Source organism: Rathayibacter sp. PhB179 (assembly GCF_004345345.1).
In the GTDB taxonomy this organism is placed as follows: Bacteria; Actinomycetota; Actinomycetes; order Actinomycetales; family Microbacteriaceae; genus Rathayibacter; species Rathayibacter festucae.
Genome location: NZ_SLVD01000001.1, coordinates 503,184 through 728,102 on the forward strand (window position 1 = coordinate 503,184; position 224,919 = coordinate 728,102).

A 224,919-nucleotide genomic window follows, 5' to 3' on the forward strand; every position below is an offset into this window, starting at 1 on the left:
AGGCGGGCACCATCAAGACGATCTCGGGTCTCACGGACTTCCGCGAGGGCGCGTTCATGAACCACCGCAACGGGCTCTACCACCTGACCTACTCGATCGACGACACCGGCTCCGAGAACTACAAGGTCGGCTACGCGACCTCGACGAGCATCGACGGACCGTGGACCTACCGCGGCGTGATCCTGGAGAAGGACCCCTCGCAGGGCATCCTCGCCACCGGCCACAGCTCGATCATCAACGTCCCCGGCACCGACGACTGGTACATCGCCTACCACCGCTTCGCCATCCCCGGCGGAGACGGCCAGCACCGCGAGACCACCATCGACAAGGTGACCTTCGACCCGGCGACCGGCCTGATGCAGAAGGTCGTCCCGACCCTCACCAGCGTCAGCCCGCAGACGGTGCCGACCGCGGCCCCTGCCATCACGGCGACCGCCACGGCGTCGACCCGCTGCGTGCAGGGCAAGGTCGTCCTCTCGGTCGTCGCGACGAACCCGAACGCCTTCCCGGTGAAGATGGTCGTCACCTCGACCTCGGGCTCGAAGACGTTCGAGGAGGTGGCCGCCGGCAAGTCCGTCACCCACTCGTTCACGACCCGCACCGCCGCGCTGCCCGCCGGCTCCGCGACCGCCACAGCCACCGCGTTCGTCGCGGGCAAGCCCGCCACCGCGACGGCCACGGCGCCGTACGCGGCGGCGAGCTGCGGCTGAACCCTGTTCCTTCCAAGACTCCACTGACCACCCGACACCACTGAACCGGACGGCGACGACGCCGTCTCGAGAACGGAGAACACCCTGATGAACACTCGCTCCTTCCTCCTCCGCGGAACCGCCGGCATCGCCGGAGGCCTGCTCCTGCTCGGCGTCGCCGGCACCGCGTTCGCCGACGAGCAGCAGGGCGCCGACGACGTCGACGTCAACGTGCAGATCGCCCCGCTCACCGGCGGCGGCGCCCTCTCGATGACCGTCGCGAGCGACTCCACCGCCCTGACCGAGAACGGCTCGACCAGCGTCGTCCGCCAGTTCACCGGCACCCTGCCCACGGTCACCGTCACCGACACCCGCGACGCCGCCGACATCCCCGCCGGCGCCGGCTGGTACGTCCTCGGCACCGCCAGCGACTTCACCTCGTCGACCGGCGACACCATCGGCGCGGAGAACCTCGGCTGGGCGCCGAACCTGATCGACGGCGGCGACTCCGGACTCGTCGCCGAGGGCGACGTCGTCGACACCGCCATCGACGGCGGCCCGGACGGCGTCGGCCTCGTCGACCAGGAGCTCCTGGCCATCACCAACGACAGCGCTGGAGTGGCCGAGGAGGGCTCCTGGACCGCGAACGCGGCCCTGACCCTCAAGACCCCGACCACCGTCGACGCGGGCGACTACAGCTCGACCCTCACCCTCTCCCTCTTCGAGTAGGCCCCGTCATGCTGGTCGAGTAGCCGCCGCAGGCGGCGTATCGAGACCCACCCTGCAGGACACGGTGGATCTCGATACGCCCGCTCCGCGGCCTACTCGATCAGCATGGAACGGACCCGCTCCGCGGGCTGGTCCCGCGAGCGGTCGGCCCGCGCTGTCCATGTCGGTCGAGTAGCCGCCATGGGCGGCGTATCGAGACCCGGCGTGCTGGACACGGTGGATCTCGATACGCCCGCTCCGCGACCTACTCGATCCGCATGCAGCGGCCCCGCCCGCTCCTTGCATGCTGGTCGAGTAGCCGCCGCAGGCGGCGTATCGAGACCCACCCCGTGAGAACCTGGACTCCCCATGACCTCCGTGCTCCGCGCCCTCCTCGCCGTCCTCGTCGGCGCGCTCGCGCTCACCGCCGCTCCCCCGGCCCTCGCCGCGACCGACCAGATCACCTGGGCGGTCAGCCCCGCGACCGACGGCGCCGTCGACAAGCGCTCCTGGGTCGAGCTCGACCTCGACCCCGGCGCCACCGCCGAGGAGCAGGCCGCGGTCCGCAACCTCAGCGACCAGACCGTCACGTTCCGCATCGACGCGGCCGACGGCTACTTCACCGACAAGGGCCGCTTCAACATGCTCCCCTCGGACCAGGAGTCCGTCGACGCCGGCACCTGGATCACCGCCCCCGAGACCGTCACCGTCGAGCCCGGCGGCACCGGCATCGTCCCCTTCACCGTCACCGTCCCCGACGACGCGGAGCCCGGCGACCACGCCGCCGGCCTCGCCGCCTCCCTCGTCTCCGTCGGCACCGACGTCGGCGGCTCCTCCGTCGGCGTCGAGAGCCGCATCGGCTTCCGCGTGATGACCCGCGTCACCGGCGACGTCGCCCCCGCCGTCGCCGTCGAGAACCTCACCGGCGACTACCGCCTCTCCTGGAACCCCTTCCAGCCCGGCTCCCTCACCGTCACCGCCGACATCGTCAACACCGGCAACGTCCGCCTCCTCCTCGACGGCAGCGCGACCGCCCAGGGCGCCTCCGCCCCGCTCGTCGCCGCCGACGCCGCCCAGCAGGAGCTGCTCCCCGGCGACCGCCGCGCCGTCACCCTCCAGCTCGACGACGTCTGGCCCCTCTTCGCCGTCGGCACCGACCTCACCGTCGCCCCCACCGTCGTCACCCCCGAGGGCCTCGACCCCGTCGACATCGCCCCGCTCACCGAGTCGACCACCACCGCCGCCGTCCCGCTGCCCCAGCTCGCCGTCCTGCTCGGCCTCGCGCTGATCCTCGCCGCGCTGCTCGCCGGCCGCACCCGCTCCCGCCGCCGCGTCGCCACCCTCGTCGAGCAGGCCAAGGAGGAGGGCCGCCGCGAGGCCGCCCACCAGCCCTCCTGACCCCGGCCCCGTCCGTCCCCCTCCGCGAGATGCCACTTGTGCACGCTTTCCACGGCGTGTCGCGCTCATAAGTGGCATCTCGCGAGAACTCAGACGTCAGCGGGTGGACGTGACTCCTCTCGGCGGTCGCGAGCGCACACTCCGGGGACACCCTGGAGCGTGGCCTGCACGAAGCATGACCCGCCTCCTCACCAGGACGACCGTCGACATCGACGAGGTCTCCCTCGACGGCGCTCATGTCGCTGACCCCGACCGCGAGATGCCACTTGTGCACGCTTTTCACGGCGTGTCGCGTGCACAAGTGGCATCTCGCGGAGGGGGGGCTACTGGTAGGTGATCAGGTCGGGGAGGGGGGCGACCTGGGCCATCGTCTGGGCGGGGGTCAGCATCGGGAGGTCCTCGTCGTAGAAGTTCTTCCAGCCCCAGGCGATGCCCTCGGGGGCGCCCTCGTGCAGGGCATTCCAGGTGGCCTGCTTGTCGGGCTGGCCGCCCTGGCCGTCGACGTGGATCAGGAACTCGAGCTCGGGGCGGTCGCGGCGGATGCTGTCGCGGTCCTGCAGCATCGACAGCCGGAACTGGTGCAGCACGAACATCTTCGGCGGCAGGCCCTCGCGCTGCACGAGGTCCGCGAGCCAGCTCGAGACGCTGTCGACCTCGGTGGCCTGGACGCGGCCGATCTGCGCGAGCGGCACCTCGTCGGGCGCGAGCCGCCACTCCGGATCGAGGGCGAGGCCGACGTTCGGGAGGCGCAGCAGCTCCTCGTAGGCCTGCGCCTGAGTGAGGAAGTCGGAGCGGCCCGGCTGCAGGTCGAGCACGACGTACATGCCCGCCGCGGCGGCCGCGTCGATGTAGGGGCGTATGCCCGCGGGGTCGAGCTCGTTGGAGTAGTCGCCGTCGCCGCCGGCGCTGCCCGCCGCGACGGTGGTGATGATCTCGAGGCTCGGCACCACCTGCAGATCGGTGAGCGAGCGGTACGGCTCGGCCACCGCCTCCGCCCGCGCGATGGTCGCGTCGAGGCCCTGCTCGCCGAGCACGCCGAGCACGGGTGCGCCGGGCGTGCCGTAGATCGCGACGTAGAGGTGCCCGCCGAAGAGACGCTGCCCGCCGCCGGGCAGCTGCCAGCCGCTCGCGGCGGCGCGCACGGACCACTCCGGCAGCGACTGCGCAGCGAGCACGGGTCCGAGCAGCAGGGTGCAGGAGGCGCCCGCGTCGGCGATCGCGGTGACGGCCGGCCCCGAGGCGAGGAGGTCGGTCACGGAGTCGCCGACGAGGGTCACCGGGACGCCGACGGCGCGCGCGTTGGCGACGGCCGCGACGTCGGCGGCCTGGGCGAGGGCGGTCACCCCGGCGAGCGGTTCTGCCCGCGTCGGCAGCGCGCCGAAGGGCGGCGCCGCGGGGGCACCGGGCGCGAGGGCGACGAGGGAGGCGACGTCGAGCGCGCCGACCGCGACTCCGGTCGCCTCCTCGATCGCGGCGGCCTCGGCGGCGGCGGTCACGGTGTCGACACCCGCGTGCTCCGCGACGGCGCCGACGGCGACGACTCGGGTGGTGCCGAGCCGGGCGAGCTCGGCGTCGATCGAGGAGTCGGACGGCGAGGCCGAGGCCGTCGCGGTCGACGTGGATCCGGCACTCTCCACCAGCAGCGGCACGCCCCAGGCGATGCTCACCTGCGCGGCGAGCAGCACCGAGGCGGGCACGTCCTCCACCACGACGACGAGCGGCGCCGCGGTGAACAGCAGAGCGCTCGCACTCGCGGCGTCGGCGGCGAGCGCCACCGGACCGGCGGGCGCGGCGGCCTGCGTGCGCGGCGCCTCCTGCGGCTCGGAGTCCGAGGGGGACGCGGAGTCGAAGGTGCAGGCGCTCAGCAGCGGCAGGACGGCGAGGCCGCCGAGCACGACGCCGCGGCGGGTGAGGCCGCGGCGGGTCAGCCGATCGACGGCGGGGACGTCGGGGATCTCGGGGGGCATGCGCGGACCTCTCCTCTCGGAGCCGGCGGGCTCACTGGTGCGCGGTGGGTCTCGCTCCAGTGTCGCAGGCGCTGCCCCCCTCCCGTGGGACGAGGGGTCGGACCGACCGCTCGGTCAGACCGTGCGCGGCGCCTTGGCGAGGTTGGCCTCGAGCTCCTCGCGGTTCTGCCGCACCACGTAGGCGGGGCGGTCGCGCTCGACGCGCCAGGACTCGCTCAGCGGCGTGATCGCGACGGTGTCGAAGCCGAGGCGGTCGTAGAGGTCGGTGACGAAGTGCACGGCCTCGGGGTAGTCGCTCGACGTGGCGAGGGCGCGGCGGTCCTCGCTGCCGGCAGGGGTGCCGTCGGTCGTGATGTCCGCGGCCATGATGTGGTTGAACGCCTTGACGACCTTCGACTCCGGGAGGTGCTTCTGCAGCATCTCGCTCGTGGTCGTCTCGCCCTTGTCGAGCGCCTCGATGCGGCCGTCGCGCTCGAAGTAGTAGTTGTTCGTGTCGAGGACGATCTTCCCGGCGAGCGGCGCGACCGGCACCTCCTCGAGGTTCTTCAGCGGCACGGTCACGACCGCGATCTCCGCGGCCTCGGCCGCCTCCTGCGCCGTGGCGGCGCGCGCCTTCGGGCCGAGCTCCGCGATGAGGTCGGCGAGGGTCTCGGGACCGCGCGAGTTCGCGATCACGACCTCGTCGCCCTGGGCGAGGACCGCGCGCGCGACCTGGCTGCCGATGTTGCCTGCTCCGATGATTCCGTAAGTGGTCATGGGGAAGGGAACGCCCGCGGAGGGGAGGAATTCCGTCCTGGGGCGCACTCCCACGCCGCGTCCAGGCACCGCGGACGCGTGTCGCCGCGATAGGTTCGAGCGTCCGCTGACGAACGACCCCGGAGACCGCGATGCCGCAGTTCGACCTCCCGCTCGAGCTCCTCGAGCAGTACCAGCCCGACCTGCCGGAGCCCGAGGGCTTCGCGGACTTCTGGCGCGAGACCATCGCCGAGGCCCGCGGCCTCGCGACCGAGCCCGTCTTCGAGCCCGTCGACGCCGGCTTCCCGCTCCTGGAGATGTTCGACGTCACCTTCTCCGGTTTCGGCGGCCACCCGATCCGCGGCTGGCTGATCCTCCCCCGCGGCGTCGAGGGCCCGCTCCCCGCCCTGGTCACCTACATCGGCTACGGCGGCGGCCGCGGCCTGGTCGACGAGTGGACCGCGATGAGCGCCGCCGGCTACGCGCACCTGGTGATGGACACCCGCGGCCAGGGCTCCGGCCACCGCGGCGGCGACACCCCCGACCCGGTCGGCAGCGGCCCGCACGTCAGCGGCTTCATGACCCAGGGCATCGAGTCGCCCGCGGACCACTTCTACCGCCGCGTCTTCACCGACGCGGTCCGCGCGCTCGACGTGCTGCGCGCCCACCCCGCCATCGATCCCGCGCGCGTCGCGATCTCGGGCGGCAGCCAGGGCGGCGGCATCTGCCTCGCCGTCGCGGGCATCCTGGGCCTGCTCGGCGAGTCGGAGTCGGCGCGCGCCGCGATCATCGACGTCCCGTTCCTCAGCCACATCGGCCACGCCGTGCGGATCGTGGAGACCATGCCCTACGGCGAGGTCGTGCGCTACCTGCGCACCCACCGCGGCTCGGAGTCGTTCGTCTTCGACACGCTGTCCTACTTCGACGGCACCTCGTTCGCCCCGCACGCCGAGGTCGCGGCGATGTTCTCCGTCGCCCTGCTCGACGAGATCTGCCCGCCCTCCACCGTCTACGCCTCCTACAACCGCTACGCCGGCCCGCGCGAGATCCGCGTCTACCCGTTCAACGGCCACGAGGGCGGCGAGGTGTTCCAGATCCGCGAGCACGTGCGCTTCCTGGCCCGCGAGCTGGAGTAGAGGGCGAGCAGCTCGACCGGCTCAGCCCGACTGCGCGTCGAGCATCGCCGTGCCGATGCGGTCCTCCAGGTCGGCCAGCTCGTCGAGGACGTCGACCGCCACCCAGGCCTGGTCCCGCTTGCGGTCGGTCAGCGCCGTCAGCACGCCTGCGGCGACGAGCTGCCCGATCGCCGCGCCGACGCTCGAGGGCGCCCGTCCGGTCAGCTCGATCGCGCGGGCAGTCGTGACGATCGGGTGATCGAGGAGCCCGTCGAGGAGGAGCGCCGCCGCACTCCCCGCGCGCGGCCGGACGGCGGCCCACCACGCCGCGGGGAGCGCCTCGAGGACGGCGGCCGTCCGGGCCGATTCCGGAGCCGCGACCGCGCAGGCCCGCGCGAGCTCGTCGACGAAGGGCGCGAGCGCCCCATCCCGATAGTCGTTCACCAGCTCGAAGTAGCGCTCGCGATCCGCGACCAGCGCCGACGCCACGGGGACGACCGTGGTCCTCGTCAGCCCGCGACGGCGGAGGATCGCGGTGATCAGCGCGCGGCCGATGCGCCCGTTGCCGTCGGTGAAGGGGTGGATCGACTCGAACTGCGCGTGCGCGATCGCGGCCTGCACGATCGGGTCGAGGTCGCTCCGATTCGAGAACCGGATCAGGTCGGCCATCAGCGCCGGGACCGCCTCGGGCGGCGGCGGGACGTGCACCGCACCGCGCGGGGAGTGGTCGCTGCCGCCGATCCAGTTCTGCATCGGCCGGTAGGCCCCGGCGTAGCGGGCGTCCACCGGGTCGTCGGCCATCAGGATCCGGTGCGCCGTGAGGATCGCGGCCTCGTCGATCAGTCCGGTCCGGCCGGCGGCGTCGACCATGCCCGTCATCGCGTCGGCCGCCGCCACCATCGACGTCGCGCTGGAGTTCGCCCGGATGCCGACGGTGGCGCGGGCGTAGTCCTCCAGGGTCGCGTCCTCGTCTTCGATCTTGGAGGAGGAGACGGCTTCGGTTCGGAGCAGGAGCCGACCGAGCACCCCCAGCCGGTTCCCGTACTCGGCGTCCAGGGCGATGACCGCGTGCCGCGCGTCGTCGAGGGCCGGCCGAGAGGCGGGCGGCGGCTCCCAGGAGGACTCCGCGATCAGCGGCGGCAGGGCGACCACGACCTCGCTGAGCATCCGGTCAGCGCGCGTGCCGGCCCGGACGGTCTGTCGCCAGGGCCGCGTCTCGTACTCGTGCGCCGGCCACTCGGACGTCATCCGGCTCCCCTCGACAACCCGAATCAGCGGGTGCATTGTTTCGGGTTAAGGCTACAACCCGAATCAGCGGTCGCGCTGTTTCGGGTTGCAGGCGCAGTCCGACGGGCATCGCTTTGTGACGTCGTGCGACGACAGCGGTGCCGATTCCCGGCGACTCTGGGCACGATCGAGGGATGACTCGTCAGATCCGCTTCAACGCCTTCGACATGAACTGCGTCGCCCACCAGTCCTCGGGCATGTGGCGCCACCCTCAGGACCAGTCCTGGCGCTACAAGGACCTCTCCTACTGGACCGATCTGGCGAAGCTGCTCGAGCGGGGCACCTTCGACGGCATCTTCATCGCCGACGTCCTCGGCACCTACGACGTCTACGGCGGCTCGAACGAGGCCGCGATCCGGCACGGCGCGCAGGTCCCGGTGAACGACCCGATCCTGCTCGTCTCGGCGATGGCCGCCGCGACCGAGCACCTCGGCTTCGGCATCACGGCCGGCACCGCCTACGAGCACCCGTACCCGTTCGCACGCCGCATGTCGACGCTCGACCACCTGACCAAGGGCCGCGTCGGCTGGAACGTCGTCACCGGCTACCTCCCCAGCGCCGCGCGCAACATGGGCCACGAGGACCAGCTCGAGCACGACGACCGCTACGACGTCGCCGACGAGTACCTCGAGGTCCTCTACAAGCTGTGGGAGGGGTCGTGGGAGGACGACGCCGTCCTCCGCGACCGCGAGTCCGGCGTGTTCACCGACCCGGCGAAGGTGCACGAGATCGGCCACCGCGGCAAGAACTTCACCGTGCCCGGCATCCACCTCTCGGAGCCGTCGCTGCAGCGCACCCCCGTCATCTACCAGGCGGGCGCGTCGCCGCGCGGGATCCGCTTCGCGGCGGGCAACGCGGAGGCGATCTTCGTCGCGTCATCGACCAAGGCCGGCCTGAAGGCCACCGTCTCGCGGATCCGCGACGCGCTCGAGGCGGCCGGCCGCGACCGCCACTCCGCGAGGATCTACACGCTGCTGACGATCATCACCGACGAGACCAGCGAGAAGGCGCACGCGAAGCACCGCGACTACCTCTCCTACGCGAGCGAGGAGGGCGCGCTGGTCTTCATGTCCGGCTGGATGGGCATCGACCTCTCGCAGTACGACCTCGACGAGCCGATCGGCAACGTGAAGAGCAACGCGATCCAGTCGACCGTCGCCAACTTCCAGGAGGCGAACGAGGACGGCAGCGAGTGGAAGGTCCGCGACATCGCGAAGCTCGGCGCGATCGGCGGCCTCGGCCCGTTCATCGTCGGCTCGCCCTCCGAGGTGGCCGACCACCTGCAGGAGTGGGTGGAGGACACCGACGTCGACGGCTTCAACCTCGCCTACGCGATCACCCCGGGCACCTTCGAGGACGTCGTCGAGTTCATCGTGCCGGAGCTGCGCCGCCGCGGCGCCTACCCCGACGAGTACGTCGAGGGCACCCTCCGCCAGAAGCTGCACGGCCGCGGCGACCGCCTGCCGGAGGAGCACCTCGGCGCCGGCTTCCGCTACCGCGCGGACGCCTGACGCGGGGTCCCTCCCTGCTGATCGAGCAGCCCGCGGAGCGGGCGTATCGAGATCCCCCACCGCACGCACAGAAGCACCCCGCCGCGATGCGCGACGGGGTGCTCGTGTGCGTGAGCGAGGAGCGTCAGCCCTCGAAGGTGGCGTCGAGGGTGATCTCGACTCCGGTGAGCGCCTTGCTGACGGGGCAGGTGTTCTTCGCGTCCTCGGCGGCCTTGAGGAAGGCGGCCTCGTCGATGCCGGAGACCTCGCCGCTGACGACGAGGGCGATCTTGGTCAGCTTGAAGCCGCCGGCCGAGTCCGGGCCGAGCGAGACGTCGGCGCGGACGTCGAGCGCCTCGACGGTGCCGCCGGCCTGGCCGAGGACGGCCGAGAACTGCATGGCGTAGCAGGCGGAGTGCGCGGCGCCGAGGAGCTCCTCGGGGCTGGTCGAGCCGTTGGCGTCGTCGGCCGCGCGCTTGGGGAACGAGACGTCGTAGGTGCCGAGCTTCGAGCTCGAGAGCTCGACCTGGCCCTCGCCGGTCTCGAGCGAGCCGTTCCAGGCGGTGCGTGCAGAACGAGTGGGCATGGTTCCTCCTTCGGGGCGGGGAGCACCTGCCGTACCGGTGCTCTCCCTGGGGTTCCGAGCCTAGGGGAACGATCGTTCTCCTGCAATGCGATGGCGCGGAACGTCGCCTGGAAAGGCGCCGACTCAGTGCAGCAGCTTGAGCCCGATCACGCAGCCGACGATCCCGAGGACCAGCAGTGTGCGGACGAGCGAGAAGCCCTCGCCGCCGATGAACATGCCATAGAGCACGGTCAGCGAGGCGCCGATCCCGACCCAGACGGCGTAGGCCGTGCCGGTGGGCAGATCGCGCATCGCGTAGGCCAGGCCGGACAGGCTGGCGACGACGCCGAACCCGAAGATCACGGACGGCCAGAGTCGGGTGAACCCCTCGGACTTGCCGAGGGCGGTGGCCCACACGGCCTCGAGGACACCGGAGACGATCAGGACGATCCAGGACACGACGACTCACTCCTTCGAGTCAGTCTTGTCGTGCTGCCGGGTACTGCTCCCTCGTCCGGTTCGCCGTCATCGGCTGCCGCCAGCCTGTCACCGCGCCCTGGGCAGGCCCTGGGCAGCGGCGGCGGGGGCGGGGCAGCGCCGCTAGGCGAGGACCCGGTGGCCGCCGCCGCGCTGCCGCGCCATCTCGGCGCCGAGGCGCTCGGCCTCCTCGCGGGAGTCGTGGCGGGTGAGCGGGACGGCGGTGCCCGCGATGCGGTTGTGCCAGCCGGCGTCGTCGGCGTAGGTCTCGATCGCGGCGATGCGGTCGCCGCTCCTGCTGGTGTGCGCGCTCAAGGGCGGCCTCCGTCTCTCCCGCGTCTCGGAGTCGAGCGGGCCCACCAGACAACCCCGCGCAGCGGCGTCCGCTCCAGGGGTTGACGCTTCCGAGCAGGGAGGCGAAGGTCTCAGCCGGCGACGGAGGCGGCGGGATCGAGGTGGTCGGCCAGCGCGTCGATCGCCTGGTCCCAGCCGTCGTAGAACGAGTCGTCGCCCTGCTCGCCGTCGACGCCGGCCAGCTCGAAGGTCAGCCGGGTCAGCTCGCCGGCCGAGCGGATCGACACGGTCACGACGGGCGCGTCCGCGTCGCCGGGCTCGCCCCAGGTGAAGACGAGCTTCTCGGGAGCCGTGATCTCGCGGTAGACGCCGCCGGTCGGGTAGGTCTCCCCGCTCGCGGTCGAGACCATCGTGTAGGCATAGCGGCCGCCGACCTTCAGGTCGACCTCGACGGTGTCGCGCGGAGTGGTCAGCCCGCGGGGGTGCCACCACTGGGCGAGCTCGTCGGGGTCGGTCCACGCGCTCCAGATCTCCTGGGGCGTCGCGTCGAACAGCCGGGTGAGGGTGAAGCCCTGAGCGTCGTCGGTCATGGTCGTACTCCTTGCTGAGCGTCGGAAGGGATGCGCGCGAGCGTACTCCGGGGGCCTCCGAGGCTCCTCCACTCGGTCCCCCGCGCGCAACCCGGACCGTGCCGGACGAGGGAGAGGACGCGCCGCGCCCCTTTTCATGCTGGTCGAGTAGCCCCGCAGGGGCGTATCGAGACCCGACGTCATCAGCAGGGCGGGGCTGCAGACTCGCGTTCTGACGGTGGTGGATCTCGATACGCCCGCTCCGCGGGCTACTCGATCAGCATGAGAGGCCCGCTCCACGGGCTACTCGATCAGCATGGACGCTGCTCAGCTGCCGAGGCGGCCTGTCAGGCGGCGGTGGAAGCCGGTGCTGCGCTCGTCGAGGCCCTCGATGGTGACGGTGGCGCCGTGGTCGCGGTACTTCGTCTCGATGGAGTCGAGGGCGGCCACGGTGGAGGCGTCCCAGATCTGGGCGCGGCCGAGGTCGATGACGACGGCGGCCGGGTCGTCGGAGTAGGCGAAGCGGTCGACGAGGTCGTTGCTGCTGCCGAAGAAGAGCGGGCCGGTCACGGTGTAGCGGACGGACGCGCCGTCGGCGGCGACCGCGCGCTCGACCGCGATGACGTGGGCGACGCGGCGGGCGAAGAGGATCATCGCCAGGATCACGCCGACCAGCACGCCCAGCGCGAGGTTGTCGGTCGCGACGACGACGACCACGGTGACGACCATCACGAGCGTCTCGGGCACGGGCATCCGGCGCAGGGTCGAGGGGCGGAGGCTGTGCCAGTCGACGGTGCTGATCGCGACGATCATCATCACCGCGGCGAGCGCCACCATCGGGATGCGGCCCATCACCGAGCTGAGGCCGGTGACCAGCGCGAGCAGGAAGACGCCGGCGACGATCGTCGAGATCCGGGTGCGCGCGCCGCCGGTCTTCACGTTGAGCACGGTCTGGCCGATCATCGCGCAGCCGGCGATGCCGCCGTAGAAGCCGGCGAGCAGGTTCGAGACGCCGAGCGCCCAGGACTCGCGGCCCTTGTGCGAGGGGGTGCCGGTCATCTCGTCGACGAGCTTGGCGGTGAGCAGCGTCTCCATCAGGCCGACGAAGGCGACGCTGAGCGCGGTCGGCAGGATCAGCTGCAGGGTCGCGAGGTCCAGCGGCACCAGGAACGGGGTGATGCCGGGCAGCTGCCCGGTCAGCGGTCCCTCGTCCGCGACGTCCGGGACGGCCAGGTTCGCGAGGATGACGACGGCCGTCACGACGACGATCGCGACGAGCGGGGCCGGCACCGCGGTGGTGAAGCGGGGCAGCACGAAGATGATCAGCAGGGTCGCGGCGAAGAGCGCGTAGGCGATCCACGGGACGTCGATGACATGCGGCACCTGCGCCAGGAAGATCAGGATCCCGAGCGCGTTGACGAAGCCGATCATCACGGAGCGCGGGATGAATCGCATCAACCGGGCGAGGCCCGCGAAGCCGAAGACGATCTGGATGACCGCGGCGAGGATCACCGTCGGCAGCACGTACTCGACGCCGTGCTCCGAGACGAGCGGCGCGATGACCAGCGCGACGGAGCCGGCAGCCGCGGTGATCACGCCGGGGCGCCCGCCGAGGATCGACATGGTCAGCGCGAGGACGATCGAGGCGACGAGGCTCACCATCGGGTCCACTCCCGCGACGACCGAGAAGGAGATCACCTCGGGCACCAGCGCGAGCGTCGTCACCATGCCGGCGAGCACCTCGCGGGAGAGCTGGCGCGGCGAGCGGAGGGCGTCGAGGACGGTGATCGCGCGATTCGCGACGGCGGGGCGGGGCCCGGGCAGGCTGGTCGGGCTGGTGGGGACGGACACGACGGTCTCCAGGGGCGGACGGGCTCGGTGGGAGCGGCGGTCGGAGGGGGAGGAGCGCGGCGTCGCGCGAGCCGGACCCGCGCACGGGGAGAATGGTGCGGGACCCTCGACAGCAAACCTACCGCAACGTGAGGGTTGACCGGAACGGAGAGACGATGGCGGACGACCGCACGACCGAGCTGACGGCCGAGGAGGTCGAGGCGACCATGCGCATCGGCGAGCTCGCCGACCGGTCGTCGCTGTCGCTGCGGACGATCCGGCACTACGACGAGGTCGGGCTGCTCCGGCCGAGCGGCCGCACCGAGGGCGGGTTCCGCCTCTACACCGAGCGCGACTTCGACCGCCTGCTGCTCATCCGCCGGATGAAGCCGCTCGGCTACACGCTCGACGCGATGACCGAGCTGCTGCGCGTCGTCGACAGCCTGGAGCAGGCGGAGACCCCGGAGGAGACCGCCGCGATCCGCGCGCGGCTGGCCGCCTTCGAGGAGGAGGCGTCGCTCCGCCGCGCGAAGCTGCAGGACCAGCTGGCGATGGCGGACGAGTTCCTCGCCCTGCTCCGCGCGCGCTGAGGCGGCGAGCAGGGCGAGGCGATCAGGCCTGCCCGGCTACAGGATGAAGAGCATCTCCTGATAGGTCGGCAGTGGCCACAGGTCGTCGGCGATGAGGCTCTCGATGGTGTCGGCCGCCTCGCGGACCGCCGCCATCGCCGGGATCAGCGCGGCGCGGGCGTGCTCCGCCTCGGCGAGGGCCGTGTGGCCCGGCTCCGCGGCGAGCGCGTCCTTCAGCGTGGCGAGCGCCGTGCGCAGGTCGGCGATCGGCGCGCTCACCTCGTGCAGCGGCGCGAGATCCGGCTCCACTCCCGCGGACTTCAGCGCGCCGACGTTCAGCGCGACCTCGGTCTGGTGCCGCACGGCGGCCGGCAGGATCGAGGTCGTGCCCATCTCGAGCGTCAACCGCGCCTCGACGCCGACCGACAGCGCGTACTGCTCGAGGCCGATCTCGTAGCGGCTGTGCATCTCGCGGTGGTTGAAGACCTTGTACTTCTCGAAGAGCTCGAGGGCGGAGTCGGTGATCAGCTCGGGCAGGGCGTCGAGCGTCGTGCGCAGGTTGGCGAGGCCGCGCTTCTCGGCCTCGATCGGCCAGGCGTCCGCGTAGCCGTCGCCGTTGAAGACGACCGCGCCGTGCTCGGTGATGATCGCGGTCAGGAGGTCCTGCACCGCGGTGTCGAAGTCGGTGCCGGCCGCGACCGCGGTCTCCAGCTCGGTCGCGGCGAAGTCGAGGGACTCCGCCATGATCGTGGCGATCGTCACCATCGGGCCGGCGACCGACTGCATCGAGCCCGGCGCGCGGAACTCGAAGCGGTTGCCGGTGAAGGCGAACGGGCTGGTGCGGTTGCGGTCGCCCGGGTCGGTCGGGAGGATCGGCAGGGTGTCGACGCCGATCTGCATCGCGCCGCGCCCCTTCGACGAGGTCGCCGGGCCCTTCGCGAGCTGCTCGAAGACGTCGGCGAGCTGGTCGCCGAGGAAGATCGAGATGATCGCGGGCGGAGCCTCGTTGGCGCCGAGGCGGTGGTCGTTCGAGGCGGAGGCGACGGAGGCACGCAGCAGCCCGCCGTAGCGGTGCACCGCGCGGATGACCGCGGCGCAGAACACGAGGAACTGCGCGTTCTCGTGCGGGGTGTCGCCGGGGACGAGGAGCGAGCCGAGCTCGCTGTTGCCGAGCGAGAAGTTGACGTGCTTGCCCGAGCCGTTGACCCCGAGGAAGGGCTTCTCGTGGAAGAGGCACTCCATCCCGTGCTTCTTCGCGACCGACTTGAACGTGGTCATCAGGAGCTGCTGGTGGTCGGCGGCGATGTTGCCGCGCTCGAACATCGGGGCGATCTCGAACTGACCGGGCGCGACCTCGTTGTGCCGGGTCTTCGCGGGGATGCCGAGCTTGAACAGCTCGCGCTCGGTGTCCATCATGAAGCCGAGCACGCGCTCCGGGATGGCGCCGAAGTAGTGGTCGTCGAACTCCTGGCCCTTGGGCGGCTTGGTGCCGAAGAGGGTGCGGCCGGCGTTCAGCAGGTCGGGGCGGGCGAGGAAGAAGTGCCGGTCGATCAGGAAGTACTCCTGCTCCGGCCCGCAGAACGAGACGACGGGCTTCGGCGCGACGTGGCCGAAGAGCTTCAGGATGCGGACGGCGTGCTCGCCCATCGCCTGCTGCGAGCGCAGCAGCGGCGTCTTGTGGTCGAGGGCCTCGCCGGTCATCGAGACGAAGACGGTCGGGATGCAGAGGGTGTTGCCGTTCGGGTTCTCGAGCACGTAGGCCGGGCTGGTGACGTCCCAGCCGGTGTAGCCGCGAGCCTCGAAGGTGTTGCGGAGCCCGCCGTTGGGGAAGCTCGACGCGTCGGGCTCGCCCTGGACCAGGGTCTTGCCTGCGAACTCGGCCAGCGCGGAGCCGTCGCCGACCGGCTCGAAGAAGCTGTCGTGCTTCTCGGCGGTGAGCCCGGTCAGCGGGTAGAAGACGTGCGCGTAGTGGGTGGCGCCCTTCTCGAGCGCCCAGTCCTTCATCGCCGAGGCGACGGCGTCGGCGACCAGCGGGTCGAGCACGGCGCCGTGCTCGATGGTGGCCATGACCGACTTGAAGACCGACTTCGGCAGGCGCTGCCGCATCACGATCGTGCTGAAGACGTTCGAGCCGAAGATCTCGCCCGGCGCCTCGGTCTGATCGAAGACGACCGCGGGCGGGACGTAGGCTTCGACGTCCTTGATCGCGTCGCGGCGGACCGTGTTCCCACTCATGTGTGCCCCGTTCAGCGGCGTCGTGCTCCGCGCCGACCGCGGAGACCGTGGCCAGGCTAGGGAGCGCAGATGCCGGGGCTGTTTCGGGGCCGTGACGTTCTCCCCCGGCCTGTCGCTCCCGCGCGTCTGCTTGCATGGGGGGATGAGCCTGCAGCGGACCGACGTGCTGGTCGTCGGCGGCGGACCGGTCGGCGTGCTGCTGGGCGCGCTGCTCGCCCGGCGCGGGGTCGACGTGCAGGTCTGGGAGCGGCGGACCGCGGTGCCCGCGGGGTCTCGGGCGATCGGCATCCACCCGCCTTCGCTCGACGCGATGGCCGAGGTCGGTGCCACCGAGCGGATCCTCGCCGAGGGCGTCCGGGTCGCCGAGGGCGTCGCGGTGAGCCGGCGCCGGGTGCTCGGGGCGCTGTCGTTCGCGCGGGCCTCACGCACGCATCCGTACGTCGTCACCCTCGATCAGCACCGGACCGAGTCGATCCTGCGCGAACGGCTTCGCGAGGTGGCGCCGGACGCGCTGTGCTCGGGCGTCACGCTGACCGGACTCGACCGCGGGCGCGACCACGTCGACGCGACCGGGGCGGACGAGCACGGCGCTCCGGTGACGGTCCGCGCCGCCTTCGTCGTCGGCGCGGACGGGGCGCGCAGCGCGGTGCGCGAGCTGCTCGGGATCCGCAGCACGGGCCGCGACTACCCCGACTCCTACGTGATGGGCGACTTCGCCGATCCGGAGCCGGCCGCGCGGGCGTCGTCGGCGCTCGTCGACGTCGGGCCGGACGGCGTGGTGGAGTCGTTCCCGCTGCCGGGCGGGCGGCGGCGCTACGTGGCGCTCGCGGGAGACGACCTGGTGGCGCCCGCGTGGCGGCCGGACGCGGCGCCCGATCCGGCCTCCGCCCTGGCGCTCAGCACCGTGGTGCGGGCGCGGACCGGCGCGGAGCCGGACCCGGCGACCTGCACGATGCTCAGCGGCTTCCGGGTGCGGCGGCGGGCGGCCGAGCGGATCGGCGTCGGCCGGGTGGTGCTGATCGGGGATGCGGCGCACGAGATCAGCCCGATCGGCGGGCAGGGGATGAACCTGGGCTGGCTCGACGCGGCCGAGCTCGCGCCGCTGCTCGCGGACGCCGTGCGCAGTGGTGGGGCGGGGCCGTTCCCCGCGTTCGCGCGGCGGCGGATGCGGGTGGCCCGCCGGGCGGCGCGGCAGGCCGAGCTGAACATGGCGGCGGGACGGCCGAGCGGCGGCTCGGGGCTGGTCGGGCGCGAGGGACTGCTGCGGGCGCTGCTGGCGCTGCCGACCTCGGACCTGCTCGCGCGGGTGTACTCGATGCGGTGGTCGTAGGACTGCTGCCGGGGATGACGGGGGCTGGTCAGGCGACGAGTCGCGCGCCCGCCAGGCCGAGCTCGACGTCGAGGACGAGCGACGAGGCGATCACCAGGCGGAACAGCGTGCGGGTCGGCGGGCCGGTGAGCACCAGGCGGATGCCGGCGGCCGCGAGGACGAGGACCGCCACGGTCGCGACCACGGCGAGGACGATTCCCGGGCCGCCGACCGGATCGTCGCCGGCGACCTGGCCGAGCAGCACGAGCACCGCGCCGAGCATCAGCGAGCCGAACGCGACGACGCCGGAGAGGCGCAGCCCGAGGCGGTGCGGGAAGCCGCGGACGCCGGTCGCCTCGTCGTCGACGAGGTCGGGGAGCACGTTGGTGCAGTGGATCGCGACGCCGAAGACCGCACCCGTGGCGACCGCCCACCAGGCCGGCAGCTGGCCACCACCCGCCGCGACGGAGACGACGGGGAGCAGCCCGAAGGCGACGAGGAACGGGACGACGGAGAACGCGGTGCGCTTGAGTCCGGCGTCGTAGGCCCAGCCCGCGGCGACGAGGACGAGGTGGGCGACGGCGGCGACCGGCCCGAGCAGGAGCGAGAGCACGACGGCGACGGCGGCGGTGCCGAGTGCGGCGGCGCGGACCTCGCCGACGCTGATCCGGCCGAGCGCGACGGGCTTGTCGGTGCGGCCGACGGCGCGATCGCGGTCGGCGTCGATCCAGTCGTTCGCCAGCCCGATCGAGAGCTGCCCGGCGAAGACGGCGAGCGCCACGAGGACGACGATCCCTGGTGCGTGCCCGGACGCCGCGGCGAGCACGGTCGCCAGCACGGTGACGGTGACGGTCGGCCCGGGATGCGACGAGGCCAGCAGGAGGCGCACCCGGGACGTCATCCGGCCAGCCTACGGCGGGCGTGCGCGCGGCAGCGCGGGGCGCCAGGGCGGGCAGAGGAAAACCCCGGGTCAGTAGCCTGATACCGGGGTTCCCGTGTCGTGGCCAGAGGGACATGCCGCCTGAGCGGCATCGGTCATCAAAGGCTCTCGATGGGTCGATTGTACGCCGGGAGGGCGGAGCATGCCGAGCAGTGCTGAATCATGGATCGTCGACTGGCTCACCGTCGAGCGCTTGGTTAAATACGTTCGAGCCGCAGGGGGCGACCACGCTCGCGCTCTCGCCTTCTACGAGTGGAACGCACGCCTGTCGGCGGAGTTGCTCCACGACCTCGGTCACCTCGAGGTCGGTCTGCGGAACGCGTACGACCGGGCACTGCTCGCCCACCCTGGAATTCGCGGCGGCGACTGGATCGAACAGGCGTCGTTCGAGCAACTGCTGCCCGTTCATCGTTCTCTCGACTCTCACGGTGTGCCTCAGGACAAGAACGCGACCCCGCGCGCCGCGATCAAGACCGCCCGCAGGTACGCGAGGTACACGGCCGGCGGGCGGACGCCCCGCGGCAAGGTCATCGCGGAACTGATGTTCGGCTTCTGGACCTACCTCTCGGACGGGCTCCACGAGAAGACGCTGTGGGTGCCGGCACTGAATCGGGCGTACCGGCCCGGCACCGATCGCGTGAAGATCCATGCCGCCCTCACCGACCTACGAGATGTCAGGAACCGTCTCGCTCACAACGAGTCCGTGTTCGACCGCCGTCCCGAGAACATCCGCCGCTCGCTCGTCTTCGTCGCCCGCTCGCTCTCGCCCGACCTCCGAGACCAGATCCTCAGCACGAGCCGAGCGTCGGACGCGATCTCCGCGCGTCCGTGACTGGGGCCTCCGCTCTGCCGAACCACAAGGCGCACAGGGGAACCCCAGAAAGGTGCCAGGCGGTGCATCGGGTCGGAGCCGTAGGCTCGGAGCGTTCTGAAACCGCTCCCACACCCCGGGGGCGGCGACCCCCACGACGCCAAGGACGACGCCGATGAACCGCATGCCGAGCAACCGCACCACCGTGATCACCGCGCTGGCCTGCGGCCTGCTGCTCTCGACCGGAGTGGCCGCCCAGGGCGCCGCCGCCGACACGGCCGCCGCGTCGCTCGAGGACCACCTCGGGCCGGACAGCGCCGCCGGCGACACGCTGCTGGTGAACGGACGCGCGTACCCGCTGCAGTAGCGGCCGGCTCTCGGCCGAGCCGTGCGCCCGGCTGAGTAGTTCTCTCCAGACCGCCCCGAACGGGTGGTATCCGCTCCCTGTGAATCTCATCACACTGAGGAGCCTTCTCGACGAACGTGGTTCAGCCGCGCTCGGGTCCCGCAGGCACAGCACTGCCACCCGCTCGCCGCTCGCCCTGGAGTCGTCATGCCCGAACACCGCCCCGCCCGCGCGCGGGTCCTCGCCCTCGCCTGGACAGCAGTGCTCGTGATGCTGTTCTCGACCATCGCGCCCAGTCCGGCACAGGCTTCGAGCGACGGAACCAAGATCACTCTGACCGGTACGATCCGCACGATCGTCGCGGACCCGATCGCACTGGTCGAAGGTACCGGTCAGCCTCTCGCTCACTCCGAGGAGTACCAGAAAGTTCTTCTCGTCGGCGAACGCGCCTACGAGCTGGACGGGGATATCGCGGTCAACAATCTTGTCGCGCGCGTAGTGGGGCGGCTCGTCGGCAACCGCATCGCCGCCCTCTCGGTCACGCCGCTCAGCAGCCCCGACAGTGCGCGCGCAACCGGGAGCCTCGGTGCACTCCCCGCCTCAGGAACCACGCGCGTTCTCACGATGCTCGCCTATTGGACCGCACCGGACTCGGTCACCCCCGCGCAAGCCGCAGCGCAGATGTACGACGACAGCAGCAGCTGGTTCCGGGACGCCTCCTACTCCGCGCTCGGGCAGACAGGCGACGTCACACCTTGGATGAAGATCGCTGGGCCGACCGGCGGTTGCTATGCGGGCGGGTATTCGATCCTGGCTCAGGCGAAGGAAGCAGCCGTGGCCGCGGGGTTCGACCTTGCCAGCTACGACAATTACGTCGTCTACTTTCCCCGCTGCTACGGAGACGCATCCGACAAAGCGGGCTGGGCGACGGTCGGGGCCCCCAACACGTGGCTGAACGGCTACATGGATCGGCGCGTCACTGTTCACGAGCAGGGCCACAACTACGGACTCTGGCACAGCCACTCCAACCTCTGCAGCGGTGGCGGGCTCCTCGGTGACTGCACGATGAGCGACTACGGCGACCCCTACGACGCAATGGGCAGTTCCACCAATGTGGGGCACTTCAACGCATCGCAGAAAACCCTCCTCGGCTGGCTCGACGGGAGAACGGCGGATCTCACGGCGGGAGGAACAGCCACGCTCGTCCCGATGGCCGACGACAGTACGGCCACGCATGCCGCCGTCGTTCGCCGTGAAGACGGAACGAGCTATTGGCTCGAGTATCGCCAACCTTTCGACTTCGATTCCTGGCTTCCTTGGCACGGTACAGAAGGTGTTCTCGTCCACGCCTCTGGAGCCGCATCCGGCAGCTTGGATTCAGGTGCGAGCCTCATCGACGTCAGGCCGGAGGATGGAATCTCCACGTTCGGCGCAAGCCTCCTCCCCGGACAGTCGTGGACGTCCAGCGACGGGCTCATCGTGTCCGTCGGTCAGATCACGTCGGCAGGCGCAACCGTGACGGTCGGGAATGCCACGACCGTCAGCGGTCCTATTCCGACTATCAGCGGTGAAGGCTCCGTCGGGCAGACCCTCACCGCGGCGCCTGGCACCTGGGTGCCCGCGCCCGTCGATCTCAGCTATCAGTGGAGACGGAACGGCGTGGTGATCGGCGGCGCCACCGCTTCGACTTACCAAGTGATCGCTGCCGACGCCGGAACCGCCCTCTCGGTCTCCGTCACCGGGACGAAGACTGGTCTGCTTCCGAGCACGATGACGAGCTCGTCGACCACGATCAAGCAGGCGCTGCAGACGCTGATGCCGACGCCGACCATCTCGGGCAGCACCACCGTCGGATCGACGCTCACCGCGAATCCCGGGACCTGGGACTCCGGCGTCACGCTCAGCTACCAGTGGAAGAAGAACAACGGCGTCTACATCTCCGGCGCCACCGCGAAGACCTACGTCCTCAAGGCGAGTGATGCCGGAGCGACGCTGACCGTCTCCGTCACCGGCACCAAGACCGGCTACTCCCCCGCGACCAAGACCAGTGCGACGACCGCGGCCGTCACCAACGGCGCGGTCATCACCGGAGCGACGCCGACCATCACCGGTACCGCGACCGTCGGGCAGAAGCTGACCGCTGTCCCGGGCACGTGGACGCCCTCGCCCGTGACGCTCGCCTACCAGTGGCAGCGGAACGGCACCGCGATCAGCGGAGCCACCGCGACGACTTACACGCTCGTCGCGGCCGACGCCGGCGCGGCGATCACCGTCGCGGTCACCGGCACGAAGTCCGGCTACACCGCGGTCACGAAGACCAGCGCTGCGGTCACCGCGAAGGCAGCGCTGCAGACGCTCATGCCGACGCCGACGATCACCGGCACGACGAAGGTCGGCTCGACCCTCACCGCGAACCCCGGCACCTGGGACGCGGGCACGACGCTGAGCTACCAGTGGAAGAAGAACGGCGGCACCTACATCTCCGGCGCCACCGCGAAGACCTACGTGCTCAAGGCCTCCGACGCCGGCGCCACGATCACCGTGAGCGTCACCTCCACGAAAACCGGCTACTCCCCCGCCACCAAGACCAGCGCGACCACCGCGGTCGTCACCGGCGGCGTGCTGACCGGCGCGACCCCGACGATCACCGGGACGGCGAAGGTCGGCCAGACCCTCACCGCGGTGCCCGGGACCTGGAGCCCGGCCCCCGTCACGCTGAGCTACCAGTGGAAGCGCGGCGGCACGGCGATCTCGGGCGCGACGTCGGCGACCTACAAGACGGTGTCGGCGGACGCGGGCAAGGCGATCACGGTGACGGTCACCGGCACGAAGGCGGGCTACACGACGCTGAGCAAGACGAGCGCGGCCAAGACCGTCGTGAAGTAAGGCGTCGTGAAGTAGGAGCACCGTCGTGAAGTAATCCCCCGGACACCTGAGGGGGGCCGGGGCGTGCGAGGCTTGATGGTCGCCGCCCGCCCCTCCTCCCTCAGGACACCGTGAACACCCCTCCGCGCACCAGCAAGACCACCACCACCACGACCGCCCCCGCCGCCTTCCCCTGGATCGGCCTGCTCACCCTCGCCGGCGCCGTCTTCGTCTCGGTGACCAGCGAGTTCCTGCCGACCGGCCTCATCCCGGACATGTCGCGGGACCTCGGCGTGAGCATCCCGCTGACCGGTCAGCTGGTGACGATCTTCGCGGCGACCGTCGTCATCGCGACGACGCCGCTGACGCTGGTGACGCAGCGGTTCTCGCGGAAGAGCCTGCTCCTCGTCGCGCTGTGCACGATCGCGGTCGCGAACGTGCTGGCCGCGCTCGCGCCGACGTTCGCGCTGCTGGTCGGCGCGCGCATCCTCGGCGGACTCGCGCACGGACTGTTCTGGGCGATCGTCGCCGCCTACTCGGCACACCTCGTCGCTCCGGAGCACCTCGGCCGGGCGACCGCGATCACGGCCGGCGGCGGCTCGGCGGCCTTCGTCCTCGGCGTGCCGGTGGGCACCGCGCTCGGCCACGCGTTCGGCTGGCGTCCGACGTTCGCGATCCTCGGCGCGATCGTGCTGCTGCTGGCGCTGCTGGTCGTGAAGTTCCTGCCCGCGGTCGACCACAGCATCCCGCTGCGCACCGGCGAGATCCGGCTGCCCGCCCGCAAGGACCGCAGCCTGCCGCGCATCATCGGCGTCTGCGTGGTCATCCTGCTGGTGCTGATCGGCCAGAACACGCTCTCGACCTACGTCACGCCGTGGCTCGAGAACGCGTCCTTCTCCCCCGACAGCGTCCCGCTCCTCCTCTTCGCGTTCGGCGGCGCCGGCGCGGTGGGCCTCGTGCTCGCCGGCTTCGCGACCGACCGCTTCCCGCGCTCCGGCTTCGTGGTCGCGGCGATCGCCGTGGTGCTCGCGCTGGTCGCGCTCGGGCTGGCCGCCGGCTCGCAGGCCACGGTCGCGATCGTCGTCGCGGCGATCGTCTGGAACATCGCGTTCGGCGGCATCCCGGCGATGCTGCAGACGCGGATGCTGCGCACCTCCTCGTTCCAGCTGCGCAGCCTCGCCGCGGCGCTGCAGACGACCGCGTTCAACATCGGCATCGGCGGCGGCGCGATCGTCGGCGGGCTGACCATCGACCTGAGCGGACTCGACCTGCTGCCGTGGGTGGCGATCGTGATGATCGCGGTCGGACTCGTGGTGAGCCTGATCGTGGAGGCGCGCTCGTCGGCCGCGGTGCGGCGCGAGCAGGCCGCGGCGGTCCGCTAGGGCGAGGCGCCTCCTCCCCGCGGACGACGACCTGCCCGACGAGTGCGGGATAGCGTGAAGCGCATGAGTCAGAGCACGATCCCCGTTCCCGGGCAGCCGTACTACGGTGCTCCTCCGCTCGCCGCGATCCGGCGCTTCTTCTCGCAGTACGCGCGCTTCCGCGGCAGGGCGAGCCGCGCGGAGTACTGGTGGATCATCCTCGCCGGGACCCTGCTGAACCTCGCGCTGCAGCTGATCGACGGCTCGGAGCCGGGGCTGCAGCTGTCGTTCACGCCGTTCCGCTCGGGCGAGCTGGACTTCGCGACGCCGTGGGTGGCCGTGCTGGCCGGGGCGATCGCGCTCGGCACTCTGGTGCCCTCGCTCGCGCTGATCTGGCGGCGGCTGCACGACGTGAACCGCAGCGGGATGTGGATCTTCGCGCTGTTCATCCCGATCGCGGGCGCGGTGTTCCTGCTGATCCTGTTCGTGCTGCCGCCGCGGCCGGAGGGGATGCGCTTCGACTGATGCTCGCGGTGTCGCTCGCGCCCTCTACGGTGAGGGCGTGACTGCGCGCGGCAACGACTTCGACGCCCTGCGGCTGGTCGCCGCGCTGATGGTCGTCGTCGGGCACGGCGCCGTGCTGCTCGGCGAGCCGGCGCCGCGGCTGCTCGGGCTGCCCGTGCACTCGCTCGGCGTCTCGGTGTTCTTCTGCGTCAGCGGGTTCCTGATCGCGGGGAGCATGGAGCGGGCGCCGAGCGCCGGCCGGTTCCTCTGGCACCGGGTGCTGCGGATCTTCCCGGCGCTGATCGTCGTGGTCGCGGTGAGCATGCTCGTGCTGGGGCCGCTGGTGTCGTCGCTGCCGGTCGGGGCGTACTTCTCCTCGCCGCAGACCTGGGCCTATGCGCTCAACGTGCCGCTGCTGGCGCAGTACGAGCTGCCGGGCGTCTTCGACTCGGCGGTGCACGCGCGGCCGGCGGTGAACGGCTCGCTGTGGACGCTCGGGGTGGAGTTCTGCTGCTACCTCGGGGTGCTGGCGCTGCGGTGGGTGCCGGGGCGGGCTCGCGGTGTGCTCGCGGTGGTGGCGCTCGTGGGGCTCGCGGTGGTGACGGGGCTGGGCGGAGCGCTCGGGTCCTCCGCGGAGCTGTGCGCGTTCTTCGCGGCGGCCGCGGCGGTGCGGCTGCTGGTGCCGGCCGCATGGCTGCGCTGGCCGGCCGGCGTCGTGGCGCTCACGGTGCTGCTGCTCGCGGCCGGGACTCCGCTGCAGCAGGTCGCGCTCTGGGTCGCGCTGCCGGTGCTCGTGATCGTGGTGGGCACCGGGTCGCTGCCGGTGCTGCGGCGGGCGGCGCGGTTCGGCGACTTCTCCTACGGGCTGTACCTGTGGAGCTATCCGGTGCAGCAGCTCGTGCTGGAGGTGCTGGGGCGGCTGCCGATGGCGGCGGACCTGGCGCTCGTCGTGGCGGTGACGCTCCTGCTCGCGGTGGCCTCGTGGTGGCTGGTCGAGCGGCCGGCGCTGCGCTGGAAGGACCTGCGCTGGAAGGACCTGCGGCGGAAGGACGCGTCGCTACGCTGGGGCACCGTGACCGGAACGAATCCCCGATGAGCGCGCTGCTCGGGCTGCACCACGTCGCGATCATCGTGAGCGACTACGAGCGCGCCAAGCGGTTCTACCTCGACGTGCTCGGCTTCCGCCTCGACTCGGAGGTGCTGCGCGAGGAGCGCGGATCGTGGATGGCGAACCTGAGCCTGAACGGCGAGTACCTGCTCGAGCTGTTCACCTTCCCGTCGTCGCCCGAGCGGGTGTCCGATCCGGAGGCGCTGGGGCTGCGGCACCTCGCCCTCGCCGCGGCGGACCCGGCGGCGGTGCGGTCCGACTTCGTCCGACGCGGGGTCGCGTGCGAGCCCCTGCGCACGGACCCGCACACCGGGCGGGCGATGTTCTTCCTCCGCGACCCGGACGGACTGCCGGTCGAGATCCACGGGGTCTGAGCCGCCTGCCGGAGAACCGGAGCAGCGACGCTCAGCGCGGCGCGGCGCTGCTCCCCCGCGCGACGAGAGTGGGCGCGATCAGGGGCAGCGGCTCGACCGCCTCGCCGCGCATCAGCGCGAACACCCGGTCGACGGCGAGCTGGCCGACCTCGGCGAAGTCGAGGTGCACCGTCGAGAGGCTGGGCCGGTAGTAGCCCGCCTCGGGGACGTCGTCGAAGCCGACCACGCTGCGGTCCGCGGGAACGCGGATCCCGTGGTCGTCGAACGCCTTGATGACGCCGAGCGCGAAGGGATCGTTGGCGGCGAAGACCGCGGTGACGTCGGGATCGGCGGCGAGCTCGACGCCGGCCCGGTAGCCCTCGGCGACGCTCCAGTCCGCCGTCCGGAGTACGGGGCGCGCCACGCGACGGGCGAGCGCGAGCTCGGTCGACCAGCCGCGCTCCCGGGCCTCCGAGGCCATCCAGCCCTCCGGTCCGCCGACGTGGGCGACGGTCTCGTGCCCGAGCTCGAGCAGGTGCCGGACGGCGAGCTGCGCGCCGTGCACCTCGTCGATCGAGACGCTGGACGCGCCGGGGGCGGAGCCCTGCTCGAACGTGACGATGGGGACGCGGGAGTCGAGCCCCCGGAGCGTCTCGACCGCGCTCCCCAGCGGGACCAGGACGATGATGCCGTCGACCTCGTCGGCGGTCAGCTCATCGAGGGCGTGGCGGATGCTCGAGCGGCCGACGTCGCCGAGCGTGATCAGCCGCGTGGAGTAGCCGTTCCGCCTCGCCTGCTCCGAGATGCCGTAGAGCGCGACGGAGGGGCCGTGCACCGAGAGCGAGTAGCTGACGACGCCGATGTTCATCGTCCGGTTGCTCGCGAGGGCGGCCGCGGCGGTGTTGCGACGGTAGCGCAGCTGCGCGATCGCCTTCTCGGTCCGCTCGCGGATCTCGGGCGACACGTTCGGCGCGCCGTTGATCACCCGCGAGACGGTCTGCTGGGAGACCCCGGCGAGCGCGGCGACGTCGACCATCCGCGGGCCGTGCGCCCGCGAGGAGACCCGGCTCACGCCGCGGCCCGGCCGACGGGAGGGGGCGGCGATCCGGTCGAGGGCATACCCGATTATGACCTGCGCCGGACCGCCGCCCTGTCTCGCGCCCCGCCCGTCCTAGGGCCGGCGGTAGCGCAGCACCGCGGGGTGGCGCTCGTAGGGCCACTCGGCCTCGGGCACCATGTACTGCGTGGTGGTGTAGCTGCCGTCCATCGTCGACTTCAGGGTCGGCGGGCCGTCGAAGCCGATGACGCCCCAGCCCACCCGGTTCTCGTTCCCGCCGTAGACCGGGTCGCCGTAGAAGCCCTGCCGGGTGTTGAGCACGAGCAGCGGGAAGAACTCGAGGAAGTCCTCGTTGACCGGCTGGTTGCCGGCCGGCGCTCCTCCGCTGCCCTGGCCGTCGGACTCCGCGAAGAGGAAGCGCGCCGGCTTCTCCTCCCGCGAGAGCGCGACGAGCACCGCGTCCTGCTGCTCGTCGTCCAGCTCGACGAACGGCCGCCCGTGCGCCTCGGCGGCCAGGCGGTCGAGCTCGACGACGCCCTCGCGGTAGAAGGTGCGGCGGCTGTCGATCCGCTCCTGCCAGGCCTGCTCCTCGAGCCCCTCCATCCGGAGCCAGCCGATGCCGTCCGCCGCGGGGAAGACGAACCGCGTGCCCGAGAGCATGCGGTCGATGAACCGCACGACCTTCGCCTCTCGCGCGCCCGGATGGTGGTCGGTCGGGATGATCCGGGCCGTCGCGGCCTCGATGGTGTCCCACTCGTGCTGGTCGAAGAACAGCGGCCCGTCGACGTCTCGCGTCGAGACGGGAACGGTCACCCACTCTGCCTGTCCCATGATGATGTCCTCTCTTGCCGGTTCGTGATGATGTGGTGCGCGGTGCCGCGCGCGGGCTCAGTCGTCCGACGACCAGCCGCGGGAGTCGACCGCGATGATGCGGTCGCTGCAGCGCCAGGCGTTCGCCATGATCGTCAGCGCCGGGTTGATGCCGGTCGCCGTCGGGAAGAAGCTCGCGTCGAAGACGTAGAGGTTCGGCACCTCGTGCGAGCGGCACCAGCGGTCGACGACGGAGGTGGCGGGGTCGTTCCCCATCCGCACCGTGCCGAGCTCGTGCGAGGTGTTGCCGGTGATGCGCTCCATGTTCACGGGCACGACCTTCGCGGCACCGGCCGCCTCGAGGATCTCGCCGTTCTTCGCGACCTGCCACTTCTCCTGCGCGAAGTCGTTCGGGTGCGGGGTGTGGGTGATCCGGGCGACCGGGAGGCCCCAGGCGTCCTTCACCGTCGGGTCGAGGTCGACCCGGTTGCTCTCGCGCGGGAGGTCGTGCAGGAGGATCCCGATCTTCATCGAGTGGTTGAACAGCTCCCGGTCCGCGTCCTTGGCGGCTTGGCCCCAGCTCGGGCGGCCGGGGAAGCTCCAGTTGACGGGGTGGCCGATCATCGAGGGGAAGATCAGCGAGCCGAGGATGTGGCCGCGGCTGGCGTCGGTCTCGTAGAAGTCGAACGAGCACAGGCTCATGTAGTGGCCGGCCCAGCCGTAGAGCGGGTCGCTCACCTCCCGGTCGAAGAGCCCGACGGAGAACGAGTACTGGTGGAAGGTGGCGTTCCTCCCCACCTGACCGCTGCCGTTCGCGAGCCCGTCGGGGAACAGCGCGGACTTCGACATCAGCAGCAGACGCGGCGTCTCGATGCCGCCGCCGGCGACGATCACCGCCTTCGCCTTCTGCACGAACTCGTTGCCGTCCTCGTCCTGGTAGCGCACGCCGGTGGCCCGGCCGTCCGGGCCGACCAGGATCTCGCTGACGTAGCAGTCGGGACGCAGATCGTAGAGGCCGGTCGCGACGGCGTCCGGGATGAAGTTGATCAGCGTGGACGACTTGCCGGTGCCCGGGTCCGGGTACTGCTGCCAGAACCCGTTCTCGCTGAACGGCTGCCGGCCGCGGTAGGGCTCGGTGACCATGCCCTGCGGCATCGGGAAGGTCGAGTGGCCGAGCCGGTCCATCGCCGTGGCGAAGGTGCGGCCGATCTGGCTGAGCGGCGAGGGCTTGGTGGGGTAGCCCTTCGAGCGGCGGCCCTCCCAGCGGTTCGCGCCGGCGAGGCCGGAGGTCCCGAACTCCCACTCCACCCGGGTGTAGTACGGCTCGAGCTCGTCGTAGCTGATCGGCCAGTCGACCAGGCTCGCGCCCTCGACGTCGCCGTGCAGCGAGCGGAGCTTGAAGTCGGACTCGGTCATGCGCGGGACCATGCCGCCCCAGTGCGTGGTGCCGCCGCCGACGACCTGCGGGGTGGCGGAGAAGTTGGTGACGACCGCCTCCTCGCTCTCGTTCTGGCGGTACGTGCGGGGCTTGAGCTTCGGGTCCTGCCAGATGAAGTTGCGGTTGAGGTACTTCAGCTCGTCTCCGGAGGCGTGCTCGGGCTTCAGCCAGGGGCCGCGCTCGAGGCCGACGACGCGCAGCCCGGCCTCGGTGAGGACCTTCGCGGCGGTCGCGCCGCCCGCTCCGGCGCCGACGATGACGACGTCCACGGGCTCGGGGTTCTTGATGCTGGTCATGCGGGTGTTCCTTTCGTGTCGAGGACCGCGCGGGCCGGGGACCGCGGGATCACTTCTCGAGGCCGTCGCGGCCGACCGCGGCGAGCGGGAGCAGGGCGTCCCAGAGCTCCTGCGGGATCGGGGTCTCGGCGAGGTCGAGGGTCTGCTGGATCCGGTCGGGCTCGGACATGCCGACGATGGTCGAGGCGACGCGCGGGTCGCGGGTGGAGAACTGCAGCGCGGCGGCCGCGAGCGGCACGCCGAAGTCGGCGCAGAGCCGCTCCATCTCGAGCACGCGCGCGAGGGTGCGATCGCCGACGGGCGCGTAGCAGTAGCGCGGGACGGCGCGCGGGCCCTTCACGAGCATGCCGCCGCCGAAGGGCGCGGCGTTGACGAACGCGACGCCGCGCTCGTGCGCGTCCTCGATCAGCGGCACCGCGGTCTGCTCGACGAGGGTGTAGCGGTTGTGGCTGATCACGGCGTCGAAGGCGCCGGTGGCGAGGTACTGCAGCTCGAGATCGATCGGTCCGCCGGCGACGCCGAGGTAGCGGATGACGCCCTCGTCGCGCAGCCGGAGCAGCGCCTCGAGCGGGCCGCCGGGAGCGGTCCCCTCCTCGAAGGTGATCTTCTCGGGGTCGTGCAGGTAGACGAGCGGCAGGACGTCGAGGCCGAGGCGCTCCCGGCTCTCCTCCACGGAGCGGCGCACGCGGTCGCCCGAGAAGTCGCTCGAGCCCGGCAGCGGGTCGACCTTCGTCGCGACGACGACGCCGTCAGGGACTCCGCCGTTCTCGCGGATCGCGGAGCCGATGCGGCGCTCGCTGTCGCCGCCGCCGTACTCGTTCGAGGTGTCGATGAAGGTGAAGGGCCCCTCGAAGACGCGGCGGATCGTCGCGACGGCGACGTCGGTGCTCACCTCGTAGCCGTACTGGGCGGGGAAGCTGCCGAGCGCGCTGGTGCCGACGCAGACGCTCGAGACGGCGAGGTCGGTGCGGCCGAACGCGCGCACGGCGGCTCCGGTGCTGTCGATGGTCATGGTGGTTCCTTCTCTCGAGAGGCCTGGTCAGGCGGGTGGTCGATGGCTGGAGCGGGGCGCCGCGGTGCTGGCGCGCGGCACGAGGTCGGCGCCCACGGCGGGGATGGTGACGTGCTGGACGTCGTCGGCGCCCATCAGGGCGAGGATGCGGTCGACGGCGAGGCGGCCGACCGCCTCGAAGTCGAAGCGGACGGTGCTGAGGCCGGGGCGGAAGTAGCGCGCCTCGGGGATGTCGTCGAAGCCGACGACGCTGACGTCGGCGGGGACCCGGAGGCCCGCGTCGGCGAACGCGGCGAGCAGGCCGAGCGCCATCTGGTCGTTCGCGGCGTAGACCGCCGTGAGGTCGGGGTCGGCCGCCAGCTCGGCGCCGGCGCGGTAGCCGGAGCAGGTGGACCAGTCGCCGGCGAGAGCGGGGCGCAGCACCCGGCCGGCCGTGCCGAGCGCCGAGGTCCAGCCGCGGATCCGCGCCTCGGTGGCCAGCCAGCCGGCGGGTCCGGCGAGGTGGTGCACCGTGCGGTGGCCGAGCCCCAGCAGGTGCTCGGTCGCCAGCCGCGCCCCCGCCTCCTCGTCCGTCACGACGGTCGAGCCGGAGGGGACGCCGCCCGGCTCGAAGGCGACCAGCGGCACCGCCGCGTCGAAGCCCTGGACGGCGTGCACCGCCGAGGTCAGCGGCGCGAGGACCACGATCCCGTCGACGAGATCGGCGACGAGGTGATCGAGTGCGGAGCGCATGCTCGAGCGGTCGACCGCTCCGAGCGTGACCAGGTTGGTGGCGTAGCCGGAGCGGCGGGCCTCGTCCGCGATGCCGGTGAGGGCGACGGACGGACCGTACTGCGCCAGGCCGAAGCTGACGATGCCGATGTTCATCGACCGCCGGTTGGCGAGGGCCCGCGCGGCCGGATTCGGGCGGTAGCGCAGCTGGGCGATCGCCCGCTCCACCCGCTCGCGGACATCGGCGGCCACGTTGTCCGAGCCGTTGACGACGCGGGACACCGTCTGCTGCGAGACCCCGGCCAGGCGCGCGACGTCGACCATCCGCGCCCCGCGGGCGCCTCCCGGCCCCGCCGCGCCCCTGGCCACGCGGGTCAGGCCGTCCGGGCGGCGCGGCGGCGGGGGGCGTGCTTCCCGACGAACGCGCCGATCCTGGCGACTCCGCCGGCGCTGGAGAGGAAGACCGCGAGGATGATCACCCCGCCCTTGATCACCAGCTGGGGCTCGGACGAGATCCCGACCAGATTCATGATGTTGATGATCGTCGCGAGGACGAACACCCCGATCACGGCGCTGATCGGATCGCCCTTGCCGCCCATCAGGGAGGCGCCGCCCACGACCACCGCCGCGATGGCGTCCAGCTCGTAGCCGACTCCGATCAGCGAGGAGCCCTGCCGGAGCTGCGCGGCGGCGATGAGCCCGGCGAGCCCGGCCAGGAGTCCCGACAGCGTGTAGGTGATGATCAGGTTGCGGGCGACGGGCAGGCCCGACAGTCTCGCCGCCTCCGGGTTGCCGCCGATCGCGTAGAGCGAGCGGCCGAACGTGGTGAAGCGGGCGACGAGTCCGGCGAGGATCGCGACGACCACGAAGATCAGCACGGGGCTGCGGACCCCGAGCACCTCGGCGCGGGAGAACTCGTCGATGAAGCGCTCGTCCAGGATCTGGATCAGGCTCGTCGACTGGATGATGTAGCTGAAGCCCTTGATCGCGCTCATCGTCGCGAGGGTCGCGATGAACGGCGGGATGCGCAGCCAGACGATCAGCAGGCCGTTGATCAGACCCGCTCCGGCGCAGCACAGCAGGGTGACCGCGGCCGAGGCCTCGGCCGACAGCCCGGACTGCAGGGTCAGCGCGACGACGACGGTCGAGAGAGCCAGCGTGGAGCCGACGGACAGGTCGATGCCGCCCGTGAGGACCACGAAGAACTGCCCGACCGCGAGGACGGCGACGATCGAGGCCGCCGCGATCACGTTCTCGGCGTTGCGCAGGGTGAGGAAGTCGGCGGAGACGTAGTAGCCCGCGATGATGATCGCGATCAGCACGAGCACGAGGTAGCTCTTGGGCAGGACGCGGCGGGCGAGGGCGCCCGCCGCGGACGTCGGCCGCTGCGTCACCGCCGCGAAGGAGGAGGTGTCCGGTCGCCGCGAGGCGGGCGGCCGGTCGAGGGTGTTCTTCGGCATGGTGTTCTCGTCCTTGAGGTCGTGGGGGCCGGCGGCGCCGGCGGGAGGGAGAGTCGCGGATCGCCCGTCAGGCGAGGCGCTCGAGGAGCGTGGTGCCGCTCGGATCGATGTCGTCGTGGTCGAACTCCGCGACGACGCGGCCGCCGGCCATGACGAGGACGCGGTCGCACATCATCGCCTCGGAGATCTCCGAGCTCGCGAGGATCACGGTGCCGCCGGAGTCGGCGAAAGCGCGCAGGAGCTCGTACATGTCCTCCTTGGCGCCCACGTCGACACCGCGGGTCGGCTCGTCGCAGACCAGCAGCGTGGAGGATCGGACCAGCCAGCGGGCGAGGATGCCCTTCTGCTGCGTGCCGCCGCTCAGGGTCCTCATCGGCTGGTCGACGCCGGAGACCTTCATCCCGAGCCGCTCGATCATCTCGAGCGCGACCCGGCGCTCGCGCCGGATGTCGAGCACCGAGAAGCGGCTGAACATCGGCATGCTCGCGAGGGTGATGTTCGCGGCGACACCGAGCTCGGGCACGAAGCCCTGGGCCTTCCGGTCCTGCGGCAGCAGGCCGATCCCGCGGCGGATCGCGTCCCGCGGCGAGGAGAAGGCCACCTTCTCGCCGGCCACGCGCATCCGACCCGAGGTCGAGCGCCGGGCGCCGGCGAGCAGCCCCGCCAGCTCGGACTGCCCGCTGCCGATCAGACCGGCGATCCCGAGGACCTCGCCGCGGCGCAGCTCGAACGAGACGTCCTCGACGCGGCCCTCCTCGCTCAGCCCGGAGACGGAGAGGAGGACCTCCTCGCCACCGCCGGAGCCCAGCCGCGGACTGCGCTCGCCGCGCAGCGCGGCGTCGGCGATCGAGCCCTCGAGGCTCTTGCCGATCATCGCGGTGACGACGTCGGCCGGCGTGCTGCCCGCCGTGGTCATGCTCGCCGCGGCGACCCCGTCGCGCAGGACGGTGACGGAGTCGCAGAGCGAGTAGACCTCGTCCATCCGGTGCGAGATGAAGATCAGCGCGACGCCCTCCTCCGCCAGCCGGCGCAGCACGGTGAAGAGCTTGAGCACGTCCGGGCGCGGCAGGGTCGAGGTCGGCTCGTCGAGCAGCAGGACCCGCGCGTTCTTGCGCAGGGCCTTGGCGAGCTCCACCGCCTGCTGCTCGGCGACCGAGAAGCGGGAGACCGGCAGCCGGACGTCCAGGTCGAAGCCGACCCGGGCGAGGGCGGTGCGCGCCTCGGCGTTCATCCGCGCCCAGTCGACGCGACCGGCCTTCAGCGGCAGCTGGCCGAGGAAGATGTTCTCGGCCACGGTCAGCGACGGCACGAGGCTGAGCTCCTGGTAGATGGTGTGGATGCCGGCGGCCTGCGCCTCGGCCGGGTCCCGGAAGCGCTGCACGACCCCGCCGAGGGTGATCGTGCCCGCGTCCGGGGCCTCCGCACCGGAGAGCATCTTGACGAGGGTCGACTTGCCCGCGCCGTTCTGGCCGGCCAGGGCGTGGATGCTGCCGCGGCGGACCGCGAAGCTGACGCCCTTCAGCGCCTGGACGCCGGGGTAGGACTTGGTGACGCCCTCCAGGACCAGCTCGACCGGTCGCTCGTCGACGACGGCGGCGGTGCTCACTCGTCGTCCTTGGCGCGGACGTAGGTGTCCTCGGGGATGAGGTAGTCCGCGGCGTTCTCCGGCGTGACGACCGTCGTGTCGATGTAGAGCGTCTTGTCGGGGCAGGCCTCGGTGTCGCCGTTGTAGGCGGCCACCGCCATCCGGACGGCCTCGGCGCCCTGGTCCCACGGCTGGTTCGACGCGGTCGCGATCAGCGGCCCGGTGGGGTCGTCGACCATCTGCTGGACCGACACCATCCCGCCGTCGTAGCTCGCGAGCAGGACGTCCGGACCCCAGAGCCCGGCCTGCTGCAGCCCCTGGACGACGCCGCCGTTCATCACGTCGCTCATGCTGTAGACGACGTTGAGGTCGGGGTTGGCCGTCGCCGCGTCGCGGATCGGGTCGAGTGCCTTGTCGGGCTTCCACTCGCCGTACTTCGTGTCGAGGTAGGTCACCTCCGTGTCGGGGTGCTCCGCCATGACGGCGTCGAAGCCCTCCTTGAAGCCGTTGAAGCGGAGGTCGCTGAGCACGTCGCCGGGGAAGCCGCCGATGCCGAGGATCTTGACCGCGCCGCCGTCGAAGCGCGCGAGCGCCTGGTTCGCGGCCTCGGTGCCGGCGAGCGAGCCGGTGTACTCCTGGTCCTCCGCGACGTAGCAGAACATGTCGGGCACGAGGGACGCGTCGAGGCTCGAGTTGACGGTGACCAGCGGGATGCCGGCGTCCGCCAGCGAGGCGACGGACGGCCCGACGCCGATCGGGTCGTTCGGGTTCATGACGACGACGTCGACGTTCTTGGTCTCGAGGGTCTGGACGTCGGAGTTCTGCCGGACGGTGTCGCCGTTCGCGTCGAGGAGCTGGATGGTCGCGCCGAGCTTCTCGGCCTCGGCCTGGCCGCCCTCGACGAGGGTCTTCCACCAGTCGCTGCCGCTGATGCCGCGCTGGCTCCAGCCGATGACGAGGCCCTGGCCGGTCGCCTTGTCCGCCGACGACTCGTCGGTGCCGGCCCGGCAGCCGCTGAGGGCGAAGGCCGCCGCGACGAGGAGGGTGGTGCCGACGAGCAGGCGGCGCCGGATGCGGGTGTTCTCGGACATGATCATGCGTTCCACTTCTTCGTGAGGGTGATCGGGGTCGTGCGGGGGGGGTCGTGCAGGGGGGTCGTGGGAGGAGGGAGGGGCGTGCGGGGGAGGTCGTGGGAGGAGGGGGCCGGGCCGCGGGGAGGGCGGCCCGGCCCGGCAGGGGCAGGGGCAGAGGGCCTGCGGCCGGCGCCTAGAGCGCCGAGTCCTGCAGCTGGAGCGTCTCCTCGTCGGCCTGCAGCTCGCTCGCCGCGGGAGTGTCGATCGCGGTGAAGACACCGCGCTCGATCAGCAGATCGATGTTGCGCTGACGCGTCGCGCGCTCGCGGGCGAGCCAGCCGGCCTCCGGCGGCGCCTCGAGGTACTGGTTCTTCGGGTAGATCGGCTTCGCGTAGATCGCCGCGTACTGCTCGGTGCGCAGATCCTTGAAGCCGTTGAAGACGCCGTTGGACTGGCGGGCGCGGCGCAGGGCGTCGATGTCGATGACCGTGCTGACGAAGCTGTCGCCGGGGGTGAGCCCCTCCTGCTTCACGATGACCGTGCCCTTGTGGTCGACGATCATCGACTGGCCGCCGAAGAGGTCGTTGAGCACGCCGTCCGGGCCGAGCTCGGGGCCGAGGTTCGGGGCGACCACGATCGCGTTGTTGAACATCGCGTGAGCGCGGTTCTGGACCTCCCACAACCCGTTCATCGTCTGCGGCTCGATCAGGGTGGCGCGGATGATGACCTCGGCGCCGTTCATCGCCAGACCGCGGGCGATCTCGGGGTAGGCCCCCTCGTGGCAGATGACGTAGCCGATGTTGCCGATGTCCGGCGTCTTCGCGACGGGGTAGATCGCCTCGAGCGCGTCGCCGCCGCCCTTCTTCTCCACCCACTCGTCCCAGAGGTCGTGCGGGTTGGTGGTGCCGAGGGTGCCGCCCTCGAAGCCGTCGCTGGTCGCCTTCGCGCGACGGTAGACGACCTCGCCGGCCGGGTCGATCATGAACGCGACATTGAAGTAGCGGCCGGGGAAGTCGTCGTCGGCGACGAGGTAGAGCTCGCCGGCGATGTAGGTGCCGAGCTCGCGGGCGGCCTTCGCCAGCTCGTCGGTCTCGGGGCCCGGGATGGTCCGGGCGAACTTCTTCTCGGCCTCGCGGTCGCCCGCCTTGAAGGCCATGTGCATGCCCTGGATCGCCATCTCGGGGATCACGACGAGCTTCACGGGGTAGCCCTCGGTCGAGGCGATGCCGACGGCGGTGCGCATGAATCCGATGATCCGCTTGGTGTTGCGGACCGCGTCCTCCGGCTCGACGATCGGGATCTGCAGGGGCGAGAGGGCAACGACGGTGTACGGCTCAGTCACGTCAACTCCTTTGTTGTGGGGTGGGATGAAGCAATGTTAGCGCACTATCAGCACGGCGCAATAGGCACGCCACTGCTGGTTCGCGTGATTGTTAGCGCACTACTGCGTTCATCGAGCTACCTGCGGCGTGCGGCTGCGGGGCGCAGGTCACCTCGGGCATGTCGAACCGCGCACGCACTTCGTCGAGCTGGGGACGCTCATGCTGATCGAGTAGCCCGCGGAGCGGGCGTATCGAGATCCGCCGGTGCCGGAACGGGAGTCTGCAGACCCGCCCTGCTGACGTCGGTGGGTCTCGATACGCCCCTTCGGGGCTACTCGACCAGCATGGGAGGAACCGCCGCCGCGTTCTTTCGCCCACCGCCCTGCGGGGCTGCTCGACCAGCGTGCGGGGCTACGCGCACCAGTCGCGGGAGACGCCGTTGACGCTGCGGGAGGTGTCGCCGGTGCCGAGGTCGACGAGGACGGTGGAGGTGGCGCTGAAGCCGGGGACGTCGGGGTAGTCGTCGGGGACGCCCTCGGCGGAGACGGCCTCGACGGCGGCGAACTGGCCGTTGGGCGAGAGGCAGACGCCGCGGATCCGGCCGGTCGGCGAGGTGCGGAAGACCTCGGTCGTGCCGCTCGCGTCGACGCGGACGACGGAGTACTGGGCGGTGCCGGACTCGGGCGAGTAGTCGGCCTCGAGCTCGAGGTAGCTGTCGGAGTCCAAAAGCAGCAGCTGCACCGGCGAGGTGGTCGGGCCGACGTCGGCGGGCGGCAGCGCGAGGGTCTCGACGGAGCCGTCGGCGAGGTCGATCACGGAGCCGGAGTCGGGGTCGGCGACGACCAGCCGGTTGGCGCCGGGGACGAAGCCGCGCAGCTCGGCGTGCTGGCCGAGCGGGCTGATGGTGCCGGGGGTCAGCAGGTCGACGAGCAGCACGGTGTCGTCGAGCGAGTGGGTGACCACGGAGGTGGTGCCGGGCACGAACATCCAGTCGGTCGCGCGCAGCGGGCCGCCGTCGATGCCGGTGATCGGCACGGCCTCCGCCTTCTGGTCGGTGAGGTCGTAGGCGTAGAGCGCGCGGTCGAGCGGGCCGGTGGGCGCGGAGCCGGTGAAGGTCCAGCCGAGCACGCCCTTCTCGGGCGAGGCGTGCAGCTCGCGGACGACGCCGGGGCCGGGCAGCGGGATGACGCCCTCCGAGCCGGTGTCGAGAGTCAGCGTGCGGATGAGGGTCGTGTCGTCGGGCTCGAGCGTCACGACGACGAGCACCGGGCCGACGACGGCGTAGTCCTGGATCCGGTCCGCCGTGTAGAGGACGCGGGTGTCGCCGCCGGAGAGCGGGCGCACCCGGATCGCGTCGGGCTGGGCGGGATCGGCGGCGGTGCGGTCGAGGGTGTAGAGGTCGGGGTCCTTGGTGGTGAAGGCGGCGGAGAGGTCGGACTCGGCGCCGGTCGCGGTGCCCTGCGCGCCGTCGATGGCGATCTCGTACTCGGTGGCGTAGCGGAGGGTGTCGTCGAAGGTGACGGTGAGCACGCCGCCCTCGAGCTCGGCGGTGTGCGGGGTCTCCGGAGTGACGCGCACCCGGTCGAGGGCGTCGGGCTCGATCGCCTGGTCGAGGTGCACGCGGGCGCGGCCGCCGTCGCGCTCGACGACGCCCGAGGTGCTGACCTCGAGCGAGGCGACGCGCGGGCCCTTGGCGATCGTGGCGGCGGTGAGGCCGCCGACGGCGAGGACGAGGACGGCGGTGACGCTCCAGAAGACGCGGGAGAACGCGCGCTCAGTAGACATAGGGCATCGCCGGCTCGTCGATCGGCGTCACGACGTCGGGCTCGAGGACGACCGCCTCGGCGCTGGTGACGCTCGGGTTCGCGCCGAAGCCGCCGGTCACCTCCAGCCACTCGCCCTCGGTGTAGGTGTCGGCCCAGCCCGGCTGGTGGATCGGCACGCCGACCGGCTGCGCGTCGACGGCGCAGCAGGTGACGATGAAGCGGGCGACGTAGAAGACGTTCTCGGGGTCGCTCGCGTCGGGGGTGACGAAGCCGCTGACCGTCGCGGTGCGGCCGGCCAGGAACTGCTCGCTCGCCCCCTGGCGCAGGAGCGTCGCCCAGTCGCGGACGGTGAAGGACGCGGTGTCGCCGGTGGGCGCCTGCGCGGTGACCGAGGCGTCGACCGCGCTGGTGTTGACCTCGCGCTGGGTCGCGGTCGAGGCGGTCAGCGCGGCGGGCGGCACGACGAGCAGCGCGACGGCGGCGCAGGCGATCACCGCGAGGCTCCCGAGCGCGGCGAGGCCGGCCCGCCAGCGCCGGCGCGGGGCGTGCACGTGGAGGTGGTCCTCCGCGTGCCCGTCGTCCTCCTCCGCCCCCGGAACGATCGCGAACGCGCAGATCAGCAGCACCGCCGCGACGGCGGCGAGGATCACCGAGAACTCGAAGTAGCGCGGGTGGATGTAGAGGCCGAGGCGGCCGGTCGCCGCGAGCCAGAGCGTCGAGACGACGCCGATCAGGCTGAGGACGACGCCCTTCCAGCGGGCCAGCAGTCGCTCAGAGCGCATGGTTCACCGCCAGGCCGAGGACCGCGGCGCAGAGGCCGACCAGCGCGGTGATCCGCACGAGCGTGCGCGCGGAGAAGGTGGTGCGCAGCAGCGCGAGCATCTTGATGTCGATCATCGGGCCGAAGACGAGGAAGGCGATGATGCCGCCGGGCAGGAACGTCGAGCCGAAGGAGAGGACGAAGAACGCGTCGACGTTGGAGCAGATGGAGATCACGAAGGCGAGGACCATCAGCGCGAGCACCGACCAGAGCGGGTCGCCGCCGAGGGTGGTCAGCACGTCGCGCGAGACGCCGACCTGGATGAGGCCGGCGATCGCGGCGCCGACGAACAGCGCCGGCAGCATCGCGCCGGTCTCCTCCGCGAAGAGCAGCACGCTGCGGCGGGCCTTGGCGCGGACGGTGCGGGAGGGCCGCTCGCCCGCCTCGCAGGCCGCGCGGAACCGCGGGGTCAGCAGCGCCATCGGGTCGGTGTGCCGGCTGAAGATCCAGCCGACCAGGTTCGCGATCACGAAGCCGCCGACGATGCGCCAGACCAGGATCCCGTCGGCCCAGCCGAAGGCCTGATAGGTCGTGACGATGGTGATCGGATTCACGATCGGCGCCGCGAGCAGGAACGTCATCGACTCGGAGACGGACAGGCCCTTCACGATCAGGCCGCGCGCGAGCGGCACGTTGCCGCACTCGCAGACCGGCAGCAGCACGCCGAGCAGCGAGATCACCAGGCGGCGCGGCAGGGCGCGCTTCGGCAGGATCCTCAGCAGCACCGCCTCCGGCACCCAGAGCTGCACGGCGATCGAGAGCACGATGCCGAGGAAGACGAACGGCAGCGACTCGATGACGACGCTGATCGCCAGGGTGAGGAAGTCGCGGACGGCGTCGGAGAGGACGTCGCCGGCGGCGTCGGGCGAGAGGACGCGGAGGAGCGCGGCGGCCGCGACGAGCGCGAGGCCGAGGCCGATGCGGCGGAGGAGGACAGCGCGGCGGGCGAGGACGGAGCGGTCGCTTCCGGGCGGAGTCGTTCCGCGCTCGGAGGTGGCGGTCGCCCTGTCGATCGTCATCCGGACCATCGTAGGCGGGCGGGTCGCCGCACGACATCAGCTGAGAAGAGGGTCCCTCCCCCCTCAGGGGACGCCCCCTGCTCTCAGCTGATGTTGCGCGCGCCGGGCACCGGACGCCCCGGCAGCCAGCACCGCACGGCGTCGCGGTAGCGCCGGAACTCGGCGCCGAACCGCGCCTCGAGGTCCGCCTCCTCGAGCGGGCGCACCGCGAGATTCCAGACCAGCGCGCCCAGCAGCGCGTAGACCACGACCAGCCAGGAGGACAGCAGCAGCCCGACCGCGACGCCCTGGCCGATCCCCGCGACCGCCATCGGGTTGCGCACCCAGCGGTAGGGGCCGGCGATCACGAGGCGGTTCGTCATCGCGACGGGCAGCGGGGTCCCGTCGCCGAGCAGCGACATCGTCGCCCCCGACCACAGCCCGAGCGCGCTCGCGAGCACGAGCAGCGCGAGCCCGACCGCGCGCAGCGGCTCCGGGAACGCGACGGCGAGCCCCCAGCGCGACTCCAGTGCCGCGACGACCAGCGGGATCACGACGAGCGCGCCGCCCCAGAACACCGCGATCTGCCCGAGCGTCGCCGCGAGGTGCGCGAGCGGCGTCCGGCCGCGGGCGGCGAGCCGGAAGGCGAACGGCCCGGAGGCGAGCCAGCGCGTCGGGATGCGCCCGAGCGTCAGCAGGCAGAGCGCCGCGACCGAGCCGCCGGACGCGGCGAGCATCAGGAGGACGCCCCGGCCGGCCTCGCCGGTGACCGTCGCGACGACGGCGAGCGCGACGGTGACGAGCAGGGTCCAGACGGTCGCGGTCCACGCCGCCCAGCGGAGTCCGAGCGCCGCGAGGGCGGAGGCGCCGACGAAGAGCGGCAGGTCGAGCACGGCGACCGGCACCGGATCGAGCGGGCCGAGTGTCGCCAGCCGCACCGCCGGGACGAGAGCGACCGCCAGCCACCAGGCCGCCCCGCCGAGCGCCTGCACGGCGAAGTAGGCGCGCCCCCACCGCACGGCCGCCCCTCGATGCATGGCAGCAGAGTACGGCAGCGCGGCGGCGGGGTACGCGGGTGCAGGATGAGCGCATGACCCTCCTCCGCGTCCGGATGCGCCCGCGCGCCGTCGACGAGCCGCACCGGGTGTCGTCGCCGCTCGAGCTGCTCGTGGACCTGACCTTCGTCGTCGCGATCGCGCAGATCGCCGCGCAGCTCGCGCACGCGACGGAGGAGGGGCACCTCGGCGAGACGGTCCTCCCCTTCGCGATGGTGTTCTTCGCGATCTGGTGGGCCTGGATGAACTTCACCTGGTTCGCCTCCGGCTACGACACCGACGACGTGCCCTACCGGCTGCTCACGCTCGCGCAGATGGGCGGGGTGCTCGTGCTCGCGGCCGGCGTGCCGACGGCGTTCGAGGAGGGCGACTTCACGGCGATCACCGTCGGCTACGCGATCATGCGGTTCGCGCTGGTCAGCCAGTGGCTGCGGGTCGCGGTGTCGAATCCGGAGCAGCGGGTCTCGGCGCTGCGCAGCGCGGGCGGGTTCTCGCTCGTGCAGGTCGGCTGGCTGCTGCGGCTCCTGCTGCCGGAGCCGCTGCTTCTGCCCGAGAGAGGCGGAGTGGTGAGCTTCGTCGTGCTGGCGGCGCTCGAGCTGGCGGTGCCGCTGTGGGCGCTGCGGGCGGGCGAGTCGAGCTGGCATCCGCACCACATCGCCGAGCGCTACGGGCTGTTCACGATCATCCTGCTCGGCGAGGGCGTGCTCGCGGCCGTGACCGGGGTGCAGCAGGCGGTGACGGAGTCGGGGGTGAGCCTCTCACTCGTGATCGTGGCGGCCTGCGCGCTGGTCATCGTCTTCGCGCTGTGGTGGCTGTCCTTCCTGCACCCGTCGGGTGAGCTGCTCGAGCGGCGGCGCGACCTCTCCTTCCGCTGGGGGTACGCGCACTTCGTGATCTTCGCGGCGCTCGGCGGCCTGGGCGCCGGCCTCGAGTCGGCGGTCGCGGCGACGGCCGGGCACCTGGAGGCGAGCGACACCGTGATCGGCGCCGCGGTCGCCGTGCCGGTCGCCGCCTTCCTGGTGATGCTGTGGGCCGTGCACCTGCCGCTCGCCGAGGGCCGCCCGCTCCGCGCCGCCCTCGTCCTGCCCGCCGCCCTCGCGGTGCTGGCGACCCCCCTCCTGGCCGCGCCCCTCGGCGTCGCCGCCGCCCTGACGGCGATCGCCCTCCTCTGCGCCGCCCTGGTGGCCACCGCCCTGACGCCCGCGCGGGTCTGACCCCCGCCGCGAGATGCCACTTGTGCACGCGACACGCCGTGAAAGGCGTGCACAAGTGGCATCTCGATGGCCGGAGAACGACGTCGACCCCGGATGTTCATCCACCCCCTCTAGGGTGACGTCACTCAGGACCGGTCCGCCGGCGATGGACCGGATCCGGTTGCCGCGATCCCGCGAGGGGTGCCGGCCGGCAGTCGCCTCGCCCGTTCGCGGTCGCTCCCCCGAGGCCGCACGACCGCGGCTGGAGTCAGCATGGCGCACCCCCTCACCCCCACGCAGCACCTCCCCTTCGCGCACGGCGGCGGCGCCGTCGTCGGGATGCTCTCGACCTTCCCGCCGACCCGCTGCGGCCTCGCCACCTTCGCCCAGTCGCTCGGCGACGCGCTGGCCGCGGAGCACGGCGCGACGATCCGCACCGTCCGGGTGATGGACGAGCTCGCCGTCCCCGGCTCGGCCGTCGGCCGGACCGTGGTGGCCGAGCTCGTCGCGGGTGACCCGGCGAGCATCGCGCACGCCGCGACGGAGCTCAGCCGCAGCGACGTCGCCGTGATCCAGCACGAGTACGGCATCTACGGCGGCCCGGACGGCGACGAGGTCCTCGCGCTGATGGAGCGGCTCACGGTCCCCGCGATCGTCGTGCTGCACACCGTCCTCGAGACGCCCAGCGACTCCCAGCGCTCGGTGCTGGAGCGGGTCGCCGACCTCGCCGACGCGGTCGTGGTGATGACGGCCGTCGCCGCCGAGATCCTCGAGCGCCGCTACTCCGTCGACACCCGCAAGGTCGGCGTCATCGCCCACGGCGTGCCGGTCTGGACGGGCGGCGCCGAGCGCACCGCGCCGCGCGCCGACTCCGGCGATACTCCGCAGATCATCACCTGGGGCCTGATCGGCCCCGGCAAGGGCATCGAGTGGGGGATCCGCGCCACGGCGCTCCTCCGCGACGCCGGCGTCGACGCCCGCTACACGGTGTTCGGGCAGACGCACCCGAAGGTCGTGGCCTCGCACGGGGAGGCGTACCGCGAGTCGCTCGCCGCGCTCGTCGCCGAGCTCGGTCTCGGCGACCGGGTCGTCCTCGACGGCCGCTACCTCGACCCGGCCCAGCTCGCCGCCGCGGTCGCGGAGGCGGACGCGGTCCTGCTCCCCTACGACTCCCGCAACCAGGTCACCTCCGGCGTGCTGGTGGAGGCGCTCGCCGCGGGGCGCCCCGTCGTCGCGACCGCGTTCCCGCACGCGCTCGAGCTGCTGACCGCGCCGCGCGGCCGCACCGTCGCGCACGAGGACCCGGCGGCGATGGCCGACGCGCTGCGGGAGGTGCTCGCCGGGGCCGCGGGGGCCGCGTCCGACGCCACGGGGCCGTCCACCACGGGGCTGCCCTCGTCGGGGCTGCCCTCGGAGGCGCTGTCCTGGCCCGCCGCGGCCGGCCGCTACCTGGACCTGGTCGAGCGCCTCCGGGTGGAGCGCGCGGCGTGACCTCCCGAGCGGACGGCACGGCGCCGGTCCTCTCGACCGCACTCCCCTACTCCCACCTCGACGCGCTCACCGACGCGGGCGGGCTCTTCGAGCACGCGCTGCTCGACGTGCCGCGGCGCGAGCACGGCTACTGCGTCGACGACGTGGCGCGCGCGCTGATCGTGGTGGCGCAGGAGCCGGAGCAGTCCGAGGTGACGCGGCGGCTGACCGAGCAGTACCTGCGGTTCCTCGAGCGCGCGACCGCCGCGGACGGCACTGTGCGCAACCGCGTCTCGGCCGACGGCGACTCCCCGGAGGAGCCGTCGCTCGGCGACTGGTGGGGCCGCGCCGTCTGGGCCGCCGGCATCGTCGCGGCGCGGGCGGAGCTGCCGCTCAGCCGGCACCGCGGGATGCGGCTGTTCCTGCGCCTCGCGGCACGGCGCTCGCCGCACCTGCGCGCGATGACCTCCGCCGTGCTCGGCGCCGTCGAGGTGCTCGAGGCGCATCCCGAGAGCGCCGCCGCCGCGCAGCTCGTCGCCGAGGGCTCGGCGATGCTGCACCACGCGGCCGAGGCCGACTGGCCCTGGCCCGAGCCGCGCCTGCGCTACGCGAACGGCTGTCTCCCGGAGGCGCTGCTCGCGGCCGGCGCGGCGCTCGGCGACCCCGTGCTGCTCACCCGCGGGTTCCATCAGCTGGCGTTCCTGCTCGCGCTCGAGTCCGGCGAGAACGGCCTGTCGGTCTGCGGCGTCGCCGGCCGCGGCCCCGGCGAGACGGGCGCGCTCTTCGACCAGCAGCCGATCGAGGTCGCGGCGCTCGCGGCCGCCTGCGCTCGCGCGCTGACGATCGAGGAGGACCCGCTCTGGCGCGACGGCCTGGCCGCGTGCTGGGCCTGGTTCCGGGGCGTCAACGACTCCGGGACCGTGATGATCGACCCGGTCACCGGCGCCGGCTACGACGGCCTGACGCCGACCGGCCGCAACGAGAACCGGGGTGCGGAGTCGACCATCGCCGCCCTGCACACCTCGCTCGTCGTCCGCCGCGCGGAGCCCGCGCAGGCGGCCGCGGCGTGACGGACCTGCCAGGAATCGCGGGCCTGCGCGTCGGGATGCTCGCTCCCGTCGCCTGGCGCACCCCGCCGCGGCACTACGGACCGTGGGAGCGGGTGGCGAGCCTGCTCACCGAGGGCCTGGTGCGCCGCGGGGTGGACGTGACGCTGTTCGCGACCGGCGACTCCGAGACCGCGGGCCGGCTCTCGAGTGTCGTGCCGCAGGGCTACGCCGAGTCCGGCGCGGACGGCCGCGTCCAGGAGTCGCTGCACATCGCGCACGCGCTCGCCCGCTCGCGCGAGTTCGACCTCGTGCACAACCATCTCGACTGGCTGCCGCTCGCGCTCGCCGCGCAGTGGCCGGTGCCGCTGGTGACGACGGTGCACGGCTTCTCCGGCCCGGGCATCCTGCCCGCGTACCGCGAGGCGCTGCGGCACCCGCTGACCGCGAACCTGGTCTCGATCTCGGAGAGCGACCGCTCGTCCGAGCTCGACTACGTCGCCACGGTGCACCACGGGATCGACCTGTCGGAGCTGCCGTACTCAGCGCAGCCCGGCTCAGACGACCTGGTGGTCCTCGGCCGCATCCACCCCGACAAGGGCACAGCGGAGGCGGTGCGCATCGCCGCCGGCGCGGGCCTGCGCCTCGTGATCGCGGGCATCGTGCAGGACGAGCGCTACTGGCGCGAGGAGGTCGAGCCGCACGTCGACGGCGACCGGGTCGTCTACGCCGGCTCCGTCGGCCCGGCCGAGCGCGCGACGCTGCTCGGCTCGGCGGTCGCGCTGCTGCACCCGATCGGCTTCGACGAGCCGTTCGGCCTCTCGGTGGTCGAGGCGATGGCCTGCGGCACCCCCGTGATCGCGTACCGGCGCGGATCGATGCCCGGGATCGTCGACGAGGGCGTGAGCGGCTTCGTCGTCGACTCGGCGGCGGAGGCGGTCGCCGCGGTGCCGCGCGCCCGCCGGCTCGACCGCGCGCGGGTCCGCGAGACGGCCGTCCGCCGCTTCGCCGTCGAGCGCATGGTCGACGACTACCTCCGCGTGTACGCGCGGGTGCTGGGGCGCTGACCCCCGCGCCCCCCGCGAGATGCCACTTATGACGCGATTCCACGGCGTGTCGAGCTCATAAGTGGCATCTCGCGCGGAGGGTGTCGAGGTGCCTCCGATCGCGATCCGCCCCTACGCCGAGTCCGACGCCGCCGGAACCCTGGCCGTCTTCCTCGCCGCCGTCACCGAGACGGCCGCCGCCGACTACTCCCCCGAGCAGATCCGCGCCTGGGCCGGCGAGCGCGACGTGCCGACCTGGCACGCCGCGATGCTGACGCGGAACGCCTTCGTCGCGATCATCGACGGCGAGCTCGCCGGCTTCTCGGACGTCAGCGCCGACGGGTACATCGACATGATGTTCGTCGCCCCGCGCTTCCTCCGCCGCGGCGTCGCGACCCGCCTGCTCGCCGAGGCGGAGTCGCAGGCACGGGACGCGCCGGAGCTGTCGGCGGACGTGAGCATCACCGCGCGCCCCTTCTTCGAGCACCACGGCTTCGTCGCGGTCGCCGAGCAGTACCCGGTGCGCGCGGGCGTGGAGCTGGTGAACTGGCGGATGGTGAAGCGGCGCGGGTGAAGCGCGGCGCGGATCAGGCGCCACCGGACTGCGGTCGGACATCGACGCGTCTATCGTCCGTCCATGCGAGTGGGCGTCTACATCGATGGGTTCAACCTCTACTACGGAGCGCGCCGGATCTGCGGCCGCGGCACGACGGGGTGGCGCTGGCTCGACCTTCGCGCGCTCGCCGCGAGCCTCCTCACCGGTCCCGGCACGGGATGGGGTGCGGTATCGAGCACGCGCATCGTCTTCTGCACCGCACGCGTCAGCGGGGCCTCTCATCCGCAGGGGCAACGCGATCAGGACACCTACCTCCGTGCACTGCAGCGGCATGGATCCATCGACGTCCTCGCTCTCGGGAGCTACGTCTCGCGGGTAGCGACCGCTCCACTCGCGACGCCGGACCGACGCGGGCGACCGGTCCTCAGCACCCCCTCCTGGCCGCTGATGATCAGGGACCGGGACGGAGCCGACGCCCCGGGAGCCACCTTCATGGCCTCGATCGCCCGACGGGAGGAGAAGGGATCCGACGTGAACGTCGCCTTGCACCTCCTGATCGATGTGCTGGAACGCTCGGTCGACGCCGCCGTCGTCATCAGCAACGACAGCGATCTCGAGTTCCCCATCCGCGAAGCGCGTCGTCGAGTGCCGGTCGGGGTGGTCAACCCCACTCCCGCCTACCGCGCCGGCGCGCTCGCGGGAGAACCCGGCGAGGGTGCGGGCGGTCACTGGTGGTACGAGCTGACCGACCACGACCTTCGGAGTTCGCAGCTTCCCGAGCGGATCGACAGGCTCTCCCGACCAGACGGTTGGTGACAATCCGGCGCCACGTCGCCGCCCGCAGGCGGCGTTCGGCTATGCTTTTCGAATACCACCCGGCCCCTCTGGGGCCGGGTTTTCTCTTTGTCCCGAGCGGAGGACGCCGGGTCAGACCGTCTCGGGCGCCCGCAGCGTCGGCGGCACCAGGCCCTCGGCCGCCAGCAGCCGGGCCGCGCCGAGGGTCGCGAGGTCGTCGCCGTGCGCGCCGATCAGCTGCGCGGCCAGCGGCAGGCCGGACGTCGCGCCGAGACCGATCGGGAGCACCGTCGACGGGCCCATGGCGAGGTTCGCCAGGCAGCTCCAGCGGCCGATCGCCCGGCGGTCGGCCTCGGCGAGCGGGAACGCGGGCGCCGCGAACGGCACCACCGGCGCGAGCACGACGTCCACGCCGGCGATGGCCCGCTCCCACTCCGCGCGCAGCCGCAGCTGCTCGTCCCAGTCGGCCCACACCTGCGCCACAGGGGCGCCCGGGCCGCCGGGGTAGCTGATCTCGTGCAGGACCAGCCGGTCGAAGAGCGCCTCGGCCTCCGCGGTGCCGAGCACGGACGGCCCGAGATCGACCACCGTCACCCCGGCATCGCGCAGCCGGTCGGCGAGGCCGGCGAGCGCCGACGTCGTCTCGTCGTCGACCGGTGCGCTCTCCTCCGCGAGCCACAGCCCGACGGTCAGCTCGCTCAGCCGGGAGAACCGCGGCTCGGGCAGCGCGAGCCGCCACGGGCCGGAGGAGACCGACCCGGCGAGCACCGCGAAGAGCGCCGCGGTGTCGTCGGCGCTCCGGGCGATCGGCCCGGCGGCGGACGCGGAGGGCTCGAGCCGGGTGCCGACCGGCCAGGGCAGGTGCCCGCGCTTGGAGATCACTCCGCTGCTCGGCCGGTGCCCGCAGACGCCGTTCCAGGCGGCCGGCACGCGGATCGACCCGGTCAGGTCGCTGCCGAGGTCGCCCCAGGACAGGCCGGACGCGACCGCGGCGGCGGACCCGCCGGAGGAGCCGCCCGCCGTCAGCTGCGCGCCCCACGGATTGACCGCCCGGCCGTGCAGCGCGCTCGCGGTGTCGAACGAGTCGAGGAACGGCGGCACCGCCGTCTTGCCGAGGATGACGGCGTCGGCGGCCCGCAGCGCGGCGACTGACGGGGCGTCCGCGACGGAGCGGTGCACGCTCTCGGCGGTGCCGACGCTGCCGTGGAGCCCGGCGACGTCGAACGAGTCCTTGACCGTGAGCGGGACGCCCGCGAGCGCCCCGAGCGGCTCGCCCCGCCGGCGGCGCTCGTCGACCGAGGCGGCGGCGCGGAGGACCGCCTCCTCGTCCCACGCCACGACGGTGCCCGACTGCGCGGCGACCGCGGCGAGCCGATCGGCGGCGACCTCGACGGCCGACACTGCCCCGACGGCGAGCGCGGCGCGCAGCTCGGCGATGCTCCCGACGCTCACGCCCCGGTGCTCACGACCGCTGCCCGCTTCAGCAGGTGCCCCGCCGCCGCGTCCGCCGCGAGCCGGGCGACGCACGCCTCGAAGTCGCCGAGGACGACGGTGCTCGACGAGGACAGCATCAGGTTGAACGGCGCGCCGAAGTTCTCGACGGTGAAGCCGTCCGCGTCGGTGAAGCCGCCCGCGCCGTCGGGGGTGACCGGTCCGAAGAAGTCGCGGGTGCGCTCGACCGCGGTCGCCCCGTCGGAGGCGTAGACGTAGCTGGCCTTGCCGCGCGCCACCGCGTAGCCGACCTCGAAGCAGGTGCCCGCGTCGGGGTCCGGCCCCCGGAAGTGGTTGAGGTTGGCGAGGATCGCGTCGGCGCGCTCGATCATCGCGATGTTGTTCGCGTAGATCAGATCGGCGAGCGCCTCGCCCTCGAGCGCGGGCCCCTGGTCGGCGTCGGCCTGATCGGCGTCGGCGCCCTTGTCCAGCGGCGAGATCGGCTCGAGCCCGTAGCGGCGGCAGGTGGCGCGCATCCGCTCGGCGAGGGCCGGCCCGTCGGGTGCGAAGACCTCGAAGCCGGCGAGGTAGACGCCGACAGTGGGCGTGGCGGGGGTGGTCATGGCGGGGGTGGTCATGGCGGTGCCTCTTCCGTGATCGCGACAGCAGGATCGGGAATGTCGCGATGACGAGGAGCCCCGCCTGTCGTTTTTCCCGTGCCCGTCGACACTATGCGGCGGCGGATCACCGACTCGTTTCGCCAGGTTTCGGGCGCGTAAACCTTCCGTCGTCGGTTCGTCGGGGCGCGCAGGGGCCGCATAGGGTCCTTCGGAGACGGTCCCCCTGATCCGTCGCCCGCGGCCGCCCCGCCGCCGCCGCCCCGCCCGAGGAGTCCCGCCGTGCCCGAGTCCACGCCCCTGCACCGCCTCAGCGGTGCCTGGCGTCTGGGCACCTGGCGGCTCTCGAACTCGCGCGCGCCCGCCGCGGGCTGAGCCGGCACCACCCCTCCTCCGCGCACCGACGGCTCCGTCGTGCGCGCTCCCGACCGCGCCCTGCCGCGGTCCGTCGCGGACGCCTCCAGCGCGCCCGCACCTCCTCTCGAGCGCTCCGCGCTCCCCTCCCCGTGAAGGTCGTCATGCCCGCACCCCTGCTCCGCCGCGCTCCCCGCGCCGCCCTCGCCCTCCTCGCCGGCGCCTGCACCGTCGGCCTCCTCGCCGGCTGCGCCGGCTCCGACAGCTCCGCGTCCGAGGGCGGCGGCACCCAGGCCGCCACCCTCCAGCTGGGCTGGATCGCCAACGTCGAGAACATGGGCCCGTTCATCGGCGAGCGCGACGGCGACTACGCCGACGCCGGTGTCGACATCACGATCACGCCTGGCGGCCCGAGCACGACCGTCGAGCCGCTGGTCGCCAGCGGCAAGGCGCTCGTCGGCCTCTCCTCCGCCGACGTCGTCGCCCGTGCCCGCAACGAGGGCGCGCCGCTGGTCATCGTCGGCGCGACTCTCCAGGTCAACCCGATGAGCATCATGTCGCTCGCCTCGTCGCCCGTGAACACGCTCGACGACCTGGTCGGCTCGCGCCTGTGCATCCAGACCTCGGGCGTCTCGATCATGGACGGCATCCTCACCGCCAACGACATCGAGCCCTCGGATGTCGAGTACGTGACGGCCGACTTCGACCCGTCGCCGCTCGTGGCGGGCGACTGCGACGCCTTCGTCTCCTTCCTCAACAACCAGCCGGTCACCCTCAAGCTGCAGGGCATCGACACCGTCGCCTTCCCGCTGAGCGACTACGGCTACGAGGCGTGGGGCAACGTGCTCTTCACCACGGAGGAGGCGCTCGCCGACGAGACGCAGCGCGCCGCCGTGAAGGCCGTCGTCGAGGGCACCATCGCCGGCTGGACCACCGCGCTCGCCGATCCCGACGACGCGGCCGCCTACGTCGTCGACGGACCCGGCACGAGCCAGAACCTCGACCTCGAGCAGCAGAAGCTCGCCGCGGAGGCGTTCGTCCCGCTCGTTCAGACCGCCGAGACCGAGCAGAACGGCCTCCTCACGATGAGCCCCGAGGGCATCGCCGCGAACATCGCGACCCTCGAGGGCCAGGGCGTCGAGGGCGACCTCGACTCGCTCTTCGACACCTCGATCCTCGACGAGATCCACGCCGGCTGACGCCGCGCCCACTCTTCTCCACCGACACGCTCCTCCTGAAAGCGAGACCTCCCATGCCTGTGCACTTCTCCGAAGACCCCTGGACCCGCGTCACCTCCGTCCGCGGCTACCCCGCCGACGAGCTCATCTCGACCCTGCAGAAGTCGATCCGCCGCGGCGACACCCAGCTCGCGCTGCTGGTCGGCCGCGAGATGTTCGAGTCCAGCGCCGACCTCGAGGAGATGATGTGGGCCCGCCTCAACGTCGTCTCCTGCGAGGACGTCGGCGACGGCAGCTACTCCGAGCCCGTCGTCGTCAACAGCCTCTACCTGATGCACCAGCGCCTCGACCGCTCGTTCGGCGACCGCTGGCTGTTCGCGACCCACGCGATCCGCTTCCTCTCCGAGCGCACCAAGGACCGCACCTCGGACGAGCTCGCGAACCTGACCATGCACCTCATCAACGCCTCCGAGAAGCCGTTCGAGATCCCGGAGTACGCGCTCGACGTGCACACCCGGCGCGGCCAGCTCGCCGGCCGCTCGGTCGACGACTTCTGGGGCGACGGCGGCGGCTCCGAGCTGGTCAACGAGGTCGCGGGCCGCGACAGCGCACTGAAGGACGAGATCCTCCGCCTCCGCGCCGCCGGGGAGTGGAAGGCGTGACCCTCGGCCTCTCCGCCGCGGGCGTCGTCAAGGAGTTCGACGTCGGCCGCGGCACGGTGCGCGCGCTCGACGGCGTCGACCTGGAGACCCGGGAGGGCGAGTTCACCGCCCTCCTGGGGCCCTCGGGCTGCGGCAAGTCGACGCTCCTGCGGATCTTCGCCGGTCTCGAGGGCGTGAGCGGGGGCGTCGCGCAGCTGCACGGCGCCGACCCGGAGCGCGCCCGGATCGACCACCGCGTCGGAGTGGCGTTCCAGGACTCGGCGCTGCTGCCCTGGCGCAGCGCCGCGTCCAACATCGCGCTCGCCTACGAGGTGTCGGGGCGGCGCACCGACCGCGCCGCGATCGCCGCGCTGATCGAGCTGGTCGGCCTGACCGGCTTCGAGAAGGCCAAGCCCGCGCAGCTCTCGGGCGGCATGCGCCAGCGGGTGTCGCTCGCCCGCGCGCTGGCCATGGAGCCGGACGCGCTGCTGCTCGACGAGCCGTTCGGCGCCCTCGACGAGGTCACCCGGCACCGGCTGAACCTGGAGCTGCAGCGGATCTGGACCGAGCGCGCGACCACGACGCTGCTCGTCACCCACAGCATCAGCGAGGCCGTGTTCCTGGCCGACCGTGTCGTGCTGATGGCGGCGCGACCGGGCCGGATCGTCGAGATCGTCGACATCGACCTGCCGCGCCCGCGCACCGCGGAGCTGCAGCAGACGCCGGAGTTCCACGCCTACTGCGACCGGCTCTCCCGCGGACTGTTCGGCGAGACGATCGCGGCGGGAGTGCCGCGGTGACGGCGCTCGCCCCGCCGGAGCAGCCGAGCACCCGCACCAGCGCCGTGCTGATCCGCCGTCGGCCGCGCGGCCTCGTCGGCCGCGTGATCCCGATCCTCGGGCTGATCGCTCTGTGGTGGCTCGTCGCGCTCGTCGCCGCTCCCCTGCGCGTCGTCCCGACGCCGTGGGCCGTGGCGGGCGCATTCGTCGACGACCTGTCGGTGCTGCCGATGAACGTCGGCGCGACCCTCGCGAACGCGGGCATCGGCTACGTCGTCGGCAATGCGGTCGCCGTGCTCGCCGCGATCCTGTTCGTCCAGGTCCCGTGGACCGAGCGGGTGCTGCTCCGGATCGCCGTGATGAGCTTCTGCGTGCCGCTGGTGGCGATCACGCCGATCCTGGTCGTGGTCTTCCCGGGCGACATGCCCAAGCAGATCCTGGCCGGGCTGTCGGTGCTGTTCACCACCCTCGTGTCCTGCCTGCTGGGCCTGCGCTCGGTGAACGGCGCGACGGTCGACCTCGTCCGCTCGATGGGCGGCTCGGACCGCGTGGTGCTGCGGAAGGCGCGGCTGACGGCGATGCTCCCCGGCCTCTTCGCCGGCCTCCAGATCGCCGCGCCCGCCGCGATCCTCGGCACCATTCTCGGCGAGTACCTCGGCGCCTCCCGCGGCCTCGGCGTGATGCTCGTGCAGGCGCAGTCGTCGTTCCAGGTGCCGCGGACCTGGGCGGTCGCACTGACGATGTCGGCGCTGGCCGGGCTCGTCTACTTCGCGGCGGGACTGATCGGGCGCGCCGCCACTCCGTGGGTCTCGCGCGACGTCTCGACCGCGGTCGGCCAGAGCATCGCGACCGCGTCGGGACTGCGCGGCGGCCGGAGCGCCGTGACGGCGCTCCTCGGGCTGCTCGGCTCGATCGCCGTGGTCGTCGCGGTCTGGTGGGGCGCGATCCTGGCGTTCGACCTGTCGCCGTACTTCGCGAAGACGCCGCTGGACGTGCTGACCCATCTCTTCGCGGATCCCGACGCCGCTGCGAACCGCGGGCTCATCCTCGACGGCCTGGCGATCACGCTCCGCGACGCCGGGGTCGGCTACGTCATCGGCACCGCGCTGGCCTGCCTCGTCGCGGTGGGGATCGTGCTGTCGCGCTGGGTCGAGCGCACGGTGCTGCCGGCCGCCGTGGTGATGCGCTCGATCCCGCTGGTCGCGATGACCCCGCTGCTCGCCCTGGTCTTCGGACGCGGGCTGCTCGGCGTGACGGTGATCGTCTCGCTGGTGACCTTCTTCCCGACGCTCGTGAGCGTCGCCGCCGCCCTGCGCGCCGCGCCGGTCCTCGCCTGCGACCTCGTCGTCTCGATGGGCGGCTCGACCGCGATGGTGACCCGCAAGGTCCGCCTGCTCTACGCCCTGCCCGCGATCTTCGCCTCGGCGCGCATCGCCGTCCCGGGCGCCTTCGCCGGCGCGACGCTGGCGGAGTGGCTCGCGACCGGCGAGGGCCTCGGCAGCATGCTCGTCCGCGACTACGCGGCCTCGCGCTTCAGCGCGCTGTGGTCGGAGACGGTGGTCGTCGTCGCCGTGGCCGTGGCGCTGTACGCGCTGGTGAGCGTGGTGGAGCGGCCCGTGGTGCGGCGCTTCGCGGCAGGGCAGGGGTGAGGGGCGGGGGGCGGATCGGGTGCGGGCCTGACGCCCCCCAACAGGGGGACCCTCTGCCGGTGCCCATTGCCGAGGCGGTGGCCGTCTCGCTAGCTTTCGAGCACCGATCCGTTCCCCTGTCGACCCCGACACCCCGCCCGCGACGCCGCGTCCGCGAGGGAGGAGGGATCGCGACGAGGGACCGGAGCGGCCCGATCCGCCCTCTCGAGAAAGGCGACACGATGTCGTCATCGCTCCACCTCTCCTGCACGCACCCCGCCGCGGTGGTGGCACTGTGAGGGCCCCGCGCCGCTCACGGGTCGCCCTGATCGCCGCCGCGGTGATCGCCGGCACGGTCGGCCTCACGCCCGCGCTCAGCGCCGCCGCCGCCCCCTCCGCCTCGACGGACGTCACCTGCACCGACGGCGCCCCCGTCAGCGCCGTCGTCGCCGGCGACACCGGCGGCCCGGTCGCCGGCACGGGGGCCACGAACCTCGGACTGGCCGTCAACGGCACGACCGCCACCCAGACGACCGTCCCGGCGACCGGCGGTCCCTTCGCCTTCGCCCCGGTGCCCGTCAAGACGGGCGACCGCCTCGTGGTCTGGGCCGGCAGCTCGGCCAACGTGCAGTACAGCTACGACGTCACCGCCGCGTCCTGCGACGACGGATTGACGCCCACGCCGACCCCGACCGCCACCGGCACCCCGACGGCCACGCCGACCGCGACGCCCACGGCCACGCCGACCGCGACTCCGACCGCGACGCCGACCGCGACCCCCACCGCCACGCCCACGGCGACTCCGACCGCCACGCCGACCGCGACTCCCACGCCCGGTGGCCCCGTGGTCGTCACCCGCATCGCCGGCGTCGACCGTCAGGACACCGCCGCGAAGGTCTCGGCCGCGACGTTCAAGGCGAACGTGCCGGTCGTCTTCATCGCCACCGGCGGCAACTTCCCCGATGCTCTCGCCGCGGCACCCGCCGCCGCGAAGCAGAACGGCCCGCTGCTGCTGGTCGACCAGGACTCGATGTCGCAGCCGGTCCGCGACGAGCTGCGCCGCCTCAAGCCGAGCAAGATCGTCGTCGTCGGCTCGAACCTGAGCGTCAGCGACCGCCTCGTGACCGAGCTCGCCGCCTACGCGAAGACCGGCGAGGTCCAGCGCATCGGCGGCGTCGACCGCTACGACACCGCGGCGAAGCTCGTCGAAGCCGCGTTCCCGAAGGGCTCCTCGCAGGCCTGGCTCGCCACCGGTGAGAAGTTCCCCGACGCCCTCGCCGCGGCTGCCGCGGCCGGCTCGGTCCGGGCGCCCGTCCTCCTGGTGAACGGCGGACTCAGCGCCGTCGACGACACCACCCGCTCCCTGGTGCAGGGCCTCGGCGTCAAGAAGCTGACCATCGCGGGCGACCCGCTCTCGGTCAGCACCGGCATCGAGAACTCGTTCCGCATCACGCCGATCCGCATCGGCGGCGTCGACCGCTACGACACCTCGGTGCAGCTGAACCGCGCCGCCTTCACGGCCGCGTCGACGGTCTACCTCGCCACCGGCGAGAAGTTCCCCGACGCCCTCTCCGGAGCGGCCGCCGCCGGCTTCACCCGCAACCCGCTCTACACGGTGAAGCCCGACTGCGTCCCCCAGCCCGTCCTCGACGACATCAAGAGCCTCGGCGCCACCAGCGTCGTGCTCCTGGGCGGCACCGGCACCCTCTCCGACGGAGTGGCGAGCCTGACGGCCTGCCGCTAGCCGCCAGCCGCTCACCCGGCCGCTCACTCGCCCGAGAAGGCTCGTTCCCCACCCGGAGAACGAGCCTTCTTGGGCGAATCAGTTCCTCCGTGCAGGCCGGCGTCAAATGGCTTTGTCGATCGCCGCGGAACGGATCGCAGCCGCCGTGGTGCTGCAACCGTTGGTGGCCGTGAGGAACCGCCACAAACCTGGCGCCTTCCGGCGGGCAGATACGCGCAGGGATCGGACGCACTCTTCTCTGCACTACCCGACACATGATGAGATGTGACCACTCCTGTACAGGGAGCACTTCCCAGACTCGACAGGAGCCGACGATGGACGATGAAATTCAGTTGATTGAGGATGCTGACGGGATCGCCGTCATCGGCGAACCTTCCATCGTCGAGCGTTTCCTTCGTTCTGAGGGGCTGACATCCAGCGACCTTCGACTCGAGCGTCTCCGACCCGCCCTCGGCGCGGGGGCCTCAGCGGCCCAGGCCGCATCTGCCATCGCGGCCGGCTCAGGGCGTTGGGTCAAGCTGACCGAGGAATCTGCTGCAGCGCTGAGCAAACACGGCCAGATGATGAGCACCAGGACGGGCCTCGGGTTGGGGGTGGTGCAGGGTGCCGACGGCCGAATCAAGGGCATCGTCCAGTTCGCCACCACTGGGCCTGGGGCACTGCTGACCAACCCTGCCGCTCTGAGTAGCGTCGCCGGAATGATGGCGCAGGCTTCGATGCAGAAATCCATCGACGAGATCAACGAATATCTTGCGGAGATCGACGAGAAGGTCGACGACCTGGTGCGGGGCCAGAAAGACGCTGCACTCGCCGACATGATGGGGGTCGATTTGGTCATTGAAGAGGCGATGACCATCCGCGAAGCAGCAGGTCGAGTCTCGGATGTGACGTGGTCGAAGGTGCAGTCGACCTCCCTCTCTCTCGCGCGGACACAGGCCTACGCACTTCTACAACTCGATGCCCTCGCCGAGAAGATCGAAGGCACCACGAAGCTCGGCGATGTCGCCAGGATCACGCGCGAGGCTGAGCCGAAAGTACGGGAATGGCTCGCTGTGCTCGCCCGCTGCTTCCAGCTCCAGGAGGCGAGTGCGGTGCTCGAGCTGGATCGGGTTCTCGATTCTTCCGCGGACGATCTCGATCGCCATCGTCTCGGACTTCAGGCAGCTCGCAAGAATCGGCTCGAGCAGGTCGCCCAGAGCACTGAGCGACTGATCACTCGGATGGACGCCGCAGTCAGTGATGCGAACGCCAAGGTGCTCCTCAACCCCCTGAGCGCCCGAGCCGTCGTCGATTCCAGCAATGTTCTGGCTAGCGGTGTCGTTGCCTTCCAGGTCCATCTTGGACTCGAGCGGCTGAGAGAATCGGCCAACGCACGGGGCTGGCTTGCCGCCGCCAATGACATCCGCGACAAGATGCTGGAGACGGGCGCCGAGAGCATCGGTGCCGCACGCCGCTTCGGAGATGAGACTGCTGGTCGCGGACGCGCGATGGCCGACAAGCTTTCGCTCCGCCTCGCCGAGGGGGCGCTTCGACGACGCGCCGAGAGCGGTACCGACAAGGTCGAGGAAGTACCTACGTCCGAGCAACTCGATTAGGACGCAGCCGCCTCGGCATGACTCCCCCTGTCCGCTTCCGGACACGTCCGCAAGCGGCTCTTCCGCCGGCGCACGCGGGGCGTCAGACTCGACCGACCCCTCTGCGTCCGCGGCAGGGCCACTCCCGCACCCACTTCAGGAGCCCCGTCCGTGAGCACGAGCGCGCACCAGGTCTCCGCTCCGGTCGCGACCGGCGGGAGCGACGAGGCCGGGACCCCCGCGACCGACGGGGCCGAGACCCACGGGACCGACGACACAGGGACCCACGAGGCCGCAACCGGCGGGACTCATGCGGCCGCGGCCGACGACACCACCGACGCCGAGGCCGCCGCCCCGACCCGCCGTCCGCTCCGCGCCTGGCTGAGCCAGGGCTCCTACGGCCCCACCGATCTCACGCGGCGCGGCGTCCTGCTGGTCGTCGTGTCGGTCCTCGCCGTGCTCGTGCCGGTGGTGACCCTCACCCTGCTCGACGTCGACTCGCACGTCTCGCTCAAGGTCTGGATACTGGCCGTCACCGTGATCGCGCTGCTCGGGGCGCTGCTGCGCGTCGTCGCGGACATGCGGCCCGGCCCCCGCAGCGACCTCGACCGGGCCGGCAAGGCGGTCGGGGCGGTCGCGGCGCTGTTCACCGCGCTCGCCGTCATCATCGACTGGAGCCTGCTGCACCTGTAGCGGGGCAGCGCGGAGGGATCCGCGCTCAGGACTCGGGCAGGAATCGCACCGGCAGGTCCGCGATGGACAGCCCCGACTCGCGCAGCGCCGCCTCGATGGCGGCCTGCTCGCTCTCCGGGGCGGTGACCTGCACCATGTCGACGCCGTCCGTCTGCGTGCCGTCGCTGCTCACGCCGACCGCGAGACCGGTCGCGGCGACCGCCGCCAGGGGGAGCCACCACCGCCTCGTCATGCGACCAGGGTGCCTCGCCGGCGCCCGTCCCGCCGGTGCGGAGGGCCGCGCTCGGGCGAACGCGGGGTGAACGGACGTCGCCGGGCACAATGGGACGGTGCCGCCCACCTCCGCCGACCCGCGTCCGGATCCGCAGCCGGACCCCGCCGCCGATCCGCGCGACGACGTGGCCGGCGACGGCCGCGACGAGACCGAGAACGAGCGGCTCGACCGCAACTGGAGCGAGATCCTGCAGGAGCTGCGGGTCATCCAGACCGGGACGCAGATCCTCACCGGGTTCCTGCTGGCGATCGCCTTCCAGCAGCGCTTCGAGGACCTCGACCTCTTCCAGACCGACGTCTACCTGGTGCTGATCAGCGGCTCGGTGCTCGCGACCCTGCTCGGGCTCGCGCCGGTCAGCCTGCACCGCGAGCTGTTCCGCCGCCGGGCGAAGCGGACGCTGGTGCGGGCGGCCGACGTCCTGCTGCGGCTGACGCTGATGGCGGTGGCGCTGGTGCTCGTGGGAACCGTGCTGCTGATCTTCGACGTCGTCACGACGCGGCCGCTCGCGATCACGATGGCGTCGGTCACGGCGGTGCTCATCGTCGGCATCTGGCTGGCGCTGCCATGGCGGATCCGGCGGCGCGGGTAGGCGCACGGCGGTTGCAGGGGGCGGATCTCGAGACGCCCGCTGCGCGGGCTACTCGATCAGCATGAAGCGGGCGGGCCGGCCATGCCGGTCGAGCAGCGCGCAGCGCGTGTCGAGACCCGCATCGGCGCAGGATGACGGACGCGCGGCGCGCGCCCCGCCCGGGCCGACCGCGCCGTCGCGCCAGTCGTCCGCCCATCGCCGCCAGTGCCGGGGCTTGCGCCCGCCCTGTCGCTCCGCAACGCCACCGCCCCGCCCGCCGCGCGCGGTGGCGGCTCGTCCCCCACGGCTCCCCCGTGCTGACCGCGACGTCACGCTGATCCCGCGGTCCGCCGCCACCGCCGGCACCCGCCCGCAGCACGCCCGTCGCGCCGCCGCCCCCGCGCGCCGCCGCCGGCGACCACTCGCCGCTGAGCGCACCCTGCACACCACCTGAGAGCATGTCACCGGATTGGACCCGCGCGTGCCCAATCCGGGGGTCAAGGCGCGTCGACTAGAACCGTATCTTGATGCCTGCTCCACCCGGACCGCCCGCTGGAGCAGCCCGGAGGGATCGGATCATGACGGAAGTGCGCGCGCTCGCCCGCCACCGTCACCCCACTCCGCAGACCCCGACCTCGTCAGCACCGCGCCCACTCGCCCTGACGCTGATCCTCGTCCTGCTCGCCGCCGTCCTCGTCGTCCTGCCCGCCCCGCGCGCGGAGGCCGCCACCGTCCTGCTCCAGGAGGGCTTCGGCGGCACGAGCGTCGTCGACCCCGCCTGGCAGGCCCTCGACAGCGCCTGCATCACCCGCGCCACGACGGCGCCGCCCGCCGGCACCTCGACCCTCGGCGTCTGCGCCAACCGCACGCAGGCTCCCGCCGCCGCGACCACCCCCGGCTTCCTGCAGCTCACCGACACCCGCACCAACGCCAAAGGCGGCGCGGTCTTCAACCGCCCGATCCCCGCGACCGGCGGCCTCGACGTCCAGTTCGACCAGTACCAGTACCAGGCGGCGCTCGGCCTGCAGGGCGCCGACGGCATCGGCTTCTTCCTCACCGACGGCTCGCGCAGCCTCACCGCTGCGGGCGCTCCCGGCGGCTCGCTCGGCTACGGCCAGTCCACGACCGTCGACGGCGTGAACGGCGGCTACCTCGGCATCGGCCTCGACGTCTTCGGCAACTTCTCCAGCACCGGCGGCGGTCTCGGCGCGGGCTGCGCCACCCCGCCCACTCCTCCGGGCACGACCGCCAACCGCATCGTCGCCCGCGGCCCCGGCCAGGGCAAGACCGGCTACTGCTACATCGCGGGCACCGCCCCGCCCGGAACGCTCGCCTCCCTCCGCCCGACCGTCAACCTCAGCGACACGGGCGCCCCCGGCACCGGCGCCGGACGCACCATCCGCGTCACCGTCTCGTCGGCCGCGTTCCCGGTGGTCACCGTCTACTACGGCGCCACGGCCGGCATGGCCGCCGCCTCGCTCACCCAGGCGCTGCAGTTCACGATGACCACCGCCGCCCCCTCCACCTACAAGCTCGGCTTCACCGCGTCGACCGGCGGATCGAGCGACACTCACCTGATCCGCAACGTCTCGGTCTCCTCCATCAACGACCTCGACGACATCTCGCTCGTCAAGCAGATCGACCGCACCACGACCCAGCCCGCCACCTACAACGAGGGCTCGGTCATCCCCTACCAGTTCGTCGTCACGAACGGCTCGGTCACCGGCACGCTCAGCGGTGTCGCCGTCTCCGACCCGAAGGTGCCGACCGTCACCTGCCCGACGACCACCCTCGCCCCACTCGCGTCGGTGATCTGCACCGGCACGCACACCGTCACGGCGGCCGAGGCGGTCGCCGGGAACCTCGTCAACACGGCGACGGCCTCGGCCACCAAGACGACTCCGGGCCAGACGACCGTCACCGTCACGAGCCGCACCGCCACCGTCACCGCCCCGATCACCACGCCCGCCCCCGCGATCACCCTGGTCAAGTCCGGCGCCCTGACCGACACCAACGGCAACGCGCAGGCCGACGTCGGCGAGCAGATCGTCTACACCTTCCGCGCCACGAACACCGGCAACGTCACCCTGCAGAACGTCGCCGTCACCGACACGAAGGTCGCCTCGATCACCCCGGCGACCGCGACGATCGCCCCCACCGCGCAGGCCGTCTTCACCTCCGCCGCGTACACGGTGACCCAGGCCGACATCAACAGCGGCACCGCGATCCCCAACACGGCGACGGTCACCGGCCGCACCCTCGCGGCGAGCCCCACGACGGTCACGGCGAGCTCGAGCACCACCACGCCCATCCGCTACGCGCCGGCCCTGACGCTCACCAAGAACGGCGCGCTCAACGGCGCCGCCGCGGTCGGCTCGACGATCACCTACTCCTTCACCCTCGTGAACACCGGCAACGTGCCGCTGACGTCCGTGGCGATCGCCGACCCCAAGGTCACCGTGATCTACGGAGCCTGGCCCGGCACCGCCGGCCAGCTCGGCATCGGCCAGCAGGTCACCGCGACCGCCAGCTACCCGCTGACCCAGGCCGACGTCGACGCCGGCTCGGTCGTCAACACCGCCACCGCGACGGGCACCCCGCCCACCGGCGCCGCCGTCACCAGCACCGCCACCCGGACGATCACGCTCACCCGGGCCGCCGACCTCGCCTTCACCAAGACCGCCAACCCCGCCTTCATCAGCACCGCGGGCACCGTCGTCACGTACACCTTCCGCGCCACCAACACCGGCAACACGACCCTCACCAGCGTCGGGATCACCGACCCGAAGTCCGGCCTCTCGGCGCTGACCTTCAGCTGGCCCGGCACCGCCGGCCGGCTCACGCCCGGCCAGGTCGTCAGCGCGACCGCCACCTATACGACCACCGCGGCGGACGTGACGGCCGGCACGATCTCGAACACCGCGACCGCCACCGCGACACCGCCGACCGGCTCCGCGATCACCCGCACCGCCTCCGTCACGATCTCGGTGATCCCCGACCCGCTGCCCGACGCGGCGACGGTCGTCCAGGGCGGCTCGGTCGTCGTCGACGTGCTCGCCAACGACGGCGCCGCGGCGACCGGCGCGACCTTCTCCCGGGCTCAGCTCTCGGCGACCCCCAAGGTCGTCGGAGGTGCCGCCACCCCCGCCCCCGCGACCCCCGTCTTCGGCTCGGTCACCTGCGTCGACAGCGGCGCCACCCGCGGGCAGTGCACCTACCGCCCGATCGCCGCCTTCGTCGGCACCGACGTCTTCGACTACGCGCTCTCGGGCACCTACGGCACCTGGAACGTCCGCGTCACGATCACCGTGACCGCCCTCAACCACGCGCCGATCGCCCGCCCGGACCGCGCCGTCGCGACCGCCGGCGGCCCCGCCGTCACGGTCTCGCCGCTCGCCAACGACACCGACGAGGACGCCGGCACGACGCTGACCCTGAGCGCCGTCGGCACCGCGAGCAGCGGCACCTTCTCCTGCACGGGCGCGACCTGCACCTACACGCCGGCGGCGGCCTTCACCGGCACCGTGCCGATCGCCTACACCGCGAGCGACGGTGCGCTCACCGCGAGCAGCACGATCACGGTCTTCGTCGACCCCGCCCCGCTGGTCCCCCGCGGCTTCACCGACACCGACACGACGAGCGGCGCGATCGGCCTCGGCGCCTGGACCCGCTCCTCCGTCGTCGCCACCCCCGTCGCGAGCTGCACCGCGAACCGTCCGAGCACGCTCGTGAGCTGGTCCGCCGCACCCGGCGCCACCGGCTGGACCCTCGAGCGCCGCCTGGCCGGAGCGACGCCCGGCGCCTGGACCGTCGTCGCGACGCCCGCGGCGAGCGCCACCTCCTTCACCGACGACCGACTCGGCGAGGGCCGCAGCTACCAGTGGCGGGTCCGACCCGACCTGCAGCGCTGGCTCGGCACCGCGTCGGCCCCCTCGACCGCCGTCGCGCAGCCGGCCGTCGTCACCGCGAGGGGCTGCTGATGCCACGGCCGCCTCGCCCCACGAACCCTCCCATCCGTCCTGCACACGCCCGCGTGAGGGAGACCAGGCCCGCACCGGGCACCCATCTGAAAGGAACCGTCATGACCGCCACAGCCTCCACCGAGAACGACTCCCGCAAGCGCGCCCCCTGGAAGAGGATCGCCCTCACCGGCGGTGTCCTCCTCGCCGCGGGCGCCCTCGCCGGCGCCGGCGCCTTCGCCGTCTTCACCGACTCCGGCACCGCGGTCGGCAACGTCGACGCCGGCCAGACCGACATCAACGTCACCGGCGGCTTCACCGTCACCGACATCGCGCCCGGCGACACGATCCAGCGCCCGCTGACCCTCGTGCTCCCGAACGCGACCAACGACGGCGACCTCGTCTCCACCGTGCGCTTCTACCAGGACGTCACCTCGGAGACCGCCGGCACCGACGACCCGCTGCTCGCCGGCCCCGGCGAGTCGCTCGTCACCGGCACCGACGGCCTCGACTACCGCCTGCTGACCTGCACCGTGGCGTGGACCACCGCCGCGACCGCCCCCGCGGTGAACGGCCCGTACACCTGCGCCGGGACCACGACGACGACCGGCAGCGGCAAGCTGTCGACCATCGGCGGAGTCGCCAACGCCGCGAACTTCACGCCGGCGAACTTCGGCCTCACCCCCACGGCGACCGGCACCTTCCCGTCGGACGCCGGCGACGTCTCGCTGAACACGCTGATCGAGCTCGTGCTGCCCACCGCGGCCGACAACGACTACGAGAACGCCGCCGCGCAGATCACCTTCACCGCCGCCGCCATCCAGCGCGCCGGCATCCAGAAGTAGCCGACCGCTCCCGCCCCGGCGCCGTGCCCGCCCGCACGCGCGGCCGGGGCGGGAGCTCCCCCTCCTCTTCCTGCCCTTCTCCCCTCTCCCTCTTCTTCCCCCCTTCTTCCCCTCGGAGCCCCATGCCAGCCCTGCGCGCGATCGGCGCCGTCCTCGCGGCGGTCCTCCTCGCGCCCGCGGTGTCCGCGGCGTCGGTCGCTCCGCCCGCCGCCCTGCTCGACGTGCGCGAGCTGACGGCTCCCGCCGCCCTCACCGGCCTCGCCCCCGGCGACACCACCGAGTGGGCCGCCGAGGTCACCAACGTCGGCTCGTCGGCGCACCAGGTGTCGGTCGCCTTCGCGGTCGACGGCGGCGACGCGCTCGCCACGGACCCGCGCGCCGGGCTCCAGCTGGTCGTCGACCTCTGCCCCGCCGCCTTCACGATCGACGACGTCCTCGTCGCCGACGGCCGCTCCGTCGAGCGCTACCGCTGCCCCGAGGGCGTCGAGCCGATGGGCGCCGGACCGGCCGCGTCGCTCGGCCGGCTCGACGGGTCCCGGGCGCTCGACCGCGGCGAGACCGTCGGCGTGCGGGTCCGGGTGAGCTTCCCGAGCGGATCGGGCAACGCGCTCGAGAGCACGTCGGCCGCCCTGCGCGTGCTCGTGCGCGAGACCGGGGCGATCGACGGCTCCGGCGCTCCCGGGGACGGCCCTTCCGGGAACGGCGCGGTCGGCGAGGGCGCCTCGGGGACCGGCGCCCTCGGGAACGGCGGACCGGGGAACGGCCTCGCCGTCACCGGCCGCGACGTCGGCGCCGCGCTGCTCGGCGGCCTGCTCGCCCTCGGCGCCGGACTGCTGCTCGCCGCCACCGGCCGCCGGCGGAAGGAGGCTCGATCGTGAGCAGCACGGACAGGAGCGACGCAGTCGTGAGCGGACCCGTCGCGAGCAGACCGGTCGTCACGGGCCTCCGCCGCCTCCTCGGCCTGGTCGTCGCGCTCGTCGCGATCGCCGGCGTCGCCGTCTTCGTCGCGTCCGCCCTCGGCGTCGTGCGCCTCGTGCCCGTGCTCTCGAACTCGATGGCGCCGGACATGCCCGTCGGCTCGCTCGCCGTCACCCTCCCCGTCGACCAGGCCGCGGTGCGCGCCGGCGACGTGATCGTCTTCACCGACCCCGACGTGCCCGAGCGCCGAGTGATCCACCGCGTCACGCTCGTCTACTCCGAGGCCGAGGCCGCCGAGCTGCGCGGCTGGTCGCCGGGACTCCTCGCGCTGACCACCAAGGGCGACAACAACCCGCAGGCGGACCCGTGGATCGTCACCATCGCGGATCAGCGGATCTGGCGCGAGGAGTCGGTCGTGCCGCTGCTGGGCTGGCCGAGCATCGCGCTCGCGCAGCCCCAGGCGCGCTTCGCGTTCTTCGCGATCGGCGGCGCGCTCGTCGTCGGCGCCGTACTCGTCGTCATCTGGCGTCGACCCGCGGAGGTGCGGTCGTGAGCGGCACGGGCGCGACTCGCGCGCACGGCCGTCGGCGCGCGGTCCCGGCCCGCCGCCGCTCCCGCGCACCGCTCGCCCTCGCCGCGGCGATCGCGCTGGTGCTCGGCGCCGGCGCCTCCGCATCCGCTCTCTTCCTCGACCGCGCGACCGCCGGCGCCCAGGTCGGCGCCGGCACCGTCGTCGCCGAGTTCGACGCCACGGGAGTCACCACCGTGCAGGTCCCCGTCGCCGATCTGCTGCCCGGCGGCACGGCCCGGCGCCTCGTCGACCTCACCAACGCCGGCACCGTCTCGATGGGCGCCCTGCAGCTCGAGTCCGCCGCGACGACCGTGGGCGCGAGCGCCTCCGACGGCCTGCAGCTCGCCCTCGAGCGCTGCTCGGTGGCCTGGTCGTCCGACGCCGCCACCTGCCCCGGCACCACGACCACCGTCGCGGCCGACCGCCCCGCCACGGCCCGCATCGACCTGCCCGCCTCCCCCGCCTTCGCCATCGGAGCGACGGATCACCTCCGCCTCACCCTCCGGCTCCCGGAGTCGTCCCCGTCCGCCGCGCAGAGCACCTCCGGCACCCTGACCCTCGCCGTCCTCGGCATCCAGGCCCCGGGCAAGCACCGCTGACGCCGCCGCCCCGGCCGGCGCCGGGTCTCCTCGGAGGAGCCGCCGCCGCCGCCCATGCTGGTCGAGTAGCCCCGACAGGGGCGTATCGAGACCCACCCTCCCCAGCACGGCGGGCCCGGCGACCCCACTCCAGGCGCCGCCGGATCTCGATACGCCCGCTCCGCGGGCTACTCGATCAGCATGGAGGGACGCGAGCTCCGCACAACATCAGCTGAGAAGGGGTGCCCTCCGCTGACAGAGGAGGCCCACCCGCCTCAGCTGATGTTCTGCGACGCCCACCACCGCCTGCACGCCCCCTGCCGGTCGAATAGCCCCGACAGGGGCGTATCGAGACCCACCGTGTCCCGGTAGGCAAGCCGGCAGACCCCACCTCCCGGCGTCGCCGTATCTCGGTGCGCCCGCTCCGCGGGCTACTCGATCAGCAGGGCGGCTGCAGGGTCGCGAGCGCCTCGTCGAAGCTCTCCGCGGAGGCGAGCACGCCCTCCGGGCCGATCGCGATCCAGCGGCCGCGGTCGCGCAGCAGCAGGCCGAGCTCCTCGGACGGCCGGCGGCGGGTGCGGCGCAGCTCGAGGACGAACGCGCCGGGACCGGTCTCGCGGATCTCCGGCGTCCGGCGATCGGGCAGTCTCAGCGGTACACGCTCCACTCCTTCTTCATCACGCGGGTCTCCTGGCCGTCGACCGCGACGATCCAGGCGCCGTCGGTCTTCGCCAGCACGCGGCCGCGCAGGTACTGCGGCTCCCAGCCGTCGGCACGGTGCACCCACTTCACGAAGCGCGCGAACCGGCCCGGCATCACATCGTCTCTGGACATCTGGTCCTCCCCGTCGTCGGGGCCGCGCCCGCCGCCGTCGCGGGACGACGGCGTCTCCGGATGCGGCCGGATGACAGGACTGTAGGACGCGCTCAGCGGCCAGGAGGAGACCCTTGACGGATTCGCCGACGTGGGCAACAGCTGTCGGGGAGCGCCGCACTCAGCGCCCGAGCAGCCCCAGGACGCGCCGCTTGAGCGGGTGCAGCCGGTACGCCGCGTACCGCACCGCCGGGTGCGCCAGCGCGCGCAGCCGCCGCGGCAGGGTGCTCCGCGCGGCCACCGCCTCCGCGTAGATCGCGGCCTGGGTGCGCGCCGCCGCCGCGAGGCTGAAGCGCTCGACGACCACCTCGCGCCCGAGCGCGCCGAGCCGCTCCCGCAGCTCCGCGTCGGCCGCGAGCGGCGCGAGGATCCCGGCGAGGCGACCCGGCCCGTCGACGCCGTCGCCGAGCGAGTACCAGCCGCCGTCGAGGAAGAACGGCAGCGACTCCGGCGTCAGCAGCCGCCAGAAGGCCTTCTCGCCCTGCACGACCAGCGGCTTCGCGAACGCCATCCCCCGCAGCGCGGAGCTGCCCATCCCGAGAACGATGTCGGCGACCGCGTAGGCGTCGCGCGGGTCGAGCATCTGCCCGGTCAGCGTCACCAGCTCGCGCGAGCGCCCGGCGTTCACCCGGTCGGCCGCGGCCTGCAGCTCGCCGCGGACCGGGCCGTCGCCGACGACGATCAGCCGCAGGCGGTGCTCGTCGCCGATCGCGCCGACCGCCTCGATCGCCGCCAGGATCCCCTCGCGCTTGAGGTCGACCACCAGCCGCGCCACCGTGACGACCGCGATCTCGCCGTCCTGCACGTCGAAGCGCGCCCGCAGCTCCGCCGTCCGCGCCGCGTCCTCGACCGGCGCGTTCAGCTCGGTGTCCACCGGCGGCTCGATCAGGTGCAGCGTCGGCCGGTGCCGCGACTCCTCCTCGAGCAGCTCGACCACGCCGACGATCATCGGGAAGGCGGCCGGCACGAAGTCGGGCACCTCGGGCGAGAGCACCGTGGTCACCACCGGCACGCCGTCGATCAGGTGCGGCCCGAAGGCGGCGTCCATCGTCGGCGCCCACTCGTAGGCGTGGATCAGGTCGATCCGCCGCTCGCGGACGATCCGCCGCAGCCGCGCCATGCTCCGGAAGGACAGGCGGGGCCCCTTCTCCGGCGCCTCCTCCCAGTCCAGCCCGAGCTCGGCGACCAGCGGGCGCAGATCGCCGTCCGGCCCGTAGACCACCGCCTCGTGGCCGAGCGCGGCCATCCGCCCGGCGAGCTCGATCCCGTTGATCTGGCTGCCGCCGACCTCCATCGTGTGCAGGCAGGTGAGGATGCGCATCAGGCGGCCGGAGCGGGAGACGCGGCCGGGGTGGACGGGGCCGCCTGAGCCTGAGCCTGCGCCGCGACCTGGCGGCGGGCCTCGTCGATCGTCGCCAGCACCGAGACGACCTCGTGGTGCGGGTGCACCGGCGACTCCACGAGCCCCGCGGCGACGTAGGAGGCGAACGCCGTCGCCTGGAAGGACAGCGCGCCGTAGGGCCACGGCCCCTCGTCGCTCCAGACCTCCGAGTCCTGCCCCGAGCTCATGCTGCCGAGCGTCAGCGTCACACCGCTCGGGCCGAAGAACGGGCTGTGCACCGCGAGCCGCCCCTCCGAGCCCAGGACCATCGCCTCGACCGGCAGCGACGTCTGGAGCGAGGTCGACAGCAGCGCGCGGGCGCCGGAGGCGGTGGTGAGCAGCAGATCGGCGCTCGCGTCGACGCCCGTGCCCGGGTCGACGGTCCCGGAGGCGACGACCGAGACGGGCGCGCCGAGCACCGAGGACGCAAACGAGATCGGGTACACCCCGGCGTCCAGCAGCGCGCCGCCGCCGAGCTCCTTCGCCCAGAGCCGCCCGGTCGGATCGACGGGGACGGAGAAGCCGAAGTCGGCGGTGACCAGGCGGAGCTCGCCGAGCACCCCGCTCTCGACGACCTGGCGGATGACATCGGCCTGGGGCAGGTAGCGCGCCCACATCGCCTCCATCACCAGCAGGCCGGCGGCGCGGCCCGCGTCGGTGATCTCGCGCGCCTCGTCCGCGGACATCGCGATCGGCTTCTCGATCAGCACGTGCTTGCCGGCCGCGAGCGCGGCGAGCGCCTGCGCGCGGTGCAGCGGGTGCGGGGTCGCGATGTAGACGGCGTCGATCCCGGAGTCGGCGACCAGCTCCTCGACCGTGGCGTGCACCGTCGCGATGCCGTGCTTCTCGGCGAAGGCTCGCGTCTTCTCGGCGTCGCGCGCGGTGACGGCGACGGCGCGCTGCACCGAGCGGGAGTGGATCGCGGCGACGAAGGCGTCGGCGATGCCCGTGCCGATCACTCCCCAGCGCAGGGCGGGGACGGAGGCGGGGTCGATCGTTCGCGGAGCGGGGAGGGTCACGGGCACCGCTGAATCCTACGGGCGCGGCCCCGCGGGATCGAGGGACGGGGAGGCCCCCGAGGGCTCCGGCCACGGGATCCGCTCGAAGACCGCCCTCAGCTTCGCTCCGCGGCCAGGATGCACCGCGCTCACCCAGGCGATCCGGCCGAGGAGGTGCGCCCGGAAGTCGGGCACCCCCGCCCGGTTCTGCCCGGCCGGCCCGTGCACGGCGCAGTTGTGCAGGATCGCGTGCAGCCGGTCGACGTCGGCCCGCCGGACGGCCGGGTGCGCGTTGACCACGATCCCGGTCACGCTCTGCCGCGTCGAGGCGGGCCGCAGCCGCGTCTTCCGCGGGTTCACGGCGTAGCCCGCGTCCTCGACGATCCGCGCCGCCCCGCGCGCGAAGGCCTCCGACCGCCGGGCGAAGCGCGCGTCGCCGCTGAAGGCGAGGTCGTCGGCGTAGCGGGTGTAGCGGCCGCCGGCCGCCTCGGCGTAGCCGGTCAGCCGGGCGTCGAGGCGGCGCAGCGCCAGGTTCGCCAGCGCGGGCGAGGTCGGCGCGCCCTGCGGCAGGTGCGCGAGGGCGAGGGAGCGGCGGAGCGCGGCCCGCTCCTCCGGCTCGCCGCCGGCGGGCATCCGGTGGATCGAGGCGACCGGCACCGCGTGGGTGCACAGCCCGGTCAGCGCGAAGGCGACCGCCTCGGGCAGCCCCTCGCCGCGCAGGAGCCGGAAGACCCGCGCCGCGGTGACCTGCGCGAAGAAGCGCTGCAGATCGAGGGTGATCAGCATCGCCGAGCCCGCATGCACGGCCGCCCCGGTGAGCGCGCTGCGCCCCGGGACGAAGCCGTGCGCGGCCGGGTGCACCGGCGCGAGGCCGACGATCTCGTCGAGGACGCTCCGCTGCACCGCGCGCAGCCGCGAGCGCGGCACCTCGAGCAGCCGCGGTGCCCGGCCCGGGCGCTGCCGCCAGACGTGGTCGTAGTTCTGGAGAGCGCCGGGGTCGGGAGCACCGTGCGGCGTCCGGCGGTTCCACTGCCCGAGGTCGGCGAACCCGTCCAGCTGCGCCGGCGCGAGCCCGAGCAGCCGCGCGAGGTCGTCCCGGCCGTCGATCGCCGGCACCGGCGAGGAGGAGGGCACGGCCCGCGCGGGAACGGGCGCGAGGTGCGCGACCACCGGCTGCGCGCGCTCCGGGAGCAGCCCCGCGACCACCTGCGCGAGCTCGCGCGGCGCGTCGAGCGGCGGATGCGGGAAGGCGACGAGCACGGCGGTGACCAGCGGGCCGATCCAGCGGCGGCGGGCGCCGAGGGAGTCGGCGGCCGCGGCGCGCAGCCCGGCCGGCGTCCACTCCGCGCCGAGGAACGCGTGCGCGAGCGCCTCGACCACCGCGTCCCGTCCGTGCACGACGACCCCCCGCCTCGTGCGCTCCAGCCTAGGCTGGGCGGCACCGCCCCTCCGGGCGAGGCGGACGGGGCACGCGCTGCTCCGTCCTCTCCGGGGTCACCCCGGGGCACGTGGATCGACCAGGCATCACGCCGCAGGCACCCACCCGCGCTCCGCGCGGCACAGCGCCCGCACAGCTCGACAGGTCGCCCGGAGGGACGGCCTCGCCGCCCCCGACCGGCGTGGTCCCGAAAACGCACTCCCTCGATCCGGGGGTCGACGCGCGCGGGGGCCCGCTCTAGCCTTCAGGCACGTGCACGTCGTGACGACGCCGTGAACGATCACGGAAGGAGCCCGGATGGACACCTGGAGGCACCGTCTCCCGATCGAGGACTGGACCCCGCTGTTCTCCGGACCCGTCGACTCCGTGCCCGCCGAGGCGCTCGACGCCGCGGCGCGCATCCTCCGCCTCCTGCCGGACATCGAGCGGCTCACCATCGGCACCCCCGACGGCCCGATCATCGCCGAGCGCGGCTCGTCGGCCTCGGCCTGGCAGGCGGCCGACCGGGTCGCGATGGCCCTGCTCGCCTCCTCCCCCGCGGTGACGGGCATCACCGCCTCCGCGTTCGACGCCCGCGACGGCGTCCGGCACGCCACCCCCGCCGACCCGTTCCTCACCCGCGAGGGCGGCCGGGCCGCGGCCCTGCGCGCCTCGATCGACCTCGGCGAGATCTCCGCCGAGGAGGCGGAGCGCCGGCACGCCGAGCTCCTCGCCGGCGAGGACGCCGACGACCCGCTCGAGGCCCTCTGGGACGCGGACTCCGCCTCGCGCCACTGACGCGCGCCGGCGGGGCCGGTCGCCCCGCCGCTCAGGACACCCCGTCGCTCAGGACCCCCGGCGGTCGAGCCGGTCCAGCCGCGCGTTGTACGCCGCGAGCTCGGCCTCGCCGTCCCGGTCGGCCCGGCGGTCGTAGCGCTTGGCCGTCCGCTCCTCCGAGCGCACCCACTGCGACACCACGACCAGCGCGATCAGCACCATCGGGATCTCGCCCGCCGACCAGGCGATCCCGCCGCCGACACCCTGATCGGCGAGAAGCGCGTCCGTGTCGGTGTACCCGAGCGCCGTCCACCAGGGCGCGGCGAGCACGGTGGTCTGCGACATGATCGCCAGGCCGAAGAAGGCGTGGAAGGCCAGCGTCGCGAGCATCACCAGCAGCCGCAGCACGTGCCCCGGGCGATCCGGCCCCGGGTCGACGCCGATCAGGACCCAGAAGAAGAGGTAGCCGGTCGCGAGGAAGTGCAGGGTCATCAGCACGTGGCCCTGGTGGCTGAACATCGCCCACTCGAACCAGCCGGTGTAGTAGAACGCCACCAGGCTCCCCGCGAAGAGCACCGCGGCGACCGGCGCCTTCGACAGCACGGCGAGGTAGCGCGAGTGCACGACCGCGAGGATCCACTCGCGCAGCCCCCGCCCGCCGTCACGGCGCACCGGCAGCACCCGCAGCGCGAGCAGCACCGGCCCGCCGAGCACCAGCAGCGGCGGCACGACCATCATCAGCAGCATGTGCTGGATCATGTGCGTGCTGAAGTGCACCTGCCCGTACACGCCCGGCCCGCCGCTGGTCGTGTAGGCGAGGGCGGCGCAGCCGGCCACCCAGGCGAGCGTGCGGCCGAGCGGCCAGGCGTCGCCGCGGCGCCGGAGCTTCAGCACCGCGTGCACGTAGAGGGCGGCGCCGACGACGGCGATCCCGAGCCAGACGGCGTCGAGGTGCCACTGGTCGAGCATCCGCTCCGGCGTCACCTCGGGCGGGTAGCGGAAGCCGAGCAGGCTGCGCCGCGCGTCGCCGCTCACCGGGTCCTGCGAGACCGGCGGCGCGCTGTTCGAGAGCGCCACCGAGACGCCGATGGTCAGCGCCATCACCAGCACCTCGCCGACGGCGACCGCGGTGAACGCGCGGCGGTCGGCCGGGTCCGCGCGCAGCCGCGGGATCAGCCGCAGCCGGTGCCAGGCGCCCGCGCCGCCGAGCGCGAGCAGCGCGACGGCCTTGACGATCAGCAGCTGCCCGTAGGGCGTGCCGAGGTCCTCGAGCCCCTCGATCCGGAGCGACGCGTTGACCAGCCCGGAGAAGGCGACCGCCCCGAACGCCCAGCCGGCCAGCACGGAGTAGCGCGCGACGACCGTGCCGATCTCGCCGCCGACGGTCCGCCGCAGCAGGATCACCGCGGCGAGCCCGCCCGCCCAGGCCGTCACTCCGATCAGGTGCACCGCGAGGCTGTTCACCGCGTTCGCGTGCTCGTCCGCGCCGGCCGCGTGCCCGGAGAGCGAGAGCGGCAGGAGCGCCAGCACGGCGATCGCGGTCGCCGCCGCCACCCAGCCGAGCCGCCGGGAGAAGAGGGTGAGCAGCAGCACCGCGGTCGCGCACGCCGTGGACGCGACGAGGGTCTGCCCAAGCTCGAGCTGCGTGGCGTAGAAGACGAGCTGGGTCCGCAAGCCCGGCGCGTCCAGCGGCTGCCCGATCGCGTTCGCCGCCGTGAAGACGAGCACGGCGAGCGCCGACGCCACCCAGACGGCCGCCGACCAGGTCGCCCAGCGCAGCGCCCGGTTCTGCGAGTACGAGACGATCCCGGGTGCGATCCGCTGCCCGGGCAGGAGGAACGTCGCGGCCGTCAGCAGGCCGATCGTCAGCGACGCGGCGGTGTCGTGCACGACCCGCGCGATCGGCAGGCCGCGGGTGACCAGCTCGCCGGGGTCGATCAGGCGGGTCTCGGTCGAGAACGCGCCGGTCCAGGTGAGCCCGGCGAGCGCGACCGCGACCGCCGCGGGGACGGCGAGCAGCAGGGTCGCCTCCGCCGCGCGGAGCGGAGTGGCGGCCGGCCGCACGGGCGGGAGGAGGTCGTCGTCGGGGCCTTGACCGCCGGGGCTACCGGGGCCGTGGTCGTCGTGGCCGAGGGGCGTGGAGGACGGTGCGTGCGCCACAGCAGTGGCTCCCTTCGCGCGGCCGGTCCGGGGGGACGGGGCATCGCGCACAGACCCCGCCCGCGGGCAGGGGTCGATGAGGACGCGCAGCGCGCGTCGAGGATCAGGAGGCGGGGGCGGCGGGCGGCCCGCGGCGGGGCACGGCGTCGGCGAGCACGTCCGCCACGACCGGGAGGATCGCGCGCGGCGCGGACGACGAGCGGCGCCCGGTCGCCGGCGCGGGGACCGGGACGGCCGGCACCCGCACGAGTCGCGCGGTCGCGTGGGCCGTCGTCGCGGCGACCGCGATCAGCAGCGCCTCGCCCCGGTGCAGGACCGCGATCGTGACGACCGCCGCGAGCAGGTGCGCGATCCCCATCGAGGAGTCGTGCCCGCCCGCGTGGGCCGTCGCGGCGCCGACGTCGATCGGGCCGCCGTGAGCGTGCGCCGCACCGGCCGGCCCGGCCGCGGCGCCGATCTCGAAGAGCGCGTGGAAGAGCAGCTGGCTCACTCCGACCGAGACCGCCAGGCGCGCGAGCGAGAGCGCGCGGCCGGCGAGCGCGACGCAGACCGGCACCGAGAGCACGAGCGGCACCGCGAGTCCGAGGAGGCCCGGCACGTCGCCGCCGCCCGCGACGTGCGAGAACAGGGCCGTGAGGGTCGCCACCGTCGCCGCCACGACACCGCGGAGGGTGCGGAGCGAGCGGGAGGACGACACCTCTCCAGTGTCGCAGGCGGATCGGCGCGGGCACCCTTCGCATCCGAGCTGATATGTGCAAGAGTGTGCATACGACAATACGTCCGCGGTCGTCGCGGCGAGTGGAGCACGGCGAGTGGGGCACAGGGAGTCGCATGGGACACGACCACGGGCACGCCGGCTCTGCCGCCGCCCGCCACCGGCGCCCCCTCGTCATCGCCTTCGTGCTCACCGCCGCCTTCGCGGTCGTCGAATTCGTCGTCGGCCTCACCACCGGCTCCCTCGCGCTGATCTCCGACGCCGCGCACATGGGCACCGACGTGATCGCGCTCGGGATGTCGATCGCCGCGATCTCGCTCGCCGCCCGCCCCGCCGCGAAGGCGCGCACCTACGGCTCCTACCGGCTCGAGGTGCTCGCCGCGCTCGCGAACGGCGTCCTGCTCTTCGGCGTCGCCGGCTTCGTGATCGTGGAGGCGGTCCGCCGCTTCGCCGAGCCGCCCGCGGTGCCCGGCGCGCCGCTCCTGATCACCGCGGTCATCGGCCTGGCGGTCAACCTGGTCAGCCTGCGCCTGCTCTCGGCCGGCGCGAAGGAGAGCATCACCCTGCGCGGGGCGTCGCTCGAGGTGCTCGGCGACGCCCTCGGCTCGATCGGCGTGATCCTCGCCGCGATCGTGCTGCTGACCACCGGCTGGGCCTGGGCCGACCCGATCGTCGGCGTGCTGATCGGCCTGCTGATCCTGCCGCGCACCTGGTCGCTGACCCGCCAGGCCCTCGGGATCCTGATGGAGTCGGCGCCCGCGCACGTCGACCTCGCCGCCGTCGAGCGCGACGTCCGCGCGGTCCCCGGCGTGCTCGCGCTGCACGACCTGCACGTCTGGACCATCACCTCCGGCATGGAGAGCGCGACCGGCCACATCGTCGTCGCCCCCGACGCCGACTACCGCGAGGCCCTCGCCGGAGTGCTCGCCGTCCTGCGCGAGGACCACGGCATCGACCACGCCACCATCCAGTGCGAGCCCGAGGCGTTCCCGGAGCGCCCGCACGCGATCTGAGCGCCGCCCCTCCGCTACTCCTCCCCAACTCCTCCGCAAGAGTTGTCGTACTCGACGCCCCACTACGACAACTTCTGCGCAGGGCCGCGACGGAAGCGGGCACGCCTCCGCGGAAGTTGTCGTACTCGGCGCTCCGTTACGACAACTTCTGCGGAGTCGCGAGCACGTGCGCCGCCCTTCCGCCTGTTGACGTCAACATGTACAGTCGGAGGCCACGGGCGTGTTCACGTGAACAGCTCCCCTTTCAGAGTTGAAAGAGAGACGCATCGATGTCGATGTCCACTGCCAGACGCACTCGCCGGAAGGCGGGCCGGATCGCCGCGCTCGCCACGAGCGCCGCCCTCGCCGCCGGAGCGCTGCTCGCGCTCCCCGCGGCCGCCGCCCCCGCGCAGGCCGCCGACGCCTTCCGCATCACCCCCAACCCCGCCGCGGCGGGCGAGTCGTTCGAGGGCTGGGGCACGAGCCTGGTCTGGTTCGCGAACGCCACCGGGAACTACCCCGAGGCCCTCCGCGAGGAGCTGTATCAGAAGGTCTTCGGCGACGACGGCCTCGACCTCAACATCGCCCGCTACAACATCGGCGGCGGCAACGCCTCCGACGTGAAGGACTACCTCCGCCCCGGCGGCGCGGTCGAGGGCTGGTGGAAGCAGAACCCGGCCGGCGACGCCGCGACCTACGGCGGCACGAGCACGAACTACGCCGACCGCGACGCGCTCCTCGCGAAGTGGAACGCCGGCGACGCCTCCTCCTACGACTGGACGAGCGACGAGACGCAGCGCTGGTGGGTCGAGGAGCTCGCCGAGGAGAAGCAGATCTCGCACTGGGAGGCGTTCGCCAACTCCGCCCCCTACTTCATGACCGAGAGCGGCTACGTCTCCGGCGGCTTCAACGCCTCGAGCGAGCAGCTGAAGCCCGCCGCGGAGGCGAAGTTCGCCCAGTACCTCGCGACCGTCACCGCGCACATGGAGGACGAGTACGGCATCGAGTTCGACACCCTCGACCCCTTCAACGAGCCGAACACCAACTACTGGGGCACGCAGCTCACCAACGGCGTGCCGACCGGCGGACGGCAGGAGGGCATGCACATGGGCCCGACCCGCCAGGCCGACCTGATCCCCGACGTGGCCGCCGCCCTGGACGCCTCGTCGAGCGACGCCGGCATCGCCGCGATGGACGAGACCAACCCCAGCATCTTCAAGACCAACTGGGCCGCCTACTCCGCCGCCGTCCGCGCCGAGGTCGACCGGTTGAACGTGCACACCTACGGCACCTCCGACCGCCTCGCGGTCCGCGACCTCGCCAAGCAGGCCGACAAGGACCTCTGGATGAGCGAGATCGAGGGCAACTGGGTCGCGGGCTACGACCCGGTGAACATCGAGAACGGCCTCGGCATCGCCGGCCGCATCAACGACGACCTGCGCGAGCTCGAGCCGAAGGCCTGGGTGCTCTGGCAGCCGGTCGAGGACCTCTACAACATGAGCCCGAAGGGCGAGAACCTCAACTGGGGCTCGATCTTCATCGACCTCGACTGCAAGCCCTATCAGGAGGGCGGCGCCGAGGTCTGGAAGTCCGCGCGCCGCGTCGCGGACGCCGGCGGCGACTCCACGAAGGCCCCGGTCTGCGGCGTCGAGACGAACTCGAAGTTCAACACGATCCGCAACTTCACCAAGTTCGTCCACGAGGGCGACCACCTGATGCCCACGAACGACACCTCCTCCACCGCCGCCGTCCGCGGCGACGGCAGCGGCGCGACCGTGGTGCACACCAACACCGGCGCGACCGCGAAGACCGTCGTGCTCGACCTCTCCCGCTTCGGCAGCATCGCCGCCGGCGCGACGGTCACCCCGTACGTCACGACGCAGGCCGCCTCGGCCGCCGCGCCCACCGGCAACGCGCTCGTCGCGAAGCCCGCGGTCGCCATCGACCGGGAGTCGCGCACCGCGACCGTGACGGTGCCCGCCAAGTCGGTCACCTCCTTCTCCATCGACGGCGTCTCCGGCGTCGCCGACTCCGCCCCCGCGCTGCGCGACGGCCACCGCTACCAGCTGGTCGGCACGCAGAGCGGCAAGGCGCTGACCGGCAACCCCACCGGCGCCGCGACCACGATCACCACCCTCGCCACCGACTCCACCGCCGCCGCGAAGCAGAGCTGGACCGTCCGCGAGGTCGCCCCCGGCGAGCGCGAGGCCACCCGCCGCGTCGTGCTGCAGAGCAGCGACGGCCGCGTGCTCGGCGCCACGAGCGCCGGCACCGACCTGCGCACGCTCTCGGTCGACGCCGCCAAGGCCGACGCCGCCACCCGCTGGATCGTCAGCACCACCGACGGCACCGCCTACACGCTGGTCAACGAGTCGATCGGGCTCTCGCTCGACGTCAACGGCCAGTCCAGCACCGAGAACACCACGGTCGGCGTCTACGGCTCGAACGGTGGAGCGAACCAGTCCTGGACACTGCGCGACCTCGCCCCGTCCTCCGCGCAGACGGTCGCCGTGCGCACCACCGTCGGCGTCGCGCCCACCCTGCCCGCCTCGATCGCCCCGCAGTACGCCTGGGGCACCGGCGCACCGGTCGCCGTCACCTGGCAGCGCCCGGCCGACTCGGCCTACGCCGCCGCCGGCCGCGTCGAGGTGACCGGCACCGCGACCGACCTCTTCGGCCAGTCGATCCCCGTCACCGCGCTCGTCGACGTCGGCGGCCTCACCGCCACCGACCCGGCGTCCCTCACCGTCGCCGCCGGAGCCTCCGTCGCCGCGGTGCAGGCCGCGGCCCCCGGCACCGTGCCGGCCCGCGTCGGCGCCTCGACCAGCACCTTCGCGGTGCCGGTCACCTGGGACTGGACGCCGCTGACCACCGCCTCGCTCGCGGCGCCCGGATCGGTGACGATCTCCGGCACCGCGACGGCCGACGGCCAGACCCTCCCCGCCACGCTGACGGTGCTGGTCACCGCGGGCACGCTCCGCAACTTCAACCCCGATGCGGGCATCGTCGCGACCGCGACCTCGTCCGAGTCGGGCTACGGACCGGAGCGCACCCGCAACGGCGTCGACGGCGACAAGGGCTGGTCCAACTGGACGAGTGGCACCAAGGCCGCGCAGAGCAGCCTGACCTACACCTTCCCCGCCACCCGCCAGGTGCAGCAGGTGTCGGTGCAGTTCCAGCGCGACGGCGGCACCAGCTGGGCGCAGAGCTACCAGCTGCAGTACCAGGGCGCCTCGAGCAGCACGTGGACCGCGGTCCCCGGCTACGAGTCCGCGGTCGCCCTGGCCGCGCCCGCCGACGGCACCGCGCCGACGCTGACCGCGACCTTCGCACCGGTGACGGCCAAGGCCTTCCGCGTCGTGATGAACGCCTACGCCAACACGCACCTCATCGTGTCGGAGACGAAGCTGTACGAGTCGGTGGCGTCGCCCGCCGCGGTCGCCACCCTCGGCGCCCTGCGCGTGAACGGAGTCGGCGTCGCCGGCTTCGAGCCGGCCCGCGGCTCCTACGCCGTGACCGTCGACGGCACGACGATGCCGGTGCTCACCGCGGTGGCCACCGACTCGGCGGCCCGGGTGCGCGTGACGCAGCCGACCACCGCGAACGGCGGAGTGGGCACCGTGGTGATCACGTCGGCCGACGGCACGGTCTCGCAGACGACGACCGTGACCGTGACGCTGAAGGCGCCCGCCGCCCTCGCCGTCGCGGCGACGGCCACGACCCGCTGCATCGCCGGCAAGGTCACCCTGACGGTCACGGCGCAGAACAACGCGACCGTCCCCGTCTCGATGACCGTCGCCTCCGCCTACGGCTCGAAGGAGTTCACCGGCATCCTGCCCGGCAAGAACGCCTCCGCCGCCTTCTCGACGCGCGCCGCCTCGGTGCCCGCCGGCCAGGCCACCGTCACCGCGACCGCCACCGTCGACGGCGCCCCCGTCACCACGGTGGTCCCGGCCGCGTACTCCGCGCGCAGCTGCTGACCCTCATGCTGGCCACGTAGCCGCGCCCTGCATGCTGGTCGAGTAGCCGCACAGCGGCGTATCGAGACCCACCCACCGAACACGTGGATCTCGATACGCCCGCTCCGCGGCCTACTCGATCAGCATGAAGACGCGGCAGCATGCGAACGCGGACCTTCCATGCTGGTCGAGTAGCCGCACAGCGGCGCGCTCATGCTGGTCGAGTAGCCGCGCAGCGGCGTATCGAGACCCACCGCGCTCACCACGGCGGGTCTGCAGACTCGTCCTTCTGACACAGGTGGATCTCGATACGCGCGCTCCGCGCGCTACTCGATCAGCATGAGTCCGCGAGCACCCGGGAGAAGCCGGGGCCCGATCCGGCTGCTGGACCAGCGGCGCCCTCCCATGCTGGTCGAGGAGTCGCGCAGCGGCGTATCGAGACCCGCCGTGGCCAGGACGCCGGCGCGTCAGTCCGTCGCCGCGTCGTAGACCGCGAGCAGGCGGTCGAGGAAGGCCTGCACCGTCGCGCGCTCGGCCTCCTCGAGGTCGGCGACGACCGCCTCGACGCCCGCGATCAGCGGGGCGACCCGCTCCTGCGCACGCCGCGCCGACTCCTCCGAGGCCGTCACGATCAGCTTCCGCCCGTCCGTGGGGTGCCGCTCGCGGCGGACGTGGCCGGCCGCCTCGAGGCGGTTCAGCACGAGGGTCATCGCCGCCGTCGAGACGCCGAGGCGCCCGGCCAGCTCGGTCGGCGTCAGCGGACCCGCGGACATCAGGTGCGTCATCGCGTCGAGCCCGACGGCGTCGATAGCGAGCGCGCGGGTGAGCGACTGCTCGAAGAGCCGCTGCCGCTCCGTCACCTGGCGCACGCGGGTCCGGATGCCGAGATCGGGCATGCTGTCACTCATGCCTCCACGATAACGGTGTAGATTGCCAATCTCATTGATTATCAACGAAGGCGGCAAACGTGACCCGTGTCCTGATCTCCGGCGCCAGCATCGCCGGCCCCGCTCTCGCGTTCTGGCTGCACCGCTACGGCGTCGAGGCGACGATCGTCGAGCGCGCGCCCGCACTGCGGCTCGGCGGGCAGAACGTCGACGTCCGGGGCGCCGGCCGCGAGGTCGCCCGCCGGATGGGCCTCGAGGACGACATCCGCGCCGCGACGACCGGCGAGGTCGGCACCCGCTTCGTCGGCCGGGGCGGGCGCACCCTCGCCGAGTTCCCGGCCGGCACCTCCGACAGCGGCGGCGCGACCGCCGAGCTGGAGATCCTCCGGGGCGACCTCGCGCGGCTCCTCGTCGACCGCACCGTCGAGCACACCGAGTACCGCTACGGCGACCGCATCACCGGACTGAGCGACAGTGGCACCGGCGTCATCGTCTCCTTCGAGAACGCCCCCGACGAGCGCTTCGACCTCGTCGTCGCCGCCGACGGCATCGGCTCGAGCACCCGCCGCCTCGTCTTCGGCACCGAGCCGGAGATCCGCTCGCTCGGCCTCGAGACCTCCTACGCCACCATCCCGCGCACCGCAACGGACGACGACTGGTGGCGCTGGTACAGCGCGGCCGGCGGACGCAGCATCACCCTCCGCCCGGACCCGCACGGCACCCTCCGCGTCGCGCTCTCGCAGGTGATCGACCGCCGCCTCGACCGCGCGAGCACCGAGCGCCGCTCGCTCGACGAGCAGCGCGCGCACCTCCGCACGGTCTTCGGCGACGCCGGCTGGGAGGCGCAGCGCGTCCTCCGCGGACTCGACGAGGCCGACGACCTCTACTACGAGCAGATCGGCCAGGTGCACGCCCCGCGCTGGTCGAGCGGACGGGTCGCGCTGGTCGGCGACGCCGCCTACTGCGCCTCGCCGGTCAGCGGGATGGGGACGAGCCTGTCGCTCGCGGGCGCGTACGTGCTCGCCGGCGAGCTCGCCGCGCACGTGGATCTGCGCGACGGCTTCGCGGGGTACGAGCGGATCATGCGGCCCTACGTGACGCAGGCGCAGGCGCTGCCGCCGGGGGTGCCGCGGGTCGCGAACCCGGTGTCGCGGCTCGGAGTGGCGGCGTTCGGGCTCGCGGTGAAGGTCGCGGCGACACCGGTGATCGGGCGGACGATGGGGCGGTTCTTCACGCCGCCCGCCGACGCGATCGCGCTGCCGGAGTACTCGCACCTGGAGCGCTGAGGAGGCGGGATCTCGATACGCCCCTGCGGGGCTACTCGATCACCAGAGGGAGGCCGGCCCACGGGCCACGCGATCAACAGGCAAGGCCCGCGGGCCACCTCCATGCTGGTCGAGTAGCCGCGGAGCGGCGTATCGAGACCCGACCCGTCAGTGCGCCTCGGCCGGCTCGCCGCGCTTCAGGACGCGGCGGACGCCCGTGACGGCGGCGACGACGATCAGGCCGAGCACGAGGCCGAAGATCATCGAGACGAAGGTGTCGGCGATCCAGACGACGACCGGGCCGCCGCCCTCGACCGCGTGGGTGACGGCGTGCACGACGTCGTACGGCCCGTGCCAGAACGTCTCGGCCAGGTTCGCCGTGACGAGGTGCCCGCCGACCCAGAGCATCGCGAGCGTGCCGATGATGCTGATGGTGCGGAAGACGGCCGGCATCGAGGCGACGATGCGCACGCCGAAGCGCCGGACGCCGCGCGCCGCGTTCTTCATCAGCCGCAGCCCGACGTCGTCGATCTTCACTAGCAGGGCGACCGCGCCGTAGACGAGCAGCGTCATGCCGAGGCCGACCACGGCGAGCGCCCCGAGCGTCCCGCCGACGCCGAGGTCGGTGTCGAGCCCGTCGAGCGCGATCAGCATGATCTCGGTGCTCAGGATGAGGTCGGTCCGCACGGCGCCGAAGACGAGCTTCTTCTCGTCGCGCGCCTCCGTCTCGCCCGCCGCGTGGTGCACGCCGAACCACTCGAGCACCTTCTCCGCGCCCTCGAAGCAGAGGAAGGCGCCGCCGACGATCAGCAGGTAGGGCAGCACCCAGGGCGCGAACGAGGAGAGCAGCAGCGCGATCGGGATGATGATCACGAACTTGTTGACGAGGCTCCCGAGCGCGATCCTCCCGACCACGGGCAGCTCGCGCGCCGGGGTCAGCCCCTGGACGTACTGCGGAGTGACGGCCGCGTCGTCGATGACGACACCGGCCGTCTTCGCGCTCGCCTTCAGGGCGGCGGTGAGGATGTCATCGACGACGGCGAGCAGGCCGACCGACATGGGTGCTCCTTAGCGAGGACGGGTGAGAAGCCTCACAGTATCGCCCGCAGCCGACACCTCCGAGCGGCCCGGGCGGCCCGGGCGCCTCAGCGCGGCGCAGGCCCCGTGCTCTCCCGCACGACGAGCTCCGTCGGCGTCAGCGTCACGCCCGAGCGCTCGCCCGACTCCAGCTCGCGCAGCAGGATGTCGACCGAGCGCCGCCCGGTGTCGCCGAACGACTGGTGCACGGTGGTCAGCGGCGGCCAGAAGCTCGCCGACTCCTCCATGTCGTCGAAGCCGACGACGCTGACCTCGCCCGGCACCGCCCGGCCCGCATCGTGCAGGGCCCGCAGCACGCCGAGCGCCATCTGGTCGTTCGCGGCGAAGACCGCCGTCACGGCCGGGTCCGCGGCCAACTCCCGGCCGATCCGGTACCCCGACGCGCTCGACCAGTCGCCGACGAGCGCCTCGGGCACGGGGGCGCCCTGCGCGCGCAGCGTCGACTCCCACGCCTCACGGCGCCGCTCGGCCGAGTAGGAGCGCTCCGGCCCGGCGATGTGGTGGACGGTGCGGTGGCCGAGCCCGAGCAGGTGCTCGACGGCCTGGCGCGCGCCCGAGACCTGGTCGGTGTCGACGACCGGGTAGCGGTCGCCGCCGGCCGAGTCGACGACCACGACGGGCAGATCCGGCGGCAGCACGATGTCGGCCTCGTCGAGCAGGTGCGCCTCCATGACGATGATGACGCCGTCGACCGCCTCCTCGCTCAGGCGGTGGAAGGCGACCGACACCTCGCCCTGGGTCGGGTGCGGCACGGGGATGAGGGTGATCGAGTACCCGGCGTCGGCCGCGGCGACCGCGATGGCGTCCAGGGTGCGCATGTTGCCGAAGGAGGACAGCGTGAACATGATCACGCCGATGCTGTGGAAGCGGCCGGTGCGCAGGGCCCGCGCCGCGCTGTTGGGCCGGTAGCCGAGGGCGCGCATCGCCTCGAGCACGCGCTCGCGCGTCTCGGTGTCGACGTTCTGCTTGCCGTTGGACACCCGCGAGACGGTCTGCCCGGACACGTTCGCGCGTCGCGCGACGTCGGCCATCGACACGCTCCGTCGGCGTGGGACGGCGGTCGCCGCGTTCGTCTCGATGGCCATGCCGTCCCTCCACGAGTCCCGCGCCGGTGGCGGAACAACGTTTCCCCATCGAAACCTAACGGATCGTGCGCGTGTTGACGTCGCCATGCTACGGTGGCGTCCTGCCATGTTGACGTGAACATGTCGGAACCGACCCCGAACGGAATCCCGCCGATGACGACGACGTCTCCCCCTGTCCCGCTGCGCGAGGTCACCCCGCCCGCCGCACCCCTCGCCGTCCCGCGCAGTCGCGCGAAGAGCGAGTGGAAGGGCCTGGCCTTCGTGGCCCCCTTCCTCGTGGTGTTCCTGCTCGTCTTCATCGCGCCGGTCATCTACTCGATCTACCTCAGCCTGTTCCGCGAGCAGCTCATCGGCGGCAACGCCTTCGTGGGCTTCGAGAACTACCTGGCGATCTTCCGCGACCCGAACTTCTGGGAGGGCTTCGGCCGCGTCCTGCTGTTCCTGGTCGTCCAGGTCCCGGTGATGCTGGTCCTCGCGCTCGTCGCGGCCCTCGCGATCGACAGCGGCCGGCTGCACGGCACCGGCTTCTTCCGCATCGTCGTCTTCCTCCCCTACGCGGTCCCCGCGGTCGTCGCGGTCCTGATGTGGGGCTTCATCTACGGCGACAACTTCGGCCTCACCGCCAACGTCAACGACCTGCTCGGCTCCGACCTGATCGCGCCGTTCTCGCGCGACTGGATCCTGGTCTCGATCGGCAACATCGTCACGTGGGAGTTCGTCGGCTACAACATGCTGATCTTCTACTCCGCGCTGAAGACCATCCCCGGCGAGCTCTACGAGGCCGCCGAGATCGACGGCGCCGGCCCGCTGCGCGTCATCCGCTCGATCAAGCTGCCCGCCCTGCGCGGCGCGATCGTCATCGCCTCGATCTTCTCGATCATCGGCAGCTTCCAGCTGTTCAACGAGCCGAACATCCTCCGGACGCTCGCGCCGAACATCATCACCACCTACTTCACGCCGAACATGTACGCCTACAACCTGTCCTTCGCGGGTCAGCAGTACAACGCGTCGGCCACGGTCGCCATCGTCATGGGCGTGATCACCGCGGTGATCGCCTACGTCGTGCAGCTCCGCGGCGCGCGCAAGGAGAACTGATGGCCATCGCAACCGCACCCCGTCCCACGAAGACCGCTCCGGCCAAGCGCCCCGCCCGCCGCGGCTCCTCGGTCGCCCCGAAGAAGTCGATCGCCTTCACGCTGCTGATGTCGGCGTTCATCCTCTACAGCCTCGTTCCGCTCGCCTGGCTCGTGATCAACGCGACCAAGACGCAGGCCGGCCTGTTCTCGAGCTTCGGCCTCTGGTTCGACGGCGACTTCGTCCTCTTCCAGAACATCGCCGAGACGCTCACCTACCGCGACGGCATCTTCCTCCGCTGGCTCGGCAACACGCTGCTCTACGTGGTGGTCGGCGCGGGCGGAGCGACCCTGCTCGCCACGCTCGCCGGCTACGGCCTCGCGAAGTTCCGCTTCGCCGGGCGCAAGGCGGTCTTCGCGGTCGTCCTCGGTGCGATCGCCGTCCCCGGCACCGCGCTCGCGGTCCCGACCTTCCTGATGTTCAGCCAGCTCGGCCTCACCAACACCCCGTGGGCGATCATCATCCCCTCGCTGATCAGCCCCTTCGGCCTCTACCTGGTCTGGGTCTACGCGGTCGAGTCGGTGCCCACGGAGCTGCTCGAGGCGGCGCGGATGGACGGCGCGGGCGAGTTCCGCACCTTCTTCACCATCTCGATCCGCCTGCTCGCCCCCGGCATCGTCACGGTGCTGCTGTTCTCGGTCGTCGCGACCTGGAACAACTACTTCCTCCCGCTGATCATGCTGAGCGACCCGCAGTGGTACCCGCTCACCGTCGGCCTCAACCAGTGGAACGCGCAGGCCACCGGCGTCAGCGCGCAGCCGATCTACAACCTGGTGATCACCGGCTCGCTGCTGACGATCATCCCGATCGTCGTCGCGTTCCTCGGCCTCCAGCGCTTCTGGCAGTCCGGCCTGAGCGCCGGCAGCGTCAAGGGCTAGGCCCTCCCCACGAACCCGTCCCCCCGGTCGGAGCGTCCTGCCCCGAACCACTCCACCCGCACCACCCCACAGCACGAAGAAGTGAAGGGAATCACCATGAAGATCGCCCACTCCGCCCTCCGGCGGACCCTGACGGTCGTCGCGGCCGCAGCACTCGCCGCGGGCTCGCTCGCCGCCTGCTCGTCCGGCGGCACCACCGGCGGCGGCACGACCGCCTCCGGCACCGCGGCCGACCTCGACGCCGCGCTCGAGACCGGCGGCAAGATCACCTACTGGAGCTGGACCCCCAGCGCCGAGGCCCAGGTCGCCGCGTTCGAGAAGGCCTACCCGAAGGTCGACGTCGAGCTGGTCAACGCCGGCACGAACAAGGACGAGTACACCAAGCTCGAGAACGCGATCAAGGCCGGCTCGGGCGCCCCCGACGTCGTCCAGATCGAGTACTACGCCATGCCGCAGTTCGCACTGTCGGACTCGCTGCTCGACCTCTCCCAGTACGGCATGGGCGACCTCGAGGACAAGTTCTCGGCGTCCACCTGGGGCAGCGTCAACATCGACGGCAAGCTCGTCGGCCTCCCGCAGGACTCGGGCCCCATGGCGATGTTCTACAACAAGAAGGTCTTCGACCAGTACGGCATCGCCGTGCCGACCACCTGGGACGAGTACATCGCCGCGGCGAAGTCGCTCCAGGCGGCCGACCCGTCGAAGTTCATCACCGCCGACACCGGCGACGCCGGCTTCGCGACCAGCATGATCTGGCAGGCGGGCGGCGAGCCCTTCACGACCGACGGCACGAACGTCACCGTGAACCTCAAGGACGAGGGCACCGAGAAGTGGACCGGCGTCTGGAACCAGCTCGTCGAGGGCGGCCTCCTCTCCGACACCCCCGCGTGGGGCGACGAGTGGTACAAGGGCCTCGGCGACGGCTCGATCGCCTCGCTGATCACCGGCGCCTGGATGCCCGGCGTGCTCGAGTCCAGCGTCCCCGACGCCTCCGGTGACTGGGCCGTCGCGCCCATCCCGACCTACGACGGCACCGCCGTCAGCGCCGAGAACGGCGGCGGCGGCCAGTCCGTCACCAAGCAGAGCGAGAACCCGGCGCTGGCCGCCGCATTCCTGCGCTGGCTGAACAGCGACGAGGCCTCGGTCGACGTCTTCCTCGAGAGCGGCGGATTCCCGTCGACCTCGGCCGACCTCAGCAGCCCGGACTTCACCGGCGCCGAGTCCGAGTACTTCGGCGGCCAGAAGATCAACGAGGTGCTGACCCAGGCCTCGACGGACGTCCGTCCCGGCTGGTCGTACCTGCCCTTCCAGGTCTACGCGAACAGCGTCTTCGGCGACACCGTCGGCCAGGCGTACGCCAACAAGTCGAGCCTCGACGACGGCATCGCCGCCTGGCAGAGCAAGCTCGTCGAGTACGGCAACGCTCAGGGCTTCACCGTCTCCGAGTAGCACTGTTCTCAAGTAGCACTGGCGGCGTTCGAGGCCGGTCGGATCGCTCCGGCCGGCCTCGACCCGTCTCACGATCCTGAGGGGGATCCCGCATGACCACCGCTCCCGACTCCGCCGCGCCGGCCGCCGCGCCGACCGGCGCGCACCAGAGCCGCTTCGCCATCGGCGCAACCGACTTCGAGCTCGACGGCAGGCCGCACCGCATCCTGTCGGGAGCGCTGCACTACTTCCGGATCCACCCGGACCTCTGGGCCGACCGGATCCGCAAGGCCCGCCTGATGGGCCTGAACACCATCGAGACCTACGTCGCCTGGAACGCGCACGAGCCGCAGCGCGGCGCCTGGCGCGAGGACGCCGGACTCGACCTCGGCCGCTTCCTCGACCTGGTCGCCGCCGAGGGCCTGCACGCGATCGTGCGCCCCGGCCCCTACATCTGCGCGGAGTGGGACAACGGCGGCCTGCCCGCCTGGCTCCTCCGCGACCCCGAGGTGGGCGTGCGCCGCTCCGAGCCGCACTACCTCGCGGCGGTGAGCGACTACCTCCGCCGGATCTCCGCGATCGTGGCGCCGCGCCAGATCGACCGCGGCGGGCCCGTCGTGCTCGTGCAGATCGAGAACGAGTACGGCGCGTACGGCTCCGACAAGGAGTACCTCGCCGAGCTGGTCCGGGTCACCCGCGACAGCGGCATCACGGTGCCGCTCACCACGATCGACCAGCCGACCCCGCAGATGCTCGCCGACGGCAGCCTGCCCGGCCTGCACCTGACCGGCTCGTTCGGCTCGCGGACGGCCGAGCGCCTCGCGACGCTGCGCGAGTTCCAGCCGACCGGCCCGCTGATGTGCATGGAGTTCTGGTGCGGCTGGTTCGACGACTGGGGCACCCAGCACCACACCACGGACGCGGCGGCGTCGGCGAGCGAGCTCGACGCGCTGCTCGCGGTCGGCGGCTCGGTCAACATCTACATGTTCCACGGCGGCACCAACTTCGGCCTGACCAGCGGCGCGAACGACAAGGGCCGCTACGCCGCGATCACCACGAGCTACGACTACGACGCCCCGCTGAACGAGAGCGGCGACCCGACGGCCAAGTACTGGGCGTTCCGCGAGGTCATCGCGCGCTACGCGCCGGTGCCGGAGGAGGTGCCCGCGGTCTCCCCGCCGGCGCCGGTGCTCACCGCGCCGCTCGTGCCGGGCCCCGCGCTGCTCGGACTCGACGCGGTCTTCGGGCCGGCGACGCGCCTGGAGTCGATGGCGAGCTTCGACGACCTCGGGCTGGCCGGCGGGTTCGCGCTGTTCACGACGACGCTGGCGGCGGGCGACGCTCCCGCCCGGCTCGTCGTCGGCGAGGAGGTGCGCGATCGCGCCTGGGTCCTGCTCGACGGCGTCCCGGTCGGCGTGCTCGCGCGTGACGACCACGAGCGGGCGATCACCCTGCCCCGCGGCACGGGCGAGCTGGCGGTCCTGGTCGAGGACCAGGGCCGGGTGAACTACGGCGAGCGGATCGGCGAGCACAAGGGGCTGATCGGCGGCGTGCGGCTCGACGGCGCGGAGCTGGGCGGCTGGGTCGCCCGGCCGCTCGCGCTGGAGTGCCTGCCCGAGTGCGGCCGGGTGCCCGGCAGCGGGTCGTTCGCGGCCGGGCCGGGGCTCGCCTCCGGCGCCTTCGAGCTCGACGCGCAGGCCGACCTGCACCTCGACACGCTGCACTGGGGCAAGGGCCTGGTCTGGGTGAACGGCTTCCTGCTCGGCCGCTACTGGCGGCGCGGGCCGCAGCGCACGCTGATCGTGCCGTCGCCGGTCACCCGGGTGGGGCGCAACGAAGTGGTCGTGCTGGAGTTCGAGTCGATCGCGGAGCCGGAGATCCGGCTGCTCGCGCACGCGGACCTGGGACACACGGAGATCTAGCGGCGGGGCGGTGTCCGAGGCCTCTGCTAGCCTCGGGCCGCCTCCGCCCGGACGCACGGCGGAGCAGAGGGGGAACCACCATGACGCACACCACCGCCGCCCGAGCCGGAGTCGCCCGAGCCGGACTCGCCCTCACGGGCGCTCTGCTGCTCGCGCTGACCGGCTGCACCGCCGCCGCCGAGCCCGAGCCGACCGCCGAGGCGCTGCCGCAGCACACCGACGCCGAGCTCGCGACGATCTTCGACGACATCCAGTTCGTGCCTGCGGAGTTCACCAGCACCGAGGAGATGCTCGGCTCGGTCTACCCGGGGCTCACCGCAACGGACGCCTCCTGCCTCGCGCCGTTCGGCGTCGGCTGGGACGCGGACGACACGCTCACCGACGCGGGCCTCGCCTACGGGACGAGCGCCGACCGCTCGATGACCTCGGTCGTCGCGAGTACCGGCGACGCGGACACCGCCTCCGCCCTCGTCGCCTCCGCCGAGGACGCGCTCGAGCGCTGCGCCGACGGCTCCGAGCTGTTCGCCCTGCAGGGCACCCCCGTGCAGACCACCGTCGAGCAGACCGAGCCCACGATCACCGGCACCGACGAGGCCGTCGGCTGGACCGTCACCGGCGACGTCGGCGGCGCCCCCTTCACCCTCGTCGGCATCACCACCCGCGTCGGCGGCGACGTCGTCGCCCTCGTCGGCTGGGACCCGTCGACCAACACCTCCTACGTCCACCAGGCCACCCAGCTCTTCGTCGACGCCCTCTAGCAGCGCGGCTCAGTGGCGAGGGAGAGCGCTCGGGCGCTGCAGAACATCAGCTGAGAAGGGGTGGCCTCCGCTGTCAGGGGAGGGACCCTGCTCTCAGCTGATGTTGTGCACACCCACTGCTGGTCGAGCAGCGCGCAGCGCGTATCGAGACCCGCCGCCTCAGCTCAGCCAGGAGAGCCGGCCGCCGTGCGGCGCCGCGAAGGCGAGCGGCACCCCGTCCGCCGCGAGCAGGAACGGCGTGCGCTCGGGCGCTGTCAGCGAGGCGGTCCGCTCCCGGAGCGACGGCAGCAGCGCCTCCGCCTCGAGCGTCACCAGGCTCGCGCCCGACTCGGCGACCGCCGCCAGCACCCGCTCCCGCGCGGCCCACGGCAGGTACACCAGCGTCCCGAGCGACACCACGACCGCGCGCAGCCCGCGCGGCGCCGCGGCGAGCACCTCCGGCAGCGCCTCCGCCGCGTCGCCCGCGACGATCGCGGGCGGGTCCTCCCGCAGCGTCGCCACGGCGGCCCGGAGCCGCTCGGTGCGCTCCGGCCGGTCCGGCGGCAGCAGCGCCTCCAGCCAGGCGCGGTCCTCGGCGGAGCCGACGTCGAGCGGACGCAGGTCCAGCCCGCGCCGCCACGCCACGACGGGGAGCCGCGAGGGCGCCGCTCCCCCGGTCACCGCGCACTCGAGCACCGGCTCGCCCCGCCCCAGCCGAGTCGTCCCCTCCGCCCCCGTGAACACGTACGAGTACCGCTCCGGCGCCAGGCACAGCCCGGCCGAGGCGCCGATCTCGATCAGCGCGACCGGCTCTCCCGGCTCCGTGATCCGCTCCAGCGCCCCGACCAGCGGGGCGCAGCGCAGCGCCTCGTTCGTCTGGGTGAGCCGCTCCGCCGCCACCGGCGCGACCCGCGGCCACTCCCGCCGCAGCCACTCCGCGAAGGCCGCGCCGTCCACCGCCGGCGCCCCGAGCAGCCGCGCCACCGAGAACAGCAGCGACGGCTGCCGGTGGGCGGGCGGCAGCTCGTCGATCAGCGCCAGCAGCGCCCCGTCACCGGCGACGGCGAGCGCCCACTCGACCTGCAGCTCGGAGGTCTGCGCCAGCTCGACGGCGGCGCGGCGGTAGCGGTCGGCGGTCGGCTCCATGCCTCCATCCTCCGCGATGCCCCGCGAACGGGATGCCCTCAGCACGCCCCCGCGCCGCTACGGTGAGCGGACATCCACCCCTCCGAGAGGACCCCGCCGTGCTCGACGCCGTCATCACCCTCGCCCAGACGTCCCTGCTCAGCCAGAACGACGTCCCCACCGGCCTCAACGCCGCGACCTCGGTCGGCAGCTTCTTCGGCGGCCTGATCGGCTACGTCATCGCCGTCGTCGCACTCTGGCCCGTCTTCACCAAGGCGGGCCGCCCGGGCTGGGGGGCGCTCATCCCCATCTACAACACCTACCTGCTGACCAAGATCGCCGGCTACCACGGAGCGACGGTGCTGCTCTTCCTCATCCCGTTCGTCAACGTGATCTGGGCGATCTTCATCGCCCTCGGCGTCGGCCGGGCGTTCGGCAAGGGCGCGCTGTTCAGCATCGTGCTGCTCTGGCTGCTCGCGATCATCGGCTACCTGGTCGTGGGCTACGGCTCCTCGCGCTACATCGGCGACGGCGGGAACCCGGCCCGCCGCCCGCGCTGACCTCAGCGCTCGAGGTGCGGCGGGTGGTCGCCGTGCCGGTGCACGATCCGCCAGCCCTGCCCGTCGATGCGGCGGTAGACGTGGGTGACCCGGATGATCAGCGGAGCCGTCTCGCGCCCGTCGATCCGCGTCGCGCCGATCTCGCGGCCGACCGTGTAGGCCAGGTCGCCGGCGACGTGGATCAGGTCGTAGTGCGGCGTCAGCCCGCCGCCGGCGAAGCGGCCCGCGACCCAGCCGAGCGTCTCGTCGATCGCTGCGCGGCCCCGCTCGATCGTGCCGAACGCGCCGTAGAGCGTCGAGTCCGCGGTGTCGGCCCAGCAGCGGCGGTACGGCTCCGCGTCGCCCGCGGCCATCGCGGCGAGCGCCTCGCCGACGGCCGCGAGGGCGAGCACGAAGTCGGGCGGCAGCTCGGTGACGGCGGCGGCGCCGAGGGCGGAGGAGACGGCGGCGTCCATGCGCGGGACTCTACTCCCGAGGTCACCCGCACCGTCGGCGGGTCGGCACTGCCGATCCCGATCCCTGTCGGTGGTCGCCGGTAGAACGGACGCATGTCCGGCATCCGTCAGCGCACCCTCCTCGACGTGCGGCGCATCTACGCCGAGCCGGCCGCGCTCGAGCTGCCCCGCGGGCAGGAGATCGTCGAGCGCTGGCCCGCGGCCGAGATCGTGCCGGTCGACTCGCACTGGAACATCCCGGAGGTGCACGGCGACGAGGCGAACGTCGCGCGCTGGGTGCGGATCAAGACGGAGGCGCTCGTCGTGGGCGTGAAGAAGTCGCTGGTCACCCGCCCCAACGGCCGCTCCGCCGACTTCATCGCCCCCTCCTCCGCCAACGGCTGCGCGATGGCCTGCGTCTACTGCTACGTGCCGCGGCGGAAGGGCTACAGCAACCCGATCACGGTCTTCGCGAACATCGAGCAGATCCAGCGGCACCTCGCCCGCCACATCGCGAAGCAGGGCGTGAAGGCCGAGGCGAACCAGTGCGACCCCGAGGCCTGGGTCTACGACATCGGCGAGAACAGCGACTGCTCGGTGGACGCGCTGCTGAGTGACAACGTCCGCGACCTCTGCGACCTGTTCCGGATGTCGCCGACCGCCAAGGCGTCGTTCGCCACCAAGTACGTCAACCGCGAGCTGCTCGAGTGGGACCCGCTCGGCCGCACCCGCCTCCGCTTCTCGCTGATGCCCGCCGAGACGGCGAAGGTCACCGACGTGCGCACGTCGCCGATGGCCGAGCGGATCGCCGCGATCAACGACTTCGTCGACGCCGGCTACGAGGTGCACGTCAACTTCTCGCCGGTGATCCTCACCGAGACCTGGCAGCGCGACTGGACCGAGCTCTTCGAGCAGCTCGACGCGGCCCTGCACCCGCGGGCGAAGGCGCAGCTCGCCGCCGAGGTGATCCTGCTCACCCACAACGCGGGCCTGCACGAGGTCAACCTCGGCTGGCATCCGAAGGCCGAGGACCTGCTCTGGGCGCCCCGGATGCAGGAGTCGAAGGTCTCCGAGAACGGCGCCGTCAACATCCGCTACCGCCGCGACCTCAAGCGCGCCGCCCTCGACCGCTTCCTCGCCCTCCTCGCCGAGCACCTGCCCTACTGCCGCGTCCGCTACGCGTTCTGATCGAGGGTCCGGAGGAGGAGCGACGCCCCTGCGGCCGCATCGGCGCGCAGCCGCTCCTCCGGCTCCTCATCGCCGGCCTCCTGCATCTGCGTCGCGAAGTGCCCCGCCCACGGGCCCTGCGGATCGAGCAGCATCGACACCGCGGCGCGGGCGACGGCAGCAGGGGGCCGTCGATGGCTCACCACCGGAATGCCTGCGATCGCCCGTGCCGCTTCCCGAGCCCCGCCGGGGTTGTAGAGCAGTACGAACATCAGGTCGTAGGCGTCCTTCGGTGCGGCACGCGCCGCCAGGGCTGCGCATTTCGCAGTGAGGTACCCGCCGAGAACCGCGTCCCACTGCCACCCCGCCGCCCCTCTCCGGGCCCGGAAGCCGGACGTCCGCAGCACCCGATCCAGCCAGCCGAAGTCGAGCTCCTCGCGGTCGTAGACGGAGCCGAGCTCGAAGAGGAGATCGACATCGGTGGTCCCCAGGTGAGCGGCGGGCGCCGAGGGGGCGAGGAAGTCCGGGTTCAGCCCGCCGATGACGACGAAGCCCTGCGCGTAGGCTCCGGCGAGCAGCGCGAAACGGACCAGCGCGTCCTCCGCTCGCGCGCGCGCCGCCCTCGTCCTCGCCTCAGAAGCCGATGACCCTCTCCCTCAAGAACTCCGCCGCGTCGGCGCTCCGGCCCCCCGCCCGCAGGAGATCGGCGTAGACGCGAACCGGCGACGCGACCGTCACACCCTGCACGGACGAGGCCGAGGCCAGGATCTGAGGGGGCGAGGCAAGGAGGTGGATCCGACCGCCGGTCTCGACCTCGACCGCGCCCCCCTCGCCGCTCAGATCCTGGCAGGCCCGGTCGAAGTCCTCTGCCGTGACGCGGATCAACAGGTCGGGGACCCTGGTGAGGAAGGGTGCGAGCCGATCCGCCGCAGCGCTGCCGGAGGCGCACCAGGCGGTGGTCACGGTGCGCTCGACCAGGTCGAGGGAGTCCGCGACGTCTCGCCAGGGGACGTGGAACTGGCGCGACTCGTCCGCTCCCGCCGCTCGAGCCGAGTGCCCGGCCCAGTCGCTCAGCAGCCTGCCGGGGTCGCGGAACTCCCGGCCGGCCGTCCTCCCGCGCTCCGGACCCACCTTCGCGGTATAGCCCTCCGCGTCGAGAGCGGCGAGCGCCTTGGAGGTCTGCTGATAGGAGAAGCCCGTGGCGGAGACCAGCTCGGCAGCCCGCGCCGCGGAACCACCCGGCCCTCCCCCACCGCGGACGAGAGCGGCGAGCGCGGCCTCCGCTGTAGCGAGCCTCGCGGCGCTCCACGCCCCGACGCGCGGGGGCCTGCGGCGCTCGGGCGGCAGCCGCACGATCAGGAGATCGGGATCGATCCGGATCACGGCGCTCCCCGACTCGTCAGCCCACGATGCGCCCTGCTCATGCAGGAGTGCGCGTGCGCCGGGCGACATCCCGCGGGCGAGGAAGACGGGCACGTCGTTGCGCCCTCCCGGCAGGTCGCGCTCGCGCGCCCGGCGCACGTCGGCAGGCAGTCCCTCGCCGATCCACACCGGAACCAGCGACCATCGCGCCGGCCGACCGACGACGACCCTGCCCGCGTCCACCCGCGGTGACGCCTCCTCGGGCAGGGCGCTGCGCAGGAGCTCCAGCAGCGACTTCTCTCGTCTCACCACGGTTTTCATCCTACTTGGAGAAAATCCTTTTTTCTCGAAAATAATCGAGTTCAGGCTTCGGGGGAGAGAAGTGCGGTCTGAGTGCGTCGGGGCGCCCGGCATCGCATTCCTGGGAGTCCGCCCGCCGTGCCGCGGCACCGCTTCGCAAAGCGGATAGCGGCCCCCGTTCCAAGGCCGCTCCCCGTACCTTCGGAGAACGGTCGTTCCTGCGACCACTCGCTCGACTCCCCCCTCCGCCCGGCACCCGGCAGAGGGAGTCGCCGCCAGGGCCCTTCGAGCCCGGCGGTGGGTCGGCCCCCTCCGACCCGCACGACGTCCCGGCACTCAGCCGGTTCCTCCCTCGCACGAGTCGCGGCCGACACCGCGACGCCTCACACAGAACGGCGGCTCCGCACATGGGCGCTCTCCTCTACGGCACTCCGGCCACCTCCCACGAGATCGACGACCGCGCGCTCGCGCACCTGCAGATCGTGATGATCAACAAGTTCCGCCGCAACGAGGCCTTCGCCTTCCAGCTGGACGCCTCGAGTGCGCACGGCACCGGCCGCCAGACGCTCTGGCTGCACCCGACCATCCCGCTGCAGTTCTCCTTCCACGGCAGCCGCGTCCCGGCCATCAACGCCGCCTGGGTGCGCGCGCTGATGGAGGAGGCCAACAGCGGCCGCGGGCTGCGCATCGTGCCCGAGCCGGCGCAGCAGCCGGACTCCGCCGTCGCCACCGCCGCGGCCTGATCCCGCCACGCAGCCGGGGGGCGGGGAGACGATGATGCACGGCACCGAGCACTGGGCCCCCGACTTCCTCCGGCTCGCCGGGCCGGCGCACCGCGACGCGGACTTCGCCTGCTCGACGACGCTCGACGGCGTCACCGGCTCGCTCTGCGTCACCGAGGGACTGCTGGTCCTGGGCGGCACGCAGCCGACCGTCCGGCTGCGGGCGCTCGACATCCGCTCCTGGTGGGACACCCCGACCGGCGGCACCTTCTCGCTCGCCGTCGAATCCGGCGCCCGGCACTCGGTGGTGCTGCTCTCGCAGTTCCGCGGCGCCACGGTGGTCGCCATGACGCAGGCCTTCGGGCCGCGGAAGCGCCGCGCCGCCGCCTAGGTCGTCGCCGCAGGCTGTATCCGCCCAGCGAACTTCCGCGCCGCTGCTCTCGACCTCGATGCGCACGCATGCGACGCTGGTCGCGATGGACGACTCGAACGGCGAGGTCATCCGCTCCGACATCGGCGGGCGGGACTTCGAGCAGGCACGCGCACTGCTCGAGTCGGTGTACAACGGGCACCGATTCTCGGTGGAGCCGGGCGAGGACTTCTCCTACCGCTACACCTCGGTCGGCGACAGCGACGTCACGCTCCGCGGCAGCCAGTTCGCCGGCTCGATCGAGGGGCGCATCCAGACCGACGGCGAGTACGTCGTCTCCTGGCTCACCGCGGGCGAGGGCGTCACCGACCTCGACCACGCGCCGATGCGCCAGATCTACGGCCGCCCCGCGATCTTCGTCACCGGCCGGCCGAACGCCTTCGAGTTCCACGACTACCGGCAGAACCTCATCCACTTCGACGGCGGCTACCTCGAGGGCGTCGCCCGGGAGGTGGAGGGCACGGCGGGCGGACCGCTGCTGTTCGACACCACCGCGCGCCCCGAGGGCGAGGCGCTGCGCCGCTGGTCGGCCACGGTCGCCGCGGTCGCCCGGGTGATCTACGACGTCGACAGCTCCGCGCTCCTGCGCCAGGAGGCCGACCGCGCCGTCGCCGTGGCGCTGCTCGAGACGTTCCCGCACGAGTCGCTCGAGGCGCCGACCGACCTCGCCGTGCCGCGCAGCGGGCGCCTGCGCACCGCGATCGAGTTCATGTACGCGCACGCGCACGAGCCGATCCGCACCGAGACGATCGCCGAGGCCTGCGGCGTGGGCCTGCGCACTCTGCAGTCGGAGTTCCGCCGCGAGTTCGGCTTCACCGCCGTCGACTACCTGCGCCGCATCCGGCTCGACGCCGTGCGCAAGGAGCTGCGCGCCAAGGCCTCGGGCGAGGTCAGCGTGACCGAGGTGGCGCGCCGCTGGGGCTTCGCCCACCTCGGCCGCTTCTCGGCGTCGTACGCGCACCGCTTCGGCGAGCGGCCGAGCACGACGCTCGAGAAGTGACGCGCGCCCGAGTGACGCGCGCCCGAGTGACCGGCGCCTAGAAGAAGTCCCCGCCGCTGTCGTGGTCCTCGCTCGCGCGGGCCTCCGTGGTGGGCCGGGCCGGCAGCAGCCGCCGCGTCTTGTCGCGCATGGACTCGACCGCCTCGTCGTCGTCGAGGTCGATCCCGCGGTCGAGTGCCGGGCTGGTGAAGAGCTGGCTGGCGGGCCCGAGCAGCAGGCGGGTCTCGCCGCGCAGCCCCTCGTCGGAGAGCCCCGGGACGACGACGAGGTCGGACTTCCCGACGTTCGCCAGGGCCTGGGCGTACTCGACGACCGCGGTGCACACCGCGTCCCCCAGCAGCACGAATCCGCTCGCGTAGTACAGCTTCTGCATCGTCTTCCCCTCTCGCGCGCACGACCGCGCCGAGATTCGACGCTAGAACGCGGCGCTGAGAGCTCCCACCCCCTTGACGGAGGGCGCGAGAGCTCCGCTACTCCTCCGCGCCGCCGACGGGCGTGCGGTTGAGCGTGTAGGCCTGCTCGCTGCCGGCCACGCCGGCGACGATCACCGTGATCGGCGCCGTGTAGGTGCCGAGCGGCCAGGTCAGCAGCAGATCGGCGGTCTGCTCCTGGGTGCGGCCGTCGACCGGGACCCAGGCGATGGTCTTGCGGTACGAGCCGTCGGCGAGGTCCCGGTTGGTGCGCAGCAGGAGCGTCTGCGACCCGTCGGAGCCGACGCTCGAGGAGACGACCGAGAAGTTGGGGCCGTCGGCGGCGGTGATGCGCAGCGGAGTCGCACGCGAGTCGCCGGAGCCGGAGCGGGTCATCCGCGGCGCGACGGTCAGGGTGACGAGCTCGCCGGCGGTGAGCTGCCCGGTGATCGCGATGGCGAGCGGGCGGTTCACGTTGATCTGCTCCTCGCGGAAGCTCTCGGCGGTGAAGGAGGTGTACTCGACCGAGCGGACCGACGGCGCGGGCGGCGGGGTGGTCGAGGCCGCGGCGAGCGGGGCGGCGGCGGCGACCGCGACGATCGGGACGCTCCAGGCGGCGGCGGTCGTGATCGTGCGGCGGCCGAGGGTGTGGGATGCGGTGGTGCGGGATGCAGTGGTGCGGCGGGAGGGGGCGGTGGTCATGTCGTCTCCAGACGTCGGCGCGGTGCGTCCCCCTTCCGGGGACACGCGCCCACGCTAACCGACACCTGACGGCCAGCCGAGTCCCTGCGAGCCCTCTCAGCCCGGATGCCACCCCTACGGGGGAGGTGGCGCCCGGGAGCCCCGCCGGCAGCGCTACTGCTCCGCTGCGCGCGCCACCGCCTCCAGCCGGGCGACGTGCTCCGGCCACCACTCGGCGGGGACCGGCGGCAGGTTGTCGCCCGGCGTGCGCAGCCCGACGCGGCCGTCGATCAGCTCGCGCACGATGTCGGCGTGCCCCGCGTGCCGGTGGGTCTCGGCGGTGAGGTGCACGAGGATCCGGTGCAGCGTCACGTCCCGGTTCGTCCACCACGGCACGACGCCCGGAGCGGTGAGGTCCAGCGCGGCGACCGTCGCGTCGGAGTGCGCCCAGACCCGGCGGTACTGCTCCACCACCTGCTCGCGGGACTCGTCCGCCGTCGCCCACATGTCGGAATTCGGCTCGGACTCGTCCTCCATCCAGGGCATCGGCTCGGGGAACGGCCGTCCGAAGACGGCGCCGAGGTAGCCGGCCTCCGTCCCCGAGACGTGCTTCACCAGGCCGAGCAGGTTGGTGCCGGTGGGCACCAGCGGCCGGCGGAGGTCGTACTCGCCCAGGCCGTCGAGCTTCTGCAGGAGGGCGTCGCGGCCCTCCTGCAGATAGCGGAGGAGAGTCTGCTTCTGATGGGCGCTGCTCGGATCGATGGCGCTCTGATCACTGCTCATCCCCCCAGCCTGGCCCGGGCCTCAGAGCACCGCCACCCGAGCGTCCTCGCGCACGACCTCGGTCAGCACGGTGCGCCGGGTCTCGGCGCCGACGGGCGACACCTCACCGGTCAGCACGACCTCGGCGGTCGCCTCCCTCGTGGCGCAGTCCGGCCCGACCCAGAGCTCGACGAGCCCCGGCTCGACCGAGCGGACGCCGCGGCGGTCGGTGAAGGCCAGCCGCGCGGAGGGGACGTCGAAGCGCACCAGCGCCTCCTCCCCCGCGGCGAGCTCGACCCGCGCGTAGCCGAGCAGCTGCGCGACCGGGCGGGTCACCGAGGCGACCACGTCGCGCGCGTAGAGCTGCACGACGTCGACGCCGTCGCGCTCCCCCGTGTTGCGCACTCGCACGGTCGCGGTGAAGGCGCCGTCGGTCGGTGCCTCCGCCGCTCCGGGATCCGCCGACTCCAGCGCCAGCTCGGACCGGCTGAACGCCGTGTAGCTCAGCCCGTGCCCGAACGGCAGCACGGGCGTGCTGTCGGCGCTGGTCACGTCGGAGGGCCCGCCGAGGATCGGGTGCAGGTACGAGAACGGCTGCGCCCCGGCCGAGCGCGGCAGCGAGACCGGCAGCCGGCCGGACGGCGCGACGCGGCCCGAGAGGACGCCCGCGATCGCGCCGGCCCCCTCCTCCCCGGGGAAGAACGCCTGCAGCACCGCCGCGGGCGCGGAGTCGCCGCGGATCGCCCAGTCGATCGCGTAGGGGCGGCCGGTGAGCAGCACCAGGGCGACCGGCGTGCCGGTGGCGACGACCGCCTCGACCAGCTCGCGCTGACGGCCGGGGAGCTCGAGGCTCTCGACGTCGTTGCCCTCGCCGACGGTGCCGCGACCGAAGAGCCCGGCCCGGTCGCCGACGACGACCACGGCCACCTCGGCGCCGCGGGCGGCCTCGACGGCCTCGGCGATCCCGGCGGCGTCGGCGGAGGAGTCGTCGCCCTCCACCGAGCAGCCCTCGGCGAGGAGCAGTTCGCTGCCGGAGAATTCGGCGGCGAGCGCCTCCCGCACCGTGCGGATCTCGAAGCCGAGCGGCACGCCCTCGTGGTGCGCCAGCACGTGGTTGGCGAAGGAGTAGCAGCCCATCAGGGCGGGCGCGCTGTCGGCGTTCGGGCCGATCAGGGCGATCCGGCGCGGCTGGGCGAGCGGCAGTCGCCCGTCGTTCGTCAGCAGCACGAGCGACTCCTCGGCCAGGCGGCGGGCGAGGTCGCGGTGCGCGGGCGAGTCGAGGTCGATCGACTCGGGCGCGTCGTCGAAGCGGGCGTCGAGCAGGCCGAGCCGCTCCTTCTGGGCGAGCACCCGCAGCAGCGCGCGGTCGACGATCGCCTCGTCGGCGCCGCCGGAGCGGATCCGCTCGGCGAGCGGCGCGAGGAAGGCGTCGCCGGTCGGCAGCTCGACGTCGATGCCGGCTTCGAGCGCCAGCTGCGCGGCCTCGCCGAGGTCGGCGGCGACGGCGTGCATCAGGTGAAGGAAGGCGACCGCGAAGTAGTCCGCCACCACCACGCCGTCGAACCCCCAGCGCTCGCGGAGCACTCCGGTGAGGTAGGCCGGCGTCGCGCCGACCGGGTCGCCGTCGATCTCCGCGTAGGAGTTCATCACCGAGCGGGCGCCGCCGTCGCGGATCGCCATCTCGAACGGCGGGAGCAGCACGTCCGCGATCTCGCGCGGTCCGGCGTGCACCGGCGCGTGGTTGCGGCCGCCGCGCGAGGCGGAGTAGCCGATGAAGTGCTTGAGCGTCGCATCGACGCCCGCCGACTGCAGCCCGCGCACGTAGGCGGTGCCGATCGTGCCGACCACGTACGGGTCCTCGGCGATGCACTCGTCCACCCGGCCCCAGCGGGGGTCGCGGATCACGTCGAGCACGGGGGCGAGGCCCTGGTGGATGCCGAGCTCGCGCATCGAGCCGCCGATGGCCGCGGCCATCTCCTCGACCAGCTCCGGGTCGAACGAGGCGCCCCAGGCCAGCGGCGTCGGGAAGGTCGCCGCCTTCCACGCCGCCAGGCCGGTCAGGCACTCCTCGTGCACGATCGCCGGGATGCCCAGCCGGGTCTCCTCGACCAGCCGGCGCTGCTCGGCCCACAGCCACTGCGCGCGCTCGACCGGGTCGACCGGGCGGGTGCCGTAGACGCGGGTGAGCTGGCCGATGCCCTCGCGGGTCGCGTCGGCGTAGCCGGTGGAGGTGGCCATCTCGCCGGCCAGCGGCGCGACGACCTCGCCGCCCTGGTCGACCCAGTAGCCGACCAGCTGGGTCAGCTTCTCCTCCAGCGTCATCCGGCCGATCAGGTCGGCGACGCGCGCGGAGGGGGCCTGTGTCTCGGTGGTCGGGCTGTCAGTCATGGGGGTCATCCCTTCACCGCTCCGGTGAGTCCGCCGACGATGCGGCGCTCGAAGACGCTGAAAAAGATCAGCGCCGGGATCATCGACAGCGACACGAAGGCGAGCACCTTCGCCGTGTCGACGGAGTACTGCGACGAGAAGGCCTGCACGCCCAGCGGCAGGGTGAAGCTCGACTCGTCGCTGAGGATGAACAGCGGCAGCAGGTAGCTGTTCCAGCTCGCGATGAAGGCGAGGATGCCCGTCGTGATCACACCCGGCATCGCCAGGCGGACGACCATCCGCCAGAAGAACCCGATCCGGCTGCAGCCGTCGATGAAGGCCGCCTCCTGGATCTCGTCGGGGATCGCCCGCAGGAACGGCACCAGGATGATGATCGTCGTCGGCAGGCCGAACGCGATCTGCGGGAGCACGACGCCGGCGAGCGAGTTCATCAGGCCGAGGCTCTTGATCACCAGGTAGAGCGGGGTGATCGCGACGGTCATCGGGAACATCAGTCCGGCCGCGAAGAGCGCGTAGAACACGCCGCGACCGCTGAAGCTGTAGCGGGCGAGCACGTAGCTCGCCATCAGCCCCAGCACGACGACGCCGAGCGTGGTCGCTCCGGCCGCGATGGCGGAGTTGCCGACCTCGCGCCAGAAGATGCCGCCGGTGATCACGTCGAGGTAGTTCTGCACGTTCCACGGCGCGGGGAAGCCCGAGGGGTCGGTGGTGATCTGCGCGTTCGTGCGGAACCCGCCGATGATGATGTACGCCACCGGCGCGAGCATCAGGGCGATCACGACGATCGCGACGACGTAGGCGATGATCGTGCCGCGCCCCAGCGGGCGGCGGCGGGGCTTGGGCGGCCGCGGCGAGAGCGGCGTGGTCGCGGTGGGCGGCTTCGTGCCCGGGGGCACTGCTGTCAGGGTCGCCATCTCTTGGCTCCGGCCTTCCTCGTGTCTCCCGTGAGGGCGCCTTCGGTGTCCCGCCGCAGCACGAAGCGCTGGTAGAGCAGCGCGACGATCAGCGAGACGAGGAACAGGACCACGGCGACCGCGTTGCCGTAGCCGTAGTTGCCGGCGTTGCGGCCGTTGGTGACGAGGTACGTCGCCATGGTCGAGGTGCCGGCGGTCGAGGACACGTACTGCCCCCAGATGATGTAGACGAGGTCGAACAGCTGCAGCGCGCCGATGATCGACAGGAACGCCCAGATCCGCAGCGTCGGCGCGAGCAGCGGCAGGGTGATCCGCCGCTGCACCTGCCAGTAGGACGCGCCGTCGATCGACGCGGCCTCGGACAGCTCCTCCGGGATGCCCTGGAGGCCGGCGAGGAAGAGGATCACGGCGAAGCCGATGTACTTCCACGTGATGATCAGCATCAGGGTCCAGAGGGCGATCGCCGGGTCCGAGAGCCAGTCCTGCTTGAGCGCGCCGAGCCCGACCTTCTCCAGGAAGCCGTTGACGGCGCCGCTGGTCTGGAGCATCAGGCTCCAGCCGGTGCCGACGACGACCTCGGAGATCACGTAGGGCACGAAGATCAGCACGCGGATGATCGACTGCCCGCGCAGCTTGCGGTTGAGCAGCAGCGCGATCAGGATCGCGGCCGGCCCCTGCAGGACGAGCGAGAGCACCACGATCGTGCCGTTGTGGCTGAGCGCCTCGTGGAAGGTCGGGTCCTGCAAGATCGTCAGGTAGTTCTTGAACCCGACGAAGTCGGTCGGGACGCCGTAGCCCTGCCAGCTGAAGAAGCCGTAGTAGGCCGCCATCACGACCGGGAAGATCACGAAGGCGAGGAAGACGATCAGCGCCGGGCCAACGAGGATCGCGACCTCGAGGCGGCCCGACCAGCCCAATCCTCGAGGGCGCAGGCCCCGGCGGCGTCGCTTCGCCGCCGGGGCCTCGGGGCGCGCGTCCTCGCGGAGCGCAGTGGTCGTCACGGTCAGGCCTTGGCCGCGGCGGCGTCGACGGCCTCGACGAGCTGCTCCGGGTCGCTCTTGCCGGCGAGCAGGTCGACGACGGCGACGTTCAGCGCGTTGCCGACGTTCTGGCCGTAGACGGTGTCGAGCCACTGCGAGACGTAGGGCGCCGAGTTGTACGCGGCGAGGATGTCCTTCAGGTACGGCTCGGTGACGGCCTCCTGCGCGACGGTGTTCACCGGCGGCGCGTTGAAGGCGGCGTAGTACTCCTTCTGCACGTCGGAGGTGGCGAGGTAGTTCAGGAAGTCGACGCACTCGTCGGGCGCTGCGGTGGAGCAGGAGTAGCCGTCGACGCCGCCCATGATCGAGCCGGGCGCGCCGGCGCCGCCGTCCACCTCGGGGAAGGGGAACCAGCCGAGGTCGGGCAGGGGCTTCTCGTCGGGGGTGAGCGAGGCGATGACGCCGGGGTTCCAGGCGCCCATCAGCTCCATGCCGGCCTGGTGGTTGGCCAGGAGTCCGGCCGAGGATCCGGCGCCCTGCTGGGCGGCGGTGGTGAGGAAGCCCTCGTTGAACGGCTCGGTGCCGGCGAAGGACTGCAGGTCCTCGCCCGCCTTCAGCCAGCAGTCGTCCGAGAAGTCCTTGGAGTCGGCCGCCTCGGCCATGGTGTCCGCGCTGCACTCGCGCAGGGCGAAGAAGTAGAACCAGTGCGCGGCGGGCCAGGCGTCCTTCGCGCCGAGCGCGATCGGCTGCGCTCCGGCGCTCTTGAGCGCGGTGACCGCGGAGTCGAGCTCGTCGAGGGTCTTCGGCGTCTCGGTGATGCCGGCCTCGGTGAAGAGGTCCTGGCTGTAGAAGAGGCCGCCGGGGAGCACGGCCACGGGCATCGCCCAGACCTTGTCGTCGAGCGTGTTCGCCAGGAACGAGCCCTCGGGGATCTCGCTGCGCGCCTGGTCCGAGATGCCGCCGGTGAGGTCCTTGACCAGGCCGCCGGCGACCATCGCGGCGAGCTTGCCGCCGCCGCGCTGGAGGAAGATGTCCGGGGCGTCGCCCGAGTTGAGCGCCGTCTGCAGCTTGCCGTCCAGGTCCTCGTTCTGGATGGCCTGCGACTCGATGGTGACGCCCGGGTTGGCGGCCTCGAAGTCGGCGATCGTCTTCTCCCAGAACTCCTGGCCGGGACCGGTGGTGGAGTTCTGCCACAGGGTCATCGCGACGGTGCCGTCGGAGGATCCCGCGTCCTCGGCGGAGCAGCCGCTGAGGGCCGCCGCCGCGCCGAGCAGGGCCACGGTGGCCACCGCCGTCTTCCTGAATGCTGTTCTCGTGAACTTCATCGTTCGAACCGTTCTCTTCGCTGAGAGGCGCCGCCAGGGAGAGCGGCGCCGGGGTGCGCCCGTCCAGGACGGGCCCGATCAGTCTCAGAGCGGCCGAAAGGATCGGCAAACGTTTTCGAAACCATTTTCGAAGCGCCGGGTCAAGGATCCGGATCGCGCTCTCATCGGCGCGCTTCCGGGGTCTAGGGTCGACCGCATGTCCCTCCGCCCGACCATCCACGACGTCGCCGCCGCCGCCGGCGTCTCGGTCGCGACCGTGTCGAAGGCGATGAACGGCCGCTACGGCATCGCGCCCGCGACGGCGAACCGCGTGCTCGAGATCGTGCGCGAGCTCGGCTACGAGTCGAGCCTGGTCGCCAGCAGCATGCGCTCGCGGCGCACCGGGGTGATCGGCGTGCTGGTCGCCGGCTTCGAGCCGTTCAGCGCGGAGATCCTCAAGGGCGTCGGCTCGGTGCTGCGCCGGTCGCGCTTCGACCTGCTCGCCTACAGCGGCTCGCACGAGGGCGAGCAGGAGGGCTGGGAGCGGCGCTCGCTCAGCCGGCTCAGCGGCACCCTGATCGACGGCGCGATCGTGGTGACGCCCTCGGTGGTCAGCACGCCGTCGGACATCCCGCTGGTCGCCGTCGACCCGCACACCGGCCGCGCCGACGTGCCGACCGTCGAGTCCGACAGCTTCGGCGGCGCCCTCCAGGCCGTGCGCCACCTCGTCGCCCTCGGCCACCGGCGCATCGGCTTCGTCGCCGGCCGCGTCGACCTCCGCTCCGCCCGGCTGCGCGAGGCCGGCTACCGCGCCGGGCTCTCGGAGGCGGGGATCGCGTTCGACGAGCGGCTGCTCCGGGTGGGCAGCTACCACCACGACACGGCGCGGCTGCCGGCCTCGACGATGCTCTCGCTGGCCGACCGGCCGACCGCCGTCTTCGCCGCGAACGACGTCTCGGCCCTCGCGATCATCGAGACGGCCGCGCACCTCGGGCTCGACGTGCCGCGGGACCTCTCGGTGGTCGGCTTCGACGACGTGCCCGAGGCGGCCCGCTTCGATCCGCCGCTGACCACGATCCGGCAGCCGATGCAGACGCTCGGCGCGACGGCCGCCGAGATGCTGATCACGCTGATGGCGGGCGGCACCCCCGCCTCGCTGCACGTGCAGCTGCCGACCCAGCTGGTGCGGCGCGCGACGACCGCGCCGCCCTCGATGCGGAGGACACCCTGATGCCGGACGCGCTGACACCGGGCGACCTGACACCGGACGACCTGACACCGGGCGAGGACGGGGCCGAGCCCCGCGACGCGCACGACGAGCTCTTCGACGCGCTGGTGTTCGTCGACCTCCCCGTGCTCGACGCACTGCTCGACACCCGCTTCGTGATCGAGCACCCGACCGGGCTCGTGCAGTCGAAGCTCGACTGGATGGACGACATCGCCGAGGGCCTGAAGGAGTACCACGCCATCGACCACGTCGAGAGCGCGGTCTCCGGCACGGCCGCGCACCCGGTGCTCGTCTCGCGCACCCTGACCGAGGCGACGATCGGCTCGCTGCACGCCACCTGGCGCCTGCAGCTCACCAGCCGCCTGGTGCCGGTCGGCGACGAGTGGGTGATCACCCGGACGACCGTCAGCACGTGGTGAGCAGGCAGGCGTGGCGAGCGCTCGATCCGACCGTCGTCAGGCCTGCAGGATCACCGCGCCGTAGTGCGTGCCCGCGCCGGTGCCGACCAGCAGCACCGACTCGCCCTCCTGCACGCGGGCGCGGTGCAGCGCGAGCGGGATCGCCGCGCCGATCGTGTTGCCGACCTCGGGGAGGGTGATCACCATCCGCTCGCGGCCCCAGAGTCGGGCCATGCCGTCGAGGCCGGCCTTGCTGGTCTGGTGCGGCACGACGCGGCCGATGCCCGGCAGGCCGGTGCCGAGACCGGGCCGCACCCGCTCGAGGAAGGCCGGGAAGTGCCGGAGCGCGTCCACGAGCAGCGCGCCGCCGTGCATGTCGAAGCGGAAGTCTCCGAGCCGCCCCGGGGCGTCCTCGATCCGGATGCGCGAGCCGAAGCCGCGGATCTCGGCGTGCCGGACGCCGCTCGGCCGGGTCTCGAAGCGCGAGGTGACGATGCCCTGGTCCGGCCGCTCGGCACGGCCGAGGACGACGGCGGCCGCCGCGTCGCCGAAGAGCAGCGCGCTCTCGGGCTGCCGGACGTCGATGCCGCGGCTGCCGCCCTCGGTCGAGACGACGAGCACCCGCTCGGCGCGGCCGGTCGCCAGCAGGAAGCCGGCCTCCTGCAGCGCGAAGAGGAACGAGAGGCAGGTCGCGTTCAGGCTGTAGGCGGAGACGTCCTCGAGGCCGAGGCCTGCGGCGATCAGCGCCCCGCCGTCGGGGATCGCCTGCAGCTGGGTCCCGGAGGCGTTCAGCACCACGTCGACGTCGCGCGCGTCGATCCCCGCCGCGTCCAGCGCCCGCCGGGCGGCGAGCAGGCCGAGCTCCAGCGGATCCTCGTCGTCGGCGAGCCAGTGCCGGGTCAGCACTCCGGAGCGGCGCGCCGCCTCCTCCGCGTCGATGCCGCAGAGCGCGGCGACCTCGGCGGTCGGCACGACGCGCGACGGCAGGGCCTCGCCGGTGCCGAGGACACGGACGGGCAGCAGGAGCGGGAGCGCGTCGGCCACGGTCCTGTATAGCGCCGATGAGCCCGCGCCCGCTCGCGCTAGGCTCCGGCGGGACGGAAGGGGGGTCCGGCGTGACCGAGTCGACGAGTGGCGCGTTCTGGGTGGTCGTGCCCTTTTACGACGAGGAGAAGCTGCTCGGCGGCGCCCTCGACGCCCTCGCCGCGCAGACCGACCCCGGCTTCACCCTGCTGCTCGTCGACAACGGCAGCACCGATCGCTCCCGCGCGGTGATCGACGCGTTCCGGGCCCGGCGGCCCGACCGCCCGGTCCTCGTGATCGACGAGCCGCAGAAGGGCACCGGAGCCGCCTCGGACACCGGCTTCCGCCACGCCGTCGCGCACGGCGCCGCGACGGTCGCGCGAACCGACGCGGACTGCCTGCCCGCCCCGGACTGGGTGGCGCGCCTGAAGGCCGACGTCGCCGACGGGGTCCGCTTCATCGGCGGGAGGCTCGTGCCCCGCACCGACGAGCCGGTCTACCGCTGGTACGACGGCGTGATCGGCACCGCGATGATCCGCCTGATGGAGCACGCCCCCGGAGTCTTCTACCGCCGGCCCGGCCAGCGCTACCGGATGTTCATGGCGGCCGGCTCGAACCTCGCGATCGACGCCGCGCTCTACCTCGAGGTCGGCGGCTTCCCGCGCTCGAGCATCGACGACACCGACGAGGACCTGGAGCTGCACCTGAAGGTCTGCCGGGTGATCCCGCGGGCGCAGGCACGGCTCGACCGGAAGGCCGTGGTGCGGATGTCGATCCGGAAGGGCAAGGCGCTCGGCTACCTCGGGATCCTGCTCTGGTACTGGGGCCGGAAGCGCTGGGGCCGCGCGGGCGTCGCGGAGGTCGTCGATGTCCGCTGACGCGCGGGAGTCCGCTGACGCCCGGGAGTCCGCTGAGCAGCCCGGGCCCCGCCGGGTCCTGATCACCGGGGCCACCGGCTTCCTCGGCGGCCACGCGGTCGCCGAGTTCCTGGCCGCGGGCGACGAGGTGATCGCGACCGGCCGGAACGCCGACGCGCTCGCCCGCCTGCGCGCGACGGGCGCCGAGACGATCGCGGCCGACCTCGCCGAGCTCGCGACGCGCGACGTCCGCGCCGACGTGTTCGTGCACGCCGCCGCCCTCTCCAGCCCCTGGGGCCGCTGGCGCGAGTTCCACGCGGCGAACGTCGCGGGCACCGCGGCGATGATCGACCTCGCCGAGCGCTGCGGGATCCGCCGCCTCGTCTTCGTCTCCTCGCCGAGCATCTACTCGGCCCGGCGCCACCGGCTCGGCATCCGCGAGGAGGACGTCGACCCCCGCAGCCGGATGAGCCTCTACATCCGCAGCAAGATCGCCGCCGAGCGGCTGCTGCAGGAGGCGCACGCCGCCGGGCGGATCCCGGAGCTGGTGATCCTGCGCCCGCGCGGACTGATCGGCGTCGGCGACCCGAGCCTCATCCCCCGCTTCGTCGCCGCGAGCCGGCGCCGCGGCGTCCCGCTCTTCGACGGCGGCCGGAACCCGGTCGACATCACCTGCGTCGAGAACGCGGCCCTCGCGCTCCGCCTCGCCGCGGACGCCCCGGTGGCGACCGGCGGCGTCTACAACATCACCAACGGCGAGCCGGCCCCGCTCGGCGAGCTGCTCGACCGCTTCTTCGCCGCGATGGGCGAGGAGCCGCGCTACCTGACGGTGGACCTGCGGGTGCTCAGCGCGCTCGCGGCCGTCCTCGAGCGGGTGTACGCGGTGCTCCCCGGCGGCGCGGAGCCGCCGTTCACCCGCTACACGGTCGCCACCCTCGCCTACGCGCAGACCCTCGACATCTCTCGGGCGCGCGCCGAGCTCGGCTACGCACCGCGGGTGCCGCTCGCGGAGGGCCTGCGGAGGGTCGGCGAGCACTACCGGAGCGCGCATGAGTGAGCACGGGCCGGCCCTCCAGGTCTTCGCCTGCGGCGAGACGAGCTTCCCGCTCTCCCGCGTCTTCCGCGGCGGGAGCCCCGCGCGCCGCACCTTCCCCTCCGCCGCCTACCTCTACACGCACCCGAGCGGCCGGCGCGTGCTCTTCGACACCGGCTACCCGCCGACCCTGCGCGGAACGGGCGCCGTCGGCGCGCTCTACCGGCGGATCCTGCCGGCCCGCGTCGGCGCCGAGGAGACGATCGACCGGCGGCTCGCGGCCGTCGGCCTCGCGCCGTCCGACATCGACACGGTCGTGCTCTCGCACCTGCACCCCGACCACGTCGGGGGCCTGCGCTGGTTCCCGGACGCGACGCTCGTGCTCTCGCGCGGCCAGCTCGAGACGATCGAGCGGAGCCGGATCACCGACGGCGTCTTCGCGGCGCTGATCCCGACCCGGGTGGACACGGCGACCCTCGTCGACGACCAGCCGGTGGCGACCACTCCCAGCGGCGTCGCCGGCTACGACCTCTTCGGCGACGGCCGCTTCGTGATCCCCCCGCTGCCCGGGCACGCGAGCGGCCACCTCGGCGCGCTGGTCGAGGGCCGCGTGCTGCTGGCCGGCGACGCGGCCTGGGGCCGCGAGTTCCTGACCTGGTCGGACCGGTTGCGCTTCCTCCCCCGGCTGATCAGCCACGACGCGGAGGCGCACCACCGCACGTCACTCGAGCTGGAGCGCCTCGAGGCGGCGGGGATCACGCTGTGCTTCAGCCACGACCCCTACCCGGAGCGCGTGCTGCTGGCCTGAGCCGGCTGCACCGGCGCGCTCAGCTCGCGAACTCCTCCGGCCGGTCGTGCTCGGCCAGCGAGAGCCGGACCCGCTCGATGTCGGCGTCCGACGGCAGCTCCGAGGTGACCGCGGCGATCGCCGTGCCGACGTCGACGCGGCTGGCCGGCAGCCCGCCCTCGGCGGCCAGGCGCGTCGCGACCTCGGCGACCTCCTCGTCGGAGAGCCGGCGGCGCAGCAGCGCGATCAGCGGCACGAAGTCCTGCTCGGGCAGCCCGGCGGGGTAGCCCGCGCGGAGCCAGCGGACGACGCGCGTGACGAGTCCGGCGCGCTCCGAGGCCGGGCGCTCCGGCTCGGCGAGCTCCTCCGGGCGGGCCAGCGGCCAGCCCGCGCTCGCGAGCCGTGCCGAGACCCGGACGAGGTCCTCGGGCAGCGCGGGGCCGAGGAGCGTCTCCTCGATGCGCTGCCGCATCCTCGCGGCGGAGAGCTCCTCGCCGGCCGCGTCGGCGCGCACCGCGTCGGACAGCAGCTGGCGGACGACCTGCTCCAGCTCGTCGCGGGTCAGGCTGCGCTGGAGGAGGCCGAGCAGCGGAACGTAGTCGGTCTCCGGCACTCCGGAGGGGTAGCCTGCGCGGAGCCAGCTGACCACCCGGGCGACGACGCCGTCCGCGGGGGCGGGAGCCGCCGCGTCGGGCGCCGCCGGGTCGGTCGCCGCCGGGTCGGTCGCCGCCATGCTCAGCCCTTGGGGACGAACGTCGGGAAGACGTGCTCGAAGCTCACGGCCTGGCCGAGGCCGGTCGCGATGATGATGCTCAGGCCCACCGCCACGGCGGCGACCACGATCACGAAGCAGAGCACGCCGAGCGCGCGGAGCAGCGGCGCGGGGAGGCCGGGGGCCTGCGCGGTCGAGGCCGCGGTTCCGGTGGCTCCGTCACCGCCGGCGAGGGCGAAGGAGCGGACGCCGACGGCGAAGAGCACGGGCAGGCCCGCGCCGAGGAGCACGGCGATGAGCGCCACCTGGCCGGCGGCAGTGAAGAAGAGGGAGAGCACGGGTCGGTCCTTTCAGTCGCTGGAGCGGAGAGGGGTCAGCGCAGGGCGCCGGCGGTCTGCTCGGCCGCGGTGCCCGCGTCCGACCACTCGTCGTTGACGTTGTGCGCGCCGATGCTGTCGCGGCGCGAGCGGACGTAGATGAAGACGGCGACGGCGACGAGGACCGCGGTCATCAGGATGCCGCCGGCGGCCCCGCCGACCAGGTGGCCGATCCACCACATCACGGCGCCCATCAGCGCGGCGGCCGGGAGCGTGATCACCCAGGCGATCACCATCCGGAGCGCGACGCGCCAGCGCACCTGCGCGCCGGGGCGGCCGACGCCGGACCCGAGGATCGAGCCGGTCGCGACGTGCGTGGTCGAGAGGGCGAAGCCGAGGTGGCTGGAGGCGAGGATGACCGCGGCGGAGGCGCTCTCGGCGGCCATGCCCTGCGGGGTGTCGATCTCGACGAGGCCCTTGCCGACGGTGCGGATGATGCGCCAGCCGCCGATGTAGGTGCCGAGCGAGATGGCGAGCGCGCAGCTGAGCTTGACCCAGAACGGGACGGACTCGGTGTCGCTCCAGCCGCCGGCCGCGATCAGCGCGAGGGTGATGACGCCCATGGTCTTCTGCGCGTCGTTGGTGCCGTGCGCGAGCGAGACGAGCGAGGCGCTGCCGATCTGGCCGATCCGGAAGCCGCGGTGGATGCGGCGGTCGGCGAGGTTGCCGATCACGCGGAAGACGAGCCAGGTGCCGATCGCGGCGACCGCACCGGCGAGCACCGGCGACATCAGCGCGGGCAGGATCACCTTGCCGACGACGCCGTCGAGCTTCGACCCGTCGCCGGCCCAGTTGACGCCGTTGAGGCCGAGGCCGGCGAGCGCCGAGCCGATCAGGCCGCCGAAGAGGGCGTGCGACGAGCTCGAGGGCAGACCGAGCAGCCAGGTGAGGAGGTTCCAGACGATGCCGCCGATGAGGCCGGCGAGCACGATCAGCAGGAGCGCCGAGCCGCCGCCCTCGAGCAGCGCCGGGTCGGGCGCGCCGGTGGAGTCCTGGATCTTGACGACCGCGTTGGTGACGGTCAGCGCCACCTCGATGCTGAGGAACGCGCCGACCAGATTGAGGACGGCGGAGAGCGTGACGGCCACCTTCGGCTTCAACGCGCCGGTCGCGATGGACGTGGCCATCGCGTTCGCCGTGTCGTGGAAGCCGTTGGTGAAATCGAACGCCAGAGCGGTGACGATGACGAGCGCGAGAAGGATGAAGGGATCCACGGAGGAGATCCTCTCGCCCGCGCAGGCCGCTCGGAAGGGTTCGCCGGGGCGTTCACCGGCTGTTCACCTCTCCGAGCGGCGCGCCGGGCTACCCTGTGCAGTTTCTCAGGGTAGGGGCGTCCCGCGGGGCTCGCTCAGTTCGAGGAGTGCGGCAGCGGCAGCGTGAGGTCCGGCACGTGCTCGGGGTCGGCGTCGGGCTGCTGCTCGGGCTGCTGCTCGGCCTGCTCCTCGCGAGCCTTGTCCTGCTCCTGGTCCTGCTCGTCGTGCGCCGCGCTCGGCAGCGGCGGCGTGAAGTCGGGCGTGACCGACGGGTCGGCCGCGCCGACGGCGATGTGCTCGCGCTCGACCACGTGCTTGGGCGCGGAGGGCGCGCTGCGCTTCTCGGCCTGGGCGGCCTTCTTCGCCGCCTTCTCCTGCCGGCGCTTGAGCGTGTCGGTCTGCTCGGCGAGCTTGCGGGCCTTCTTGCGCAGCTTCTTGCTGGAGTCGCGCACGGCGTCGTGGGCCGCGCGGACCGACTTCTCCGCCTTCGCCAGGGCCTTCTTCGCGCGCTTCTGCGCGGCCTTGTCGTCGGTCTTCTGCGACGACTTCTTCGAATCGGACTTCTTCTTCTGCGCCATGCCGGCTCCTCACACTCGTCGACCCGATCGGTCGTGGGTCCACCGTAGCGAGCGGGCACCGCACAGGCCTGGGCGGCCGAGGGCCTGGGCAGAACGGCCGGCCGGGGAGTACAACTGCCGCATGACCGATGCGATCTCCCCGCGCGACTTCCGCGCCGCCCCCGGCACCGCCGACTGGCGGGTCGTCGGCGACGGCGCCCGCGCCTACTTCCGCACCGGCGATCGCGGGGCCGGCTCCTTCGCCGCGGGGGCCGCCCTGGTCGCCTCGATCGCCGTCCTCGCCGAGCAGGCCGGCCACCACCCCGACGTCGATCTGCGCTACGGCGGCGTCGGCGTGCGCCTGATCAGCCACGACGTCGGCGACATCAGCGAGCGCGACCTGGCCCTCGCCCGCGAGATCTCGGCCGCCGCCCGCGCGCTCGGCCTCCCCGCCGAGCCGGCCGCGGTGCAGAGCCTGCAGATCGCGATCGACGCCGTCGACGTCGCCGCGGTCCGCGCCTTCTGGCGGGCCGTGCTCGGCTACTCCCCCGTCGAGGACGCCGACCTCGCCGACCCGCGCGCCCTCGGCCCGAACCTCTGGATCCAGCGGATCGAGGGCCCGCGCCCGGAGCGCAACACGATCCACCTCGACCTCTACCTGCCGCGAGACGCCGTCGACGCCCGCCTCGCCGCAGCCCTCGCCGCGGGCGGGCGCGTCGTCGACGAGTCGAACGCGCCGGAGTGGTGGACCCTCGCCGACCCGGAGGGCAACGAGGTCGACCTCGCGCCCTGGCGGGACGACAGCGAGTGGAGTGCCTGAGGCCGTGACCCGGCGAGCCTGGTGAGGCAGGCTGGAGTCATGGTCTTCACTCCGAACCCCGGCGGCTATCACGGCCGGAACGCCCTGCGCCGCCCGATGCGCGGCCCTAAGCGCGACCGCTGGATGTGGTGGCGCCTGGGCTCCGGCGTCGCCGCGACCGTCGCGGGCCTGATCGCCCTGCTGGTCTTCACGAGCGGCCGGTACTGATCGTGTCGCGCGAGAGGGTCACGGGCATCGGCGGCTTCTTCTTCGCCGCGCGCGACCCGGCGGCGCTGGCGCGCTGGTACGCCGAGCACCTCGGCATCGACGAGGTGCCGATGGAGTACGGCGCCCCCTCCTGGCGCCAGGACGCCGGCACCACCGTCCTCGCCCCGATGCCGGCCGGCTCCGAGCCGCTCGGCCCCGCCGGCTGGACCCTGAACCTCCGCGTCCGCTCGCTCGACGCGCTCGTCGCCCAGCTCCGCGCCGCGGGCATCACCGTCGAGATCGACCCCGAGACCTACCCGAACGGCCGCTTCGCCGACCTGCACGACCCCGAGGGCAACCGCCTGCAGCTCTGGCAGCCGGCGGGCGCGGACGCCTAGCGTCTCGCAGTCGCAGCCGCGTCAGGCGCGGTCGTGGAGGGTGATCAGGTAGCCGTCCGGGTCGGCGAAGGTGAAGGTCAGGCCGAAGGGGCCCTCGGCGGGAGCCGACGTGATCGGGACGCCGGCGGCGGCGAGATCGTCGTGCAGGGCGGCGACCTCGGTCGCGTGCAGCCAGAGGGCGACGCCGCGGCCGGGTTCGGCGGGGAGCTCGGTGCCGGGGAGGTTGTCGCGGGACGCGAAGGGAATGAGCACAGTGCGGATCGCGAAGGGGATCGGCGCGGTGTCGAAGACGACGGCGTGCGGCGGGCCGGGGCGGCGGGAGAGGCCGAGGCGGGTCTCGTAGAACTCGGCGGAGCGCTCGAGGTCGCGGACCTGGAGGGAGAGGAAGTCGGGGCCGGTGATCGCCATGGGAGCGCCTTTCGTCGGGGGTGGGTGTCAGTTTCCTTACATGCAGCGTATGTCAGACTACTGACATGAGTCAACAGGGCGAGAGCACGGCACGGATCGAGCTGGACACCTCCGTCGGCTACGTGCTGAAGGAGGCGTCGAGCGCCCTGCGCGTCGCGATGGAGGCGGCGCTGCGGCCGCTCGGGATCACGGTCACCGCCTACTCCTGCCTGGAGCTGCTGGCGCACCGGCCGGGGCTGTCCAGCTCCGAGCTGGCGCGGGGCGCGTTCGTCACGCGGCAGTCGATGCACGTGCTGCTGCAGTCGCTCGAGCGCGACGGGTACCTGATCCGGGCCGAGACGGCGCCGAGCGGCCGGGCGCTGCCGATCCGGCTCACGGCCTCCGGCGAGGAGCTCCTCGGCGAGGCGAGCGCGGCCGTCCGGGCGGTCGAGGAGCGCATGCTGACGGGGCTGGACGGGGCGCGGATCCGCGAGCTGCACGCCCTGCTCCGCCACTGCGCGGAGGCGCTCGCCTGAGCCCGCGGCATCGATACCGTGCGCCGCTCGGCATTCTCCCAGTGGCGTTCCGGAGCTGCGCAGGTACTCTGGAGAATCGCCGCGCGGTCCCCTGAGCCCCGGCTGACACCCCCCTGAGCACCACCTGCTGAGCACTGCTGAGCGCTCCGCCGCCCCGACCCGCCCTGCCGCGCCCCCGTTCCCCCGCGGCGAACGACCTGGAAAACCACGACTGCATGCACCACTCCGACCACGCCCCGGCGCCCGTCTCCGCCGCGACCGCGCAGGCCCTCCCGACCCGCCGGCAGCTGCGCGAGCAGCGCGAGGCCGAGCAGGTCGCCGCGCGCAGCGTCGCCCGCACCGCCGCCGCCCGCACCGCCGCCGCGCGCAGCACCGCCCGCAGCACCGCCGTCCGCCGCCCCTCGACGCGCCGCGTGTCCGCCTTCGCCGCGATGACCTTCGTGGTCGGCCTGGCCGTCACCTCGACGATGCCCGCCTTCGCCGTCGGCGACACCCCGGAGTCCGCCGTCGCGGCCGACACCGCGAACGCCGTCGCCGCGGCCCGCCCGCAGAGCTTCGTCGCCGCGGGCGTCGTGCAGCAGAGCGTCACCCGCGACGCCTTCGCCGCCGAGGCCAAGCCCGAGGTCCTCGTGCCCACCGCCTCGCTCGACGCGATCACCGCCGGCGCGGGCGAGTCGACCGCCGCGGCCGCCGGGGTCTCCGGCACCTGGGTGCTCCCGATCGCCGGCCACATCAGCAGCAGCTACGGCCCCCGCCCGGACCAGCCGGTCGCCGGCGTGAACCTCTTCCACAAGGGCACCGACCTCGCCGGAGCCTGCGGGACCCCGGTCCTCGCGGCCGCGAGCGGCACCGTCGAGGAGGCGGCCTACTCCGGCAGCTACGGCAACTGGATCCTGCTCGACAACGGCGACGGCATCGAGACCGGCTACGCGCACAACACCGACCTGCTCGTCGACGTCGGGGACACCGTCGTCGCGGGCGAGGTCATCGCGACCCGCGGCTCGACCGGCGCCTCCACCGGCTGCCACCTGCACTTCGAGACCCGCGTCGACGGCGAGGCGGTCGACGCCGTGCCGTTCATGGCCGCCCTGGGCGTGCCGCTGGGCTAGCGCCGAGCCGGAGCCTCTGGATCAGCCCAGCGGCACGGTGCGCGGGCCGGTCGAGACCGCGCCGGACCAGTGGGCGTCGGCGGGGTCGGTCGTCACGGTGATGCGCGCGTCCTGGTCGACGGCGATCTCCATCGAGCCGGTGTTGCCGCCGCCGTTGCTCGTCGTCCGGGTGGTGCCGGGGTCGTAGACGCAGGACGAGCCGGTGGTCATCAGGCCCTCGACCTCGACGGTCACCTCGGCGTCGGCGGTGTCGCAGACGACCGAGACGGTCACATAGAGCGGCTCTCCGGTGAGGCGCACGGTCTGCGGCTCGACCGCGCCGGTCTCGTCGACCCACTCGACGGCGGCGGTCGCCCCCTCGGGCAGCCGGACGGGCCCGATCGGGCGGTCGCCCGGCGAGGCCGAGGCCGAGGCGGTCGAGGAGGCCGCGGGCGCCTCCGAGACGGTCGGCGTCGCCTCCGCTCCGCTCTCCGCCGGGGCGGTGCAGGCGGCCAGCGCCAGCCCGGTGAGGGCCAGCGCGGCCCCCGTGGTCATCGTTCTTCTCCTGCTCTTCACGGCTCCCCCTGCTCGTGTCGGCGGTCGTGTCGGTCCCTCCGGTCTACCCGAGGCGGCCGCCGAGCGGGACGGTCTCTGCGGCGGTTGCCAGGGACGCGGAGCACCGGACGCGGCGGTTCCGGGCATCGGATCCACGGAGCCCGCGCCCAGATTCCCGAGTACTACTAGGTATATAGTGCACCTATGGATATCAGCAGCACCCGCTTCACCGATCGCGTCGTCCTCATCACCGGCGGCGGCTCCGGCCTCGGCCGCGCCACCGCCGTCCGCCTCGCCGCGGAGGGCGCGAAGCTCGCCCTCGTCGACGTCTCCGAGCAGGGTCTCGCCGCGACCGTCGAGGCGCTCCCCGAGGGCACCGAGTCGCTCACCGTGATCGCGGACGTGTCGAAGGCGTCCGACGTCGACGACTACGTCGCGCAGACCCTCGCGCGCTTCGGCCGCATCGACGGCTTCTTCAACAACGCCGGCATCGAGGGCCGCCAGAACCGCACCGAGGACTTCACCGCCGACGAGTTCGACAAGGTCGTCGCGATCAACCTCCGCGGCGTGTTCCTCGGCCTCGAGAAGGTACTCAAGGTGATGCGCGAGCAGGGCTCGGGCATGGTCGTCAACACCGCGAGCGTCGGCGGCATCACCGGCATCGGCAACCAGTCCGGCTACGCGGCCGCGAAGCACGGCGTCGTCGGCCTCACCCGCAACTCCGGCATCGAGTACGGGCAGTACGGCATCCGCATCAACGCGATCGCCCCGGGCGCCATCTGGACGCCGATGGTCGAGAACTCGATGAAGCAGCTCGACGCCGAGAACCCGCGCAAGGCCGCCGAGGAGTTCATCCAGGTGAACCCGACCAAGCGCTACGGCGAGGCCGCCGAGATCGCCTCGGTCGTCGCCTTCCTGCTCTCGGACGACGCCTCCTACATCAACGCGGTGGTTCTGCCGATCGACGGCGGGCAGTCGATCAAGTACTGAGCCCTCACCTCTAAGCCGTCGCGGCGCGAGAGGATGGTCGGATGAACCCCACCGGGCGCCTCCGCGCCGCGCGCGACACCCTGCTCGAGCACCGCACCGACGCGGCGGCCGCCACGGACGCCTTCCGCTGGCCGGACGTCGGCCCGCACTTCAACTGGGCCGTCGACTGGTTCGACGAGATCGCCATCGGCAACGAGAGGACCGCCCTCTGGATCGTCGAGGAGGACGGCTCGGAGACGAAGGTCTCCTTCGACGAGATGCGCTGGCGCTCCGACGAGGTCGCCGCCTGGCTGCACTCCGTCGGCGTCGAGCAGGGCGACCACGTGATGCTCATGCTCGGCAACCGGCTCGAGCTGTGGGAGTCGATGCTCGCGATCATGAAGCTCGGCGCGGTCATCCTGCCCACCACGACGCTCCTCTCCCCCGCCGACCTCGCCGACCGCCTCGAGCGCGGCGAGGTCGCGCACGTGATCGCGGACGCGACCGAGACCGCGAAGTTCGAGGGCCTCACGGAAGACGTCGGGCTGATCGCGGTGGGCGGCGCGGCGGGCGTGCCCGAGGGCTGGCTCGACTACGCCGACTCGATCGAGGCCCCCGGCATCGCGCCGAGGGTCGTCGTCGACAGCACCGACGCCTGCCTGATCTACTTCACCTCGGGGACCACCTCGAAGCCGAAGATGGTCGTGCACACCCACGAGTCGTACCCGGTCGGGCACCTCAGCACGATGTACTGGCTCGGCGTGCAGCCGGGCGACGTGCACTCCGCGATCAGCTCGCCCGGCTGGGGCAAGCACGCCTGGAGCTGCTTCTTCGCGCCGTGGAACGCCGAGGCGACGGTGTTCGTCTACAACTACTCCCGGTTCTCGCCGGTCGCGCTGCGCGAGCAGCTGGACCGCGCGGGCGTCACCACCTTCTGCGCGCCGCCGACGGTCTGGCGGATGCTGATCCCAGTCCGATCTCGGTGCCCGCCCGCGCTCTCTCAGCGAGATCCTCTCGGCCGGCGAGCCGCTGAACCCCGAGGTGATCGCGACCGTCGAGCGCGACTGGGGCCTCACCATCCGCGACGGCTACGGCCAGACCGAGACCACGGCGATCATCGCCAACCCGCCCGGCGCCGAGGTCGTCTCCGGAGCGATGGGCCGGCCGCTGCCGGGCGTCGCGATCGCGCTGATCGACCCGGTCACCGGCGAGTCCTCCTCCACAGGCGAGATCTGCCTCGACCTGTCCACCGAGCCGGTCAACCTGATGTCCGGCTACCACGGCGACGACGAGCGCACCTCCCGCGCGCGGGCCGACGGCTACTTCCACACCGGCGACGTCGCCGTCCGCGCCGTCGACGGCACCATCACCTTCCTCGGCCGCACCGACGACATCTTCAAGTCGTCCGACTTCAAGATCTCACCCTTCGAGGTCGAGAGCGTGCTGCTGCAGCACCCGGCCGTCGCCGAGTCCGCGGTCGTCCCGGCGCCCGACCCGACCCGGCACAGCGTGGTCAAGGCCTACGTCGCGCTGGCGGACGGCTGGGAGCCGACCGCCGAGACCGCCGCGGCGATCTTCCGGCACACCGACGAGCTGCTCTCCTCCTTCGAGCGGGTGCGCCGGATCGAGTTCCACGAGCTGCCCAAGACCATCTCGGGCAAGATCCGCCGCGTCGAGCTGCGCGAGCGCGAGGAGCAGGCCTTCGCCCGCGGCGAGGAGCTCGCGGCGGAGTGGCGGAGCGACCGGCTCTAGCGCCGGTCCTGCGTGCTCAGTCCTCCGTCGGGCGGCGGCGCTGCTGCTTGGTGGCGGAGCGCTGCTGCTTGCTCGCGAGGTGGCGGCGGCCGGAGCCGCGGGTGGGGCGGGTCGGCCGGCGCGGGGCGGCGGGCGGGGCGAGGGCCGCGGCGACGAGGTCGCGGAGGGTCGTGAGGGCGACCTCGCGGTTGCGCAGCTGCGAGCGCTCCTGCGAGACCGTGACGGTGATCGCTCCGGAGACCAGGCGCTGGGCGAGCCGCTGGAGGAGGCGCTCCCGCTGGTCGTCCGTGAGCGCGGCCGACTCCGCGACGCTCCAGGTGAGCTGCACCCGGCTGTCGGAGGTGTTGACGTGCTGCCCGCCCGGGCCGGAGGAGCGGGAGAACCGCCACTGCAGCTCGGACGCGGGGATCGTCAGGCGCGCGGACACCTCGAGATCCGCACCCACCTCGACAGCCATGCGGCAAGCCTGGCACGCCGAGCGCGGTCAGGCCGAGGGCGGACGTCCTCCGCCCGCGCCGCCGCCGCCCGAGGGCACCGACCCGCCGGTCGGCTCCGTCGTCGTGTCGACGCGGACCGTGAGGGCGAAGCGGTAGCCGGAGGTGGCGTCGCCGGTCGCGGTCGGCAGCTGCAGCTCGCCGCCGTCGTCGCCGAAGACGTTGTCGTCGTCGAGGCTCACCTGGGCGAGGTTCTCGCTCGAGCCCTCGTAGCCGCTGAGCGCGTAGACCGCGGTGCAGGCGTCCTCGGGGACGGCCAGCTGCGAGGTCGCGATCGCGTTGCCGGAGTCGCTGATCGAGTCGACGTCGGGGTAGACCTCGAAGTGGATGTGCGGCCAGCGGCCGGAGTAGCAGGCCGGGAAGATCGAGGTGTAGCCGACCTCGCCGTTCGCGTCGGCGACCTGCACGCCGCGGAGGTAGGTCTCCTCGGTGATGCCGTCGGAGTACATCGAGTAGCCGCCGGACGCGTCGCAGTGCCAGACGTAGACGGCGGCGTTCTCGAACGGGACGCCGCCGTTCGCGGTGTCGAGGATCGTCAGGGTGAAGGCGAGCGGCACGCCGGCCGCGGTGGCGCCGCCGTCGATGCTCGAGCGGATGTCGCTGCGGACGATGCCGGAGTCGCTCAGCACGTCGGGGCCGTTCGAGCCGTCGCCGGGGTAGGGACCGGCGGTCTCGTCCGGGATCTCGCCGGTGGTCGCGGCGGCGCTGCTGCTCGCGCTGCTCGTCGCGGTTCCGGAGGCGCTGCCCGCGACGGCCGAGCACGCGGCCAGCGCCGTGGTGGCGGCGCCGACCCCGATCAGGCCGAGCACGCGGCGCCGATCGAGCATCCGGCGGCTCAGCAGGGTGCCGACGTCGAAGGAGAGGCCCTGGTCGACGACCTCGTCGTCGGGGCGGACGAGGGCACGGCCCTCGTAGCGGAGGCCGTCGGGGGTGCGGTCGGGCTCGGGGATGCGGGACATCGGGGGATCCTTGTCACTCGGGGGCTCGGGGGAACCCCAGAGTGACCGGCGCGGCAGGCGGGAGCCTTTGCGTCGCCTATGAGCCTCCGATGTCAGTAGCCGCTGGTGTCCCGGCGCGACCGCCGCCAGAAGGCCTTGAGCCGGTCGACCTGCCGGTCGGTCCACGCGTTCGACAGCGCGAAGGCCGCGGCGGCGGGATCGCCTCCGCTGCTGATCCGCTGGATCGCCTCGAGCGCCTGCTGGGTGGGGTCGCGGTCGTCGGGGACTTCGGGATCGTGACGCGACTCGGTCACGATGCGCTCTCCGGGTACGGCCTGCTCGCCGCCGGCCAGTCCGACGCCAGCAGCTCGCCGCGCAGCCGGTGGTACTGCTGCACGGCGCTGAGCGAGTCGGTGCGGAACGCGATCGCGACGGCGGCGTCGCGCCAGTAGCCGTCCCAGCCGCTGTACTGCGCGAAGACGCGGGAGCCGATGCTCTCCAGCAGCTCCCAGGCCCGGTCGGCGGTCAGGTAGCCGGCGACGTAGGCGTAGCGGATCGCTCCGATCGTGCGCTCGGCGTCGCCGGCGAGCAGCAGCACGGGCGGGCGGCCGCCGACCGGCTGCGCGCGCTCGAGCAGGTGGAACTCGCTCTCGCCGGTGAGGGCCGCGATGCGGGAGCGCATCCGCTCGGCGTCCTCCGAGGCGGAGACCTCGGCGAAGCGCGTCGACAGCGGACCGCGGGCGAGGACGTCGGCGACGAACAGCTCGACGTCCTCGGCGGAGGCGATGCGGAAGTCGCGGTCGAGCGCGCCGCGCTGCTCGGTGAGCGCGGGCATCGGCAGCTCCGGCCAGGGCGAGCCCTTGGCGCCGTCGACGAAGCGGGCGCGCAGCTCGGCGGGCAGCTCGGCCCAGGTGGGCTGGAAGGCGAGCGAGGAGTTCCAGCCGCCGAAGGAGAAGTCGCTGACGGCGTCGAGGGCGAGCAGCTGCTGCTGGCGCAGAGTCGGCGCGGGCGTCCGCGCCTCGGCACGGTAGGCGACCTGCTGCCGGCGGGGCGCTCCGGCGTCGCGGATCTGGAAGGCGATCGACGCGAGGGCCAGCCCGAGGACGAGGCCGATTCCGAACGTGAAGATCGGCAGTCCGGTGCTGCCGTCCGCGCTCGCGAGGCCGAGCACGAAGCCGACGATCCCGAGCGGAGCGGCGACGGCCGTGACCAGCAGTGCGCGGCGGCCGATCCCGCCGCCGGGGGCGCGCCGGTGGGCGTCCGCGACGCGCGCGTAGCGCAGGCGCGAGCGCACGGGGAACTCGACGTCTCCCGGGTGATTCTGCAGCGGCACGATCGGCAGCCTAGACGGGCAGCGAGGACGCCGCGCGTGTGGTTGCCTGGGGGCATGAAGCTTGCCGAAGCACTCCTCGAGCGGGCCGATCTGCAGAAGCGGATCGAGGCCCTCCAGTCGCGGATCGTCGCGAACGCCTCCTACCAGGAGGGCGAGGAGCCGACGGAGGACCCGTCGGAGCTGCTGGCCGAGTGCCTGCGCGCGCTGGACGCGCTGGAGCGGCTGGTCACCGCGGTCAATCTGACGAACACGACGGCGACCACGCCCGACGGCGTGCGGCTGACCGCGGCGCTCGCCCGGCGCGAGGCGCTCCGGTCGCAGCACAGCATCGTCGTGCGCGCGGCCGACGCGGCGGCGGGCGACCGCGGCTACCGGCAGCTGCGCAGCGAGCTGCGGCGGCTGCCGGCGCTGCCGGTGCGCGAGCTGCGCGCCCGGGCCGACGTGCTCGCACGCGAGCTGCGCGACCTGGACGCCGCGATCCAGCGCACCAACTGGGAGGTCGATCTGCTGCAGGAGTGAGCCGGAGCGCCCTGCGGGGCGCGGTCGGGCGGTGAGTCGGTAGGCGCACCGGAGCGAGCACACACCGTCGGGCCGGCGGTCAATCCGGCCCACTGTCACGCGGTGGGCAGCGTACGGCTCCGGCCATCACTCACAGCCCAGCACCGACGACCGGTGACCGCGCAGACAGGACATCTCATCACCATGTGCTGGCCGGGGCGCCGAGGGCGGGTTCGGGGACCTCACCGCCTGTCCTGCGTCAGCGCGCGCAGCTGAGCGGCGAAGAAGGCCAGCGAGCGGTCGACCTCGGGCAGCGCGGGCGTCCGGTTGAGGTGGCCGTGCGGCATGCCCTGCGCGAGGTAGCCGGTCGCGGCGACGCCCGCCTCCGCGAGCTGGCGGAGCAGGAGCTCGGCCGAGCTGCGCAGCTCGTCGAACTCGTTGACGAGGACCGAGGTCGGCGGCAGTCCGTGCAGCGGCGCCGCGCCGGGGAGCGCGTGCGGGGGCAGGTCGGAGAGTCGGCCGACGTAGGTGCGGACCATGTCCTCGATGCCGGCGGTCGGGAAGCGCAGCAGCGGCGGAAGCGGCAGCAGCTCGCGGATCACGGCGTCGTCGAGTGCGGGGTTGGGGAAGTGCGCGAACGGGTAGGCGAGCAGCACGTGGTCGGGGAGGCGGGTGCTGGCGTCGCGCTCGCGGAGCGTCGCGGCGAGCGCCAGGGCGGCGCCGGCACTGGCGCCGCCGATCGCGACGGGCAGCGCGTCGGGGGTCTCCGCGCGGAGGTGGCGCCAGGCGGCCTGCACGTCGTCGAGCGGGACGGGGAAGCGGACCTCGGCGCTCGCGAGGCGGTAGCCGACCGAGGCGACGCGACTGCCGGCGCGGGCGGCGAGCTCGGCGGCGACGACGTGCGACTCGCGCATCTCGAGGTCGCCGGCCTGGAAGCCGCCGCCGTGCACCCAGAGCAGGGCGGAGGCAGCGGGCTCTGCGGGCGCGTAGATCCGGAGCGGGATCGGGCCGTGCGGACCGTCGATCGCGGCGTCGGAGACGGTGACGCCCTCGGGGAGCGACCACGGACCGGGGTCCTCCTCGAACTCGGCGACCTTCGCCGCCTGCGCCGCGTCGAGCGGGTAGGCGACTCCGTCGAGCAACGGCAGGCGGGCGGCGAGGTAGGGATCGAGCGGCAATGGTGCCTCCTGGAGGGTGCGGGGTACGGGGACCACGGTAGTCAGCGTTCTGCCGGACGGTGGATCTCGATACGCCCTCTCCGAGGGCTACTCGATCAGCATGGATCGCTCCAGCCCGGTGTCGGCGCGGCGATCATGCTGGTCGAGTAGCGCGCAGCGCGTATCGAGACCCGCGTCCGTCAGAACGGGGGCGGGATGTCCTCGAAGCGGGGGCCCGGCGGCGCCCCGGCCAGAGCGGGTGGGCGGATCGTGACGGTGCGGCCGGTCGGGGTGGTCCAGACGATGCCGCCGTCGGGGAGGGGGACGTAGGTCCAGCGGTCGCCGTGGCGCACGTGGTGGTGCGACGTGCAGAGGGAGGCGAGGTTCTCCAGGGCGGTCTCGCCGCCGTTGCGCCACTCGATCGTGTGGTCCGCCTCCGACCTCGAGGCGCTGCGGGTGCAGCCCGGGAAGCGGCAGGTCTGGTCTCGGAGCTGCAGATGCAGGCGCATCTGCGGGGGCGGGACCCGGCAGGTGCGGCCGACGGAGACGACCGCGCGGGTGTCCGGATCCGTGAGGACGCGGGTGAAGGAGGCGCCGGTCTCGACCAGCGCGCGGGCGAGGTCGGCCGGGATGAGGCCGTAGCCGTCGAGGTCGGCTGGTGCGTCGTCGAGTCCCGCGGCGGTCGACGCGGCGAGGGTGAGCCGCACCTCGGCTCGGATCCCGGGGACGTACGACTCGGACACCTGAGGACCGTCGCTCGCGGGTGTCGTCCCGGCGATGTCGCCGTCGCGGAGAAGATCGGTGAGCACGTCCGCCTTCAGCTGAGCCAGCGTGCGCTCGTCGCCGCCCTCCCGGAGGGAGCGGGCGATGCGGTCGAGACGATCCCCGATGCCCATCGCGTCCGGCGCGGGGAGGAGCGCGCAGAGAGTCGCCATCCCGTCGATCTCGGGCGAGATCCACACGGCGCGGTCCTGGCGGGCGCGGGCATGGCGCTGAGCGAACGGCTCCTCGTGCAGCTCGTCGCGGAGCCGGGCGACGATCCGCCTCAGCTGCGTCGGCGTCACGTCCGGCGCGACGCCTGCGGCGCGCTCGTCGAAGGCGGCGCGAGAGGCGGCGGGCAGGGTCGCGGCGATCGCGCAGATCACCTCGCTCGACTCCCAGAGGAGGCGTCCCTCCGCCACCGCGGAGCGCGTGCACGGCAGCTCCTCGACCAGCAGGATCGCGCGATCGATCACCTTCGACGCCGCCCGCTCCGACAGGCGTAGCGCGACCGCGAACTGCGCCCGGATCGACCGCTCGACGAGGCTGCTCGCCTCGCTCCGGGACAGGCCGCCGCCCCGCGCGAACTCCTCGGGAGCGGTGAGCGCCGTGCGGTACGCCAGATGCACGGCCTCGGCCCGCGTGAGCAGGAACCGCGCCGATGTGACACCGAGGTCGGCGGCGACGCCGAGCACCGCGCCGACCGCGGCGACCGGCCCGCTCGGTTCCTCCGCGCTGCTCGCGCCGCTGATCTCATCCATACGAGTATCGAAGCAGGGACCGCCGACACCCGCTTTGCCGTCTTGAGCATCCCTAAGACAACTCCGCGAAAGAGCTCCTGTGGAGGAGCGGCGGCGGCGGCGCGGGCGCCTCAGCGTGCAGGCGAAGCGCGCTCGAGGAGGAGGACCCCGTCCAGGAGGACCGTGTCCTCACCGTCGGGTCCGGTCGCCGTCCGCTCGCGGGTCTCGACGAGCCGGGGCGTCCACTCGGCCGGATCGAGGGCGAGGGCGGCGAGCTCCTCCTCGGGCGAGGCGAGGACGGGCCCGCCCTCGTGCCGGTGCGCGTGCGCGGACCAGGGCGGCGCGGCCGCGTGCGAGACGACCGCGAGGACTCCGCCGGGCGCCACGAGATCGGCGGCACGGCGCAGGATGGGGATCCGCGGCAGCTCCACCATCGAGTGCAGGAAGCTCGACGCGACCAGGTCGAAGACGCCCTCGACCGGCCAGTCGGCGCCGAGATCCGCCTGGCGGACGTCGATCACGAGACCCCGGGCGAGCGCCTCGGCCCGGGCGCGCTCGAGCGCGGTCTCGGAGAGGTCGAGGCCGGTGACGGTCCAGCCCTGTGCCGCCAGCCAGAGGACGTCGCCGCCCTCGCCGCAGCCCAGGTCGAGGGCGCGGCCGGGGGTGAGGTCGCCGACGAGCTCGACGAGGGTCGCGTTCGGCCGGCCCGACCAGACGCGGTCGGAGTCCGAGTAGCGCGCCTCCCAGTGCTCGCGGGCAGTCCCGGGCTCGGTGCCGCGCTCGGTGTCGTGCTCGGTCCCGGGCTCGGTGTCGTACTCGTGCTCGTGCTCGTGCTCGCTGCTCATGTCGTTCCCTCCGGCGAGCGCGGCGCGTGCGTCCGGCTCCGCTCGAGGATTCCGGACCGCGCGCTCCGGAGCCAGCCGTCGTGCCGCTTCGGCACGGGCTCCTCCCCAGGTGCCGAGTGCGGGGCTCTCTCCACCGATCTCCGCGACCCCTTCCGCGACACCGCGGACGCCGATTAGCGTCGGCGGCATGAGCCTGAGCTTCGAAGAGATCATCGTCGACTGCACCGACTTCCGCGCCCTGGGGCACTGGTGGCAGGAGGCGCTCGGCTGGGACATCGTCGACGAGGACGACGAGGGGATCGAGCTGCTGCCCGCGTCCGGCCGCGGCCCGAGCCTCCTCTTCCTCGACGTCCCGGAGCGGAAGACCGTGAAGAACCGCCTGCACCTCGACTTCGTGCCCGACGATCAGGCCGCGGAGGTCGACCGGCTGATCGCGCTGGGCGCCACCCGGATCGACGTCGGCCAGGGCGAGCAGTCGTGGGTGGTGCTCGCGGATCCGGAGGGGAACGAGTTCTGCATCCTCTCCGCGCGCGAGTGACGGCGAGCGAAGATGCGTATGTATCGATAATGGCCTGAGAAAGTCAAGGGTAGAACGATCGTTCTCAACACCTCTAGCATCGGCTTCGACGCGAGCCCGCCCCGGCCGCGCAGAGACGAGGAGAGACCCGTGAGCGCGAACGCCCTGCCCGCGAACGCTCTGCCCGCGACGGCCGAGCCCGCGAGAGCGGAGAAGGCGCAGTCCCCCGCGCTGAACCGCACCGCCGGCCTCTACGCCTACGCCTACCGGCTCACGCTCTCGGAGTCGATGGCCACCGCCGCCCTGCACCAGGCCGCGGTCACCCTCCGCTCGGGATCACCGCGGATCGTCGACGAGCAGTCGGCCCTCGAGATCGCACGGACGGAGATCGGCCGTCACAGCGTCGGCCGCCGCACTGCGCTCGTTCCGGCGTCCGCTCCGGTCGGGCTCCGCGAGGACGACCTGCTCCGCTCCGCGTTCCACCGCCGCCTGCACGGCCTGCCCGCCCTCGAGCGCCAGTGCTGGCTGCTGCGCCACACCGGCGGGCACGACGTCGCGGTGATCGCCGACCTCCTCGAGATCAGCGCCGAGCAGGTGCGCTCGGCCCTCGGCAGCGCTGCGGCGATCCTCGTCGCGGGCGAGCTCGCCGACGCCGGTGCGGAGGACGACCAGTCCACCGCCCTCTGACACGCGGATCGCAGCGGCGGGTGCAGGAGGGAAGGAGCCCGAGGGACGCCGGGTCCAGCCGGCGGCGCCCCTCAGGCGTCTGAGACCGCGCGGGCGGCGCTCCCTCGGGAGGCGTCCGGGCGGAGGTTCGGGGTCAGTCGAGGTAGTCGATGTCGTCCCACGGCTCCTGCAGGTCGCCGGTGTCGCGGTCGTCGTCGGGGACCTGGACCTCTTCGAAGATCACCGGCACGCCGGAGGAGATCAGCACGCTGACCTGGCGGTTGCCGACCACGACGAAGTCGATGAGTCCGCCGCCGGCCTGGGTCGCGCGGGTCGCGGACTCCTTGAGATCGTCGACGTCCGTCCCCTGGGAGAGTCCGTAGGTCTTGCCCTCGATGGTGACGGTGGTTCGGATCATCTGGCGCGCCTGCTCCTCGACTCGGGAGCCCTCACCCTACGAATCGCGCCGAAGTGCAGCCAGGCCTTGCGGAGGAGACGGCGGACTGCCACGCGCGCTCGCGGACTCTGCGCGGGGCACGCGCGGAACGGCCCCGCTCACGCTCCCCCCGCTCGCGTCAACGGGGGTCACGGCGGGCCGGGCGGACCGTAGCGTGGCCGACGCACGATCCGAACACCCGCGGGAGCAGGACCGACCGCGGAACGAGCAACGAGGAGGATCCCATGACGGACAAGAGCACCCCCGACACCCAGCCGGTCGAGCCCGACGAGGTCGACCCCGAGACGGCGACCGACCCCGAGGGCGACCCGGTCGAGAACCCGTCCGGCTGAACCGGGCGCGCGCCGCACGGCGCAGAGAAGGCTGAGAGCGCCGGACCCCCCTGCTTGTCAGGGATCCGGCGCTCTCAGCCTTTGCTGTGCGGGTGCCGCGGTGCTGTCACCACGGCACCCGCCGGCCGGGAGGGGGAGGCTCGGCTCCCCCTCTCAGCGGCAGCGCCGCGTCGCGGTGATCAGCTGCGGTTGCGGCGTCGTGCTCGTCGCTGCTGGAGCAGCAGCAGTGCGCCGCCGCCCAGGGCGAGGAACGCGAGCGACAGACCGGCACCGGTCTCGACTCCGGTCGAGGCGAGTCCGCTGGTCGGCGGCGTCCCGGACTTCGCCGGGATCACCGGCGGAGTGGAGGCCCGGGGCGTGGGCTGGACCGTGGGCGTGGGCGTCGGGGTGGGTGTCGGGGTCGGCGTCACCACGGGCGGCGTCGTGGGCGGCGTCGTGGGCGGCGTCGTCGGAGGCGTCGTGGGCGGCGTCGTGGGAGGCGTCGTGGGCGGCGTCGTCGGAGGCGTCGTCGGCGGGGTCGTCGGCGGGGTGGTCGGCGGAGTCGTGGGCGGCGTGGTCGGAGGCGTTGTCGGCGGCGTCGTGGGCGGCGTCGTCGGCGGAGTCGTCGGCGGCGTCGTCGGAGGCGTCGTCGGAGGCGTCGTCGGCGGCGTCGTCGGCGGAGTTGTCGGCGGCGTCGTCGGCGGCGTCGTCGGCGGCGTCGTCGGAGGCGTCGTCGGAGGAGTCGTCGGCGGCGTCGTCGGCGGAGTCGTCGGCGGCGTCGTCGGAGGCGTCGTCGGAGGAGTCGTCGGAGGAGTCGTCGGAGGAGTCGTCGGCGGCGTCGTCGGAGGCGTCGTCGGCGGAGTCGTCGGAGGAGTCGTCGGCGGCGTCGTCGGAGGCGTCGTCGGAGGCGTCGTCGGAGGCGTGGTCGGAGGCGTCGTCGGGGGCGTCGTCGGAGGCGTCGTCGGAGGCGTCGTCGGCGGAGTCGTCGGAGGAGTCGTGGGCGGCGTCGTCGGCGGAGTCGTCGGAGGAGTCGTCGGAGGAGTCGTCGGCGGGGTCGTGGGCGGGGTCGTCGGCGGCGTCGTCGGCGGTGCCGTGGTCGGCGGGGCGGTGGTCGCCGGGGTGCAGGAGGACGAGACGAAGGTGTCGTCGTCGAGGGTCACGGCGCCGTTGCGGGCGAGGGCGCGGCCGTCGACGGTGACCGCGTTGGTCACGGTGATCGAGGTCAGCGCGAGGATCGAGCCCGCGAAGTCGGAGGAGGTGCCGAGGGTCGCGGAGCTGCCGACCTGCCAGAAGACGTTGCAGGCCTGCGCGCCGTTGATCAGCTCGATCCGGCTCCCGGAGCCCGTGATGAGGGTGGAGGCAGCCTTGAAGACGAAGACGGCGCCGTTCGCACCCTCGGCGTCGAGGGTCACGGTGCCCGTGACTCCGATCGGGCCGGAGGCGGTGTAGACGCCGGGAGTGAAGGTGCGGCCGACGAGGTCGCCGGCGACGGACTCGGTGGTGGCCTGCGAGGTCAGCTGGTCGTAGGCCTTGACCAGGTCGGACTGCGCGCCGATCGCGTCGGCGTCCGCGGCGTGCGTCGCGCCGAGGACCTCGCCGGGCGGGAAGCCGGTGATCGCAGTGCCGGGACTCACGCCGAGGTCGAGCGGCAGGAGCGTGTCGCCGGTGTTGGTGACGGTCGATCCGCCGAGGACCGAGAAGTTCCCCGCCCTCCCGAGGGTCGGCGCCGTGGCCGCCTGGGCGGCGGTCGCGGAGAGGAGCCCCGCGGACAGGAGCAGGATCCCGGTCGACGCCGCGATCCCCACCTTCCAACGGGCCCGGTCTCGTCGGACGTGGGAAGGAGTTCCGTGCGGCATCGTTGCGCAGCGATCCGCCCACGACAGCGTGGGCTCGTGACACCCGAGGTGAGTGGAGTCGAACCGTAGCCCCGGGCTTGAGCAGGAGTACAGGGCGCGATCGCCCGCCCGGCGCGGATCTGCCGGGGATCCGGGCGCGGATCGACGGAGTGTCACTCTAACGGGGGACTGCGTGCCGTTGCGCCGGTGTCCCCGGACACGTGACGCGGCCGAGGCCGCGATGACGCGGCGGCCTCTTGCCCCGCCCTCGCTCGAGTGGGACCGTGGGCCGCAGCCGCCGACGCAGAGGAGCGCACCGTGGGAACCCTCGACATCGATCTGTTCAGCACCGTCGACGGGGTCGCGCAGGCGCCCGGCGGACCGGAGGAGGACCCGGGCGGCGGCTTCGCGTTCGGCGGCTGGCAGGCGCCGCTGGTCGACGAGGTGGTCGGCGAGCAGGTCCTGGACGGGATGGCCGGCATGGACGCCCTGCTGCTCGGACGGCGCACCTACGAGATCTTCGCGGGCTACTGGCCGCAGCAGCAGGGGCCGATCGCGGAGCTGTTCAACCGGATCCCGAAGTACGTCGCCTCCCGCGGCACCCCGCCACTCCCCTGGTCCGGCTCGGTGCAGCTCGGCGCCGACCTGCCGGCCGCCGTCCGCGAGGTGCGCGAGCGCCACTCCGCCGTGCACGTGATCGGCAGCCTCGACCTGGTGCAGACGCTGCTCGCCGAGCAGCTCTTCGACCGGCTCACCCTGTGGCTGCACCCGATCCTGCTCGGCTCCGGCAAGCCGGTCTTCGGCGGCGGCGCCGTGCCCACGAACCTGCGGCTCGACGGGCCGGCCGTCACCTCGCCGCGCGGAGTCGTGCGCCTGCAGTACCTGCGGGTGGACGGGACGCCCGGCACCGGGACGATGGGGCCCTGAGCCGCCGATCGACCCGCCGGCCAGGCGACGCTCCGGCATACTGACGGCGTGCAGGACGAGGACGACGAGCGCCAGGATCTCGAGCGCGCGCTCTACGCCCGCCCGACCGGGGACGACCGCGACGAGGCGCTGCGGGCCGAAGCGCTGCGGGTCGAGGCGCAGCGGATAGAGGCGCAGCGCGCCGAAGCACTGCAAGCCGAAGCGCAGCGTCGGCTCCCGACCGCCGCTGCCCCGGAGGCGCAGCCCGGCCCGCGAGGCGCCGGACCCGCGCGGACGGCCGGCGAACCCTCGCCCGCCGCGCCCCCCGCCCGGTCGCGCCTCGTCCTCCTCGGCGCCGGGCTGCTCGTCGGCGGGCTCGTGGTCGGCGCGGCCACCGCCTCCGTCATCGGCGCGGCGACGCCCGATCCGGTCTCGACCACCGCCTCCCCCACGCCGACTCCGGACGCCGCCGACCGCTTCGCCGCGCTCGTCGAGGGCTGGGCGGCGACCACCGATGTCCCCCCGGGCCTCTCGCTGATCTCCGGCGGAGCCGAGGTCTACAGCCCCACCTTCGAGACCGCCCAGGACGACCGGCTGCTGCTCACGGCGCCCGACGCCACCCGGATCTGCCTCGCCCTCGAGCGCCCCGACGGCTCGCTCTCGGCGGGCTGCACCGGCCTCGAGGCCTTCTTCGCCGGCGACGCCCTCGACGTCGTCGGCACGGCGACCGGCACCGACACCCCGGTCTACACGCGCGTCACCCTCCGCCCCGACGGCTCCGTCGAGGGCGGCTTCCAACTCGTCGCCACGCCGGGCCCGGAGGCGTGAGACGCGCCACTTCTGCGCCGAAGATCGCAGCAGCGCCGCAAGCGTATAATTCTTGGTGATCACCAACTTTTCTGAGCGAGGAGCGCCGCATGCGGACGCAGAGCCCACTCGCCGTCGTGACGCCGACCGTCGACGGCGACGTGCTGACCGTTCTGGCGCGTGCCGACGACTGGTTCACCGTCGGCGAGTTGCGCGCACGGATCGGCGGCCGCTCCCTCGAGGGCATCCGCCGCACGCTCACCCGCCTCGTCGAGGAGGGCATCGTCACGAGCCAGGCGGTCGGCAGGACGACCATCTACCGGCTCAATCGCTCCCATCTGGCCGCCGGCGCGATCATGGAGCTCGCGCGCCTCGACGAGACGCTGCACGAGCGTCTCGTCTCGACCCTCGAGGGCTGGGCGCCCCAGCCGGGCTACGCGGCGATGTTCGGCTCCGCCGCCCGTGGGGAGATGCGGGCAGGCAGCGACCTCGATCTCTTCCTCCAGCAGCCCGCGGCACCGACGGACGCCTGGCACGAGCAGGTGTCCGCCCTCGTGCGCGACGCGAAGGCCTGGACCGGGAACGACCCGCGCGTCCTCGAGATGTCCGAGGGCGAGCTGCGCGACGCCGCCGCGGACGAGCCGGTGCTCCGGTCCATCGTCGACGAGGGCATCCCCCTGATCGGCTCCCCGCTCGCCTTCCGCCGACTCGTGCGCGCGCGATGACGGCCCTTCGCGCTCACCGGGAGCTGCTCCTCCGCGCCCGGCGGTCCTGACGGCGCGAGCACCGAGCGCTGAACGCGCCTGTCAAGCCTGCGCGGGCGCTCAGAGAAACCGAGGGCGCGGGCGCCAGGATGCGGGGACACCGCCCGCTCCGCCGAGCACCGACCCGAGAGGCCCCGCCGTGCCCGCCAGCACCCAGAACGCCACCGCCGCCACCGACTCCGGCACCACCGCGCCGCAGGAGTACGACGTCGCCGTGATCGGCGCGGGCCCGGCCGGCACCGCCGCCGCCCTCCGCGCGGCCGAGCTCGGCGCGAAGGTGGTCGTGCTCGAGGCCGGCCGCGTCGGCGGCACCTGCGTCAACACCGGCTGCGTGCCCACCCGCGTGCTCGCGAAGACCGCGCGCATCGTCCGCGAGGCCCGCACCGCCGGCGACTACGGCGTCGACGTCGGCACGCCCGTCGTCGACTGGGCCGCGACCGTCCGCCACGTGCATGCGCGGGTCGACAAGGTCCGCTCGATCAAGCGCGAGGCGCAGCGCTTCGAGGAGGCGGGTGTCGAGCTGATCCACGAGGGCCGCGCGCGCTTCGTCGACGAGAGCACCCTCGTCCTGGACAGCGGTCGGCGGATCCGCGCACGCTCGATCCTGATCTGCGTCGGCGGCCACTCGCGCCGCCTGCCGATCCCGGGCGCCGAGCTCGCCACCGTCCCGGAGGATGTGCTCGGCCTGCCCGCCCTCCCCCGCCGGGTCGCGGTGATCGGCGGCGGCAACACCGGCGCGCAGCTCGTCACGGTGTTCAACGCCTTCGGGTCGGAGGTGACGCTGCTCGACCTCGCGCCACGCATCCTCACCACCTCGGACGCGAGCATCTCGGAGCACGTCGCCGGCGCCTTCGAGCGCCAGGGCGTGCGCGTGCACCTGGGCATCGAGACGGTCGAGCGCCTCGAGCGCGCGGAGGACGGCTCGATCGACATCACCTGGCGCGAGGACGGCTCGGCCCGCACCGAGGGCGTCGACGCCGTGATCATGGCGACCGGCTGGCCCGCCGACGTCGAGGACCTGGGGCTCGAGAACGCCGGCATCGAGGTCGTCCGCTCGGCGATCCCGGCCGATCAGTACTTCCGCACGATCGTGCCGCACGTGTTCGCGGTCGGCGACGCGAACGGGCGCGACATGCTCGTGCAGGCGGCGCAGTTCGAGGCGGAGGCGGCGGCCGAGAACGCGGTACTCGGTGCGAACCGGCGCACCCCGCAGTTCCTGCTGCCGGCCGGCGGCTTCACGGACCCGGACTACGCGGGTGTCGGCTTCACGCAGGAGCAGGCCCGCGAGCGGGACCCGCAGTGCATCGTCGCGTCCGTGCCGTTCTCGAGCGTGGACCGCGCCGTGATCGACGACCGCGAGAGCGGATTCCTGACGCTGATCGCCGACCGCCGCCGCGAGTTGCTGCTCGGCGCGCACGCCGTCGGCGAGAACGCGATCGAGGTCGTGCAGTCCGTGACGACCGCGATGGCGGCCGGCGTCGACGTCGCGACCCTGGCGAACGTGCGGTTCGCCTACCCGACCTACAGCGCGGTGATCGGCATGGCGGCGCGGGCGCTGCTGGCCGAGCCGGCGCGGCCCGCCGAGCTGGAGTGAGCGGCGCTACCCGATCCCGGAGCGCGGCGCCAGCCCTCTCCGGGTGCGGCGCCCGCTCCGAATGATGGGAGGAGGGCGACTCCTGCCCTTCCGCTCCCGAGAGGAACCACCGTGCCGATCCCCGCTGTCGACTACGCCCACATCCGCCTGACCGTCCGCGACATCGCCGTCTCGCGCGCCTTCTACGACTCCGTCTTCGGCTTCGACGTCGCCTTCGAGGCGCCGCCCGCGGACGCCCCCGAGGAGCAGAAGGAGCAGCTCGCGTTCCTCTTCGGCGGAGTGATCTACCAGTTCCCGGGCGGACTGCTGGGCCTGCGCCCGGTCGCCGACGCGGGCGACCGCTTCGACGAGGACCGCATCGGCCTCGACCACCTCAGCTTCGCCGTCGCCGACCTCGACGCCCTGAAGGCCGCCGCCGCCGCGCTCGACGAGCTCGGCATCGCGCACGAGCCGATCAAGGACGCCGGCGGCCAGAGCATCCTCGAGTTCCGCGACCCCGACAACATCGCGCTGGAGATCAGCTCGCCGAGCTGAGCGCCCATGCCGCCCATGCTGGTCGAGTGGCCTCGGAGGGGCGTAGCGAGACCCCACGTCTTGAGGACGGTGGATCTCGATACGCCCGCTCCACGAGCTACTCGATCAGCATGAAACGGGCCGCGTCCATGCTGGTCGAGTAGCCCCGCAGGGGCGTATCGAGACCCGGCCCCTGCAGGACGGCGGATCTCGATACGCCCGCTCCGCGGGCTACTCGATCAGCATGAAACGGGCCGCGTCCATGCTGGTCGAGTAGCCCCGCAGGGGCGTATCGAGACCCGGCCCCTGCAGGATGGTGGATCTCGATACGCCCGCGCCGCGGGCTACTCGATCAGCTTGTGCCTCTCACGGGCGGCGCCAGAGGTACGGGGTCGTCGTCGAGACCTTCACGAGGCCCGAGCGCTCGAGGATCGGGCGGGAGTACTCCGTCGAGTCGCTGTGCACGAGGGTGCGGCCCGCCTCGAGCGCGGCGGCGGCGCGCGCGGCCGTCAGCGCCCGGTAGATGCCGCGGCCGCGGTACTCCTCGAGCACGGCGCCACCCCAGACGCCGACGACGTCGGAGTCCGCGACCGGCTCGAGCCGGCCGCCGCCGACCATGCGGCCGTCGACCTCGGCGACCCACAGCTCCATGCCGTCGCCGCGAGCGAGCCGTGCGACCAGCGCGTCGGCGATGTCCGTGTCGACGTCCTCGCCGAACGCGGCGTCGATCATCGCGCTGAACGCGCGGACGTCCGGCTCGTCGACGACTCGGCGCAGGGTCGCGCCGTCGGGCACCGGAGCGTCGCGGGTGAGCGCCTCGAGCGGGCCGATCATGATCGACTCCGTCTCCTCGGCGACGAAGCCGTGGCGCAGCAGCGCCTCGTGCAGACCGGGCGCCCGGTCGTGGCCGCGGGTCTTCCACTCGACCTTCCGGATCTCCGCGTCGGCGTCGAAGTGCGCGCGGGCCGCGGCGACGAGGGCGTCGATCGCCGCCTCGTCCGCCCCGCCGAGGTCGCGGTAGGTGACGAAGCCGCGCCCGCCGGCGAAGGTCACCAGCCGGAGCGGCCCGGCGAGAGTCACCGCCACGGCGCTCGGTGTCTCGGCGTCGGTGCGGAGCTGCTCGTCGTAGACGCGCAGGTACTGCGCGCGGAGGTCGTCGGGGTGGGTGCTGGTGGTCATCCCGCCACGCTACGGCCGGACGGCGCAGATCGCCTCGGGGTGCCGATGCTGATCGAGTAGCCCGCGGAGCGGGCGTATCGAGCGGAGGGGGCGCCTTCGGCGCCAGCGCAGGGCGGGGAAGAGACTGACGTTCATGCGGTGGTGGGTCTCGATACGCCCCTGCGGGGCTACTCGACCAGCATGTCTGCGGGCGTCTCTTCCAAGTAGATCCAGCGAAGTCAGAACGTGAGTCTGCAGACCCGCCGCCCTGAGGACGGTGGGTCTCGATACGCCCCTGCGGGGCTACTCGACCAGCAAATTGGCCGCCGCCTCTTCCCGGTGGATCCACCGAAGTCAGAACACGAGTCTGCAGATCCGCCCTGCTGGTGACGGCGGGTCTCGAAACGCCCCTGCTGGCTCCTCGACCGGCAGGGGTGCGCACAACATCAGCTGAGAGCAGGGGGCCTCCCCTGACAGCGGAGGCCACCCCTTCTCAGCTGATGTTCTGCAGCGCTCGAGCGCTCCACACCGTTCGAGCGGGCCCTCCGGTGGTCGCACAGCACGCGCAGCGGGCGTGTGGAGGTCCGCTCGCGTCGGGAGACGAGCCTGCAGACCGCCGTGCGGATGACGGTGGGTCTCGATACGCCCCTTCGGGGCTACTCGACCAGCATGAAAAAGGGCGGCCGCCGCGTCCACTCCCCACCGCGGAGGCGCGAAGCGGCTTCGCCTGCTCGACCGGCGGGATGCGGAGCGGGGTCAGCCGGTGACGCGGGCGATCAGGTCCTGGATGAAGGGGATGACGTCGCCCGCCTGGTCGACGCTCGCGAAGGCGGTGGCGAGCAGCGGCCAGACGGAGCCGACGAGGGTGGCGATCACGGCGGCGACCGCGGCGACCCAGGCGAGGGCGGCGTTCCGGGAGACGAAAGCCAGCGCGAGGCACGCCAGGGCGATCAGGTAGCTCAGGACGATCGAGAGGGTGATCGCGCCGACCGGGACGTCGAGGACGCCCGCGGTCGTCGCGTCGGCCGCGCCGATCAGGCCGAGCACCGGGAGCAGCACGCCGACGACGATCAGGAAGCTGACGACGACGCCGGTCGCGAGGGCGGCCCAGGCCGCGCGCGGCTTCCGGCGCGAGCCGTAGGAGCGGGTGCGCACGGCCTACTCCGACCCGCGGCGCTCGGCGACGATCACATCGGCGTCGTCGGCCGAGATGTCGTCGGCAGAGACGTCGTCGGCAGAGGTGTCGTCGGCCGATGCGTCGGTGGCCGAGGTGTCGGCGTCCACCGGCTCGACCTCGACGCGGACGACGAACTCGGCGGCGGGCGCGTCGGCGGTGACGACGACGGTCTCGACGGAGTCGTGCTCGGAGTCGTCGGCGCGCTCGGCGACAGGAGCGTCGGTGACGGGCGCAGCCGGCCGGGTCGTGACCTCGTCGGACAGCGAGTCCGCGGTGGCGTCCGACTCGGCGGCGCGGTCGGCGGCCTCGTCGAGGCGGTCCGAGGCGTCGTCGAGCGCGTCGGCGGTCCGCTCGCGGGCGGTGTCGAGCGCCGCGGCGCCCTTCTCCCGGGCGGAGTCGAGGGCGGCGCCGCCCTTCTCGCGGGCGGAGTCCATCGCGTCGCCGGCCTTCTCGACCAGCGAGGGGCCGTCCTCGCGCTCGGAGTCCGGCACCTCGATCGGGTCGAAGGGGCCGTGCACGTCGGTGACGTTGACGTTGACGACGACGCGCTCGCGGGTCAGCTGCGCGGCGGCCTTGCCGACCTGCTCGCGGACGGCGTCGATGACCTCTTGGACGGGGCGCGGGTACTCCGACACCAGGTCGAGGTCGAGGACGAGCGCGCCGTCGACGCGGGCGATGCTCACGCCGGGGCTCGTGCTGGTGCCCAGGACGGCGCGGGTCGCGCGGTCGAGGGTGCGGGCGGCGGCGCCGCCGAGGTGGTGGACGCCGGTGACACCGGCGGTGGTCTCCGCGGCGGCGGTCGCGAGCAGTCGCTCGATCGACTCGTCCTCCGGGTGCGCGCCGTCGATGGCGCGGAGGTCGTTCGTTCCGACGGTGTCGGTCATGGGGTACTCCTCAGTGGTCTTCCGGCCCTCCCGAGCGGGAGGGCCGGATCGTCCGGTGCGGCGGGTGCGCGGCACGGGGCGGCGCGGACGCCGCTACTGCACGCGGGCGCTGCTGCTCATCCTGGTGCGGAGGCCGCTGACGATCTGGATGACCACGGGGGTCTCCTCGCCCAGCACAGCGTCCCAGCTCTTCACCGCGTCGTCGATCGCGCGGCGGGTCCGCATTGGCGAGACGCCGCGGCGGGTGTGCGCGGTGACGCGGAGGACGGTGCGGTGCTTGACCTCGAAGGCGGTGACGTCGAGCGCGACGATCGAGGGATCGTGCGACAGCGCCTCCTCGAGGACGTGTTCGGCGACCTTCGCGTCGATGGTGACGGAGCCGCCGGTCGGCGTGCCCGCGCCGGAGCCGGAGCCCACGCGCAGCAGGGTCGACGTGCGTCCCCGGCCCTGGCGCACGATGAAGCGCACCAGCAGCAGGATCAGCACGAGGGCGACCACGGCCGTGACCCAGAGGATCCACGGCTGCCCGCCGGAGAGGGCGTCGCTGGTGGGCTGCGTCGCGTCCTCCGCGCCGGTGGAGACCGTCTGCTGGACGTCGGGGAACAGCGCTCCCGCCGCGACGGCACCGCCGGCGAGCAGGAGCACGAGGCCCACGACGAACAGGAGGAGGCGGTTGAGGAACCGGTTGGTGGTGGTCATCGGACCGTCCCCTTCTCGGACAGGCGCACGCGGGCCGTGAGCTTCGGGCTGATGTCGTAGCCGGCGAGCTCGGCGTCGACCGCCTCGCGGATGGTGCCGACGTCGAGGCTGCGCCCGGAGGTGCGGCCGACGGTGACACCGGCCGTGCGTCCGCCGATCGACACCGACACTTGGTCGGGGTCGACGTCGCCGGCGTAGGCGGCGGTGCGGGCGAGGCTCTGCGCGATCACGCGGTCGTCGATGACGGCCGCGGTGCGGTCGGCGGCGGCGCGGCGGCGGCCGCGACGACCCGGGGAGAAGGACACGACGATCAGGACGAGCCCGATCAGCGCGGCGACCACTCCGCCGGCCACGATCAGCGGGACGGGAGCGCTCGCGGCGCCGAGCACCGCGGCCGCGCCGTCCTGCGGGGCGACGAGCAGCGCGGGCTGCCCGAGGGCAGCGAGCACCGCCTCCGTGCCGATCCACGCGAAGACGAGGATGAGCAGGACCGCGAGGACGATCGCCGAGGTGGAGCGGGACGAGGTGATCTCGCGCCGGACGAGCCGGGGATAGAGGGCTCCGGTGGAGCGGGTCCCTGAGGCTGCGGGGGTCGTCACGAGACTCTCCTTCGCTCGCGCAGGTCGGCCCCGGTGATCCGGAGGTCGACGCGCCCGATGGTGGACCCGGTCAGCTCGAGGCAGCGGGTGCGGATGGTGGACTGGGCCGTGCTGAGACGGCTGAGGACCGTGCCGGAGCGGCGGTCCCCCCGCCGAGCGGACGGATGCGCAGGGGGGCCTGCGCGGTGACGTGCAGCTTCCCCCCGTCGTCGTCCAGCTCGACCGAGACGTCCGACGCGTCGACGTCGAGCGCCTCCGCGGTGACGGCCGACACGACCCTGCGCACGGCGCGCGAGGTGATCGTCGTGCGGCCGTGGCGGGCCTGGTCGGCCATCACCGCCGCGGTCACGAGGACCGCCGCCCGCGGAGGGTGTCGGCGAGCGAGCTCAGGTCGAGCTTGCCCTCGACGACGCGGCCGACGCCGTAGCCGATGGCCATGGCGAGGGCGACCCAGAGGAGTGCCCAGAAGCCGAAGACCAGGCCGGTGACGGCGAGGACGGCGCCCAGGATCAGGCCGAGGTGGGACGGAGTCACTTGACGCGGCTCTCGGTGTCCTCGTCCTTGTCGTCCGAGGGGATGTAGACGTCGGCGATGGTCACGTTGACCTCGGTGACCTCCATGCCGACGACCGAGGAGATGGCCTCGGAGACGGCGGAGCGGATGCTGTCGGCGAGCTTCTGCAGCGCGACGGGGTACTCGGCGACGACGGTGATGTCGGCGGCGACCTGCTTCTCGCCGACCTCGACGGAGATGCCCTGGCCGCGGTCCTGCGCGTTGATCGCGTTGCGGATGGCGCCGATGGCGCGGGCGGCTCCGCCACCGAGGTCGTGGACGCCGGCGACCTGGCGGGCGGCGATGCCGGCGACCTTCTCGACGACGCCGTCGGCGATCGTGTTCTTGCCGGTCGAGGTCTCGGTGCCGTGCTTGGCCGAGGTGGTGGCGAGGGTGCTGGGGGTGACGTTGGTCATGATGCTCTCCCTGATAGAAGGTGATGCGCGACTCGGTCGCGGTGACGACGATCCGTCGCACATGAATCAGACGTGCGCGGCTCCGGGATCGTCCCGCCGGATCAGCCAGTGCGCAGGAAACGTCGAGCGACGACGCGCTCTGCGGCCAGCGCCGTCCACAGGCCCGGGAGATGCGCGGCAGCTGTCGGTGAAACGGGCGTCCGTGCGAGCGTCCGGGCGGGCTCAGGGCGGGCTCCGCGCAGTCGTGGGGCGGGCTCGGGGCGGGCTCCGCACTGCGTTCAGACCCGTTTTGTATACAGCAGAAGCGGAATCACCCCACCGAAAGCGCCCTCTCGCCCGATTCGGCGCCTGCGTGCGCAGGTTGTAGCATCGTGGAAACCTGCCCGAAACGGTGTTTGGGATACAAAAGAGGAGTCCTCGCGGTGACCATCACTCTGGAGCCGCCTCACCCCTCGCCCTGCTGGGAGCTACACATGTCAGCTGTATCCCGCACCACCGCTCCGCCCGCCTCCGGACACACGGTCGCCTCCGTCCTCGACTCCATCGGCTTCACCCGCGCGCAGTTCTGGATCTTCCTGCTGATCCTCGCCGGGGAGTTCTTCAACACGCTCGAGCAGAACTCGGTGGGTGCCATGGGCAGCCACATCAAGGAGACGCTGCAGATCGGCGACATCCAGCTCACGACGATCAACACCGCCACGGTCATCGGCGGACTGATCGGCCGCCTGCTGGCCGGCTACCTCGCCGACCGCTACGGCCGCCGCTTCTCGCTCAGCCTGAACCTGCTGATCTACACGCTCGGCGGACTGCTCAGCGCTGTCGCGATGAACTACGAGATGCTGCTCGTCAGCCGCCTGATCGTCGGCATCGGCATCGGCGGCGAGTTTATGATCGGCCTGGTCATGCTCTCCGAGATGGTCTCCACCCGCTTCCGCGGCACCGCGATCGGCGCCGTCAACGTCGGCGCCGGCGGCCTCGGCAACTTCCTCTCCTACGGCCTGTTCCTCCTGCTGCTCGGCCCGCTGGAGACCCCGCTCGGCGGCCCCGACTCGGTCTGGCGCTGGTCGTTCGTGATCCTCGCGGTCCCCGCGCTGCTGGTCGTCTTCTACCGCCGCAAGCTGCCGGAGACGCCGCGCTGGCTGCTCTCGCAGGGCCGCACGGAGGAGGCGAACCGCTCGCTCGCGATCCTCGCCTCGAACTCGCTCACCCCCACCACCGCCCGCCCGCCCGTCGAGCTGTCGCCGGACGACCTGCCGCCCGTGCACATGTCCGCCTCCCCCGCCGCGGTGTTCAGCCGCCCGGTGATCCGCCGCACCGCCGCCCTCGGCATCGCGTCCTGGATGGCCTTCGGCTCGCAGGTCACGCTGAACTTCCTGATGCCGACCCTGCTGGTCGAGCGCGGCTACTCCGTCTCGGAGAGCCTGCTCTACACGATGATCATGAACATCGGCTCGCTCCTCGGAGCGACGACCGCGGCCCTGATCGCCGGTCGCGTCGGCCGCCGCACCGCCGTCGGCGCCGCCGGAGTCCTCGGCTGCCTCACCGCGCTCGCCTTCGCCGGCTTCGGCAACGGCACCGGAGCGATCCTCGTGCTCGGCGCGCTCTTCCAGTTCTTCACGATGGTCACCAACACGACCCTCGCCACCTGGACCGCCGAGATCTTCCCGACCGCGATCCGCGCCTCCGGCGCCTCGATCGTCAACGGCATCGGCAACATCGCCGGAGCGGTCATGCCGTTCCTCGCCGTCGCGCTCTACGGCTCGTTCGCCTTCGCCGGCGTCTTCGGCCTCGCCGCCGTGATGTACGCGGTGCTCGTCGTCGCCTCCCGCTTCGCCCCGGAGACCCGGGGACGCTCGCTCGAGGACGTCAACGAGAACGCGATCGCCGCCGCCGCCCACTGACCCACCCGTGCCCCCGGCGCTCCGGCGTCGGGGGCACGACCCACCACCGGACAAGCACCTCAAGGAGCACCATGGACACCCTCACCGTCTCGGCCACCGCCAACGGACTCAACTACCTCCCCGAGTACGTCGCCGACGTCGGCGGCCTGTTCGCCGAGCGCGGCCTCGCCGTCACCGCCACCGCCTGCGACCCCTGGACCGGCGTCCTCGACGACCTCGACTCCGGCGCCGCCGACCTCGCCCTCGGCGGGCTCTGGGTCCCCGGCATGTACGCCGGCACCAGCCGCGAGCTGACCGTCGTCGGCCAGCTCAACCACCGCTTCCCGATGACGATCGTGGCCCGCGACGGCTCCGGACCGGTCGGCCTGGACTGGCTGGCCGGCAAGGTCGTGCTCGCCCCGGGCGCCGGCGGCAGCGCGCCGTTCGAGTTCACCGCGGGCCTGATCCGCGAGGCCGGCCTCGACGTCTCGGCCACCCGCTGGGCGCGCGACCTGTCCACGGCGATGATGCTCGAGCTCTACCGCGACGGCCTCGGCGACGCGATCGTGCTCGACCTGCTCTCGGCGAAGGAGCTCGTCGCGGCCGGCGGCGGGCAGATCGTCTTCCGCCACCTCGACGCGGGCGTGATGCCCAACAGCGTCTACTACACGCGCACCGAGCGGGTCGAGGAGCTCGCCGACCGCACCGAGCGCTTCGTCGACGCGATCGAGACGGCGATGCAGAGGATCACGGCGGGCGAGGCCGGCGCCGAGATCGACGCGGTGCTCGCCGCGCGCTGGCCCGACCGCGACCCCGTGCTGCTGCACGAGGCCGCCGACGAGATGGCCGCCGGCGGGGTCTGGGACACGACCGTGATCGACGAGGCCGCCTCCGACCGCTGGATGCGGATCCTCGCGGAGGCCGGGCTCGTCACCCGCGCCCCCTCCCTCGCCGAGCTGACCGGCCGCACGACGGTCGGCGCGCGCTGATGACGCTCGTCCTCGCCTCCGAGCAGATCGCCGGGCTGCTCCCCGACGTCGACGTGCTCGGCGCGGTCGAGCAGGTGTTCGCGGACCTCGGCTCCGGCGCGCTGCACCAGGGCGCGCCGACGGCCCTCGCGGGCGAGGACGACGGGCTGATCCTGCCGATGGCGGTCCGCTCCGACGCCCTGGGCCTGGCCGCCGTGAAGCTGATGGCCGACCTGCCCGGCAACGCGGCGCGCGGGCTGCCGACGCAGCGCTCGACGATCCTGGTCACCTCGCTGCTCACCGGGGAGTGCGTGGCCGTCCTGGACGGAGCGCTGATCACCCGGGCCCGGACCGCCGCCGCCTCCGCGGTCGCCACCCGGCACCTCGCCCGGGCGGACAGCCGGGTCCTCGGGCTGATCGGCGCCGGCAACCTCGCCGTCGCGCACGTCCGCGCGCTGCAGGCGGTGCGCGACCTGGACGAGATCGTGGTCTGGTCGCGGTCGGACGCGACGCTCGACCGGTTCGAGGAGGCGGTGGGGCGCCCCGTGACCCGCGCCGCGGATCCGCGGGCCGTCGCCGAGCGCTCCGACGTGCTCTGCACGCTGACGCCGTCGGTCGAGCCGATCGTGCGCGGGGCCTGGCTGCACGCCGGCCAGCACGTGAACGCCGTGGGCGCCCGCCCGCGGCCGGAGCACCGCGAGCTCGACTCCGCCGCGATGGCGCTCGGCACGCTCGTCGTCGACAGCGCGGCGACCGCGCGGGCGAAGTCCGGCGACCTCGTCCGCGCGATCGCGGAGGGCGCCCTCGACGCGGCGGCCGGGCTCCTCGAGCTCGGCGACGTCGTGGCCGGGACCGCTCCCGGCCGCACGCGCGACGACGAGATCACCGTCTTCGACTCCGTCGGCCTCGCCGCGCAGGACCTCGCCGTCGCCGCCGCGCTGATCGACCTCGCGCGGCTGCGGGACGCGGGCAGCACTGTCCGGCTGTCCGGGGTCCCCGCGGCGGCGGGCCGCTGATGCGCATCGCCGTCGTCAACTGCAACACGACCGAGTCGATGACCGAGACGGCCGCCGCCCGCGCCCGGCTCGCCGTCGGGCCGGGCACCGAGATCGTCGCGATCACGCCGAGCTGGGGCGTCGCCTCGGCCGAGGGCTGGTACGACAGCTTCCTCAGCGCCGCGGCCGTCCTGCACACCCTGGAGCGGCTGCCGGCCGGCATCGACGGCGTCGTGATGGCCGGCTTCGGCGAGCACGGCCGCGAGGGCGCGCGCGAGCTGCTCGACGTGCCCGTCGTCGACATCACGGAGGCGTCGGCGCATCTCGCGATGCTGCTCGGTCGCCGCTACGGGGTGGTCACCACCGTCCGCCGCGCGGTCGGCCAGATCGAGGACAGCCTCACCACCGCCGGCCTGATCGCGCACTGCGCCGCGATCGAGGACACGGGGCTCGGCGTCCTCGAGCTGGAGGAGGATCCGCAGGCCACCCTCGACGCGTTCGTCGCCGCCGGCGAGCGCGCGATCGCCCGCGGCGCCGAGGTGATCTGCCTCGGCTGCGCGGGCATGGCGGGACTCGAGGAGCACGTCGGCGCGCGGCTGCCGGTGCCGGTCGTCGACGGCGTCGCCGCGGCGGCAGCCCTCGTCGAGACCCTCGTCCGCCAGCGGCTCGGCACCAGCCGGATCGACAGCTACGCCCGGCCGCTGCCGAAGGAGCGCAGCTGGCCCGGCGGCTGAGCGCCTCCGGACGGCGAGCGCACCGGGTCGGCCGAGCGTGTTGAATGGTCGCACCGGCGTCGCGAGGAGGACCGTCATGACACTCGCCAGCACCGAGGAGTCGCTCGCCAGCCAGACCTACCGGACGCTGCGCCGGCAGATCATCCTCGGCCAGCACCCGCAGGGGTCGCGGCTCGTCGAGGCCTCGCTGGCCGCCGAGCTGCACGTCTCGCGGCTGCCGGTGCGCGAGGCCGTGCCGCAGCTCGCGAACGAGGGCTTCGTGCGGATGCTGCCCCGTCGCTCCACCCGCGTCGCGCAGTGGAGCGTCGAGGACGTGGTCGAGCTCTTCGACGTCCGCCTGAGCCTCGAGACGCTCGCCGCGCGCCTCGCGGCGCAGGCCGTCGCCCGCGGCGCCTCCCTCGCTCCGCTGCTCGACGCGATCGACGCCGAGCACCACGCCCTCGACAGCGAGGACTGGCTGGAGGTCGCCGAGACCTCGACCGTCGTGCACGAGGCGATCGTCGAGGTGGCCGGCAGCGCGCTGCTCTCCTCGCTGATGCGCGCCGTCACCGGCCGGATGACCTGGCTGTTCTACCTGACCAGCGCCCGCGACCAGCGCCAGCAGTCCGACGAGCACCACGGCCTGCTCGACGCGATCCGCGCGGGCAACGACCGCCTCGCCGAGTCGATCGCCTTCACCCACATCGAGAAGGGCCGCGCGCCGTCGCTCGCGATGATCGGCGGGCAGTGACGTCCGCGGCGCGGCGGCCGCGCGCTCAGTGGCGCAGCGTGTGGCTCGGCAGCTCCTGGAAGCGGGTCTGGTAGGCGCTGGCGAAGCGGCCGAGGTTGCCGAAGCCCCAGTCGCGGGCCACGGCGGCGACGGTCGTCGAGCAGGGGTCGCCCTCGACGAGGTCGTGGTGGGCGCGGTCGAGGCGGACGTCGCGGAGGTAGACCGACGGCGAGACGCCGAGGTGGCGCTGGGTGGCCTGCTGCAGGGTGCGGGTGTGCAGGCCGGCGGCGCGGGCGGCGTCGGCCGGGGTGATCGGCTCGTGCGCGTGGTGCTGCAGGAAGTCGAGGGCGACGCGGGTGCGCGAGGCGGAGGGGCGGCGCAGCACGGCGGGGACGTCCCAGGCGCGCCACGGGAAGAGCAGCAGCAGCGCGCGGGCCAGGTTGAGCTCGGCGGTGAAGCGCACCAGCGGGGCGATCGCGGCGCTCGCGAGCGCGGCCGTCGCGTCGGTCACGGCCGTGCGCCAGCGGGCGAGGACGCCGGGGTCGGCGTCGGCCTCGTGGTCGAAGGAGACGGGCTGGCGGGGGCCGGAGTGCGACTCGGTCGCCACGTCCTCGAGGAAGCCGGGTGCGAAGTGCACGAGGTTCTGCCGGTGCGGCTGGTAGGCCAGGCCGAATTGGCGCTCGGCGGGCAGCAGGAACGGCGCGGACGCGGCTCCGGTGCGGGTGAAGGGGCGCAGGTTGAGCTGGCCGCCGCCGGCGCGGAACCAGCCGACGACGTACTCGCGCAGGTGCGCGATCTCGCCGGTCAGCGCGCCCGCGCAGTCGGAGGTGCGGAGGGTGACCCGCTCGCTCCCGCGGTAGGCGTAGCGGAAGGAGAAGCCGCGCGAGCCCGGCTCCACGCGGAACGAGCCGCCGCCGTACGCCTCGGCGTAGACCGCGGACGCCTCGGCGGGGTCGCCTCCGGCGGCCTCGAAGCGCCGCTCGGTGCCGCCGGGGAGGTCGCCGGCGGAGGCGAAGGGGCTGCCCATCGTGAAGGTCGAGCCGGGGGTCGCGGTCGAGCCGGGGACGGCCGGGCGTGCCGTCGGTGGCGGGGAGGTGTGCATGGTCGGGCTTCTCTCGGGGTCTGGGAGATCAGAGGCGGACGGGGGTGGGCCTCGGGGCTCTACAGATACAGACGGGTCGACGGCCGGAAACGTCACGGATCCGGGGCGTGCTCGCAATCCGGCCAGCGGATTCGCCGGGGAGGGTGGAGGCTGATAGGCATTCGGAGCGGCGCCTGCGGAGAACGCCCGCAGGCGTGGAACGACGGCGGAACGGCGGGAGGTGGCGATCGTGGCGGAGGCACTGCCCGCGGCGCAGCCCGACGACGCGCGGCCCGACGACCCGCTGCTCCGCGCCTCCGACGCCACGCTCGCCTCGCGGGCCGTGGACGGCGACGTCGCCGCGTTCGAGCAGCTCGCCCGGCGCCACGGCGCGCTGATGCGGGTCTACGCCGCCAAGCTGCTCGGCTCCGAGGCGGAGTCCGACGACATCGTGCAGGAGGCGTTCCTCACCGGTTGGCGCCGCCTCGGCGACCTCGACAGCCCCGCGCACATCCGCAACTGGCTGATGCGGATCGTCTCGCACAAGGCGATCGACCGGATCCGCGTCCGGCGCCGCCACGACGACATCGACGACTGGGACCCGCCCGCCCCCGCCGAGCACTCGCCCGAGCGGATCGTCGAGGCGCGGCTCCAGCTGGACGCCGTCTGGGAGGCACTGGACCGATTGCCCCCCGATCAGCGACGCTGTTGGCTGCTCCGCGAGACCGCCGGCTACAGCTACCAGGAGATCGCCGACGCTCTCGAACTCCCCGTCTCGACGGTCCGCGGCCTGCTCGCCCGAGCCCGCCGCTTCCTGCTCCACGAACTGGAGGCATGGCGATGACCACCGACGACATGCCCACCGCCGAGCCCGACGAGAACGCCGTGCCCGTCGACGCCGTGCCCGAGAACGACGTGCCCGACGACGACCTCGACGGCCACACGCTCGAGGAGCTGGGCGAGTACCTCGACCGCGGGCGCACCCCCGTCGATCCCTCCATCGAGGGCTCCGCGGCCTGCCGGCTCGCGCTCGCGAACCTCACCCGCTTGAACGAGCTGTCGGCCACCGCGCTGCGCCGCCGCGCCGACGCGGAGCCGGACCGCGACGAGGTCTGGATCGCCGGGCTGCTCGACGCGATCCGGTCCGAGGTGCGCTCCGGGCGCGACGTGCCGATCCGCCACCCCGACCCCACGCTGCGGCTCGCGCTGACCGAGGCGGCCGTGCGCGGGATGATCCGGCGCGCGGGCGACACCATGGGCGGCGTCATCATGGGCCGCTGCACGCTCGACGGCGACGTCGGGACGCCGGGCGCGGTGATCCGGGTCGACGTCACCTTCGCGCTCGAGTTCGGCGTGCCGGTGGCGACCGCCGCGGACCGCCTGCGCGAGCGGATCCGCTACGCCCTCGAGCGGCACACCGAGCTCGTCGTCGGCGCGATCGACGTGACCGTGGACGACGTGTACCCGAGCAGGGAGGACCAGCCGTGACCGACAGCACTGCGACCGACAGCACCGGGATCGACAGCACCGGGACCGACGACAGCACCCTCGACGACAGCGCCCTCGACGACTCGGCCCGCGAGGACACCGCCCGCGACGACACCGCGCTCTCGCAGCGCCTCACCGCGGCGATCCGCGACTCCGAGGGAGTCACCGGCGTCTATCCGGCCCAGCCGATCCTCGAGGCGGCCGCCGATGCGCTGGCCGTGAAGCTCGCCCTGCGGCAGCCCGACGTGCTCGTCGACATCGACCGCTCGGACGGCTTCACCACGGTGAGCGCGCACATCGCGGCGACCGCGGCGCTGCCCGCGCCCGAGACCCTGCGCGCCGTCGGCGAGGAGCTGCGGCGCCTGCTCGACGCGGAGCCGTCGGTGACCGGCCCGCTCGCCGTGAACGTGAAGGTCCGGCTGATCGAGGACTCGGGCCGCGCCGCGGAGTGACGGACGCCTCGTCTCGCGCGGAAGGCGTGCACAACTAAGGCTGAACGGCCCGAAATCGCGAGAGATCGCGTCGATCGGGGCATCCAGCCTTAGTTGTGTACCGGTTCCGCCGGAGACGCGCGATTCAGCGCTGCCAGGCGGGCCACTCCGGGTCGTGACCGGGCCAGACCTCGACGCCGGGCTCCGCCGCGAGGTCGGCGAGGCGCTCCACGGCGCGCTGAGCCGCCTCGGCGTCGCCGGGACGCGCCGTCCAGCCGCAGGCGGTGCGCTCGTCGAGGTTGCGGCGGAGGTCCGCCGCGTCGCAGGCGAGCACGATCGAGCGGTCGGCGAGGTCGATCCGGAACGACTGGTGGCCCGGGGTGTGCCCGCGGGTGTCGAGTGCGGCCACGCCGGGGGCGAGCTCGGTGTCGCCGTCGAGGAGCACCACCCGGACGTCGGCGTCGAGGAGGTCCTGCGGGACGACGGTCTCGCGGCGGCCGAGGCCCTCGCCGAGCCACTCCCACTCGCGCCGCTGCAGGGCGACGGGGGTGCCGGCCGGGACGAGGCGCAGCCCGCCCGTGTGGTCGAGGTGCAGGTGCGAGAGGGCGACGAGGGCGAGGTCCTCCCAGCGCAGGCCGGCCGCCGCGATCTGCTCGGCGAGCGCGTCGCCGGGCGGGACGACGGCGGTGTAGCTCTCGTAGTCGTAGTGCGCGGCGCGCTGGGCGGGGTCGCGGACCCGGTCGAGGTGGAAGCCGCCGTCGATCAGGATCCAGGAGTCGCCGAGGTCGATCGCGGCGCCGGTGACCGGCTCGAGCAGGAAGCGCGCCGGGTCGCCGCCGCGGAGCGAGATCGACTCGGCGATCGGCTCGTGGCCGAGCACGAGCGGGACGAGGCGGCGGGGGCGGCCGAGCGGAAGGGCGGCCGGCCAGTCGTCGGCGATCACGGGAACCTCCTGCAGCACGTCGGATTGGATCCAATATAGTCGTGAATGAATCCACGACCATCCTCCCGCACGAGACGAGGGCTCGCATGACCGGCGCCATCCCGATCAACATCCCGATCACCACCGAGATGCTCCACTGGGGCCGTCGGCCGACCTACGAGATGGTCGAGCAGATCGTGGACGGCTACCCCTCCGACGTCTCGCGCTGGCTGATCGGCGCGCACACCGGCACGCACGTCGACGCGCCGTCGCACTTCGTGCCGGGCGGCGCGACCGTCGACGAGATCGCGCTGGAGAGCGTGGTCGGGCCGGTCCGGGTGCTCGATCTGCGGCACGTCGCGGAGGAGATCACGGACGAGGACCTCGTCGCGGCCGGTGCCGAGGGGGCCGTGCGCGTGCTGTTCCGCACGCGCAACTCGACCGATGCACTGACCCGGGCGGTGAAGTCGGAGACCTGGGTCGGCCTCGCGCCGAGCGGCGCGCGCTGGCTGGTCGAGCACGGCGTGCTCTTCGCGGGCCTGGACTACATGACGATGGAGGCGCCCGCGCACACCGAGGAGTGGCCGACCCACGTGATCCTCTGCGGCGCCGGCGTCGTGATCCTCGAGAACGCGGACCTCGCGCAGGTCGAGCCCGGCGACTACCTGATGGTCTGCCAGCCCGTCGCCTTCGAGGGCCGCGAGGCCGCGCCCGCCCCGACGGTCCTGCTCCCCCTCCCGTGACCCGCCCCCCGCGAGATGCCACTTATGAGCGCGACACGCCGTGGAAAGCGCTCACAAGTGGCATCTCGCGGAGAGAGGCAGGCTCGCGGAGGGGGTCAGACTCCTGCGGGCTCCAGGGCGCCCTGCTGCTCGCGGTCGAGCTCGGTGCGGACGGAGCGCTCACCGGCGAGCTCGCGCGGGGTGCGGGGGGCCAGGAGGCCGACCACGATGAAGGTGCCGAAGCCGATCGCCGCGGCGACGAGGGTGGCGTAGCCGTCGAAGCCGGCGCCGATCAGGTCGTTCGGGACGTAGAGGATGTCGTTCGGCACGCCGTAGAGCGTCGGGGTGAGCGCCAGGAAGACCAGGCGGACGACCAGGCCGACGCCGGCCGCCGTGAGCGCGGCGACGACTCCGGGGCGCTTCCAGAAGACGCCGAGCAGGAAGGGCGCGGCGAGGCAGGCGAGCATGATGTCGAACGCGAGCGTCAGCAGGATGCCGGTCTGGCTGACCCGGATCGCGAGGAACGAGCCGAGGATCACGATCGGCACCATGGCGACGCGGGTCCAGCGCAGCAGCGGGTCCGGGCCGCTGCCGGAGTGGCGGCGGACCGAGAGCACGTTGCGGACGACGATCGCCGAGGTGGCGAGGATGGCGCCGGACGCCGTCGAGAACGACGCGGCGACGACTCCGGAGAGCACCAGGATCGCGATGACCGGCGGCGCGTAGTCGTCGAGCAGCGTGAACAGCACCGGGCCGTCGGCGGCCGAGAGGCCCAGGACGGCGGTGGCGCTGAGGGCGACGATGGCGAAGATCGAGCCGATCGCCGCGGTGCCGACGGCGGCGGCGTAGCAAGCGCGGCGGGCGACCTCGGGCGACTTGGCGCCGAAGATCCGCTGCATGAAGTCGATCGCGACGAGGTCGCCGATGCCGAGGGCGACGAGGGTGGCCCAGTTGACGGGGGCGCCCATCGCCGGGTCGGTGAGCTGCTCGAAGTCGAACGGCCCCATGCCCTCGGGGATGACGATGCCGTAGGCGAGCGCGACCCAGACCAGCAGCGAGATCGCCGCGACGACCGTGATCACGGTCTGGATGGCGGCGGTGTACGCGTCGGAGAAGAGGCCGCCGGCGATCGTGTAGCTGAGCACGAGGGCGACCGAGAGGATCACGCCCCAGGCGTACGGGATGCCGGCGAAGCGCTCGAGCAGGAAGCCGCAGGCCACCAGGTTGCCGGCCAGCAGGATCGTGAAGGAGAAGACCATGATCACCGAGGCGACGACCTCGGTGGTGCGGTCGTAGCGCATCCGGAAGAAGTCGGCGAGGGTGAAGAGCTTCATCGCGTTCATCGGCTTGGCGAGGAAGAGGCCCGTGATCAGGAGGCAGATCGCCAGGCCGATCGCGAGCGAGGCGCCCGCCCAGAAGCCGAACTGCGAGGTGAGGTCGGTGTTGCCGACGGTGGCGTTCGAGTCGACCGCGGCGGCCGTCAGGCTGACGGCGACGAGCGGGATGCCGAGGCGGCGTCCGGCGACGAGGTAGTTGGCGCTGTCGCCGTCGATCTTGCGGGCGACCGCGATGCCGACGGCGAGGATCACCACGACGGTGATCCCCACTCCGAGGATGATCATGCGTGCTCCGAGCTGCTGGGTGGTGCGGCGGGGTGTTTCTATCGGTTGATAGACACGGATCCTGCCGCGCGCTCGGTCGCGGTTCTTTTCGGGCGTGGGTCGATCCTGTTAACTCCGGCGCGCGGGCCCCTCGGCCACACCTCAAAAGTTGTCGTATCGGGCGCTCGAGTACGACAACTTTTGGAGAGTGGACGGGCGCTCGGGAGTGGGCGGGCGCTCGGGAGTGGGTGGGCACTCAGGAGTGGCGGCGGGGCGTCAGCGCAGGTGGGCGAGCAGGGCCGGGCCCTCGGCGAGCGCCTCGGCGACGGCGGGGCGCGAGAGGTCGAGGACGCGGAGGGCGGCGAGGGCGACCGCCTCCGCGGAGGGGCCGGGCTCGGCGGGCTGCCGGCGGCGCTGGAGGATGACGTTCTCGACGAGGGCGAGCACGAGCGAGGCGCCGGTCGCGGGGTCGGCGGCGCCGCAGGCCGCGACGAGGGTGCGGTAGGCGGTCTCCAGCTCGGAGCGGCGGTCGCGGAACACGGCGAAGCGCTCGTCGCCGAGCTCGGGCAGCAGGTAGAGCGCGCCGACGTTGTGCTCGCCGGCCGCGAGCAGGCGGGCGTCGGAGACGCAGAGCGCCCAGAGGCGGGCGGCCGGCGGTTCGTCGCGGGTGAGCAGCACGGCGGCGGTGTCGAGCGAGGGCTGCACCGTGCCGAGCAGCAGCTCGAGCAGCACCGCGTGCTTGCCGCCGAAGTGGTGGTACAGCGACGCCTGGCGGATGCCCGCCGCCGCGGCGATGGCGTGCGTGCTCGTGCCGCCGAACCCCTCGGTGCAGAAGAGCGCCGCGCTCGCCGCGAGGATGTCCGCCCGCGTGCCCAGCCCGGTGAGCGACGCCCCGGAGGCGCGCGGCCGTCCGGGGGGTGCGCTCGACATGCGCTCGACCGTAGCAGCGCCCGGAGCCCCCTCCGCTCCTCGAAAGTTGTCGTACTCGGCGGTCGAGTACGACAACTTCTGGAGAGTGGGGTGGGGTGGGACGCGCGCGAAACACGATCGCAACGTCGGGGTCACAGCGGCGACACGGGGGCGCGGTTGACTTCCTGTCGAGCGATAGAAACCCCGGCAGCGACCGGACCAGCAGACGGAGCAGGCGCAGCATGACGACATCAGGCACCTCGACCACGGCGGGTGCGCGCGAGCACGCCCGCGCCCAGGAGGCGGCGGCGGCGACCACGCGCCCCGACGCGCCGGAGGGCGTCGCCCCGGCGGACCTGCGCTGGTCCGAGCGGATCGAGGGCGGCGGCTACGGCCACCGCGTCCTCGCCCGCGGGACGCACCTCCGAATGACCGACGTCACCGGCGACGCGTGCGTCTCGCTCCTGGTCTACAACGCGCTGGAGCCGCACGAGCGGCTGAACGTCGCGGACACCGTGAAGGTGCAGTGGCAGGTCTACGCCGGCGCCGGCCAGCTGCTGCTCAGCGACCAGGGCCGCGTGCTCGCGAGCGTCGTCGCCGACGACTCCGGCCGCCACGACACGATCTACGGCACGACCGCGCTGGCGCGGAACGTCGAGCGCTACGGCGACGGCTCGCCGCAGGGCCCGTCGCCGGCCGGGCGCGAGCTGCTGCTGCTCGGCGCGGCCAAGCACGGGCTCGGCCGGCGCGATCTGCCGCCGAGCGTCTCGTACTTCCAGGGGGTGCGGATCCGCGAGGACGGCAGCCCGGAGTGGCTCGGCGGCGCCGGCCCCGGCCGCTCGGTGACGCTGCGGCTGGAGATGCCGGCGATCGTCCTGCTGGCGAACACCGCGCATCCGCTCGACCCGCGGCCGGACTTCACGGTCGGCGCGGTCGACGTGCACGCCTGGGCGGGCGAGCCGGCGAGCGCCGACGAGCGCGACGCCACTCCCGAGGGCCGCCGCGCCTTCCTGCAGACCGACGAGTACCTGAGCGCGAGGGGCATCGCATGAGCACCACCGGCACCGACACGAGCACGAGCAGCAGCGACACCACCACCGCCTACGGCACCGAGACCCACCGCGAGACGGTCGCCGCCCGCGCCCCCTGGTCCCGCCTCCTGAAGCGCGGCGAGCACCTGACCATCGTCGACGTCGACGGCAACCAGGCCGTCGACTTCCTCGCCTACGACGCGGAGGACCGCACCGCCTACTCCGCCGCCGCGACGCTGCAGGCGCAGGAGACGGTCTACCTCGTCACCGGCTCGGTGCTCCGCGACGCCGAGCACCGCCCGCTGCTGACCGTCGTGGCGACCGACGTCGAGCGCCACGACACCCTCGGCGGCGCCTGCTCGAAGGAGAGCAACGCGCTCCGCTACGGCTTCCACACCACGGCGCAGCACGCCTGTGCGGAGAACTTCGTCGCCGAGCTCTCCCGGCACGGGATGGGCAAGCGCGACCAGGTCTCGAATGTGAACTGGTTCATGAACGTGCCGGTGGACCCGGACGGCGCCCTCGGGATCGTCGACGGCATCTCCTCCCCCGGCCTCAGCGTCACCCTGCGGGCCGAGCGGGACACCCTCGTCGTCGTCTCGAACTGCCCGCAGATCAACAACCCGTGCAACGGCTTCGACCCGTCGCGCGCGGAGATGATCGTGCACAGCGGCGAGAACGCGGGAACGGGCACCGCATGACCTTCGACACCCTCCTCGTCGCCAACCGCGGCGAGATCGCGGTCCGCATCCTCCGCACCGCGAAGGCCATGGGCCTGCGCACGGTCGCGGTCTACTCCGACGCCGACCTCGGCGCCGCGCACGTCGCGCTCGCCGACGAGGCGGTGCGGCTCGGCCCGGCGCCCGCGGCCGACAGCTACCTACGGATCGACCGGATCCTCGCGGCGGCCGCGCAGACCGGCGCCGGCGCGATCCACCCGGGCTACGGCTTCCTCAGCGAGAACGCCGAGTTCGCGCGCGCCTGCGCGGCGGCCGACATCGTCTTCGTCGGCCCCACTCCCGAGCAGCTCGAGGTGTTCGGCGCCAAGCACACCGCGCGCGACGCAGCCGAGCGCGCGGGCGTGCCGCTGCTGGCCGGCACCGGGCTGCTCGACGACGCCGACCACGCGGCCCGCGAGGCCGACCGGATCGGCTACCCGGTGATGCTCAAGGCGACGGCGGGCGGCGGCGGCATCGGCATGCGCGCCTGCCGCGACGAGGCCGAGCTGCGCGCCGCCTGGCGCGAGGTGCGGCGCCTGGCCGAGGCCGGCTTCTCCTCCGCCGGCGTGTTCCTGGAGCGGCTGGTCGAGCGCGCCCGGCACGTCGAGGTGCAGGTCTTCGGCGACGGCGCCGGCCGCGTGGTCTCGCTCGGCGACCGCGACTGCTCGCTGCAGCGCCGCAACCAGAAGGTCGTCGAGGAGAGCCCCGCGCCGGATCTGCCGGACGCCGTGCGCGAGCGCATCGCGGAGGCGTCGCGCCGGCTCTGCGCCGAGGCCGGCTACCGCAGTGCGGGCACGGTCGAGTACATCTACGACCCGGTCCGGCAGGAGGCGGCGTTCCTCGAGGTGAACACCCGCCTGCAGGTCGAGCACCCGGTGACGGAGTCGCGCTACGGCATCGACCTGGTCGAGTGGATGCTGCGGCTCGCGCAGGGCGAGACGGCGTTCCTCGACGCGGTCCCGGAGCCGAGCGGGGCGGCCGTCGAGGCGCGGGTCTACGCGGAGAACCCGGACCTCGGCAACGCGCCGAGCTCCGGCACCATCACCGGGCTGCAGTTCCCGGACGACGTCCGCGTGGACGGCTGGATCCGCCCCGGCAGCGACGTCTCCACCTCCTACGACCCGCTGCTCGCGAAGGTGGTCGTCAGCGGCGCGACTCGCGAGGGGGCCTGGGCCGCGCTCGGACGGGCGCTCGCCGCCACCCGGGTCGACGGCATCGCGACCAACGTCGGACTGCTGCGGGCGATCGCCGCCGAGCCCTCGGTGCTCGCGGCCGAGCACTCCACCGCGACCCTCGACGACCTGCGCGACGCGAGCCCGCGGGTCGAGGTGCTGAAGGGCGGGATGCTGACCACCGTGCAGGACGCGACCGGGCGCCTGGGCTACTGGCCGGTGGGCGTGCCGCCGTCGGGGCCGATGGATCCGCTCTCGTTCCGGCTCGGCAACACCGCGCTCGGCAACCCGGAGGACGCGCCGGGACTCGAGATCACGATGAGCGGGCCGACCCTCCGCTTCCACACCGCCACCCGCGTGGTGCTGACCGGGGCGCCCGCGCCGGCGACCCTCGACGGCGCGCCGATCGCGCAGTGGGAGCCGGTCGCGGTGCCGGCCGGCGGCGTGCTCGCCATCGGCACGGCCGAGAGCGGCATGCGGCTGTACCTGCTGGTCGAGGGCGGACTCGACATCCCGCTCGTGCTCGGCTCGGCCAGCACCTTCGACCTCGGCGCGATCGGCGGGCACGCAGGGCGCGCGCTCGCCCCGGGCGACGTGCTCGGACTGCGGACGCCGAGCGTCCCGAACACGGTGGCGATCGTGCCGGCGGAGGAGCGCCCCGCCTTCCCGCACGCCTGGACGCTCGCCGCACTCGAGGGACCGCACGCCGCTCCGGAGTTCTTCACCGAGGACGACATGGCGGTCTTCTACGCCACCGACTGGGAGGTGCACTTCAACTCGGCGCGCACCGGCGTCCGCCTGCTCGGCCCGAAGCCGCACTGGGCCCGCGAGGACGGCGGCGAGGCCGGGCTGCACCCCTCCAACATCCACGACACCCCGTACGCGGTCGGCGCCGTCGACTACACCGGCGACCTGCCGATCCTGCTCGGACCCGACGGCCCGAGTCTCGGCGGCTTCACCTGCCCGGCGAGCGTCGCGACCGGCCACCTCTGGCGACTCGGGCAGCTCCGCCCCGGCGACACCGTGCGCTTCGTGCCGGTCACCGCGGCGCAGGCGACCGGGCTGCTCGACGCTCCGCTCGACGAGCCCGCGGCCGGCCGCACGGCGGTCGACGACCAGGGCGTGCTGCACCGCCGGCCCGCGCACGACGGCGATCCGTCGCTGGTGCTGCGCCGCAGCGGCGACGCGAACCTGCTCGTCGAGATCGGCGAGATGAGCCTCGACCTCGCCTCGCGGATGCGCGTGCACGCGATCGCGGAGACGCTCGAGCAGACGGCGCTGCCCGGCGTGATCGAGCTGACCCCGGGCATCCGCTCGCTGCAGGTGCACTTCGACCCGCGGACGACCTCGACCGACGCGGTCGCCGAGGCGGTGCTCGCGGCCGAGGCGCTGCTGCCCGCGACGGCCGATCTGCGCGTGCCGAGCCGGACCGTGCACCTGCCGCTGGCGTGGGACGACCCGTCGACGCGCGAGGCGATCCGCCGGTACATGGCGGGCGTCCGCGACGACGCGCCCTGGTGCCCGTGGAACATCGAGTTCATCCGCCGGATCAACGGCCTGGACAGCGTCGACGAGGTCTACCGGACGGTGTTCGAGGCCGAGTACCTGGTGCTCGGGCTCGGCGACGTCTACCTCGGCGCACCGGTCGCGACTCCGCTCGACCCGCGGCACCGGCTGGTGACCACCAAGTACAACCCGGCGCGCACCTGGACGCCGCAGAACGCCGTCGGAATCGGCGGCGCCTACCTCTGCATCTACGGGATGGAGGGTCCGGGCGGCTACCAGTTCGTCGGCCGCACGGTGCCGATCTGGTCGACGCACCACCAGGCCGGAGCGTTCGAGACCGGCGTGCCGTGGCTGCTGCGCTTCTTCGACCGGATCCGCTGGTACCCGGTGGAGCCGGACGAGCTGCTCGAGCTGCGCTCGGAGATGGCCGCGGGGCGGCTGCCGCTGCGGATCGAGGAGGGCGAGTTCGGGCTCGCGGAGTACCAGGAGTTCCTCGCGGAGAACTCGGAGTCGATCGCCGACTTCCGCGCGGTGCAGGCCGGGGCCTTCGGCGCCGAGCGCGCCGCCTGGGAGGCGTCGGGCGAGTTCGACCGCGTGGAGGCGGTGCCCGCGCCGCCCGCGTCCTCCGCCGTGGAGATCCCGGAGGGCTGCGAGGGCGTCGAGGCGCCGTTCGTGGCGACGGTGTTCCGCATCGACGTGGCCGTGGGCGAGACGGTCGCGGCCGGGCAGACGCTGGTCGCCCTCGAGGCGATGAAGATGGAGGCGCCCGTGACGGCCCCGGCGGCCGGGCGCGTGGTCGCCGTGGTCGCCGAGGTCGGGGCGCACGTGGCCGCGGGCACGGTGCTCGTGGTGCTGGAGACGAGGGCCGAGCAGGCCGAGGAAGAGGACGCAGCATGAGGGACGACCCGGCGCAGGACCCCGCGCACCAGGACCCCGCGGCGCACGTCGCCGAGCGGTACCGGCGGCTGGCCGCCCGGCCCGAGGCGTTCATCGCCCTGCGGCCCGAGGCCGAGGTGGCCGCGGAGCTGGCCGCCGTCGATCCGGCGCTCCCGCTCGCCGGGCTGCTGTTCGCGGTGAAGGGCAACATCGACGTCGCGGGGCTGGAGACGACGGCGGCCTGCCCGGCGTTCGCGTACGCGCCCGCCGAGGACGCGACCGTGGTCGCGCGGCTGCGCGCGGCCGGAGCCGTGGTGCTCGGCTCGGCCAACCTCGACCAGTTCGCGACCGGCCTGGTCGGCACTCGCTCCCCCTACGGCGCGGTGCGGCACGCGGTCGATCCGTCGCGGATCTCGGGTGGCTCGTCGTCCGGCTCCGCGGTCGCGGTGGCGCTCGGCGGCGCGGACTTCGCGCTCGGGACGGACACCGCGGGCTCCGGCCGGGTGCCGGCCGCGTTCCACGGGCTGGTCGGGCTGAAGCCGACCAAGGGCTGGGTCAGCGCCGCCGGCGTCGTGCCGGCCTGCCGGAGTCTGGACGTGGTGACGGTGATGGCGACGGATCCCGCGATCGCCCGGCACGCGCTCGACGTGATGGCGGGGCCGGACTCGCGCGATCCGCTCAGCCGCAGCGGAGTCGCCGAGCCGTTCGCCGCCACCGCGCGGATCGGCGTCCCGCGGCCCGGGCAGCTCGGCGAGCTGGCTGACGGCTGGGCCGAGGCGTTCGACGCCGAGGTCGCCCGCTGGGCCGAGGCGGGCGCGACGCTGGTCGAGCTCGACATCGAGGTGTTCCTCGAGACCGCGCGGATGCTCTACGACGGCGCGTTCGTGGCCGAGCGCTACGCGGCGGTCGGCGCGTTCGTCGACGCGCACCCGGACGAGGTGGACCCGGTGGTCGGCGGCATCGTCGCGCGGTCGCGGGAGCTGCCGGCCTGGAAGCTCTTCCAGGACCAGGAGCGGCTCGACCGGGCGCGGGTCGCCTCGGACTCCGTGTTCGAGCGGATCGACGCGCTGCTGCTGCCGACGACGACCGAGCACCCGACGCTCGCGGCCGTCGCCGCCGACCCGATCGGCGTCAACTCGCGGCTCGGGCGCTTCACCAACTTCGCGAACCTGCTCGACCTCGCGGCCGTCGCCTACCCCGCGGGAGTCGTCGACGGGCTGCCGTTCGGCGTGCAGCTGATCGGCCCCGCCTTCACCGACCACCAGCTCGCCGACCTCGTCTGGAGCCGCTCATGAGCACCGCCGCGAACACCGTCCTTCTCGCCGTCGCCGGCGCGCACCTGCGCGACCAGCCGCTGCACCACCAGCTCGCGGATCGCGACGCGGAGTTCGTCGAGGCGACCACGACGAGCGCCGACTACCGGCTCTACGCGCTGTCGACCGTGCCGCCGAAGCCCGGCGTCGTGCGGGTCGCCGAGGGCGGCGCGGCGCTCGAGGTCGAGGTCTACCGGCTGACGGAGGCCGCGTTCGGCTCCTTCGTCGCGGCGCTCCCGCAGCCGATGGCCATCGGCTCCGTCTCCCTCGCCGACGGCTCGCTCGTCAGCGGCTTCCTCGTCGAGCCGATCGCCCTCGCCGGCGCGGACGACATCACCGCCTTCGGCGGCTGGCGCGCCTACCTCGCCCGCTGACGCCGCCCTTCCCTGCTGGTCGAGCAGCGCGCAGCGCGTTCCATGCTGGTCGAGTAGCGCGCAGCGCGCTCCATGCTGGTCGAGTAGCGCAGAGCGCGTTCCATGCTGGTCGAGTAGCCCCGCAGGGGCGTATCGAGACCCGACCTCTGCACAACGGTGGATCTCGATACGCCCGCTGCGCGGGCTACTCGATCAACATGAAGTGCGCCCCCTGCATGTCGCGCAGCGTGCAGCATGCACTTCCTTGCTGGTCGCGCAGCGCGTCAGTTCCATGCTGGTCGAGTAGCGCGCAGCGCGTTCCATGCTGGTCGAGTAGCCCCGCGGGGGCGTATCGAGACCCGACCTCTGCAGCACGGTGGATCTCGATTCGCCCTCTCCGCGGGCTACTCGATCAGCATGGAGTGCGCCCGCTCCGCGGGCTACTCGATCAGCATGAAGGCGCGCATCGGCACGCTCGGGCTAGATCGTCGGGAGGAGGATCTCGCGGACGAGGGCGTCGAGGCGGGCGTCGGCGTCGAGGAACTGGCGGAGGGTGCGGCGGGTGGCGCCGAACGAGCCGAACTCGTCGACGGTCATGCCGTCCTCGAAGTAGGCGCGGCGGAACTCGGGCAGCTCGAGCAGCGCGGCCAGGATCTCGGCGGGGACCGGGACGTCGATCTGCGCCGGGTCGACCTCGATGCGGTTCTCGTGGATCAGCAGCTGCCACTCGAACGGCGGCGAGACGACGAGGTCGCCGCCCACCAGCTCCGACCACTGCAGGTGGTTGCGGAACGCGGCCGAGAGGATGCGCGCGCGGTAGCCGCGCTCCCGGAAGATCCGGTACGCCTCCTTGAGCGCCGCGACGCCCGCCCAGTCCAGGTAGCCGGGCTGCACGAGGCGGCGGTCGGCCGCGACCGACGCCTTGATCCAGTCGTCGAGACGCCCGCCCATGATGGTGACGACGGAGCCGAACTCGTGGTCCGGCAGCCCCTCGGCCGCGCGGCGGTCGAAGCCGCGCTCGATCGCCTCGGCGACGGCCACGGCCTGCGCGACGGTGAACGACACCGTCGCGTTGATGCTGACGCCGCGGTAGGTCGCCTCCTCGATCGCGCGGATGCCGATCTCCGTCGCGGGGATCTTCACGATGATGTTCTCGGCGAGCTCCGAGAAGTGCACGGCCTGCGCGACGAGCGCGTCGGCGTCGCGGTGCAACCGGGGGTCGGTCTGCACCGAGAGGCGCCCGTCCCGTCCGCCGCTCGCGCGGAATGCGGGGAGGAGCAGCTCGGCCGCCTCGATCGACATCTGCTCGATGGCCAGCCAGCCGAGCTCGCTCTCCCCCGCGGTGGGGTGCTGCTCGGCGAGCGCCGCGATCCGCGGACCCCACACGTCGAGGTGCTTCTCGATCGTCGTCAGCGCGATCACCGGGTTGCAGGTCGCGCCGACCGCGCCGAACGCGATCGACCGGCCGAGCTCCTCGAGGTCCGCGGAGTCGTTCCAGAGGCTGGTCGCCGTCGCGGCGCCGGCCCGCAGCGGCTCGTACGGGGCGGTCGCTGCGTCGGCGGTCACGGTGGCGCTCATGGTCTTCTCCAGGGGACGGGGCGCGTCGGCGCCGGTGGCAGTGGTGCTCATTCTAGGCGGATTCTGTGCGAATGTCCTGACATTAGGGCAGGCCTTTCCCGCCAGGCGCTCAGCCCAGCAGCGGCTTCTGCGCCGCCCGCTGCCGCGTGTACTCCTCGAACGCCCGCTGCGTGCTCGGCAGCTCGGACACCTCGGCGACGGGCACGTCCCACCAGCCCTCGCCGCTCGGCGCGTAGAGCAGCGGGTCGCTGTTGATGTGGATGAGCGTCGTGCGGTCCGACGCCTTCGCGGCCGCCATCGCGGCGCGCAGGTCGTCGATCGCGGACCCGCTCGGCGCCACCTCGATCACGTCGACGCCGTAGCTGCGCGCGTTCGCGGCGAGATCGAGCGGGATCTCGCGGTCGTCGAGCCCGCGGTACTGCGTGCCGTAGCGGCCGGAGCCGACGGTCTCGGAGAGGTGCCCGATCGAGGCGTAGCCGTGGTTCTGGATCAGCACCACGATGATCTTCAGTCCCTCGGCCACCGCGGTCACCAGCTCGGTGTGCAGCATCAGGTAGGAGCCGTCGCCGACCATGACGACGACGTCGCGGTCCGACCCCGACGCCTCCGCCCCGCGCTTGACGCCGAGGCCGCCGGCGATCTCGTAGCCCATGCAGGAGAAGGCGTACTCGACGTGGTAGCCGAGGCTGTCGCGCACCCGCCACAGCTTGTGCAGGTCGCCGGGCAGCGAGCCGGCCGCCTGCACGACGACGTCCTCGGGGTCGGTCGCGGACTGCACCGCGCCGATGATCTCGGCCTGGCCGGGCAGCGCGAGTCCGGAGGGGGCGAACGCGGCGTCGACCGCGGCGTCCCACTCCGCCTTCTCGCGGCGGAGGCGCTCGGCGTACTCCTCGGAGACGTGGAACCGGCTCAGCTGCTCGCGCAGCGCCTCCAGCGTCTCGCGGGCGTCGGCGATGATCGGCAGCCGGCTGCCGTGCTTGTAGGCGTCGAACGCGGCGACGTTGACGTTCACGAACACGACGCCGTCGTTCTGGAAGACGGTGCGGCTCGCGGTGGTGAAGTCGCTGTAGCGCGTGCCGATGCCGATGACGACGTCGGCGTCGGCCGCGAGGCGGTTCGCGGCGGTGGAGCCGGTGGCGCCGATCCCGCCGAGGTACTGCGGGTGGTCCCAGGCGAGGGCGCCGCCGCCGGCCTGGGTGGTGGCGACGGGGACGCCGGTGGCCTCGGCGAACGCGCGCAGCGCCGCCTCCGCGCCGGAGTAGATCACGCCGCCGCCGGCGACGACGATCGGGTTCCGCGCGGCGGCGATCGCGGCGACCGCCCGCTCGAGCGGTCCGCGCTCCGGGACCGGGCGGCGCAGGTGCCACTCGCGCTCCTCGAGGAAGGCGACGGGGACGTCGAGCACCTCGGCCTGGACGTCCTCGGGCAGGGCGATGGTGACGGCGCCGGTCTCGGCCGGGTCGGTCAGCACGCGCAGCGCGGCGAGGGCGATCGAGTAGAGCTGCTCGGGCCGCTGCACGCGGTCGAAGAAGCGGGAGAGCGGCCGGAACGCGTCGTTGACGGTGATGCCGATGTCGTGCGGCAGCTCGAGCTGCTGCAGGACCGGATCGGCGACGCGGGTCGCGAAGGTGTCGCTGGGCAGCAGCAGCGCCGGGAGCCGGTTCGCGGTCGCGAGGGCGGCTCCGGTGAGCATGTTGGCGGCGCCCGGGCCGACGGAGGCGGCGCTGGCGTAGGTCGCGAGGCGACGGTGCATCCGGGCGTAGCCGACGGCCTGGTGCACCATCGCCTGCTCGTTGCGCGCCTGGTGGTAGGGCATCAGGGTCGGGTCGAGGGCGTTCGACTGCGCGAGCGCCTGGCCGATGCCGGCGACGTTGCCGTGCCCGAAGATTCCGAACATGCCGGGGATCGTGCGCTCGCGGTGGTCGCCGTCCACGGTCCACTGCCGGGCGAGGAACTCGACGAGCGCCTGGCTCACGGTCATCCGCTGGGTCCTGTCGGCCATCAGTGCTGTCCTCCGGTGGTGCTGGGTGTGCCGGGTGTCGTGTCGGTGCTGGTCGTGCTGTCGGGCGTGTACGGGAGTCGGGGGTCGATGTCCTGGTCGTCCCAGGTGCTGCGGATCCAGCCGTGCGCCGGGTGGTCGCTGATCAGCCAGGCGCGCTCCTCGCCCGGGCCGGCCATCACGTTGAGGTAGTAGAGGTCGTAGCCCGGCGCCGCGACGGCGGGGCCGTGGTATCCGAACGGGACGAGGGCGATGTCGCCGGTGCGGACCGTCGCGTCGATCGCGATCTCGCCGGCGGGCGAGGTCGAGGTGCTGAACATCCCGAACGGCTCGGCGTTCGCGGGCCCGTCGACGCCGCGGCTGACGGCGGTCTCGAAGTAGTAGATCTCCTCGAGCCGCGACTCGTGGCCGGGGACGTCCTCGTCGTGCTTGTGCGCGGGGTAGCTGGACCAGTTCTCGGCCGGAGTGATGACCTCGCAGACGATGAAGCGGTCGGCCTCGAGCGCGCCCGGGGTGCCGAAGTTGTGCACCTGACGGCTGGAGCGGCCGGCACCGCGCAGCTCGACGGGGACCTCGGCGCGCGGGACGTAGCGGCTCGGGTGCGGGGTCGCGGCGGGCGCCTCCGCGATCGCGACGCGGCCCTCCCCCGACACCGTCGCGGAGGACAGCGTCGAGAGGTAGAGCACGTCGCTCGGGCCGTCGAAGACCGAGGCCCGGCCCGCGAGGACGGTGGTCTCGGCGGCGCCGCCGGCCTCGTGCCGGACGGTGAAGGAGCCGGCGAGCGGGACGACGAGGCGCTCGAGGCCCGCGGCGGGGAGCGCGAGCTCGTCACCGGGGGCCAGGTCCGCGACGCGGAGTCCGGTGTGCTGCCAGGCGGGCAGGCCGGCGTCGACGACGGACTCCCAGCCGTCGCGGGCGAGCGCGCCCCGCGGGAACAGCCACTCGTTGTGCGTGGTCATCTCGGGCCTTCCGTCGTGTCTCGGTGGGGGGTGTGCTGGCGGGGCGGGTCTCGATACGCCGCCTGCGGCGGCTACTCGACCAGCATGTGAGCCCGATGCGTCTGCGCGAGGGTGGAGCGCAACCGGTGAATCGCGTGCCAGCGATTCGACGTGCGCGGACGCAGGACGCTCTGCGGAACGCTCCCCCTTCGCGAAGCCGACCGCGGCCGAGCGACGACGAAGGAGGAGCGAGGCACAACGGCTCAGTTCTGGGGGAAGCCCAGGTTGATGCCGCCGTGCGAGGGGTCCAGCCAGCGCGAGGTGATCGCCTTCTGCTGCGTGAAGAAGCGGACGCCCTCCGCGCCGTGGGCCTTGGTGTCGCCGAAGAGCGACGACTTCCAGCCGCCGAACGAGAACGTGGCGACGGGCACCGGGATCGGCACGTTGATGCCGATCATCCCGACCTGGACCTCGTTCTGGAAGCGCCGCGCGGCCCCGCCGTCGTTCGTGAAGATCGCCGTGCCGTTGCCGAACGCACCGGTGTTGATGAGCTCGACGCCCTCCTCGTAGGAGGCGACGCGCACGATCGAGAGCACCGGTCCGAAGATCTCCTCCGTGTAGGCGCGGGAGGTGGTCGGGACCCTGTCGAGCAGCGTCGGGCCGAGCCAGAAGCCGTTCTCGTCGCCGTCGACCTCGATGCCGCGGCCGTCGATGACGACCTCGGCGCCGTCCTGCTCAGCGATGCCGATGTAGGACGCGACCTTGTCGCGGTGCGCCTCGGTGACCAGGGGTCCCATGTCGCAGCCGCGGCGCCCGTCGCCGATGCGCAGCTGCGACGCGCGCTCCTGGATCTTGGTGATCAGCTCGTCGGCGACCGGCTCGACCGCGACGACGACCGAGATCGCCATGCAGCGCTCCCCCGCCGAGCCGAAGCCCGCGTTGATCGCCGAGTCGGCGACCAGATCGAGGTCCGCGTCCGGCAGCACCAGCATGTGGTTCTTCGCGCCGCCGAGGGCCTGGACGCGCTTGCCGTGCTTCGTCCCGGTCTCGTAGACGTACTGCGCGATCGGCGTCGAGCCGACGAACGAGATCGAGCGGACGTCGGGCGAGGTCAGCAGCCCGTCGACGGCCTGCTTGTCGCCGTTGAGCACGGTGAAGACGCCGTCGGGCAGGCCGGCCTCCTTCCACAGCTTCGCGAGCCAGATCGCCGCGGTCGGGTCCTTCTCGCTGGGCTTGAGGATGACGGTGTTGCCGGCCGCGATCGCGATCGGGAAGAACCACATCGGCACCATCGCCGGGAAGTTGAACGGCGAGATGATCCCGACCACGCCGAGCGGCTGCTTGGTGGAGTAGACGTCGACGCCGGTCGAGACCTGCTCCGAGTACTCGCCCTTCAGGTGGTGCGCGAGGCCGGTCGCGAACTCCACGACCTCCTGGCCGCGGGTGATCTCGCCGAGCGCGTCGGAGACGACCTTGCCGTGCTCCGAGGTGATGATCTCGGCCAGCTCGCCCTTCTTCGCCTCGAGCAGCTCGCGGAACGTGAAGAGGATCTGCTGGCGCTTGGCGAGCGAGAGGTCGCGCCAGGCGGGGAACGCGGCCTTGGCGGAGGCGATCGCCGCGGCGATCTCGTCCGCATCGGCCAGGGCGACCTCCTTGGTCGCGACACCCAGCGCGGGGTCGAAGACCGGCGCGGTGCGGCCCGAGGTCGAGGGCGACTCGCGCCCGTCGATCCAGTGCGGGACGACGGCGAGCTGGTGCAGCGGGGTGGTTCCGATGGTCTCGGACATGATTCCTGTCTATGTTCGTGGGAGAGGGGGTTCGTGGGAGAGGGGATTCTTGGGAGAGGGGATTCGTGGGAGAGGGGGTCCGTGGGAGAGGGGCTCGTCGGTCAGGGGTGCGGTCAGCCGTGCACGAGCGCGGCGGCGGTGTCGACCGCTGCCGCGACGTCGCCGTCGGCCGGGTAGAGGAGGGTGCGCCCGACGACGAGGCCGCGGACACCGGGCAGCGCGAGAGCCGCGCCCCATGCCGCGTAGGTCTCGTCGGGGCTCCCCGTCGGGTCGCCGCCGAGCAGCAGCGTCGGGAGGGTGGTGGCGGCCATCACCCGCTCCATCTCGTCGACGACGGGCAGCTTCATCCAGGTGTAGGCCGAGGACGAGCCGAGCCCGGAGGCGATCGCGATCGAGGTGATCACGGCGTCGGCGGAGAGGTCGTTGACGACGGCGCCGTCGACCCACTCGCTCAGGAAGGGCTCGAGCATGATCGGCACGCGGGCCGCCGCGGCCGCGGTCACGGCCGCCGCGTTGGCCTCGAGCGTCGCGACCGAGCCGGCGTCGGCGAGGTTGATCCGCAGCAGCGTCTTCGCGAAGTCGAGGCCGTCGCGGACGATCCCGTCGATGTCGTAGCCGGTGAAGCGGTCGTCCATCTCGAAGGAGGCGCCGCGCAGGCCGCCGCGGTTCATCGATCCGACCACGACCTTGTCGTCGAGCAGCCCGAGCAGGGCGAGATCGTCGATGATGTCCGGCGTGCCGAGCACCCCGTCCACTCCCGGCCGCGAGAGCGCAGTCGCGAGACGGTCGAGCAGGTCGTAGCGGTCCGCCATCGCCATCGCCTCGCCGCGCACGCCGAGCGCGCCGCGGGCGGGGTGGTCGGCGGCCACGAGCAGCAGCCGGCCGTTCCCGCCGAGCAGCGGACGGCGGCGGCGCCCGGCGAGCGCCCGTGCGACGGCGGTCGGGTCCTCGGCGCGGAGCCGGCGCAGCTCCGCGAAGTCGCGATCAGAGCGTGACATCGGTGCGCTCCTTCAGGAAGGACTCGACCTCGGCCGTGGTGGGCATCGCCGTCGAGCACTCGCGCCGCGAGGCGACGATCGCGCCGGCGACGTTCGCGAAGCGGAGGATGCGCTCGAGGTCCCAGCCCTCGACGAGGCCGTGGATGAGCGCGCCGCCGAAGCTGTCCCCGGCGCCGAGGCCGTTGACGACCTCGACCGGGAAGGGCGCGACCTCGACCGTCTCGGAGCGGGTCTTCGCGAGCACGCCGCGCGGCCCCTGCTTGACGATCGCGAGCTCGACGCCCCGGTCGAGGAGCGCGTCGGCCGCGCGCGACGGGTCGGTCTCGCCGACGGCGACCTCGCACTCCTCCCGGTTGCCGACCGCGACGGTGACCCACTCCAGCGCCTTAGCGACCTCCTGCGAGGCGCGCTCCGGCGAGCGCCAGAACATCGGCCGGTAGTCCAGGTCGAGCACGGTGAACGGCCGGCGGTCGCGAGCCTGCCACGCGACGAAGTGCGCGGACCGGCTGGGCTCCTCCGTGAGCCCGGTGACGGTCGACCAGTAGACCTTCGCCCGGACGATCGCGTCGAGGTCGAGCGACTGCGCGGTGATCGCCAGGTCGGGCGCCTTGGGCTTGCGGTAGAAGTACAGCGGGAAGTCGTCCGGCGGGAAGATCTCGCAGAACGTGACCGGCGTGGCCAGGTCCGGCTCGGTGCCGACGAACTCGTCCGAGACGCCGAGCCGGACCAGCTCGCGCTTCACGTAGCGGCCGAACGGGTCGTCGCCGGCCCGCGAGATCAGCGCGGCGGAGTGCCCGTGCCGGGCCGCGGCGATCGCGACGTTGGCCGCGCTCCCGCCGAGGTACTTGCCGAAGGTCTCGACGTCCTCGAGCCCGAGGCCGTCCTGCAGCGGGTAGATGTCGACCCCGACCCGGCCGATGGTCAGGACGTCGTAGGGCGCCGGCGCGTCCGTCACTCCGGCCTCGCGGCGGCCTCGTGCGCGAGCTCCGCGGTGACCGCGGAGTCCGGCATCGAGCGCTCGAGCTCGTGGGCGAGGGAGGCGAGCTCGGCGCCGCCGGCCATCAGGCTGGTCAGCTCGCCGAGGGTGATCTCGCTCTTCTCGAAGTTGCCGAGGCTGGTGCCGCGGTTCAGGAGGAGGAAGCGGTCGCCGACCGGGTAGGCGTGGTGCGGGTTATGGGTGATGAAGACCACGCCGAGCCCGGCGTCGCGGGAGCGGGCGATGTACTTGAGCACCACGCCCGACTGCTTGACGCCCAGCGCCGCGGTCGGCTCGTCCAGGATCAGCACGCGGGCACCGAAGTACACGGCGCGGGCGATGGCGACGCACTGGCGCTCGCCTCCGGAGAGGGTGCCGATCGGCTGGTCGACGTCGCGCAGGTCGATGCCCATGTTCGCCAGCTCGCTCTGCGTGATCTCCTTCATCCGCTTCACGTCCAGGCGGCGCAGCGGTCCGCGCCCCTTGGTGATCTCGGAGCCGAGGAAGAAGTTGCGCCAGACCGGCATCAGCGGCACGACCGCGAGGTCCTGGTAGACGGTCGCGATCCCCGCCTGCAGCGCGGCGCGCGGCGACGAGAAGGTGACCGGCGTCCCGTCGAGGAGCAGCTCGCCCTCGGAGGGCGTGTGCGCACCGGCGAGCATCTTGATGAACGTCGACTTGCCGGCGCCGTTGTCGCCGAGGACGCAGGTGACCTGGCCGGCGTTGACCGTGGTCGAGACTCCGGCGAGCGCATTGACGGCGCCGTAGCTCTTGCCGATGTCGCGGACCTCGACGATCGTCGTGCCCACCGGGGTGCGGGGCGCGGCCGGCTGTCCGGTCGAGGGGCCGCTCGTCGTGTCGGCGCTCATCGTCCGCCTCCTGCTCGTGTCCGGACGAAGTTGTTGAGGAGCACCGCGGCGAGCAGCATGCCGCCGAGGACGGTGCGCAGCCAGTTGGTGTCCCACTGGGCGAAGGTGATGCCCTGGAAGACCATCCCGTAGATCAGCGCGCCGAGGGCGGCGCCGATCGCCGAGCCGTAGCCGCCGGTCATCAGGCAGCCGCCGACGACCGCGCAGATGATGTAGATGAACTCCTGGCCGACGCCGGTGTTCGCCTGCACCGTCGAGGTGCGGAAGAGCGAGATCATGCCGACGAGCCACGCGGCGCCGGCGGTCCCCATGAAGAGGCCGATCTTGGTCTTCAGCACCGGGACGCCGACCTGGCGCGACGCGGTCTGCGCCCCGCCGACGGCGAAGATCCAGTTGCCGGCGCGGGTGCGCAGCAGGATCCAGGTCGCGACGGCCGCCACCACGAACCACCAGAGCACCGAGACGTAGAAGGTGCCGCCGCCGATGCCGGCCGACGAGCCGAACAGCGGCTGGATGCCGTCGTAGCCCGGGACCTTGGTCATGCCCTGGATCGCGACCTGGCCGGTGATGATCTTCGTCACCGCCAGGTCGATGCCGGCGAGGGCGAAGAAGGTGCCGAGCGTCACGATGAAGCTCGGGAGCCCCGTCTTCATCACCAGGATGCCGTTGAGGGCGCCCACGCCGAGGCAGACGATCAGCGAGACGAAGACCGCCACCCAGATGCTGAGTCCGTAGTGGGTGGTCAGGATCCCGACGATGAGGGCGGAGAAGCCCGTCATCACGCCGGCGGAGAGGTCGAACTCGCCGCCGATCATCAGCAGCGCCACGGCGACGGCCATGATCCCGAAGGTCGAGGCCGACTCCAGCCAGACCCCGGCGCCGGCGAAGCTCAGGAACTGCGGGGTGTAGAGGGAGAAGAACACGAGCACGGCGAGGGCGGCGACGAACGCGCCGGTCTCGGGCCGGGCCAGGATCTTGCGGAGCGGACGGCGCTCGAGGCGGGGCCTCGTCGCGATCGTCACGATGTCTGTCGTCGTCACTGCTGACTCCTGTCGGGGACGGGCCGGGGCCGCTAGCGGGTGCCGTTCGCGGCGAACTCGGCGACCGCGGCCGCGTTCTCCTTGGTGACGAAGGCGGGTCCGGAGTAGACCGGCTGGCCGCCGCCGATGACGTTGCCGTTGGTCGTGTAGAGCTGGAGCGCGGTCACTCCCAGGAAGCCCTGGACGTAGGGCTGCTGGTCGACGGCGAAGACGATCGAGCCGTCCTCGACCGCGGTGACGACGTCCTCGGAGAGGTCGAAGGTGCCGACCTGGGCCGAGCTGCCCGACTCCGACACGGCGCCGACGGCGTCGATCGCGTACTGACCGCCGAGGGTGAGCACGCCGTCGATGGACGGGTCGGCCTGCAGCTTGGACTTGATGGTCGCCTTGACGTCGGCGTCGTTCGTGCCGTCCACCTGCAGGTTGCTCATGCTGCCGCCGAAGGTCGAGGCGGCCGCCTTGCAGCGCTCCTCGAGGCCGACGTTGCCCGCCTCCTGGATGACGCAGAGGGCGTTGGTGGCGCCGGCCTCGGCGAGCTTGGTGCCGACCGCCTCGCCCGCGACCGTCTCGCTCTGGCCGATGTGGGTCAGCGCGCCGAACTCGGCGGAGCGCTCGATGCCGGAGTTGATGGTGACGACCGGGATGCCGGCCGCGACGGCCTTCTCGACGCTGTCCTTGACGCCGTCGGGGTTCGCCATCGAGACGACGATGCCGTCGACCTGCTGGGCGACCGCGTTGTCGATCAGCTGCGACTGCTTCGCCGGGTCGGGGTCGGCGTTGTAGGTGACGGTCGCGCCGTAGTCGCCGCCGGCCGCCTCGGCGCCGGACTTCACGCGGTCCCAGAAGGCGTCGCCGGGGCCTGAGTGGGTGACGACCGCGTAGGTGTAGTCGCCGCCGCCGCCCGCGCCACCGCCGCCGCCGGTGGGCGCGGCGGGCTCCTGCCCGGTGCCCGTGCACCCGCTGAGCAGCAGGGCGGCCGAGGCTGCGAGGCCGAGGCCGGCGAGGAATCGCTTCTTCATGGAGAGCTCCTTCTCTGCGGACGGCGTCGTCTCTGACGGTCCGGAACGTCGTTGTCGGGTCGAGTATGAAATCGCTGGTTGCAAATGTCAATACATATTGTCATTGCGCTACGCTCGGAGCGGCTCACCGGTGAGAGACATCGGGTGCCGAGCTGCTGTCAAGAGCAGGGAGGAGCGCGCAATGGTGCACCGTTTCGGAGTGGGTCTGGTGTCGGTCGGCTGGATGGGGCGCCTGCACACGCGGGCGTACCGCGCGGTCCCGGAGCACTACCCGGACCTCGGCGTCGCCGTGGACCTCGTGTCGGCGGCCGACACCGATCCTGGCACGCGCTCGCTGGCGGAGGACGTCCTGGGCTACCGCCGGACGACGGCCGACTACCGCGAAGTGCTGGCGGACCCCGAGGTCGACGTCGTCTCGATCTGCGCGCCGAACTTCCTGCACCGCGAGGTCGCCCTCGCCGCTGCGGCCGCCGGCAAGCCGTTCTGGATCGAGAAGCCGATGGGCCGCTCCGCCGCCGAGTCGTCGGAGATCGCGCGCGCCGCGGCCGACGCCGGCGTCGTCACCTCGGTCGGCTTCAACTACCGGCACGCGCCGGCGCTCGCGCAGGCCCGCGCCCTGATCCGCGAGGGAGCGATCGGCCGCGTCACGAACGTGAGCGTGCGCCTGCTCGCCGACTACTCCGCGGACCCGCTCGGCGCGCTCACCTGGCGCTTCCTGCAGGCGCGGGCCGGCTCGGGCGTGCTCGGCGATCTGCTCTCGCACGGCGCCGACCTGGCGCAGTACCTGGTGGGGCGGATCGACTCGGTCTCCGCGCTCACCGAGACCTTCGTGCGCGAGCGCCCGCTGCCCGGCTCCGCCGCGGCGGGCCACTTCAGCAAGGGCTCCGAGGGCGGCGAGCGCGGCGCGGTCGAGAACGAGGACTACGCGGCGGTCCTCGGCCGCTTCGAGTCCGGCGCGGTCGCGGTGCTGGAGGCGAGCCGGGTCGCGGTCGGGCCGCGCGCCGAGTACACCCTCGAGGTGTACGGCACGAAGGGCTCGCTGCGCTGGGACTTCCAGCGGCTGAACGAGCTGCAGCTCGCCGACGACCCCAGCGGCTACCGCACGATCATGGCGCAGCCCGGCTTCGGCGACTTCTCGCGCTTCCAGCCGGGCGCCGGGACGAGCATGGGCTTCGACGACCTCAAGACCATCGAGGCGTCGCTCTTCCTCACCTCGGTGCTCGAGGGCCGCCAGCTCGCGCCGTCGGCCGCGGACGCCTGGTCGGCCGCCGAGATCGTGGAGGCCGCGCTCCGCAGCGACCGCTCGCGGGCGTGGGAGAGCGTCGGGACGGTCAGCGGAGACATCACCTACGACGCCTGAGCCGTCCGACGCCCCCGCGGGGCGGCCTTCAGAGAGCGAAGGCCGCCTCGAAGGCGTCGAGCGCCGACTCGGAGTCGGTCGACGGCCACGCCTCGAGCCCGACGACCCCGTCGTAGCCGAGGGCCCGCAGCTCCCGGGCGACGGCCGGGTAGCGGATCTCGCCGGTCCCCGGCTCACAGCGGCCGGGCACGTCGGCGACCTGGATCTCGCCGATCCAGGGCAGGCAGCGGCGCACGAGCTCGAGCAGGTTCCCCTCGCCGATCTGCGCGTGGTACAGGTCGAGGTTCAGCCGCAGACCCGGGCGGTCGACCGCGCTGACCAGCGCGAGGGTGTCCTCGGCGCGGGCGAACGGGGTGCCCGGGTGGTCGACGGCGGTGTTGAGGTTCTCGAGGGTGAAGACCCGGCCGCGCTCCTCGCCGAGCGCGGCCAGCCGGCGGAGGGTGTCCTCGGCGCGCTCGCGGTCCGCGGGCGTCACCTCGGTGCCGGGCCGGACGGGCAGGCCGCCCGGCGCGAGGCCGGTGCCGTGCAGGTTCAGCCGCGGGCTGTCGATGATCTCGGCGGCCGCCAGCGAGAGCTCGGCCGTCCGGAGCGTCTCGGCGATGCCGTCGGGGGTGATCAGGTCGCCGGTCAGGTAGCCGGTCATCGACGAGAACGTCGCTCCGGTCGCCGCGAGCGCGGGCAGGTCCTTGGTGGACCAGTCCCAGATCTCGACCTCGAAGCCGCGCTCGTGCAGGCGGCGGACGCGGTCGACGAACTCGAGCTCCGGGAAGAGCATCTCCGCGGAGGCTGCGAGACGGACGGTCACGGCCGGGGCCCTACAGCTCGACGCTCACCGACACGCGCTCGACCGCGGAGCGGGCGGCGGCATCGGCGAGGACCAGGGCGGCGCGGCCGTCGGCGAAGGTGGGGCTCGTCGACTCCTGACCGCGGGCGAGCTTGATGAACTCGCTCAGCTCGGCCCGGTAGGCCACGGAGTACCGCTCGAGGAAGAAGTCCTGGTACGGCGGCTTGGCCTGCACGCTCGTGCCGTTCGAGACGCTGACCAGGCTGGTGAGGGCGTTCGCGACCTCGATGGAGCCGTCTGCGCCGAAGGCCTCGATCCGCTGGTCGTAGCCGACCGAGCTGTGCCGCGAGTTGGTGATCGAGACGAGCGCGCCGGAGGCGGAGCGGAGCGTGACGACGGCGGTGTCGAAGTCGCCGTGCTCGCGCGCGCCGGGGTCGAAGGTCGTCGTGCCGGTCGCGGTGACCTCGACGATGTCGGGGAGGAAGAAGCGCGCCATGTCGAAGTCGTGGATCGTCATGTCGCGGAAGATGCCGCCGGAGACGCCGATGTAGGCCGCGGGCGGGGCGGCGGGGTCGCGGCTGATGATCGAGAGCTGCTCCAGCGCGCCGATCTCGCCGGCGGCGACGCGGGCGCGCGCCTCGGCGAAGGCCGGGTCGAAGCGGCGGTTGAAGCCGAGGGCGATCGGCACTCCCGACGCCGTGACGCGGGGCAGCAGGGCGTCGACGCGCGCGATGTCGAGGTCGATCGGCTTCTCGCAGAGCGCGGGGATCCCGGCCGAGATCGCGGCCTCGAGCAGGTCGACGTGGGTCGCGGTCGGCGAGGCGATCAGCACCGCGTCGATCTCACCGGAGGCGAGCATCTCGGCGGCGTCGGTCGTCACGGTTCCGCCGTAGCGGGCCGCGACGGCGTTCGCTCCGTCGACGAACGGGTCGCAGACCCAGGCGAGCGTCGCCTCGGGGTCGGCGGCGATGTTCGCCGCGTGCACCTGGCCGATGCGGCCGGTGCCGATGAGTCCGAAGCGGAGAGGGGTGTCGGTCACGGCGATGTCCTTGCTGCCCGGGGGCGGTCGGGGTGGTCGGGGTTCGGGTGTCGGGTGTCGGGTGTCGGGTGTCGGGAGAGGGTGGCGCTGGGTCAGGCCCAGGCGCGCAGGGCCTCGCGGTTGACGGCCTGGTCGTCGCGGCGCTCGTCGCGGAAGGCCGTGATGTCGGCGTCGGGGGCGTTGAGGACGTCCTGCTCGACGACGACCCAGCCGTCATAGCCCTGGGCGTCGATCGCGGTCATCACGGCGTCGAGGTCGATGTCGCCGCGGCCGAAGGCGACGAACGCTCCGGAGGACCAGACCTCGCGCATCCCGCCGCCGGCCGCGAGGACCCGGCGCAGCTCGGCGACGTCGACGTCCTTGAGGTGCAGGTGGTTGATCCGGGAGCCCCAGCGCTCGACGGCCGCGACCGGGTCGCCGCCGCCGATCAGGAGGTGGCCGGTGTCGAGGGTGAGCCCGATGTCGACGGCGCCGAGGAACCGGTCGATCTCCTCCGGCGACTCGATGAACGTGCCCGCGTGGTGGTGGAAGGTCGGCTCGAAGCCGGCCGCGCGGACGGCGGCGGTGGCGCGCTCGACGTTGGCGACCAGCCGCGACCAGCGCGCGTCATCGAGCGGGTCGGCGCCGGCGCCGCGACCGGGCGAGGAGCGCCGGGCCGCGGAGCCGTCGTCGGCGAGGGTCGGCAGGGGGAGCCGCGCGGGGCCGTGCTCGGACGCCTCGGCGAAGAGGCGGAGCGCGGCGTCGAGCTCGGGGAGCGACGCCGCGAAGGCCTCGTCGTCCGAGAAGGGCAGCTGGATCCAGCCGCCGGCGATGTCGAGTCCCGAGCGCTCGAGGCGCTGGCGCAGTTCTCGTCCGCGGCCGAGGTAGCCGGCCGGTCCCAGGTCGACGCCGGTGTAGCCCGCCTCGGCGAGCACGTCGACGAGGTCGTCGGGCGAGACCACGTCGGCGCCCTCGGGGGTGAGCTCGAAGACGCCGAAGCTGACGGGGGCGCCGGCGACCGCGGCCTTCATCGGGACGCTCCGGGGACGACGAGCACGGGGACGACGAGCGCGGGGGCGGCGAGCGCAGGGGCGGCGTGCGCGAGGGCGCGGCGGATCATCTGGACCATACGACGGTGTACTACTCCTCGAGAGGGCGGTCTGTAATGTCGTTACAATAGCACAATGGGACGGACTGCTGAGCTGCTGATGTGCGCTGCATAATGTAGTGACGCCGACAGGTGTCGAGGACAGCCGGCGGTGAGTCGGCGGGCGGAGGGGGACGACATGGCGCTGCAGGAGGAGCACGCCCTGCCGATGGACCTCTTCATGGACCTCGACCGCTCCGGGCCCATCCCGCTCTACCACCAGATCGCGACCCGCCTCGAGCGCGCCATCCTCGACGAGACGCTCCCGGCCGGCTCCCGGCTCGAGAACGAGGTGTCGCTGGGCAACCGTCTCGGCATGTCGCGGCCGACCATCCGCCGCGCCATCCAGGACCTCGTCGACAAGGGACTCCTCGTGCGCCGCCGCGGCATCGGCACGCAGGTCGTGCACGGAAGGGTCACCCGCAACGTCGAGCTCACCAGCCTCTTCGAGGACCTCCAGCGCTCCGGGCAGAGCCCGACGACGAGCACCCTCTCCTCCACCGTCGGCACGGCCGACGAGAAGACCGCCGAGGCGCTCGGCGTCGAGGTCGGCTCGCCCGTCCTGCACCTCGTGCGGCTCCGGTCCGCGGACGGGGTCCCGCTCGCCGTGCTCGACAACACGCTGCCGGCCGACTTCGTCGACCTCGACCTCGGCGCCCTCGAGACGCACGGCCTCTACCAGCTGCTCCGGGCCCGCGGAGTGGCGATGCGCGTCGCCAAGCAGCGGATCGGCGCCCGCGCCACGACCCCGCGCGAGGCCCAGCTCCTCGACCTCCGGAAGGGCGCCGCGGTCCTGACGATGACCCGCACCGCCTTCGACAACTCGGGCCGCGCCGTCGAGTACGGCCAGCACTGCTACCGCCCCGACCTCTACTCCTTCGAGATCACCCTCGTCGACCGCTGACCCGCGGGCGGGTGGATCTCGATACGCCCTCTGCGAGGGCTACTCGATCAGCATGAACGGGCGTCTTCCATGCTGGTCGAGTAGCGCGCAGCGCGTATCGAGACCCACGTGCCGGCGGTGGGCGGATCTCGATACGCCCTCTCCGAGGGCTACTCGATCACCATGAAGTGACCGCCCTGAACACGGCTGCTCGGTCAGCACGGGCGGGCACGCCCGTTCCATGCTGGTCGAGTAGCGCGCAGCGCGTATCGAGACCCGCCCACCGGACGACGGTGGATCTCGATACGCCCTCTCCGAGGGCTACTCGATCAGCATGAGGGGGCGTCAGTTCCCGTCGCGGCGGAGGCGCGCCTCGCGGCCGGCGATGTGCACGCCGAGGCCGGTGATGCCGGCGGCGAACGCGACGATCACGCCGAGCATCCCGTAGACGCTGCCCGCGCCGGCGGCGAACGCGCCGATCAGGAGCACGATCGAGGCCAGCACGATCAGGACGGCGCCGGCGATCTCGCCGCCGCTGGATCTCCTCAGCACGTCTCGCATGCCTCCAGACTGCGGCGGGCGCCACGCCCGCCGCAAGGCCTCCGAGGTGAACGGAGCACGAGCTCCCTCCCCCGCTAGACGCCCACCCGCCCTCGCCGCAAGCCCAGGAGGGAGCCGACCGCCGCTTGTCAGACTGGAGGAATGCAGCAGCTGACCTACGCCTCCAAGAGCATCGTCACCACCGACGCCGTCACCGAGGCCCTCCTCGACCTCGTGACCGCGATCGACCGGCAGGAGCACTCGGAGGCGGTCACCGTCCCGGCGTTCACCGACGACGGCGTGCTCATCGAGGCGAAGATGACGCTCGACGCGAGCAGCGAGCTCGTCGCCGTGCCCGTGGAGGTGGCCGTCGACGACGAGGCCGCGACGAACGAGGCCGTCGCCTCGGCCGTCGAGGACATCCGCTCGCGGATCAAGAACAACAGGCGCACCGTCGCCCGCCCCGTGATCGAGCCGGACCCGGAGCCCTACAACTACGAGGAGTTCTGAGCCGCCGCTGACGTCCGGGCTCTAGCCCAGGCGCCCGTCGAGGTCCTTGACCACGCGGCCGGACTGCAGGACCGCGCGCACCGCCGAGGGATCGCCGAGCGCGGCGATGTCGGCCAGCGGGTTCGCATCGGTCAGCACCAGGTCGGCGAGCTTGCCCGGCTCGACCGAGCCGAGCTGCGCGTCCAGGCCCAGCAGGCGGGCGCCGCCGAGGGTTCCGGCGCTCAGGGCCTCGAGCGGGGTGAGCCCGACGGCGACCAGCTGCGCCAGCTCGGCGAGGTTGCGGCCGTGCGGGTGCACGCCGGCGTCCGTGCCGAGGGCGAGCGGGATGCCCGCCGCGACGGCCCGGCGGACCGAGTCGAGACCGCGCTCGCGCAGGAGCTCGCGCTGCCGGAGCCGCTCGGCGGTCGTCGTCGCCGGGTCGAACGCGCGCACCAGGATGCTCAGGGTCGGCACGAGCGTCGTCCCGCGCTCGCGCATCAGCGCGATCGTCTCGTCGGAGAGGTCGTAGCCGTGCTCGATGCTCGTCGCGCCGCCCAGCACAGCGGCGCGCGCGGCGTCGTCGGAGAGGGCGTGCGCGGTGATCGGCCGGCCGCCGCGCTCGGCGAGCAGCTCCGCGATCAGGGCGACCTGCTTCTCGGTGATGCCGACGTCGCGCGCGTCGTCGTTCGGTGAGCCGAGCCCGCCCGAGGTGGCGACCTTGATCACGTCGGCGCCGGTGCGGACGAGCGTCCTGACAATCCGGACCACGTCCTCGTCGGTGTCCACGAGTCCGGGCGCGGGCATGCCCGGGCGCACGGCCCAGGCCGGCAGGCTGCCGTTGCGGTGGTGCGGATCGGCGTGGCCGCCGGTCGGCGAGAGCATGGCGATCGCGAGGTGCAGGCGCGGGCCGTCGACCGCGCCGCGCGCGACGGCCTCGCGGTAGCCCGGCGAGAGCCCGTCGAGGTCGCGGGCGGTGGTGACGCCGGCGTCGAGCGTGCGGCGCAGGAGCCCGGCGATCTCGAGGACGTCCTCCTCCGGGAAGCGCTCGCGCGCCGCCTCCGGAGCGACCGGCACCATCGCGAGGTGCACGTGGACGTCGACGAAGCCCGGCAGCAGGAACGTGCCGGACACGTCGACCGCGCGACCCTCGAGCGCGGGATCCGCACGGCGCGGCCCCGCGTAGGCGATCACGCCGTCGCGGATCTCCGCCTCGGAGTCCTCGAGCGGAGCGGCGCCGGTCCCGTCGACGAGCGTCGCGCCGACGAGGCGGAGCACGCCCTCGGCGACGGGGGTGGCGGGCAGCCGGGCCGTCATGCGCTCTCCTTCGCGGGGACCGCCGCGGGACCCGACAGGCTGAAGCCGGGCGAGCCCGGGTCGGCGTCGAGCAGGCGGCGGGTGTACCAGTGCTGGGGGTCGGCGTAGATCCGCTCGACCGGGCCGGCCTCGACGACCTCGCCGCGGTAGAGCACCACGACCTCGTCGCTGACGCGCTGGACGACGGCGAGATTGTGCGAGATGAACATCATCGTCAGGCCGAGCGACTCCTTGATCCCGGCCAGCAGATCGAGGATCTGCCCCTGCACCGAGACGTCGAGCGCGGAGGTGATCTCGTCGGCGATCACGAAGGTCGGGTCGATGATCAGCCCGCGGGCGATCGCGACGCGCTGGCGCTGCCCGCCGGAGAACTCGTGCGGGAACCGGTGCCGCATGTCGGCGCTGAGACCGACGCGCTCGAGCCAGGCGACGATCAGCTCCTCGTTCCGGCCGACGCGGGCGCGGACCGGGTCGATCGCCTCGGCGAGGGTCTGCGCGATGGTGCGCCGCGGCGACAGCGAGGAGTAGGGGTCCTGCGGGATCATCTGCGTGCGCCGGCGGTAGGCGTGCATCGCCGCCCGGTTGGCGGCCACGATGTCGACGCCGTCGACGCTCGCCGTGCCGGCCGCCGCGCGGACCGAGCCGACCAGCACCTTCGCGAGGGTCGACTTGCCGGAGCCGGACTCGCCGACCACGCCGACGGTGCGGCCGCGCTCGACCCGCAGGTCGACGCCGTGCAGGACCTTCGCGTGGCCGAAGACCACGTCGAGACCGCGGACGTCGACCATCGCGGAGGACGCGGGGGTTCCGGCGGCCGAAGCGGCGGCGGCGCTCACGAGCGCACCTCCGGCGGCGTCGGCACGGTCACGACCGGCGTCGCGGCGAGCAGCTGCCTCGTGTACGGATGCGTCACGGTCTCCTCCGAGAGATGGGCGATGTCCTCGATCCGCTCGACGATGCGGCCGTCCTTCATCACGAGGACGCGGTCGCAGAGCGCCCGGACGACGCCGAGGTCGTGCGAGATGAAGAGCACGGCGGTGCCGGAGTCCTCGTTCATGCGCTTGAGCACCGAGAGCACCTCGCGCTGCACCGTCACGTCGAGCGCGGTGGTCGGCTCGTCGGCGATCAGCAGGTCGGGCTTCGCGCTCATCGCCGAGGCGATCATCGCGCGCTGCTTCATGCCGCCGGAGAGCTGGTGCGGGTACTGCCGCAGGCGCCCCTCCGGATCGGAGAGCATCACCGAGCGGAAGCCGCGCAGGAGCAGGTCGAGCGCGTCGCGGCGGGAGTGGCGCAGGCGGATCCGCAGCACGTCGGACAGCTGGGTGCCGAGGACCATGGCGGGGTTCAGCGCGGTGCCCGGGTCCTGGTAGATCAGCCCGATCTTCGCGGCGAGCACCCGGTCCGGGACGGGGCCGAGCAGGTCGGTGCCGCCGAGCTCGAGCCGGCGCGCGGACGCCTCGAGGCCCTCGCCGAGCAGCTTCGCGACCACGGACGCCGTCAGCGACTTGCCCGAGCCGGACTCGCCGACGATGCCGAGCACCTCGCCGCGGCGGATGGTGAAGGAGAGGTCGGAGACGAGCTCGCGGCCGGTCGCGCCGTGGCGGACCGTGATGCCGTCGGCGACGAGCACGGCGTCGGCGGGGGCGGGCGCGGCGGTCGAGGAGCCGGTGGCCCTCGTCATCCGGGCCCGCGTCGTGTTCGAGCGCGGGTTCGCCGCCGCCGCCAGCCCGTCGCCGACCAGCAGCGCCGCGAAGGAGGCGACCGTGAGCGCGAGCGCCGGGCCGAGGATGACGACGGGGTTCACCGAGATCCGGCTCAGCCCGTCGTTGAGCAGCGTGCCCCAGTCGAAGGCGGGCGTCTGGGCGCCGAGGCCGATGAAGGAGAGGCCCGAGATCTCGACGAGCGCGCCGGAGAAGGCGCCGGCGACGAGGATCAGCGTCGGCTCGGCCATGTTCGGCAGCACGTGCCGCAGCGCGACGAGGTGCGTCGGCACTCCGGTCAGCCGGGCGGTCGTGACGTACTCGCTCGCCGCGATCTTGGAGGCGAGGTTGGCCGTGAGCCGCGCGAAGCCGGCGATGTTGGCGACCGCGATGGCGACCACCACCTGGACGACGCCCTGACCGAGGATGGCGGCGACGATGATCGCGACGAGCATCGTCGGGTAGCTGACGGCCAGCTCGATCGCGCGCAGCCCGAGCTCGCGGACCCGGCGCGGCGCGAGCCAGACGCCGATGCCGACCGCGATGCCGACGATCGCGGAGAGCACGGTCGCGGCGAGCGCCATCAGCACGGTCGAGCGGGTGGCGACGAGGGTGCGGGCGAGCATGTCGCGGCCGAGGGTGTCGGTGCCGAGCGGGTGCTCGGCGGTCGAGCCGAGGCTGGGGCTGCCGCCGAGGCCGGTCGCCTGGCCCTCGAGCGCGATCGGGGCGATCAGCGCGGTGAGGGCGATCACGCCGAGCAGGCCGAGCCCGATCACGAGCCCGGGGTTCCAGGCGAAGGTGCGCGCGCCGGCGGGCTTCAGTCCGCGGACGGCGGGGAGGGACTCAGCCACGCTGCTCTCCGAGGGTGCGCGGGTCGATCAGACCCAGGATGACGTCGATCACGAGGGTGATCACGAGGGAGATGAGCCCGATCACGAAGACGGCCGCCCGGATCACCGGGTAGTCCTTGTCGATCGCGATCGCCTGGACGATCACGCCGCCGAGGCCGGGCCAGGCGAAGACCGCCTCGGTGATCAGCGCCGAGCCGAGCAGGGCGGTGAGGATGATGCCCGAGAGCGTCAGCGCCGTGGTGAGCAGGTTGGGCAGCATGTGCTTGGCGTAGAGGGTGAGCGCGGGCAGCCGCCAGCCGCGGGCGGTGCGCATGTAGTCCTGCTCGAGGATCACCGCGGTCTCGCGGCGAACGATCCTCGCGACGGAGCAGGTGCCGCCGACGGTGAGCGAGGCGATCGGCAGGATCGCGGCGGTGCCGAAGTCGTAGGCCGGCGAGTACGCGGGCGGCAGCACCTTCAGCAGCACCGCGAAGACGACGACGAAGCCGGTCGCCAGCACGTAGGTGGGGACCGAGGAGATCAGCCCGGTGACGGTGCTGAACACGGCGTCGAGCCAGCGGCGGCGGTCGCCGCGGGTCGCGACTCCGACCGCCATGCCGAGCGCGATGCCGAGCACGAGCAGGAGCAGCACCGCGGAGATCGTGATGGTCAGCGTGTACGGGACGGCCGTCATCACGAGGTCCATCGCGGGGATCTTGTAGCGGTAGGAGGCGCCGAAGTCGCCCTGCAGGACGCCGACGAGGTAGGTCCAGAGCTGCGCGGGCAGCGGCTGGTCGAGGCCGAGCTGGGTGCGGACCAGCTCGACCTGGTCGAGCGAGGCCGCCTCCCCCGCGATGGCGATCGCCGGATCGCCGGGGATGAGCTGCACGATCAGGAAGGTGACCAGCACGAGCAGCGCGAGGTTGACGAGCAGGCCGAGGGCCCGGCGGAGGAGGAACCTCCGCCAGGCCCCGCCGAGGGTGCCGGCGCGGACGGCGCCCGGGCCGGGACCTGGGCCGGCCGCGCCGGACGACGCAAGGGTGGTGGCGGTCGTGGTGCTCATCGCGTCGTCTCCTCGTGTCGTCCGGCTCGGTGGGCTGCTCAGTGGATCAGGGCGTCAGCGGATCAGGACAGGATCCGCATGGCCGAGATGTCCCAGTAGCCCGAGAACACCGAGGTGGCGAAGCCGGAGCGGGCCACGTAGCGGTGCGTGTCGGTGATCAGCGGCGTCATGTCGACGCGCTCGAGGATCGTCTTCTGGGCGGCGAGCAGGTTCTCGCACTGCGTCTCGGTGTCCGAGGCGGCCATCGCGGCCTTGTAGTAGGCGACGCCCTCGGGGTTGTCGCTGGAGGAGACGTTCGTGCCGCCGTCGGCGTAGGTCGGGCCGAGGTAGCGGGCGATCGTGGTGTGGATCAGGCCGGGGCCGGCGTTCTCCGCGGCGATCGCGACGTCCCAGGTGGCGGGCTCGGTGCGCATGGCCTTCGACCAGTCGGCCGGGTCGAGCGCCGAGACGGTGACGGTGGCGCCCGCGGCGCGGAGCGACTCGGCCAGGTAGTCGGCGGCCGGGTCCCAGTTCGACATCATCAGCAGGCGGATCGACTGACCGGTGAGCTCGGGCGTCGCGGCGGCGGGGTCGTACTTCTGCACCAGCGACTCGTCGTCCAGCGCGCATCGGTAGCTCGCCGCGTTGACGGTGTACTGCGGCACGCCGAGGCCGTCGAGGCCGGCGGAGTTGAAGCCCTGGGTGTCGATCGCCTGGGCGACCGCGGCGCGGAGGTCCTCCTTGCCCTCGAAGATCGAGCCGGAGCCGGGGGCCTCGTTGAAGACGAGGTTGTAGGCCGAGCTGGCGAAGGTGACGGTCGTGTAGGCCGGGTCGTCCTCGAAGCGCAGCGCGTTCGAGTCGTAGAAGCGGGCCAGGTCGACGCCGCCGGACTCGAGCAGGTTGGCGCTCGTGTTGGAGTCGGACTGCACGGTGAGGTTGATCGTCTTCGCGGGCTCGCCCTCGACGTCCTGCCAGTCGGGCCAGGCGTCGTAGTCGTCGCGCAGCGTGTAGGCGGCGCTGACGCCGGCCGACAGGTTCGAGAGCATGTACGGGCCGGACCAGGCGCCGTCGACGGTGCCCGCGGCGAGGCCCTCGGTGTCGGCGAGGCCGGCGGGGCAGATGATGCCGGTGCCGGGGCGGGTGACGCCGCCGAGCAGCTGCGAGTAGGGCTGGCTGAGCGAGATCGTCAGCGTGCCGGCCGCGTCGTCGGGGGTGAAGGTCGCGTCGCCGGAGCCGAAGGCCTGGTTCTTCCAGGTCAGCGCGCCCGAGTCGTCGAGGCCGGTGAGGTACGTGAAGGAGTCGGCGACGACGGTCGGCGTGATCGCGGTGCCGTCGGCGCAGGTGGCGTCGTCGCGGAGGGTGAACGTGTACTCGGAGGCCGAGACGGCGTTCCACTCGGTGGCGAGGCCGCCGATGTAGCCCTCGGTCTCGCCCTGGCGGAGCAGGGTGTCGAAGCCGAGGCGCGCGACGGTCACGTCGGCGTCGGCGGAGGCCTTCGCGGGGTCGAAGGTGGACGGCGCGTACCAGAGCTCCGCGTTGATGGTGTCGGTGGTGCCGGCGGTGCCGGTGGCGCTCTGCGGGGCGCTGGTGGTCCCGCAGGCGGTGAGCGCGAGGCTCGCGACGGCCGCCAGTGCGACGCCGGCGAGCAAGCTCTTCCTGACCATGGTGCTGTCCTCCAAGGGGTACGGGTGGTGCATCGGGGGCGGGGCGGAGTTGCTCGGGGGGCCGCTCAACTTGGATCCAATCTATGGCAATGCGGATCCCATTGTGTTTCGTCGGGATTACATCTGGTTGGCGTCCTCCGCCGCGCGCCCGTGCACCGTCCGCCCGCCGACCACCGTGCGCAGCACGCGCGCCCCGGCGAACTCCTCCGCCGAGCACTCCCCCGGGTCGACCGAGAACAGCACCAGGTCGGCGAGGAAGCCGGGGCGGAGCATCCCGCGGCGGTCCTCCGCGAAGGCCGCGTGCGCCGCGCCTAGGGTGTAGCCCTCGACGGCCTCGAGCACCGTGAGCGCCTGCTCCGGACCGAGCGGGTCGGGCAGGCGGCGCATCCGACGGCTCACCGCGGTCGCGACCACCCGCCGCGGGTCGAACGGGAAGTAGGGGGCGTCGGAGCCGAGCGCGATCACGGCGCCGGAGTCGCGCCAGTCGCGCATCGGGTTCACCGGGTCGGCCCGCGCGCCGAGCCGGGCGGTCAGTCCGGCCGCGTTGCTCCAGGCGATCGAGGGCTGCAGCGAGGCGACGACGCCGAGCCGGGCCGCGCGCTCGCGGCTCTCGGCGGACGGCTCGAGGTAGGCGTGGATCAGCTGGCAGCGCAGGGCGGCGATCCGCTCGGGCGGGCCCGCCGCCTCGAGGGCGTCGAGCACCTCGGCGACCGCGCGGCTGCCGACCGCGTGCACGCCCAGGCCCCAGCCGCGCTGGACGCACTCCGCGGCGAGCCGCGCGAACTCGGCCGTCGCGATCCGCTGCACGCCGTGGCTTCCGCCGGGCCAGGGCTGCTCGAGGAGAGCCTGGCCCTTCATCCCCTCGCCGTCGTAGTAGACCTTGATCGGGCCGAGGCGGAGCAGCTCGTCGCCGTCGCCGGTCGTGCCGCCGACGGTGCCGAGCAGGGCGAGCGCCTCGTCGACGCCCGGGACTCTGGCGGTGACGAGCTCGGGGTAGGGCATGGCGACGACGCGCAGCGACAGCTCACCACGCTCGTGCGCCGCGCGGTAGGCGGCGAGCTCGTCGAGTGTGACGGCGGGGTCGATGACGCCGGTGAAGCCCAGCTCGTGCAGCAGCGGCTGGATGCGCAGGAGGGCCGCGCGGCGGTCCGCGGGGGTGGGCGGGGTGTCGCCGAGCCAGTCCGGGGCGTCCGGATCGGCGTCCGCGTCGGCGAGCATCGCGGCCGAGAACGCGTCGGCGCCGGCGCCCGCGTCGAGCAGCTGCAGGGCCTTCAGGCCCGCGCGCTGGGCGTGCGAGTGCGCGTCGATGAAGCCGGGGAGGAGGGTGCCGTCGAGGTGCTCCTCGGGGGTGCCTGCGGGGGCTGCGGCGCGGACGTCTGCGAGGGTGCCGACCGCGGCGATCCGGTCGCCGTCGATCAGGAGCGCCTCGGCGAGCGGGTTCTCGGGGTCCATGGTGCGGACGCGGGCGACGAGGAGGCGGGGCGCCGCTGTCCCCTGGGTGTCCGGCATCGTGCGGGGCTCAGGCATCGGTGCTCTCCCGGCGGTCGAGCCAGTCGTGCACGTCGGCGGCGGTGACGAGCGCGTCGCGCTGGAGGTACTCGATCGCCTCCAGGGTGGCGGCGTGCGCGCGCTCGCTCGAGCCGGCGACGCAGTCGGTGAGCACCCGGACGGCGTAGTCGTGCTGGTGCGCGTCCGCCGCCGTGTAGTGGATGCAGACGTCGGTGAGGCCGCCGACCAGCAGCAGCGTGCCGGCGCGGTAGGCCTTCAGGACGATCTCGAGCTCGGTGCCGAAGAAGGCGGAGTAGCGGCGCTTGCGGATCACGAACTCCTCGGGCCGCGGCTCGAGCCAGGACGCCAGCTCGGTGCCCGGGTCGCCCTCGAGGCAGTGCGGACCCTCGGCGCCGTCGAGCTCGCGGCCGATGTCGATCAGGTCGGGCTTGTGCACCTCCTGCACGAAGACGACCGGCACGCCGGCACTGCGGCAGTGCGCGATCAGGTCGCGCACCCGGGGCGTGCGCTCCGCCCGGCCGCTCATCACGGGGATGCCGGGGGTCGGCAGGTCCGAGGCGGCCCCGCCCTGGATGTCGACGACGAGGAGGACGGGAGTGCCGGAGACGGCGAGCATGCGGGTGGATCCTTCCGGGTGGTGCGCGGGTCGGGTGAGGTGCCCCCACGACCCCGGCGGCGCGAGGGCCGAGGCCCGTCGTCCGCCCGGCAAGTCTGGCCAGGCGATCGTTCGGGCGGGGGTCGGCCGTGTTTCCCCGGGGTAAAACCTCGGGATGCTCGGCTTGTGGAGGAGAGTCGGCTCCTCCGGTGCGCAGAAGTTGTCGTACCCGCGCGCCCAGTACGACAACTTCTGGAGAGCGGCGGTGGCAGCGCAGGGCCCGGCGGATCCACTGCGCAGAAGTTGTCGTAGCGGGTGGGCGAGTACGACAACTTCTGCGGAGTGGAGGGGGCGGCCGTCAGACCGGGCGGGCCGCGCGGCGGCGGCGGTGCGGGAGCAGGGCGGCGACGGGGACCGGGGCGAAGGCGTCGGCGACGGCGACCCAGACGGTCGCGTCGGGGGCGTGGTCGCCGAGGAGCTCGGCGCAGACGCCGCAGGGCTCGATGAGGTGGCGGGAGCCGGCCGGGCGCTGCAGCACTCCGACGATCGAGACGACCGGGGAGCCGGCGACGACCGCGGCGCTCAGGGCGGCGGACTCGGCGCAGACGGAGGCCCGGCCGGCGCTCGCCTCGACGTGCAGGCCGGTCACGATCCGCCCGTCGGCGAGCCGGAGGGCGGCCGCGACCTCGTGGACGCCGGTCCGGTAGCGCGCGTCGAGGATCGCCGAGGCCACCTCGAGCAGCTCGCGGTCCGGCGCGGACATCCCCGCGGGAGGCCCGTCGAGCACCGGCCGATCGAGCACCGGGCTCTCCGGCGCCGAAGGCCCCGACTCCGCCCCCTCGGTCACGACCAGCCCAGGATCCGCGCCATGTTGCCGCCCTCGACCAGCGCGCGGTCGGCCTCGTCGGGGATGGCCTTCGCGATCTTCATCCGCTCGAGGTCGAAGTCGCTGCCCGGCCACTCCGAGCCGAGCAGGATCTTCTCGGCACCGAGCCGGGCGTAGGCGCGCTTGACGTCGGACATCAGCGTCGCCGAGGTCTCGAGGTAGACGTGCGGGTTGCGCTCGGCGACGATGATCGCCTCGGGCACGTTCCAGACCGCGCCCATGTGGGCGATGATCGTCGGAACTCCAGGGAAGCCCTTGGCGATCTCCTCGATCGCGAACGGTGCGCAGAACGCGTCGTCGAGCGCGTTGATCAGCACGGGCAGGCCGAGCTCGTCGCAGACCGCGAACAGCGGGTCGAGCAGCCCGTGATCGGCGACGTGGTAGCCGTGCAGGCTGGGGTGCAGCTTGAGTCCGACCAGACCGGCGTCGGCGAAGCGGCGGATCTCGTCGGTCGCGTTCTCCCACTGCGGCATGACCTGGCCGAAGCCGAACAGGCGGTCGGGGTGCGCCTTCACGAGGTCGATCAGGAAGTCGTTCTCGATGCCCTGCGCGAGGGAGCAGACCATCGCGCGGTCGACACCTGCGGCGTCCATCCGGTCGAGGATGCGCTTGGGGTCGAACGGGGTGTAGGCCGGGGGCTGCTCGCCGGGGCGGACCCCGCTGAGGTAGTCGCTGCGGCCTCGGCGGTCCTGCGTGGTGTTGTACGCGTCGATGATCATGCGGTGTCTCCTTCTTCCGGTGTGGTGCGGGTGGGGTGTCGTTCGGGGGCGGGGCGGGCTGCTCAGCCGACCGCGGCCATCGCGCCCATGGCGACGAGCGCGGCGAGGGAGGCGAGCCTCCGGGCGGTGTCGAGTCGGCCGGGGCGGCCAGCGAGGGCGATGCGGAGCGTGCACGTCGCGTAGACGGCGACGGCGGCGCCGAGTGGCAGGGCGAGTCCGCCGCCGTGCGCGTGCCCGGCGCCTGCGAGAGCACCCGCGGTGGGCGCGGCATCGGCGAGGAGCACGAGGACGGCGGCGAGCAGCATCCCGACGGCGTGCAGCGCGTCGGCACCGTGCCGCCGCACTCCCCGGCCTCGGCGCACCCGGTCGACGAGGGCGGCGACGAGCGCGCAGCCCGCGAGCAGCGCGGACCAGAGCGGCGCGGGCAGGAGGTGCAGGGCGGGCAGGTGCACGTCGAGCATCGCGGCGAGCATGGCCGCCTCGGCGACGAGCCAGCCGCGGCCCACTCCCCGCCAGCCGGCGAGACCGAGCGCGAGGGAGCTGGCGGCGCCCGCGAGCATCACGACCAGCAGCACGTCCACGCCGGCCTCCTGACCTCGATCGGTCACCACGGGGGGCAACATTGGATCCAATCTAGGGCTGCGCGGATCCATGGGTCAAGCCGGACGCGGGAGTGGGCTCGCCGTTCGACGACACCGACCCTCGCGTGGGATCCAATGCCTGCCATGATTGGATCCCGGCCGACCTGGCCGCTGATCGGAGGGGATCATCGTGACGACCCAGGGCGACAACGCACTCGTGGACGATCTGGCCGCCCGCATCCGGGCGAAGATCATGTCCGGCGAGATCCCGATCGGCGCCCCGCTGCGCCAGGCCGAGCTCGCGACGCAGTTCGGCATCAGCCGCACCCCGGTCCGCGAGGCGCTGCGCCAGCTGCAGACCGGCGGGCTGATCGAGGTCGTCCCCAACCGCGGCGCCGTCGTCCGCGTGCCGGTGCCGTGGGAGGTGCGCGAGGCCTACGAGGTGCGCGCCGAGCTGGAGTCGCTGGCCGCCCGCCGCGCGGTCGACCGCCTGGACGATGCGACGATCGCCGAGCTCCGCTCCGTCAACACGGCCATGTACGAGCGCTCGCTCGCCGTCGCCGCCGGCACCGCCGCCGAGCGCGACGGCAGCGCCAACGACCAGTTCCACGGGCTGATCTACCAGGCCTCGGGCAACACCCGCCTCAGCCGGATGCTGATCGAGATCAACGACGCCTTCCCCCGCAACGTCTCGGGCCTGGTCCTCCGCGAGAACTCGCGCCACCGCGAGGAGAACTTCCGCGAGCACGAGCAGATCGTCGAGGCCTTCGTCGCCGGCGACCGCGAGCGCGCCGCCGCGATCATGCGCGAGCACGTCCTCCGCGCCGGCGAGCACCTCGCGCACTGGTACGAGCGCCGCTCCTCGACGGTGTTCACGGGCTGAGGGGCGGAGTCGGCCGCACAACATCAGCTGAGAAGGGTGGGCCTCCTCCCACAGAGGAGGCCGGGTGCTCTCAGCTGATGTTGTGCGGCGGAGTCAGCTCCGCGGCACCGTCGAGGCGCGGATCAGCAGCTCCGTCGGCAGCAGCGTCGCCCGCGGGACGTCGTCGCCGGCCAGCAGCCGCACCAGGACCTCCGCCATCGCGTCGCCGAGGCCGGCGGCCGGCTGGCGGACGGTCGTGATCGGCGGCTCGGCCGCCTCCGAGGAGTAGTTGCCGTCGAAGCCGGCGAGCGCCACGTCGCCCGGCACGCTCAAGCCGCGCTCGCGCAGCACCGCCAGGGCGCCGGAGGCCATCTGGTCGTTGGAGGCGAACACCGCGTCGATCGGGCGGCCGGAGTCGAGCAGGCGCCGCATCGCCTCGGCCCCGTCCCGCGGCGAGTAGTCGCCGATCTCGACGAGCGAGGCGTCCAGGCCGGCCGCCTCGACGGTGGCGCGCCACCCCGCCAGCCGGTCGATCGCGCCGGGCATGTCCTGGCGGCTCGCGATCATCGCCGGGGCGCGCCTCCCGAGACCCAGCAGGTGCTCGGTGACCTGCCGCGCCGCTCCGACGTTGTCGACGTCGACGAAGTGACTGTCGTGGTCGTCGAGGCTGAGCGGCCGGCCGCCGAAGACGAGGGGCACGCTCGCGCCGATCCGGGCGTAGGAGTGGTCGCCGCTGTGGTGCGACACCACGAGGGCGCCGTCGACGTTGCCGCCGAGGAGGTAGCGGCGGGTCTTGTCGGGCGTCGCCTCGGAGGCGATGACGATGTTGAGCATGTAGTCGGTCGCGGCGAGGCGGGTGGCGGCGCCCTGCACGACGGCGGCGAGGAACGGGTCGCCGAAGACCTTGCCGATCGACTCGGGCACGAGCAGGGCGAGGACCTGGGTCCGCCGGCTGGCGAGCGAGCGGGCCGCGCGGTTGGGCACGTAGCCGAGCTTCTCGATCGCGAGGCGGACGGCGGCCTGCGCCTCGGCCTTCACCTTCGGTGAGTCGTTGACGACCCGGCTGACCGTCGCCCGGGACACTCCGGCGAGCGCGGCGACAGCCTCGAGCGTGGGTGCGGCCGGTGCGGTGTCGTGACTCATGCGTGCCTCTCGAGCGGTGGACCCCCGGGCCCGAGAGTAGCCGAGCGGGCGGGTGCCCTTCGAGACACCTCCGGGGGTCCGCTCGCACTACGGCCATAGTGGGCTTCCCCTGCTGATCGAGCGGGCCGTGCGGCGGGCTTCCCCTGCTGATCGAGTAGGCCGCGCAGCGGACGTATCGAGATCCACCATCGCCGGAAGTCGAGTCTGCAGACCCGCCCTGCTGAGGACGGCGGGTCTCGATACGCCCCTCCGGGGCTACTCGACCAGCATGGACGGCGGCCGGTCCATGCTGATCGAGTAGCCCGCGCAGCGGGCGTATCGAGATCCACCATCGCGCTGAGCGCCCGCGGTCAGCCCTTGACCGCGCCGCCCATGATGCCGGCGATCAGCTGCTTGCCCGCCAGTACGAACAGCACGAGCAGCGGGATGATCGAGAGCACCGCGCCGGCCAGCACGATCGAGTAGTCGACGTAGTAGCCCGACTGCAGCTGCGACAGCGCGGTCTGCAGCGTCGGGTTGGTCGGGCTCAGCACGATCAACGGCCAGAGGAAGTCGGTCCACGCCATCATGAACGTGAACAGCGCGAGGATCGCCATCGCCGGACGCGCGGCCGGCACCGCGACGGTCAGGAAGGTCCGGAACTGGTTCGCTCCGTCGACCCGCGCCGCCTCGATCAGCTCGTCCGGGATCACGTCCACCAGGTACTGCCGCATGAAGAACACGCCGAACGCGGTGACCAGCGTCGGCACGATCACGGCGCCGAGGGTCCCGGTCCAGCCGAGCTGCCGCATCAGGATGAACAGCGGGATGATGCCCAGCTGGGTCGGGATCGCCATCGTCGCGATCACGGTGATCATCAGCCCGTCCCGCCCGCGGAAGCGCAGCTTCGCGAAGGCGTAGCCGGCCAGAGTCGAGAACGAGACGACCGACAGCGTGATGATCCCCGAGACGACCACGCTGTTCAGCAGCGCCGTCCAGAACGGGATCGCCGTGAACACCTGCGCCGCGTTGGCCAGGAAGTTGCTGCCCGGGATCAGCGGCAGCGTCTCGCCGCGGGTCGCGTTGCTCCCGCTGGCCACCACGAACGACCACCACAGCGGGTAGGTCGAGCCGAGGATGAAGGCGCTGAGCAGTCCGTAGGTGAGGAAGCCGGGGCGGTCGACGCGACCGGCCCCGGAGGAGCGCGGGCGCCGGGCGCGACGCTCGGGCTCGGCCGCGACAGGCGCAGCGGCGGGAGCGGTGGGAATCGTCGCGGTCATCGGTCGCTCACCTTCTGCGCCGGTCGGCGCGTGCGCGTTCTCACGCGGTTCTCGACGGAGGCGATCCGCCGCGAGATCGCGAAGTTCGCCAGTCCGATCAGCACGATCAGGAGGAACAGCAGCCAGGCGACCGCCGCCGCCTCGCCGAAGTTCTGCCGGAAGAACGCCATCTCCCAGAGGTAGAGGACCGTCGTCTGGAACTGGCGGTCCGAGCCGCCGATGCCGCCGGCGTTCGAGACGTCGAACAGGCGCGGCTCGGCGAAGATCTGCAGCCCGCCGATCGTGGCCGTGATGATCACGAAGATCAGGGTCGGCCGGATGCTCGGGATGGTGATCGAGGTGAAGCGGCGGAACGAGCCCGCTCCGTCGAGCGCGGCCGACTCGTGCAGATCGCGCGGCACGGCCTGCATCGCGGCGAGGAGGATGAGCGCGTTGTAGCCGGTCCAGCGCCAGTTGACCATCGACGCGATCGCGATGTGGCTGGCGAGGCGGTCGTTGGTCCAGTCGATCGGGGCGATGCCGACCAGGCCGAGCAGATTGTTCGCCAGGCCCTCCTGGTCGCCGAAGATGCTCGAGAAGATCAGCGCCACGGCGACCGGCGAGACGACGTAGGGCAGCAGCACGCTCATCCGCCAGAAGGTGCGGGCGCGCAGCGACTGATCGAGCACCGCCGCGAGCACGAGGGCGACGGCGAGCTGCGGGATGGTGGAGAGCAGGAAGATGCTCAGCGTGTTGCCGATCGAGTTCCAGAAGAAGCGGTCGCCGAGCACCGCGGCGAAGTTGCCGAGGCCGACGAAGTCGCCCTGGCCCTGCAGCAGCTGCCAGTCGTAGAGCGAGACCACCAGCGTGTAGACGAGGGGGAACGCTCCCGTGATCGCGAACAGCAGGAAGAACGGCGAGATGTAGAGGTAGGGCGACGCCTTGACATCGAAGCGGCTCATCCGCTGCTTGGCCGTCAGCGGCAGGCGGGGCGCGGGGCGGCGGCCGGGAGGCGGCGCGGCCGACGCGGTCGGCGGGGTCAGGGTGCTCGTCATGGGTCGCTCTCGTCGGTCGCTCTCGTGGGGGGACTCGTTCGTGGGACGCGTCGCGAGACTCGTCATAAGAGGGAGGGAGGGCCCCCGCCCGGCCTGCTACCGGACGGGGGCCCTGTCTGAGGGGAGCGGGTCAGTCGACCAGCTCGTCGAGGAGCGAGAGCGCCTCGTCCCAGCCCTTGTCGCCGTCGAGCTCGCCGCGGTCGACCTTCTGCAGCACCGGGCCGAAGACGTTCTCCTGGATCAGCGAGTCGTCCGGACCCTTGTACTGGGCGACGACGCCCTGGGCGCGCTCGGCGAGGATCGCGCCGGTCGGCGAGCCGTTCAGCGCCGGGTCGGGCGCGGCGGCGGAGGCGAGCTGCTCCTGGGCGGAGACGGTGCTCGGGAACGGACCGGTCGCGTCGAACGCGGCGATCTGCTGCTCCGGCTCGCTCAGCCACGAGGCGAGCTCGGCGGCCTCGGCGGGGTGCTTCGACTGCGTCGGGACGGAGAGGAACGAGCCGCCCCAGTTGGCCGCGCCGCCGGGGAAGACGTCGGCGAAGTCCCAGCCAGTGGCCTCGGGATCGCCGCCGCCGGCCTCGACCTGCGCCTTCACCTGGCCGAGCATCCAGCCCGGGCAGACGAACGTCGCGAAGGTGCCGTCATTGAAGGACTTGCCCTTGTTCCAGTCCCAGGCCTTCTGCGCGGCCGAGAGTCCGGAGGCGGCGCCGTCGGTGATCCAGCCCCAGCGCTCCTGGAGCTCGGCGTTGCCGTCGATGTTCAGCTCGCCGTCGGCGGTGTAGTAGCCCTCGGGGAGCTGGTTGACCATGGCGTTCCAGACGAAGCCGGACTGGTCGTACCAGGCCTTGCCGGTCGCGTCGTGGTACTGCTTCCCGGCCGCGACGTAGTCCTCCCAGGTCGCGTCCGCACCGCCGAGCAGCTCCGCGACGGCGGCCCGATCGGTGGGCAGGCCCGCGGCCTCGAAGGCGGCGGTGCTGTAGCAGAGGCCCTCGGGGCCGATGTCGGTGCCGTACCCGATGACGCGGCCGTCGGGGTCGACGGCCTGCTCGTACTTCCAGTCGACCCAGTCGGCCTTGCGGTCCTCGATGCCGTGGTCGCGCAGGTCGACGAACTGGTCGGAGACCTCCATGATCGAGCCGAGCCAGCCCTCCTCGATGGCGACGACGTCGGCGAGGCCGGAGCCCGCGGCGAGCTTGGTGAACGCGTCGGTCCGGGCGTTGCCGCCGGTGTCGATGTTGTTCGGGACGATCGTGACGCCCGGGTGGGCGGCCTCGTACTCGGCGTAGAGGTCGTCGAACCCCATGGCGCCGAACGTGGTCACGGTCAGTTCGATGTCGCCGTCCTCGGCCGCGCCGGATCCGGACGAGCAGCCGGAGACGAGCAGGGCCAGGGTGGCGGCGCCGGCGATCGCCGTGGCGATCCTGGCGCGTCGTGATTTGAGCACGGTCACTCCTTCGTGATGGGTGTCAGGGCACCCCTGGGGGCGCTCCCACGGTGCTGTGCTGCCGTATGTGAGAGCGCTCTCACGAGGTGTGAGGCGAGCATACGGAGCGGGCTGCGGGGAGGTCAAGGGTTTTGTGAGAGCGCTCTCTTTCGCGGTCGTGGCGGGTCCTGGAGGAGGTTCGGCTCGCGGAATCGGCCTCGGCACGCAGAGTCGGGCCGGGCTCGCGAGCCGGAGGTGCTTCCGCGAGCCGGAGGCAGCGCCGGGCGACGTCCGGCACGCGGAACGGCCTCGGGCACGTGGAAACCGGGCGAAACAACGTGCCGGAGCTGATTCCTCGAGCCGGAGAGGTGCGAGCTCGAGATCCGCCGGGCCCTCGGGCGACTCCGGACGGTTCCGGCACGGATCGAGCACCTGGAACGACCCTCGGCACACGGAGATCCGGCAGAACCGCGAGCCGGACGCGATCCCACGAGCCGGACGCGGCTCGGGGCGCCGCCGGCACGCAGAATCACCCTCGGCTCGTGGAAACCCGCGGAAACGACGAGCCGGAGCTGATCGCGCGAGCCGGAGGTGACTTCGCAGCACCTCGGGCTCGTGGAATCACCCTCAGCACGCGGAAGCCCGCGGAAACGACGAGCCGGAGCTGATCGCGCGAGCCGGACGCGGCTCCCGGGTCGGAGGCGTCTCGCTCCCGCCTCTTGACGTGACACTTGTTTTTCACAAGCATGAGCGCAGACGCCGCAGTCCGCGGCTCCGCCGAGAAGGAGAGACCGCCATGCCCTCGATGTTCGTCAACCTGCCCGTCACCGACCTCGAGCGCGCGAAGGCGTTCTACGTCGCACTCGGCTTCTCGATCAATCCGGCGTTCTCCGACCACAACGCGGCCTGCGTCGTGGTGGAGGAGGACCACAACTACTTCATGATCCTGGTGCGCGAGTACTTCCAGACCTTCAGCGACCTGCCGATCGGCGACCCGGCCGTGAACCCCTCCGTCTCGACCGCGATCTTCCTCGACACCCGCGAGGCCGTCGACGCCACCGTCACCGCCGGGCTCGCCGCGGGCGGCTCCGAGTCGCGGCCCGCCTCCGACTACGGCTTCATGTACCAGCGCCAGGTCGCCGACCCCGACGGCAACCTGCTCGAGTTCGGCTGGATGGACCCGGTCGCCGCGGCGCAGGGGCCGGAGGCGTTCACCGGCGAGCAGGCCTGAGGGCGATGGCCGCACGCGACTACGGGCAGTACTCGGCGCTCACCCGCGCGGTCGAGCTGGTCGGCGAGCGCTGGGCGCTGCTGATCGTCCGGGATCTCCTGGTCGGGCCGCGCCGGTACAGCGAGCTCGCGCAGGGGCTCGCGCGCATCCCGAGCAACGTGCTGGCCGGTCGGCTGAAGGAGCTGCAGGCGGCCGGGATCATCCGGCGGGCGCCGCGCTCGCGCATCATCGTCTACGAGCTGACGCCCTACGGCCGCGAGCTCGAGCCGATCGTGCTCGCGCTCGGCGCCTGGGGGTTCAAGGCGCTGGGCGATCCGCGCGAGGAGCAGGTGATCACCCCGGACTCGATGACGGTCGACCTGCGCACCGCGTTCCGGCCGCAGGTCGCGGCCGAGCTGCCGGCGACGGTGTACGCGGCGCAGGTCGGACCGGCCGGGCTGCTGATCCGGGTCGACGGCGCGGCGCTGGACGTGTCGCGCGGCGAGGTGCCGGGCGGTGAGGCTCCGGTGGACCTGGCGTTCTCGACCGGCGCGGACATCCGGCTGCTGCTGTCGGGCGAGCTCGCGCCGGAGCGGGCCATCGCGACCGGCGCGGTCACGGTGCTCCGCGGGCGGGACGCGCTGCTCGGGCGCTTCGCGAGCACGTTCCACCTCGCGGCGTGAGGGAGCGGTGCCGCGGTCGTCTGCTTGCGGCGCACCTGCTGATCGAGCAGTCCAGCGGGCCCCGTGCCTGCTGATCGAGTAGCCCGCGCAGCGGGCCTATGCATGCTGATCGAGTAGTCCGCGCAGCGGACGTATCGAGATCCACCGCCGCTCGGAGGGCGGGTCTCGATACGCCCCTCCGGGGCTACTCGACCAGCATGCCGGGGCCCCTCGGGGACAGCTCGACCAGCATGCCGGGCCCCTCCGGGGCCGCTCGACCAGCATGGGGGGCTGCTCGACCGGCATGCGGGCGGAAGGGCTGGCCACTGAGCGAGGGGCGGGTGGCCGCGCAGGGCGCCTCCGGGGCCGCGCGGCCGGGAGGCGACTGGGCGCGCGGCTCCCCCGGCGCCGGCGGGTGCTGGAGTGGCCGTTGCCCTCGCGCGCCGCGGGGCCGTCCACGACCCGCGGAGGAACCACCATGCCGTCATCGAAGCCCGCCAGCCGCACCACGAGTGAGCAGCGGAAGGAGCACGCCGAGCAGTACTCCGCCGCGGCGCGCTACGCGTCCGAGGCGTTCGGCACCTTCCTGCTCGTCGCGGGCGGCGTCGGCACGGCGGTCTTCGCCTCCGCCTTCCCGGACAGCGGCAACGCGCTCGGCGTCGGCTTCCTCGGCGTCGCGCTCGCCTTCGGGCTCACGCTGGTCGCCGGGATCTACGCTGTCGGGCACATCTCGGGCGGCCACTTCAACCCGGCCGTCTCGATCGGCTTCGCCCTCGCGGGGCGGACGGAGTGGCGGCACATCCCCGGCTACATCGTCGCCCAGATCGTCGGCGGCATCGCGGGCGCCGGAGTCGTCGCGCTGATCGCGGCCGACGGACCCGCCGGCTACTTCGACGCCGCCCGCGACGCGGGCTTCGCCTCGAACGGCTTCGGCGCGCACTCCCCCGGCGGCTTCGGCCTCGGCGCGGTGATCCTGGCCGAGGTCGTGCTGACGGCCGTCTTCGTCGGCGTGATCCTCTCCGTCACCGCGAAGAGCGAGTACAAGGCCGTCGCCCCGCTCGCGATCGGCCTCACGCTGACCCTCGTCCACCTGATCAGCATCCCGATCAGCAACACGTCCGTGAACCCGGCCCGCTCGATCGCGGCCGCCGTCTTCGCCGGCCCCGACGCCCTCGGCCAGGTCTGGGTGTTCCTGCTGGCGCCGGTGCTCGGGGCCGCGATCGCCGGCCTGGCCTCGAAAACGCTGCACCGCACCCGCTGACAACGCCCGCGCTCTGCGCCCGTGATCGAGTGGCGAGGTCACACCCCTCAATACACGCTCATAGCGCACTGAGTCTGCTTAATCGGAACGTGTACCGCTGGCAGTCAAACCACTAGCTCTGGCTGATGCGGCGACCGAACAGCAGAACTACTTACGCCCCCAGGTCACCCCACCCGCCCAGGAGCCACGACCCGACGCGCCTCCCGCAGGACGGCGCCGCGCGCACGAGGTGAAATACGCTGATCGAGTTTCGAGAAGCGAGCTCCCCCATCTTCGAGCTAACGGCGCGACATAAACTCACTTTGCGTCAAAGGTGCACTGGGCCTGCTCGAACACTACATTTGCGTCATGGCAGACGAAGGAATGGATAGTCTCGACGACCTCGCGGTACTACTTGGCGCGAGCAAAACATTGCCCGTCCTCTTTGTAGGATCCGGCCTCTCTCGGCGCTACCTGGGAGCGCCCGACTGGGACGGCTTGGTCGAATACGCAGCGAGTCTTACCGAGTACCCTCTCGACTTCTACTCGAGTCGTATTCCGGCAAGCACTGGAAGGGAAGACCGCCTACCGCAAATATCGTCGCAAGTTGCGGAACAATTTCACTCAGAGTGGTGGACCTCGGCCAAATATGTTGACGCTAGAGAGGGCAATCAAAGACCTTTGCCCGGGAAGGGAGATCCTCTCAAACTGATGCTGGCTCATCACATTGGAGAAATCGCCATACTCGATGACGTCTCTCTAGCTCAAGAGCGAGAGAAACTAGCGCGTGCGAAGGTGCACTCAATCATCACCACAAACTACGATGAATTACTCGAGAACGCTTTTCCTGACTACAAAGTTTTTGTAGGTCAGCAAGACGTGCTCTTCGCGGCTCCTCAATATGTCGGTGAAATTTATAAGATTCATGGTTCTATCAGTGACTCCCGAAGCATGGTGTTTACGGGAGAAGACTACGACGAGTATCGGCGCAAGAATCCATACCTTATAGCCAAGATCATGACTCTCTTTGTTGAACACCCGGTCATCTTCATGGGATATAGCCTTCGCGATCCGCACATTCTAGAACTTCTGGCAACACTCGTCTCCTGTCTCTCGGAAGATCAACTCGATACGTTCAATAAAAGGCTAATTTTCGTCGGCAGAGCAAGTAAGACGCGAGTGAAAGGCTTGTCAAACTCAAGCATTACTGTTCCCGGCTACACATTTGGCGTCCAGGAGTTTGGTATCGATGACTTTGGAGGAGTATTCGAAGTTCTTGCAGATTTACCTGAGCACTATCCGGTCAAGCTGCTTCGGAACCTTGCGGAGCGGGTCACACAGATGGCGTACTCCGACGCCTCAAGCGAGCGAATTCACGTGCTGCCGCTCCAAGAAGGTGAAGACGCGAATGACGTCGAGGTTGTCGTCGGAGTCGGTGCGTTTGAAAGGTTAGGAATCAAGGGCTACTCCGCTTATAGCCGTACCGAACTATTCCTCGATATGCTTGCTGGCGCTGACGATCACAATGTCGAACATATGCGCGACCACCTGTTGCCGCATTGCTTCAGAAATGCAAAATTCTCACCAATCTTTTATGCGCGTTACCTCGCTGGCATTCATCAGGTCAGCTTTGAGGAAGACCGCCTGCCTACTCGGGCGCAAGCGCTTCTTTCCGGGGCGACCTCGGTGGCGCCGTATCCCGGGCGACGGCCGCCGCATTGGGAAACAATGGGGTTTTTGGAGCTTCTTGCGGACTACCCAGAGCTCGCTGAAAATTTAGCAGCAGGATGCGCTTACAGTGCCGACGATGTCATTGGCCTCGGCTTATATCTTTGGCCTAGGTTCGTCGACAACCGTTCTCCCACTACGGTCTTAGCAAAAGCTGGCGCGAAGTTTGATCGACTCGTATACGGTAACGACTTTGACGGAGATCGCGAGAATCTTCGCAAACGAGTTCGAGAGGAACTCGGGCAACCTCGATATTAGAACCGCTGGCCAATAACATTCATATTGCGGTTGAACCGGGTCGAACCTTTCTTCAACATGCTTCTCATTCAGCACACAGGAACCACAGGGGGCAACTATGCACCGAATGATCAGAACGACCCCTAATACCGCGACGTCTTATCAGGACTTGATTTCCCGAATCAGACGCTTCGACCGCGACTCGTCTATTGTCCGCCTAAGCGCGCTGTCTCAGAATTGGACCGGTCAGGTCACCGACATCAACGGTCACACAGGCCCGTTGTTACCTTGGAGCATCTCTGGAGTAGCCGCCCTCTTCATCACAAGAGGAACTCAAAGCGGCTCCATTCCGACCGACACGCAACTGGAGCAACTTTGTTCTCACTTTCTGCATCTCGCGGTCGCGAGCGGCCCGTTAGACGAGGATTATCTCATCCGCCTAGTAGGCCGGATAATGCATGAGCAGTTTCCATTTCAGCGCCTGGGAATGAGCGAGTGGGCCCGACCAATCGCGCTTTACCAGGACACTTCGTTTAAAATAGGTTACAAGCCAGAGGTGATGACACCGGGTTGGGACGTAGAGCTCATGGGCTGCTCGATCGCCGACTTTGTCTCAACTGGTTTTTGTCTACACACCGCCGCCAATACTGGAGGTCGGTACCCAATTCAGTGGACGCCAGGACTCAAAAAGGCTACGGCACTTCACGGCGGATCGACAGCGTTCAATCGAATAGTCACAAGCAATTTCTTAACCGACATAGCCAACGTCAAGAAGGAGCGAATTGGCGCCCTCGACCGCATGGGCATGTCGCCCGGCAAAAGGTTTCTACACGAGCCCTTTAGTTATAACCCTCTCCTGGCGCGGCCCTTCGTCGGCGGTATTGTCAAAGACGAATGGATTGCCCCGAGCGTGCCGCTGATTCAAATGCGCTCCTCACCTCTCGGAATAATATATTCTGGACTAGATAGATGGGGCACTGCTTTCACCCGAGACGCTGGAAACCTATTTGAGCAGTATGTCGGTCGCCAACTTGCACTTATGCCAAGCGAGGCGCTTTTGCCAGAGATAGACTTCGGCACCAAAAACAAAACTTAACTTTCGGTAGACTGGATTGTTGAGTTAGATGACCTCATTCTCCTAGTCGAATGTAAAAATTCTGTTCCAAACGTAAGCGTTCGAGAAGGTCTGGATGATTTTGTTGGAGCTCACGCTCGCCTGGCTAAAGGCTTGGAGCAGATCAATAAAACTGCTACTGCAATACTATCCAGCAATAGCGCCTTCAACGCGTTGTCTTCCAAGCCCCTGGTGGGCCTCGTAGTTACGCTCGGAAACTTCGAGACTGCAAACGTTCCAGCAATTCGCGAAACTTTGCCGCAAGCCGCTGTTCCGACAGCTATCGTAGGCGTGAGCTTTCTCGAGGAATTTGTTACTTTGGGACTTTCCGATCTCGCATCGTTAGCTAAAAATTTGAGCTCATCCGCGGATGGCAAAAATGTACTCGACACACTAGCTTGGCTTGCGGGCGTAGAAGTAAGTTCAAATTCAATAATAGGGGATGCTTTTTCGAGCATTCCAATAGTCGCTTTGGCAAGCGCTATGGGGATTCGCTCCTGATCGATTTGGACTTGAGGCTTACGGACCCCCTCCAAACGGCCGCGGCAGGAGGAGGATCGCCTGCCCGGCAGGCTCTGGATGACAAATACTAGGCTTCGGCACCCGGACCTGCGATAGATCCGGAATGATCATCAGTCTGGATTCTAAGGCGTCGCGTTCACGCGCAAGCCATGTAACTAAGAGGATGAGTATCGTTGCATCGGTACCCTTCCTGCCCCATGAGAGATGTCTCGCGGCAGTGAGTTACGTTTCGGCCGCTTGAAGCGTCAACTATGGTCACGCGTGAACGCTTACACAACGTTCAAAGACGCATCAATTCAGAGTGACATACGTCCGCATCGATCGTTTAGCTTCGAGCTCCTAACTTGTCTTGAGGCGGTTCCAGCTCAGCCGAGGAGCATCGCGAAGCCCTGGGCGGGGAGGGTGACCGGGGTCGGCCCCGTGGCGGGCGACTCGCTGACGAGGGTGCCGTCCTGCGCGTAGACGCGGAGGGTGCCGGTGCCGTCGACGGTCGTCGGCTGGGGCGTCGCGGTCGAGTTGCGGACCAGCTCGGTGCGGCCGGTGTCGCCGACAAGCACGAGGCGCGAGACGACGGGGCGGACCAGCAGGGCGTCGAGCTTCGTCTCGCCGGAGAGGGCGCGGACCTCGACGGTGGTCGCGCTCGCGGGGAGCGTGCGCCGCAGCTTCTGCGGGAGCAGGATGCCGGACGCCTCGGTGACGCCCTGCGCGCCGACGGTGCTGGTGAGCACGTCGAGCGGGCGGCGGCCCGAGTTCCAGAGGCTGATCGGGGTCTTCTCGGTGCCCCGCTCGGCGGCGAAGATCACGGCCTCGACCAGGCGGTCCTGGGTCGCGGAGCCGACGGGGATCGTCGCCGCGCGGCGCCAGTTCGTGAGCGACAGGTACGAGCCGCTCCAGCCGGACTCGCCGGTCCACGCCGACTCGGGCGTGACGACCGTGCCGCCGCGGGCCGACTCGGCCTCGACGAGGCGGAGGCCGTCGCGGCTCGCCTGGGTCGTGACCGCGGTCGCGCGGGCGGCGACCGACGGGTGCGCGTCGAGCGCGAGCATCGACAGCAGGCCGTGGATGGTGCTCTCGGCGCCGCTGTTGCGGTTGACGCTGCCGTCGGCCTGGACGCCGTCGTAGGTGACTCCGGTCGCCGGGTCGTAGACGGGGGCGCCGCTGAGATTGAGCCCGAAGAACCAGGCGCCCTGCACGCCCGCAAGGTCGAGGTACGCGCTGGGACCGGTCGCGCTCGAGCCGGTCGCGTCGGCGAGGGCGAGCGAGTTCTGCAGCCGCGAGTCCGCTCCGTAGGCGATCTGCACGCGGTCGGTCGGCGTCGGGTTCCAGCCGTTGTCCGGGCCGCCGGCGGTCAGCAGCTCGGGGGCGAAGCGCGCGGCGTCGACGACGGCGGGCTCGAGGAGCGACGCGTCGCCGAGCGCGACGGACGAGGCGGCCAGGCCGCCCGCCATCTGCGAGGACCAGGAGTGCCAGAGCGAGCGGGACTTCGTCCAGGGCAGGATCGCGCCGTACGGCCAGGAGGTGGTGTCCACCTCCGTCGTGGTGCGGGCGTAGGCGGCGACGCCCTCGGCGAGCTTCGCAGTGCTGGCGCGCACAGCGGCGTCCTCCGGTGCGGCCTCGACGTAGGCGGAGAGGCCGAGCAGGGCCTCCGCGGTGGCGTCGGCGCCGTCGACGATCAGCCAGGCGGGCACGTCGACGCCGTCGGCGACCGCGTACTCGCCGTAGCGGGTGAGCACCTCGCGGTCGACGGCGGAGACGCCGAGGCGCAGGCGATCCTGCAGGAAGGCGGCGAAGTCGGGGTCCTCGTCCTGGAACGCGGCGTAGCCCTCGCCGAGCGCCCAGAGGGTGCGGGCGAGCCAGTAGCTGTCCTCGGAGTCGCTCGGGTCGGGCAGCTCCACGGGCTCGGCGCTGGGGTTCAGCTCGCCGTCGGGCTGCATCCAGAGGACGACGTTGCCGGCGTCGTCGCCGTCGGTGGTCTGGAAGTAGGCGAGCGAGCGGAGGGTCTCGTAGGCCTTGTCGCGGCTCGCCGTCGAGCCGGTCTGCTGCCAGTGCCGCAGGTAGACGACCGCGGCGCGCGAGACGTCGTCGGTGTTGTAGGCGCCCTGCGCCCAGTCGCCGGTCGCCGGGTCGAGGGGGCCGCCGCCGACGCGCTCGAAGGTGCCGCCATCGCGGGCGTCGGCGTAGGTCCACGGGAGCACGAGGTCGGGCTCCTCGGCGAGGCGGTAGGTGCTGTGGCCGGCCTGGGGCTCCGGCGTGGCGGTGTCGAGCAGGAAGTCGAGGTGCGCGGTGTTGGTCAGCGGCTCGGCGGCCTGCGCCGGGGCCGCGCCGACGGCGAGGCCTCCGGCGGCGAGCGCGGTCGCGGCCAGGACGGCGGCGGCGCGGGGTCTGAAGTTCGTCATTGAACTCTCTCCTTGAAGGGGGGTGGTGGCTGGGGGTGGGGGATCTCGATACACCCGCGGAGCGGGCTACTCGATCAGCAGGGAACGGCGCCCGCGGCGCAGGCTCGGAGGGGCATCGCCCGCGGGGCTCGGAGGGGCGACTGCATGCTGGTCGAGTAGCCCCGGAGGGGCGTATCGAGACCCGGCCTTCTGGAGGACGGTGGATCTCGATACGCCCGCGCAGCGGGCTACTCGATCAGCATGAATGCCCGCATGGCGGGCTCGTAGGCGGGGCGCCCGCTCCGCGGCCTCGGAGGGGCGCCCGCAGCGCGGGCTCCTCGCGCCTACTCGTCCGTGCGGAGCAGGCGGGCCGCGCCGATCTTGGAGTCGGCCATGCCGTAGAAGACGTAGTGGCGGCCGTCGATCTCCTCGATGGCGGTGGGGAAGACGACGTTGGGGACGATGCCGCTGCGCTCCTCCTCCGTCTCGGCCTCGAGCAGCGGCTCGGAGGTGCGGGCGATCACCTTCGAGGGGTCGTCGGCGTCGAGGAGGATGGCGCCGGCCGCGTAGTTGACGTGCTGCTGCTGCGAGAAGGCGCTGTCGATGGTGCCGGTGACGCCGTGGTGCAGCAGCAGCCAGCCCTCGGGCACCCGCAGCGGCACGGGGCCGCCGCCGATCTTCAGCTCCTCGTAGGCGAACTCGGGGCCCGCGACGAAGCGGTGCCGGGTCCAGCGGGTCAGGTTCGCGAGGTCGCGGTCCACCTCGGCGACCGGCACGTAGCTGATCCAGATGCTCTGCCGCGGGTCGTCGACGCCGGCGGGCAGCCGCACGCCCTCCCCCGGGCGGGTCTCGCCGAGGTCCCACATCGGCCGGTGCAGCACCGCGAACGAGCGCGTGCCGTCCGGCGCCGCCACGATCTCGGGGAAGAACACCGTGTCCTTGTTGTGGAAGAGCCCGAGGTCAATGTCGAGGTCGTCGTCGTAGGCGAAGGTCACCGGGCCGAGGCGGCGCCACTCGCGCAGGTCCTCCGAGACGGCTAGCGCCGTCCGCGGCCCGAGCGGCCCGTACGCGACGTAGGTCATCACGTGCAGGCCGAGCGCCTCGATGAAGGTGACCCGCGGATCCTCGACGCCGGAGTGCGTCGCCCCGCGCTCGAAGCCGCGGTCGGGCGCCAGCACGACGCCCTGGCGCTCGACGCCGACGGGCACGCCGTCCTCGACGAGCACGCGGGCCAGGCCGATCCGCGAGACGTTGCCGGCGGCGACCATCCGGGGCAGGAGGTAGAGCTCGCCGTCGGGGCCGCGTCCGCTGCCGGGGTTGAGCACCCCCTCGGCCTCGAGGTCGTCGCCGGGGAGCGGCTCCATCACGACGCCGACGCGCTCGAGGCGGTAGGGGACGGCGGTGCGAGTGGTGGCGGTGGTGCCGGGGGTGGGAGTCATGGTCATCCTTTCACTCCGGATCCGAGATCCGTCGAGACGAAGTAGCGCTGGAACACGATGAAGAGCACGACGACGGGGGCGGCCAGCACGACGGCGCCCGCGAGGATCGCGCCGAACGGGTTGTCGGTCGACGACGCGACGTTGGAGATGTAGTTGGCGAGGGACACGGCGAGCGGCTGCAGTGACGCGTCCTTCGTGATCAGGAACGGCCAGAGGAACTCGTTCCAGGGGCCGATGAAGGTGAGCAGCACGGCCGTGACGAGCGCGGGGCGCACGAGCGGCAGCGCGATGTTCCACAGCAGCTTGATCTCGCCCGCCCCGTCGATCCGCGCGGCCTCGAACAGCTCCTTCGGCAGCTGCAGGAAGTACTGCCGGAAGATGATCACCGCCGTCGAGTTGATGGCGAACGGCAGGATCATGCCCAGGTGGCTGTCCGCGAGTCCGTAGTCGCGGGCGATCAGCACGTAGAGCGGGATCTGCAGCAGCTGGAACGGGATGACCTGCACCAGCAGCGCGAGCGCGAACACGGCGTTCCGGCCGCGCCACTCGAGCATCGCGAGCGCGTAGCCCGCCAGCACCCCGAAGACGATCGTGCAGAGCAGCACGCCGCCGGTGAAGATCCCCGAGTTGATCAACCCGGTGAGCAGGTTGATCCGCTCGTTGACGTTCACGTAGTTGTCGAGGGTGAGGTTGCCCGCCTCGGGGATCGCCCCGGCCAGGGTCGGGTCGGGGTCGGTCTGCAGCGAGCCGATCACCATGTAGTAGAAGGGGAACAGGAAGACGATCGCGCCGAGCGCGAGCACGACGCCGCGGAGGATCACGGCCGATCGGCTCGAGGCCGGGCGCTTCCGCCGGGTCGGCGGGGTGGCGGCGGCGGGGACCGCGGAGGTCGCGCCTCCGGCACTGGCGAGCGTGCTCATGAGTTCCTCTCCCCGGCGAAGCGGTTCTGCAGGTAGGCGATGACGAGCACGAGCAGCACCAGCACGACGCCGATGGCCGAGGCCACGTCGGGCTGCCCCTGCTGGATGCCGAGCTGGTACATCAGCAGCACGGGCGAGGCGGAGGCGCCGTTGGGCCCGCCGCCGCCGGTGAGCAGGTAGGGCTCGGTGAAGAGGTTCGCGCCGGTCACGGTGGACACGAGCAGCACCAGCAGCGTCGCCGGCCGCACGCTCGGCACGGTCACCGACCAGAACTGCCGGATGCGGCCCGCACCGTCGGTCGACGCCGACTCGTAGAGCTCCTTCGGCACGTTCTGCAGCGCCGCGAGGTACAGCAGGATGTAGAAGCCGAGCTGCTTCCAGGTGACGTAGAGCGCGATGATCGGCATCGCCAGCTTGTCGTTGATCAGCCAGGACGGGTCCGGCGCGAGCGGCCCGAGCAGGCTGTTCACGAGTCCGTTCCCGTTGAAGAGGAACAGCCAGACGCCGACGACCGCGACGCTCGCCGTGACGTAGGGCACGTAGAAGCTGACCCGGAGGAACGTGCGCAGGTGCACGACCTTGTCCAGCGCCGAGGCGAGCAGCAGCGAGAGCACCACCGTCAGCGGCACGTTGATCACCAGGAAGATCCCGATGTTGCCGAAGGAGCGGATGACCTGCGGGCTCGAGAACGCGGTGACGAAGTTGTCGAAGCCGACGAACGGGCGCTCGACCTGGACGCCGGGGGCCGCGAAGAAGAAGTCGTGGAAGGCGATGTAGACGGAGTAGCCGACCGGGAACGCGAAGACCGCGAGCACGAACAGCAGGTAGGGGCTGCCGAGCAGCAGCCCGAAGGGCTGCGGACCGAGGACGCGGCGGAGCAGGCTCCGCTTGTCCTGGGGCCGCGGGGCTCCGGCGCCCTGCGACGCCGGAGCCTTCGGGGCGAGAGTCGTCATCTCACTGCCGTCCGGCGTCTCACTGCTGGCCGGCGAGCCCGGTGACGGTCTCCGCCGCCCCGTCGAGCGCCGACTGCACGTCGCCGTCGCCGAAGATCACGGTCTTGCCCCAGGCGTCGCGGATCGCCTGCAGCATCTGCACGGTGTTCGGGCCCGAGGGCACCTCGATGGTGCGGCTCGCCTGGTCGCCGAAGCGCTGGTAGGCGGGGTTGGCCTCGAAGTAGTCGGCGTAGGTGGTCTGCAGGTCGGTGCGCAGCGGCATCTGGCCGGTGGTCTCGAGCAGCGAGCGGTCCTGCTCCTCGCTGGTGGCGAACTTCAGGACGTCCCAGGCGGTGCCCTTGTTCTCGCAGGCGGAGTAGAGGCCGACGTTCTTCGCGTCGCTGAAGGTCCAGGTGTCCTCGGCGGGCGTGCCGTCGGGGGTGGGCACGGAGACGGAGCCCCAGTTCAGGTCGTCGTAGACCGAGACCGCCCAGGGGCCGACGATCGACATCGCGGCCTGGCCGTCGGCGAACGCGTCGCCCTGGTACTGCTCGCGGCCGGCGAGGCCCTGGTCGTAGAGGCTCTTCCAGAAGTCGGCGACCTGGTAGCCGGCGTCGTCGGCGAAGGTGGCCTTCCCGTCCTCGACCAGCCCCGTCCCTCCGGTCGCCGCGGCGTAGAGCGGCATGAAGTCGAACTGGGTCTGGAAGAACTCGCTGGTCGGCGCGGGCTGGATCGCGGCGGGCGCGGCTCCGGACTCGACGAGGGTCTTCGCGGTGGCGGTGAACTCGTCGTAGGTGGCGAGCGAGGGGTTCTCCGGGTCGAGACCGGCCGCGGCGAAGACGTCCTTGTTGTAGAAGATGACGACCGGGTTGCTCTTCCACGGCATCTGGAAGTACTCGCCGTCGGCGTTCTGGTACTGCTCGGCGAGGTCGCCGCTGCGGGTCTCGATGTAGTCGACGCCGTCCTCGAACTCGGACAGGTTCACGAGTCCGCCCTGGCGCTCGAACTGGCCGACCGCGCTGGGCGCCGTGTTGAAGACGAGGCAGGGCGCGTTGCCGGCGGTGATCGCGGCGCCGATGACCTCCTCGCTGCTCTTGCCGGCCGGGATCTCCTGGCCGGTGATCTGCTCGTCGGGGTGATCGGCGTTCCAGGCGTCGACCATCGACTTGCCCCACTGCACCTCCTGCTCGTTGTTCGAGTACCAGATGGTGATCGGGCCGGTCGCGGTCAGGTCGGTGGAGGCGCCCCCTCCCCCGCCGCTGCAGGCGGTCAGTCCGAGGGTCGCGAGCGAGGCGATGCCCACTCCGGTCAGCCAGCGTCTCTTCATCGAGGCCATGGTGTTCTCCTTGTTCTGCGCGTGCGCGGCGGTGCGCAGGCGCGTCAGGTGGATCGGGTTCAGGGGGTCGGGGTCAGGATTCGGGACCGCGGTGCGGCGGTCGAACGGCGGACCACGAGTCCGGCGGGCTCGAGGTCGACGTCGGGGGCGGTGCCGTTCTCGATCAGGTCGAGGAGGGTCCGCGCGGCCGCCTCGCCCCAGCGCGCGGGGCGCGTGCGGGCCGAGGTCAGCGAGGGGTAGACGTGCGCGGCGATCTCGGAGTCGTCGAAGCCGGTGATCGAGAGGTCGTCCGGCAGGCGCAGCCCGCGGGTGTGCGCGACGCCGAGGCCGGCGATGGCCATCGGGTCGTTGGCGAAGACGATGGCGGTGGGCGGGACGGCGGAGTCGAGCAGGGTCTCGGTGGCGCTCGCGCCCTGGCCGGCGCTGAAGTCGGTGACGACGACGGGGCCGGGCTCGAGGCCGGCGTCGGCGCAGGCGCGCTCGAACGCCTCGCGGCGGCGGAGGGAGTGCAGCAGGTGACCGGAGCCGGCGACGTGCGCGATGCGGCGGTGGCCGAGCTCGGCGAGGTGCTGCACGGCGCCGGTGATGCCGGCGGTGTCGTCCATCACCACCGCGGGCGAGCTCGAGCCGTCGAGGCGGCCGAGCGTGACCGCGGGCAGGCCGAGCTCGGCGAGCAGCGCCGGCCGGGCGTCGGCCTCGCGCAGGTCGCTGAGGAAGACGCCGTCGACGCGGCGGTCGGCGGCGAGCGTGCGGTAGACCGCCTCCTCCGAGGCGCCCGGGTCGACGACGCTGAGCACCAGCACCCGGCCGTGCTCGGCGAGCACCCGCTCGACCCCCGAGATGAAGGCCGGGAAGAACGGGTCGGCGGCGATGACCTCGGGGTCGCGGGCGACCACGAGCCCGACCGCGAAGGAGACGCTCGTCGAGAGCGAGCGGGCGGTGAGGCTGGGCCGGTAGCCGAGCTCGCCGGCGACGCGGAGGATCCGCTCGCGCGACTCCGGCGAGACGCCCGGCCGGTCGTTCAGCGCGAAGGAGACGAGGGCCTTGCTGACGCCGGCCGCGCGGGCGACGTCGAGGATCGTCGGTCGTGCCGCCATGGCCGCGCCTCCTGCTCGTCGTCGAGTCCGGATCTGAACCGGTTTACTTAACCGGTTCAGGCACCGTAGCAGGCGCGCGCGGGCGGAGGGAAGCACCGGCGAGGCGCTGACCCCCGATCGAGACCTGCGCGGATCCGCTGAGGCGTCCCGTTGCGGTCGAGGCGTCCAGCAGCACCGGGACGCCTCGACCACTCCGGGACGCCTCGGCGCGCACCGGCATGCTGGTCGAGTAGCCCCGCAGGGGCGTATCGAGACCCGACGTCGTCAGCAGGGCGGGACTGCAGACTCGCCTTCGGGCGGTGGTGGATCTCGATACGCCCGCTGCGCGGGCTACTCGATCAGCATGCAGGCCTGCCCTGCGGGCACCTCGATCAGCATGCAGGCCTGCCCTGCGGGCACCTCGACCAGCATGGAGGCCCGCCCTGCGGGCCGCTCCATCAGCAAGCGCTTCCGCACGCCGCAGAGGCGTCGCCCCATGCTGGTCGAGTAGCCCCGCAGGGGCGTATCGAGACCCGACGTCGCCGGCAGGGCAAGACTGCAGACTCGCCTTCGGGCCGTGGTGGATCTACTTGGAAGAGACGCCCGCAGACATGCTGGTCGAGTAGCCCCGCAGGGGCGTATCGAGACCCACCACCGCAAGGACGTCGGTCTCTTCCCCGCCCTGCGCTGGCGCCGAAGGCGCCCCCTCCGCTCGATACGCCCGCTGCGCGGGCTACTCGATCGGCATGGAGGCCCGCTGCGCGGGCTACTCGATCGGCATGGAGGCCCGCTGCGCGGGCTGTTCGATCAGCATGCAAGCCCGCTCCGCGGGCCGCTCGATCAGCATGCAGACGGCCCGAGCCGCCGGCCCGTCGAAACCCGACAGTTGCCGGAGACGGTCTATGCATACGCATGCAGGGTGTGAGAAGGTCGGTTGTCGCGACACGCAACCCGAAACTGCCGTCGTGACGAAGATCCGAGCGGCACGGGCATCCCGAGCGGCGCACCTCGCGTGCGGCGCTGCCCCGCCGCTCTCACGCCCGCCGCCGGCCCGCCTCCTTCCGGAGCGCCCGGGCCCGCGCACCTCACCCCCAAGGACACCCTGATGAACGACACCCGCCTGCGCTCCACCCTGCCCACCTCGCCCGCCCTGCCCCGACGCAGCGTCCTCTCCGGCGCCGCCTGGTCCGTCCCCGTGATCGCCGTCGCGATCGCCACGCCGGCCGCCGCCGCCTCGACCGCCCCCGAGGCCGACAAGGGCCCGATCACCGGCACCATCGCGTTCACCCCGGTCCAGTACCGCGGCACCCGCGCCGGCGACCGGGTCGAGTTCCCGGTGCTGACCGGTGTCGTCACCATCTCCCGCGGCCCGCTGCCGGCCAAGGTCTTCCTCAACTTCTCCGAGGTGAGCGAGGGACGCGTCGACCTCCGCCGCGACGCCGGCCGCTACGTCGCGGTCGACCCGGCGACCGGCCGCTTCGAGGTCCACGGCGTCTACAACGCGATCGTCGGCGGCGACAACCCGTTCGGCTTCGTTTACGCGGGCGTCGAGGCGGAGGACGCCGACGGCGCGCTCTTCGGCTACACGGTGGCCGAGCTGATCGGCTGACCCGCCGGCGGTCCTGCGCGGTCGGCGCGCGTCACCGGGCCAGGGCGGCCAGCTCGGCCCGGTTGTGCGCGCCGGCCTTGCGCAGCAGGTTCGACACGTGGAACTTCGCGGTGTTGCCGCTGATGCCGAGGTCGTCCGCGATCCGCTGATTGGAGGCGCCGAGCGTGATCAGGTTCAGCACCTCGCGCTCGCGGGCACTGAGCTCGGCGAGGTCCAGCCCGTCGGGCTGAGCCGGCGGATCGAGCGGCAGGCGGATCGACAGGGTCGAGCCCCAGCCCGCCGTCGACGCGATCGACAGCTCGCCGTCGAGGCCGCGCACGCGCTCCGCGATCGGGCGCAGCGCCTCGTCGCGGGTGGTCAGCTCGCCGCGGCCGTCGTCTCGGATCTCGACGAGCAGGTTCAGCCCGTCGCAGTCCCACTGGATCCGCACCCGCCGCGTCTGCTCCGACTCCACGAAGGCCAGCACCGCGCTCCGCACGATCGCGCGCGCCGCGTGCGCGACCTCGCCGGGCAGCGCGCGACCGGTCGCCGGCGGCTCGACGAACTGCACGTCCAGGTCGCCGAACCGCACCAGCGGGCTCAAGTCGCGCCGCAGCCGGGCGAACGCACCGACGACCGGCTCGAGCATCGCACTGCGCTGCTCGTCGGAGGCGGTCCGCAGCTCGACCAGCGCGTTCGCCGCGATGTCGATCGCGACGGTGCGGGCCGCCCGATCGTCCAGGCGCTCGGCGCGCAGGGCTGCGAGCACCGACTCCAGCGCCACCGCGTGCCGGTCGGCCTGCTCGGCGACGGTGCGGGCGTGCTGCTGCAGCAGCGAGCGGGAGGCGGGGGTCTCGGCGGGGGTCTCGGCGGCGGTCGCGGCGGGCTCCATCCCTCGAACCTACCCGGCCTAGCCGCGCACGGCGCCACCCACCCGATCGGGTAGGCAGAACCGCTCCATCGGGTGGTGGGAGCCGGCGTCCCCCGCGCGCAGGCTGGCCACATGCCCGCATCCACCGACGTCACCACCGACCCCGCCCAGGCCCTCGCCGCGATCGTCGCCGAGGTCTCGAAGGCGACCGCCGCGCTCACGACCGACCGCCTCGAGCCCGTCGCCGAGCTGCTCGCGGACGCCGAGCGCGTCTTCGTGCACGGCGCCGGCCGCTCCGGCCTCGCGCTGCGGATGACCGCCATGCGCCTGATGCACCTCGGTCTCGTCGTGCACGTGGTCGGCGACGTCACCACCCCCGCGATCCGCGAGGGCGACGTGCTGCTCACCGCGAGCGGCTCCGGCACCACCGGCGGCATCGTCCGCGCGGCGCAGTCCGCCGTCGACGCCGGCGCGCGGGTCGCCGCGATCACCACCGCCGCCGGATCCCCGCTGGCCGAGCTCGCCTCCGCCGTCGTCATCGTGCCGGCCGCCGACAAGCTCGACCGCTCGGGCGCCGCCTCGGCGCAGTACTCCGGCGGGCTCTTCGAGCAGGTCGTCGTGCTCACCGGCGACGCCCTGTTCCACGCCCTCTGGAAGCGCGGCGGCGCGAGCGCCGACGAGCTCTGGCCGCGCCACGCGAACCTCGAATGACGACCGGCCCCACCCTCCTCACCATCCCCACCTCGACAGGAAGAAGCACCCCGTGAAGCTCCAGTTCGCCATGGACACCCTCAGCACCGACGCCGCCCTCGAGCTCGCCGCCGCGGCCGCCCCGCACGTCGACATCCTCGAGCTCGGGACCCCGCTGATCAAGAGCGCCGGCCTCTCGGCCATCACCGCCATCAAGGAGGCGCACCCCGACAAGACGGTCTTCGCCGACCTCAAGACGATGGACGCCGGCGAGCTCGAGGCCGACATGGCCTTCACGGCCGGCGCCGACCTCGTGACCGTCCTCGGCGTCGCCGGCGACAGCACCATCGCCGGCGCGATCGCCGCCGGCAAGAAGCACGGCAAGGGCGTCGTCGTCGACCTGATCGGCGTCCCCGACAAGGCCGCCCGCGCCCGCGAGGTCGTCGCCCTCGGCGCCGAGTTCGTCGAGATGCACGCCGGCCTCGACGAGCAGGCCGAGGAGGGCTTCACCTTCGAGACGCTCCTGCGCGACGGCGAGGCCTCCGGCGTCCCGTTCTCGGTCGCGGGCGGCGTGAGCACCGCCACCATCGAGTCCGTCCAGCGCGCGGGCGCCGTGGTCGCCGTCGCGGGCGGCGCGATCTACGGGGCGCCCGACGTGGGGGCGGCGGCGGCTGCGCTCCGCGCCGCGATCGCCTGATCGCCGCCATCGCCTGATCCCTCGGGGCGGCGTCGCGCGATTCCGCGCCGCCGCCCTCCTGCAGTTCAGCCCCCTCAGACTCGCGCTAGGGAAGTCGCGGTGGCGCGATCAGTTCGAGGAAGCCGCCGAGCGCACCCTCGAGGTAGACGATGCGCGTACCCGTTCGGGCGCCGCTGGTCATCCGGTGGGGCGGACCGACCGGCCGCCAACCGTGCGTGGCACACAGGTCCAGCACCCGGTCGAGGTCCGAGACCGTCAGGGCGATGTGCACCGTGCCGATGTCCGCGGGTGAGCCGGCTGCTCGAGCCGACCGAGGGGGGTCGTACTGCAGCAGCTCGACTCGGTGGTCTCCGAGCGTCACCACCGCTCCTCGGATCGTCGTTCCCTCGACGCCCGTGGTCGCGACCGTGGTGGCCGCATCGAGCGTGAAGGTGCGGTCGAGTGTGAAGCCGAGACCGGAGCACCACAGTTCCACCGAGTCGTCGAGATCGGTCACGGTGAGGCCGGAGTGAGCGACGGCCGAGACGAGTGGTGATGTCATCCCCTGAGTATCCGGCTCGACTCGGCGGCCCCTCGAGAACGGGAGCGTGCGTCCAGCCATCGCGCATGGAGCACCGAAAGACCTCCCCTGCTACGAATCAGCGAGTGAGACGCTCTCGACGGAGTGAATGCCTCCTGCCGGGCCGTTCTTGCGAGGAGGCGCGCGAACACGATGCCCCAACGGCGCCGTAGAAGCTTCGCGATCCTCGATGAGCGAGAGGACATAGGCTCGCACGCATGGCAGCCGGCGCAGTGATGTACAACTTCGCGATACAGCTGGCTGATGTGGACCGCGGCGTCTACGAGGACATCACACTGCGGGCCGCTCGGCACCCTTCCGAGACCGACGCGTTCATGATGACGCGCGTTCTCGCCTACTGCCTCGAATACGTGGAGGGGATCACCTTCAGCGAGGGGATCTCGTCGACGGCGACCGAGCCGGCGGTGCTGGTCCGTGATCTCACCGGCAGGCTGACCACGTGGATCGAGGTGGGCGCGCCGGATGCCGAGCGACTGCACTTCGGGAGCAAGCTGGCCGACCGGACGACGGTCTACACGCATCGCAACCCGGAGAAGGTGATCGCGGCGTGGTCCGGCAAGCGAATCCACCAGCTCGAGCAGATCACCGTGCAGAGCTTCGACCATGGGTTCCTCGATGCCGCGGTCGCGGTACTCGAGCGCCGCAACTCGCTGACCGTGTCGGTCGTCGAGGGGCAGCTGTATCTCGAGTTCAACGGCGTGACGTCGAGCAGCGACATCCACGTGCATCAGCCGGGCTGAGCGTCGGCACCCTCGACGCGAACGGAAGGACCGAGTCGCGTCCTGGTGCACGTCGACGTCCGTCGACTACTGCATTCCAGGCGGAGGCACGGCCGTCACGACGGGCCGGGTGCAGTGTTCGTCGGTCTGCTGCTCGCGTAACAGGCGGCGCTGGAGGCGTTGATCGCGCCGACGCCGTGGTCGCGGGGGTGCCGAGTGAAGTCGATACACCGCACCGCGGGTCGGCGGTCAGCAGAATCATGTCTTCGAACGAGGCAGAGAGCATCTCGTCCCCCGGTGCAGCCGACTCACTGGGGCACCGGGGCTCTCAGTGACGCCGAGCCGGGCGGTCTTCTTGAACGTCTCAGTGCGCAGTGCGCGGTCGCCGCCGCCGCCGCCGCCGGTCGAGCCACCGTCGCCTGATCCCCGCGGCGCTGCGCGCCCTTCCTCAGGAACATCGCCCTCCTCCAGCGCCACCCCTCCGACTTGACCCCCGCCGCCCCAGCCCCCCATACTCGTCAAAACGAACTTTGAGTTCACCTAGTGAACTCCGCATCCCTCAACGACGAGCGGAAGGAACACCCCATGGGGTTGGCTGTCTGGGCCCTCATCGCGTACATCGCGGTCATCGTGATCTGGAGCGTCGCGCTCAAGCGCGGCATCGGCGAGGCCATGGTGGTCGGCTTCCTGGTCGTCTGCGCCTTCGGCGGCGGCGACTTCCTCCGCCTGGTCCTCGTCGGCATGCAGGCCGCCTTCGACCAGGAGATCGTGTTCGCCGCGCTGGCCTTCACGTTCATCGGCTTCCTGCTCGCCTCCACCGGCGTGATCGATCGGCAGGTCGACCTGCTGAACTCGCTGCTCGGCCGCCTCCGCGGCGGCGCGGGCTACGTCGCCACCGTCGGCTCGGCGCTGTTCGGCGCGGTCGCGCACTCCGGATCCGCCAACGCGGCGACCATGGGCTCGGTCGCGATCCCGTGGATGAAGCGCTCGAACTGGCCGCCGCACGTGGCCGCGACGCTGATCGCCGGGAACGCGGGCAACGGCACCGTCATCCCGCCGAGCGCCTCGTTCTTCATCCTGATCGGCACCGCCACCGTCGCGCCGTACATCTCGATCGACCAGCTGCTGCTCGCGATGTTCGCCGCCGCCGCCTGGTGCATCCTCTGGCGCCTGATCGTCGTCTTCTACTTCGTCCGCAAGTACAAGATCGGCCGCGTCGACGCCGCCGACATCCTGCCGTTCGCCAAGTCGTTCCGCCGCGGCTGGACCTCGCTGCTCGTCTTCCTCGGCATCATCATCCCCGTCGTCGTCACCCTCGGCCCCACCGGCGAGGCGCTGACCGGCGTGCTCGGCGCGGACGTGATGGACGCGATCAGCATCATCGTCTGGATCCCCGTGCTGCTCGGCCTCTTCGCCGCCGCGCTGGGCTGGCGCGGCCTGCCGAAGTCAGGCCGGGAGTGGTACGGCTTCGTCGCGAAGACGGCCCCCCGCTACCGCGACATCGGCGCCACGCTGGTCTTCGCCTTCGCCGGCGGCGCGGTGCTCACCGAGCTCGGGCTCGCCGAGCAGCTCTCCAGCGTGCTGAACGGGCTGAACGCCTCGCCCGTCGTGATGTCGGTGATCGTCGCCGTGATGGTCGTCCTGGTCGCCGGGCCGCTGAGCTCGACCGCGACCATCGCGACGATCGGCGGCATCGGCTTCAGCGTCCTCGTCGCCTCGGGCGTCGACCCGGTGCTCGCGGCGTGCGTCGTCCTCGTCGCCGCCTCCACCGAGGGCGCCTCGCCGCCCGGCGCCGCCGCGATCTACATCGCGACCGGCATCGCGCAGGTGAACCCGGTGAAGACGTTCGTCCCGCTGATCGTGCTCTACGTCCTCCCGATCCTGCTCATCGCCGCCCTCATCGGGCCGGGCTGGCTGCCGGTGCCGCACTGATGCGCGCCCGCCCCCGCCCCCACCCCGCCGCCGTCCCGCCCTCGTCCTGGAGACACTGATGTCCGAAGAAACCGCCCCCCGCGACTCCCCGCACGGCCCCGGCCGTCAGCGCGTCATCTCGCTGATGACCACCGTCTTCGTGGTCCTCCTCGTCACGATGCTCGTGCTCGGCACGATCCTCGTCCTGCTGCAGATCGCCGGCCTGGTCGTCGTGAACGGCACCCTCATCGCCGGCGCCTCCGCCGCGCTCAGCCCGTGGACGTTCGGCGTCGCCGGCGTGCTCGGCATCTGGACGCTCCTCCTCTCCTACGCCCACGGCTGGAAGCCCGCCGACTAGGCGGCGCCCCCTCGACACGGAACGAGAACGACATGACCGAGAACGAGCCCTCCCAGAACGCCGCGGTACCGAAGACCCTCCTCGAGCGCTTCGCCGCCCTCCCCGTCGCCAACGTCGGCGACTCCATGGACCGCCTCGGCGTCGTCGACGCCGCGATCCGCCCCGTCTGGCGCGGCGCCCGACTGGCCGGCCCCGCCTTCACGGTGGAGGTCGCCGGCGGCGACAACGCCGGCATCCACGAGGCGATCGGGCGGCTCAGCCCCGGCGACGTGCTCGTCGTCAACGGCCACGGCGTGCAGGACCGCGCGCTCGTCGGCGAGCTGATCGGCGAGCGGCTGCGCAAGGTCGGCTGCATCGGCATCGTGATCGACGGGGCGCTCCGAGACGTCGACGACCTCGAGGAGATGGGCTTCCCGGCGTTCGCCCGCGCGGTCAGCCCGGCCGGCCCCTACAAGAACGGACCGTTCCGGCTCGGCGTGCCCGTCGCGATCGGCTCGGTCGTGGTCTCGCCCGGCGACTTCGTGCTCGGCGACTCCGACGGCCTGGCGGTCGTCCCGCGCGGCGAGGCCGAGGCCGTGCTGGAGCGAGCGGAGGCCAAGCACGCCACCGAGACCGCGACCCGGAAGAGCATCCTGGCGGGGCCGTGACCGGGGACGGGGACGCCGCCGGGGACGCCGGGGCAGCGGACGTCAGCGCCGCGGCCCGGGACAATGGTGGCCATGGCCCAGACTCCCGCGGACGCGTCCGCCTCGACCGTGCGCAGCGTCGACCGCGCGCTCGACCTGCTCGAGCTCCTCGAGCGCAGCGACTCCCCGCTGCGGCTGGTGGAGCTGAGCCGCGGCTCCGGCCTGCAGAACGCGACCGTGCTGCGGATCCTCGGCTCACTGCAGCACCGGGGCCTCGTCGCCACCGAGAACGGGCTCTACCGGCTGGGGCCGGCGGCGCTCGGGATGGGGCACAGCTACCTCGCGACCGACCCGCTGATCTCCCGAGCCCGGCCGGTGCTGCAGCAGCTGGCGGGCAGCACGGGCCTGACCGCCTCGCTCTACGCGCGGATCGGCGACTCGCGGATCCTGACGGTCCGAGTCGACGGGCAGGACCCGCTGCGCTACCAGCTCCCGCTCGGCCGGCGGCTCCCGCTGCACGTGGGCGCCGGGAAGAACATCCTGGCCGCCCTGCCGGAGGACGAGCGCGACCGGATCCTCGAGGGGCTCGGCGACACCGACACCGCGGCCGGCGAGCGGGTCACGGCCCGGGAGCTGCGCGAGCAGCTCGAGCAGGTCCGCCGTGACGGCTTCCACATCTCCATCAACGAACGCGAGACCGGCGTCGCCGCCGTGAGCGTGCCCCTCGGGGGCGCTGCCGGTGACGTGATCGCCGCGATCTCGGCCTCGGGCCCCCTCGAGACCACCCCCCGCGCCCACCTCGAGGCGCAGGTGCCAGAACTGCGCCGAGCGGCGAACGCCCTCCAGCGCTGATCAGCCGGAGCGCACGAGCGTCCGGCGAAGGAAGGACGCGCGATGCGCATCGGATTCATCGGACTCGGCGAGGCCGGAGCCCTCTACGCGGCGGCCGCCGCCGCCCACGGCGACACGGTCTCGGGCTACGACCCGGCCGCCCCCGGCACTCCCGAGGGGGTGGAGCGGACGGCTGACCTGGCGGGTGCGGTCTCCTCCGCCGACCTCGTCGTCGTGCTGACGGCGGCGTCGCTGAGCGAGCGGATCGCGGCCGACGCCGCCCCGCACCTGCGCGCGGGCGCCGTCTACGCCGACTTCACCACCGCCTCCCCCGCCACGATGGAGGCGGTCGAGCGGGTGATCGACGCCGCGGGCGGCCGCTTCGCCGACGTCGCGATCCTCGGCCCGGTGCCCGCGAAGGGCGCGCGGACCGAGACGATCGTCAGCGGCGCCGCGGCGGGCGACGTTGAGGCCTGGCTGTCGGCGCTCGGCGCCGAGGTCGAACGGATCGACGGCCCGGCCGGCGTCGCGACCTCGCGCAAGCTGCTCCGAAGCGTGCTGATGAAGAGCCTCGCCGCGGTCGTCGTCGAAGCCGTCACCGCCGGCCGCGCCGCCGGCTGCGAGCCGTGGATCCGCGAGCAGATCGCCGCGCAGCTCTCGGGCGACGTCGAGGCGAAGATCGACCGCTACGAGACCGGCAGCCGCAAGCACGCCGTCCGCCGCAGCCACGAGATGACCTCCGTCGTCGAGTACCTCACCGCCCTCGAGGTCCCGTCCGAGATGTCCGCGGCCTCGGAGCGCGTCCTGCAGCGCCTCGCGGACGAGGAGGCGGGCGGCGGCTCGCGGGCGTGAGCAGCGAGCGCTCCCTGCTGGTCGAGTAGCCCCGCAGGGGCGTATCGAGACCCGCCACCACCAGCAGGGCGGGTCCGAAGACTCGCGATCTGACGGTGGTGGATCTCGATACGCCCGCTCCGCGGGCTACTCGATCAGCATGGTTTTCTCATGACGGAAAGGGCGCGGCAGCGGCCGCCCTCCATGCTGGTCGAGTAGCCCCGCAGGGGCGTATCGAGACCGACCGTGCCCGACAGGGCGGTCTGCAGACCCGACTGCGAACGCGGGTGGATCTCGATACGCCCGCTGCGCGGGCTACTCGATCAGCATGGGCTGTCAACGCCCTGATGCCGGCGGGGTGGGGCGTCCTACCGTCGTCGGATCCGGGTGAGCGCCCGGTCAGGGACGAGCAGGAGGCAGCATGAGCGCGTACACGGGCGGACGGCGGCGCGGGGGCCCGGGCCTCCACCGGCACGAGGTCGACGGGGTGCACCGGATCGAGCACGCGTTCACCAACGTGTTCCTGCTGGAGGAGGGCGGGCGGCTGACCGTCGTCGACGCAGGGCTGCCCGGGACCTGGCCGCACCTCCTCCGGGCGCTGCACGTCCTCGGCCGCGGGCTCGCCGCGATCGACGCGCTGGTGCTCACGCACGCGCACTTCGACCACCTCGGCTTCGCGCGCCGGCTGCGCGAGCGCGGCGTGCCGGTGTGGCTGCATACCGCCGACGCCCGGCTCGCCGCGCATCCCTACTCCTACCGCCGGCAGCGCACGCCGCTTCTGTACCCGCTGCGCCACCCGTCGGCCGTTCCGGTGCTGGGCGCGATGGCGCGGGCGGGGGCGCTGCGGGTCCCTCCGCTCACCGGCACGACGCCGCTGGAGCCGGGTTCCGTGCTCGACGTGCCCGGCTCGCCCGTCGTGCTGGCGACCCCCGGGCACACCGACGGGCACGTCTCGCTGCACCTGCCCGAGCGCGGGGCGGTGATCGGCGGCGACGCCCTGGTGACGCTCGATCCGTACTCGGCCCGGACCGGTCCGCACCTCGTGGCCCGGGCGGCGACCGCGGACACGGCGGTCTCGCTCGCGTCGCTCGAGGTGCTGGCGGCGACCGGGGCGGACGTGCTGCTGCCGGGGCACGGGGTTCCGTGGCGATCCGGAGTCGCGCAGGCCGCGGAGGTCGCCGCGCGCCGGCCGATCGCCTGAGCGCGAAGACCCGCGCGATCTCGATCGCGTCGCTTCGCCGCCGGGCCGCCATGTCAGAGAGAACTGGCCGCCTCCCCTCATCGGGGATGACGACCAGTCGTGATGCTCGGATCCTAGCGAGGTCGACCGAGGATCGTTGACGGGAGGCGACGCGGCCGCAGGCCGTCGAGCAGCACGTCGAGCAGCACCGCCCGGTCGGCGGGAGAGCCGAGGCGGACGGCGTGCTCGATGCCGCAGACGAGGTGCTCGAGGTGGTCGATCGTGAGGTCGGGGCGGACGGCGCCGGCGGTGCGCGCCGCCGCGAGCACGGTCGCGAAGGACTCGAAGATCTCGCGCTTGGCCGCGCGGACGGACTCGGCCTCGTCCTCCGGCGAGAGCAGCACGGCCTGCAGCCCGCCGTCGGACAGCTGGAGGTCGAGCGCCTCGCGCAGGTAGACGGCGAGGGCGGCGCCGGGGTCGGGCAGGGCGGCGGCGCGGCGCGAGACGGCGAGCATCGCGTCGAGGGTGTCGGCGGAGAGGGCCTCGACGAGGGCGTGGACGGTCGGGAAGTGCCGGTAGACGGTGGCGACGCCGACCCCGGCCTCGCGGGCGACCTCGTTCAGCCGCAGCGTGCCCCGGTCGTGGGTCCGCGCGACCTCGAGGATGCGCGCGCGGCTCCGCGCGGCGTCGGATCGGAGGACTGGCATGCGCCCCATCCTACGCAAGCGGATGAGTCATCCGTTTCGTGCTAGCGTCCGATGCGGATAGATCATCCGCTTCGAGAGACGAGGACCGCATGACGAGCGAACACCCGAGCTGGGACACCGGCAGACTCCCCGACCAGACCGGGCGCACCGTCGTCGTGACCGGTGCGACCGCGGGCATCGGCTACTTCGCCGCCGAGCAGCTGGCCGGCGCCGGCGCGGACGTCGTCCTGGCGTCGCGCTCGGCGGGCAAGCTCCGGCGGGCGGCGGACACCCTCCGCGGCGTGGTCCCGCAGGCCCGGGTCCGGACCGTCGTGCTCGAGCTCGGCTCGTCCGCCTCCGTCGATCGGACCGCCGTGGAGCTCGCCGCGCTGCCCCGCCTCGACGGGATCCTGCTCAACGGCGGCGCGATGAGCATGGACCCGCGCGCGGTCACCGAGGACGGGCTGCCGCTGCTGCTCGGCACGCACGTCGCCGCCAATGCGCGACTGGTCGCGCGACTGCTGCCCGCACTCGCGGCCACCGCGGCCGAGCACGGCGGCCGGAGCCGGATCGTGCACACGTCGACCGGGTTCGTGCAGCAGTTCCCGATGCGGGTGGACGACCTGCGCCGGGTCCCGCGGGTGGGCATCAGCGCCTACACGAAAGCCAAGACGGCGACCGAGATCTGGGCTTTCGAGCTCGACCGCCGGCTGCGCGCCGCGGGCGTCCCGGTCGCGTCGATCGTCACGCGGCCCGGAGTGGGCGTCGATGCGAAGACCCCGGAGCGGCAGGGGATCCGCGATTCGACCGCCCCCTACCAGCGCAATCCGTACACGCCGTGGGCGCAGGGCAAGGACACCGCCGCCTGGTCGGCCGTGCGGGCGCTCACCGATCCTCAGCTGCAGGGCGGGGAGTACGTCTCCCCGGGGGGCCGCCTGCGGGGAGCGCCCGTGCTCGTCGCGCCGCCGGCCCGGACCGCCGCTCCCCCGGCGGACGCGGCCGACCGGCTCTGGCGCCAGGTCGAGGAGCTCGCGGGGGTCGGCGTCGACCTCTGAGGCGTGACCCGCGGTCAGCCCTCGAGCCAGTCGAGGGCTGCCGTGAGCAGCCGCACGTGCCCGGGCGAGGAGTACGACGCGGCGTCGTGGCCGAGCGCGTCGTAGACGGTGCGGCCGCCGCCCTCGCGCTCGAGCGCCCAGGCGATCGGGTGCCGCTCGCCGTCGTGCTCGTGCGTCGCGAGGATGCGGGCGGCGTCCGCGACCTCGAGCCAGGAGTAGCGCTCGTCCTGCACATCGAAGTCGGCGAGGCCCGCGGTGATCGGATGCGCGCCCGCGGCCATCGCGATGCGGGCGGGTCCGTAGTCCGGGTGCATGGTCGTGCCGCGGACCCAGCGGCCGCCGAGGAGCGCCGCCCACTCCGGGGAGTCCCCGAAGCTCGTGGAGCTGACGTGGATCCCGAGCACCGGGACCGCCGACCGGTCGAGCAGGGCGAGCGCCGCCGCGCCCTCGGCGAGCGGGCTCGCGCCGCCGTCGCGCGGCTGGCCGACATCGACGACGAGCAGGTCCGGGAGCGGTGCGCGGCCGGAGCCGAGATCGGCGAGCGCCTGGTCGACGTCGCCGCGGATCTCGACCTGGTGCCCGCGCGCCGAGAGCAGCGCGGCCAGGGCGGCCGCGGTCTCCGCGAAGGGGTGCCAGGGATCGCAGTAGCGGTCGTCACCGCGGAGGAGCAGGGCGGTCACGGGAGCTCCGTTCTCGAGCGGACATCGGGCGCGGCAGCGCGGTCAGCCCGCGCGCGGCATGGGGAGGCCCGAAGACCGCCTCCGCCGCGCCGTATCGTCCCACGCGGGTTCCGCGAACTCGCTCTCGTGGAGTGCAGCCGCACAACATCAGCTGAGAGTGGAGGGCCTCCGCTGTCAGGGGAGGCCGGTCCGTTCTGGCTGATGTTGTGCACGCCGATCCCCCCGCCGGGCCGCGGCGAGTCGCCGCCCGGCCCCCGCGACTCTCCGAAAGCTGCGGTAGTGGCGCGCGACTACCGCAACTTCTGGGGAGTCGAGGAGGGATGCAGGCCCGGCGTCAGAACGACGGGGCGCGGGCGATCCAGCCCGTCGCCTCCTCCAGGGCGCGGGTCACCGCCAGCAGCTGGGCCTCGCGGCCGTGGCGGCCGACGACCTGGACGCCGACGGGGAGGCCGTCGGGGGTGAAGCCGGCCGAGGTGACGACGACCGGGTGGGCCGTGAGCGTCAGGCGGTTGGCGAGCATCTGCCAGGTGAAGTAGCGGTCGAAGTCGTGGCCGTCCACGGACGGCACCCACTCGAGCTCCGCGGGTGGCGCGACGACGGGGGTCGCCGGCAGGATCAGCACGTCGTGCGTCTCGAGGACGCGGGCGGTGTCGCGGAAGAGGCGGGTGCGGCGCTCGTAGGCGTCGGCGAGCTGCGTCGCCGACATCGCTCGGCCCTGCTCGACGTTGCGGACGTAGTCGGGGCGGAAGCCGGTGGCGCCCGCGTCGACGGCGTGCCGGCCGCCGAGGAAGAACTCGAAGGTCTCGATGGTCTCCCAGGCCTCGTCGGCGCCGGCGAAGTCGGGCTCGTCCGCGTCGAGCACGGCGCCGAGTCCGGACAGCTGCGCGGCGAACGCGGCGTGCACGGCGCGCACGTCGGGGTCGATCGGCAGCCCGCCGGCGTCGTCGCTCCAGGCGATCCGCAGGCCGTCGACCGCGACCGGGCGCGCGGCGTGCACGGGCAGCGACGACAGCGGCCAGACGCTCTTCTCGACCGAGAGCGCGTCGAGGAAGAGGGCGGCGTCGGCGGAGTCGCGAGCCATCGGGCCGGTCACGCCGTGCGGGGTCCAGGCGTTGCCGGTGCGCCCGCTGGCCACGCGGCCGGGGCTCGGCCGCACGCCGACGACGTTGCAGAACGCGGCCGGGTAGCGCAGGCTGCCGCCACTGTCGGAGCCGTCGGCGATCGGCAGCATCCGCGCGGCGAGGGCGGCGGCCGCGCCTCCGCTCGACCCGCCGGCGTGCCGCGAGAGGTCCCACGGGTTCACGGTGGTGCCGAAGACCGGGTTGAAGGTCAGCACCCCCTGGCCCATCTCGGGGGTGTTGGTCTTGCCGATGATCAGGGCGCCGGACTCGCGGAGCAGCGTCGCGAGCACGCTGTCGTGCGCGGCAGGCGCGGCGTCGGCGAAGGCGGCGGAGCCGTTCGTCGTCGGGAAGCCGGCGACGTCCATCAGGTCCTTCACCGCGGTCGGCAGGCCGTGCAGCGGTGGCAGCGCCTCGCCGGCCGCGAGCGCCTCGGCGGTGCGCCGGTCGGCGGCCTCCGCGGCGGCGAGCGAGACCGAGTCGGGCTGCTGCGAGACGACGGCGCGGATGGCGGGGTTCCGCTCCTCGATCCGCTCCAGGTGCGCGCGCATCACCTCGACGGCCGAGACCTCGCGGGAGGCGACGGCCGCGGCGAGCGCGACGGCGGAGCTGTCGGCCAGGTGCTCAGCGAGTCCCGCCATCAGCGGCCGCCCTCGTGCCCATGCTGCTGCTCCGCGTGCTCGTGCCCGGCGTGAGCGTCCGACGCGCCATCGGTGTGGCACGCGTGCGCGTCGCCCGAGCCCCCCGGCGCGCAGTGCGCGGACTCCGACGCCGGCACGTCCAGCGACGGGTTGCGGTCGAAGAACCCGTCCGGCTCCAGCCGCAGGCTGATCCGGTCGACGGGCATGATCGGCCACTGCTCCGGCCGCGGGAAGTGGTGCACGCCGAGGACCGGCCAGAGCACGAGGCGCTCGTTCTCGAGCGAGCGGTCGGCCTGCTGCCAGACGTGCACGCCGTCGTCGCCGAGCTCGCCCTGGTTGGGGTACTCGCCGGCGATGAAGCGCTGCTCCGGGTCGAAGGCGCTCGCCCAGAGGTGCTGCCCGACGAAGGGCGCCTTCCGCTCGACGACGCTGCCCGGGCGGGCGTAGAGCTGCGCGGTGTTCTGCAGCGCGAGGCGGTAGGCGGTCGCCTCGCCGTAGCGGTTCTGCGCCGACTCGCTCTCGATCCGCCAGTGCAGGGCGCGCGACGGGTCGGCGCGGCGGGCGGCCACCGACTCCGAGGCCAGCGGCGTCTCGACGGCGAGGCAGGCGTTGCCGTAGGGGTTGGTCGTCTCGTCGGGGTCGGCCTCGGCGTGCACCTCGACCAGGCGGTTGAGCGGGCCGTCGATCGCGGTGTCGAGGCGGACCGCGAAGTAGTGCTGGTGGATCGGCGCCTGCACGTTCGGCGCGACCATCCGCCCCGAGCGCGGCGACTCGCCGTCGGCGATGCCGCTCACCGACATCAGTCCGGTCAGCTTCACCTCGAGCTCGACCGAGCCGTCCTGGTACAGCGACCAGTAGAAGCCGTAGTCGTAGTTCGCGACGGTCGCGAAGCTGGAGATCACCAGGCGGCGGCTGCGGCGCACCTCGGCGCTGCCGGTGCGGGTGTTGACGTGCTTCCAGAGGATCGAGTCGTCCTCCTCGTGCAGGCAGATGCCGTTGACGATGGTCTGCGGCTCGCCGTGGCCGTCGAGGTAGTCGACGTCGAAGTAGCGGATCTCGCCGAGGCAGTCGCAGCCCAGCTCGAGGCTCGCGGTGAGCGGGCCGGCGCCGTACTCGCCCCAGTCGAAGAAGTTCTTGCGGTAGGCGGTCGGGTCGCTGTCGAGGTACGGGACGTACATCTCGTTCACGGCGGCGCGCGCCAGCACCGGTCGCTCGACGTCGCCGTCGCGGTAGGTCAGCTCGTGCAGCACGAGGCCCTCGCGGTGGCTGAAGCCGACCCGGAACGACCAGTTCTGCCACTGGACCCGGTGCCCCTCGATCGCGAAGCCGGGGCCGTCGGCCTGCACGATGTCGAGCTTGGACACCTCGCGGTCGGGGCCCCAGGTGCCGGCGGTGTAGACGCCGGTCTCGCTCGCCATCGGGATCACGCCGTGGTCCTCGATCCGGATCACCTCGAGGGTGTCGAGGTCGAGGATCGGCACGAGGCCGGCGACCGGGCGGGCGTAGCCGTTGTCCTCGGGGAACTCGCGGTACCAGACCGTGCCCCAGCTGAGCCGGCGGTCGGCGAGGTCGTCGGGGACGAAGCCGGTGATCGACTCCGGGTCGACCCAGACCAGCGAGGTGTCGGTGATGCCGCGGAGGGCGAGCGCCTCCGCGAGCAGCGGCGAGTTGCGGGCCGCCTGGGCGATCAGGCGCGCCTCGTCGCTGGAGACGCCGGGGCGGCGGTGGTCGACGTCGGTCCAGACCTCGACGATCGCGGGGCTGTCGGGGCCGGCGGTCCAGCCGCGCACCTCCCAGGCGGCGCGGGCGTCCGGGTCGAGCACGACCAGGCGCACGGGGCGGGCGCCGCCGGGCGCGATGCCGCGCGCCTTCTCCTCGTCGAGGCTGATGCCCCAGAAGCGCGGGCGCGCGCCGATGCGGTCGCTCGCGCGGACGGCGGCGACGAAGGACGCGATCTCGGCGGCGACGAGGGGGTCGAGGGAGTGTGCAGTGGTGGTCGTGGTGGTGCTGGTGGAGGCGGCGCTCATGGCGGTGGCGGTCCTTCGGTTCGGGGCGTCAGAGGTGCAGAAGGAGGGGGACTTCAGAGGGAGGAAGAGAGGAGCGGAGTGACGGGGCCGGCCCGTCGAGGCAGGCGCGGTTCCCGGCCGCGACAGCCGAGAGCGGTCAGCCCGCCCCCGCGACGATCGCGCGGCCGTCGGCCCGGGGATCGCTGGCGGCGTCGAGCCGCCCGTCGCGATGCAGCCGCACGAGCTGCACGTGCCCGGCCTCGTCGATCGGGCCCGACGATTCGGCGACCGGCAGCCCCAGATCACGCGCCGCCGCAACGGCCTCGGGGACCCCCGGCTCCGCCACGAGCGTCAGCTCCTCGTGCCCGAGATCCCGCGCCCCGACGACGAACCGCGGCCGCTCGAGCACGGCTCCCGGATCCGCGGCCGGATCGAGCAGCTCGCGGACGAGCTGGGCGAGGATCCACGGCTGGGCGCTGCCGCCCTGGCAGCCGAGGCCGA

Annotated in this window: 217 protein-coding genes, 1 pseudogene and 1 riboswitch (2 of these 219 running past the window's edge); of the genes and pseudogenes, 102 read left to right on the plus strand and 116 right to left on the minus strand. The window is 72.6% G+C overall.

Annotated elements, in window-relative coordinates:
• The 3 genes from EDF43_RS02315 to EDF43_RS02325 form a co-directional block, all read left to right on the plus strand.
• Positions 1–710: the end of a family 43 glycosylhydrolase gene (locus EDF43_RS02315; protein ID WP_123734651.1), read on the plus strand. 3,610 nt of this gene lie to the left of the window's left edge; only the last 710 of its 4,320 coding nucleotides appear in the window; the start codon falls outside the window, past its left edge; it ends in the stop codon at positions 708–710.
• Positions 711–797: 87 nt separating this feature from the next.
• Positions 798–1,418: a hypothetical protein gene (locus EDF43_RS02320; protein ID WP_123734650.1), complete on the plus strand. Its 621-nt coding sequence runs from the start codon at positions 798–800 to the stop codon at positions 1,416–1,418.
• A 348-nt stretch (positions 1,419–1,766) separates the two neighbouring features.
• Entirely contained in the window at positions 1,767–2,795 is a 1,029-nt protein-coding gene (locus tag EDF43_RS02325; RefSeq protein ID WP_123734649.1) for a DUF916 domain-containing protein, read from the plus strand.
• A gap of 323 nt (positions 2,796–3,118) precedes the next feature.
• Here EDF43_RS02325 and EDF43_RS02330 read toward each other — a convergent pair whose 3' ends face one another.
• Positions 3,119–4,762, minus strand: coding sequence for a hypothetical protein (locus tag EDF43_RS02330; RefSeq protein ID WP_123734648.1), 1,644 nt, complete (start codon positions 4,760–4,762; stop codon positions 3,119–3,121).
• 114 nt (positions 4,763–4,876) lie between these two features.
• Complete coding sequence (locus tag EDF43_RS02335; RefSeq protein ID WP_123734647.1) at positions 4,877–5,518, minus strand: NAD(P)-binding domain-containing protein; 642 nt, start codon at positions 5,516–5,518, stop codon at positions 4,877–4,879.
• A 131-nt stretch (positions 5,519–5,649) separates the two neighbouring features.
• Here EDF43_RS02335 and EDF43_RS02340 point away from each other — a divergent pair, with 131 nt between their 5' ends.
• Complete coding sequence (locus EDF43_RS02340) at positions 5,650–6,633, plus strand: acetylxylan esterase (protein ID WP_132435222.1); 984 nt, start codon at positions 5,650–5,652, stop codon at positions 6,631–6,633.
• Positions 6,634–6,654: 21 nt separating this feature from the next.
• On the opposite strand, the gene EDF43_RS02345 is transcribed toward EDF43_RS02340, so the two are convergent.
• Positions 6,655–7,860 carry a Fic family protein gene (locus EDF43_RS02345; RefSeq protein WP_132435224.1) on the minus strand — a complete coding sequence of 402 codons (1,206 nt, stop codon included), beginning with the start codon at positions 7,858–7,860 and terminating at the stop codon, positions 6,655–6,657.
• A gap of 173 nt (positions 7,861–8,033) precedes the next feature.
• On the opposite strand from EDF43_RS02345, the gene EDF43_RS02350 reads away from it, so the two are divergent.
• Complete coding sequence (locus EDF43_RS02350; RefSeq protein WP_123734644.1) at positions 8,034–9,410, plus strand: LLM class flavin-dependent oxidoreductase; 1,377 nt, start codon at positions 8,034–8,036, stop codon at positions 9,408–9,410.
• 124 nt (positions 9,411–9,534) lie between these two features.
• Here EDF43_RS02350 and EDF43_RS02355 read toward each other — a convergent pair whose 3' ends face one another.
• The 5 genes from EDF43_RS02355 to EDF43_RS02375 all read right to left on the minus strand — a co-directional run bounded on the left by EDF43_RS02355 (position 9,535) and on the right by EDF43_RS02375 (position 13,118).
• Entirely contained in the window at positions 9,535–9,975 is a 441-nt protein-coding gene (locus EDF43_RS02355) for an OsmC family peroxiredoxin (protein WP_123444486.1), read from the minus strand.
• Positions 9,976–10,098: 123 nt separating this feature from the next.
• Complete coding sequence (locus EDF43_RS02360; RefSeq protein ID WP_123734643.1) at positions 10,099–10,413, minus strand: multidrug efflux SMR transporter; 315 nt, start codon at positions 10,411–10,413, stop codon at positions 10,099–10,101.
• A gap of 13 nt (positions 10,414–10,426) precedes the next feature.
• A riboswitch (guanidine-III (ykkC-III) riboswitch) is annotated at positions 10,427–10,493 on the minus strand.
• Positions 10,494–10,554: 61 nt separating this feature from the next.
• A complete protein-coding gene (locus EDF43_RS02365) occupies positions 10,555–10,746 on the minus strand; it encodes a DUF2188 domain-containing protein (RefSeq protein WP_132435226.1) in 192 nt (63 codons plus the stop codon).
• 110 nt (positions 10,747–10,856) lie between these two features.
• Positions 10,857–11,315 carry an SRPBCC domain-containing protein gene (locus tag EDF43_RS02370; protein WP_123734641.1) on the minus strand — a complete coding sequence of 153 codons (459 nt, stop codon included), beginning with the start codon at positions 11,313–11,315 and terminating at the stop codon, positions 10,857–10,859.
• A gap of 306 nt (positions 11,316–11,621) precedes the next feature.
• Positions 11,622–13,118 carry a SulP family inorganic anion transporter gene (locus tag EDF43_RS02375; protein ID WP_243581139.1) on the minus strand — a complete coding sequence of 499 codons (1,497 nt, stop codon included), beginning with the start codon at positions 13,116–13,118 and terminating at the stop codon, positions 11,622–11,624.
• A 182-nt stretch (positions 13,119–13,300) separates the two neighbouring features.
• Between EDF43_RS02375 and EDF43_RS02380 the strand changes: the two genes are divergently transcribed.
• Positions 13,301–13,714: a MerR family transcriptional regulator gene (locus tag EDF43_RS02380; protein ID WP_123734640.1), complete on the plus strand. Its 414-nt coding sequence runs from the start codon at positions 13,301–13,303 to the stop codon at positions 13,712–13,714.
• A gap of 36 nt (positions 13,715–13,750) precedes the next feature.
• Here EDF43_RS02380 and EDF43_RS02385 read toward each other — a convergent pair whose 3' ends face one another.
• Complete coding sequence (locus EDF43_RS02385; RefSeq protein WP_132435228.1) at positions 13,751–15,928, minus strand: glutamine synthetase III; 2,178 nt, start codon at positions 15,926–15,928, stop codon at positions 13,751–13,753.
• A gap of 142 nt (positions 15,929–16,070) precedes the next feature.
• Here EDF43_RS02385 and EDF43_RS02390 point away from each other — a divergent pair, with 142 nt between their 5' ends.
• Positions 16,071–17,258 carry an NAD(P)/FAD-dependent oxidoreductase gene (locus EDF43_RS02390; protein WP_243646206.1) on the plus strand — a complete coding sequence of 396 codons (1,188 nt, stop codon included), beginning with the start codon at positions 16,071–16,073 and terminating at the stop codon, positions 17,256–17,258.
• A gap of 28 nt (positions 17,259–17,286) precedes the next feature.
• Here the strand turns inward: EDF43_RS02390 and EDF43_RS02395 are convergent, their stop codons facing one another.
• Both EDF43_RS02395 and EDF43_RS22245 read right to left on the minus strand, forming a co-directional pair.
• The gene (locus EDF43_RS02395; RefSeq protein WP_132435230.1) at positions 17,287–18,138 is read right to left on the minus strand and encodes a UbiA family prenyltransferase; all 852 of its coding nucleotides are present in this window, start codon (positions 18,136–18,138) and stop codon (positions 17,287–17,289) included.
• 199 nt (positions 18,139–18,337) lie between these two features.
• Positions 18,338–18,586: a hypothetical protein gene (locus EDF43_RS22245; protein ID WP_243646207.1), complete on the minus strand. Its 249-nt coding sequence runs from the start codon at positions 18,584–18,586 to the stop codon at positions 18,338–18,340.
• Positions 18,587–18,607: 21 nt separating this feature from the next.
• On the opposite strand from EDF43_RS22245, the gene EDF43_RS22250 reads away from it, so the two are divergent.
• The 7 genes from EDF43_RS22250 to EDF43_RS02430 all read left to right on the plus strand — a co-directional run bounded on the left by EDF43_RS22250 (position 18,608) and on the right by EDF43_RS02430 (position 25,546).
• Positions 18,608–19,009, plus strand: coding sequence for a hypothetical protein (locus EDF43_RS22250; RefSeq protein WP_221181068.1), 402 nt, complete (start codon positions 18,608–18,610; stop codon positions 19,007–19,009).
• Positions 19,010–19,163: 154 nt separating this feature from the next.
• Complete coding sequence (locus tag EDF43_RS02405) at positions 19,164–19,355, plus strand: hypothetical protein (RefSeq protein WP_123444478.1); 192 nt, start codon at positions 19,164–19,166, stop codon at positions 19,353–19,355.
• Positions 19,356–19,541: 186 nt separating this feature from the next.
• Entirely contained in the window at positions 19,542–22,220 is a 2,679-nt protein-coding gene (locus tag EDF43_RS02410) for a hypothetical protein (protein WP_132435234.1), read from the plus strand.
• A 110-nt stretch (positions 22,221–22,330) separates the two neighbouring features.
• Positions 22,331–23,581 carry an MFS transporter gene (locus EDF43_RS02415; protein ID WP_127888164.1) on the plus strand — a complete coding sequence of 417 codons (1,251 nt, stop codon included), beginning with the start codon at positions 22,331–22,333 and terminating at the stop codon, positions 23,579–23,581.
• Between the two features lie 63 nt (positions 23,582–23,644).
• Positions 23,645–24,085, plus strand: coding sequence for a DUF805 domain-containing protein (locus tag EDF43_RS02420; protein WP_132435236.1), 441 nt, complete (start codon positions 23,645–23,647; stop codon positions 24,083–24,085).
• Positions 24,086–24,122: 37 nt separating this feature from the next.
• Entirely contained in the window at positions 24,123–25,160 is a 1,038-nt protein-coding gene (locus EDF43_RS02425; RefSeq protein ID WP_132435238.1) for an acyltransferase, read from the plus strand.
• Positions 25,157–25,546 carry a VOC family protein gene (locus tag EDF43_RS02430; protein ID WP_123734629.1) on the plus strand — a complete coding sequence of 130 codons (390 nt, stop codon included), beginning with the start codon at positions 25,157–25,159 and terminating at the stop codon, positions 25,544–25,546. Before EDF43_RS02425 ends, EDF43_RS02430 begins: the two co-directional genes overlap by 4 nt.
• 31 nt (positions 25,547–25,577) lie before the next feature.
• Here the strand turns inward: EDF43_RS02430 and EDF43_RS02435 are convergent, their stop codons facing one another.
• The 13 genes from EDF43_RS02435 to EDF43_RS02500 form a co-directional block, all read right to left on the minus strand.
• The gene (locus EDF43_RS02435; protein ID WP_347812532.1) at positions 25,578–26,597 is read right to left on the minus strand and encodes a LacI family DNA-binding transcriptional regulator; all 1,020 of its coding nucleotides are present in this window, start codon (positions 26,595–26,597) and stop codon (positions 25,578–25,580) included.
• 99 nt (positions 26,598–26,696) lie between these two features.
• On the minus strand, positions 26,697–27,395 hold the full coding sequence (locus EDF43_RS02440; RefSeq protein ID WP_243699271.1) for a gluconate 2-dehydrogenase subunit 3 family protein: 699 nt from the start codon (positions 27,393–27,395) through the stop codon (positions 26,697–26,699).
• Between the two features lie 75 nt (positions 27,396–27,470).
• A complete protein-coding gene (locus EDF43_RS02445; RefSeq protein ID WP_123734627.1) occupies positions 27,471–29,126 on the minus strand; it encodes a GMC family oxidoreductase in 1,656 nt (551 codons plus the stop codon).
• Positions 29,127–29,175: 49 nt separating this feature from the next.
• On the minus strand, positions 29,176–30,138 hold the full coding sequence (locus EDF43_RS02450) for an aldo/keto reductase (protein WP_123734626.1): 963 nt from the start codon (positions 30,136–30,138) through the stop codon (positions 29,176–29,178).
• Positions 30,139–30,165: 27 nt separating this feature from the next.
• Positions 30,166–31,173, minus strand: a complete 1,008-nt coding sequence (locus EDF43_RS02455) for a LacI family DNA-binding transcriptional regulator (protein ID WP_123734625.1) — start codon at positions 31,171–31,173, stop codon at positions 30,166–30,168.
• Positions 31,174–31,223: 50 nt separating this feature from the next.
• Positions 31,224–32,309, minus strand: coding sequence for an ABC transporter permease (locus EDF43_RS02460; RefSeq protein WP_132435242.1), 1,086 nt, complete (start codon positions 32,307–32,309; stop codon positions 31,224–31,226).
• A 67-nt stretch (positions 32,310–32,376) separates the two neighbouring features.
• Positions 32,377–33,915, minus strand: a complete 1,539-nt coding sequence (locus EDF43_RS02465) for a sugar ABC transporter ATP-binding protein (protein WP_132435244.1) — start codon at positions 33,913–33,915, stop codon at positions 32,377–32,379.
• Positions 33,912–34,991 (minus strand): substrate-binding domain-containing protein, encoded by a 1,080-nt coding sequence (locus tag EDF43_RS02470; protein ID WP_243646208.1) that lies wholly within the window; start codon positions 34,989–34,991, stop codon positions 33,912–33,914. The genes EDF43_RS02465 and EDF43_RS02470 overlap by 4 nt, the downstream gene beginning before the upstream one ends.
• Before the next feature lie 169 nt (positions 34,992–35,160).
• Positions 35,161–36,309, minus strand: coding sequence for a nitrilase-related carbon-nitrogen hydrolase (locus tag EDF43_RS02480; protein ID WP_132435246.1), 1,149 nt, complete (start codon positions 36,307–36,309; stop codon positions 35,161–35,163).
• 391 nt (positions 36,310–36,700) lie between these two features.
• Positions 36,701–38,074 carry a hypothetical protein gene (locus tag EDF43_RS21645; protein WP_165908985.1) on the minus strand — a complete coding sequence of 458 codons (1,374 nt, stop codon included), beginning with the start codon at positions 38,072–38,074 and terminating at the stop codon, positions 36,701–36,703.
• Positions 38,064–38,837 (minus strand): TIGR03943 family protein, encoded by a 774-nt coding sequence (locus EDF43_RS02490; RefSeq protein WP_132435248.1) that lies wholly within the window; start codon positions 38,835–38,837, stop codon positions 38,064–38,066. The genes EDF43_RS21645 and EDF43_RS02490 overlap by 11 nt, the downstream gene beginning before the upstream one ends.
• Positions 38,827–39,894 (minus strand): permease, encoded by a 1,068-nt coding sequence (locus EDF43_RS02495; RefSeq protein WP_132435250.1) that lies wholly within the window; start codon positions 39,892–39,894, stop codon positions 38,827–38,829. Before EDF43_RS02495 ends, EDF43_RS02490 begins: the two co-directional genes overlap by 11 nt.
• 83 nt (positions 39,895–39,977) lie before the next feature.
• The gene (locus EDF43_RS02500; protein WP_132435251.1) at positions 39,978–40,910 is read right to left on the minus strand and encodes an isoprenylcysteine carboxylmethyltransferase family protein; all 933 of its coding nucleotides are present in this window, start codon (positions 40,908–40,910) and stop codon (positions 39,978–39,980) included.
• Positions 40,911–40,963: 53 nt separating this feature from the next.
• Between EDF43_RS02500 and EDF43_RS02505 the strand changes: the two genes are divergently transcribed.
• The 6 genes from EDF43_RS02505 to EDF43_RS22565 all read left to right on the plus strand — a co-directional run bounded on the left by EDF43_RS02505 (position 40,964) and on the right by EDF43_RS22565 (position 47,055).
• Positions 40,964–42,142, plus strand: a complete 1,179-nt coding sequence (locus EDF43_RS02505) for a low temperature requirement protein A (RefSeq protein WP_132435253.1) — start codon at positions 40,964–40,966, stop codon at positions 42,140–42,142.
• 252 nt (positions 42,143–42,394) lie between these two features.
• The gene (locus tag EDF43_RS02510) at positions 42,395–43,612 is read left to right on the plus strand and encodes a glycosyltransferase (protein ID WP_132435255.1); all 1,218 of its coding nucleotides are present in this window, start codon (positions 42,395–42,397) and stop codon (positions 43,610–43,612) included.
• On the plus strand, positions 43,609–44,661 hold the full coding sequence (locus EDF43_RS02515) for a glycosyltransferase (protein ID WP_132435257.1): 1,053 nt from the start codon (positions 43,609–43,611) through the stop codon (positions 44,659–44,661). The genes EDF43_RS02510 and EDF43_RS02515 overlap by 4 nt, the downstream gene beginning before the upstream one ends.
• Positions 44,658–45,704, plus strand: coding sequence for a glycosyltransferase family 4 protein (locus tag EDF43_RS02520; RefSeq protein WP_243646209.1), 1,047 nt, complete (start codon positions 44,658–44,660; stop codon positions 45,702–45,704). The genes EDF43_RS02515 and EDF43_RS02520 overlap by 4 nt, the downstream gene beginning before the upstream one ends.
• An 88-nt stretch (positions 45,705–45,792) precedes the next feature.
• On the plus strand, positions 45,793–46,257 hold the full coding sequence (locus EDF43_RS02525) for a GNAT family N-acetyltransferase (protein WP_123734616.1): 465 nt from the start codon (positions 45,793–45,795) through the stop codon (positions 46,255–46,257).
• A 474-nt stretch (positions 46,258–46,731) separates the two neighbouring features.
• Entirely contained in the window at positions 46,732–47,055 is a 324-nt protein-coding gene (locus EDF43_RS22565) for an NYN domain-containing protein (protein WP_347812533.1), read from the plus strand.
• A gap of 111 nt (positions 47,056–47,166) precedes the next feature.
• Here the strand turns inward: EDF43_RS22565 and EDF43_RS02535 are convergent, their stop codons facing one another.
• Positions 47,167–48,486: an amidase family protein gene (locus EDF43_RS02535; RefSeq protein WP_165908986.1), complete on the minus strand. Its 1,320-nt coding sequence runs from the start codon at positions 48,484–48,486 to the stop codon at positions 47,167–47,169.
• Positions 48,483–49,103, minus strand: a complete 621-nt coding sequence (locus EDF43_RS02540; protein WP_207901607.1) for a nucleoside 2-deoxyribosyltransferase — start codon at positions 49,101–49,103, stop codon at positions 48,483–48,485. The genes EDF43_RS02535 and EDF43_RS02540 overlap by 4 nt, the downstream gene beginning before the upstream one ends.
• Positions 49,104–49,600: 497 nt before the next feature.
• On the opposite strand from EDF43_RS02540, the gene EDF43_RS02545 reads away from it, so the two are divergent.
• The 7 genes from EDF43_RS02545 (at position 49,601) to EDF43_RS21650 (ending at position 57,673) form a co-directional block, all read left to right on the plus strand.
• Entirely contained in the window at positions 49,601–50,635 is a 1,035-nt protein-coding gene (locus tag EDF43_RS02545; RefSeq protein ID WP_132435263.1) for an ABC transporter substrate-binding protein, read from the plus strand.
• Positions 50,636–50,688: 53 nt separating this feature from the next.
• Positions 50,689–51,276: an AAA family ATPase gene (locus EDF43_RS02550; RefSeq protein ID WP_123444462.1), complete on the plus strand. Its 588-nt coding sequence runs from the start codon at positions 50,689–50,691 to the stop codon at positions 51,274–51,276.
• Positions 51,273–52,055: an ABC transporter ATP-binding protein gene (locus EDF43_RS02555; RefSeq protein WP_243581452.1), complete on the plus strand. Its 783-nt coding sequence runs from the start codon at positions 51,273–51,275 to the stop codon at positions 52,053–52,055. The genes EDF43_RS02550 and EDF43_RS02555 overlap by 4 nt, the downstream gene beginning before the upstream one ends.
• Positions 52,052–53,683: an ABC transporter permease subunit gene (locus EDF43_RS02560; RefSeq protein WP_132435265.1), complete on the plus strand. Its 1,632-nt coding sequence runs from the start codon at positions 52,052–52,054 to the stop codon at positions 53,681–53,683. Before EDF43_RS02555 ends, EDF43_RS02560 begins: the two co-directional genes overlap by 4 nt.
• A 274-nt stretch (positions 53,684–53,957) precedes the next feature.
• A complete protein-coding gene (locus tag EDF43_RS02565; protein ID WP_132435267.1) occupies positions 53,958–55,406 on the plus strand; it encodes a cell wall-binding repeat-containing protein in 1,449 nt (482 codons plus the stop codon).
• 314 nt (positions 55,407–55,720) lie between these two features.
• A complete protein-coding gene (locus EDF43_RS02570; RefSeq protein WP_132435269.1) occupies positions 55,721–57,001 on the plus strand; it encodes a hypothetical protein in 1,281 nt (426 codons plus the stop codon).
• A gap of 150 nt (positions 57,002–57,151) precedes the next feature.
• Positions 57,152–57,673, plus strand: coding sequence for a hypothetical protein (locus EDF43_RS21650; RefSeq protein WP_165908987.1), 522 nt, complete (start codon positions 57,152–57,154; stop codon positions 57,671–57,673).
• 25 nt (positions 57,674–57,698) lie between these two features.
• Here the strand turns inward: EDF43_RS21650 and EDF43_RS02585 are convergent, their stop codons facing one another.
• Entirely contained in the window at positions 57,699–57,905 is a 207-nt protein-coding gene (locus EDF43_RS02585) for a hypothetical protein (RefSeq protein WP_132435273.1), read from the minus strand.
• Positions 57,906–58,002: 97 nt separating this feature from the next.
• On the opposite strand from EDF43_RS02585, the gene EDF43_RS02590 reads away from it, so the two are divergent.
• From EDF43_RS02590 to EDF43_RS22475, 6 genes are all read left to right on the plus strand, one after another.
• Positions 58,003–58,536, plus strand: coding sequence for a DUF6328 family protein (locus EDF43_RS02590; RefSeq protein WP_243581458.1), 534 nt, complete (start codon positions 58,003–58,005; stop codon positions 58,534–58,536).
• A 557-nt stretch (positions 58,537–59,093) separates the two neighbouring features.
• Positions 59,094–62,495 carry an Ig-like domain-containing protein gene (locus EDF43_RS02595; RefSeq protein WP_132435275.1) on the plus strand — a complete coding sequence of 1,134 codons (3,402 nt, stop codon included), beginning with the start codon at positions 59,094–59,096 and terminating at the stop codon, positions 62,493–62,495.
• Between the two features lie 101 nt (positions 62,496–62,596).
• Positions 62,597–63,319: a TasA family protein gene (locus EDF43_RS02600; RefSeq protein ID WP_132435277.1), complete on the plus strand. Its 723-nt coding sequence runs from the start codon at positions 62,597–62,599 to the stop codon at positions 63,317–63,319.
• A 122-nt stretch (positions 63,320–63,441) separates the two neighbouring features.
• The gene (locus EDF43_RS21655) at positions 63,442–64,197 is read left to right on the plus strand and encodes a sortase (protein WP_165908988.1); all 756 of its coding nucleotides are present in this window, start codon (positions 63,442–63,444) and stop codon (positions 64,195–64,197) included.
• Complete coding sequence (locus EDF43_RS21660; RefSeq protein ID WP_165908989.1) at positions 64,194–64,790, plus strand: signal peptidase I; 597 nt, start codon at positions 64,194–64,196, stop codon at positions 64,788–64,790. The genes EDF43_RS21655 and EDF43_RS21660 overlap by 4 nt, the downstream gene beginning before the upstream one ends.
• Positions 64,787–65,407, plus strand: a complete 621-nt coding sequence (locus EDF43_RS22475) for a peptidase (protein ID WP_132435279.1) — start codon at positions 64,787–64,789, stop codon at positions 65,405–65,407. The genes EDF43_RS21660 and EDF43_RS22475 overlap by 4 nt, the downstream gene beginning before the upstream one ends.
• 418 nt (positions 65,408–65,825) lie before the next feature.
• On the opposite strand, the gene EDF43_RS02615 is transcribed toward EDF43_RS22475, so the two are convergent.
• The 5 genes from EDF43_RS02615 to EDF43_RS02635 form a co-directional block, all read right to left on the minus strand.
• Positions 65,826–66,053 carry a hypothetical protein gene (locus tag EDF43_RS02615; protein WP_123444448.1) on the minus strand — a complete coding sequence of 76 codons (228 nt, stop codon included), beginning with the start codon at positions 66,051–66,053 and terminating at the stop codon, positions 65,826–65,828.
• A complete protein-coding gene (locus tag EDF43_RS02620) occupies positions 66,035–66,220 on the minus strand; it encodes a hypothetical protein (protein ID WP_123734602.1) in 186 nt (61 codons plus the stop codon). The genes EDF43_RS02615 and EDF43_RS02620 overlap by 19 nt, the downstream gene beginning before the upstream one ends.
• A 160-nt stretch (positions 66,221–66,380) precedes the next feature.
• Positions 66,381–67,580: a glycosyltransferase family 4 protein gene (locus EDF43_RS02625; RefSeq protein ID WP_132435281.1), complete on the minus strand. Its 1,200-nt coding sequence runs from the start codon at positions 67,578–67,580 to the stop codon at positions 66,381–66,383.
• Positions 67,580–68,665, minus strand: a complete 1,086-nt coding sequence (locus EDF43_RS02630; RefSeq protein WP_132435283.1) for a Gfo/Idh/MocA family oxidoreductase — start codon at positions 68,663–68,665, stop codon at positions 67,580–67,582. The genes EDF43_RS02625 and EDF43_RS02630 overlap by 1 nt, the downstream gene beginning before the upstream one ends.
• A 9-nt stretch (positions 68,666–68,674) precedes the next feature.
• The gene (locus tag EDF43_RS02635) at positions 68,675–70,036 is read right to left on the minus strand and encodes a reverse transcriptase family protein (protein ID WP_165908990.1); all 1,362 of its coding nucleotides are present in this window, start codon (positions 70,034–70,036) and stop codon (positions 68,675–68,677) included.
• Positions 70,037–70,373: 337 nt separating this feature from the next.
• Here EDF43_RS02635 and EDF43_RS02640 point away from each other — a divergent pair, with 337 nt between their 5' ends.
• Complete coding sequence (locus tag EDF43_RS02640) at positions 70,374–70,853, plus strand: hypothetical protein (RefSeq protein ID WP_123444444.1); 480 nt, start codon at positions 70,374–70,376, stop codon at positions 70,851–70,853.
• A gap of 48 nt (positions 70,854–70,901) precedes the next feature.
• Here the strand turns inward: EDF43_RS02640 and EDF43_RS02645 are convergent, their stop codons facing one another.
• Both EDF43_RS02645 and EDF43_RS02650 read right to left on the minus strand, forming a co-directional pair.
• On the minus strand, positions 70,902–72,992 hold the full coding sequence (locus EDF43_RS02645; protein WP_132435287.1) for a cytochrome c oxidase assembly protein: 2,091 nt from the start codon (positions 72,990–72,992) through the stop codon (positions 70,902–70,904).
• Positions 72,993–73,095: 103 nt separating this feature from the next.
• Entirely contained in the window at positions 73,096–73,689 is a 594-nt protein-coding gene (locus EDF43_RS02650) for a hypothetical protein (RefSeq protein WP_132435289.1), read from the minus strand.
• 134 nt (positions 73,690–73,823) lie between these two features.
• Between EDF43_RS02650 and EDF43_RS02655 the strand changes: the two genes are divergently transcribed.
• Positions 73,824–74,720, plus strand: a complete 897-nt coding sequence (locus EDF43_RS02655) for a cation diffusion facilitator family transporter (RefSeq protein ID WP_132435291.1) — start codon at positions 73,824–73,826, stop codon at positions 74,718–74,720.
• Positions 74,721–74,995: 275 nt separating this feature from the next.
• The gene (locus EDF43_RS02660) at positions 74,996–78,679 is read left to right on the plus strand and encodes a glycoside hydrolase (RefSeq protein WP_132435293.1); all 3,684 of its coding nucleotides are present in this window, start codon (positions 74,996–74,998) and stop codon (positions 78,677–78,679) included.
• 446 nt (positions 78,680–79,125) lie between these two features.
• Here EDF43_RS02660 and EDF43_RS02665 read toward each other — a convergent pair whose 3' ends face one another.
• Positions 79,126–79,566 (minus strand): MarR family transcriptional regulator, encoded by a 441-nt coding sequence (locus tag EDF43_RS02665; protein WP_132435295.1) that lies wholly within the window; start codon positions 79,564–79,566, stop codon positions 79,126–79,128.
• 59 nt (positions 79,567–79,625) lie between these two features.
• Here EDF43_RS02665 and EDF43_RS02670 point away from each other — a divergent pair, with 59 nt between their 5' ends.
• Positions 79,626–80,831, plus strand: a complete 1,206-nt coding sequence (locus EDF43_RS02670) for an FAD-dependent monooxygenase (protein WP_132435297.1) — start codon at positions 79,626–79,628, stop codon at positions 80,829–80,831.
• 147 nt (positions 80,832–80,978) lie between these two features.
• Here the strand turns inward: EDF43_RS02670 and EDF43_RS02675 are convergent, their stop codons facing one another.
• Entirely contained in the window at positions 80,979–81,869 is an 891-nt protein-coding gene (locus tag EDF43_RS02675; protein ID WP_132435299.1) for a DUF808 domain-containing protein, read from the minus strand.
• 86 nt (positions 81,870–81,955) lie between these two features.
• Entirely contained in the window at positions 81,956–82,993 is a 1,038-nt protein-coding gene (locus EDF43_RS02680) for a LacI family DNA-binding transcriptional regulator (protein ID WP_127888132.1), read from the minus strand.
• A gap of 153 nt (positions 82,994–83,146) precedes the next feature.
• Between EDF43_RS02680 and EDF43_RS02685 the strand changes: the two genes are divergently transcribed.
• The 5 genes from EDF43_RS02685 to EDF43_RS02705 all read left to right on the plus strand — a co-directional run bounded on the left by EDF43_RS02685 (position 83,147) and on the right by EDF43_RS02705 (position 89,113).
• Positions 83,147–84,088: a sugar ABC transporter permease gene (locus tag EDF43_RS02685; RefSeq protein ID WP_123444496.1), complete on the plus strand. Its 942-nt coding sequence runs from the start codon at positions 83,147–83,149 to the stop codon at positions 84,086–84,088.
• A 107-nt stretch (positions 84,089–84,195) separates the two neighbouring features.
• Entirely contained in the window at positions 84,196–85,005 is an 810-nt protein-coding gene (locus EDF43_RS02690; protein WP_159423737.1) for a carbohydrate ABC transporter permease, read from the plus strand.
• A gap of 96 nt (positions 85,006–85,101) precedes the next feature.
• On the plus strand, positions 85,102–86,454 hold the full coding sequence (locus EDF43_RS02695; RefSeq protein ID WP_123731698.1) for a sugar ABC transporter substrate-binding protein: 1,353 nt from the start codon (positions 85,102–85,104) through the stop codon (positions 86,452–86,454).
• A 92-nt stretch (positions 86,455–86,546) separates the two neighbouring features.
• Positions 86,547–88,355 (plus strand): beta-galactosidase family protein, encoded by a 1,809-nt coding sequence (locus EDF43_RS02700; protein ID WP_132435301.1) that lies wholly within the window; start codon positions 86,547–86,549, stop codon positions 88,353–88,355.
• Between the two features lie 80 nt (positions 88,356–88,435).
• Positions 88,436–89,113, plus strand: a complete 678-nt coding sequence (locus EDF43_RS02705; RefSeq protein WP_132435303.1) for a hypothetical protein — start codon at positions 88,436–88,438, stop codon at positions 89,111–89,113.
• 159 nt (positions 89,114–89,272) lie between these two features.
• On the opposite strand, the gene EDF43_RS02710 is transcribed toward EDF43_RS02705, so the two are convergent.
• A complete protein-coding gene (locus EDF43_RS02710) occupies positions 89,273–90,238 on the minus strand; it encodes a DUF2332 domain-containing protein (protein ID WP_132435305.1) in 966 nt (321 codons plus the stop codon).
• A gap of 98 nt (positions 90,239–90,336) precedes the next feature.
• Here EDF43_RS02710 and EDF43_RS02715 point away from each other — a divergent pair, with 98 nt between their 5' ends.
• Positions 90,337–90,777: a DUF5684 domain-containing protein gene (locus EDF43_RS02715; RefSeq protein WP_207901608.1), complete on the plus strand. Its 441-nt coding sequence runs from the start codon at positions 90,337–90,339 to the stop codon at positions 90,775–90,777.
• 2 nt (positions 90,778–90,779) lie between these two features.
• Here EDF43_RS02715 and EDF43_RS02720 read toward each other — a convergent pair whose 3' ends face one another.
• Entirely contained in the window at positions 90,780–91,232 is a 453-nt protein-coding gene (locus EDF43_RS02720) for a DUF4440 domain-containing protein (protein WP_132435307.1), read from the minus strand.
• A gap of 93 nt (positions 91,233–91,325) precedes the next feature.
• On the opposite strand from EDF43_RS02720, the gene EDF43_RS02725 reads away from it, so the two are divergent.
• Positions 91,326–92,399 carry a spore photoproduct lyase family protein gene (locus tag EDF43_RS02725; RefSeq protein WP_132435309.1) on the plus strand — a complete coding sequence of 358 codons (1,074 nt, stop codon included), beginning with the start codon at positions 91,326–91,328 and terminating at the stop codon, positions 92,397–92,399.
• Here EDF43_RS02725 and EDF43_RS02730 read toward each other — a convergent pair.
• Both EDF43_RS02730 and EDF43_RS02735 read right to left on the minus strand, forming a co-directional pair.
• The gene (locus tag EDF43_RS02730; protein WP_132435311.1) at positions 92,387–92,785 is read right to left on the minus strand and encodes a hypothetical protein; all 399 of its coding nucleotides are present in this window, start codon (positions 92,783–92,785) and stop codon (positions 92,387–92,389) included. The genes EDF43_RS02725 and EDF43_RS02730 overlap by 13 nt on opposite strands.
• Positions 92,786–93,011: 226 nt before the next feature.
• The gene (locus tag EDF43_RS02735; RefSeq protein WP_132435313.1) at positions 93,012–94,154 is read right to left on the minus strand and encodes a type IV toxin-antitoxin system AbiEi family antitoxin; all 1,143 of its coding nucleotides are present in this window, start codon (positions 94,152–94,154) and stop codon (positions 93,012–93,014) included.
• A gap of 293 nt (positions 94,155–94,447) precedes the next feature.
• Here EDF43_RS02735 and EDF43_RS02740 point away from each other — a divergent pair, with 293 nt between their 5' ends.
• From EDF43_RS02740 to EDF43_RS02750, 3 genes are all read left to right on the plus strand, one after another.
• Positions 94,448–94,783: an ATP-dependent DNA ligase gene (locus EDF43_RS02740; protein WP_123447516.1), complete on the plus strand. Its 336-nt coding sequence runs from the start codon at positions 94,448–94,450 to the stop codon at positions 94,781–94,783.
• A gap of 34 nt (positions 94,784–94,817) precedes the next feature.
• Positions 94,818–95,153, plus strand: a complete 336-nt coding sequence (locus EDF43_RS02745; RefSeq protein WP_132435315.1) for a hypothetical protein — start codon at positions 94,818–94,820, stop codon at positions 95,151–95,153.
• 85 nt (positions 95,154–95,238) lie between these two features.
• A complete protein-coding gene (locus tag EDF43_RS02750) occupies positions 95,239–96,192 on the plus strand; it encodes an AraC family transcriptional regulator (protein WP_165908991.1) in 954 nt (317 codons plus the stop codon).
• 37 nt (positions 96,193–96,229) lie between these two features.
• Here EDF43_RS02750 and EDF43_RS02755 read toward each other — a convergent pair whose 3' ends face one another.
• The 7 genes from EDF43_RS02755 to EDF43_RS02785 all read right to left on the minus strand — a co-directional run bounded on the left by EDF43_RS02755 (position 96,230) and on the right by EDF43_RS02785 (position 103,652).
• Positions 96,230–96,565 (minus strand): hypothetical protein, encoded by a 336-nt coding sequence (locus tag EDF43_RS02755; protein WP_123447513.1) that lies wholly within the window; start codon positions 96,563–96,565, stop codon positions 96,230–96,232.
• A 97-nt stretch (positions 96,566–96,662) separates the two neighbouring features.
• On the minus strand, positions 96,663–97,304 hold the full coding sequence (locus EDF43_RS02760; RefSeq protein WP_123734585.1) for a hypothetical protein: 642 nt from the start codon (positions 97,302–97,304) through the stop codon (positions 96,663–96,665).
• A gap of 153 nt (positions 97,305–97,457) precedes the next feature.
• Complete coding sequence (locus EDF43_RS02765; RefSeq protein ID WP_132435319.1) at positions 97,458–98,066, minus strand: DinB family protein; 609 nt, start codon at positions 98,064–98,066, stop codon at positions 97,458–97,460.
• A gap of 21 nt (positions 98,067–98,087) precedes the next feature.
• Complete coding sequence (locus tag EDF43_RS02770) at positions 98,088–100,433, minus strand: glycoside hydrolase family 3 N-terminal domain-containing protein (RefSeq protein WP_132435321.1); 2,346 nt, start codon at positions 100,431–100,433, stop codon at positions 98,088–98,090.
• Positions 100,434–100,438: 5 nt separating this feature from the next.
• A complete protein-coding gene (locus EDF43_RS02775; RefSeq protein ID WP_132435323.1) occupies positions 100,439–101,347 on the minus strand; it encodes a carbohydrate ABC transporter permease in 909 nt (302 codons plus the stop codon).
• Entirely contained in the window at positions 101,335–102,279 is a 945-nt protein-coding gene (locus tag EDF43_RS02780; RefSeq protein WP_243646220.1) for a sugar ABC transporter permease, read from the minus strand. Before EDF43_RS02780 ends, EDF43_RS02775 begins: the two co-directional genes overlap by 13 nt.
• 71 nt (positions 102,280–102,350) lie before the next feature.
• Positions 102,351–103,652, minus strand: coding sequence for an extracellular solute-binding protein (locus tag EDF43_RS02785; RefSeq protein ID WP_132435325.1), 1,302 nt, complete (start codon positions 103,650–103,652; stop codon positions 102,351–102,353).
• 196 nt (positions 103,653–103,848) lie between these two features.
• Here EDF43_RS02785 and EDF43_RS02790 point away from each other — a divergent pair, with 196 nt between their 5' ends.
• Complete coding sequence (locus EDF43_RS02790) at positions 103,849–104,862, plus strand: LacI family DNA-binding transcriptional regulator (protein ID WP_123705810.1); 1,014 nt, start codon at positions 103,849–103,851, stop codon at positions 104,860–104,862.
• Positions 104,862–105,278, plus strand: a complete 417-nt coding sequence (locus EDF43_RS02795) for a nuclear transport factor 2 family protein (RefSeq protein WP_132435327.1) — start codon at positions 104,862–104,864, stop codon at positions 105,276–105,278. Before EDF43_RS02790 ends, EDF43_RS02795 begins: the two co-directional genes overlap by 1 nt.
• A gap of 36 nt (positions 105,279–105,314) precedes the next feature.
• On the opposite strand, the gene EDF43_RS02800 is transcribed toward EDF43_RS02795, so the two are convergent.
• Entirely contained in the window at positions 105,315–106,301 is a 987-nt protein-coding gene (locus tag EDF43_RS02800) for a ketoacyl-ACP synthase III (RefSeq protein ID WP_132435329.1), read from the minus strand.
• Between the two features lie 71 nt (positions 106,302–106,372).
• On the opposite strand from EDF43_RS02800, the gene EDF43_RS02805 reads away from it, so the two are divergent.
• From EDF43_RS02805 to EDF43_RS02815, 3 genes are read left to right on the plus strand one after another with little or no spacing between them, the layout of a single operon-like run.
• Positions 106,373–107,158: a glycosyltransferase family A protein gene (locus tag EDF43_RS02805; RefSeq protein ID WP_165908992.1), complete on the plus strand. Its 786-nt coding sequence runs from the start codon at positions 106,373–106,375 to the stop codon at positions 107,156–107,158.
• Positions 107,148–108,194, plus strand: coding sequence for an NAD(P)-dependent oxidoreductase (locus tag EDF43_RS02810; RefSeq protein ID WP_132435333.1), 1,047 nt, complete (start codon positions 107,148–107,150; stop codon positions 108,192–108,194). Before EDF43_RS02805 ends, EDF43_RS02810 begins: the two co-directional genes overlap by 11 nt.
• A complete protein-coding gene (locus tag EDF43_RS02815; RefSeq protein ID WP_132435335.1) occupies positions 108,187–108,978 on the plus strand; it encodes an MBL fold metallo-hydrolase in 792 nt (263 codons plus the stop codon). The genes EDF43_RS02810 and EDF43_RS02815 overlap by 8 nt, the downstream gene beginning before the upstream one ends.
• Positions 108,979–108,997: 19 nt before the next feature.
• On the opposite strand, the gene EDF43_RS02820 is transcribed toward EDF43_RS02815, so the two are convergent.
• From EDF43_RS02820 to EDF43_RS02835, 4 genes are all read right to left on the minus strand, one after another.
• Positions 108,998–109,690 (minus strand): DUF3349 domain-containing protein, encoded by a 693-nt coding sequence (locus EDF43_RS02820; RefSeq protein ID WP_132435336.1) that lies wholly within the window; start codon positions 109,688–109,690, stop codon positions 108,998–109,000.
• Between the two features lie 2 nt (positions 109,691–109,692).
• Positions 109,693–110,007 (minus strand): hypothetical protein, encoded by a 315-nt coding sequence (locus EDF43_RS02825; protein ID WP_132435338.1) that lies wholly within the window; start codon positions 110,005–110,007, stop codon positions 109,693–109,695.
• A gap of 35 nt (positions 110,008–110,042) precedes the next feature.
• Complete coding sequence (locus EDF43_RS02830; protein ID WP_132435340.1) at positions 110,043–111,260, minus strand: inorganic phosphate transporter; 1,218 nt, start codon at positions 111,258–111,260, stop codon at positions 110,043–110,045.
• A 134-nt stretch (positions 111,261–111,394) separates the two neighbouring features.
• On the minus strand, positions 111,395–111,877 hold the full coding sequence (locus tag EDF43_RS02835; protein WP_132435342.1) for a hypothetical protein: 483 nt from the start codon (positions 111,875–111,877) through the stop codon (positions 111,395–111,397).
• Between the two features lie 121 nt (positions 111,878–111,998).
• Here EDF43_RS02835 and EDF43_RS02840 point away from each other — a divergent pair, with 121 nt between their 5' ends.
• The 3 genes from EDF43_RS02840 to EDF43_RS02845 are packed head-to-tail and all read left to right on the plus strand — an operon-like array spanning position 111,999 to position 113,260.
• Positions 111,999–112,676, plus strand: a complete 678-nt coding sequence (locus tag EDF43_RS02840) for a VOC family protein (RefSeq protein ID WP_132435344.1) — start codon at positions 111,999–112,001, stop codon at positions 112,674–112,676.
• A 39-nt stretch (positions 112,677–112,715) separates the two neighbouring features.
• Positions 112,716–112,883, plus strand: a complete 168-nt coding sequence (locus EDF43_RS21665) for a hypothetical protein (RefSeq protein ID WP_165908993.1) — start codon at positions 112,716–112,718, stop codon at positions 112,881–112,883.
• Positions 112,884–112,885: 2 nt separating this feature from the next.
• Entirely contained in the window at positions 112,886–113,260 is a 375-nt protein-coding gene (locus EDF43_RS02845; protein WP_132435346.1) for a VOC family protein, read from the plus strand.
• Between the two features lie 21 nt (positions 113,261–113,281).
• Here EDF43_RS02845 and EDF43_RS02850 read toward each other — a convergent pair whose 3' ends face one another.
• Positions 113,282–113,668, minus strand: coding sequence for a VOC family protein (locus EDF43_RS02850; protein WP_123705822.1), 387 nt, complete (start codon positions 113,666–113,668; stop codon positions 113,282–113,284).
• 65 nt (positions 113,669–113,733) lie between these two features.
• Between EDF43_RS02850 and EDF43_RS02855 the strand changes: the two genes are divergently transcribed.
• Positions 113,734–114,183: a MarR family transcriptional regulator gene (locus tag EDF43_RS02855; protein ID WP_132435348.1), complete on the plus strand. Its 450-nt coding sequence runs from the start codon at positions 113,734–113,736 to the stop codon at positions 114,181–114,183.
• Positions 114,184–114,398: 215 nt separating this feature from the next.
• Positions 114,399–115,292, plus strand: coding sequence for a M23 family metallopeptidase (locus EDF43_RS02860; RefSeq protein ID WP_132435350.1), 894 nt, complete (start codon positions 114,399–114,401; stop codon positions 115,290–115,292).
• 21 nt (positions 115,293–115,313) lie between these two features.
• Here EDF43_RS02860 and EDF43_RS21670 read toward each other — a convergent pair whose 3' ends face one another.
• Positions 115,314–115,826 carry a hypothetical protein gene (locus EDF43_RS21670; protein ID WP_165908994.1) on the minus strand — a complete coding sequence of 171 codons (513 nt, stop codon included), beginning with the start codon at positions 115,824–115,826 and terminating at the stop codon, positions 115,314–115,316.
• A gap of 204 nt (positions 115,827–116,030) precedes the next feature.
• On the opposite strand from EDF43_RS21670, the gene EDF43_RS02870 reads away from it, so the two are divergent.
• Together EDF43_RS02870 and EDF43_RS02875 are read left to right on the plus strand one after the other, a co-directional pair.
• Positions 116,031–116,816: a glucose 1-dehydrogenase gene (locus tag EDF43_RS02870; protein ID WP_123734567.1), complete on the plus strand. Its 786-nt coding sequence runs from the start codon at positions 116,031–116,033 to the stop codon at positions 116,814–116,816.
• Between the two features lie 41 nt (positions 116,817–116,857).
• Positions 116,858–118,547 (plus strand): annotated as a pseudogene (locus EDF43_RS02875) (AMP-binding protein).
• A gap of 16 nt (positions 118,548–118,563) precedes the next feature.
• Here the strand turns inward: EDF43_RS02875 and arfB are convergent.
• From arfB to EDF43_RS02895, 4 genes are all read right to left on the minus strand, one after another.
• Positions 118,564–119,004: an alternative ribosome rescue aminoacyl-tRNA hydrolase ArfB gene (arfB, locus tag EDF43_RS02880; protein WP_132435352.1), complete on the minus strand. Its 441-nt coding sequence runs from the start codon at positions 119,002–119,004 to the stop codon at positions 118,564–118,566.
• 27 nt (positions 119,005–119,031) lie between these two features.
• Entirely contained in the window at positions 119,032–120,000 is a 969-nt protein-coding gene (locus tag EDF43_RS02885; protein WP_132435354.1) for an intradiol ring-cleavage dioxygenase, read from the minus strand.
• A gap of 92 nt (positions 120,001–120,092) precedes the next feature.
• Positions 120,093–120,293 (minus strand): hypothetical protein, encoded by a 201-nt coding sequence (locus tag EDF43_RS02890; protein WP_132435356.1) that lies wholly within the window; start codon positions 120,291–120,293, stop codon positions 120,093–120,095.
• Positions 120,290–121,312, minus strand: a complete 1,023-nt coding sequence (locus tag EDF43_RS02895; protein WP_132435358.1) for a DUF1266 domain-containing protein — start codon at positions 121,310–121,312, stop codon at positions 120,290–120,292. Before EDF43_RS02895 ends, EDF43_RS02890 begins: the two co-directional genes overlap by 4 nt.
• Before the next feature lie 54 nt (positions 121,313–121,366).
• Here EDF43_RS02895 and EDF43_RS02900 point away from each other — a divergent pair, with 54 nt between their 5' ends.
• On the plus strand, positions 121,367–121,831 hold the full coding sequence (locus EDF43_RS02900) for a DIP1984 family protein (protein WP_132435360.1): 465 nt from the start codon (positions 121,367–121,369) through the stop codon (positions 121,829–121,831).
• A 221-nt stretch (positions 121,832–122,052) separates the two neighbouring features.
• On the opposite strand, the gene EDF43_RS02905 is transcribed toward EDF43_RS02900, so the two are convergent.
• The 3 genes from EDF43_RS02905 to EDF43_RS02915 form a co-directional block, all read right to left on the minus strand.
• Entirely contained in the window at positions 122,053–123,024 is a 972-nt protein-coding gene (locus tag EDF43_RS02905; protein ID WP_207901609.1) for an alpha/beta hydrolase, read from the minus strand.
• Positions 123,025–123,167: 143 nt separating this feature from the next.
• Entirely contained in the window at positions 123,168–124,487 is a 1,320-nt protein-coding gene (locus EDF43_RS02910) for an HNH endonuclease signature motif containing protein (RefSeq protein WP_132435362.1), read from the minus strand.
• Positions 124,488–124,597: 110 nt separating this feature from the next.
• Positions 124,598–125,311 carry a class I SAM-dependent methyltransferase gene (locus EDF43_RS02915; RefSeq protein ID WP_132435364.1) on the minus strand — a complete coding sequence of 238 codons (714 nt, stop codon included), beginning with the start codon at positions 125,309–125,311 and terminating at the stop codon, positions 124,598–124,600.
• Between the two features lie 187 nt (positions 125,312–125,498).
• Between EDF43_RS02915 and EDF43_RS02920 the strand changes: the two genes are divergently transcribed.
• Together EDF43_RS02920 and EDF43_RS02925 are read left to right on the plus strand one after the other, a co-directional pair.
• A complete protein-coding gene (locus tag EDF43_RS02920) occupies positions 125,499–125,849 on the plus strand; it encodes a VOC family protein (protein WP_123447481.1) in 351 nt (116 codons plus the stop codon).
• A gap of 129 nt (positions 125,850–125,978) precedes the next feature.
• Positions 125,979–126,515 (plus strand): sigma-70 family RNA polymerase sigma factor, encoded by a 537-nt coding sequence (locus tag EDF43_RS02925; RefSeq protein WP_132435366.1) that lies wholly within the window; start codon positions 125,979–125,981, stop codon positions 126,513–126,515.
• Between the two features lie 133 nt (positions 126,516–126,648).
• Here the strand turns inward: EDF43_RS02925 and EDF43_RS02930 are convergent, their stop codons facing one another.
• Positions 126,649–126,912, minus strand: coding sequence for a hypothetical protein (locus tag EDF43_RS02930; protein ID WP_123447479.1), 264 nt, complete (start codon positions 126,910–126,912; stop codon positions 126,649–126,651).
• Between the two features lie 550 nt (positions 126,913–127,462).
• A complete protein-coding gene (locus EDF43_RS02935; protein ID WP_243646210.1) occupies positions 127,463–129,067 on the minus strand; it encodes an ice-binding family protein in 1,605 nt (534 codons plus the stop codon).
• Between the two features lie 348 nt (positions 129,068–129,415).
• Between EDF43_RS02935 and EDF43_RS02940 the strand changes: the two genes are divergently transcribed.
• The 5 genes from EDF43_RS02940 to EDF43_RS02960 all read left to right on the plus strand — a co-directional run bounded on the left by EDF43_RS02940 (position 129,416) and on the right by EDF43_RS02960 (position 133,702).
• Positions 129,416–130,024 (plus strand): dihydrofolate reductase family protein, encoded by a 609-nt coding sequence (locus EDF43_RS02940; protein ID WP_132435370.1) that lies wholly within the window; start codon positions 129,416–129,418, stop codon positions 130,022–130,024.
• A gap of 48 nt (positions 130,025–130,072) precedes the next feature.
• Positions 130,073–130,831 carry a hypothetical protein gene (locus EDF43_RS02945; RefSeq protein WP_132435372.1) on the plus strand — a complete coding sequence of 253 codons (759 nt, stop codon included), beginning with the start codon at positions 130,073–130,075 and terminating at the stop codon, positions 130,829–130,831.
• Between the two features lie 89 nt (positions 130,832–130,920).
• Positions 130,921–131,535, plus strand: a complete 615-nt coding sequence (locus EDF43_RS02950; RefSeq protein ID WP_132435374.1) for a nucleotidyltransferase domain-containing protein — start codon at positions 130,921–130,923, stop codon at positions 131,533–131,535.
• Positions 131,536–131,713: 178 nt separating this feature from the next.
• A complete protein-coding gene (locus tag EDF43_RS02955; protein ID WP_132435375.1) occupies positions 131,714–133,168 on the plus strand; it encodes an NAD(P)/FAD-dependent oxidoreductase in 1,455 nt (484 codons plus the stop codon).
• 111 nt (positions 133,169–133,279) lie between these two features.
• A complete protein-coding gene (locus tag EDF43_RS02960; RefSeq protein ID WP_123447474.1) occupies positions 133,280–133,702 on the plus strand; it encodes a VOC family protein in 423 nt (140 codons plus the stop codon).
• 345 nt (positions 133,703–134,047) lie between these two features.
• Here the strand turns inward: EDF43_RS02960 and EDF43_RS02965 are convergent, their stop codons facing one another.
• The 8 genes from EDF43_RS02965 to EDF43_RS03000 form a co-directional block, all read right to left on the minus strand.
• On the minus strand, positions 134,048–134,860 hold the full coding sequence (locus tag EDF43_RS02965) for a GNAT family N-acetyltransferase (protein WP_132435377.1): 813 nt from the start codon (positions 134,858–134,860) through the stop codon (positions 134,048–134,050).
• Between the two features lie 735 nt (positions 134,861–135,595).
• On the minus strand, positions 135,596–135,994 hold the full coding sequence (locus EDF43_RS02970) for a hypothetical protein (protein ID WP_132435379.1): 399 nt from the start codon (positions 135,992–135,994) through the stop codon (positions 135,596–135,598).
• A gap of 3 nt (positions 135,995–135,997) precedes the next feature.
• Positions 135,998–136,900 carry an Asp23/Gls24 family envelope stress response protein gene (locus tag EDF43_RS02975; RefSeq protein WP_132435381.1) on the minus strand — a complete coding sequence of 301 codons (903 nt, stop codon included), beginning with the start codon at positions 136,898–136,900 and terminating at the stop codon, positions 135,998–136,000.
• A 93-nt stretch (positions 136,901–136,993) separates the two neighbouring features.
• Positions 136,994–137,599, minus strand: coding sequence for a hypothetical protein (locus EDF43_RS02980; protein WP_123447470.1), 606 nt, complete (start codon positions 137,597–137,599; stop codon positions 136,994–136,996).
• The gene (locus tag EDF43_RS02985) at positions 137,596–138,198 is read right to left on the minus strand and encodes a DUF6286 domain-containing protein (protein WP_123705847.1); all 603 of its coding nucleotides are present in this window, start codon (positions 138,196–138,198) and stop codon (positions 137,596–137,598) included. Before EDF43_RS02985 ends, EDF43_RS02980 begins: the two co-directional genes overlap by 4 nt.
• A gap of 70 nt (positions 138,199–138,268) precedes the next feature.
• Positions 138,269–138,547, minus strand: coding sequence for a hypothetical protein (locus tag EDF43_RS02990; protein ID WP_243646211.1), 279 nt, complete (start codon positions 138,545–138,547; stop codon positions 138,269–138,271).
• Positions 138,544–138,732: a DUF2273 domain-containing protein gene (locus EDF43_RS02995; RefSeq protein WP_123734545.1), complete on the minus strand. Its 189-nt coding sequence runs from the start codon at positions 138,730–138,732 to the stop codon at positions 138,544–138,546. The genes EDF43_RS02990 and EDF43_RS02995 overlap by 4 nt, the downstream gene beginning before the upstream one ends.
• Entirely contained in the window at positions 138,729–139,166 is a 438-nt protein-coding gene (locus EDF43_RS03000; RefSeq protein ID WP_123705848.1) for an Asp23/Gls24 family envelope stress response protein, read from the minus strand. Before EDF43_RS03000 ends, EDF43_RS02995 begins: the two co-directional genes overlap by 4 nt.
• Positions 139,167–139,639: 473 nt before the next feature.
• On the opposite strand from EDF43_RS03000, the gene EDF43_RS03005 reads away from it, so the two are divergent.
• The 5 genes from EDF43_RS03005 to EDF43_RS03025 all read left to right on the plus strand — a co-directional run bounded on the left by EDF43_RS03005 (position 139,640) and on the right by EDF43_RS03025 (position 144,473).
• Complete coding sequence (locus EDF43_RS03005) at positions 139,640–141,067, plus strand: MFS transporter (protein WP_243646212.1); 1,428 nt, start codon at positions 139,640–139,642, stop codon at positions 141,065–141,067.
• 71 nt (positions 141,068–141,138) lie between these two features.
• Positions 141,139–142,035 carry an ABC transporter substrate-binding protein gene (locus EDF43_RS03010; RefSeq protein WP_104238902.1) on the plus strand — a complete coding sequence of 299 codons (897 nt, stop codon included), beginning with the start codon at positions 141,139–141,141 and terminating at the stop codon, positions 142,033–142,035.
• Positions 142,035–143,030, plus strand: a complete 996-nt coding sequence (locus EDF43_RS03015) for an ornithine cyclodeaminase family protein (RefSeq protein ID WP_132435383.1) — start codon at positions 142,035–142,037, stop codon at positions 143,028–143,030. The genes EDF43_RS03010 and EDF43_RS03015 overlap by 1 nt, the downstream gene beginning before the upstream one ends.
• On the plus strand, positions 143,030–143,743 hold the full coding sequence (locus EDF43_RS03020) for an aspartate/glutamate racemase family protein (RefSeq protein ID WP_104226500.1): 714 nt from the start codon (positions 143,030–143,032) through the stop codon (positions 143,741–143,743). Before EDF43_RS03015 ends, EDF43_RS03020 begins: the two co-directional genes overlap by 1 nt.
• 76 nt (positions 143,744–143,819) lie before the next feature.
• Positions 143,820–144,473 (plus strand): GntR family transcriptional regulator, encoded by a 654-nt coding sequence (locus EDF43_RS03025; protein WP_132435385.1) that lies wholly within the window; start codon positions 143,820–143,822, stop codon positions 144,471–144,473.
• A 25-nt stretch (positions 144,474–144,498) separates the two neighbouring features.
• Here EDF43_RS03025 and EDF43_RS03030 read toward each other — a convergent pair whose 3' ends face one another.
• On the minus strand, positions 144,499–145,554 hold the full coding sequence (locus tag EDF43_RS03030; RefSeq protein ID WP_132435387.1) for a helix-turn-helix domain-containing protein: 1,056 nt from the start codon (positions 145,552–145,554) through the stop codon (positions 144,499–144,501).
• A gap of 229 nt (positions 145,555–145,783) precedes the next feature.
• On the opposite strand from EDF43_RS03030, the gene EDF43_RS03035 reads away from it, so the two are divergent.
• Genes EDF43_RS03035 through EDF43_RS21675 form a run of 3 tightly spaced genes read left to right on the plus strand, consistent with a single transcriptional unit; the run spans position 145,784 to position 147,473 of the window.
• Positions 145,784–146,377, plus strand: a complete 594-nt coding sequence (locus tag EDF43_RS03035; protein WP_347812534.1) for a sigma-70 family RNA polymerase sigma factor — start codon at positions 145,784–145,786, stop codon at positions 146,375–146,377.
• A complete protein-coding gene (locus EDF43_RS03040) occupies positions 146,374–147,021 on the plus strand; it encodes an Asp23/Gls24 family envelope stress response protein (RefSeq protein WP_132435389.1) in 648 nt (215 codons plus the stop codon). The genes EDF43_RS03035 and EDF43_RS03040 overlap by 4 nt, the downstream gene beginning before the upstream one ends.
• The gene (locus EDF43_RS21675; RefSeq protein ID WP_165908995.1) at positions 147,018–147,473 is read left to right on the plus strand and encodes a hypothetical protein; all 456 of its coding nucleotides are present in this window, start codon (positions 147,018–147,020) and stop codon (positions 147,471–147,473) included. The genes EDF43_RS03040 and EDF43_RS21675 overlap by 4 nt, the downstream gene beginning before the upstream one ends.
• A 124-nt stretch (positions 147,474–147,597) precedes the next feature.
• Here EDF43_RS21675 and EDF43_RS03050 read toward each other — a convergent pair whose 3' ends face one another.
• The gene (locus EDF43_RS03050; RefSeq protein WP_165908996.1) at positions 147,598–148,395 is read right to left on the minus strand and encodes an N-acyl homoserine lactonase family protein; all 798 of its coding nucleotides are present in this window, start codon (positions 148,393–148,395) and stop codon (positions 147,598–147,600) included.
• Between the two features lie 86 nt (positions 148,396–148,481).
• Here EDF43_RS03050 and EDF43_RS03055 point away from each other — a divergent pair, with 86 nt between their 5' ends.
• On the plus strand, positions 148,482–149,117 hold the full coding sequence (locus EDF43_RS03055; RefSeq protein WP_123731646.1) for a cyclase family protein: 636 nt from the start codon (positions 148,482–148,484) through the stop codon (positions 149,115–149,117).
• 95 nt (positions 149,118–149,212) lie between these two features.
• Here EDF43_RS03055 and EDF43_RS03060 read toward each other — a convergent pair whose 3' ends face one another.
• On the minus strand, positions 149,213–150,718 hold the full coding sequence (locus EDF43_RS03060) for a sodium:solute symporter family protein (protein WP_123734537.1): 1,506 nt from the start codon (positions 150,716–150,718) through the stop codon (positions 149,213–149,215).
• 255 nt (positions 150,719–150,973) lie between these two features.
• The gene (locus tag EDF43_RS03065) at positions 150,974–151,627 is read right to left on the minus strand and encodes a TetR/AcrR family transcriptional regulator (protein WP_132435392.1); all 654 of its coding nucleotides are present in this window, start codon (positions 151,625–151,627) and stop codon (positions 150,974–150,976) included.
• A 221-nt stretch (positions 151,628–151,848) separates the two neighbouring features.
• Here EDF43_RS03065 and EDF43_RS03070 point away from each other — a divergent pair, with 221 nt between their 5' ends.
• The 5 genes from EDF43_RS03070 to EDF43_RS22075 are packed head-to-tail and all read left to right on the plus strand — an operon-like array spanning position 151,849 to position 158,597.
• Complete coding sequence (locus EDF43_RS03070; protein WP_132435394.1) at positions 151,849–152,658, plus strand: urea amidolyase associated protein UAAP1; 810 nt, start codon at positions 151,849–151,851, stop codon at positions 152,656–152,658.
• Complete coding sequence (locus EDF43_RS03075; RefSeq protein ID WP_132435396.1) at positions 152,655–153,338, plus strand: urea amidolyase associated protein UAAP2; 684 nt, start codon at positions 152,655–152,657, stop codon at positions 153,336–153,338. The genes EDF43_RS03070 and EDF43_RS03075 overlap by 4 nt, the downstream gene beginning before the upstream one ends.
• Positions 153,335–156,931 carry an urea carboxylase gene (uca, locus tag EDF43_RS03080; protein WP_132435398.1) on the plus strand — a complete coding sequence of 1,199 codons (3,597 nt, stop codon included), beginning with the start codon at positions 153,335–153,337 and terminating at the stop codon, positions 156,929–156,931. The genes EDF43_RS03075 and uca overlap by 4 nt, the downstream gene beginning before the upstream one ends.
• Complete coding sequence (gene atzF, locus EDF43_RS03085; RefSeq protein ID WP_207901610.1) at positions 156,928–158,205, plus strand: allophanate hydrolase; 1,278 nt, start codon at positions 156,928–156,930, stop codon at positions 158,203–158,205. Before uca ends, atzF begins: the two co-directional genes overlap by 4 nt.
• On the plus strand, positions 158,202–158,597 hold the full coding sequence (locus tag EDF43_RS22075; RefSeq protein ID WP_207901611.1) for a hypothetical protein: 396 nt from the start codon (positions 158,202–158,204) through the stop codon (positions 158,595–158,597). Before atzF ends, EDF43_RS22075 begins: the two co-directional genes overlap by 4 nt.
• 459 nt (positions 158,598–159,056) lie before the next feature.
• Here the strand turns inward: EDF43_RS22075 and EDF43_RS03090 are convergent, their stop codons facing one another.
• From EDF43_RS03090 to EDF43_RS03130, 9 genes are all read right to left on the minus strand, one after another.
• A complete protein-coding gene (locus tag EDF43_RS03090) occupies positions 159,057–160,205 on the minus strand; it encodes a transaldolase family protein (protein ID WP_243581549.1) in 1,149 nt (382 codons plus the stop codon).
• A gap of 58 nt (positions 160,206–160,263) precedes the next feature.
• Positions 160,264–162,156 carry a 3D-(3,5/4)-trihydroxycyclohexane-1,2-dione acylhydrolase (decyclizing) gene (gene iolD, locus EDF43_RS03095; RefSeq protein WP_132435400.1) on the minus strand — a complete coding sequence of 631 codons (1,893 nt, stop codon included), beginning with the start codon at positions 162,154–162,156 and terminating at the stop codon, positions 160,264–160,266.
• Complete coding sequence (gene iolB, locus EDF43_RS03100; RefSeq protein ID WP_132435401.1) at positions 162,156–163,112, minus strand: 5-deoxy-glucuronate isomerase; 957 nt, start codon at positions 163,110–163,112, stop codon at positions 162,156–162,158. Before iolB ends, iolD begins: the two co-directional genes overlap by 1 nt.
• Positions 163,113–163,354: 242 nt before the next feature.
• A complete protein-coding gene (locus EDF43_RS03105) occupies positions 163,355–164,878 on the minus strand; it encodes a CoA-acylating methylmalonate-semialdehyde dehydrogenase (protein ID WP_132435403.1) in 1,524 nt (507 codons plus the stop codon).
• Between the two features lie 113 nt (positions 164,879–164,991).
• A complete protein-coding gene (locus tag EDF43_RS03110; protein WP_132435405.1) occupies positions 164,992–165,876 on the minus strand; it encodes a deoxyribose-phosphate aldolase in 885 nt (294 codons plus the stop codon).
• Positions 165,863–166,831 carry a 5-dehydro-2-deoxygluconokinase gene (gene iolC, locus EDF43_RS03115; protein ID WP_132435407.1) on the minus strand — a complete coding sequence of 323 codons (969 nt, stop codon included), beginning with the start codon at positions 166,829–166,831 and terminating at the stop codon, positions 165,863–165,865. The genes EDF43_RS03110 and iolC overlap by 14 nt, the downstream gene beginning before the upstream one ends.
• The gene (locus EDF43_RS03120) at positions 166,828–167,721 is read right to left on the minus strand and encodes an ATP-binding cassette domain-containing protein (RefSeq protein WP_123705870.1); all 894 of its coding nucleotides are present in this window, start codon (positions 167,719–167,721) and stop codon (positions 166,828–166,830) included. Before EDF43_RS03120 ends, iolC begins: the two co-directional genes overlap by 4 nt.
• The gene (locus EDF43_RS03125) at positions 167,718–168,761 is read right to left on the minus strand and encodes an ABC transporter permease (protein WP_123705871.1); all 1,044 of its coding nucleotides are present in this window, start codon (positions 168,759–168,761) and stop codon (positions 167,718–167,720) included. The genes EDF43_RS03120 and EDF43_RS03125 overlap by 4 nt, the downstream gene beginning before the upstream one ends.
• A gap of 32 nt (positions 168,762–168,793) precedes the next feature.
• Positions 168,794–169,780, minus strand: a complete 987-nt coding sequence (locus tag EDF43_RS03130; RefSeq protein WP_132435409.1) for a sugar ABC transporter substrate-binding protein — start codon at positions 169,778–169,780, stop codon at positions 168,794–168,796.
• Positions 169,781–169,961: 181 nt separating this feature from the next.
• Here EDF43_RS03130 and EDF43_RS03135 point away from each other — a divergent pair, with 181 nt between their 5' ends.
• Positions 169,962–171,140, plus strand: a complete 1,179-nt coding sequence (locus EDF43_RS03135; RefSeq protein WP_132435411.1) for a Gfo/Idh/MocA family oxidoreductase — start codon at positions 169,962–169,964, stop codon at positions 171,138–171,140.
• Between the two features lie 28 nt (positions 171,141–171,168).
• Here EDF43_RS03135 and EDF43_RS03140 read toward each other — a convergent pair whose 3' ends face one another.
• The 3 genes from EDF43_RS03140 to EDF43_RS03150 all read right to left on the minus strand — a co-directional run bounded on the left by EDF43_RS03140 (position 171,169) and on the right by EDF43_RS03150 (position 173,973).
• On the minus strand, positions 171,169–171,915 hold the full coding sequence (locus EDF43_RS03140) for a TIM barrel protein (protein ID WP_132435698.1): 747 nt from the start codon (positions 171,913–171,915) through the stop codon (positions 171,169–171,171).
• A gap of 40 nt (positions 171,916–171,955) precedes the next feature.
• Entirely contained in the window at positions 171,956–172,963 is a 1,008-nt protein-coding gene (iolG, locus tag EDF43_RS03145) for an inositol 2-dehydrogenase (RefSeq protein ID WP_132435413.1), read from the minus strand.
• Between the two features lie 92 nt (positions 172,964–173,055).
• Positions 173,056–173,973: a sugar phosphate isomerase/epimerase gene (locus tag EDF43_RS03150; protein WP_132435415.1), complete on the minus strand. Its 918-nt coding sequence runs from the start codon at positions 173,971–173,973 to the stop codon at positions 173,056–173,058.
• Positions 173,974–174,228: 255 nt separating this feature from the next.
• On the opposite strand from EDF43_RS03150, the gene EDF43_RS03155 reads away from it, so the two are divergent.
• Positions 174,229–174,993 (plus strand): GntR family transcriptional regulator, encoded by a 765-nt coding sequence (locus tag EDF43_RS03155; protein ID WP_123705876.1) that lies wholly within the window; start codon positions 174,229–174,231, stop codon positions 174,991–174,993.
• Between the two features lie 324 nt (positions 174,994–175,317).
• Here the strand turns inward: EDF43_RS03155 and EDF43_RS03160 are convergent, their stop codons facing one another.
• Complete coding sequence (locus EDF43_RS03160) at positions 175,318–175,524, minus strand: hypothetical protein (protein WP_165908997.1); 207 nt, start codon at positions 175,522–175,524, stop codon at positions 175,318–175,320.
• 150 nt (positions 175,525–175,674) lie between these two features.
• On the opposite strand from EDF43_RS03160, the gene EDF43_RS21680 reads away from it, so the two are divergent.
• Complete coding sequence (locus EDF43_RS21680; protein ID WP_165908998.1) at positions 175,675–176,022, plus strand: hypothetical protein; 348 nt, start codon at positions 175,675–175,677, stop codon at positions 176,020–176,022.
• Positions 176,023–176,043: 21 nt separating this feature from the next.
• Here EDF43_RS21680 and EDF43_RS03170 read toward each other — a convergent pair whose 3' ends face one another.
• The 10 genes from EDF43_RS03170 to EDF43_RS03215 all read right to left on the minus strand — a co-directional run bounded on the left by EDF43_RS03170 (position 176,044) and on the right by EDF43_RS03215 (position 186,871).
• On the minus strand, positions 176,044–177,315 hold the full coding sequence (locus tag EDF43_RS03170) for an amidohydrolase family protein (protein ID WP_132435419.1): 1,272 nt from the start codon (positions 177,313–177,315) through the stop codon (positions 176,044–176,046).
• Entirely contained in the window at positions 177,312–178,151 is an 840-nt protein-coding gene (locus EDF43_RS03175; RefSeq protein WP_243581553.1) for an ABC transporter ATP-binding protein, read from the minus strand. Before EDF43_RS03175 ends, EDF43_RS03170 begins: the two co-directional genes overlap by 4 nt.
• Complete coding sequence (locus EDF43_RS03180; protein WP_243581554.1) at positions 178,148–179,866, minus strand: dipeptide/oligopeptide/nickel ABC transporter permease/ATP-binding protein; 1,719 nt, start codon at positions 179,864–179,866, stop codon at positions 178,148–178,150. Before EDF43_RS03180 ends, EDF43_RS03175 begins: the two co-directional genes overlap by 4 nt.
• Complete coding sequence (locus EDF43_RS03185) at positions 179,859–180,908, minus strand: ABC transporter permease (protein ID WP_132435421.1); 1,050 nt, start codon at positions 180,906–180,908, stop codon at positions 179,859–179,861. Before EDF43_RS03185 ends, EDF43_RS03180 begins: the two co-directional genes overlap by 8 nt.
• Positions 180,909–180,970: 62 nt before the next feature.
• On the minus strand, positions 180,971–182,551 hold the full coding sequence (locus tag EDF43_RS03190) for an ABC transporter substrate-binding protein (RefSeq protein WP_165908999.1): 1,581 nt from the start codon (positions 182,549–182,551) through the stop codon (positions 180,971–180,973).
• A 117-nt stretch (positions 182,552–182,668) separates the two neighbouring features.
• Positions 182,669–184,078, minus strand: coding sequence for an amidohydrolase family protein (locus EDF43_RS03195; protein ID WP_123734515.1), 1,410 nt, complete (start codon positions 184,076–184,078; stop codon positions 182,669–182,671).
• On the minus strand, positions 184,071–184,676 hold the full coding sequence (locus EDF43_RS03200) for an isochorismatase family cysteine hydrolase (protein ID WP_123734514.1): 606 nt from the start codon (positions 184,674–184,676) through the stop codon (positions 184,071–184,073). Before EDF43_RS03200 ends, EDF43_RS03195 begins: the two co-directional genes overlap by 8 nt.
• 337 nt (positions 184,677–185,013) lie before the next feature.
• Positions 185,014–185,418: a cytidine deaminase gene (locus tag EDF43_RS03205; protein WP_123705964.1), complete on the minus strand. Its 405-nt coding sequence runs from the start codon at positions 185,416–185,418 to the stop codon at positions 185,014–185,016.
• An 80-nt stretch (positions 185,419–185,498) separates the two neighbouring features.
• Positions 185,499–186,260 (minus strand): amidohydrolase family protein, encoded by a 762-nt coding sequence (locus EDF43_RS03210; RefSeq protein WP_123447441.1) that lies wholly within the window; start codon positions 186,258–186,260, stop codon positions 185,499–185,501.
• A gap of 62 nt (positions 186,261–186,322) precedes the next feature.
• On the minus strand, positions 186,323–186,871 hold the full coding sequence (locus EDF43_RS03215; RefSeq protein ID WP_132435424.1) for a hypothetical protein: 549 nt from the start codon (positions 186,869–186,871) through the stop codon (positions 186,323–186,325).
• Positions 186,872–187,031: 160 nt separating this feature from the next.
• Here EDF43_RS03215 and EDF43_RS03220 point away from each other — a divergent pair, with 160 nt between their 5' ends.
• A complete protein-coding gene (locus tag EDF43_RS03220; protein WP_207901612.1) occupies positions 187,032–187,724 on the plus strand; it encodes a GntR family transcriptional regulator in 693 nt (230 codons plus the stop codon).
• Between the two features lie 93 nt (positions 187,725–187,817).
• Here the strand turns inward: EDF43_RS03220 and EDF43_RS03225 are convergent, their stop codons facing one another.
• The 4 genes from EDF43_RS03225 to EDF43_RS03240 form a co-directional block, all read right to left on the minus strand.
• A complete protein-coding gene (locus EDF43_RS03225) occupies positions 187,818–188,846 on the minus strand; it encodes a LacI family DNA-binding transcriptional regulator (protein WP_132435426.1) in 1,029 nt (342 codons plus the stop codon).
• 350 nt (positions 188,847–189,196) lie between these two features.
• Positions 189,197–190,105 (minus strand): carbohydrate ABC transporter permease, encoded by a 909-nt coding sequence (locus EDF43_RS03230; RefSeq protein ID WP_132435428.1) that lies wholly within the window; start codon positions 190,103–190,105, stop codon positions 189,197–189,199.
• The gene (locus EDF43_RS03235; RefSeq protein WP_132435430.1) at positions 190,102–191,139 is read right to left on the minus strand and encodes a sugar ABC transporter permease; all 1,038 of its coding nucleotides are present in this window, start codon (positions 191,137–191,139) and stop codon (positions 190,102–190,104) included. The genes EDF43_RS03230 and EDF43_RS03235 overlap by 4 nt, the downstream gene beginning before the upstream one ends.
• A 130-nt stretch (positions 191,140–191,269) precedes the next feature.
• Positions 191,270–192,580 carry an extracellular solute-binding protein gene (locus EDF43_RS03240; protein ID WP_132435432.1) on the minus strand — a complete coding sequence of 437 codons (1,311 nt, stop codon included), beginning with the start codon at positions 192,578–192,580 and terminating at the stop codon, positions 191,270–191,272.
• A gap of 775 nt (positions 192,581–193,355) precedes the next feature.
• On the opposite strand from EDF43_RS03240, the gene EDF43_RS03245 reads away from it, so the two are divergent.
• The 6 genes from EDF43_RS03245 (at position 193,356) to EDF43_RS03270 (ending at position 199,251) form a co-directional block, all read left to right on the plus strand.
• Complete coding sequence (locus EDF43_RS03245) at positions 193,356–193,790, plus strand: VOC family protein (protein ID WP_123705888.1); 435 nt, start codon at positions 193,356–193,358, stop codon at positions 193,788–193,790.
• A 5-nt stretch (positions 193,791–193,795) separates the two neighbouring features.
• Positions 193,796–194,452, plus strand: coding sequence for a winged helix-turn-helix transcriptional regulator (locus EDF43_RS03250; RefSeq protein ID WP_132435434.1), 657 nt, complete (start codon positions 193,796–193,798; stop codon positions 194,450–194,452).
• 457 nt (positions 194,453–194,909) lie between these two features.
• On the plus strand, positions 194,910–195,692 hold the full coding sequence (aqpZ, locus tag EDF43_RS03255; RefSeq protein ID WP_132435436.1) for an aquaporin Z: 783 nt from the start codon (positions 194,910–194,912) through the stop codon (positions 195,690–195,692).
• Between the two features lie 348 nt (positions 195,693–196,040).
• Positions 196,041–197,657, plus strand: a complete 1,617-nt coding sequence (locus tag EDF43_RS03260; RefSeq protein ID WP_132435438.1) for an SIR2 family protein — start codon at positions 196,041–196,043, stop codon at positions 197,655–197,657.
• Positions 197,658–197,763: 106 nt separating this feature from the next.
• Entirely contained in the window at positions 197,764–198,732 is a 969-nt protein-coding gene (locus EDF43_RS03265) for a hypothetical protein (RefSeq protein WP_132435440.1), read from the plus strand.
• A 132-nt stretch (positions 198,733–198,864) separates the two neighbouring features.
• Positions 198,865–199,251: a hypothetical protein gene (locus EDF43_RS03270; protein WP_132435442.1), complete on the plus strand. Its 387-nt coding sequence runs from the start codon at positions 198,865–198,867 to the stop codon at positions 199,249–199,251.
• A gap of 386 nt (positions 199,252–199,637) precedes the next feature.
• On the opposite strand, the gene EDF43_RS03275 is transcribed toward EDF43_RS03270, so the two are convergent.
• The 6 genes from EDF43_RS03275 to EDF43_RS03300 form a co-directional block, all read right to left on the minus strand.
• Positions 199,638–201,668, minus strand: coding sequence for a hypothetical protein (locus tag EDF43_RS03275; RefSeq protein ID WP_132435444.1), 2,031 nt, complete (start codon positions 201,666–201,668; stop codon positions 199,638–199,640).
• Positions 201,669–201,991: 323 nt separating this feature from the next.
• Positions 201,992–203,086, minus strand: coding sequence for a glycosidase (locus EDF43_RS03280; protein ID WP_132435446.1), 1,095 nt, complete (start codon positions 203,084–203,086; stop codon positions 201,992–201,994).
• A gap of 2 nt (positions 203,087–203,088) precedes the next feature.
• Positions 203,089–204,006 (minus strand): carbohydrate ABC transporter permease, encoded by a 918-nt coding sequence (locus EDF43_RS03285; RefSeq protein WP_132435448.1) that lies wholly within the window; start codon positions 204,004–204,006, stop codon positions 203,089–203,091.
• Positions 204,003–204,959, minus strand: coding sequence for a sugar ABC transporter permease (locus EDF43_RS03290; protein ID WP_123447429.1), 957 nt, complete (start codon positions 204,957–204,959; stop codon positions 204,003–204,005). Before EDF43_RS03290 ends, EDF43_RS03285 begins: the two co-directional genes overlap by 4 nt.
• Positions 204,960–204,978: 19 nt before the next feature.
• Entirely contained in the window at positions 204,979–206,274 is a 1,296-nt protein-coding gene (locus EDF43_RS03295; protein WP_243646213.1) for an extracellular solute-binding protein, read from the minus strand.
• Between the two features lie 59 nt (positions 206,275–206,333).
• Positions 206,334–207,371 carry a LacI family DNA-binding transcriptional regulator gene (locus tag EDF43_RS03300; protein WP_132435450.1) on the minus strand — a complete coding sequence of 346 codons (1,038 nt, stop codon included), beginning with the start codon at positions 207,369–207,371 and terminating at the stop codon, positions 206,334–206,336.
• A gap of 1,084 nt (positions 207,372–208,455) precedes the next feature.
• On the opposite strand from EDF43_RS03300, the gene EDF43_RS03305 reads away from it, so the two are divergent.
• Positions 208,456–208,959, plus strand: coding sequence for a hypothetical protein (locus EDF43_RS03305; protein ID WP_132435452.1), 504 nt, complete (start codon positions 208,456–208,458; stop codon positions 208,957–208,959).
• Between the two features lie 31 nt (positions 208,960–208,990).
• Here EDF43_RS03305 and EDF43_RS03310 read toward each other — a convergent pair whose 3' ends face one another.
• Positions 208,991–209,830 (minus strand): LuxR C-terminal-related transcriptional regulator, encoded by an 840-nt coding sequence (locus EDF43_RS03310; RefSeq protein ID WP_132435454.1) that lies wholly within the window; start codon positions 209,828–209,830, stop codon positions 208,991–208,993.
• A 111-nt stretch (positions 209,831–209,941) separates the two neighbouring features.
• Between EDF43_RS03310 and hxlB the strand changes: the two genes are divergently transcribed.
• Both hxlB and hxlA read left to right on the plus strand, forming a co-directional pair.
• Positions 209,942–210,520 carry a 6-phospho-3-hexuloisomerase gene (gene hxlB, locus EDF43_RS03315; protein ID WP_132435456.1) on the plus strand — a complete coding sequence of 193 codons (579 nt, stop codon included), beginning with the start codon at positions 209,942–209,944 and terminating at the stop codon, positions 210,518–210,520.
• Between the two features lie 52 nt (positions 210,521–210,572).
• Positions 210,573–211,196, plus strand: coding sequence for a 3-hexulose-6-phosphate synthase (gene hxlA / locus EDF43_RS03320; protein ID WP_132435458.1), 624 nt, complete (start codon positions 210,573–210,575; stop codon positions 211,194–211,196).
• An 85-nt stretch (positions 211,197–211,281) separates the two neighbouring features.
• On the opposite strand, the gene EDF43_RS03325 is transcribed toward hxlA, so the two are convergent.
• A complete protein-coding gene (locus tag EDF43_RS03325; RefSeq protein WP_165909000.1) occupies positions 211,282–211,737 on the minus strand; it encodes a VOC family protein in 456 nt (151 codons plus the stop codon).
• Between the two features lie 236 nt (positions 211,738–211,973).
• Here EDF43_RS03325 and EDF43_RS03330 point away from each other — a divergent pair, with 236 nt between their 5' ends.
• The 7 genes from EDF43_RS03330 (at position 211,974) to EDF43_RS03360 (ending at position 218,253) form a co-directional block, all read left to right on the plus strand.
• A complete protein-coding gene (locus EDF43_RS03330) occupies positions 211,974–212,516 on the plus strand; it encodes a YaeQ family protein (RefSeq protein ID WP_132435462.1) in 543 nt (180 codons plus the stop codon).
• Between the two features lie 564 nt (positions 212,517–213,080).
• The gene (locus EDF43_RS03335) at positions 213,081–214,427 is read left to right on the plus strand and encodes a TRAP transporter large permease subunit (protein WP_132435464.1); all 1,347 of its coding nucleotides are present in this window, start codon (positions 213,081–213,083) and stop codon (positions 214,425–214,427) included.
• A gap of 58 nt (positions 214,428–214,485) precedes the next feature.
• Positions 214,486–214,764, plus strand: coding sequence for a hypothetical protein (locus EDF43_RS03340; RefSeq protein ID WP_132435466.1), 279 nt, complete (start codon positions 214,486–214,488; stop codon positions 214,762–214,764).
• 32 nt (positions 214,765–214,796) lie between these two features.
• Positions 214,797–215,411, plus strand: coding sequence for a methyltransferase (locus EDF43_RS03345; RefSeq protein ID WP_132435468.1), 615 nt, complete (start codon positions 214,797–214,799; stop codon positions 215,409–215,411).
• A gap of 72 nt (positions 215,412–215,483) precedes the next feature.
• The gene (locus EDF43_RS03350) at positions 215,484–216,242 is read left to right on the plus strand and encodes an IclR family transcriptional regulator (protein WP_132435470.1); all 759 of its coding nucleotides are present in this window, start codon (positions 215,484–215,486) and stop codon (positions 216,240–216,242) included.
• Between the two features lie 42 nt (positions 216,243–216,284).
• Positions 216,285–217,073 (plus strand): DUF1932 domain-containing protein, encoded by a 789-nt coding sequence (locus tag EDF43_RS03355; RefSeq protein WP_132435472.1) that lies wholly within the window; start codon positions 216,285–216,287, stop codon positions 217,071–217,073.
• A gap of 400 nt (positions 217,074–217,473) precedes the next feature.
• On the plus strand, positions 217,474–218,253 hold the full coding sequence (locus tag EDF43_RS03360) for an MBL fold metallo-hydrolase (RefSeq protein ID WP_132435474.1): 780 nt from the start codon (positions 217,474–217,476) through the stop codon (positions 218,251–218,253).
• 113 nt (positions 218,254–218,366) lie between these two features.
• On the opposite strand, the gene EDF43_RS03365 is transcribed toward EDF43_RS03360, so the two are convergent.
• Positions 218,367–218,939, minus strand: coding sequence for a TetR family transcriptional regulator (locus EDF43_RS03365; protein ID WP_132435476.1), 573 nt, complete (start codon positions 218,937–218,939; stop codon positions 218,367–218,369).
• Between the two features lie 89 nt (positions 218,940–219,028).
• Between EDF43_RS03365 and EDF43_RS03370 the strand changes: the two genes are divergently transcribed.
• Positions 219,029–219,973 (plus strand): SDR family NAD(P)-dependent oxidoreductase, encoded by a 945-nt coding sequence (locus EDF43_RS03370; RefSeq protein WP_132435478.1) that lies wholly within the window; start codon positions 219,029–219,031, stop codon positions 219,971–219,973.
• Between the two features lie 14 nt (positions 219,974–219,987).
• Here EDF43_RS03370 and EDF43_RS03375 read toward each other — a convergent pair whose 3' ends face one another.
• The 4 genes from EDF43_RS03375 to EDF43_RS03390 all read right to left on the minus strand — a co-directional run.
• Positions 219,988–220,653 carry a ThuA domain-containing protein gene (locus tag EDF43_RS03375; protein ID WP_132435480.1) on the minus strand — a complete coding sequence of 222 codons (666 nt, stop codon included), beginning with the start codon at positions 220,651–220,653 and terminating at the stop codon, positions 219,988–219,990.
• Between the two features lie 334 nt (positions 220,654–220,987).
• A complete protein-coding gene (locus EDF43_RS03380; protein ID WP_123737747.1) occupies positions 220,988–222,412 on the minus strand; it encodes an amidase family protein in 1,425 nt (474 codons plus the stop codon).
• The gene (locus tag EDF43_RS03385; RefSeq protein WP_132435482.1) at positions 222,412–224,439 is read right to left on the minus strand and encodes a primary-amine oxidase; all 2,028 of its coding nucleotides are present in this window, start codon (positions 224,437–224,439) and stop codon (positions 222,412–222,414) included. The genes EDF43_RS03380 and EDF43_RS03385 overlap by 1 nt, the downstream gene beginning before the upstream one ends.
• A gap of 136 nt (positions 224,440–224,575) precedes the next feature.
• A protein-coding gene (locus EDF43_RS03390) for a gamma-glutamyltransferase (RefSeq protein WP_132435484.1) crosses the window boundary here: on the minus strand, positions 224,576–224,919 show its 3' portion. The gene runs 1,177 nt beyond the window's last position; 344 of the gene's 1,521 nt are visible here — the last part of the coding sequence; its start codon lies off the right edge, out of view; the stop codon is at positions 224,576–224,578.

Excerpts from the sequence above, each read along its gene's own strand:
- EDF43_RS02320 (WP_123734650.1), top strand. The coding sequence starts at position 798 with ATGAACACTCGCTCCTTCCTCCTCCGCGGAACCGCCGGCATCGCCGGA.
- EDF43_RS02325 (WP_123734649.1), top strand. The coding sequence starts at position 1,767 with ATGACCTCCGTGCTCCGCGCCCTCCTCGCCGTCCTCGTCGGCGCGCTC.
- EDF43_RS02330 (WP_123734648.1), bottom strand. The coding sequence starts at position 4,762 with ATGCCCCCCGAGATCCCCGACGTCCCCGCCGTCGATCGGCTGACCCGC.
- EDF43_RS02335 (WP_123734647.1), bottom strand. The coding sequence starts at position 5,518 with ATGACCACTTACGGAATCATCGGAGCAGGCAACATCGGCAGCCAGGTC.
- EDF43_RS02340 (WP_132435222.1), top strand. The coding sequence starts at position 5,650 with ATGCCGCAGTTCGACCTCCCGCTCGAGCTCCTCGAGCAGTACCAGCCC.
- EDF43_RS02345 (WP_132435224.1), bottom strand. The coding sequence starts at position 7,860 with ATGACGTCCGAGTGGCCGGCGCACGAGTACGAGACGCGGCCCTGGCGA.
- EDF43_RS02350 (WP_123734644.1), top strand. The coding sequence starts at position 8,034 with ATGACTCGTCAGATCCGCTTCAACGCCTTCGACATGAACTGCGTCGCC.
- EDF43_RS02355 (WP_123444486.1), bottom strand. The coding sequence starts at position 9,975 with ATGCCCACTCGTTCTGCACGCACCGCCTGGAACGGCTCGCTCGAGACC.
- EDF43_RS02370 (WP_123734641.1), bottom strand. The coding sequence starts at position 11,315 with ATGACCGACGACGCTCAGGGCTTCACCCTCACCCGGCTGTTCGACGCG.
- EDF43_RS02380 (WP_123734640.1), top strand. The coding sequence starts at position 13,301 with ATGGCGGACGACCGCACGACCGAGCTGACGGCCGAGGAGGTCGAGGCG.
- EDF43_RS02385 (WP_132435228.1), bottom strand. The coding sequence starts at position 15,928 with ATGAGTGGGAACACGGTCCGCCGCGACGCGATCAAGGACGTCGAAGCC.
- EDF43_RS02390 (WP_243646206.1), top strand. The coding sequence starts at position 16,071 with ATGAGCCTGCAGCGGACCGACGTGCTGGTCGTCGGCGGCGGACCGGTC.
- EDF43_RS02395 (WP_132435230.1), bottom strand. The coding sequence starts at position 18,138 with ATGACGTCCCGGGTGCGCCTCCTGCTGGCCTCGTCGCATCCCGGGCCG.
- EDF43_RS22245 (WP_243646207.1), bottom strand. The coding sequence starts at position 18,586 with ATGAACGGGCAGCAGTTGCTCGAACGACGCCTGTTCGATCCAGTCGCC.
- EDF43_RS02405 (WP_123444478.1), top strand. The coding sequence starts at position 19,164 with ATGAACCGCATGCCGAGCAACCGCACCACCGTGATCACCGCGCTGGCC.
- EDF43_RS02410 (WP_132435234.1), top strand. The coding sequence starts at position 19,542 with ATGCCCGAACACCGCCCCGCCCGCGCGCGGGTCCTCGCCCTCGCCTGG.
- EDF43_RS02420 (WP_132435236.1), top strand. The coding sequence starts at position 23,645 with ATGAGTCAGAGCACGATCCCCGTTCCCGGGCAGCCGTACTACGGTGCT.
- EDF43_RS02430 (WP_123734629.1), top strand. The coding sequence starts at position 25,157 with ATGAGCGCGCTGCTCGGGCTGCACCACGTCGCGATCATCGTGAGCGAC.
- EDF43_RS02445 (WP_123734627.1), bottom strand. The coding sequence starts at position 29,126 with ATGACCAGCATCAAGAACCCCGAGCCCGTGGACGTCGTCATCGTCGGC.
- EDF43_RS02450 (WP_123734626.1), bottom strand. The coding sequence starts at position 30,138 with ATGACCATCGACAGCACCGGAGCCGCCGTGCGCGCGTTCGGCCGCACC.
- EDF43_RS02455 (WP_123734625.1), bottom strand. The coding sequence starts at position 31,173 with ATGGTCGACGTCGCGCGCCTGGCCGGGGTCTCGCAGCAGACGGTGTCC.
- EDF43_RS02460 (WP_132435242.1), bottom strand. The coding sequence starts at position 32,309 with ATGCCGAAGAACACCCTCGACCGGCCGCCCGCCTCGCGGCGACCGGAC.
- EDF43_RS02470 (WP_243646208.1), bottom strand. The coding sequence starts at position 34,991 with ATGATCATGTCCGAGAACACCCGCATCCGGCGCCGCCTGCTCGTCGGC.
- EDF43_RS21645 (WP_165908985.1), bottom strand. The coding sequence starts at position 38,074 with ATGTCTACTGAGCGCGCGTTCTCCCGCGTCTTCTGGAGCGTCACCGCC.
- EDF43_RS02490 (WP_132435248.1), bottom strand. The coding sequence starts at position 38,837 with ATGCGCTCTGAGCGACTGCTGGCCCGCTGGAAGGGCGTCGTCCTCAGC.
- EDF43_RS02495 (WP_132435250.1), bottom strand. The coding sequence starts at position 39,894 with ATGACGATCGACAGGGCGACCGCCACCTCCGAGCGCGGAACGACTCCG.
- EDF43_RS02500 (WP_132435251.1), bottom strand. The coding sequence starts at position 40,910 with ATGCATCGAGGGGCGGCCGTGCGGTGGGGGCGCGCCTACTTCGCCGTG.
- EDF43_RS02505 (WP_132435253.1), top strand. The coding sequence starts at position 40,964 with ATGACCCTCCTCCGCGTCCGGATGCGCCCGCGCGCCGTCGACGAGCCG.
- EDF43_RS02510 (WP_132435255.1), top strand. The coding sequence starts at position 42,395 with ATGGCGCACCCCCTCACCCCCACGCAGCACCTCCCCTTCGCGCACGGC.
- EDF43_RS22565 (WP_347812533.1), top strand. The coding sequence starts at position 46,732 with ATGGCCTCGATCGCCCGACGGGAGGAGAAGGGATCCGACGTGAACGTC.
- EDF43_RS02540 (WP_207901607.1), bottom strand. The coding sequence starts at position 49,103 with ATGACCACCCCCGCCATGACCACCCCCGCCACGCCCACTGTCGGCGTC.
- EDF43_RS02545 (WP_132435263.1), top strand. The coding sequence starts at position 49,601 with ATGCCCGCACCCCTGCTCCGCCGCGCTCCCCGCGCCGCCCTCGCCCTC.
- EDF43_RS02550 (WP_123444462.1), top strand. The coding sequence starts at position 50,689 with ATGCCTGTGCACTTCTCCGAAGACCCCTGGACCCGCGTCACCTCCGTC.
- EDF43_RS02570 (WP_132435269.1), top strand. The coding sequence starts at position 55,721 with ATGGACGATGAAATTCAGTTGATTGAGGATGCTGACGGGATCGCCGTC.
- EDF43_RS02585 (WP_132435273.1), bottom strand. The coding sequence starts at position 57,905 with ATGACGAGGCGGTGGTGGCTCCCCCTGGCGGCGGTCGCCGCGACCGGT.
- EDF43_RS02595 (WP_132435275.1), top strand. The coding sequence starts at position 59,094 with ATGACGGAAGTGCGCGCGCTCGCCCGCCACCGTCACCCCACTCCGCAG.
- EDF43_RS02600 (WP_132435277.1), top strand. The coding sequence starts at position 62,597 with ATGACCGCCACAGCCTCCACCGAGAACGACTCCCGCAAGCGCGCCCCC.
- EDF43_RS21655 (WP_165908988.1), top strand. The coding sequence starts at position 63,442 with ATGCCAGCCCTGCGCGCGATCGGCGCCGTCCTCGCGGCGGTCCTCCTC.
- EDF43_RS02620 (WP_123734602.1), bottom strand. The coding sequence starts at position 66,220 with ATGTCCAGAGACGATGTGATGCCGGGCCGGTTCGCGCGCTTCGTGAAG.
- EDF43_RS02625 (WP_132435281.1), bottom strand. The coding sequence starts at position 67,580 with ATGCGCATCCTCACCTGCCTGCACACGATGGAGGTCGGCGGCAGCCAG.
- EDF43_RS02640 (WP_123444444.1), top strand. The coding sequence starts at position 70,374 with ATGGACACCTGGAGGCACCGTCTCCCGATCGAGGACTGGACCCCGCTG.
- EDF43_RS02655 (WP_132435291.1), top strand. The coding sequence starts at position 73,824 with ATGGGACACGACCACGGGCACGCCGGCTCTGCCGCCGCCCGCCACCGG.
- EDF43_RS02660 (WP_132435293.1), top strand. The coding sequence starts at position 74,996 with ATGTCCACTGCCAGACGCACTCGCCGGAAGGCGGGCCGGATCGCCGCG.
- EDF43_RS02665 (WP_132435295.1), bottom strand. The coding sequence starts at position 79,566 with ATGAGTGACAGCATGCCCGATCTCGGCATCCGGACCCGCGTGCGCCAG.
- EDF43_RS02675 (WP_132435299.1), bottom strand. The coding sequence starts at position 81,869 with ATGTCGGTCGGCCTGCTCGCCGTCGTCGATGACATCCTCACCGCCGCC.
- EDF43_RS02680 (WP_127888132.1), bottom strand. The coding sequence starts at position 82,993 with ATGGCCATCGAGACGAACGCGGCGACCGCCGTCCCACGCCGACGGAGC.
- EDF43_RS02685 (WP_123444496.1), top strand. The coding sequence starts at position 83,147 with ATGACGACGACGTCTCCCCCTGTCCCGCTGCGCGAGGTCACCCCGCCC.
- EDF43_RS02690 (WP_159423737.1), top strand. The coding sequence starts at position 84,196 with ATGTCGGCGTTCATCCTCTACAGCCTCGTTCCGCTCGCCTGGCTCGTG.
- EDF43_RS02695 (WP_123731698.1), top strand. The coding sequence starts at position 85,102 with ATGAAGATCGCCCACTCCGCCCTCCGGCGGACCCTGACGGTCGTCGCG.
- EDF43_RS02700 (WP_132435301.1), top strand. The coding sequence starts at position 86,547 with ATGACCACCGCTCCCGACTCCGCCGCGCCGGCCGCCGCGCCGACCGGC.
- EDF43_RS02705 (WP_132435303.1), top strand. The coding sequence starts at position 88,436 with ATGACGCACACCACCGCCGCCCGAGCCGGAGTCGCCCGAGCCGGACTC.
- EDF43_RS02710 (WP_132435305.1), bottom strand. The coding sequence starts at position 90,238 with ATGGAGCCGACCGCCGACCGCTACCGCCGCGCCGCCGTCGAGCTGGCG.
- EDF43_RS02720 (WP_132435307.1), bottom strand. The coding sequence starts at position 91,232 with ATGGACGCCGCCGTCTCCTCCGCCCTCGGCGCCGCCGCCGTCACCGAG.
- EDF43_RS02725 (WP_132435309.1), top strand. The coding sequence starts at position 91,326 with ATGTCCGGCATCCGTCAGCGCACCCTCCTCGACGTGCGGCGCATCTAC.
- EDF43_RS02735 (WP_132435313.1), bottom strand. The coding sequence starts at position 94,154 with ATGCCGGGCGCCCCGACGCACTCAGACCGCACTTCTCTCCCCCGAAGC.
- EDF43_RS02740 (WP_123447516.1), top strand. The coding sequence starts at position 94,448 with ATGGGCGCTCTCCTCTACGGCACTCCGGCCACCTCCCACGAGATCGAC.
- EDF43_RS02745 (WP_132435315.1), top strand. The coding sequence starts at position 94,818 with ATGCACGGCACCGAGCACTGGGCCCCCGACTTCCTCCGGCTCGCCGGG.
- EDF43_RS02750 (WP_165908991.1), top strand. The coding sequence starts at position 95,239 with ATGGACGACTCGAACGGCGAGGTCATCCGCTCCGACATCGGCGGGCGG.
- EDF43_RS02755 (WP_123447513.1), bottom strand. The coding sequence starts at position 96,565 with ATGCAGAAGCTGTACTACGCGAGCGGATTCGTGCTGCTGGGGGACGCG.
- EDF43_RS02760 (WP_123734585.1), bottom strand. The coding sequence starts at position 97,304 with ATGACCACCGCCCCCTCCCGCCGCACCACTGCATCCCGCACCACCGCA.
- EDF43_RS02765 (WP_132435319.1), bottom strand. The coding sequence starts at position 98,066 with ATGAGCAGTGATCAGAGCGCCATCGATCCGAGCAGCGCCCATCAGAAG.
- EDF43_RS02770 (WP_132435321.1), bottom strand. The coding sequence starts at position 100,433 with ATGACTGACAGCCCGACCACCGAGACACAGGCCCCCTCCGCGCGCGTC.
- EDF43_RS02775 (WP_132435323.1), bottom strand. The coding sequence starts at position 101,347 with ATGGCGACCCTGACAGCAGTGCCCCCGGGCACGAAGCCGCCCACCGCG.
- EDF43_RS02785 (WP_132435325.1), bottom strand. The coding sequence starts at position 103,652 with ATGAAGTTCACGAGAACAGCATTCAGGAAGACGGCGGTGGCCACCGTG.
- EDF43_RS02790 (WP_123705810.1), top strand. The coding sequence starts at position 103,849 with ATGTCCCTCCGCCCGACCATCCACGACGTCGCCGCCGCCGCCGGCGTC.
- EDF43_RS02795 (WP_132435327.1), top strand. The coding sequence starts at position 104,862 with ATGCCGGACGCGCTGACACCGGGCGACCTGACACCGGACGACCTGACA.
- EDF43_RS02810 (WP_132435333.1), top strand. The coding sequence starts at position 107,148 with ATGTCCGCTGACGCGCGGGAGTCCGCTGACGCCCGGGAGTCCGCTGAG.
- EDF43_RS02815 (WP_132435335.1), top strand. The coding sequence starts at position 108,187 with ATGAGTGAGCACGGGCCGGCCCTCCAGGTCTTCGCCTGCGGCGAGACG.
- EDF43_RS02820 (WP_132435336.1), bottom strand. The coding sequence starts at position 109,690 with ATGGCGGCGACCGACCCGGCGGCGACCGACCCGGCGGCGCCCGACGCG.
- EDF43_RS02835 (WP_132435342.1), bottom strand. The coding sequence starts at position 111,877 with ATGGCGCAGAAGAAGAAGTCCGATTCGAAGAAGTCGTCGCAGAAGACC.
- EDF43_RS02840 (WP_132435344.1), top strand. The coding sequence starts at position 111,999 with ATGACCGATGCGATCTCCCCGCGCGACTTCCGCGCCGCCCCCGGCACC.
- EDF43_RS21665 (WP_165908993.1), top strand. The coding sequence starts at position 112,716 with ATGGTCTTCACTCCGAACCCCGGCGGCTATCACGGCCGGAACGCCCTG.
- EDF43_RS02850 (WP_123705822.1), bottom strand. The coding sequence starts at position 113,668 with ATGGCGATCACCGGCCCCGACTTCCTCTCCCTCCAGGTCCGCGACCTC.
- EDF43_RS02855 (WP_132435348.1), top strand. The coding sequence starts at position 113,734 with ATGAGTCAACAGGGCGAGAGCACGGCACGGATCGAGCTGGACACCTCC.
- EDF43_RS02860 (WP_132435350.1), top strand. The coding sequence starts at position 114,399 with ATGCACCACTCCGACCACGCCCCGGCGCCCGTCTCCGCCGCGACCGCG.
- EDF43_RS21670 (WP_165908994.1), bottom strand. The coding sequence starts at position 115,826 with ATGACCACGGGGGCCGCGCTGGCCCTCACCGGGCTGGCGCTGGCCGCC.
- EDF43_RS02870 (WP_123734567.1), top strand. The coding sequence starts at position 116,031 with ATGGATATCAGCAGCACCCGCTTCACCGATCGCGTCGTCCTCATCACC.
- arfB (WP_132435352.1), bottom strand. The coding sequence starts at position 119,004 with ATGGCTGTCGAGGTGGGTGCGGATCTCGAGGTGTCCGCGCGCCTGACG.
- EDF43_RS02885 (WP_132435354.1), bottom strand. The coding sequence starts at position 120,000 with ATGTCCCGCATCCCCGAGCCCGACCGCACCCCCGACGGCCTCCGCTAC.
- EDF43_RS02900 (WP_132435360.1), top strand. The coding sequence starts at position 121,367 with ATGAAGCTTGCCGAAGCACTCCTCGAGCGGGCCGATCTGCAGAAGCGG.
- EDF43_RS02910 (WP_132435362.1), bottom strand. The coding sequence starts at position 124,487 with ATGGATGAGATCAGCGGCGCGAGCAGCGCGGAGGAACCGAGCGGGCCG.
- EDF43_RS02915 (WP_132435364.1), bottom strand. The coding sequence starts at position 125,311 with ATGAGCAGCGAGCACGAGCACGAGCACGAGTACGACACCGAGCCCGGG.
- EDF43_RS02920 (WP_123447481.1), top strand. The coding sequence starts at position 125,499 with ATGAGCCTGAGCTTCGAAGAGATCATCGTCGACTGCACCGACTTCCGC.
- EDF43_RS02930 (WP_123447479.1), bottom strand. The coding sequence starts at position 126,912 with ATGATCCGAACCACCGTCACCATCGAGGGCAAGACCTACGGACTCTCC.
- EDF43_RS02950 (WP_132435374.1), top strand. The coding sequence starts at position 130,921 with ATGCGGACGCAGAGCCCACTCGCCGTCGTGACGCCGACCGTCGACGGC.
- EDF43_RS02965 (WP_132435377.1), bottom strand. The coding sequence starts at position 134,860 with ATGACCACCAGCACCCACCCCGACGACCTCCGCGCGCAGTACCTGCGC.
- EDF43_RS02975 (WP_132435381.1), bottom strand. The coding sequence starts at position 136,900 with ATGACCGACACCGTCGGAACGAACGACCTCCGCGCCATCGACGGCGCG.
- EDF43_RS02980 (WP_123447470.1), bottom strand. The coding sequence starts at position 137,599 with ATGACCACCACCAACCGGTTCCTCAACCGCCTCCTCCTGTTCGTCGTG.
- EDF43_RS03000 (WP_123705848.1), bottom strand. The coding sequence starts at position 139,166 with ATGACCAACGTCACCCCCAGCACCCTCGCCACCACCTCGGCCAAGCAC.
- EDF43_RS03005 (WP_243646212.1), top strand. The coding sequence starts at position 139,640 with ATGTCAGCTGTATCCCGCACCACCGCTCCGCCCGCCTCCGGACACACG.
- EDF43_RS03010 (WP_104238902.1), top strand. The coding sequence starts at position 141,139 with ATGGACACCCTCACCGTCTCGGCCACCGCCAACGGACTCAACTACCTC.
- EDF43_RS03015 (WP_132435383.1), top strand. The coding sequence starts at position 142,035 with ATGACGCTCGTCCTCGCCTCCGAGCAGATCGCCGGGCTGCTCCCCGAC.
- EDF43_RS03020 (WP_104226500.1), top strand. The coding sequence starts at position 143,030 with ATGCGCATCGCCGTCGTCAACTGCAACACGACCGAGTCGATGACCGAG.
- EDF43_RS03025 (WP_132435385.1), top strand. The coding sequence starts at position 143,820 with ATGACACTCGCCAGCACCGAGGAGTCGCTCGCCAGCCAGACCTACCGG.
- EDF43_RS03030 (WP_132435387.1), bottom strand. The coding sequence starts at position 145,554 with ATGCACACCTCCCCGCCACCGACGGCACGCCCGGCCGTCCCCGGCTCG.
- EDF43_RS03040 (WP_132435389.1), top strand. The coding sequence starts at position 146,374 with ATGACCACCGACGACATGCCCACCGCCGAGCCCGACGAGAACGCCGTG.
- EDF43_RS03055 (WP_123731646.1), top strand. The coding sequence starts at position 148,482 with ATGACCGGCGCCATCCCGATCAACATCCCGATCACCACCGAGATGCTC.
- EDF43_RS03060 (WP_123734537.1), bottom strand. The coding sequence starts at position 150,718 with ATGATCATCCTCGGAGTGGGGATCACCGTCGTGGTGATCCTCGCCGTC.
- EDF43_RS03065 (WP_132435392.1), bottom strand. The coding sequence starts at position 151,627 with ATGTCGAGCGCACCCCCCGGACGGCCGCGCGCCTCCGGGGCGTCGCTC.
- EDF43_RS03070 (WP_132435394.1), top strand. The coding sequence starts at position 151,849 with ATGACGACATCAGGCACCTCGACCACGGCGGGTGCGCGCGAGCACGCC.
- EDF43_RS03075 (WP_132435396.1), top strand. The coding sequence starts at position 152,655 with ATGAGCACCACCGGCACCGACACGAGCACGAGCAGCAGCGACACCACC.
- uca (WP_132435398.1), top strand. The coding sequence starts at position 153,335 with ATGACCTTCGACACCCTCCTCGTCGCCAACCGCGGCGAGATCGCGGTC.
- atzF (WP_207901610.1), top strand. The coding sequence starts at position 156,928 with ATGAGGGACGACCCGGCGCAGGACCCCGCGCACCAGGACCCCGCGGCG.
- EDF43_RS22075 (WP_207901611.1), top strand. The coding sequence starts at position 158,202 with ATGAGCACCGCCGCGAACACCGTCCTTCTCGCCGTCGCCGGCGCGCAC.
- EDF43_RS03090 (WP_243581549.1), bottom strand. The coding sequence starts at position 160,205 with ATGAGCACCACTGCCACCGGCGCCGACGCGCCCCGTCCCCTGGAGAAG.
- iolD (WP_132435400.1), bottom strand. The coding sequence starts at position 162,156 with ATGGCCGACAGGACCCAGCGGATGACCGTGAGCCAGGCGCTCGTCGAG.
- iolB (WP_132435401.1), bottom strand. The coding sequence starts at position 163,112 with ATGACCACGCACAACGAGTGGCTGTTCCCGCGGGGCGCGCTCGCCCGC.
- EDF43_RS03105 (WP_132435403.1), bottom strand. The coding sequence starts at position 164,878 with ATGTCCGAGACCATCGGAACCACCCCGCTGCACCAGCTCGCCGTCGTC.
- EDF43_RS03110 (WP_132435405.1), bottom strand. The coding sequence starts at position 165,876 with ATGTCACGCTCTGATCGCGACTTCGCGGAGCTGCGCCGGCTCCGCGCC.
- EDF43_RS03120 (WP_123705870.1), bottom strand. The coding sequence starts at position 167,721 with ATGAGCGCCGACACGACGAGCGGCCCCTCGACCGGACAGCCGGCCGCG.
- EDF43_RS03130 (WP_132435409.1), bottom strand. The coding sequence starts at position 169,780 with ATGAAGAAGCGATTCCTCGCCGGCCTCGGCCTCGCAGCCTCGGCCGCC.
- EDF43_RS03135 (WP_132435411.1), top strand. The coding sequence starts at position 169,962 with ATGGTGCACCGTTTCGGAGTGGGTCTGGTGTCGGTCGGCTGGATGGGG.
- EDF43_RS03140 (WP_132435698.1), bottom strand. The coding sequence starts at position 171,915 with ATGCTCTTCCCGGAGCTCGAGTTCGTCGACCGCGTCCGCCGCCTGCAC.
- EDF43_RS03150 (WP_132435415.1), bottom strand. The coding sequence starts at position 173,973 with ATGAAGGCCGCGGTCGCCGGCGCCCCCGTCAGCTTCGGCGTCTTCGAG.
- EDF43_RS03155 (WP_123705876.1), top strand. The coding sequence starts at position 174,229 with ATGGCGCTGCAGGAGGAGCACGCCCTGCCGATGGACCTCTTCATGGAC.
- EDF43_RS21680 (WP_165908998.1), top strand. The coding sequence starts at position 175,675 with ATGCAGCAGCTGACCTACGCCTCCAAGAGCATCGTCACCACCGACGCC.
- EDF43_RS03170 (WP_132435419.1), bottom strand. The coding sequence starts at position 177,315 with ATGACGGCCCGGCTGCCCGCCACCCCCGTCGCCGAGGGCGTGCTCCGC.
- EDF43_RS03185 (WP_132435421.1), bottom strand. The coding sequence starts at position 180,908 with ATGAGCACCACGACCGCCACCACCCTTGCGTCGTCCGGCGCGGCCGGC.
- EDF43_RS03190 (WP_165908999.1), bottom strand. The coding sequence starts at position 182,551 with ATGGTCAGGAAGAGCTTGCTCGCCGGCGTCGCACTGGCGGCCGTCGCG.
- EDF43_RS03195 (WP_123734515.1), bottom strand. The coding sequence starts at position 184,078 with ATGCCTGAGCCCCGCACGATGCCGGACACCCAGGGGACAGCGGCGCCC.
- EDF43_RS03200 (WP_123734514.1), bottom strand. The coding sequence starts at position 184,676 with ATGCTCGCCGTCTCCGGCACTCCCGTCCTCCTCGTCGTCGACATCCAG.
- EDF43_RS03205 (WP_123705964.1), bottom strand. The coding sequence starts at position 185,418 with ATGTCCGCGCCGGACCGCGAGCTGCTCGAGGTGGCCTCGGCGATCCTC.
- EDF43_RS03210 (WP_123447441.1), bottom strand. The coding sequence starts at position 186,260 with ATGATCATCGACGCGTACAACACCACGCAGGACCGCCGAGGCCGCAGC.
- EDF43_RS03225 (WP_132435426.1), bottom strand. The coding sequence starts at position 188,846 with ATGAGTCACGACACCGCACCGGCCGCACCCACGCTCGAGGCTGTCGCC.
- EDF43_RS03230 (WP_132435428.1), bottom strand. The coding sequence starts at position 190,105 with ATGACCGCGACGATTCCCACCGCTCCCGCCGCTGCGCCTGTCGCGGCC.
- EDF43_RS03235 (WP_132435430.1), bottom strand. The coding sequence starts at position 191,139 with ATGACGAGCACCCTGACCCCGCCGACCGCGTCGGCCGCGCCGCCTCCC.
- EDF43_RS03245 (WP_123705888.1), top strand. The coding sequence starts at position 193,356 with ATGCCCTCGATGTTCGTCAACCTGCCCGTCACCGACCTCGAGCGCGCG.
- EDF43_RS03250 (WP_132435434.1), top strand. The coding sequence starts at position 193,796 with ATGGCCGCACGCGACTACGGGCAGTACTCGGCGCTCACCCGCGCGGTC.
- aqpZ (WP_132435436.1), top strand. The coding sequence starts at position 194,910 with ATGCCGTCATCGAAGCCCGCCAGCCGCACCACGAGTGAGCAGCGGAAG.
- EDF43_RS03260 (WP_132435438.1), top strand. The coding sequence starts at position 196,041 with ATGGCAGACGAAGGAATGGATAGTCTCGACGACCTCGCGGTACTACTT.
- EDF43_RS03265 (WP_132435440.1), top strand. The coding sequence starts at position 197,764 with ATGATCAGAACGACCCCTAATACCGCGACGTCTTATCAGGACTTGATT.
- EDF43_RS03275 (WP_132435444.1), bottom strand. The coding sequence starts at position 201,668 with ATGACGAACTTCAGACCCCGCGCCGCCGCCGTCCTGGCCGCGACCGCG.
- EDF43_RS03280 (WP_132435446.1), bottom strand. The coding sequence starts at position 203,086 with ATGACTCCCACCCCCGGCACCACCGCCACCACTCGCACCGCCGTCCCC.
- EDF43_RS03285 (WP_132435448.1), bottom strand. The coding sequence starts at position 204,006 with ATGAGCACGCTCGCCAGTGCCGGAGGCGCGACCTCCGCGGTCCCCGCC.
- EDF43_RS03290 (WP_123447429.1), bottom strand. The coding sequence starts at position 204,959 with ATGACGACTCTCGCCCCGAAGGCTCCGGCGTCGCAGGGCGCCGGAGCC.
- EDF43_RS03295 (WP_243646213.1), bottom strand. The coding sequence starts at position 206,274 with ATGGCCTCGATGAAGAGACGCTGGCTGACCGGAGTGGGCATCGCCTCG.
- EDF43_RS03300 (WP_132435450.1), bottom strand. The coding sequence starts at position 207,371 with ATGGCGGCACGACCGACGATCCTCGACGTCGCCCGCGCGGCCGGCGTC.
- EDF43_RS03305 (WP_132435452.1), top strand. The coding sequence starts at position 208,456 with ATGAACGACACCCGCCTGCGCTCCACCCTGCCCACCTCGCCCGCCCTG.
- EDF43_RS03310 (WP_132435454.1), bottom strand. The coding sequence starts at position 209,830 with ATGGAGCCCGCCGCGACCGCCGCCGAGACCCCCGCCGAGACCCCCGCC.
- hxlB (WP_132435456.1), top strand. The coding sequence starts at position 209,942 with ATGCCCGCATCCACCGACGTCACCACCGACCCCGCCCAGGCCCTCGCC.
- EDF43_RS03325 (WP_165909000.1), bottom strand. The coding sequence starts at position 211,737 with ATGACATCACCACTCGTCTCGGCCGTCGCTCACTCCGGCCTCACCGTG.
- EDF43_RS03330 (WP_132435462.1), top strand. The coding sequence starts at position 211,974 with ATGGCAGCCGGCGCAGTGATGTACAACTTCGCGATACAGCTGGCTGAT.
- EDF43_RS03335 (WP_132435464.1), top strand. The coding sequence starts at position 213,081 with ATGGGGTTGGCTGTCTGGGCCCTCATCGCGTACATCGCGGTCATCGTG.
- EDF43_RS03340 (WP_132435466.1), top strand. The coding sequence starts at position 214,486 with ATGTCCGAAGAAACCGCCCCCCGCGACTCCCCGCACGGCCCCGGCCGT.
- EDF43_RS03345 (WP_132435468.1), top strand. The coding sequence starts at position 214,797 with ATGACCGAGAACGAGCCCTCCCAGAACGCCGCGGTACCGAAGACCCTC.
- EDF43_RS03350 (WP_132435470.1), top strand. The coding sequence starts at position 215,484 with ATGGCCCAGACTCCCGCGGACGCGTCCGCCTCGACCGTGCGCAGCGTC.
- EDF43_RS03355 (WP_132435472.1), top strand. The coding sequence starts at position 216,285 with ATGCGCATCGGATTCATCGGACTCGGCGAGGCCGGAGCCCTCTACGCG.
- EDF43_RS03360 (WP_132435474.1), top strand. The coding sequence starts at position 217,474 with ATGAGCGCGTACACGGGCGGACGGCGGCGCGGGGGCCCGGGCCTCCAC.
- EDF43_RS03365 (WP_132435476.1), bottom strand. The coding sequence starts at position 218,939 with ATGCCAGTCCTCCGATCCGACGCCGCGCGGAGCCGCGCGCGCATCCTC.
- EDF43_RS03370 (WP_132435478.1), top strand. The coding sequence starts at position 219,029 with ATGACGAGCGAACACCCGAGCTGGGACACCGGCAGACTCCCCGACCAG.
- EDF43_RS03380 (WP_123737747.1), bottom strand. The coding sequence starts at position 222,412 with ATGGCGGGACTCGCTGAGCACCTGGCCGACAGCTCCGCCGTCGCGCTC.
- EDF43_RS03385 (WP_132435482.1), bottom strand. The coding sequence starts at position 224,439 with ATGAGCGCCGCCTCCACCAGCACCACCACGACCACCACTGCACACTCC.